182 protein-coding genes, 2 tRNA genes and 2 pseudogenes are annotated in these 184,236 nt (G+C 69.6%); 111 read left to right on the top strand and 75 right to left on the bottom strand.

What is annotated here, in order from left to right; translation table 11 throughout:
- From AC2YHJ_RS14445 to AC2YHJ_RS14420, 6 genes are all read left to right on the top strand, one after another.
- Nucleotides 1-1,245, top strand: a 1,245-nt coding sequence (locus AC2YHJ_RS14445) for an ATP-binding protein (protein WP_487396773.1), incomplete at its 5' end; no start/stop codon positions are given.
- A gap of 182 nt (nucleotides 1,246-1,427) precedes the next feature.
- The gene (gene recA, locus AC2YHJ_RS14440; RefSeq protein WP_487396772.1) at nucleotides 1,428-2,474 is read left to right on the top strand and encodes a recombinase RecA; all 1,047 of its coding nucleotides are present in this window, start codon (nucleotides 1,428-1,430) and stop codon (nucleotides 2,472-2,474) included.
- A gap of 118 nt (nucleotides 2,475-2,592) precedes the next feature.
- Nucleotides 2,593-2,778, top strand: coding sequence for a hypothetical protein (locus AC2YHJ_RS14435; protein WP_487396771.1), 186 nt, complete (start codon nucleotides 2,593-2,595; stop codon nucleotides 2,776-2,778).
- A 194-nt stretch (nucleotides 2,779-2,972) separates the two neighbouring features.
- Entirely contained in the window at nucleotides 2,973-5,621 is a 2,649-nt protein-coding gene (gene alaS, locus AC2YHJ_RS14430; protein WP_487396770.1) for an alanine--tRNA ligase, read from the top strand.
- Nucleotides 5,618-6,703: a DmpA family aminopeptidase gene (locus tag AC2YHJ_RS14425; RefSeq protein ID WP_487396769.1), complete on the top strand. Its 1,086-nt coding sequence runs from the start codon at nucleotides 5,618-5,620 to the stop codon at nucleotides 6,701-6,703. The genes alaS and AC2YHJ_RS14425 overlap by 4 nt, the downstream gene beginning before the upstream one ends.
- Complete coding sequence (locus AC2YHJ_RS14420) at nucleotides 6,700-7,311, top strand: hypothetical protein (RefSeq protein ID WP_487396768.1); 612 nt, start codon at nucleotides 6,700-6,702, stop codon at nucleotides 7,309-7,311. The genes AC2YHJ_RS14425 and AC2YHJ_RS14420 overlap by 4 nt, the downstream gene beginning before the upstream one ends.
- A 7-nt stretch (nucleotides 7,312-7,318) precedes the next feature.
- Here AC2YHJ_RS14420 and AC2YHJ_RS14415 read toward each other — a convergent pair whose 3' ends face one another.
- The 5 genes from AC2YHJ_RS14415 to AC2YHJ_RS14395 form a co-directional block, all read right to left on the bottom strand.
- Entirely contained in the window at nucleotides 7,319-7,996 is a 678-nt protein-coding gene (locus AC2YHJ_RS14415; protein WP_487396767.1) for a DUF599 domain-containing protein, read from the bottom strand.
- Complete coding sequence (locus AC2YHJ_RS14410; protein WP_487396766.1) at nucleotides 7,993-8,481, bottom strand: hypothetical protein; 489 nt, start codon at nucleotides 8,479-8,481, stop codon at nucleotides 7,993-7,995. Before AC2YHJ_RS14410 ends, AC2YHJ_RS14415 begins: the two co-directional genes overlap by 4 nt.
- Complete coding sequence (locus AC2YHJ_RS14405) at nucleotides 8,471-9,625, bottom strand: glycosyltransferase family 87 protein (protein ID WP_487396765.1); 1,155 nt, start codon at nucleotides 9,623-9,625, stop codon at nucleotides 8,471-8,473. The genes AC2YHJ_RS14410 and AC2YHJ_RS14405 overlap by 11 nt, the downstream gene beginning before the upstream one ends.
- 58 nt (nucleotides 9,626-9,683) lie before the next feature.
- On the bottom strand, nucleotides 9,684-10,898 hold the full coding sequence (locus AC2YHJ_RS14400; protein WP_487396764.1) for an NADP-dependent isocitrate dehydrogenase: 1,215 nt from the start codon (nucleotides 10,896-10,898) through the stop codon (nucleotides 9,684-9,686).
- 289 nt (nucleotides 10,899-11,187) lie between these two features.
- A complete protein-coding gene (locus AC2YHJ_RS14395) occupies nucleotides 11,188-12,192 on the bottom strand; it encodes an MBL fold metallo-hydrolase (protein WP_487396763.1) in 1,005 nt (334 codons plus the stop codon).
- Between the two features lie 136 nt (nucleotides 12,193-12,328).
- Here AC2YHJ_RS14395 and AC2YHJ_RS14390 point away from each other — a divergent pair, with 136 nt between their 5' ends.
- From AC2YHJ_RS14390 to AC2YHJ_RS14370, 5 genes are all read left to right on the top strand, one after another.
- Nucleotides 12,329-12,514: a hypothetical protein gene (locus tag AC2YHJ_RS14390; RefSeq protein WP_487396762.1), complete on the top strand. Its 186-nt coding sequence runs from the start codon at nucleotides 12,329-12,331 to the stop codon at nucleotides 12,512-12,514.
- A gap of 178 nt (nucleotides 12,515-12,692) precedes the next feature.
- Nucleotides 12,693-13,904, top strand: coding sequence for a flavin-dependent oxidoreductase (locus AC2YHJ_RS14385; protein ID WP_487396761.1), 1,212 nt, complete (start codon nucleotides 12,693-12,695; stop codon nucleotides 13,902-13,904).
- A gap of 80 nt (nucleotides 13,905-13,984) precedes the next feature.
- Nucleotides 13,985-14,293 (top strand): YjiS-like domain-containing protein, encoded by a 309-nt coding sequence (locus AC2YHJ_RS14380; protein ID WP_487396760.1) that lies wholly within the window; start codon nucleotides 13,985-13,987, stop codon nucleotides 14,291-14,293.
- Complete coding sequence (locus tag AC2YHJ_RS14375; protein ID WP_487396759.1) at nucleotides 14,259-15,032, top strand: enoyl-CoA hydratase; 774 nt, start codon at nucleotides 14,259-14,261, stop codon at nucleotides 15,030-15,032. The genes AC2YHJ_RS14380 and AC2YHJ_RS14375 overlap by 35 nt, the downstream gene beginning before the upstream one ends.
- 164 nt (nucleotides 15,033-15,196) lie before the next feature.
- The gene (locus tag AC2YHJ_RS14370) at nucleotides 15,197-16,282 is read left to right on the top strand and encodes an amino acid ABC transporter substrate-binding protein (protein ID WP_487396758.1); all 1,086 of its coding nucleotides are present in this window, start codon (nucleotides 15,197-15,199) and stop codon (nucleotides 16,280-16,282) included.
- Here the strand turns inward: AC2YHJ_RS14370 and AC2YHJ_RS14365 are convergent.
- Entirely contained in the window at nucleotides 16,279-16,875 is a 597-nt protein-coding gene (locus AC2YHJ_RS14365; protein WP_487396757.1) for a nucleoside 2-deoxyribosyltransferase, read from the bottom strand. The genes AC2YHJ_RS14370 and AC2YHJ_RS14365 overlap by 4 nt on opposite strands.
- A 50-nt stretch (nucleotides 16,876-16,925) precedes the next feature.
- Between AC2YHJ_RS14365 and AC2YHJ_RS14360 the strand changes: the two genes are divergently transcribed.
- From AC2YHJ_RS14360 to AC2YHJ_RS14330, 7 genes are read left to right on the top strand one after another with little or no spacing between them, the layout of a single operon-like run.
- Nucleotides 16,926-17,735 carry an alpha/beta hydrolase gene (locus AC2YHJ_RS14360; protein ID WP_487396755.1) on the top strand — a complete coding sequence of 270 codons (810 nt, stop codon included), beginning with the start codon at nucleotides 16,926-16,928 and terminating at the stop codon, nucleotides 17,733-17,735.
- Between the two features lie 47 nt (nucleotides 17,736-17,782).
- Nucleotides 17,783-18,964 (top strand): ABC transporter substrate-binding protein, encoded by a 1,182-nt coding sequence (locus AC2YHJ_RS14355; RefSeq protein ID WP_487396753.1) that lies wholly within the window; start codon nucleotides 17,783-17,785, stop codon nucleotides 18,962-18,964.
- Nucleotides 18,965-18,971: 7 nt separating this feature from the next.
- Nucleotides 18,972-19,895: a branched-chain amino acid ABC transporter permease gene (locus AC2YHJ_RS14350; RefSeq protein ID WP_487396752.1), complete on the top strand. Its 924-nt coding sequence runs from the start codon at nucleotides 18,972-18,974 to the stop codon at nucleotides 19,893-19,895.
- A gap of 6 nt (nucleotides 19,896-19,901) precedes the next feature.
- Nucleotides 19,902-20,831, top strand: a complete 930-nt coding sequence (locus AC2YHJ_RS14345; protein ID WP_487396751.1) for a branched-chain amino acid ABC transporter permease — start codon at nucleotides 19,902-19,904, stop codon at nucleotides 20,829-20,831.
- On the top strand, nucleotides 20,824-21,576 hold the full coding sequence (locus AC2YHJ_RS14340) for an ABC transporter ATP-binding protein (protein ID WP_487396750.1): 753 nt from the start codon (nucleotides 20,824-20,826) through the stop codon (nucleotides 21,574-21,576). The genes AC2YHJ_RS14345 and AC2YHJ_RS14340 overlap by 8 nt, the downstream gene beginning before the upstream one ends.
- Nucleotides 21,576-22,277 (top strand): ABC transporter ATP-binding protein, encoded by a 702-nt coding sequence (locus AC2YHJ_RS14335; RefSeq protein WP_487396749.1) that lies wholly within the window; start codon nucleotides 21,576-21,578, stop codon nucleotides 22,275-22,277. The genes AC2YHJ_RS14340 and AC2YHJ_RS14335 overlap by 1 nt, the downstream gene beginning before the upstream one ends.
- A gap of 16 nt (nucleotides 22,278-22,293) precedes the next feature.
- Complete coding sequence (locus tag AC2YHJ_RS14330) at nucleotides 22,294-22,737, top strand: cupin domain-containing protein (RefSeq protein WP_487396748.1); 444 nt, start codon at nucleotides 22,294-22,296, stop codon at nucleotides 22,735-22,737.
- A 156-nt stretch (nucleotides 22,738-22,893) separates the two neighbouring features.
- Here AC2YHJ_RS14330 and phoB read toward each other — a convergent pair whose 3' ends face one another.
- The 7 genes from phoB to AC2YHJ_RS14295 form a co-directional block, all read right to left on the bottom strand.
- Complete coding sequence (gene phoB, locus AC2YHJ_RS14325; RefSeq protein WP_487396747.1) at nucleotides 22,894-23,610, bottom strand: phosphate regulon transcriptional regulator PhoB; 717 nt, start codon at nucleotides 23,608-23,610, stop codon at nucleotides 22,894-22,896.
- 5 nt (nucleotides 23,611-23,615) lie between these two features.
- Complete coding sequence (gene phoU / locus AC2YHJ_RS14320) at nucleotides 23,616-24,332, bottom strand: phosphate signaling complex protein PhoU (RefSeq protein ID WP_487396745.1); 717 nt, start codon at nucleotides 24,330-24,332, stop codon at nucleotides 23,616-23,618.
- A gap of 19 nt (nucleotides 24,333-24,351) precedes the next feature.
- Nucleotides 24,352-25,188 (bottom strand): phosphate ABC transporter ATP-binding protein PstB, encoded by an 837-nt coding sequence (gene pstB / locus AC2YHJ_RS14315; RefSeq protein WP_487396744.1) that lies wholly within the window; start codon nucleotides 25,186-25,188, stop codon nucleotides 24,352-24,354.
- A gap of 17 nt (nucleotides 25,189-25,205) precedes the next feature.
- A complete protein-coding gene (gene pstA, locus AC2YHJ_RS14310; RefSeq protein ID WP_487396743.1) occupies nucleotides 25,206-26,099 on the bottom strand; it encodes a phosphate ABC transporter permease PstA in 894 nt (297 codons plus the stop codon).
- A gap of 4 nt (nucleotides 26,100-26,103) precedes the next feature.
- Nucleotides 26,104-27,072: a phosphate ABC transporter permease subunit PstC gene (gene pstC / locus AC2YHJ_RS14305; protein ID WP_487396742.1), complete on the bottom strand. Its 969-nt coding sequence runs from the start codon at nucleotides 27,070-27,072 to the stop codon at nucleotides 26,104-26,106.
- A gap of 61 nt (nucleotides 27,073-27,133) precedes the next feature.
- Entirely contained in the window at nucleotides 27,134-28,150 is a 1,017-nt protein-coding gene (gene pstS / locus AC2YHJ_RS14300; protein WP_487396741.1) for a phosphate ABC transporter substrate-binding protein PstS, read from the bottom strand.
- A 187-nt stretch (nucleotides 28,151-28,337) separates the two neighbouring features.
- On the bottom strand, nucleotides 28,338-29,123 hold the full coding sequence (locus AC2YHJ_RS14295) for an enoyl-CoA hydratase-related protein (RefSeq protein WP_487396740.1): 786 nt from the start codon (nucleotides 29,121-29,123) through the stop codon (nucleotides 28,338-28,340).
- Between the two features lie 116 nt (nucleotides 29,124-29,239).
- Here AC2YHJ_RS14295 and AC2YHJ_RS14290 point away from each other — a divergent pair, with 116 nt between their 5' ends.
- From AC2YHJ_RS14290 to AC2YHJ_RS14275, 4 genes are all read left to right on the top strand, one after another.
- Nucleotides 29,240-30,943 carry a gamma-glutamyltransferase family protein gene (locus tag AC2YHJ_RS14290; protein WP_487396739.1) on the top strand — a complete coding sequence of 568 codons (1,704 nt, stop codon included), beginning with the start codon at nucleotides 29,240-29,242 and terminating at the stop codon, nucleotides 30,941-30,943.
- Nucleotides 30,940-32,784, top strand: a complete 1,845-nt coding sequence (locus AC2YHJ_RS14285) for an O-linked N-acetylglucosamine transferase, SPINDLY family protein (RefSeq protein ID WP_487396738.1) — start codon at nucleotides 30,940-30,942, stop codon at nucleotides 32,782-32,784. Before AC2YHJ_RS14290 ends, AC2YHJ_RS14285 begins: the two co-directional genes overlap by 4 nt.
- Before the next feature lie 93 nt (nucleotides 32,785-32,877).
- Nucleotides 32,878-33,303, top strand: a complete 426-nt coding sequence (locus AC2YHJ_RS14280) for a carboxymuconolactone decarboxylase family protein (protein WP_487396737.1) — start codon at nucleotides 32,878-32,880, stop codon at nucleotides 33,301-33,303.
- Nucleotides 33,304-33,519: 216 nt separating this feature from the next.
- A complete protein-coding gene (locus AC2YHJ_RS14275; RefSeq protein WP_487396735.1) occupies nucleotides 33,520-34,494 on the top strand; it encodes a Bug family tripartite tricarboxylate transporter substrate binding protein in 975 nt (324 codons plus the stop codon).
- A 4-nt stretch (nucleotides 34,495-34,498) separates the two neighbouring features.
- Here AC2YHJ_RS14275 and AC2YHJ_RS14270 read toward each other — a convergent pair whose 3' ends face one another.
- Nucleotides 34,499-35,635, bottom strand: a complete 1,137-nt coding sequence (locus AC2YHJ_RS14270) for a mandelate racemase/muconate lactonizing enzyme family protein (protein ID WP_487396734.1) — start codon at nucleotides 35,633-35,635, stop codon at nucleotides 34,499-34,501.
- A 112-nt stretch (nucleotides 35,636-35,747) separates the two neighbouring features.
- Between AC2YHJ_RS14270 and AC2YHJ_RS14265 the strand changes: the two genes are divergently transcribed.
- Together AC2YHJ_RS14265 and AC2YHJ_RS14260 are read left to right on the top strand one after the other, a co-directional pair.
- Nucleotides 35,748-35,954, top strand: coding sequence for a hypothetical protein (locus tag AC2YHJ_RS14265; protein WP_487396733.1), 207 nt, complete (start codon nucleotides 35,748-35,750; stop codon nucleotides 35,952-35,954).
- Nucleotides 35,951-37,363, top strand: a complete 1,413-nt coding sequence (locus AC2YHJ_RS14260) for an amidase (protein WP_487396732.1) — start codon at nucleotides 35,951-35,953, stop codon at nucleotides 37,361-37,363. Before AC2YHJ_RS14265 ends, AC2YHJ_RS14260 begins: the two co-directional genes overlap by 4 nt.
- 56 nt (nucleotides 37,364-37,419) lie before the next feature.
- On the opposite strand, the gene AC2YHJ_RS14255 is transcribed toward AC2YHJ_RS14260, so the two are convergent.
- Nucleotides 37,420-38,106, bottom strand: a complete 687-nt coding sequence (locus AC2YHJ_RS14255) for a hypothetical protein (protein WP_487396730.1) — start codon at nucleotides 38,104-38,106, stop codon at nucleotides 37,420-37,422.
- Entirely contained in the window at nucleotides 38,103-39,725 is a 1,623-nt protein-coding gene (locus tag AC2YHJ_RS14250; protein WP_487396729.1) for a thiamine pyrophosphate-dependent enzyme, read from the bottom strand. The genes AC2YHJ_RS14255 and AC2YHJ_RS14250 overlap by 4 nt, the downstream gene beginning before the upstream one ends.
- 181 nt (nucleotides 39,726-39,906) lie before the next feature.
- Between AC2YHJ_RS14250 and AC2YHJ_RS14245 the strand changes: the two genes are divergently transcribed.
- The gene (locus AC2YHJ_RS14245) at nucleotides 39,907-41,373 is read left to right on the top strand and encodes a circularly permuted type 2 ATP-grasp protein (RefSeq protein WP_487396728.1); all 1,467 of its coding nucleotides are present in this window, start codon (nucleotides 39,907-39,909) and stop codon (nucleotides 41,371-41,373) included.
- Nucleotides 41,367-42,308 (top strand): alpha-E domain-containing protein, encoded by a 942-nt coding sequence (locus tag AC2YHJ_RS14240; protein WP_487396727.1) that lies wholly within the window; start codon nucleotides 41,367-41,369, stop codon nucleotides 42,306-42,308. Before AC2YHJ_RS14245 ends, AC2YHJ_RS14240 begins: the two co-directional genes overlap by 7 nt.
- A 15-nt stretch (nucleotides 42,309-42,323) precedes the next feature.
- Here the strand turns inward: AC2YHJ_RS14240 and AC2YHJ_RS14235 are convergent, their stop codons facing one another.
- Nucleotides 42,324-42,740 carry a nuclear transport factor 2 family protein gene (locus tag AC2YHJ_RS14235; protein ID WP_487396726.1) on the bottom strand — a complete coding sequence of 139 codons (417 nt, stop codon included), beginning with the start codon at nucleotides 42,738-42,740 and terminating at the stop codon, nucleotides 42,324-42,326.
- A 126-nt stretch (nucleotides 42,741-42,866) separates the two neighbouring features.
- Between AC2YHJ_RS14235 and AC2YHJ_RS14230 the strand changes: the two genes are divergently transcribed.
- The 8 genes from AC2YHJ_RS14230 to AC2YHJ_RS14195 all read left to right on the top strand — a co-directional run bounded on the left by AC2YHJ_RS14230 (nucleotide 42,867) and on the right by AC2YHJ_RS14195 (nucleotide 50,840).
- Complete coding sequence (locus AC2YHJ_RS14230) at nucleotides 42,867-43,604, top strand: proteasome-type protease (protein WP_487396725.1); 738 nt, start codon at nucleotides 42,867-42,869, stop codon at nucleotides 43,602-43,604.
- A 60-nt stretch (nucleotides 43,605-43,664) separates the two neighbouring features.
- A complete protein-coding gene (locus AC2YHJ_RS14225) occupies nucleotides 43,665-44,633 on the top strand; it encodes a Bug family tripartite tricarboxylate transporter substrate binding protein (RefSeq protein ID WP_487396724.1) in 969 nt (322 codons plus the stop codon).
- A gap of 7 nt (nucleotides 44,634-44,640) precedes the next feature.
- Complete coding sequence (locus AC2YHJ_RS14220; protein WP_487396723.1) at nucleotides 44,641-45,177, top strand: (2Fe-2S)-binding protein; 537 nt, start codon at nucleotides 44,641-44,643, stop codon at nucleotides 45,175-45,177.
- A complete protein-coding gene (locus AC2YHJ_RS14215; protein ID WP_487396722.1) occupies nucleotides 45,174-47,297 on the top strand; it encodes a xanthine dehydrogenase family protein molybdopterin-binding subunit in 2,124 nt (707 codons plus the stop codon). The genes AC2YHJ_RS14220 and AC2YHJ_RS14215 overlap by 4 nt, the downstream gene beginning before the upstream one ends.
- Nucleotides 47,294-48,256 carry a substrate-binding domain-containing protein gene (locus AC2YHJ_RS14210; RefSeq protein WP_487396721.1) on the top strand — a complete coding sequence of 321 codons (963 nt, stop codon included), beginning with the start codon at nucleotides 47,294-47,296 and terminating at the stop codon, nucleotides 48,254-48,256. Before AC2YHJ_RS14215 ends, AC2YHJ_RS14210 begins: the two co-directional genes overlap by 4 nt.
- Before the next feature lie 61 nt (nucleotides 48,257-48,317).
- Nucleotides 48,318-49,283 (top strand): tripartite tricarboxylate transporter substrate binding protein, encoded by a 966-nt coding sequence (locus tag AC2YHJ_RS14205; RefSeq protein ID WP_487396720.1) that lies wholly within the window; start codon nucleotides 48,318-48,320, stop codon nucleotides 49,281-49,283.
- A gap of 105 nt (nucleotides 49,284-49,388) precedes the next feature.
- A complete protein-coding gene (locus AC2YHJ_RS14200; protein WP_487396719.1) occupies nucleotides 49,389-50,132 on the top strand; it encodes a thermonuclease family protein in 744 nt (247 codons plus the stop codon).
- 174 nt (nucleotides 50,133-50,306) lie between these two features.
- On the top strand, nucleotides 50,307-50,840 hold the full coding sequence (locus AC2YHJ_RS14195; RefSeq protein WP_487396718.1) for a M23 family metallopeptidase: 534 nt from the start codon (nucleotides 50,307-50,309) through the stop codon (nucleotides 50,838-50,840).
- 10 nt (nucleotides 50,841-50,850) lie between these two features.
- Here AC2YHJ_RS14195 and AC2YHJ_RS14190 read toward each other — a convergent pair whose 3' ends face one another.
- A complete protein-coding gene (locus AC2YHJ_RS14190; RefSeq protein WP_487396717.1) occupies nucleotides 50,851-51,327 on the bottom strand; it encodes a YaiI/YqxD family protein in 477 nt (158 codons plus the stop codon).
- A gap of 121 nt (nucleotides 51,328-51,448) precedes the next feature.
- On the opposite strand from AC2YHJ_RS14190, the gene AC2YHJ_RS14185 reads away from it, so the two are divergent.
- Entirely contained in the window at nucleotides 51,449-51,979 is a 531-nt protein-coding gene (locus AC2YHJ_RS14185) for a thiamine pyrophosphate-binding protein (protein WP_487396716.1), read from the top strand.
- A complete protein-coding gene (locus tag AC2YHJ_RS14180; protein WP_487396715.1) occupies nucleotides 51,976-52,578 on the top strand; it encodes a thiamine pyrophosphate-dependent enzyme in 603 nt (200 codons plus the stop codon). The genes AC2YHJ_RS14185 and AC2YHJ_RS14180 overlap by 4 nt, the downstream gene beginning before the upstream one ends.
- Before the next feature lie 247 nt (nucleotides 52,579-52,825).
- Here the strand turns inward: AC2YHJ_RS14180 and AC2YHJ_RS14175 are convergent, their stop codons facing one another.
- The 3 genes from AC2YHJ_RS14175 to AC2YHJ_RS14165 form a co-directional block, all read right to left on the bottom strand.
- Entirely contained in the window at nucleotides 52,826-54,379 is a 1,554-nt protein-coding gene (locus tag AC2YHJ_RS14175) for a DUF1254 domain-containing protein (protein ID WP_487396714.1), read from the bottom strand.
- Nucleotides 54,380-54,845: 466 nt separating this feature from the next.
- On the bottom strand, nucleotides 54,846-55,376 hold the full coding sequence (locus AC2YHJ_RS14170) for a chromate transporter (protein WP_487396713.1): 531 nt from the start codon (nucleotides 55,374-55,376) through the stop codon (nucleotides 54,846-54,848).
- Nucleotides 55,373-55,963: a chromate transporter gene (locus AC2YHJ_RS14165; protein WP_487396712.1), complete on the bottom strand. Its 591-nt coding sequence runs from the start codon at nucleotides 55,961-55,963 to the stop codon at nucleotides 55,373-55,375. The genes AC2YHJ_RS14170 and AC2YHJ_RS14165 overlap by 4 nt, the downstream gene beginning before the upstream one ends.
- A 45-nt stretch (nucleotides 55,964-56,008) precedes the next feature.
- Here AC2YHJ_RS14165 and AC2YHJ_RS14160 point away from each other — a divergent pair, with 45 nt between their 5' ends.
- Nucleotides 56,009-56,785 (top strand): AraC family transcriptional regulator, encoded by a 777-nt coding sequence (locus tag AC2YHJ_RS14160; protein WP_487396711.1) that lies wholly within the window; start codon nucleotides 56,009-56,011, stop codon nucleotides 56,783-56,785.
- A gap of 1 nt (nucleotide 56,786) precedes the next feature.
- Here the strand turns inward: AC2YHJ_RS14160 and AC2YHJ_RS14155 are convergent, their stop codons facing one another.
- Nucleotides 56,787-57,569: an SDR family oxidoreductase gene (locus AC2YHJ_RS14155; RefSeq protein WP_487396710.1), complete on the bottom strand. Its 783-nt coding sequence runs from the start codon at nucleotides 57,567-57,569 to the stop codon at nucleotides 56,787-56,789.
- Between the two features lie 104 nt (nucleotides 57,570-57,673).
- On the opposite strand from AC2YHJ_RS14155, the gene AC2YHJ_RS14150 reads away from it, so the two are divergent.
- From AC2YHJ_RS14150 to AC2YHJ_RS14130, 5 genes are all read left to right on the top strand, one after another.
- Nucleotides 57,674-58,681, top strand: coding sequence for an SPFH domain-containing protein (locus tag AC2YHJ_RS14150; protein ID WP_487396709.1), 1,008 nt, complete (start codon nucleotides 57,674-57,676; stop codon nucleotides 58,679-58,681).
- A complete protein-coding gene (locus tag AC2YHJ_RS14145; RefSeq protein ID WP_487396708.1) occupies nucleotides 58,666-59,091 on the top strand; it encodes an NfeD family protein in 426 nt (141 codons plus the stop codon). The genes AC2YHJ_RS14150 and AC2YHJ_RS14145 overlap by 16 nt, the downstream gene beginning before the upstream one ends.
- Before the next feature lie 129 nt (nucleotides 59,092-59,220).
- Entirely contained in the window at nucleotides 59,221-59,868 is a 648-nt protein-coding gene (locus AC2YHJ_RS14140) for a hypothetical protein (protein WP_487396707.1), read from the top strand.
- Between the two features lie 82 nt (nucleotides 59,869-59,950).
- Entirely contained in the window at nucleotides 59,951-60,256 is a 306-nt protein-coding gene (locus AC2YHJ_RS14135) for a hypothetical protein (protein ID WP_487396706.1), read from the top strand.
- Between the two features lie 59 nt (nucleotides 60,257-60,315).
- A complete protein-coding gene (locus AC2YHJ_RS14130) occupies nucleotides 60,316-61,095 on the top strand; it encodes a fumarylacetoacetate hydrolase family protein (RefSeq protein WP_487396705.1) in 780 nt (259 codons plus the stop codon).
- Here AC2YHJ_RS14130 and AC2YHJ_RS14125 read toward each other — a convergent pair.
- Together AC2YHJ_RS14125 and AC2YHJ_RS14120 are read right to left on the bottom strand one after the other, a co-directional pair.
- Nucleotides 61,092-62,144, bottom strand: coding sequence for an LLM class flavin-dependent oxidoreductase (locus AC2YHJ_RS14125; protein WP_487396704.1), 1,053 nt, complete (start codon nucleotides 62,142-62,144; stop codon nucleotides 61,092-61,094). The genes AC2YHJ_RS14130 and AC2YHJ_RS14125 overlap by 4 nt on opposite strands.
- Nucleotides 62,145-62,199: 55 nt before the next feature.
- Entirely contained in the window at nucleotides 62,200-62,430 is a 231-nt protein-coding gene (locus AC2YHJ_RS14120) for a hypothetical protein (RefSeq protein WP_487396703.1), read from the bottom strand.
- Nucleotides 62,431-62,702: 272 nt separating this feature from the next.
- On the opposite strand from AC2YHJ_RS14120, the gene AC2YHJ_RS14115 reads away from it, so the two are divergent.
- Genes AC2YHJ_RS14115 through AC2YHJ_RS14100 form a run of 4 tightly spaced genes read left to right on the top strand, consistent with a single transcriptional unit; the run spans nucleotide 62,703 to nucleotide 64,817 of the window.
- On the top strand, nucleotides 62,703-63,170 hold the full coding sequence (locus AC2YHJ_RS14115) for a nucleoside deaminase (RefSeq protein WP_487396702.1): 468 nt from the start codon (nucleotides 62,703-62,705) through the stop codon (nucleotides 63,168-63,170).
- Nucleotides 63,167-63,649: a hypothetical protein gene (locus AC2YHJ_RS14110; protein WP_487396700.1), complete on the top strand. Its 483-nt coding sequence runs from the start codon at nucleotides 63,167-63,169 to the stop codon at nucleotides 63,647-63,649. The genes AC2YHJ_RS14115 and AC2YHJ_RS14110 overlap by 4 nt, the downstream gene beginning before the upstream one ends.
- A gap of 6 nt (nucleotides 63,650-63,655) precedes the next feature.
- Entirely contained in the window at nucleotides 63,656-64,141 is a 486-nt protein-coding gene (locus AC2YHJ_RS14105) for a hypothetical protein (protein ID WP_487396699.1), read from the top strand.
- A gap of 31 nt (nucleotides 64,142-64,172) precedes the next feature.
- The gene (locus AC2YHJ_RS14100) at nucleotides 64,173-64,817 is read left to right on the top strand and encodes a glutathione S-transferase family protein (protein WP_487396698.1); all 645 of its coding nucleotides are present in this window, start codon (nucleotides 64,173-64,175) and stop codon (nucleotides 64,815-64,817) included.
- 13 nt (nucleotides 64,818-64,830) lie between these two features.
- Here AC2YHJ_RS14100 and AC2YHJ_RS14095 read toward each other — a convergent pair whose 3' ends face one another.
- Nucleotides 64,831-66,114: a DUF445 domain-containing protein gene (locus AC2YHJ_RS14095; protein WP_487396697.1), complete on the bottom strand. Its 1,284-nt coding sequence runs from the start codon at nucleotides 66,112-66,114 to the stop codon at nucleotides 64,831-64,833.
- 182 nt (nucleotides 66,115-66,296) lie between these two features.
- On the opposite strand from AC2YHJ_RS14095, the gene AC2YHJ_RS14090 reads away from it, so the two are divergent.
- Together AC2YHJ_RS14090 and AC2YHJ_RS14085 are read left to right on the top strand one after the other, a co-directional pair.
- Nucleotides 66,297-67,040, top strand: coding sequence for a metal ABC transporter ATP-binding protein (locus AC2YHJ_RS14090; protein ID WP_487396696.1), 744 nt, complete (start codon nucleotides 66,297-66,299; stop codon nucleotides 67,038-67,040).
- A gap of 153 nt (nucleotides 67,041-67,193) precedes the next feature.
- Complete coding sequence (locus AC2YHJ_RS14085) at nucleotides 67,194-68,063, top strand: metal ABC transporter permease (protein WP_487396695.1); 870 nt, start codon at nucleotides 67,194-67,196, stop codon at nucleotides 68,061-68,063.
- A 110-nt stretch (nucleotides 68,064-68,173) separates the two neighbouring features.
- Here the strand turns inward: AC2YHJ_RS14085 and AC2YHJ_RS14080 are convergent, their stop codons facing one another.
- On the bottom strand, nucleotides 68,174-68,704 hold the full coding sequence (locus AC2YHJ_RS14080; protein WP_487396694.1) for a dihydrofolate reductase family protein: 531 nt from the start codon (nucleotides 68,702-68,704) through the stop codon (nucleotides 68,174-68,176).
- A gap of 128 nt (nucleotides 68,705-68,832) precedes the next feature.
- Here AC2YHJ_RS14080 and AC2YHJ_RS14075 point away from each other — a divergent pair, with 128 nt between their 5' ends.
- Nucleotides 68,833-69,987, top strand: coding sequence for an NADH:flavin oxidoreductase/NADH oxidase (locus AC2YHJ_RS14075; RefSeq protein WP_487396692.1), 1,155 nt, complete (start codon nucleotides 68,833-68,835; stop codon nucleotides 69,985-69,987).
- 138 nt (nucleotides 69,988-70,125) lie between these two features.
- On the opposite strand, the gene AC2YHJ_RS14070 is transcribed toward AC2YHJ_RS14075, so the two are convergent.
- Together AC2YHJ_RS14070 and AC2YHJ_RS14065 are read right to left on the bottom strand one after the other, a co-directional pair.
- On the bottom strand, nucleotides 70,126-73,920 hold the full coding sequence (locus AC2YHJ_RS14070) for a translocation/assembly module TamB domain-containing protein (protein WP_487396691.1): 3,795 nt from the start codon (nucleotides 73,918-73,920) through the stop codon (nucleotides 70,126-70,128).
- Nucleotides 73,920-75,812, bottom strand: a complete 1,893-nt coding sequence (locus AC2YHJ_RS14065; protein WP_487396690.1) for an autotransporter assembly complex protein TamA — start codon at nucleotides 75,810-75,812, stop codon at nucleotides 73,920-73,922. The genes AC2YHJ_RS14070 and AC2YHJ_RS14065 overlap by 1 nt, the downstream gene beginning before the upstream one ends.
- Between AC2YHJ_RS14065 and AC2YHJ_RS14060 the strand changes: the two genes are divergently transcribed.
- A complete protein-coding gene (locus AC2YHJ_RS14060; protein WP_487396689.1) occupies nucleotides 75,811-76,962 on the top strand; it encodes an amidohydrolase in 1,152 nt (383 codons plus the stop codon). The genes AC2YHJ_RS14065 and AC2YHJ_RS14060 overlap by 2 nt on opposite strands.
- Nucleotides 76,963-77,042: 80 nt before the next feature.
- The gene (locus AC2YHJ_RS14055) at nucleotides 77,043-78,473 is read left to right on the top strand and encodes an FAD-dependent oxidoreductase (protein WP_487396688.1); all 1,431 of its coding nucleotides are present in this window, start codon (nucleotides 77,043-77,045) and stop codon (nucleotides 78,471-78,473) included.
- Nucleotides 78,474-78,483: 10 nt separating this feature from the next.
- Here AC2YHJ_RS14055 and AC2YHJ_RS14050 read toward each other — a convergent pair whose 3' ends face one another.
- From AC2YHJ_RS14050 to AC2YHJ_RS14040, 3 genes are all read right to left on the bottom strand, one after another.
- Nucleotides 78,484-79,713 carry a glycosyltransferase gene (locus tag AC2YHJ_RS14050; RefSeq protein WP_487396687.1) on the bottom strand — a complete coding sequence of 410 codons (1,230 nt, stop codon included), beginning with the start codon at nucleotides 79,711-79,713 and terminating at the stop codon, nucleotides 78,484-78,486.
- 4 nt (nucleotides 79,714-79,717) lie between these two features.
- Nucleotides 79,718-80,689 carry a Bug family tripartite tricarboxylate transporter substrate binding protein gene (locus AC2YHJ_RS14045; RefSeq protein WP_487396686.1) on the bottom strand — a complete coding sequence of 324 codons (972 nt, stop codon included), beginning with the start codon at nucleotides 80,687-80,689 and terminating at the stop codon, nucleotides 79,718-79,720.
- Between the two features lie 70 nt (nucleotides 80,690-80,759).
- Nucleotides 80,760-81,722 (bottom strand): alpha/beta hydrolase, encoded by a 963-nt coding sequence (locus AC2YHJ_RS14040; protein ID WP_487396685.1) that lies wholly within the window; start codon nucleotides 81,720-81,722, stop codon nucleotides 80,760-80,762.
- A gap of 161 nt (nucleotides 81,723-81,883) precedes the next feature.
- Between AC2YHJ_RS14040 and AC2YHJ_RS14035 the strand changes: the two genes are divergently transcribed.
- The gene (locus tag AC2YHJ_RS14035) at nucleotides 81,884-84,514 is read left to right on the top strand and encodes a bifunctional acetate--CoA ligase family protein/GNAT family N-acetyltransferase (protein WP_487396684.1); all 2,631 of its coding nucleotides are present in this window, start codon (nucleotides 81,884-81,886) and stop codon (nucleotides 84,512-84,514) included.
- 252 nt (nucleotides 84,515-84,766) lie between these two features.
- Here the strand turns inward: AC2YHJ_RS14035 and AC2YHJ_RS14030 are convergent, their stop codons facing one another.
- Complete coding sequence (locus AC2YHJ_RS14030; RefSeq protein WP_487396683.1) at nucleotides 84,767-85,645, bottom strand: helix-turn-helix domain-containing protein; 879 nt, start codon at nucleotides 85,643-85,645, stop codon at nucleotides 84,767-84,769.
- A 201-nt stretch (nucleotides 85,646-85,846) separates the two neighbouring features.
- The gene (locus tag AC2YHJ_RS14025; protein WP_487396682.1) at nucleotides 85,847-86,731 is read right to left on the bottom strand and encodes a 2-hydroxy-3-oxopropionate reductase; all 885 of its coding nucleotides are present in this window, start codon (nucleotides 86,729-86,731) and stop codon (nucleotides 85,847-85,849) included.
- Between the two features lie 198 nt (nucleotides 86,732-86,929).
- Between AC2YHJ_RS14025 and AC2YHJ_RS14020 the strand changes: the two genes are divergently transcribed.
- On the top strand, nucleotides 86,930-87,472 hold the full coding sequence (locus AC2YHJ_RS14020) for a hypothetical protein (RefSeq protein ID WP_487396681.1): 543 nt from the start codon (nucleotides 86,930-86,932) through the stop codon (nucleotides 87,470-87,472).
- 21 nt (nucleotides 87,473-87,493) lie between these two features.
- Here the strand turns inward: AC2YHJ_RS14020 and otnI are convergent, their stop codons facing one another.
- Entirely contained in the window at nucleotides 87,494-88,273 is a 780-nt protein-coding gene (gene otnI / locus AC2YHJ_RS14015) for a 2-oxo-tetronate isomerase (RefSeq protein ID WP_487396680.1), read from the bottom strand.
- Nucleotides 88,274-88,382: 109 nt separating this feature from the next.
- Here otnI and AC2YHJ_RS14010 point away from each other — a divergent pair, with 109 nt between their 5' ends.
- The 6 genes from AC2YHJ_RS14010 (at nucleotide 88,383) to AC2YHJ_RS13985 (ending at nucleotide 95,097) form a co-directional block, all read left to right on the top strand.
- Nucleotides 88,383-89,471, top strand: a complete 1,089-nt coding sequence (locus AC2YHJ_RS14010; protein WP_487396679.1) for an AI-2E family transporter — start codon at nucleotides 88,383-88,385, stop codon at nucleotides 89,469-89,471.
- 66 nt (nucleotides 89,472-89,537) lie between these two features.
- Nucleotides 89,538-91,133: an ABC transporter substrate-binding protein gene (locus AC2YHJ_RS14005; RefSeq protein WP_487396678.1), complete on the top strand. Its 1,596-nt coding sequence runs from the start codon at nucleotides 89,538-89,540 to the stop codon at nucleotides 91,131-91,133.
- 54 nt (nucleotides 91,134-91,187) lie between these two features.
- Complete coding sequence (locus AC2YHJ_RS14000; RefSeq protein WP_487396677.1) at nucleotides 91,188-92,171, top strand: ABC transporter permease; 984 nt, start codon at nucleotides 91,188-91,190, stop codon at nucleotides 92,169-92,171.
- 1 nt (nucleotide 92,172) lies between these two features.
- Nucleotides 92,173-93,087: an ABC transporter permease gene (locus tag AC2YHJ_RS13995; RefSeq protein WP_487396676.1), complete on the top strand. Its 915-nt coding sequence runs from the start codon at nucleotides 92,173-92,175 to the stop codon at nucleotides 93,085-93,087.
- Entirely contained in the window at nucleotides 93,087-94,073 is a 987-nt protein-coding gene (locus AC2YHJ_RS13990; RefSeq protein ID WP_487396675.1) for an ABC transporter ATP-binding protein, read from the top strand. Before AC2YHJ_RS13995 ends, AC2YHJ_RS13990 begins: the two co-directional genes overlap by 1 nt.
- On the top strand, nucleotides 94,066-95,097 hold the full coding sequence (locus AC2YHJ_RS13985) for an ABC transporter ATP-binding protein (RefSeq protein ID WP_487396674.1): 1,032 nt from the start codon (nucleotides 94,066-94,068) through the stop codon (nucleotides 95,095-95,097). The genes AC2YHJ_RS13990 and AC2YHJ_RS13985 overlap by 8 nt, the downstream gene beginning before the upstream one ends.
- 262 nt (nucleotides 95,098-95,359) lie before the next feature.
- On the opposite strand, the gene AC2YHJ_RS13980 is transcribed toward AC2YHJ_RS13985, so the two are convergent.
- Nucleotides 95,360-95,827 (bottom strand): CreA family protein, encoded by a 468-nt coding sequence (locus AC2YHJ_RS13980; protein ID WP_487396673.1) that lies wholly within the window; start codon nucleotides 95,825-95,827, stop codon nucleotides 95,360-95,362.
- 43 nt (nucleotides 95,828-95,870) lie between these two features.
- Nucleotides 95,871-97,553 carry a gamma-glutamyltransferase gene (gene ggt / locus AC2YHJ_RS13975; protein WP_487396672.1) on the bottom strand — a complete coding sequence of 561 codons (1,683 nt, stop codon included), beginning with the start codon at nucleotides 97,551-97,553 and terminating at the stop codon, nucleotides 95,871-95,873.
- A gap of 17 nt (nucleotides 97,554-97,570) precedes the next feature.
- Here ggt (AC2YHJ_RS13975) and AC2YHJ_RS13970 point away from each other — a divergent pair, with 17 nt between their 5' ends.
- On the top strand, nucleotides 97,571-97,963 hold the full coding sequence (locus AC2YHJ_RS13970; RefSeq protein WP_487396671.1) for a YraN family protein: 393 nt from the start codon (nucleotides 97,571-97,573) through the stop codon (nucleotides 97,961-97,963).
- Here AC2YHJ_RS13970 and AC2YHJ_RS13965 read toward each other — a convergent pair.
- The 3 genes and pseudogenes from AC2YHJ_RS13965 to AC2YHJ_RS13955 form a co-directional block, all read right to left on the bottom strand.
- A pseudogene (locus AC2YHJ_RS13965) lies at nucleotides 97,960-98,859 on the bottom strand (YifB family Mg chelatase-like AAA ATPase); the annotation flags it as partial. The gene AC2YHJ_RS13970 and the pseudogene AC2YHJ_RS13965 overlap by 4 nt on opposite strands.
- Nucleotides 98,860-98,985: 126 nt before the next feature.
- Nucleotides 98,986-99,993 carry a dipeptidase gene (locus AC2YHJ_RS13960; protein WP_487396670.1) on the bottom strand — a complete coding sequence of 336 codons (1,008 nt, stop codon included), beginning with the start codon at nucleotides 99,991-99,993 and terminating at the stop codon, nucleotides 98,986-98,988.
- Nucleotides 99,990-101,024, bottom strand: coding sequence for a histone deacetylase family protein (locus AC2YHJ_RS13955; RefSeq protein ID WP_487396669.1), 1,035 nt, complete (start codon nucleotides 101,022-101,024; stop codon nucleotides 99,990-99,992). The genes AC2YHJ_RS13960 and AC2YHJ_RS13955 overlap by 4 nt, the downstream gene beginning before the upstream one ends.
- A gap of 116 nt (nucleotides 101,025-101,140) precedes the next feature.
- Between AC2YHJ_RS13955 and AC2YHJ_RS13950 the strand changes: the two genes are divergently transcribed.
- From AC2YHJ_RS13950 to AC2YHJ_RS13910, 9 genes are read left to right on the top strand one after another with little or no spacing between them, the layout of a single operon-like run.
- Complete coding sequence (locus tag AC2YHJ_RS13950) at nucleotides 101,141-102,730, top strand: ABC transporter substrate-binding protein (RefSeq protein WP_487396668.1); 1,590 nt, start codon at nucleotides 101,141-101,143, stop codon at nucleotides 102,728-102,730.
- A 3-nt stretch (nucleotides 102,731-102,733) separates the two neighbouring features.
- Nucleotides 102,734-103,720, top strand: a complete 987-nt coding sequence (locus tag AC2YHJ_RS13945; RefSeq protein WP_487396667.1) for an ABC transporter permease — start codon at nucleotides 102,734-102,736, stop codon at nucleotides 103,718-103,720.
- The gene (locus AC2YHJ_RS13940) at nucleotides 103,717-104,562 is read left to right on the top strand and encodes an ABC transporter permease (RefSeq protein WP_487396666.1); all 846 of its coding nucleotides are present in this window, start codon (nucleotides 103,717-103,719) and stop codon (nucleotides 104,560-104,562) included. The genes AC2YHJ_RS13945 and AC2YHJ_RS13940 overlap by 4 nt, the downstream gene beginning before the upstream one ends.
- Complete coding sequence (locus AC2YHJ_RS13935; protein WP_487396665.1) at nucleotides 104,559-106,166, top strand: ABC transporter ATP-binding protein; 1,608 nt, start codon at nucleotides 104,559-104,561, stop codon at nucleotides 106,164-106,166. The genes AC2YHJ_RS13940 and AC2YHJ_RS13935 overlap by 4 nt, the downstream gene beginning before the upstream one ends.
- A gap of 10 nt (nucleotides 106,167-106,176) precedes the next feature.
- The gene (locus AC2YHJ_RS13930) at nucleotides 106,177-107,472 is read left to right on the top strand and encodes an ArgE/DapE family deacylase (protein WP_487396664.1); all 1,296 of its coding nucleotides are present in this window, start codon (nucleotides 106,177-106,179) and stop codon (nucleotides 107,470-107,472) included.
- Nucleotides 107,469-108,704, top strand: a complete 1,236-nt coding sequence (locus AC2YHJ_RS13925; RefSeq protein WP_487396663.1) for a hydantoinase/carbamoylase family amidase — start codon at nucleotides 107,469-107,471, stop codon at nucleotides 108,702-108,704. Before AC2YHJ_RS13930 ends, AC2YHJ_RS13925 begins: the two co-directional genes overlap by 4 nt.
- The gene (locus tag AC2YHJ_RS13920; RefSeq protein ID WP_487396662.1) at nucleotides 108,701-109,954 is read left to right on the top strand and encodes a Zn-dependent hydrolase; all 1,254 of its coding nucleotides are present in this window, start codon (nucleotides 108,701-108,703) and stop codon (nucleotides 109,952-109,954) included. Before AC2YHJ_RS13925 ends, AC2YHJ_RS13920 begins: the two co-directional genes overlap by 4 nt.
- 6 nt (nucleotides 109,955-109,960) lie before the next feature.
- Entirely contained in the window at nucleotides 109,961-111,463 is a 1,503-nt protein-coding gene (locus tag AC2YHJ_RS13915; RefSeq protein WP_487396661.1) for a M81 family metallopeptidase, read from the top strand.
- Nucleotides 111,460-111,912 (top strand): GNAT family N-acetyltransferase, encoded by a 453-nt coding sequence (locus AC2YHJ_RS13910; RefSeq protein WP_487396660.1) that lies wholly within the window; start codon nucleotides 111,460-111,462, stop codon nucleotides 111,910-111,912. The genes AC2YHJ_RS13915 and AC2YHJ_RS13910 overlap by 4 nt, the downstream gene beginning before the upstream one ends.
- Before the next feature lie 38 nt (nucleotides 111,913-111,950).
- Here AC2YHJ_RS13910 and AC2YHJ_RS13905 read toward each other — a convergent pair whose 3' ends face one another.
- Genes AC2YHJ_RS13905 through AC2YHJ_RS13895 form a run of 3 tightly spaced genes read right to left on the bottom strand, consistent with a single transcriptional unit; the run spans nucleotide 111,951 to nucleotide 113,846 of the window.
- Nucleotides 111,951-112,871 carry a sugar kinase gene (locus AC2YHJ_RS13905; protein ID WP_487396659.1) on the bottom strand — a complete coding sequence of 307 codons (921 nt, stop codon included), beginning with the start codon at nucleotides 112,869-112,871 and terminating at the stop codon, nucleotides 111,951-111,953.
- A gap of 1 nt (nucleotide 112,872) precedes the next feature.
- A complete protein-coding gene (locus tag AC2YHJ_RS13900; RefSeq protein WP_487396658.1) occupies nucleotides 112,873-113,499 on the bottom strand; it encodes a bifunctional 4-hydroxy-2-oxoglutarate aldolase/2-dehydro-3-deoxy-phosphogluconate aldolase in 627 nt (208 codons plus the stop codon).
- A 59-nt stretch (nucleotides 113,500-113,558) separates the two neighbouring features.
- Entirely contained in the window at nucleotides 113,559-113,846 is a 288-nt protein-coding gene (locus AC2YHJ_RS13895) for a hypothetical protein (protein ID WP_487396657.1), read from the bottom strand.
- Between the two features lie 365 nt (nucleotides 113,847-114,211).
- Here AC2YHJ_RS13895 and AC2YHJ_RS13890 point away from each other — a divergent pair, with 365 nt between their 5' ends.
- Nucleotides 114,212-115,510, top strand: coding sequence for a hemolysin family protein (locus AC2YHJ_RS13890; RefSeq protein ID WP_487396656.1), 1,299 nt, complete (start codon nucleotides 114,212-114,214; stop codon nucleotides 115,508-115,510).
- A gap of 4 nt (nucleotides 115,511-115,514) precedes the next feature.
- Here AC2YHJ_RS13890 and gpt read toward each other — a convergent pair whose 3' ends face one another.
- Nucleotides 115,515-115,991 (bottom strand): xanthine phosphoribosyltransferase, encoded by a 477-nt coding sequence (gene gpt, locus AC2YHJ_RS13885; protein ID WP_487396655.1) that lies wholly within the window; start codon nucleotides 115,989-115,991, stop codon nucleotides 115,515-115,517.
- Between the two features lies 1 nt (nucleotide 115,992).
- Nucleotides 115,993-116,334, bottom strand: coding sequence for a tRNA-binding protein (locus tag AC2YHJ_RS13880; protein ID WP_487396654.1), 342 nt, complete (start codon nucleotides 116,332-116,334; stop codon nucleotides 115,993-115,995).
- Between the two features lie 330 nt (nucleotides 116,335-116,664).
- On the opposite strand from AC2YHJ_RS13880, the gene ggt (AC2YHJ_RS13875) reads away from it, so the two are divergent.
- The 3 genes from ggt (AC2YHJ_RS13875) (at nucleotide 116,665) to AC2YHJ_RS13865 (ending at nucleotide 120,369) form a co-directional block, all read left to right on the top strand.
- Complete coding sequence (ggt, locus tag AC2YHJ_RS13875) at nucleotides 116,665-118,275, top strand: gamma-glutamyltransferase (protein ID WP_487396653.1); 1,611 nt, start codon at nucleotides 116,665-116,667, stop codon at nucleotides 118,273-118,275.
- Between the two features lie 97 nt (nucleotides 118,276-118,372).
- Nucleotides 118,373-118,876 carry a macro domain-containing protein gene (locus AC2YHJ_RS13870; protein ID WP_487396652.1) on the top strand — a complete coding sequence of 168 codons (504 nt, stop codon included), beginning with the start codon at nucleotides 118,373-118,375 and terminating at the stop codon, nucleotides 118,874-118,876.
- Nucleotides 118,873-120,369: an amidase gene (locus tag AC2YHJ_RS13865; RefSeq protein ID WP_487396651.1), complete on the top strand. Its 1,497-nt coding sequence runs from the start codon at nucleotides 118,873-118,875 to the stop codon at nucleotides 120,367-120,369. The genes AC2YHJ_RS13870 and AC2YHJ_RS13865 overlap by 4 nt, the downstream gene beginning before the upstream one ends.
- A 91-nt stretch (nucleotides 120,370-120,460) precedes the next feature.
- Here the strand turns inward: AC2YHJ_RS13865 and AC2YHJ_RS13860 are convergent, their stop codons facing one another.
- The 3 genes from AC2YHJ_RS13860 to AC2YHJ_RS13850 form a co-directional block, all read right to left on the bottom strand.
- A complete protein-coding gene (locus AC2YHJ_RS13860) occupies nucleotides 120,461-120,712 on the bottom strand; it encodes a hypothetical protein (protein WP_487396650.1) in 252 nt (83 codons plus the stop codon).
- 101 nt (nucleotides 120,713-120,813) lie between these two features.
- Nucleotides 120,814-120,966 (bottom strand): hypothetical protein, encoded by a 153-nt coding sequence (locus tag AC2YHJ_RS13855; RefSeq protein ID WP_487396649.1) that lies wholly within the window; start codon nucleotides 120,964-120,966, stop codon nucleotides 120,814-120,816.
- A complete protein-coding gene (locus AC2YHJ_RS13850; RefSeq protein ID WP_487396648.1) occupies nucleotides 120,963-121,217 on the bottom strand; it encodes an Lrp/AsnC ligand binding domain-containing protein in 255 nt (84 codons plus the stop codon). Before AC2YHJ_RS13850 ends, AC2YHJ_RS13855 begins: the two co-directional genes overlap by 4 nt.
- Before the next feature lie 195 nt (nucleotides 121,218-121,412).
- Here AC2YHJ_RS13850 and AC2YHJ_RS13845 point away from each other — a divergent pair, with 195 nt between their 5' ends.
- The 5 genes from AC2YHJ_RS13845 (at nucleotide 121,413) to AC2YHJ_RS13825 (ending at nucleotide 129,618) form a co-directional block, all read left to right on the top strand.
- Nucleotides 121,413-122,456, top strand: coding sequence for an ABC transporter ATP-binding protein (locus AC2YHJ_RS13845; RefSeq protein ID WP_487396647.1), 1,044 nt, complete (start codon nucleotides 121,413-121,415; stop codon nucleotides 122,454-122,456).
- Entirely contained in the window at nucleotides 122,453-123,445 is a 993-nt protein-coding gene (locus AC2YHJ_RS13840) for an ABC transporter ATP-binding protein (protein ID WP_487396646.1), read from the top strand. The genes AC2YHJ_RS13845 and AC2YHJ_RS13840 overlap by 4 nt, the downstream gene beginning before the upstream one ends.
- A gap of 73 nt (nucleotides 123,446-123,518) precedes the next feature.
- Entirely contained in the window at nucleotides 123,519-124,637 is a 1,119-nt protein-coding gene (locus AC2YHJ_RS13835) for an efflux RND transporter periplasmic adaptor subunit (RefSeq protein WP_487396645.1), read from the top strand.
- A gap of 16 nt (nucleotides 124,638-124,653) precedes the next feature.
- The gene (locus AC2YHJ_RS13830) at nucleotides 124,654-127,791 is read left to right on the top strand and encodes an efflux RND transporter permease subunit (protein WP_487396644.1); all 3,138 of its coding nucleotides are present in this window, start codon (nucleotides 124,654-124,656) and stop codon (nucleotides 127,789-127,791) included.
- A gap of 63 nt (nucleotides 127,792-127,854) precedes the next feature.
- Nucleotides 127,855-129,618 (top strand): thiamine pyrophosphate-dependent enzyme, encoded by a 1,764-nt coding sequence (locus tag AC2YHJ_RS13825; protein ID WP_487396643.1) that lies wholly within the window; start codon nucleotides 127,855-127,857, stop codon nucleotides 129,616-129,618.
- A gap of 4 nt (nucleotides 129,619-129,622) precedes the next feature.
- Here AC2YHJ_RS13825 and AC2YHJ_RS13820 read toward each other — a convergent pair whose 3' ends face one another.
- A complete protein-coding gene (locus tag AC2YHJ_RS13820; protein WP_487396642.1) occupies nucleotides 129,623-130,030 on the bottom strand; it encodes a carboxymuconolactone decarboxylase family protein in 408 nt (135 codons plus the stop codon).
- 50 nt (nucleotides 130,031-130,080) lie between these two features.
- On the opposite strand from AC2YHJ_RS13820, the gene AC2YHJ_RS13815 reads away from it, so the two are divergent.
- Entirely contained in the window at nucleotides 130,081-130,572 is a 492-nt protein-coding gene (locus AC2YHJ_RS13815) for a flavodoxin family protein (protein ID WP_487396641.1), read from the top strand.
- 45 nt (nucleotides 130,573-130,617) lie between these two features.
- On the opposite strand, the gene AC2YHJ_RS13810 is transcribed toward AC2YHJ_RS13815, so the two are convergent.
- From AC2YHJ_RS13810 to AC2YHJ_RS13800, 3 genes are read right to left on the bottom strand one after another with little or no spacing between them, the layout of a single operon-like run.
- The gene (locus tag AC2YHJ_RS13810; protein WP_487396640.1) at nucleotides 130,618-131,466 is read right to left on the bottom strand and encodes an amidohydrolase family protein; all 849 of its coding nucleotides are present in this window, start codon (nucleotides 131,464-131,466) and stop codon (nucleotides 130,618-130,620) included.
- 2 nt (nucleotides 131,467-131,468) lie between these two features.
- Nucleotides 131,469-132,326 carry a hypothetical protein gene (locus tag AC2YHJ_RS13805; RefSeq protein ID WP_487396639.1) on the bottom strand — a complete coding sequence of 286 codons (858 nt, stop codon included), beginning with the start codon at nucleotides 132,324-132,326 and terminating at the stop codon, nucleotides 131,469-131,471.
- Nucleotides 132,326-134,167, bottom strand: a complete 1,842-nt coding sequence (locus AC2YHJ_RS13800) for a gamma-glutamyltransferase family protein (RefSeq protein WP_487396638.1) — start codon at nucleotides 134,165-134,167, stop codon at nucleotides 132,326-132,328. The genes AC2YHJ_RS13805 and AC2YHJ_RS13800 overlap by 1 nt, the downstream gene beginning before the upstream one ends.
- Nucleotides 134,168-134,245: 78 nt before the next feature.
- Between AC2YHJ_RS13800 and phnN the strand changes: the two genes are divergently transcribed.
- Nucleotides 134,246-134,797, top strand: coding sequence for a phosphonate metabolism protein/1,5-bisphosphokinase (PRPP-forming) PhnN (gene phnN / locus AC2YHJ_RS13795; protein WP_487396637.1), 552 nt, complete (start codon nucleotides 134,246-134,248; stop codon nucleotides 134,795-134,797).
- Here the strand turns inward: phnN and AC2YHJ_RS13790 are convergent.
- Genes AC2YHJ_RS13790 through phnG form a run of 8 tightly spaced genes read right to left on the bottom strand, consistent with a single transcriptional unit; the run spans nucleotide 134,763 to nucleotide 141,023 of the window.
- A complete protein-coding gene (locus tag AC2YHJ_RS13790; protein WP_487396636.1) occupies nucleotides 134,763-135,443 on the bottom strand; it encodes a DUF1045 domain-containing protein in 681 nt (226 codons plus the stop codon). The genes phnN and AC2YHJ_RS13790 overlap by 35 nt on opposite strands.
- Entirely contained in the window at nucleotides 135,440-136,582 is a 1,143-nt protein-coding gene (locus AC2YHJ_RS13785; protein WP_487396635.1) for an alpha-D-ribose 1-methylphosphonate 5-triphosphate diphosphatase, read from the bottom strand. The genes AC2YHJ_RS13790 and AC2YHJ_RS13785 overlap by 4 nt, the downstream gene beginning before the upstream one ends.
- Nucleotides 136,579-137,277, bottom strand: a complete 699-nt coding sequence (gene phnL / locus AC2YHJ_RS13780) for a phosphonate C-P lyase system protein PhnL (protein ID WP_487396634.1) — start codon at nucleotides 137,275-137,277, stop codon at nucleotides 136,579-136,581. Before phnL ends, AC2YHJ_RS13785 begins: the two co-directional genes overlap by 4 nt.
- Entirely contained in the window at nucleotides 137,274-138,056 is a 783-nt protein-coding gene (gene phnK, locus AC2YHJ_RS13775; protein ID WP_487396633.1) for a phosphonate C-P lyase system protein PhnK, read from the bottom strand. The genes phnL and phnK overlap by 4 nt, the downstream gene beginning before the upstream one ends.
- Complete coding sequence (locus AC2YHJ_RS13770) at nucleotides 138,053-138,913, bottom strand: alpha-D-ribose 1-methylphosphonate 5-phosphate C-P-lyase PhnJ (protein WP_487396632.1); 861 nt, start codon at nucleotides 138,911-138,913, stop codon at nucleotides 138,053-138,055. The genes phnK and AC2YHJ_RS13770 overlap by 4 nt, the downstream gene beginning before the upstream one ends.
- The gene (locus AC2YHJ_RS13765; RefSeq protein ID WP_487396631.1) at nucleotides 138,910-139,995 is read right to left on the bottom strand and encodes a carbon-phosphorus lyase complex subunit; all 1,086 of its coding nucleotides are present in this window, start codon (nucleotides 139,993-139,995) and stop codon (nucleotides 138,910-138,912) included. The genes AC2YHJ_RS13770 and AC2YHJ_RS13765 overlap by 4 nt, the downstream gene beginning before the upstream one ends.
- A gap of 3 nt (nucleotides 139,996-139,998) precedes the next feature.
- Nucleotides 139,999-140,571: a phosphonate C-P lyase system protein PhnH gene (gene phnH, locus AC2YHJ_RS13760; RefSeq protein ID WP_487396630.1), complete on the bottom strand. Its 573-nt coding sequence runs from the start codon at nucleotides 140,569-140,571 to the stop codon at nucleotides 139,999-140,001.
- Nucleotides 140,568-141,023: a phosphonate C-P lyase system protein PhnG gene (gene phnG, locus AC2YHJ_RS13755; protein WP_487396629.1), complete on the bottom strand. Its 456-nt coding sequence runs from the start codon at nucleotides 141,021-141,023 to the stop codon at nucleotides 140,568-140,570. Before phnG ends, phnH begins: the two co-directional genes overlap by 4 nt.
- 87 nt (nucleotides 141,024-141,110) lie before the next feature.
- On the opposite strand from phnG, the gene phnF reads away from it, so the two are divergent.
- Both phnF and AC2YHJ_RS13745 read left to right on the top strand, forming a co-directional pair.
- Nucleotides 141,111-141,842, top strand: coding sequence for a phosphonate metabolism transcriptional regulator PhnF (phnF, locus tag AC2YHJ_RS13750; RefSeq protein WP_487396628.1), 732 nt, complete (start codon nucleotides 141,111-141,113; stop codon nucleotides 141,840-141,842).
- A 4-nt stretch (nucleotides 141,843-141,846) separates the two neighbouring features.
- Complete coding sequence (locus tag AC2YHJ_RS13745) at nucleotides 141,847-142,989, top strand: alpha-D-ribose 1-methylphosphonate 5-triphosphate diphosphatase (protein WP_487396627.1); 1,143 nt, start codon at nucleotides 141,847-141,849, stop codon at nucleotides 142,987-142,989.
- 28 nt (nucleotides 142,990-143,017) lie between these two features.
- On the opposite strand, the gene AC2YHJ_RS13740 is transcribed toward AC2YHJ_RS13745, so the two are convergent.
- Entirely contained in the window at nucleotides 143,018-143,227 is a 210-nt protein-coding gene (locus AC2YHJ_RS13740) for a hypothetical protein (protein WP_487396626.1), read from the bottom strand.
- Nucleotides 143,228-143,625: 398 nt separating this feature from the next.
- On the opposite strand from AC2YHJ_RS13740, the gene AC2YHJ_RS13735 reads away from it, so the two are divergent.
- Both AC2YHJ_RS13735 and AC2YHJ_RS13730 read left to right on the top strand, forming a co-directional pair.
- On the top strand, nucleotides 143,626-144,774 hold the full coding sequence (locus AC2YHJ_RS13735; protein ID WP_487396625.1) for a glycosyltransferase family 4 protein: 1,149 nt from the start codon (nucleotides 143,626-143,628) through the stop codon (nucleotides 144,772-144,774).
- Nucleotides 144,775-144,836: 62 nt separating this feature from the next.
- On the top strand, nucleotides 144,837-146,006 hold the full coding sequence (locus AC2YHJ_RS13730; RefSeq protein WP_487396624.1) for a glycosyltransferase family 87 protein: 1,170 nt from the start codon (nucleotides 144,837-144,839) through the stop codon (nucleotides 146,004-146,006).
- Between the two features lie 167 nt (nucleotides 146,007-146,173).
- On the opposite strand, the gene AC2YHJ_RS13725 is transcribed toward AC2YHJ_RS13730, so the two are convergent.
- Nucleotides 146,174-146,971, bottom strand: coding sequence for a PEP-CTERM sorting domain-containing protein (locus AC2YHJ_RS13725; RefSeq protein ID WP_487396623.1), 798 nt, complete (start codon nucleotides 146,969-146,971; stop codon nucleotides 146,174-146,176).
- Between the two features lie 331 nt (nucleotides 146,972-147,302).
- On the bottom strand, nucleotides 147,303-147,596 hold the full coding sequence (locus AC2YHJ_RS13720) for an Arm DNA-binding domain-containing protein (RefSeq protein ID WP_487396622.1): 294 nt from the start codon (nucleotides 147,594-147,596) through the stop codon (nucleotides 147,303-147,305).
- Between the two features lie 309 nt (nucleotides 147,597-147,905).
- Between AC2YHJ_RS13720 and AC2YHJ_RS13715 the strand changes: the two genes are divergently transcribed.
- The gene (locus AC2YHJ_RS13715; protein WP_487396621.1) at nucleotides 147,906-149,171 is read left to right on the top strand and encodes a tyrosine-type recombinase/integrase; all 1,266 of its coding nucleotides are present in this window, start codon (nucleotides 147,906-147,908) and stop codon (nucleotides 149,169-149,171) included.
- A gap of 24 nt (nucleotides 149,172-149,195) precedes the next feature.
- Here the strand turns inward: AC2YHJ_RS13715 and AC2YHJ_RS13710 are convergent, their stop codons facing one another.
- The 8 genes from AC2YHJ_RS13710 to AC2YHJ_RS13675 form a co-directional block, all read right to left on the bottom strand.
- Nucleotides 149,196-149,975 (bottom strand): hypothetical protein, encoded by a 780-nt coding sequence (locus AC2YHJ_RS13710; protein WP_487396620.1) that lies wholly within the window; start codon nucleotides 149,973-149,975, stop codon nucleotides 149,196-149,198.
- A gap of 290 nt (nucleotides 149,976-150,265) precedes the next feature.
- On the bottom strand, nucleotides 150,266-150,508 hold the full coding sequence (locus AC2YHJ_RS13705) for a DUF2188 domain-containing protein (protein WP_487396619.1): 243 nt from the start codon (nucleotides 150,506-150,508) through the stop codon (nucleotides 150,266-150,268).
- A gap of 1,183 nt (nucleotides 150,509-151,691) precedes the next feature.
- A complete protein-coding gene (locus tag AC2YHJ_RS13700) occupies nucleotides 151,692-151,922 on the bottom strand; it encodes a hypothetical protein (protein ID WP_487396618.1) in 231 nt (76 codons plus the stop codon).
- Nucleotides 151,923-152,018: 96 nt separating this feature from the next.
- A complete protein-coding gene (locus AC2YHJ_RS13695; RefSeq protein WP_487396617.1) occupies nucleotides 152,019-152,288 on the bottom strand; it encodes a helix-turn-helix transcriptional regulator in 270 nt (89 codons plus the stop codon).
- Nucleotides 152,281-152,592 carry a hypothetical protein gene (locus AC2YHJ_RS13690; protein ID WP_487396616.1) on the bottom strand — a complete coding sequence of 104 codons (312 nt, stop codon included), beginning with the start codon at nucleotides 152,590-152,592 and terminating at the stop codon, nucleotides 152,281-152,283. The genes AC2YHJ_RS13695 and AC2YHJ_RS13690 overlap by 8 nt, the downstream gene beginning before the upstream one ends.
- A complete protein-coding gene (locus AC2YHJ_RS13685; RefSeq protein ID WP_487396615.1) occupies nucleotides 152,585-152,785 on the bottom strand; it encodes a hypothetical protein in 201 nt (66 codons plus the stop codon). The genes AC2YHJ_RS13690 and AC2YHJ_RS13685 overlap by 8 nt, the downstream gene beginning before the upstream one ends.
- A gap of 192 nt (nucleotides 152,786-152,977) precedes the next feature.
- Complete coding sequence (locus AC2YHJ_RS13680) at nucleotides 152,978-153,181, bottom strand: helix-turn-helix domain-containing protein (RefSeq protein ID WP_487396614.1); 204 nt, start codon at nucleotides 153,179-153,181, stop codon at nucleotides 152,978-152,980.
- 110 nt (nucleotides 153,182-153,291) lie between these two features.
- Nucleotides 153,292-153,438, bottom strand: a complete 147-nt coding sequence (locus AC2YHJ_RS13675) for a hypothetical protein (protein ID WP_487396613.1) — start codon at nucleotides 153,436-153,438, stop codon at nucleotides 153,292-153,294.
- Nucleotides 153,439-153,623: 185 nt separating this feature from the next.
- Between AC2YHJ_RS13675 and AC2YHJ_RS13670 the strand changes: the two genes are divergently transcribed.
- The 12 genes from AC2YHJ_RS13670 (at nucleotide 153,624) to AC2YHJ_RS13615 (ending at nucleotide 164,237) form a co-directional block, all read left to right on the top strand.
- A complete protein-coding gene (locus tag AC2YHJ_RS13670; RefSeq protein WP_487396612.1) occupies nucleotides 153,624-153,974 on the top strand; it encodes a hypothetical protein in 351 nt (116 codons plus the stop codon).
- Nucleotides 153,974-154,216, top strand: coding sequence for a hypothetical protein (locus tag AC2YHJ_RS13665; protein ID WP_487396611.1), 243 nt, complete (start codon nucleotides 153,974-153,976; stop codon nucleotides 154,214-154,216). The genes AC2YHJ_RS13670 and AC2YHJ_RS13665 overlap by 1 nt, the downstream gene beginning before the upstream one ends.
- A 165-nt stretch (nucleotides 154,217-154,381) precedes the next feature.
- Nucleotides 154,382-155,446, top strand: coding sequence for a hypothetical protein (locus tag AC2YHJ_RS13660; RefSeq protein WP_487396610.1), 1,065 nt, complete (start codon nucleotides 154,382-154,384; stop codon nucleotides 155,444-155,446).
- Nucleotides 155,447-155,561: 115 nt separating this feature from the next.
- Nucleotides 155,562-155,783, top strand: coding sequence for a helix-turn-helix transcriptional regulator (locus AC2YHJ_RS13655; protein ID WP_487396609.1), 222 nt, complete (start codon nucleotides 155,562-155,564; stop codon nucleotides 155,781-155,783).
- 220 nt (nucleotides 155,784-156,003) lie between these two features.
- On the top strand, nucleotides 156,004-156,183 hold the full coding sequence (locus AC2YHJ_RS13650) for a hypothetical protein (RefSeq protein ID WP_487396608.1): 180 nt from the start codon (nucleotides 156,004-156,006) through the stop codon (nucleotides 156,181-156,183).
- A complete protein-coding gene (locus tag AC2YHJ_RS13645; protein ID WP_487396607.1) occupies nucleotides 156,183-156,446 on the top strand; it encodes a hypothetical protein in 264 nt (87 codons plus the stop codon). Before AC2YHJ_RS13650 ends, AC2YHJ_RS13645 begins: the two co-directional genes overlap by 1 nt.
- A gap of 25 nt (nucleotides 156,447-156,471) precedes the next feature.
- On the top strand, nucleotides 156,472-156,807 hold the full coding sequence (locus AC2YHJ_RS13640; protein WP_487396606.1) for a hypothetical protein: 336 nt from the start codon (nucleotides 156,472-156,474) through the stop codon (nucleotides 156,805-156,807).
- The gene (locus AC2YHJ_RS13635) at nucleotides 156,800-159,064 is read left to right on the top strand and encodes a phage/plasmid primase, P4 family (protein WP_487396605.1); all 2,265 of its coding nucleotides are present in this window, start codon (nucleotides 156,800-156,802) and stop codon (nucleotides 159,062-159,064) included. Before AC2YHJ_RS13640 ends, AC2YHJ_RS13635 begins: the two co-directional genes overlap by 8 nt.
- Before the next feature lie 615 nt (nucleotides 159,065-159,679).
- Nucleotides 159,680-159,826 carry a hypothetical protein gene (locus AC2YHJ_RS13630; RefSeq protein ID WP_487396604.1) on the top strand — a complete coding sequence of 49 codons (147 nt, stop codon included), beginning with the start codon at nucleotides 159,680-159,682 and terminating at the stop codon, nucleotides 159,824-159,826.
- 54 nt (nucleotides 159,827-159,880) lie between these two features.
- Nucleotides 159,881-160,450 (top strand): hypothetical protein, encoded by a 570-nt coding sequence (locus tag AC2YHJ_RS13625; RefSeq protein WP_487396603.1) that lies wholly within the window; start codon nucleotides 159,881-159,883, stop codon nucleotides 160,448-160,450.
- The gene (locus AC2YHJ_RS13620) at nucleotides 160,447-161,307 is read left to right on the top strand and encodes a hypothetical protein (RefSeq protein ID WP_487396602.1); all 861 of its coding nucleotides are present in this window, start codon (nucleotides 160,447-160,449) and stop codon (nucleotides 161,305-161,307) included. Before AC2YHJ_RS13625 ends, AC2YHJ_RS13620 begins: the two co-directional genes overlap by 4 nt.
- A gap of 332 nt (nucleotides 161,308-161,639) precedes the next feature.
- A complete protein-coding gene (locus AC2YHJ_RS13615; RefSeq protein ID WP_487396601.1) occupies nucleotides 161,640-164,237 on the top strand; it encodes a phage tail protein in 2,598 nt (865 codons plus the stop codon).
- 1,884 nt (nucleotides 164,238-166,121) lie between these two features.
- Here the strand turns inward: AC2YHJ_RS13615 and AC2YHJ_RS13610 are convergent.
- Nucleotides 166,122-166,197: transfer RNA gene (locus AC2YHJ_RS13610), tRNA-Asn, on the bottom strand.
- A gap of 59 nt (nucleotides 166,198-166,256) precedes the next feature.
- Nucleotides 166,257-166,330, bottom strand: a tRNA-Cys gene (locus AC2YHJ_RS13605).
- A 107-nt stretch (nucleotides 166,331-166,437) separates the two neighbouring features.
- Between AC2YHJ_RS13605 and AC2YHJ_RS13600 the strand changes: the two genes are divergently transcribed.
- The 3 genes from AC2YHJ_RS13600 (at nucleotide 166,438) to AC2YHJ_RS13590 (ending at nucleotide 169,352) form a co-directional block, all read left to right on the top strand.
- On the top strand, nucleotides 166,438-167,094 hold the full coding sequence (locus AC2YHJ_RS13600; RefSeq protein ID WP_487396600.1) for a protein-L-isoaspartate O-methyltransferase family protein: 657 nt from the start codon (nucleotides 166,438-166,440) through the stop codon (nucleotides 167,092-167,094).
- Between the two features lie 216 nt (nucleotides 167,095-167,310).
- Complete coding sequence (locus AC2YHJ_RS13595; RefSeq protein WP_487396599.1) at nucleotides 167,311-168,840, top strand: TolC family outer membrane protein; 1,530 nt, start codon at nucleotides 167,311-167,313, stop codon at nucleotides 168,838-168,840.
- A 59-nt stretch (nucleotides 168,841-168,899) separates the two neighbouring features.
- Nucleotides 168,900-169,352, top strand: coding sequence for a DUF2497 domain-containing protein (locus AC2YHJ_RS13590; RefSeq protein ID WP_487396598.1), 453 nt, complete (start codon nucleotides 168,900-168,902; stop codon nucleotides 169,350-169,352).
- A gap of 27 nt (nucleotides 169,353-169,379) precedes the next feature.
- Here AC2YHJ_RS13590 and AC2YHJ_RS13585 read toward each other — a convergent pair whose 3' ends face one another.
- The gene (locus AC2YHJ_RS13585; RefSeq protein ID WP_487396597.1) at nucleotides 169,380-170,348 is read right to left on the bottom strand and encodes a tripartite tricarboxylate transporter substrate binding protein; all 969 of its coding nucleotides are present in this window, start codon (nucleotides 170,346-170,348) and stop codon (nucleotides 169,380-169,382) included.
- A gap of 105 nt (nucleotides 170,349-170,453) precedes the next feature.
- On the opposite strand from AC2YHJ_RS13585, the gene AC2YHJ_RS13580 reads away from it, so the two are divergent.
- From AC2YHJ_RS13580 to AC2YHJ_RS13555, 6 genes are all read left to right on the top strand, one after another.
- Nucleotides 170,454-173,153 (top strand): valine--tRNA ligase, encoded by a 2,700-nt coding sequence (locus tag AC2YHJ_RS13580; RefSeq protein WP_487396596.1) that lies wholly within the window; start codon nucleotides 170,454-170,456, stop codon nucleotides 173,151-173,153.
- 6 nt (nucleotides 173,154-173,159) lie between these two features.
- The gene (locus AC2YHJ_RS13575; RefSeq protein WP_487396595.1) at nucleotides 173,160-173,333 is read left to right on the top strand and encodes a hypothetical protein; all 174 of its coding nucleotides are present in this window, start codon (nucleotides 173,160-173,162) and stop codon (nucleotides 173,331-173,333) included.
- A 35-nt stretch (nucleotides 173,334-173,368) separates the two neighbouring features.
- A complete protein-coding gene (locus AC2YHJ_RS13570; protein ID WP_487396594.1) occupies nucleotides 173,369-174,169 on the top strand; it encodes a DUF72 domain-containing protein in 801 nt (266 codons plus the stop codon).
- 31 nt (nucleotides 174,170-174,200) lie between these two features.
- On the top strand, nucleotides 174,201-175,199 hold the full coding sequence (locus tag AC2YHJ_RS13565) for an LLM class flavin-dependent oxidoreductase (protein ID WP_487396593.1): 999 nt from the start codon (nucleotides 174,201-174,203) through the stop codon (nucleotides 175,197-175,199).
- An 88-nt stretch (nucleotides 175,200-175,287) separates the two neighbouring features.
- A complete protein-coding gene (gene ilvD, locus AC2YHJ_RS13560) occupies nucleotides 175,288-177,012 on the top strand; it encodes a dihydroxy-acid dehydratase (protein ID WP_487396592.1) in 1,725 nt (574 codons plus the stop codon).
- 345 nt (nucleotides 177,013-177,357) lie between these two features.
- Nucleotides 177,358-177,756, top strand: a complete 399-nt coding sequence (locus AC2YHJ_RS13555) for a hypothetical protein (protein WP_487396591.1) — start codon at nucleotides 177,358-177,360, stop codon at nucleotides 177,754-177,756.
- Between the two features lie 3 nt (nucleotides 177,757-177,759).
- Here AC2YHJ_RS13555 and AC2YHJ_RS13550 read toward each other — a convergent pair whose 3' ends face one another.
- Nucleotides 177,760-178,527, bottom strand: a complete 768-nt coding sequence (locus tag AC2YHJ_RS13550) for an exodeoxyribonuclease III (RefSeq protein ID WP_487396590.1) — start codon at nucleotides 178,525-178,527, stop codon at nucleotides 177,760-177,762.
- 230 nt (nucleotides 178,528-178,757) lie between these two features.
- Here AC2YHJ_RS13550 and AC2YHJ_RS13545 point away from each other — a divergent pair, with 230 nt between their 5' ends.
- Nucleotides 178,758-179,648, top strand: a complete 891-nt coding sequence (locus AC2YHJ_RS13545; RefSeq protein ID WP_487396589.1) for a dienelactone hydrolase family protein — start codon at nucleotides 178,758-178,760, stop codon at nucleotides 179,646-179,648.
- 9 nt (nucleotides 179,649-179,657) lie between these two features.
- On the opposite strand, the gene AC2YHJ_RS13540 is transcribed toward AC2YHJ_RS13545, so the two are convergent.
- Complete coding sequence (locus AC2YHJ_RS13540) at nucleotides 179,658-180,011, bottom strand: HesB/IscA family protein (protein WP_487396588.1); 354 nt, start codon at nucleotides 180,009-180,011, stop codon at nucleotides 179,658-179,660.
- Nucleotides 180,012-180,115: 104 nt separating this feature from the next.
- Here AC2YHJ_RS13540 and AC2YHJ_RS13535 point away from each other — a divergent pair, with 104 nt between their 5' ends.
- The 4 genes and pseudogenes from AC2YHJ_RS13535 to AC2YHJ_RS13520 form a co-directional block, all read left to right on the top strand.
- Nucleotides 180,116-181,264, top strand: coding sequence for a deoxyguanosinetriphosphate triphosphohydrolase (locus AC2YHJ_RS13535; protein ID WP_487396587.1), 1,149 nt, complete (start codon nucleotides 180,116-180,118; stop codon nucleotides 181,262-181,264).
- Between the two features lie 77 nt (nucleotides 181,265-181,341).
- Nucleotides 181,342-181,911 (top strand): hypothetical protein, encoded by a 570-nt coding sequence (locus tag AC2YHJ_RS13530; RefSeq protein ID WP_487396586.1) that lies wholly within the window; start codon nucleotides 181,342-181,344, stop codon nucleotides 181,909-181,911.
- Nucleotides 181,912-182,045: 134 nt separating this feature from the next.
- Nucleotides 182,046-183,893 carry an arginine--tRNA ligase gene (gene argS, locus AC2YHJ_RS13525; protein WP_487396585.1) on the top strand — a complete coding sequence of 616 codons (1,848 nt, stop codon included), beginning with the start codon at nucleotides 182,046-182,048 and terminating at the stop codon, nucleotides 183,891-183,893.
- A 31-nt stretch (nucleotides 183,894-183,924) separates the two neighbouring features.
- A pseudogene (locus AC2YHJ_RS13520) lies at nucleotides 183,925-184,236 on the top strand (hypothetical protein); the annotation flags it as partial.

The raw sequence follows: 184,236 nt of genomic DNA, 5'->3' as shown, positions 1-184,236 counted from the left end.
GCGCTGCCCGCCGATGCCCAGGTGGAGGTCGGCTGCCGCCCACTGCGCGGGGAAGCCGGCGCGCTGCTGCGCGTCACCGATGTGACGGCGCGGCTGCGCATGCAGGCGCAACTCGAGGAAGGCGCGCGTCTTCAATCGGTCGGGCGCCTCGCGGGCGGCGTCGCGCATGACTTCAACAACCTGCTCGCCGCGATCACCGGCGCCGCCGAGGCCGCGCTGGCGCGCCAGCCCGATGCGCCGACCGCCGAGGATCTGCGCCAGATCCTCGACAGCGCGACGCGCGGTGCGAGGCTGGTGAAGCAGTTGCTCGCCTTCGCCAGCCGCCAGGCGCTCGCGCCGCGCGTGCTGCCGCTGGCCGCCACGGTCGAGGCGATGGCCCCGCTGCTGCGGCGGCTGCTCGGCGGGCGGCATCTCCTCGCGCTCGACCTGCCGCCGAAACCCGGGCCGCGCGTGCGGGTGGACGCCTCGCAACTCGACCAGGTGCTGCTGAACCTCGTGGTGAATGCGCGCGATGCCATGCCGGGGGGCGGCGGCATCCGCGTCGGCATCGAGGCGGTGGCGCTGTCGGTGGAGCGCGTCGAGCCGGGGGCGGTGGTACCGCCGGGCGAATGGGTCATGCTGACGGTGGAGGACAGCGGCCGCGGCATCGCGCCGGCCGACCTGCCGCGCATCTTCGAGCCCTTCTTCACGACGCGGCGCACCGAAGGCGGCACGGGGCTCGGCCTGTCCACCGTGATCGGCATCCTGCGGCAATCGGGTGGGCATGTGACCGTGACCTCCCGGCTTGGGGAGGGGACGGCCTTCCGGCTCTGGTTCCCCGCGGTGGCGGAGGCGGCCGAGGTGGCGCCCGTTCCGCCCGCACCAGCCGTGGCGCCCATGAGTGCGACGCGGCGCGTGCTGCTGGTCGAGGATGAGGCGCCGCTGCGCCGCCTCGCTGCCCATGCCCTGAAGACGGCCGGGCATGACGTGCGCGAGGCGGATGATGCCGAGGCTGCGCTGGAGGTGCTCGGGGAGGGCTTCGCGCCGGAGGTGCTCGTCACCGACGTGACCATGCCCGGGGAGATGGACGGGCTGGCGCTCGCCGATGCGTTGCGCGGCGCGCTGCCCGGACTGAGGGTCGTCCTGGTGTCCGGCTATGCCGAGCGGGCGGTGGGGGAAGGGGTGGCGGCGCGAGGCTTCGTCTATCTTGAGAAGCCGTTCCGCATGAAGGCGCTGCTGGAAGTGGTGGACGGTTCCAGTTCTTAATTTGTTCTTGCCGTTCCGCCGCGCCGGGCGCATCTTTCCCTTGCGCCGAATCGCACCGCCATGTGCGGGTGAAGGCGGGCCCGCCGGGTCGAACCGCCGGGCGGTTCGCTACGAATGGGCGATTGTGTGAATGGAGAAATCGCCCTATGGTTGATAAATCGTTGCCGGATCGGGGGAAGGGCATGGATAAGGGAAAGGCGCTCGACGCCGCGCTGAGCCAGATCGAACGGGCCTTCGGCAAGGGTTCGATCATGCGCCTCGGTGCCAAGCAGGCGGCGCAGGGGGAGGTCGAGGTGGTCTCGACCGGCTCGCTCGGCCTCGACCTCGCGCTCGGCATCGGCGGGCTGCCCAAGGGGCGCATCGTCGAGATCTACGGGCCGGAATCCTCGGGCAAGACGACGCTCGCGCTGCACTGCATCGCGGAAGCGCAGAAGCGCGGCGGCACCTGCGCCTTCGTGGACGCGGAACACGCGCTCGATCCGGGCTATGCCAAGAAGCTCGGCGTCGATGTGGACAACCTGCTGATCAGCCAGCCCGATGCCGGTGAACAGGCACTCGAGATCGCCGATACGCTGGTGCGTTCGGGCGCGGTCGACGTGCTGGTGGTGGACAGCGTCGCCGCGCTGGTGCCGCGCGCCGAACTCGAAGGCGAGATGGGCGACAGCCATGTCGGCCTGCATGCCCGCCTGATGTCCCAGGCGCTGCGCAAGCTGACCGGCTCAGTCTCCAAGTCCAATACGCTGCTGATCTTCCTGAACCAGATCCGGCTCAAGATCGGCGTGATGTTCGGCAACCCGGAGACCACCACGGGCGGCAATGCGCTGAAGTTCTATGCCTCGGTCCGCATGGAGATCCGCCGCATCGGCGCCATCAAGGACCGCGACGAGGTCACCGGCAACCACACCCGCGTCAAGGTGGTGAAGAACAAGATGGCCCCGCCGTTCCGCGAGGTCGAGTTCGACATCATGTATGGCGAGGGCATCTCCAAGGTCGGCGAGCTGATCGACCTCGGCGTGAAGGCCAATGTGGTCGAGAAGTCGGGCGCCTGGTTCTCCTGCGACAGCCAGCGCATCGGCCAGGGGCGCGAGAACGCGAAGCAGTTCCTGCGCGACCATCCCGAGATGGCCAATTCCATCGAACAGCGCATCCGCGGCCAGGCCGGCCTGCTCGCCGAGCAGATGCTGGTCGGCGAGGGCGACGGGGATGACGAGGCGCTGGCGGCCGAATAGGCCGCGCCATATTGCGCGACTGAGGGCGCCCGCGGCATTCGTGTCGCGGGCGTTGTCGTGTCAGGCGCCGCAACCATCGACCGGCATCGCGTGTTCTCCGACGACAGGAGACACACCGATGAACACGCCTCGTCCTCCTCGCCTGCCGAAGATCACCCCGCAAACGCCCCCGGCCTCGCCGCATCCGATGCATCGGCCCGACGAGCGCAAGGAGGGCGGGCCGGACTATGGAAAGGGCGAGAAGCAGCGCGAGAACCGCCGCAAATCCGAAGAGGAGGCAGAGCGGGAGGAAGGCAGGCCGTAGGCCGCCCCGGCACTCCGGCCGGCCCCCTCCGCACACCGGCACCCCGCAATTTTTCGGGCTACAGCCGCCGCGCCGGGACCGGCGCGACCCCCAGCGCCCCTTCACGGCCCGCGCGGCGCGCGCTACCTGTCGCTCCCTTTAGGGCCAACACCTTGCCGGGACGGGTTTTTCCCGGGCGACGCGACGGGCGGGACATGACCAGCAGCAACGACATTCGGGCCACCTTCCTCGACTACTTCCACCGCAACGGTCATGAGGTGGTGGAATCGAGCCCGCTGGTCCCGCGCAACGACCCGACGCTGATGTTCGCGAACTCGGGCATGGTGCAGTTCAAGAACGTCTTCACCGGGCAGGAGACGCGGCCCTACAAGCGCGCCACCACGGCCCAGAAATCCGTGCGCGCCGGCGGCAAGCACAACGACCTCGACAATGTCGGCTACACCGCGCGCCACCACACCTTCTTCGAGATGCTGGGGAACTTCTCCTTCGGCGACTATTTCAAGGAACAGGCGATCCCCTATGCCTGGGACCTGCTGACCAAGGATTTCGCGCTGCCGAAGGACCGGCTGCTGGTCACTGTCTATTCCGAGGACGACGACGCGGCGGCGATCTGGAAGAAGGTCGCGGGCCTGCCCGACAGCCGCATCATCCGCATCTCCACCTCCGACAATTTCTGGCGCATGGGCGACACCGGCCCCTGCGGCCCCTGTTCCGAGATCTTCTTCGACCACGGCGACAAGATCCCCGGCGGCCCGCCCGGCAGCCCGGACGAGGATGGCGACCGGTTCATCGAGATCTGGAACCTGGTCTTCATGCAGTTCCTCGAGGACCCGCCCGGCACGCGTAATCCGCTGCCGCGCCCGTCCATCGACACCGGTATGGGCCTGGAACGCTTCGCGGCGATCCTGCAGGGCAAGCACGACAACTACGACACCGACACGCTGCGCGCGCTGATCCTCGCCAGCGCGGAAGCGACGGGGCAGGAACCGGATGGGCCGTTCCGGTCCAGCCATCGCGTGGTCGCCGACCATCTGCGCGCCGGCGCCTTCCTGATCGCCGATGGCGTGCTGCCGTCGAATGAGGGCCGCGGCTACGTCCTGCGCCGCATCCTGCGCCGCGCGATGCGCCATGCCCACATGATGGGGTCGCGCGATCCGCTGATGCACCGCCTGCTGCCGGCGCTGGTGCGCCAGATGGGTGCGGCCTATCCGGAACTGGTGCGCGCCGAGGCGCTGATCAGCGAGACGCTGCGCCTGGAGGAAACCCGCTTCCGCTCGCTGCTGGAACGCGGCCTCGGCCTGCTGGCGGAGGAAACCGGCAAGCTCGGCGACAAGCAGACGCTGCCGGGCGACGTCGCCTTCCGTCTGTACGACACCTACGGTTTCCCGCTCGACCTGACGCAGGATGCGCTGCGTGCCGAAGGTCGCCCGGTCGATGTCGAAGGCTTCAATGCCGCCATGGCCGAACAGCGCAAGCGCGCCCGCGCCGCCTGGGCCGGCAGCGGCGAGGCGGCGACGGAAGGCGTGTGGTTCGACCTGAAGGAAAAGGTCGGCGCCAGCGAGTTCCTCGGCTACAGCACCGAAACGGCGGAAGGCGAGATCGTCGCCATCGTCGCCGACGGCAAGCCGGTTGGCGGCGCGCCGGTCGGCACCGAGGTCGCGGTGCTGCTGAACCAGACGCCCTTCTATGCGGAATCCGGCGGCCAGGTCGGCGACACCGGCATCATCCAGGCCGGTGACGCCTGCCGCATCGAAATCCGTGACACGCAGAAGAAGCTCGGCGCGCTGTTCGTCCATGTCGGCACCGTGGTGGCGGGCGAGGCGAAACTCGGCCTGGCCGTCACGGCGGAGGTCGATCACGCGCGGCGGTCCAGGATCCGCTCCCACCACTCCGCGACGCATCTGCTGCATGAGGCGCTGCGCCGCCGCCTCGGTAACCATGTCGCGCAGAAGGGCTCGCTGAACGCACCGGACCGGCTGCGCTTCGACGTCTCCCAGCCCACGCCGATGACGGAGGAAGACCTGCACTGGGTCGAGGCCGAGGTGAACGCCCGCATCCGCGAGAATGCCGAGGTCGTCACCCGCCTGATGACGCCCGAGGCCGCCGTCGAAGCGGGTGCGATGGCACTGTTCGGGGAGAAGTATGGCGAGGAGGTCCGCGTCGTCGGCATGGCGCATGACCCGGCGGCCGTCGAGAAGCACGGCGTCTATTCGCTGGAACTCTGCGGCGGGACGCATGTGCGCCGCACCGGCGATATCGGCCTGTTCAAGATCGTGTCGGAAAGTGCGGTCTCCGCCGGCGTGCGCCGCGTGGAAGCGGTGACCGGCGAAGCCGCGCTGTCCCTGGTCGCGGGGATGGAGGAAAGCCTGCAGGCGGCCTCGGCCGTGCTGAAGGCGCAGCCGGGCGAATTGGCGTCGCGCATCGCCGCGCTCGTCGAGGACCGCCGCAAGCTGGAACGCGAGGTCGCGGAGCTGCGCAAGAAGCTCGCGACCGGTGGTGGCGGTGCGGAGGTCGAACAGGTGAACGGCCTGCGCCTCGCCCTGCGTGACCTTGGCGAGGTGCCGCCGCGTGACCTGAAGGGCCTGGCGGAAGCGATCCTGAAGGGTGGCACGGCGGATGTCGTGGCGCTGGTGTCCACCGCCGAGGGCAAGGCGTCGATCGTCGTCGCGGCGGGCGACGCGGCGAAGGGCAAGGCCGATGCCGTGGCGCTGGTGCGCGCCGCCTCGGCCGCGGTGGGCGGCAAGGGCGGCGGCGGTCGTCCCGACATGGCCCAGGCCGGCGGGCCGGAGGCCGACAAGGCCGCCGATGCGCTGGCGGCCGTGAAGGCGGCGCTCGCCGGGTGAGCGAGCGCCTGCGCGCCCGCGACCTCGGCCTCGCGCCGGGCATCTTCCGTCCTGGCGCGCACAACGCCATCACCGATGTGGCCGGCGTTCGCGTCGGCCAGGTCACGCTGATCGAAGGCGACGCTACCCGCACGGGTGTCACCGCCATCCTGCCGCATCCCGGCAATCCCTTCGCCGACCGCGTGCCGGCCGGGCTGTCGGTCATGAATGGCTACGGCAAGCTCGCCGGCGCGACGCAACTTGTCGAACTCGGCGAGATCGAGACACCGATCGTCTTGACCAACACGCTGGCGGTCGGGCGCGCGGTGGAAGCGGTCATCGACTGGACGCTGGCGCGCAACCCCGATGCCGTCAGCGTCAATGCCTGCGTGGGCGAGACGAATGACGGCCGCCTGAACGACATTCGCGCCCGCGGCGTCACGGCGGACCATGTCCTGGCCGCGCTCGACGCCGCGACGGACGGTCCCGTTGCGGAGGGCAGCGTCGGCGCCGGCACCGGCACCATGGCCTTCGGCTTCAAGGGCGGCATCGGCACATCCTCGCGCATCCTGCCCGAACCCCTGGGCGCCTGGACCATCGGGGCGCTGGTGCAGGCGAACTACGGCGGCGTGTTGGCGATGGATGGCATCCCCGTCGGGCGCGAACTCGGCAAATGGTACCTGAAGGAGCACACCGATCGCGGCGATGCCGATGGGTCGGTGATGGTCGTACTCGCCACGGATGCGCCGCTGTCGGACCGCAACCTCACGCGGCTCGCGACGCGCGCCATGGCCGGGCTGGCGCGCACCGGGGCGGCCTTCAGCGACGGGTCGGGCGACTATGCGATCGCCTTCTCCACCCATCCCGGTGTGCGGCGCACGGCCGAACGCCGCGCGCATCAGGCCATCATCGCCGATTGGCCGAATGACCGCATGTCGCCGCTTTTCGTCGCCGCCGCGGAAGCCGTGGAGGAAGCCGTGCTGAATGCCCTGGCCATGGCGACCACGATCATCGGCCGCGATGGCCGCACCGGACGGCGAGCCACGGGCCATGCCATCGACCTCGACGCGTTGCGCGCCGTGCTGAAGCGGCACGGGCGATGAAGCGCGCGCTCCTCGCCACGGCGTTCGTCGCCCTGGCGCTGACGGCCGCCGAGGCCGCCCGTACGACGCTGCGCGCGACGCGCCCCGGCGCCTCGCCGCTGGTGCTGCGGGCGACCTCCTCGCAGGAGCACTGGACCATCGCCGTGCTGGAGGGCGGCGTCGAGAGCCAGCGCATCGAGGTGCAAACGGACCTGCCCGACGTCCTGCCGCGCCTGGCGGATACCAATGGCGACGGCGCGGCCGATCTCTGGGTGCCGGTGATCGGCGGCAATGCCAACACGGCCTGGGAGCTCTGGTTGATGCAGCCCGACCGCGCCCGCTTCCAGCGCGCGGGGGAGGTGAGCGGCCTCGGCTTTTCCCGCGATGCCGCGGGGCGGATGATCGCGCTCGGGCGCAATGGCTGCTGTTCGGTCGTCTACACCTTCCACGACTTCACCCCGGAGGGCGCGCTGCGCGAGGCCTTCTCGATCGAGCGGCGGCTCGATGAACTCGGCCGCGGTACCTGCGAGCCGACCGCCATCGCCATCAACCCGCCGGCGGCGGCGGTGCGCGCGACCTGCGCGCTGTCACCAGGCCGGCTGCCGGGGACGCCGCTGCGCGTGCCCTGAACGTTTTCTACCGGATCTCGCGCGTCGCCAGCGCGTCGTGTGCGGCGGAGCGGAATTCCCGCCGGTGCAATTCGCGTAGCACCAGCAGGCTCGCGAGGATCAGCGCGAGCGGATGGATGATCCAAGCCAACGCGGCTAGCCCGAAATAGTAGGACCGCAGCCCCGTGTTGAAATGCCGCGCGCCGCGATTGGCCAGCCGCGCGGCGGCCTCGGCCTGCCCAACGGCGCCCGGCGGCATCGCCATGACCAGGGTGGAGGTGTAGTTGAACTGGCGCAGCGCCCAGGTCAGCTCGAAGAAGGCGTTGACGAAGATCACCAGCAGCAGGGCGATCTTCACCTCCCACATCGCCTCGTCCGGCACCGAGGTCCAGGGCAGGATCGCGACCACCCGCCGGCCGATGTCGGGCGCCGAGAGCATCGCCACCAGGCCGCCCAGGATCAGGATGGAGGTGGTGGCGAGGAAGGATGTCGAGGACATCAGGTTGCCGATCGCCGAGATGTCGGCGATGCGGTTCTCGCGCCCCAGTGCGGCGACCATCCAGCGCTGGCGGTGGATGTCCATCGAGGCGATGACGCTGCGCGCCCGGATCGACGGCACCCGGTCCACGATGAAGGCGTAGCCGATCCAGGCCAGCGCGAAGATTGCCAGCGCGCACCAGTCGAGGATCGTCAGGGGCAGGGTCATCGGTTTCCGGTTCGGGCAGGCTCGTCGGGGATCGGCGTGCTGTCTGGCTCCGTCGAGCCGGTGTGGGCAAGCGAATTCCGTGCCGCCCGATCGGCGCCGACGAAACGGCCCTGCCGGCCGTCCCAGGCGAAGGGCAGCGTGGCGTGGCGGCATTCCTGCCCCGTCGGGCAATAGGTCACGCGTAGCAGCACCCGGCCCCGGCCGACGGACAGCATGGGGCGGCCGTCCTGGATTTCCTCGAACAGCGTCTGCTGCCGTTCGCGCCCGTCCGGCGCGGTCCAGCGCAGTTCGACGAGGGTCGAAAGATGGATGCCGCCCGCAGGCATGCGGCCGCTGCGCCAACGGACCGGGCCGGGCGGAAGGCCGCGCAGCACACCTTGTTCGATCTGCAGGCCCGGGTCGGACCATTCGAGGGTGTCGGCAGGAGCAGGATTGGCCAGCAGCAAGGCGACCAGCAAGGCCACCGCGCCGCGGTCAGCCTTCATCGGGCTGCCCAATCCGTCGGGCGACCAGGACGAACAGCAGAAGCGAGACGATCGGTGCGGTCTGGATGCCGGCTACTCGTGTGCCGGCCCAGCCGAGCAGTGGCGTCAGGGCAAGCAGGATCAGGCCCGCGACCTCTCCGCGCATCGCCGTGCCCTCTCTGCGAATGCGCGCCACCAGCCAGGCCAGCGGCAGCGCCACGATCGCGAGATCATAAACATGCAGGAAGGGGGAGCAGAACAGCGTGGCGGCGATCGTGGCCGAAACCTCAGCCGGCCCGCCGGGCCGCCGCCGCACCAGCAGCGCCAGCGCGGCGCAGGCGATCAGGGCTGCGCCGGCCTGCACGACGTAGGCAGTGCCGATGCCGCCGCCGGCCATGCGAATGGCGGCGAATGGGCTGATGATGCGCTCGAAGCCGACGATGCCCTGTTCCAACCCGGCGGCTGCGAGCGGCGCCTGGGCCAGGAAGCCTGCCCAGGCCGGCAGGCCGAATGCGAATAGCGAGGCCAGGCAGAGCGCCGCGACTGTGCCGCCCGCGGCGAAGACCGCGCGCCAACGCCGCGCGGCGACGAGCGCAACCGGCACGGCAAGGCCGAGCTGCGGTTTGAAGCACAGGCAACCGAGGCAGATCCCGGCGATCACCGGCCGCCGTTCCAGCGTTACCGCCGCCCAGGCGAACAGCGCGGCGCTGATCGCGCCGTTCTGACCGAAGCCCGCATTGACCCAGAAGGCAGGGAAGGCAAGCGCCGGCACCGTGATCCAGCTACCCGCGATGCGCCGCAGCGCCGCCACGCAGGCGGTGAGCCCGGCCAACGTCCAGGCGAGCAGCGACCAGCCAAATGGCAGCAGGGCAAGCGGGGCGCAGAACAACAGGAAAACGGGAGGGTAGAAGAAGGCCGACCAATGGGTCAGCCCGGCGCCGAACAGCTGCTGCTGCACGGCGAAATGCGCGGCGCGATCGTAGGTAGAGACCGCCTCGCCCCGCCAGATCAACGCGGACGCCGACCAGAAGCTCGCGAAGTCGAAGCCGATGGCTGGACCCTGGTCAGGGATGGCGGGCTGCCAAAGTATCCACGCCGCGCTGAGGAGGAATGCAGCAAGAAACAGCCGTGCGACGGCCTCGGCGTGATCGGCGGAGATCCTCATCGGCGCGCCGGTTGCGGCCCGGACCCCACGCGCGCGCGGGGTCCGGGCCCTGGCCTGGTCAGGCCATCGCCTTCTTCAGGTTCTCGTCGATCTTGGCGAGGAAGGCCTGGGTGTTCAGCCAGGGCTGGTCCTTGCCGATCAGGATCGCGAGGTCCTTGGTCATGAAGCCGGCCTCGACCGTGTCGACGCAGACCTTCTCAAGCGTATTCGCGAAGTCGGTCACGTCCGCCGTGCCGTCGAACTTGCCGCGATAGGCGAGGCCACGGGTCCAGGCGAAGATCGACGCGATCGGGTTGGTCGAGGTCTCGCGGCCCTTCTGGTGTTCGCGGTAGTGGCGCGTCACCGTGCCGTGCGCGGCCTCGGACTCGACCGTGTGGCCATCCGGGGAGAGCAGCACCGAGGTCATCAGGCCGAGCGAGCCGAAGCCCTGCGCCACGATGTCGGACTGCACGTCGCCATCGTAGTTCTTGCAGGCCCAGATGTAGCCGCCTTCCCACTTCAGGGCCGAGGCCACCATGTCGTCGATCAGGCGGTCTTCGTAGGTCAGGCCGCGCTTCTCGTATTCCGCCTTGAACTCGGCGTCGTAGATGGCGCGGAAGATGTCCTTGAACTGGCCGTCATAGGCCTTGAGGATCGTGTTCTTGTGGCTGAAGTAGACCGAGAAGTTGCGCTGCAGGCCGTAGTTGAAGGAGGCGCGGGCGAAGCCCTCGATCGACTTGTTCAGGTTGTGGATCATCATCGCCACGCCGCCGGTCGCGGGCATGGGGAATTCGCCGATTTCCTGCGGGGCGCCGCCCTCGGGGATGTAGGTCATCTTCACCGTGCCGGCGCCGGGGACCTTCATCTCGACCGAGCGGTAGATATCGCCATAGGCGTGGCGGCCGACGACGATCGGCTTCGACCAGTGCGGCACCAGGCGCGGCACGTTCTTGCAGATGATCGGCTCGCGGAAGATCGTGCCGTCGAGGATGTTGCGGATCGTCCCGTTCGGGGAACGCCACATCTTCTTCAGGCCGAACTCGGCCACGCGCGCCTCATCGGGCGTGATCGTCGCGCACTTCACGGCCACGCCGTACTGCTTGGTGGCATTGGCGGAATCAACGGTGATCTGGTCGTCCGTCTCGTCGCGCTTCTGGATGCCGAGGTCGTAGTACTTCAGGTCGATGTCGAGATAGGGGAGGATCAGCTTGTCCTTGATGAACCCCCAGATGATGCGGGTCATCTCGTCCCCGTCCATCTCGACGACGGGGGTCTTCACCTTGATCTTGGCCATGGGCTGTCCTCTGCGCGCATGCGGATACGGGCACGCCCGGGCAGGGCGGCCGATGCGGGCGGAAATTGCACGCAAGGGGCGGGTGCGGCAAGCCCAGGGGGCAATGCGGGCGGCGATCCCCGGCGGATCGCGCCCCTCTGGCCATTGCCGTTCCCCTCGGTCCGATGCCGCGCATCGGGCCAGGAGCGCAAAGCGCGACCGCGCCCAAACCGTCAGCCGCCCCCAGCGCACCAGTGCAGGGCGCGAAAGCCAAGGCCCGCAGGTGCGGGCCGCCGGGCGTTTGAGCGCGCTAGCCTAAACTCGTCACATCCATCGGCGCTGGCATCCAGGCGAAGCCTTCGCCTTCCTTCGCGACCCGGCCGAGGCCAGGCCAGGGGAAGTGGTAGGACAGCAGCAGCGGCTTGTCGGTGGCGAAACGGTCGAGCGCCCGCGCCCGCGTCTGCGCCGACTGCTTCGGGTCCGTGTCGAAGGAGAATTCCAGCAGCGGCCGGCGCAGCAGCAGCACGTGGTGATGCGCGAGGTCGCCCGTATAGACCATGACATTCGGCCCGGTGCTGACCGCATAGATCATGTGCCCGACCGTGTGCCCGGGGGCGGAGATGGCGGTCACGCCCGGCACCACCTCCCGCCCATCGACGGTCATCACCATGCGGTCGCGATAGGCGGTGAGGTTCTTCTGCGCCCCGCGGATGAAGGGTTCCATGAAAGCGGGCCCGCGGATGTTTGCGTCGTCCGTCCAGTATTTCAGGTCGGCCTCGCTGATCGCGACCTGGGCATTGGGGAAGTTGCGGTTGCCCTGCGCGTCCACCAGCGCCCAGCAATGGTCGCAATGCGCATGGGACAGCACCACCATGTCGATCTGCGCGGGGTCGATGCCCGCCTGGCGCAGGTTGCGCAGCAGCCGGCCAGTGGTGGGTCCGAACATCTGGCTGGCCGCGCCCATGCTGTCGCCCATGCCGGTGTCGAACAGGATCAGGTTCCGGCCGGTATTCAGCACCAACGCGTTCTGTTCCAGCAGCGCATTGGCGGGATCGAGGAAATTCGCCGTCATCATGGCGTTGATCTCGCCGGGGCGGGCGCCGACGAAGGAATCCTCCGCCTTGCCCAGCGGCAGCGCGCCGTCGGAGACGACCGTCGCCTCGTATTCGCCGAACCTGAAGCGGTACCATGCGGGCGCACCGCGGCCGACGAAGGGCGCGGCGGCCTCGGCGCGGAACAGCGGCAGGGCCGCGCCAAGCGGAAGCGACGCAGCAGCGAGCCCGGCGCCCAGCAGGGCGCGGCGATTGAAGGTCATGGATCGTTTCTCCCATTGGCGCGCCCATGCCGGTGGGCGGCGCCGCGGCGGCACGCTATCGTCTCCCATGCGCGAAATGCCAGCGTGGCGTGTGCCATCCCTGGTCATGCTCGCGTGACAGAATAAGGAGCAACGCATGTTGCTGCGCATCGCAGGGCTCGGCCTGGCAGGGATGGCGCTGGCGACCGCCACGGCGGCGGTGGCCGGGGCGACGGTGGCGGGTGCGGTGGTGCTCGCCTGCGCGGCGCGCCGCCGGGCGAAGGACCGCACCGCCTGGCCGGAGGAGGCGACATCGCCGCCCGCCCCCGCAGCGGAGACCTGACGGTCGCTTGAGCATGCCGGCACCGGCCCGCGCCCCCGCCCTGACGTGGGTGGCCGGGTCGGGCTGCGGACCGGCGCCGCGCCCCATGCCGCATCAATCGGCGCGGTCTTGAAGGCCCGCTGACTCCCCGCCGCGCGCCGCAGCCGGTAAGACAGGCGCCGCGGCATGGAGGGGCGGCATGACGGTTCTGATCGCGGGTGGCGGCGTCGGCGGGCTGACGCTTGCGCTGTCGCTGCACGAGCGCAGCATCCCCTGCACGGTGTTCGAGGCGGCGGAACAGGTCCGGCCACTCGGCGTCGGCATCAACACCCTGCCGCATGCGATCCGCGAACTTGCTTCGATGCAATTGCTGCCGGCGCTGGATGCGGTCGCCGTGCGCACGCGGGAACTCCGCTACCTCAACCGCTTCGGTCAGGAGATCTGGGTCGAGCCGCGCGGCACCTGGGCGGGGCATGAGGTGCCGCAATTCTCCATCCATCGCGGCCATCTGCATGCGGCGCTGTGGCGGGCGGCGCGGGAACGCCTGGGCGATGCGGCGCTGGTCGCCGGCGCGCGCCTGGCCGGCTTCGCGCAGGACGCCACGGGCGTCACCGCGCATTTCGCCGATGGCCGCAGCGTGCGCGGCGATGTGCTGGTCGGCGCGGACGGCATCCATTCCGTGCTGCGCGCGGCCATGCATCCCGACGATGGCGGCATCCGCTGGAACGGCATCCAGATGTGGCGCGGCGCCATCGACTGGCCGGCATTCGAGGGCGGCGACACCATGATCGTCGCCGGCGATATGGCCGAGAAACTGGTACTTTACCCGATCGCGGCCGGTGCGACGCCGGGCACGCGGCTGACCAACTGGGTGGTCTGCGCGCAGATCGGTGATGCGAGCCGCCCGCCGCCGCGGCGCGAGGATTGGTCGCGCCCCGGCAGCCTCGCGGAGGTGCTGCCGCATGTCGCGCGCTTCCGCATCCCGTTCCTGGACGTCGAAGCGCTGGTGCGCGCGACGCCGGAGTTCTGGGAATACCCGATGTGCGACCGCGACCCGCTGCCCTTCTGGACGCGGGGCCGCGTCACGCTGCTCGGCGATGCCGCGCATCCGATGTATCCGGTGGGATCGAATGGCGCGTCGCAGGCGGTGCTCGATGCGCGCTGCCTGGCCTCCCTGCTGGCCGAAGGCGACGTCGTTGCGGCACTCGCCGCCTATGAGGCGGAGCGCCTGCCGAAGACCGCCGAGATCGTTCGCAGCAACCGCCGCGGCGGGCCGGAACGCGTGGTCGATGTCGTCTCGGAACGCGCACCCGATGGCTTCGCGCGGCTGGAGGATGTGATCGCGCGCGAGGAACTCGCCGCCATCGCCGGTGGCTATGCGCGCATGGCGGGCTTCGCGGCACCTCGGTAGCGCGCCTGTTTCGCTGCTGACCGCACCATCGCGCCGGCGAGGCGTGGCATCGCTGCCGTCCACACGGCAGGAGAATAACCATGACCGCGCGCAGCGACACACGGAAGCCGGCCGCGCTCGTCATCGCGCCGCCGCCGATCCTGGCCTGGCTGCTCGGTGCGATCGGCGTGGCGATGGATCGCCGGGCGCAACGTGCGCGGCTGGCCGCGCTCGACGAACGGCTCTTGCGCGACATCGGGCTGACGCCCGCGCAGGCGCTGGCGGAAGCCCGCCGGCCCTGGTGGCAGGGCCGATCCGGCGAGATTGGCAGACCCTCCCCGCGCGGGCAGGATGCGCCGCGACGGAGGAGACAGCATGGCAGGACGGATGGATGTGCGGCGGACCCATGAAGGGCGCGTCGCGCATGTGGCGGTGGATCACGACGCCAAGCTGAACACGCTGAACCCGGATCTGATGCGCGAATTCGCCGCGACCTTCGCGGCGCTCGGCAAGGACGCCTCGCTGCGCGCCGTGGTGCTGACGGGCGCTGGCCCGCGGGCCTTCATCGGCGGTGCGGATATTTCGGTCATGGCCGGGCTGCAGGATTCGGCGGGCGGGGAGGCCTTCATCCGCCTGGTGCATGGCTGCTGCCGCGCGGTGCGCGACTGCCCGGTGCCGGTGATCGGGCGGATCAATGGCTGGTGCCTTGGCGCGGGGTTGGAGATCGCGGCTGCCTGCGACATGCGCATCGCATCCGAGGCCGCGAAGTTCGGCATGCCGGAGGTGCGCGTTGGCATCCCATCCGTGGTCGAGGCCGCCCTGCTGCCCAGCCTGATCGGCTGGGGCCGCACGCGCCGCCTGCTGCTGCTGGCCGAGACCATCGGCGCGGCCGAGGCGCTGGACTGGGGCCTGGTGGAACGCGTCGCCGCGCCGGCGGAACTCGATGCGGCGGTGGATTCCTGGATCGACCTGCTGCTGGAAGCAGGGCCGGAGGCGATCCGCGCGCAGAAGGCGCTGATCCGCCGGTGGGAAGATCTGCCGCTGTCCCAGGCCGTCGCCGCCGGGATCGAAGCCTTCGCGGCATCCTGGCGCACCGATGAACCCGCGCGGATGCTGGGCGGCTTCATGGCGCGGAAGAAGGGTGGGTGAGGGCACGCCGGGGGGGAGGCATTGCCCTCCCTGGACCCTGGCCTGCGGGGGGCTGAAGTCCGTCGCGTGGCGCAATTCTGGGTGTGACGGAGGAGGGGTCGATCCCCTCCCGGCCTGCGCCTAACTTGGCGCGGCGGCGCCACGTGGCGCGCAGGAGAATATGCATGATGAATGTTTTGGCCGGCCCGGCATCCGCCGGGGCCGCGCTTCGTACCGTGGCTGGATTGGGCCGGCGCGGCATGGCGGCCCTGGGGCTCGGCTTGCTCGCGACTGTCGGGCTGCCTTTGGGTGACGGCGCGCATGCGCAGGGTTCGCCGACGCTCGCCGCGATCCGTGCCCGCGGCAGCGTGGTCTGCGGCGTGCAGTCGAACAACCCGCCATTCTCGCTCCCGGACAGCCGCGGGGTCTGGCGCGGGATGGATGTCGATTCCTGCCGCGCGCTGGCCGCCGCCGTCCTGGGTGATCCCGACAAGGCGACCATTCGCCCCGTCACGGGGCTGACCCGGTTCCCCGCGGTCCAGAGCGGCGACATCGACGTGCTGTTCGGCAGCACGACCTGGACCACCACGCGCGAGACCCAGCTCGGCCTGATCTTCGCCTCAGCGAACTACTTCAGCGGGCAGGGCTTCCTGGTGCGGAAGTCGCTCAACGTCTCGCGCCTCACTGAACTGGATGGCGCGACCATCTGCGTGCCGCCCGGATCCACCACCGAGGTCATCCTGCAGGAATGGTTCCGGGCCAACCGGCTGACCTTCCAGCCCATCCTCATCGACGATCCGAACGAGATCATTCGCGCGTTCCTGGCCGGCCGCTGTGATGTTTATACCCGTGACATGACCGGTCTTTCCGGCTTCCGCATGTCGCAGTCCAATCCGGACGACTTCCTGCTGCTGCCCGAGAACATCACCATGGAGCCGCTGGGCGCCTGGATCCGCAAGGGCGATGACCAGTGGCTGGACGTGGTGCGCTGGACGCAGTTCGCCCTGATCTGGGCCGAACAGCAGGGCGTGACCGCGGCAACGGTCGACAACCCCGGCGCGGGGGCATCGACCGACGTGCGGCGCCTGCTCGGCGATGGCGATATCGGGCCGACCATGGGTCTCGATCGCCGCTGGGCGGCGAATGCCATCAAGGCCGTCGGCAACTACGGAGAGATGTGGGAGCGCAACGCCGCGCCCTACGGCCTGGCGCGCGGCCTGAACCGGCTGTGGAACCAGGGCGGCCTCATGTACTCGCCGCCGCTCCGTTAGGGCCGGGAGAGGGTGGGAGAGGAGCGGCGCTCCTCTCCCATCGCCTTCAACCGCAGGCAGCACTTCTCGAAGGCGGTGAAATCCCGCCACCGCTGCGCCGGTTCGGCGTCGAACCGCTCGAACCCGCCGCCGGTCGCTTCGATCCCGCCATCAATCATCAGGTTGTCGGCCAGGCCGAAATCCTCGAGGCCCATCGCCTCCGCATCCTCCCACCCGCCATCGGCGCGGGGCCGCGCCTGCGGGCCGAGGAAGGCGCGGGTGCGGTCCAGGAAGTCCGCGGCCGCGTTGCTGTAGCCCATCACCGGCCGCCCGAGCGCGCGCATGAAGCCGAGTTCGTACACCGTCCCCGCATCGGCGGACGGCCCGCGAAACGGCGTGAGGTTGGCGATCAGCCCGCCGCAGGAGCGGATATGCGCCTCGTTGCCGAGGTAGATGCGCATCCAGTAGGGACGGTCGGCGGGCGGCGCCTGCGGCGGCGTGTCGAGCGGAAACACCCCCTCCAGCCCATGCGCCGCGCAGATGCGCTTCTTCGCCGCCGCGACGTCGAGCGCATCGGGCAGGAAGACTTCGGGACCGGCGAGATAGACACGCATCGGCCCGATCCTGCCTTGCCGGCGCCGGCAGCGCCATGCGGAATGCCGGGATGGACCTTGAAGCTGAATACAACAACCGCGCGCGGGTCGCGGACAGCGCGGCGCTGATCGCCGGCTGGGCGCGGGATGCGGCGGCCTTCCGCGCCGGCTGGGCGCGCGGCACGCTCGACATCCCCTATGGCGAGGGCGCGCGGGAGCGACTCGACCTGTTCGAACCCGACGCGCCCGGGCCGCTCGCCGTCTTCATCCATGGCGGCTACTGGCAGGCGCTCGACAAATCCTTCGCCAGCCATTGCGCGCGTGGGCTGCTGGGCCATGGCGTGGCGGTGGCCGTGCCGTCCTATGACCTCTGCCCGGAGGTGCCGATGCGGCGGATCGTGGAGCAGATGCGCGCCGCCTGCGCCATGCTGCATCGCCGCACCGGGCGGCGCCTGCTGGTGGCCGGGCATTCCGCCGGCGGGCAACTCGCCGCGCTGCTGATGGCGACGGATTGGACAGCGATCGACCCGGCGCTGCCGCCGGACCTGGTCGGTGCGGCGCTGCCCGTCTCGGGTGTCTTCGAGATCGAGCCGCTGCTCGGCACGACCCTCGGGCGCGCGCTGGACCTGACGCCTGGGGAGGCACGCGCCCTGTCGCCTCGCTTCCTGCCGCCGGCGAAGGGCGAACTGCACGCCGTGGTCGGCGGGGCGGAAAGCCCTGAATTCCTTCGCCAGACGCGGGATTTCGCCGCCGCCTGGGGCAGCAGCCAGGAGGTCCTGGCGGACGCCAACCACTTCACCGTGCTCGACCCCTTCACCGATCCGGCGCATCCCATGGTTGCGCGCGCCGCAGCCATGGCGGGGCGACTTGCGCCCGGCTGAAGGATCGCGCTTAAGAGAGGCCGGAATCCGGGCAACAGGGGACTTCCATGATCGGGATCGGACGTCGCGGGCTTCTCGGCGGAACGACGGCGCTGCTCGCCGCGCCTGCCATCCTCCATGCGCAGCCGGCGGGCGGCGTGAAGATCGGCGTGGTGGCCGTGCAGACCGGGCCGCAGGCGGCACTCGGCAATCAGCTGAAGGACGGCTTCGCGCTGGGGCTGCGGCACCTGGACGGCAAGCTCGGCGGGCTGACGGCGGAGACGCTGATCATCGACGACGAGCTGCGCCCCGAAGTCGCCGTCACCAAGGTCCGCGCGGCGCTGGAACGCGACAAGGTCGACTTCATCGTCGGCGTGGTGTTCTCCAACATCCTGCAGGCGATCTTCCGGCCGGTGACGGAAGCCGGCACCTTCCTGATCAGCACCAATGCCGGCCCGTCCACCTTCGCCGGGCGCGGTTGCAACCCCAACTTCTTCACCACGTCGTACAACAACGACCAGGTCCATGCGGTGATGGGCCAGGTGGCGCAGGACAACGGCTATCGCCGTGTCTTCGTGCTGGTGCCGAACTACCAGGCGGGCCGCGACGCCGTCGCCGGCTTCAAGTCGAAGTTCCAGGGGGAGGTGGTGGACGAGGTCTTCGTCCCGCTCACCCAGCTCGATTTCTCGGCCGAACTCGCGAAGATCGCCGCGGCCCGGCCGGATGCGATCTTCACCTTCATGCCGGGCGGGCTCGGCGTGAACCTCGTGCGGCAGTATCGCCAGGCCGGCCTCGCCAATATTCCCTTCCTGTCCACCTTCACGGTGGATGAGGCGACGCTGCCCGCGCAGGGCGATGCGGCGCTCGGCTTCTACTCGGCGGCGTCCTGGGCGCCGAACATGGACAACGCGCAGAACGTGAAGTTCGTGAACGACTACATCGCCGCGCACAACGCGGTGCCGGCGACCTACGCGGCGCAGGCCTATGACGCGGCGATGCTGCTCGATTCCGCGATCCGCAAGGTGGGCGGCAACCTCGCGGGCAAGGACGCGCTGCGCGCGGCGATCAAGGCGGCGGACTTCCGGTCCGTGCGCGGCGACTTCGCCTTCGGCGTGAATCATTATCCGGTGCAGGATTTCTGGCTGCTGAAGGTCGGGCGCCGCGCGGACGGCAAGCTCGAGACCCAGACCGAGCGCAAGGTGTTCGACAACGCGGTCGATCCCTGGGCCGCCGAATGCCGCATGCGCTGAGCAGGGCGTGACGACCCAATTGCTGCTGGTGCAGGCCCTGAACGGCCTGCAACTGGGTATCCTGCTGTTCCTGGTCGCGGCGGGGCTGACGCTGGTGTTCGGGGTGATGGACTTCATCAACCTCGCCCATGGCGTGCAGTACATGCTGGGGGCTTATCTCGGCGCCTCGCTTGCGGCCGCGACCGGGTCTTTCTGGTGGGGGCTGCTGCTGGCGCTGCCGGCCGCGCTCCTGGCGGGGCTGGTGCTGGAGGTGCTGGTGTTCCGGCACCTGTATGCGCGCGACCACCTGTCGCAGGTGCTGGCGACCTTCGGCGTCATCCTGTTCCTGAACCAGGGCGTGAAGCCGGTGTGGGGCGCGGCACCCCTGCAGGCGCCGATCCCCGCGCTGCTCGAAGGCGGGATCGAGATCATGCCCGGCCTGCAATACCCGCTCTATCGCGTCGCCGTGCTGGGCGCGGGCATCGCGACGGCGGCGGAGCTGTGGTGGCTGGTGGAACGCACCCGAGCGGGGATGCTGGTGCGCGCGGGGGCCTCCAACGCGCCGATGGTCTCCGCACTCGGAGTGGACATCAACCGGCTGTTCACGATGGTCTTCGCCTTCGGCGCGATGCTCGCGGGCTTCGCCGGCGTGCTCGCCGCGCCGATCTTCTCGGTCGAGCCCGGCATGGGCGACAACGTCCTGATCCTCGCCTTCGTGGTGATCGTGATCGGCGGGATCGGGTCGATCCGCGGGGCGTTCCTCGCCGCGCTGCTGGTCGGGCTGATCGACACGCTCGGCAAGTCGCTGATGCCGGACCTGATGCGGCTGTTCCTCGATGCGTCCCAGGCACGGCAGACGGGCGCGGCGCTGGCCTCGATGCTGGTCTATGTCGCCATGGCGGCGATCCTGGCCTTCCGCCCGGCGGGCCTGTTCCCCGTCCGCGCCGGCTGAGCCGCGATGCCGCTGCGCGAGGCCTGGCTGCCGTTGCTGCTGCTCGCGGCCCTTGGTGCCGCGCCGCTGGCCGGTTTCTCCGCGTCCTATGAGATGACGCTGATGGCGCGCGTCATGATCCTGGGCATGGCGGCCGTCTCGCTGTCCTTCCTCGTCGGCGGGGCGGGGCTGGCGAGCCTTGGGCATGCGGCTTCCCTCGGTGTTGGCGCCTATGCGGTCGCGATCCTCGACGCGCATGGCGTGACGGATGCGGTGCGTGTGCTGCCCATGGCGATCGGCGCGGCGGCGCTGTTCTCGCTGGTCACCGGAGCCATCGCCATCCGCACGACCGGCGTGCATTTCATCATGATCACCCTGGCCTTCGGGCAGATGGCCTTCTTCACGGCATCCTCGCTCTCGGCCTATGGCGGCGATGACGGCTACACGCTCTACAGCCGCACCGAGGTCTTCGGCACGCGGCTGCTCGAAGGCCGGCTCGCCTTCCACTACATCTGCCTCGGTGCCCTGGCGCTGACCTGGGCGGTTTGCGCGATGCTGCTCGCCTCCCGTTTCGGCCGCGCGCTGCGCGCGGCGCGGGAGAACGCCCAGCGGGTCGAGGCGGTGGGCCTCGCCCCCTATCCCTTCCGCCTCGTCGGCTATGTCATCGCCGGGGCCTTCGGCGGCGTGGCCGGCTTCCTGCTGGCGAATGCGACCGAGTTCGTCTCCCCCGCCATGCTGTCCTGGCAGCGGTCGGGGGAATTGCTGTTCATGGTCATCCTGGGCGGGGTCGGGCGGCTGTGGGGGGCGATGCTCGGTGCGGTGGCCTTCGTGCTGCTGGAAACCTGGCTCGCCGAGATCACCCCGCATTGGAAGATGATCTTCGGGCCGCTGTTGGTGATCGCGGTGCTGGTCCTGCGCGGCGGGCTGTCCGGGCTGGTGGAACGCCGCCATGGCTGACCCGCTGCTGCGCCTTGTCGACCTGCGCAAGCATTATGGCGGCCTCGCCGTGACGGACGGCGTCTCGCTCGAAGTGCTGCCGGGCGAGATCCACGCCGTCATCGGCCCCAACGGTGCGGGCAAGACGACCCTGATCCACGAGGTCACGGGCCTCGTGGCACCGGACTCAGGGCAGGTCATCTTCGGCGGGCGGGACATCACGCGACTGTCGCCGCCGCGCCGGGTGCGGGCCGGGCTCGCGCGCACCTTCCAGATCACCAACGTCGTCGCGGGTTTCTCGGCGCGGGAGAATGTCGCGCTGGCCGCGCAGGCGCGCGGCGGGTCCTCCTTCCGCTTCTTGCGCCCCGCCGCGACCGAGCGCGCGCTGAACGACGCGGCGATGGCCGCACTGGAGGAAGTGGGCCTCGCCGAACGCGCCGCCGTGCCCGCCGGCAGCCTGTCCCATGGCGAGAAGCGCGCGCTCGAACTCGCCATCGCGCTGGCGACCCGCCCGCGGCTGCTGCTGCTGGACGAACCGCTCGCCGGCGCCGGGCCGGAAGAGACGGAGCGGTTGATCGCCCTGCTGACCCGGCTGAAGGCCCGCTACACCATCCTGCTGGTCGAGCACGACATGCAGGCGGTCTTCGCGTTGGCCGACCGCATCTCCGTGCTGGTCTACGGCCGCATCATCGCGACCGGATCGGTGGCGGAGATCCGTGGCAACCCGGAAGTCCGCGCCGCCTATCTCGGCGAGGACGACGTCTGATGCTGGCGGTCGAGGACCTCGTCGCCGGCTATGACGGCAGCCGCGTGCTGCATGGCGTCTCCTTCTCCGTCGGCGCGGGGGAGGTGGTGACGCTGCTCGGCCGCAACGGCATGGGCAAGACCACGACCGTGCGCGCCGTGATGGGGCTGCTGGCGCCGCAGGGCGGGCGCATCGCCTTCGGCGGCGCTGATGTTACCGGCCTGCCGCCCTATCGCATCGCGCAGCGCGGCATCGGCCTGGTGCCGGAAGGCCGGCAGGTATTCCCGACCCTGACGGTCGAGGAGAACCTGGTCGCCACCGCCGCCAACCGTGCGGGTGGGGCGCCGCGCTGGACCCTGCCGGCGGTGCTGGACCTGTTCCCCCGCCTGGCCGAGCGGCGGCGCAACCTCGGTGCGCGGCTATCGGGCGGGGAACAGCAGATGCTCGCCATCGGCCGTGCGCTGATGACCAATCCGCGCCTGCTGATCCTGGACGAGGCGACCGAGGGCCTCGCCCCCATCATCCGCGCCGAGATCTGGGCGGTACTGGCGCGCTTGCGCGCCGAGGGCCTCGCCATCCTGCTGATCGACAAGAACCTCGCCGCGATCCAGCGCCTCGCCGACCGGCATGTGGTCATCGAGAAAGGCAGCGTCGTTTGGACCGGCACCAGCGAGGCCCTTTCAGCCGCACCGGAAGTGCGCGACACATATCTCCACGTCTAGAAAAGGGAGGCGCGGCATGGCCGCTTTGAGCGCAGGCATCACCCCGGCCGGGGAAGCCATCGACGGCGTCGTCTGGAACATCCTTGGCCAGACCTACAAGCCGGTCGCCCATGGCGACAGCTGCTTCGCCTTCGACACGCTGTTCCCGGATGGCACCTTCGTGCCGCCGCACATCCATGCGACGCAGGACGAGTTCATCCGCGTCCTCGAAGGCCGCTTCGACCTGGTGCTGGACGGGCAGCCGGTGACGGCCAAGGCCGGCGACCTGATCCGCATGCCGATGGGCATCATGCACGGCATCTTCAACAAGTCGGGCGCGCCGGTGCGCGCGCTGTTTTGGGTGAGCCCGGCCAAGGGGCTCTACGAGCTCTTCACCCGTATCCACAATGTGCCGGATCCGGCGGAAGTGGTGCGGATTGCGTCGGAGTACGAGGTGACGTTCCTGCCGCCCCCAGGGTGATTGGAGGGGCGCTGCCCCTCCAAACCTCCCCGCCAGGGGCCAACGGGCCCCTGGACCGCGGGGACTTGGTGCCCAATGCCAAAAGTCCGCATTCCAAAGGGCCGTTGCCCTTTGGTGGGGTGAGGTCCGGAGAGGGGCAAAGCCCCTCTCCGGTGTTCAGTGATCCTCGGCGTCCAGCGCGTAGCCGGCCGAGCGAACCGTGCGGATCAGATCCACCTCATGCTCGCCGTTGATCGCCTTGCGCAGGCGGCGGATGTGCACGTCCACGGTGCGTGGCTCGACATGGATGTCGCGGCCCCACACCGCATCCAGCAACTGCTCGCGCTGGAAGACGCGGCCGGGATGCTGCAGGAAGAACTCCAGCAGCCGATACTCGGTCGGGCCGAGATGCAGCGCCCGGCCACCGCGCGAAACCCGGTGCGAATCCTGGTCCATCGTCAGGTCGCGATAGGTCAGCGTGCCCTTCGTCGCCGCCCCGCCCGACCGGCGCAGCAGCGCGCGGATGCGCGCCAGCAGCGAATCCATCACGAAGGGCTTGGCGATGTAGTCGTCCGCGCCGGTATCCAGCGCACGCACCGCGTCCTGGTCCTCGGTGCGCGCCGTGACCATGATGATCGGCAGGTCGCGCGTATTGGGCCGGCGGCGCAACTGGCGGCAGACCTCGATGCCCGACAGCGCGGGCAGCATCCAGTCGAGCAGCACCAGGTCCGGCCGCTGTTCGGAGACGCGCAGCAGCGCCTCCTGCCCATCGGCGGCTTCCTCGACCTTGAAGCCTTGCTTCTCGAGGTTGTAGCGCAGCAGCGTCATCAGCGGTGCCTCGTCCTCGACCACCAGGATGGTGGGCTTGGCGAGGGTGGAATAGGCCTCGGCCATGGCGGCTATTCTCCGGCCGGCCGGACCACCGCATAGGCCGACTGGTCGGCCTTGGGGCGGTCCTCGGGCAGGCTGTCACCGCGCACGGCGTAGAAGATGCGTTCGGCGATGTTGGTGGTGTGATCCCCGATGCGTTCGAGGTTCTTGGCGATGAACAGCATGTGGGTCGCCGCCGAGATGTTGCGCGGGTCCTCCATCATGAAGGTCAGCAGCTCGCGGAAGATGCCGTTGTAGATGGCATCGATCGGCTCGTCGGCCTCCCAGACGCGCTGGGCAGCCTCGGCGTCGTTGTTCACGAAGGCGTCCATCGCGGCCTTCAGGTTCTCCTGCACCAGCAGCGTCATGCGCTCGAAGCCGTTGAGGCTGCCGATGGAGGGCAGGGAGGCCAGCACGATGGCCCGCTTGGCCGCGTTGCGCGCGTAGTCCCCGATGCGCTCCAGGTCGTTCGACGCCTTCATCGCCGCGACGATGACGCGCAGATCCTGCGCCATCGGCTGGCGCAGCGCCAGCAACCGGACGCAGAAGGCCTCGACCTCGCGTTCCAGCGCGTCGATCTGGGTGTCGCGCCCGACCACCTCGGTCGCCAGGTCGGTGTCGCGCCGCACCAGGGCGCGGGTGGCATCCGCCACCTGCCGTTCCGCCAGCCCGCCCATCCGCGCGACCATGTCGCGCAGCCGGCGGAGTTCCTCGTCATAGGACCGCACGATGTGTTCACTCGCCATGTCGTTGTCCTTCCGCCGCTCAGCCGAAGCGGCCGGTGATGTATTCCTGGGTCTTGGCGTGCCGGGGCGCGGTGAACATCTGCGCCGCCGGCGCCACCTCGATCAGCTCGCCAAGGTAGAAGAACGCCACCTGGTCGGCGCAGCGCGCCGCCTGTTGCATGTTGTGCGTGACGATCACGATCGTGAAGTCGCGCTTCAGCTCGTCGATCAGTTCCTCGATCTTCAGCGTGGAGATCGGATCGAGGGCCGAGGTCGGCTCATCGAACAGGATCACCTCCGGCCGCACCGCGATGGTGCGCGCGATGCACAGCCGCTGCTGCTGCCCGCCCGACAGGCCGAGGGCCGAGGCATCGAGCCGGTCCTTCACCTCGTCCCAGATCGCGGCGCGGGTCAGCGCCCATTCGATGCGCTCGTCCATCTGGTTGCGCGACAGCTTCTCGTGAAGCCGGATGCCGAAGGCAATGTTGTCGTAGATCGACATGGGGAAGGGGGTGGGCTTCTGGAACACCATGCCGACCTTCGCACGCAGCGCGTTCAGGTCCGCATCGGGGGCGATGACGTTCTCGCCATCCAGCATCACCTCCCCGGTCGCGCGCTGGCCGGGATAGAGCGAGTACATCCGGTTCAGCACGCGCAGCAGGGTGGACTTGCCGCAGCCCGAAGGCCCGATCATGCCCGTGACCTGCCGATCGGGGATGTTGAAGTCGATCCCCTTCAGGGCGCGGTTGTCGCCGTAGAAGAATTCCAGGTTGCGGATGGCGATGCGCGGCGGGTTGATCGCGGCTTCGGAGCGCGCCTGCACGCCGCCGAAGCCCTGGCTCGCCTCGGCCATGCCGGTTTCTGCGGTGGTGGACATGGGGTGGTTCCTTCCGCCTACTTGCGGCTGCGCAGCACGCTGCGCGCCAGGATGTTGAGGCCAAGCACGCCGAGCGTGATCAGCAGGGCGCCGGCCCAGGCGAGCGCGATCCAGTCCTCGAAGGGCGAACCGGCCATGGAGTAGATGGTGACCGGCAGGCTCGCCATCGGCTTGGACAGGTCGAGCGACCAGGCATTGTTGCCGAGCGAGGTGAAGAGCAGCGGCGCCGTCTCGCCGGCCACGCGGGCGACGGCGAGCAGGATGCCGGTGATGATGCCCGATGCCGCCGACTTCCAGCAGATGAAGACGATCATCTTCCACTTCGGCGCGCCAAGGCCGATCACCGCCTCGCGCAGCGTGTTCGGGATGAGGGAGAGCATGTCCTCCGTGGTGCGCACCACCACGGGAATGACGATGATCGCCAGCGCCACGACGCCCGCCCAGCCCGAGAAGCCACCGAAGGGCAGCACCAGGATCTGGTAGACGAACAACCCGATCAGGATCGACGGCGCGGAGAGCAGGATGTCGCAGACGAAGCGCACCAGGTTCCCGAACTTCGACCCGCGGGCGTATTCGGCGAGATAGGTGCCGACCAGCATGCCGATCGGTGTGCCGATGGCGGTGCCGAGGCTGGCCTGGATCAGGCTGCCGACGATGGCGTTGAGCAGCCCGCCATCGGAGCCCGGCGGCGCGGTGACGCGGGTGAAGACGCTGGGGCCCATTGCGGTGAAGCCGCGGATCGTCAGCGTCAGCAGGATGGAAGCGAGCAGCGCGAGGCCGATCAGCGTCGCCACCATGCAGAGCAGGCGAATGATGCGGTCGGCGCGCTTGCGCCGCCGGCCGAGCGCGGCCGCGACCTCGGGGTCCTTGCGAGGGCCGGGCAACGCCCCGGCGGTGAGGGACAGACTCATCGGATCAGGCCTTCAGCCGCGAGCGCAGCAGGTAGCGCGAGGTTGCGAGAACGATGAAGGACAGCACGAAGAGAATGAAGCCGAGGGCGAGCAGCGAGGCGAGCTTGAGGCTGCCCGTCTCGCTTTCGCCGAACTCCAGCGCGACCAGCGACGCGATCGTGTTGCCCGGCCCGAAGAGGGACGTGCTGATCCGGTTCGCGTTGCCGATGACGAAGGTGACCGCCATGGTCTCGCCAAGCGCACGGCCGAGGCCGAGCATGATGCCGCCGACCACCGAGATGCGGGTGTAGGGCAGCACGACGCCGCGCATCACCTCCCAGGTCGTGGCCCCGAGGCCGTAGGCGCTTTCCTTGTAGACCGGCGGCACCTGCAGGAAGACGTCGCGCATGGTCGCCGCGATGAAGGGCAGGATCATGATCGCGAGGATGAAGGACGCGGTGAAGATGCCGGTGCCGAAGGGCGCGCCCTGGAACAGGAAGCCGATCAGCGGCAATTCGCCGACATTGTCGATGATCCAGGGCTGGATATGCGCGGCGAAGGCCGGCGCGATCACGAAGAAGCCCCACATGCCGTAGATGATGGACGGCACGGCCGCCAGCAGCTCGATCGCCGTGCCCACCGGGCCCCGCAACCAGGCGGGCGCGAGCTCGGTCAGGTAGAAGGCGACGCCGAAGGCGAGCGGCACGGCGAAGGCGATCGCCAGCACCGCGGTGACGATGGTGCCGTAGATGGACACACCGGCGCCGAAGACCTCCTGCACCGGATCCCATTCGGTGGACCAGATGAAGGACAGCCCGAAGGCGCGGAACGCCGGCAGGCCGGCGATGAACAGCTCGACGATGATGGCGCCGAGCAGTGCGAGGACCAGCACGCCGGAGCCCTTGCAGGCCCATGCGAAGATCGTGTCGCCAAGGTTGCCGCCGCGGCGTGCGGTGGCCGGCATCGGGATGGTGGCGGTGGCTGCCTGGCTCACATCATTGGCCCGTCAGGAGGGAAGGGAAGGGGCCCGGCCTCGCGGCGCGGGCCCCTTGGTCTCAGGCGCCGAACTGGCGGTTCCAGGCGGCGCGGATGGCGGTCTTGGTCGCCTCCGGCAGCGGGATGTATTCCAGTTCGCGGGCCGCCGCATCGCCATTGGCATAGGCCCAGTCGAAGAACTTACGGACATTGGCGCTGCGCGCCGCATCCGCCGGGTTGGTCGGCAGCAGGATGAAGGTCGGCGAGACGATCGGCCAGGAATTCGCACCCGGCTGGTTGATGATGTCCGCCGCGAAGCCCGGCACCGACCAATCCGCGTTGGACGCGGCGGCGAGGAAGTTCTCCATGGTCGGCTTCACGAAGTTGCCGTCCTTGTTGCGCAGCTGCGTGGAGACCAGGTTGTTGCGGCTGGCATAGGCGTTCTCGACATAGCCGATGCCGCCGCGCGTGTTGCGCACGCCGCCCGCCACACCTTCATTGCCACGCGCGCCATTGCCGACCGGCCAGCGCACCGAGGTCGCGGCACCTGGGCCGCCACGCCAATCGGCCGAGACCGCCGCGAGGTAGGAGGTGAAGACGAAGGTCGTGCCCGACCCGTCCGCGCGATAGACCGGCGCGATGGCGAGGGCAGGCAGCGTCACGCCGGGGTTCAGCGCGGTGATCTTCGCATCGTTCCAGCGGTTGATCTTGCCGAGGAAGATCTCGGCCAACACATCGCCGGTCAACTTCAACTGCTCGTTCTCGATGCCGGGCACGTTGATGATCGGCACCACCGAGCCCATCACGGTCGGGAACTGCAGCAGGTTGCCCTCGGTCAACTGCTGGGCGGTCAGCGGCGCGTCGGTCGCACCGAAATCGACCGTGCGGTTGCGGATCTGGTTGATCCCGGCGCCCGAACCGACGGACTGGTAGTTCACCTGCATGCCGATCGCAGCGCGGGCGGCCTCGGCCCACTTCTGGTAGATCGGGTTGGGGAAGGAAGCGCCGGCGCCGGTGATCTGGGCGCCCTGGGCGCGGGCGGTGAGGGGAAGGGCCAGCATCGCGCCGGCGCCGAGAAGGATGGACCGCCTGTTCATAAGCGTCACTCCGTGCGTGTTACAGCGGCGCTCCGCTGGGGTGCGCCGACGCCCGGGCTTCTAGGCGGGGCGGAAGTCGCCCCGATTGCAGTTTTATGATGGTTCGATGACAGGGCGGGAGACAACCAGCCCGGTCATCCCTGGGCTGCGCCGGCTGCGGGCGGGGGTTCGCCCCGCCCGCCGCGCCTTACTTGTACCAGGCCGGGCGACGCTTCTCCCTAAAGGCCGCAAGGCCTTCGCGCCCCTCGGCCGAGGCCCGCTGCATCCAGGATTCATGCGCCAGCAAGGACATCTCCCGCGCCGAAAGCTTCAATCCGTTGGCACCAAGGAATGAATCCTTGGTCATGGCGATGGCGGATGGCGAGGACAGCATGGTCTGGTCGATGACCTCGGCGAGGCGCGCATCGGCGCGGTCGGCCGGCACCACCTCGTGCACCAAGCCGATTCGCAGCGCCTCGGCGGCGTCGAAGCGTTCCCCGGTGATGGCGTAGCGTCGCGTCTGCCGCAGCCCCATGGCGTGGACCATGTGGGTGCTGATGGGGGTGGGGGCGACGCCGACGCGCACCTCGGTCAGGCCGAAGATGGCATCCGGGGTGGCGATGGCCACATCGACGCAGCAGACCACGCCGCAGCCGCCGCCGAAGCAGGCGCCATGCACCAGGGCGAAGGTCGGCTTGGGGAATTCGTTCAGCTTCTGCATGGCCGTCGTCGTCGCCATGGACGCGACATAGGCCCGCTCCGGCCCGTAGGTCGCGGCCACTGCCAGCCAGTCGAGATCCGCCCCGGCCTGGAAATGCTTGCCCGCCCCGCGGATCACCAGCGCGCGGACGCTGTCATCGTCACGCAGCTTGTCGAGCCCCGCGATCAGCGCGCCGAGCAGATCCTCGTCATACGCATTGCCCTTGGCGGGCTTGTTGAGCGTGGCGGTGGCGATGCCGCGATCATCGATCGACAGCAGCACGGGGTCGGCCATGGCAATCCTCCATTCAAGCCGGCGCATCCTTGCTGCCCGGGCGGTCCCCGCCAACCCGCCGTTGACGCATGGCCGCAGCGCGCCGAGGCTCCCCCCGTCAGAAGGAGGCCCCCGCCATGGCCAGCAGCCGCCCCACGCTTTCCGGTCCCCGCCATGCCGTCTCGGCCGGGCATTACCTGGCGGCGAGCGCCGGCGCGGCGGTGCTGGAGGCTGGCGGCAATGCCATCGATGCCGGCTGTGCGGCCGGCATGGCGCTCGGCGTGTTGCTGCCGGACCTCGTGAATGTCGCGGGCGTCGCGCCGATCATGATCCGACTGGCCGACGGCACGGTCGAGACCATCGCCGGCCTCGGCCACTGGCCGCGCGCGCTGCCGCCCGACGTCTTCATGCGCGAGCATGGCGGCAAGATCCCGAACGGCGTGCGCCGCACCGTGGTTCCAGCGGCACCCGATGCCTGGATTACCGCGCTGGAACGCCACGGCACCATGGGCTTCGGCGATGTCGCGCAATACGCGATCCGCTATGCCGGGGAGGGTTTCGCCGTCTTCCCGCTGCTCGCGGAAACCGTCGCGCTGCATCAGGCGGAATACGCGAGCTACCCGTCCAACGCCGCGATCTTCCTGCCGAACGGCGCGCCGCCGAAGGTGGGCGACCGTTTCGTGCAATCCGACCTCGCCCGCACCCTGTCCTACATGGTCGAGGAGGAACGCCGCGCCGCGGCCAAGGGCGGGCGCATGGCGGGCCTCGCCGCCGCGCACGCCGCCTTCTATCGCGGCGACATCGCGCGCGAGATCGTCAACTTCATTCAGGCCGAGGGCGGCTTCCTGTCCATGGAGGACATGGCGGGCTTCCGGTCTCGCCTGGAACCCGCAGTGGCCAAGCCGTGGCGCGGCCACACGCTGCTGACCTGCGGGCCGTGGTGCCAGGGCCCGGCACTGGCGCAGGCGCTGCTGCTGATGGAACGCGCCGGCTTCGACGGCATGGCGCATAACTCGGCCGACTACCTGCACCTGCTGACCGAATGCGTGAAGGCGGCGATGGCCGACCGCGAATACCATTTCGGCGATCCGCTGTTCACGCAGGTGCCGCTGGACGGGCTGCTCTCGCCGCAGCATCTCGATGCGCGGCTGCGCCAGATCGACCCGGCCCGCGCGCATCCGACCATGTATGAACCGCTGCTCGGCCGCGGCACGCCGGCTGTCGGCCCGCAGCGCGCCGACCTGCCGAAGGTCGAGGCCGATACCTCCTACGTCGCCGTGGTGGATCGCTGGGGCAATGCCTTCAGCGCGACGCCGTCGGACGGGTCGTGGAATTCGCCGGTGGTGCCGGGCCTCGGGCTGATCCCGTCCAACCGCGGCAGCCAGTCGCGCCCCGACCCGGCGCATCCGTCCGGCGTCGCGCCGGGCAAGCGGCCGCGCCTGACGCCGAACCCGGCGATGCTGGTCACCGAGGATGGCGGCGTCATGCCCTTCGGCACGCCGGGCGGCGACGTGCAGATCCAGGCCATGCTGCAGGTCATGCTGAACGTCTTCCATTTCGGCATGGAGTTGCAGGAGGCGATCGAGGCGCCGCGCATCGCCTCCTATGCCTTCCCGTCTTCCTTCGCGCCCTTCGACTACTTCCCCGGCCGCGTCGCGGTGGAAGGCCGCGTGCCGCAATCCGTCCGCGACGAGCTGACGGCGCGCGGGCATGAGGTGAAGGAATGGCCCGACATCACCTGGCTCGCCGGCAGCGTCGAGGCGGTGCTGTCCGATCCCAAGGCCGGGCTGGTGCGCGCCGGGGCCGATCCACGCCGTCCGGCCTACGCCATCGCGGGGTGAAGGCCACCGCGCTGATCCAGGCCGCGGCGGCGCATCAACGCGGCGGCCGCGCTGCCGAGGCCGCCGCCGCCTATGATGCCGTCATCGCGGCCGGGACGGATGCGCCGGAACTGCGCAACAACCTCGGCGTCGCGCTGCGCGATACCGGCGATGCCGCCGATGCCGAAGCCGCCTTCCGCGCCGCCCTGGCGCAGCGGCCGAACTATGGCCGCGCTGCCGTGAACCTCGCCGCCTTGCTGCAAACCGCCGCGCGGCCTGCGGAGGCCGCGGCAGTCTGTGAGGCCGCGCTCGCAGCCGGTGCCGGGGATGGGCTGCGCGGCATCGCCGGCCGCGCCTGGTCCCGGGCGAGCCGTCCCGATCGTGCTTTGCCGCACCTCGCCGCCGCGGTCTCGTCAGCACCTGGGGACGTGGCGCTGCGCAACGATCTCGCCGGCGCGCTGATGGTGTTGGGCCGTCCGAATGAAGCGGCGACGCATTTCGCCGTGGTCGTCTCGACCCTGGCCGAGCGCGCCGATGTGAAGGTCAATCTCGGCAATGCGCTGCACCAGGCCGGGCGCTGGACGGAGGCCGCCGCGGTGCATCGCGGCGCCATCGCGCAGGATCCGTCCTGCCGCCCCGCCTGGCACAACCTGCTGCTGCTGCTGAACTACATGCCGGATGTGACGGCCGATGAGGTGGCGCGCGAGCATCGCACCTATGGCGATCGCTTCCCGCCGCGCGCGATGCCCGCCTTCGCGAACGGCGCCGACCCCGATCGGCGGCTGCGCATCGGGCTGCTGTCGGGGGATTTCCGCGTCCATCCGGTCGGGCGCTTCCTGCTCGGCCCGCTCGCCGCGCTCGATCGCCGGGGCTTCGAGGCGATCGCCTATGCCAACCAAACGATGGCGGATGGCATGACGGCGCGGCTGCGCGGGCTGCTCGACGGGTGGCGCGCGGTACAGGACATGCCCGACGAGACGGTGGCCGCGACCATCCGCGCCGATGGCATCGACATCCTGATCGACCTGTCGGGCCACACCCAGGGCACACGGCTGCCGGTGCTGGACCATCGCCCCGCACCGGTGCAGGCATCCTGGATCGGCTACGCCAACAGCACGGGCAGCCAGGCCGTCGACTGGATCATCGCCGATGGCGTGAGCGTGCCGCCGGGCGAGGAGGCGCTCTATGTCGAACGGGTGATGCGCCTGCCGGGCTGCTACCTCTGCTTCGCGCCGCCGGAGGTCCCCGTCCGCGCCGGCCCGCCGCCGATGATCCGTCGCGGCCATGCCGTGCTCGCCTGCTTCAACGCACCGACCAAGCTGCATGATGGCGTGCTTCGCGTCTGGGCGCGCATCCTCGCTGCGCTGCCGACCGCGCGGCTGCTGCTGAAGGCGCGACCCTATGGGGAGGCGGAGACGGCGCGCTCCATCCGCGCCCGCTTCGCCGCCTGCGGGGGCGATGCGGTGCGGCTCGACCTCGAGGGGCAGAGTGCCTACCCGGCCTATTTCGCGCGCTATGCCGAGGTCGATTTCATGCTCGACCCCTTTCCCTTCCCCGGCGGCACCACGACGGCCGAGGCCATCCATGCCGGCGTACCGACCCTGACCCTGCGCGGTCGCGGTGGGATGATGAGCCGCAATGGCGAGACGCTGCTGACCGCCGCAGGTATTCCCGACTGGATCGCGGCGGACGAGGCCGACTACGTCGCCCAGGCGATCCGCCGCGCACAGGACCCGGACGGGTTGGCGGTGGTGCGGGCGCGGCTGGGTCTCGGCGCACTTGGCGATGCCGCGACCTATGCGCGCGGACTGGAAGCCGGCTTGCGGGCGATGTGGCGCGACTGGTGCGAGCAGCAGGCGTGAGGCCTGCGGCAAGTGCCCGGGACGCGAAAGGCGCCGGTTGACGCCGGCGCTGCCGCGACGAAGGCTGCCCACGCGATTCAAAGAGGCAGCGCGATGACCACGGATGCGGATGAGGTGATGGCGGCGGCGGTGGCCCGCGGCATCGCGAATTTCGAAGCGACGACCGGCCGCGTGCCCGATGCCTTCCGGCTGCTGCTCGACCACGCGCCTGGCGCCTTCGCCGGCTATGGCCTGCTGCGCGAGGCGGCGATGCGCACCCCGGAGGCGGGCGGCGCGCTCGACCTGCGCACCAAGGAACTCGTCTTCGTCCTGCTCGATGTGATGGTGGGCGCCGTCGATGGCGCGAAGGTCCATGCCGCGAACGCGCTGCGGCAGGGCGCTACGCTTGCCGAACTCGCCGAGGGGCTGGTGCAGTGCATCCTGGTCGGTGGCATCACCACCTGGAACCGCGCCGGGCGCCAGGTGATGGAACATGCCGCGGCGATCGCTGCCGAAGGCGCCGCCGCGTCCCGGACGTAGCGATCGCGCAGGCGCACTGCCGCGCCTGCGTCTTTCCCGAAGGCGGCGTCGCCATCGTCACGCCGTTCCCCCCGGATGTCATCCTCGCCGCGGCCGGCGCCGGCTGATCACTGCCGCGCGATGCTGTGCAGGATGCTTGCGCCGCGCGGGACGACGGCCGTCTAATCGACCGATCGGTCGGCACAAGGCCGAGGCTGTGCGGTGGTGGAGGAAACCATGATCACGCGTCGCCTGTTGCCCGGTGCTGTCATCGCGCTCGCCGCACCCGGCCTGGCGGGGGCAGCCGAGCCGAACACCACGCGCCCGATCCGCATGCTGGTCGGCTCCGCCCCCGGCGGGTCGCAGGACCTGACGGCACGGCTGATCGCCCCGGGCATGTCGGCGCGCCTGGGTCAGACCGTGGTGGTGGAAAACCGCGGCGGCGGCGGCGGCATGCTCACCTTCGAACCGGTGCTGCGCGCGGTGCCGGACGGCGCCACCGTCACGACAGGCAACATGGGCGCGATCATCATCAACGCGATCAGCGAGCCAAACTTCCCGATCAAGCCGATGAACGACCTGGCGCCGGTGTCGCTGGTCGCCGATGTCATGACCATCCTCATCACACCCGCCGACCGGCCATGGCGCAGCGTGGATGAACTCGTCGCCGCGGCCCGCGCGCGGCCGGGCGAATTGAGCTGGGCGCATCCGGGCATCGGGGCCAGCCCCTGGCTCGCTTCGCTGCTGCTCGACAAGGATGCCGGGCTGTCCACCATCGCCGTGCCGTTCCGTGGTGGTGCGCCGGCGGTGATGGAACTCATCGCCGGGCGGATCGACTATTGCTTCGCCACCACGCCGACGGCCCTGCCGCAGATCAGGGCGGGAAAGGTCCGGGCGCTGGCGGTGCCGACGCCGCAGCGCCTTTCCATCCTGCCCGAGGTGCCGACGATGGTGGAACTCGGCTACCGCGACTTCCTGGTCAGTGGCTGGTTTGCCGTGATGACGACGCCCGGCACCCCGCCCGCGACCATCACGCGCCTGAACCGTGCGATCAACGCGGCGATCGCGGATACCGACGTGATCGCAGCCTTCGGGCGCGAGGGCATGTCACCGCTGCCCTCCACGCCCGAGGAATTCGCCCGGCGCGGTGCCGCCGAGCGCGAGAAGTGGGAACCGATCGTGCTCGCTGCGCTCCGCCACCGGCCGGGCTGACGACCTATACGTAGCCAGGCCCCTCGATCGCCGGATGGGCGGCGAGGAAACCCTCATCCACCTCGACGCCGATACCCGGCGTCTGGTTGGGCAGGACGTTGCCGTCGGCGCCGATCTTCCAAGGCTCGCTGCCCAGCTCGTCGCGGAACTTGTTGGCGCGCGAGATGTCGGCCTCGAAATACCCGCCATTCTCGATGGCAGCGAGGAAATGGATCGAGGCCGCCTGGTTCACCCCCGTCATCGACGAATGCGGGTGGATTGGGATCTTGAAGGCGGATGCCATCCCCGCGATGCGCAGCGCCTCCGTGATGCCACCGCACTTCGACAGGTCCGGCTGCCAGATGGTGATGACGCCGTCTTCCAGAACGCGGGTGAATTCGTAGCGGGTGAAGTGGTTCTCCCCGGCCGCCAGCGGCGTCACGCCATAGCCGCGTGCCTGGGCGTAGAGGTGATGGTCGTGCGCGGGGAAGGGTTCCTCGAGCCAGCCGATGTTCAGCCGGTCCATCTCCGGCATCACCTGGCGAACCTGGTCGATGTTGTAGCCGATATTGGCGTCGGTCAGGATCACCAGCTCCTTGCCGAAGGCGTCGCGCACCGCCTCCATGCGCGCGATGTCGTCCTTCACCGTGTCGCCGACGCGCAGCTTCAACGCCTTGTAGCCGGCTTCCATATGCGGCGCCGCCTCGTCGATCAGCTGCGCCGGCGGCTGGTAGCCGAGCGCGACGCCGCCGGCATAGGCGGCCACCGGCCGCGCCGACCCGCCGAGCAGCTTGTACAGCGGCAGGTTCAGCGCCTTCGCCTTGGCGTCCCACAGCGCCATGTCGATGCCCGACATCGCCATGGCGCAGCCCGCGCCCATGCCGTGGCTCGCCAACTGGTACTTGTAGATGCGGGCGTTGATGCCGGTGGTGTCGAAGGCATCCATGCCGAGGATCAACTGCCGCAGCGTCGTCTGGATCAGCGTTGCGATGGCGGTGTGCGCGCGGCCGTGATGGCTTTCGCCCCAGCCGACGATGCCGTCCTCGGTGGTGACCTTCACCATCACGGCATCGCGCTTGACCGCCTGGCCGATGCCGAGCCGCGGCCCACCCGGCGGCAGCGGGAAGGAGGTCGGGTAGGCGCGCACATCGACAATCTTCATCGGCTTCGTTTCCTCGTGTCCTTGCGCGGAGGCTGCCAGCCGGGCACGCGGTTTGCAAACCCATCGCCTGTCGTGCCCAGGATGTGGTCCGGCGATTGAGGAGAGTGACAGGATGGCGAGTGACCCCGTTCCCCCGACCATGGCGGCGATCGGCCTGTGGACCGGCGTGGAATGCCCCAACGCAGCCGGCCGCCGCGGCCTCGAGGACTTCCCGGCGCTGATCCGGGACTTCGAGGCGCTGCGCGGCACGCTGGTGTTCGAGGATGAGCCGTCCTCCTTCGAAGCGGCACTGCGCGAGGAAGCGGAGAAGGGCGCGTGAGCGGCCTCGCGGAACTGTCCGTCACCGCGGCCGCCGATGCCTTCGCGAAGGGCGAGGCGAGCGCGGAAGCGATGGTGCGCGCCTGCCTCGCGCGCATCGACGCGCATGACGGCAAGGTGAACAGCGTCATCCGCCTGGATCGCGAAGCGGCGCTGGAAGCCGCCACCGCACAGGACAAGGCGCGCGCCGGCGGGGCGAAGCCTGGTCCGCTGTCCGGCGTGCCGATGATGCACAAGGACATGTACTACCGCGCCGGCAAGGTCAGCTCCTGCGGATCGAAGATCCGCCGCGACTTCGTGCCGGGTGTGACGGCGACCGTGCTGCAGCGCCTGGATGCAGCCGGTGCCATCGACATGGGCACGCTGAACATGGCGGAGTTCGCGCAGAACCCGACCGGGCACAACGCGCATTTCGGTGACTGCCACAATCCGTGGAACCTGCCGTATTGCACGGGCGGGTCGTCCTCGGGGTCCGGCGCCGGCGTGGCCGCGCGCTTCTTCGCCGCGGCGCTTGGGTCGGATACCGGCGGGTCGATCCGCCTGCCGGCGGGCATCTGCGGCGTGACGGGCATCAAGGGCACGCAGACCCGCGTGCCGCGCACCGGTGTGATGCCGCTGTCCTTCAGCATGGACAATGTCGGTCCGCTGACACGCACGGCACGCGACGCGGCGCGCATCATGACGGTGATCTCAGGCAAGGACGGCATCGACATGACGGCGGCGCCGGAGGCCGTACCGGATTACGAGGCCGCGCTGACCGGCGACATCCGCGGGTTGCGCATCGCCGTGCCGCGCGAATGGTTCTTCGACGGCGCGGATGATGAAGTCGTCCGCGGCTTCGAGGCAGCGCTCGCCGTGCTGAAGGCGCGCGGCGCGAGCGTGGAGCATGTCTCCTGCCCATCGCTGCGCGCCATCGGCACCTATGTCTCGGTGGTCAGCCGCGTCGAGGGCGCGACCATCCATGCCAACTGGATGCGCGAGCATCCCGGCGACTACGCCACCCATCTCTCGGGGCGCCTCTATGGTGGCTACGCCATCCCGGGCACCTGGTATCTGGAGGCGCTGTCGCGCCGCGGCGCGCTGCTGCGGCAATTCTGCAAGGAAGCCTTCGCTGGCCACGACATCGTTGCCACGCCGACGCTGCGCATGCGCGTGCCGACGCTCGCGGGAACCGATATCGACGTGGATGCCGAGGCGAACTGGGCGCGGCACATGGCAGTCTCGGCCAATACGCGGCCATTCAACTACCTGGGCATCCCGACGGTCAGCATTCCCGTCGGCTTCGACGATCGCGGCCTGCCGATCGGGATGCAGCTCTCGGCCCGGCCCTTCGGAGAGGGCCGCGCCCTGATGGTCGCCGATGCCTATCAGCGCGATACCGATTGGCACGCGCAGGTGCCCGCGCTGTAGCGCCGGGAGCGGGCATCGTCGCCCGTCCGGGTGGTGCCACCCGGACGGGGTCCGCCCTAACCTGGGCCGAGCGGCGGCGTGCGGTCGAAGACCGGCGGCACGTAGCCCTCGCCGCCCCAGCGGTGGCGACTGACCACGGTGTTGTTGCGGCGGTCGCGCACTTCGAGGTTCGGCATGCCGTCGCGGCCGCGTCCGACCGGCACCACGACCCAGCGGCGCTGCCAGCTCGTGCGCCGGCCGCGCGGCCCTTCCTCGCTATGCGCGGCAGACACCAGGCTGCCGAAGATCGGCCGCAGGGTCGCGCCGTCGCGCAGCAGCAGGTGCAGCGCCTCGGTCGAGGTGCTGCGCCCGGTCGAGGTGTAGGAATTGTGGGCCCGCAGGGCGATGACCGGCCGCCCGCCCAGCGGAGCAAGCCGGTCCACATCGATCAGGCAGGCCCACCACGGATCGATGGTGATGGGTTCCAGCAGCACCGGCCCGGCGACGATCTCGGGCGCGCCATCCGTGCCGTCACGCATCAGCGCGACACGCAGCCCGTCCTCGTCGGGCACCGCCACGACGGACAGGCCATCGGTTGCCGGCCCCCAGGCGCCGAAGCCCGAGCAGGCGGGGGAGGCGCCACGGCGGCCGGCCTCGGTGTCGGCAAACAGGGCGCGGACGGCCGCGGCTTCCTCCAGCGCGCGCGCGGCGCCGGCAGGCAGCAACAGGGCTGGCAGGATGGCGAGGCCGCGGCGACCGATCATCCCCGCAGCGCCTTGATCTGCGCGGGATAGCCGGACGGGTCCACCGCCACGTCGATCAGCACCGGCCCGGTCGCGGCGCAGGCTGCGGCGACAGCTTCGGCGAGTTCCGCCTCGCTGTTCGCCGTCAGGCCGATCCCGCCCATCGACCGCATCGCGGCCGCGAGATCCGCGCGCGGCCAGCCCAGCGCGCCATCGGGCAGGTCGCGCTGTTCCTTCTTGATGTCGATCAGCGACAGCGTCGCGTCGTTGAAGGCCACCACGACGACGCGCGCACCGATCACCGCCGCCGTCGCCAACTCGCCGAGGCCCATCAGAAGCCCGCCATCGCCGGTGAAGGCGATCGCGCCGCGCTGCGGGTCATGCAGCGCGGCGGCGATCGCCGCCGGCACCGCGAAGCCCATGGTCGCGAGGCCGTTCGAGATCAGCAGGTCGCCCGGCCGCTCGCATTGCCAGAAGGTGGTGGCAGGGAACATGTGCGCCCCGGCGTCGATCGCCGCACGCGGGTCGAAGCCGGCCTTGCGGCAGGCGGCCTGCGTGACCTCGACCAGCCGCTGCGGGCCGATCCCCGCACCGCGCCGCGGGTCGTTCGCCAGCAGGCGCAGCCAGGCCTCGCGCAGCGCAGCGATCTCGCCGGCATCCCAGGTGGAGCGCGACGCACCCTGAGTGATCGCCGCCAGCGCGGGCGCGATGGCGCCCGACAGCGCGGCCGCGGGGGCGGCATAGGGCAGGGCGCGCGGGGCGGTGGCGATCTCGATCACCGGCACCGGCCAGCGCCAGGGCTTGGGGATGAATTCGACCGGGTCGGCGCCGACCATGATCACCGCATCGGCCCGGTCCAGCACCGGGCCTTCCGCCGCACCGCAGGTGAAGATGCCGGCGAAATGCCGATCGGCGTCGGCGATCACGCCCTTGGCCTTGTAGGTCACCAGCGCCGGGCAGCCGAGGGCCGCGACCAGGGCGCGCAACTCTGGCGCGGCGTCCATCGCCTCCAGCCCCGCCACCACCACCGGGCGCTTCGCCGCGGCCAGCACCCGCCGCGCAGTGGCGACCGCCGCCGCATCGGGGCCGGGCAGGGCAGGGCGCGCGACGCTGGCCGGCAGCGCGGCCGGCTGGCGCGCTGCACCGCCCGACAATTCGATCAGCGCCGCCCCGCGTGGCGCGGCCAGCACGGCGTCGATCGCGCGGGTCGCGGCCTCACCGGCCGCCATCTGGCCGACGGAAAGCTGCGCCTTGGTCACCGGCGCGAGCATCGCCGCATGGTCGAAATACTGGTGCGTGGCGAAGGCGCGCTCGGCCGGCGCGAAGCCATCCGCCAGCAGCACCACCGGCGCGCGGTCCAATGCCGCATGCGCCATGCCGTTCGCCGCATTGCCCACACCCGGGCCGCGCGTGCACAGCGCCACCCCGGGCGCACCGGACAGTTCCGCCTCTGTCGCCGCCATGATGACCGCCGAGGTCTCGTGGCGGGCCAGCACGAATTCCATGCCGCACGCCTTGGCCGCGGCGATCAGGTCGAGACTCGAACCGCCGCCGGGCACCCCGTAAATCCGCTTCGTGCCGGCGCCGGCGAAGGCGGCGGCGATGGAATCGGCGGCGGTGGGCGGGGCGGTCTCGGTCATCGGGCACTCCGGCGTTCTGGAATGGCAAGGATAGGGGCGCCGGCCCGTGCTGCCCATCCGGGCAACACCGCCCGCCCGCTTCCTGGGCAAAACCGTCCCTGTTCCGGTGCCCCATCGCCATCCCGGGCTTGCGTCGGAACCCTGACCCCGGCGAGGCTGGCGACCGGAGGACTTCGCGCCGGTGACCAGGACCACCCCAACCTTCGACGAGATGACGGCCGATGGCCTCGTTCGCGGACCCTATGCCGAGATCGCGCGATGGCTCGCCGCCACGCCGCGGGAGCAGCTCGAACGCCGCCGGCATGAGGCCGAGCTGCTGTTCAAGCGCATCGGCATCACCTTCGCCGTCTATGGCGAGGGCGGCGATCCCGAGCGGCTGATCCCCTTCGACATCATCCCCCGCATCCTTGCCCGCGCGGAATGGGATGCGCTGTCGCGTGGCCTGATGCAGCGGGTCAAGGCGCTGAACCTGTTCCTGCTGGACGTCTATGGCGCGCAGGAGATCCTGAAGGCCGGACGCATCCCCGCCGCGCTGGTGCGGGAGAACGAGGCCTTCCGCGCGGAGATGAAGGGCTTCATCCCGCCCGGCGGCGTCTATACCCACATTGCCGGCATCGACGTGGTGCGCACCGCGCCGAATGAATTCTGGGTGCTCGAGGACAATTGCCGCACGCCGTCGGGCGTCTCCTACATGCTGGAGGGGCGGGAGGCGATGCTGCGGCTGTTCCCGGGCCTCTGCGCCGGGCATCACATCGCCCCGGTCGGGCATTACCCTGAGGAACTGCTCGAGACGCTGAAATCGGTGGCGCCGCCGAATTGCCGCGGCCTGCCGCGCGTGGCGATCCTCACCCCCGGTTCCTACAACAGCGCCTATTACGAACATTGCTTCCTGGCCGATGAGATGGGGGTCGAGGTCGTCGAAGGCCCCGACCTGTTCGTCGAGGACGATGTCGTCTTCATGCGGACCACCACTGGGCCGCAGCGCGTGGACGTGATCTATCGCCGCATCGATGACGACTACCTCGACCCCAAGGTGTTCCGGCCGGAGAGCGTGCTGGGCGTGCCGGGGCTAATGGCGGCCTACAAGGCGGGGAATGTCGCGCTCGCCAATGCGCCGGGGGCCGGCATCGCCGACGACAAGGCGGTCTATCCCTATGTGCCGGAGATGATCCGCTTCTACCTCGGCGAGGAACCGTTGTTGTCCAACGTGCCGACCTATCTGTGCGAGCGCGAGGACGACCGCGCCTATGTCCTCGAACACCTGCACGAGCTGGTGGTGAAGCTGACCCATGGGTCGGGCGGCTACGGCATGCTGGTCGGGCCGCATTCCACGGCCGAGCAGCGCGCCGATTTCGCCGCGCGGATCAAGGCGAAGCCGGCCGAATACATCGCCCAGCCGACCCTTGCGCTGTCCACGGTGCCGACGCTGGTGGACAAGGGCATCGCGCCGCGCCACGTCGATCTGCGGCCCTTCGTGCTGTGCGGCAAGGAGGTGCGGATCGTCCCCGGCGGCCTGACCCGCGTCGCGCTGCGGGAAGGTTCGCTGGTGGTCAATTCGTCGCAGGGCGGCGGCACCAAGGACACCTGGGTGCTGGAGGACGACCCCGCCGACATCGCGCAGCCGACGCAGGGGCAGTCGCAATGCTGAGCAGCACCGCCGACAGCCTCTACTGGCTCGGCCGCTACATGGAGCGCGCCGGGAACAATGCCCGCGGGTTGCAGGTGACGCTGCGCATGGCGAGCCTGACCGGCGCCGTGGACCGGCGCGACAATGCCTGGCGGGCGCTGCTGATCGCTTCCGGCTGCGCGCCGGGCTTCGCCGCCACCGGGCAGGCGCTGACGCAGGAAGCGGTGGTGCGCTACCTCGCTGCCGATACGTCCAACGCGTCCTCCATCCTGTCCTGCATCGAGGCCGCGCGGTCCAACGGGCGCGCCGTGCGCACCGCGCTGACCGTGGACATGTGGGAGGCAGTGAACGAGACCTGGTCCGAAGGCCGCCGCACCACCGAGGCGAGCTTCACGCCCGACAACCTGCCCGACTTCCTCGACTGGGTGAAGTCGCGCACGGTGCTGTTCAACGGTGCCTATGCCGACACCATGCTGCGCGACGAGGCCTGGCGCTTCGTCCGTCTGGGCACGATGTTCGAGCGTGCGGACAACACTGCCCGCGTGCTCGACGTTCATCACCACGCGCTGAAGGGCACCGAGGAAGGTGGCGCGGTCGCCTATGTGCAGTGGCAGGCGATCCTGCGCTCCGTCTCGGCGCTGCGGGCGTATCAGTGGGTGTATCATTCGCGGCTGGAACCGCGACGCATCGCGGAATTGCTGATCCTGCGCCCGGAACTGCCGCGGTCCATCGTCGCCTGCTACGCCCGCATCGAGGAGGTGCTGGACGGCATCGCCGCCTCGCATGGCGGGCGGCGCGGCGAGTGCCACCGCCTGGCCGGGGAGATGCACGCCCGCCTGCGCTTCGGGCGCATCGAGGACATCATGGAAGACGGGCTGCACGACTTCCTGACGGCGACGATCAACCGGAACCTGGAGCTTGGGCGGCAGATCCAGGATTTCTATCTGCAGGCGTGATCGCTTCGCCGGCGATCAGCCGGCCTTTGGCGAGCCACTTCGATCGCGGCCGAAGGGATCGCCGAGCACGGATTCCGTGTGGAGCGCGCAGCGCCACTGATCGTGCTTCCTGACCCAGACCGAGCAATCCGCCGCTTCCATCTCGAGCGGTTGGCCATCGACGGTCAGGCGCTCGGACACCTTGTATGCGATCACCGCCGTGGTGGGGACCGGGAATGTCACCTCGACATCGCTGAAGGCGAAGCTGTGAAGCGTCCACTGGCCATGCTCCATCATGGCGGCGAACTGCTTACCGCTGATGCGGGCGACGCCCTGCGCTCCGGCCACGAGCGACGTATCATCCATCAACGCCACGGCTGTCGGGATGTCCCGGTCGATCATGGTCTGCCAGAAGCGCGTCTCGAGATCGATGATGGCTTGCTTCGACGACATGCGAACCTCCGTCCTGCCGCCGGAGGGAACGATGCAGCGGCGGGCATGGTTGCATCGCGGCCGCCATGGGCTACTTGACGCGCCGGCGCGATTTGCCGTCTCTCCGCCCCAGCGGAGGCGATTTCCATGACCTATTGCGTCGGGCTCTACCTCAACCAGGGCCTCGTCATGCTCTCCGACACCCGCACCAATGCGGGGGTCGACCACATCTCCACCTTCTCCAAGATGAATGTGGAGGAAGTGCCGGGCGAGCGCATGATCGCCATGCTGTCCTCCGGCAACCTCGCCATCAGCCAGCAGGTCTGGTCGCGCCTTCAGGAAGGCGTCTGGCTGGATGGCGAACGCCACACGCTGCGCGACGTGCCGTCGATGTTCCGCGCCGCGCAGCTCGTCGGTGCGGCGGTGCGCGCGGTCTTCGACGCGGACGGCCCGGCGCTCCGCGCCCAGGGCATCGGCTTCGATGTGGCGCTGCTGCTCGGCGGGCAGATCACCGGCCAGGCGATGCGGCTGTTCATGATCTACGCCGCCGGCAACTTCATCGAGGCGACCGAGGACACGCCCTTCCTGCAGATCGGCGAGCACAAATACGGCAAGCCGATCCTCGACCGCGTGGTGACGCCGGAAACCTCATTGATCCACGGCGTGAAGCTCGCGCTGATCAGCATGGATTCGACGCTGCGGTCGAACCTGACAGTGGGCATGCCGCTCGACCTGCTGGTGTATCGGGAGGGCGGCTGCTGCGCGACGCTGCGCAAGCGCATCACCGAGGACGAGCCGTATTTCCGTTCCGTCCGCGAGGGCTGGTCGAACAGCCTGCGCGATGCCTATCGCGCCATGCCGGTGCCGGACTGGGTGCCCGCCTGACCCTTGCGCCCACCCGCCGAGGCTGCCCCTAATGGCGCCAACAACGGGAGGGCAATGGACATGATCGGACGCAGGACCGCGCTGGGTCTGGGTGCGCTCGCCGCCGCGTCGGTCGGCCGCGACGCAGCGGCGCAGGCTTGGCCGTCGCGCCCCATCCGCGTGATCGTCCCCTTCGGCCTCGGAGGGTCGGCCGATGTGGCCGGGCGCTTCCTGGCCGAACCGCTAGCCGTCGCACTCGGCCAGCCCGTGGTGATCGAGAACCGCCCGGGCGCGGGTGGGACCATCGGAGCCGATGCGGTGGCGAAGGCCGCGCCCGACGGTCACACGCTTCTGCTGATGTCCAACACCCACACGGCGAATGAGACGCTGCTGCCCAACCGGCCCTATGTGCTGATGCGCGACCTTTCCGCCGTCGCCTTCATCAATGTCGCGCACCATGTGCTGGCGGTGCATCCCTCCTTGCCGGCCAATTCGGTGCAGGAGCTGATCGCCTACGCGAAGGCGAACCCGGGGAAGGTCGACTACGCCTCCTCCGGTCCCGGCACGCCCTATCACGTCGCTGGCGAGCTGTTCCGCGCGATGGCCGACATCCAGATCACCCACATCCCCTTCCGCGGCTCGAACGAGGCGCGCACCGCGCTGATCGCCGGCCAGGTGCCGATGATGTTCGACGCCATCCCGACCATGGCCGAACAGGCGCGCGGCGGCCGGGTGAGGGCGCTCGCCACCACCGGCCCGCAGCGCAGCCCGCTGCTGCCGGATGTGCCGACGGTCGCCGAGGTGCTGCCGGGATACGAGGCCAGCATCTGGCTCGGCCTGATGGCTCCGGCCGCCACACCCATGCCGGTCCGCGAGCGCCTCAACGCCGAGGTCAATCGCATCATGTCCCTGCCCGCGACGCGGGACGCGCAGACGCGCGCCGGCGCGCTGGTGAACCCGATGGATGTCGCTGGCTTCGACCGCTTCCTGCGCGAGGACATCACGCGCCAGGCGGAGGGCATCCGCATCGCCGGGATCCAGGCGAATTGACCCGCACATGACCGGCTTCACCTTGAATGGCGCGGCGGTCTCGGTCGATCTGCCCGAGGCGACGTCGCTGCTGCATGCGCTGCGCGGCGCGCTCGGCCTGTCCGGGCCGCGCTTCGGCTGCGGCACGGAACACTGCGGTGCCTGCGTCGTGCTGGTCGACGGTGCGCCGGCCTTCGCCTGCACCCTGGCCGTCACGGCGGTGGCGGGGCGCAGTGTGACGACGGTGGAAGGGCTCCGCACGCCGGAGGCGCCGCATCCCTTGCAGCGCGCCTTCCTTGACGAGCAGGCGGGGCAATGTGGCTTCTGCCTCTCGGGCATCCTGGTTGCCTCGGCGGCGCTGCTGGCGCGCGATCCGGATCCGGATGACGCGGCGATCCGCGCGGCGCTCGACCCGCATCTGTGCCGCTGCGGCAGCCACAATCGCATCCTCCGCGCGGTGAAGCGGGCGGCGGAGGAGATGCGGGCGTCCGATCGCCAGAGGGCGGAGCGGCCATGGGCCGCGAGCACCGGCGTGAATCGGCCGCAAGGCGGAGCCACACGATGAGCGACCTGGATCGTCGCGCGGCACCGCCTGGGAAACTGCCCGGCAGCCTCGCCGCCAATCCTCGGCTGGATCGCTGGCTCACTTTCGATGCGGCGGGGCACGTCACCGTCACGCCGGGGAAGGTGGAACTCGGACAGGGCATCCTGACGGCGCTGGCGCAGATCGTGGCCGAGGAACTCGACGTCTCAATGCCGCGCATCCGCCTGCGCGCGGCGGCCACGCCCGACAGCCCGAATGAGGGCGTGACCTCCGGCAGCCTGTCCGTGCAGGACAGCGGCATGGCGCTGCGCCATGCGGCGGCGGCGGCGCGCGCGATCCACCTGCAGGTGGTCGCCCAGCGCAGCGGCATCGCGCTGGAGACGCTGCGCGTCGAGGACGGCGCTTTCCTCGCAGCAGACGGACGGCAGGTCGGTTCCTACTGGGCGCAGGCCGATGCGGCGCTGCTGGACTGCGACGCGCCCACCGATGCACGCCCCAAGGCACCGGAGCAGCGCCGCATCGCCGGGAGTTCGGCCGCGCGGCTCGACCTGCCGGACAAGGTCTTCGGCGTGGCGCGCTTCGTCCATGACCTGCGCCTGCCGGGCATGCTGCATGCACGGGTGGTGCGCCCGCCGGCGCGCCGGGCGCGGCTGACGGCCCTGCGCGACGGCGCGCTGCCCGGCGAGGCGACGATCGTGCGCGACGGATCCTTCCTCGCCGTGGTCGCGCCGACCGAGCACGATGCGGAAGCCGCCGCCGAACGCCTTGCCGCCCGCGCGAGTTGGGACGCAGAGGACACGCTGCCGCCGGCGGCGACGCTCCCCGACTGGCTGCGCGCAACACCCGGCGAGCACGCCGTCATCGCCGAGCGCGACGACCCGGCTGGCGCGCCCGCCCAGACGCTGCACGCATCCTTCCTGCGCCCCTATGTCACCCATGCCTCGGTTGGCACGAGTTGCGCCGTTGCCCGCTGGCAGGACGGCACGCTCGAGGTCTGGACGCACTCGCAGGGCGTCTACAATCTCCGCGCCGACCTCGCCAAGGCGCTGTCCATGGCCGAGGACGACATCCTCGTGCGCCACATGGAAGGGGCTGGCTGCTACGGGCACAACGGCGCGGACGACGTGGCGCTCGATGCCGCGTTGGCCGCGCGCGCCGTGCCGGGCCGCCCCGTGCGGCTTGCCTGGTCACGGGCCGAGGAACTCGGCTGGGGGCCGATGTCCTCGGCCATGCTGGTGGAGATCGAGGCCTCGCTCGACGCCGCAGGCAACATCGCGACGTGGCGGGAGGAAGTGACCAGCCACGGCCATTCCTCGCGCCCCGGACGCAACCCGAACCCTACGCTGCTCGCGGTCGAATACATGGACCCACCCCGTCAGATCCCGAACGCCATGAACCCGCCGCTGGCCAGCGGCGGCGGGGCGCAGCGCAACGCGGTGCCGGCCTATCGCATTCCAAAGTTGTCCGTCGGCGTGAAGCGGCTCGCGGAGATGCCGTTGCGCGTCTCGGCGCTGCGCGGCCTCGGTGCGCCGGCGAATGTGCTGGCGGTCGAATCCGTCATGGATGAATTGGCGGCGATGGCTGGGCAGGACGCGCTCGATTTCCGCCTGCGCCATCTCGATGATCCGCGCGGGCGGGAGGTGATCGCTCTCGCCGCGGAGATGGCCGGCTGGCGCGGCCGTACGAAGCGCGAAGGGTTCGGCCTCGGCCTCGCCTATGCGCGCTACAAGAATTCCGGTGCCTACTGCGCTGTCGCCGCCGAGATCGAGGCGCTGGACCGCGTCTTCTGCCGCCGCCTCTGGATCGCCGCCGATGTGGGGGAGGCGATCAACCCCGATGGCGTGCTGAACCAGTATGAGGGCGGCGCGATCCATGGCGCGTCGATGGCGCTGAAGGAACAGGTGACCTTCGACCGCCGCGCGGTGACCAGCACCGACTGGGATGCCTATCCGATCCTGCGCTTCTCGGAGGTGCCGATGGTCGAGGCACGGCTCATCCCGCGCCCCGACTTGCCGCCGCTCGGGGCCGGGGAGGCGTCGCTCGCGCCGACCATCGCGGCGATCGCCAATGCCATCCATGACGCGCTCGGCATCCGCCCACGCGCCATGCCCTTCACGCCGGGGAACCTCGCTGCTTCATGATCCCGCTGACGCTTGCCTGCACATCCTCCGACCGCACGCGGCCGCTCATGGATGGGCGCTTCCGCGTGCCCGGCTGCGACATCACCTTCCTGCCCGGGGAACCGGAGGACATCTTCCGCCGTGCGCTGCGCGACAAGGCGTTCGACATCAGCGAACTGTCGATGGGCAGCCATATCGTCACCACCGCGCGGGGTGACAGCCCGTATGTCGGCGTGCCGGTGTTCCTCTCGCGCGCCTTCCGCCATTCGGCGGTGTACATCCGGACTGACCGGGGTATCCGCAGCGCCGCCGACCTCGCGGGGCGGACCATCGGCCTGCCGGAATACCAGCAGACAGCCGCACTCTGGGTGCGCGGCTTCCTGCGCGAGCACTACGGCGTGGACACGCGATCCATCGCCTGGCGCACCGGGGGCGAGCGTGTGGCGATCACGCTGCCCGACGGCTTCGACGTGAAGCCGCTCGGCCGCGACCTGGAAGCGGCCCTGGCGGCGGGCGAGATCGACGCGCTGATCGGCCCACGGCCGCCGCGCTGCTTCCTCGAGGGTTCGGCGCCGGTCGCGCGCCTGTGGCCCGACACGCGGGCCGAGGAACAGGCCTGGTTCGCGGCGACCGGCTTCTTCCCGATCATGCATTGCCTCGCCGTGCGAAAGGACGTCGCTGAGCGCCACCCCTGGCTGCCGGTCGAGTTGTTCCGCGCCTTCGCCGCCGCCAAGGCGGCCTCCATCGCGGAGTTGCGGCTGGTCAACGTGCTGCGCGTCTCGCTGCCCTGGATCGCGGCGGAAGCCGAGGCACAGATCGCTGCAATGGGTGGCAACCCCTGGCCCTATGGCTTCCGCCGCAACCGCGACGAGATCGCCGCGATGATCCGCTACGCCGTCGCCGATGGGCTGGCGGCGCGGGAGATCGCGCCCGAGGCACTGTTCCATCCCTCCGTGCTCGACCTGCTGGATGACGGCTGAGGGGTTGCCGCCCCGGCGCGGCCGTCCCATCAAGGCAGCAACCATCCGGGGAGAACGACCAATGACCACGATGACCCGCCGCGCCGCGCTGGGCGCTGCCGCCGCGACACTCGCCGCACCGGCCGTCCGCGCGCAGGGTGCCGCCATCCGCATCGTCGTGCCCTTCGCGCCAGGTGGTTCGACCGATGCCGTCGCGCGCTTGGTCGCACCCGGCCTGACGCAGCGTCTCGGCGCGCCGGTGGTGGTGGAGAACCGCGGCGGCGCTGCCGGGTCCATCGGCACCGACGCGGTCGCCAAGGCGCGGCCCGATGGCCAGACCTGGCTGCTGACCTTCGACAGCCACGCCACGCTCGCCGCGCTGATCCCGCAATTGCCCTTCAACCCGGATCGCGACCTCGATCCCGTCATGCTGATCGGCGGCGCGCCCTATGTGCTCGCCTGCAAGCCGGACAAGCCGTTCCAGACCATCACGGATGTGGTGAATGGCGCGAAGGCGCGGCCCGACGCTGTCTCGTTCGGGTCCACCGGCAATGGCACGATCGGGCACCTGACCATGGTGCTGCTGCAGGGCAAGACGGGCACGCGGATGACGCATCTGCCCTATCGCAGCGGCGGGCTCGCGGTGAACGACACGGTCGCGGGGCATGTGGACATGATGATCGGCTCGGCCGCCGTGGTGCATCCGCATGTCCGCGGCGGCACGCTGCGCACCTTCGCCCAGTTCGGACCGGAACGCCTGCCCGCGCTCGCCGCCATGCCGACGGTGGGCGAGGCCGGCTTCCAGGGCCTGGAAGCAGAAGCCTGGTGGGGCGTCTTCGCACCGCATGGCACGGCGCAGGATGCGGTGGCGCGGATGAACGCGGCGCTGAAGGAATCCCTGTCCGACCCGCAGGTCCGCCGCACCATGGAGGAAACCCAGCAGGCGCGGCTGATCATGTCCGACCCGGCTGCCCTCGGCACCTTCGTGCAGCGGGAGGTGGCGAAGTGGGGTGCCGTGGTCCGGGAGAACAACATCCGGGCGGATTGACGCCCTGCACGACCCGGCCGCCTGGATATGACCGATCCGTGAAGACATACTGGGGCGGCCGGCGGCGCCTGCCGGCATCCCTCCCGAGTCGTCCCCTGGCCCTTCATGCCGTCTGACCGCCGCAAGCTGCCGCCCGAATTGCGCAAGGCGTTGCTGGCCGCCGAGCGGGGGGAGCGCACGGCGCAGCGGCGGGGCCGGTGGCGTCGCCCGCTGGCCATGGTGCTGCCGGGCGCGCTGGTCCCCTCGCTTCTGATCGTGATCGGCTACCTGGCCTGGCACCAGGGCGGTGCGCCGGTGCCCGTGCCGGCCGCTGCGCCGTCCCAGCACGCCCCGGCGGCACCGCCGCGACCCGCGCCCCGGCCCGCTACCCCTGCCACCATGCCGCGCGTCGTCTACGGCACCGCGACACCGGGCCAGGAGGACGGCACCCCGGCGGCCCGCTTCACCGCCCGCGTGGTAGCGGTGGATGGCGACACGCTCTCCGTCGGCGGTGACCGGCTGCGGCTGAGCGGCATCGACGCGCCCGAGATGGGGCAGGTCTGTGAGCGGGGCGGGCAGGGCTACGACTGCGGGGAGGCGGCGCGGGCGGCCATGTCGCGCATCCTCGGCGATGGCAGCGTGACCTGCGAGACGCTTGGCGTCGATGCCTATCGCAGGCGTGTCGTGCGCTGCGCCGGCGCTGATGGGCAGGACATCGGGGCGGTCCTCGTCGCGCAGGGGTGGGCCATGGCCTATCGGCGCTACTCGACCGACTACGTCCCGCAGGAGGACACTGCCCGCACCATCGGCCGCGGCATCTGGGCCGGTCGTTTCGAGGCACCCTGGGATTTCCGCCGTCGCCACCAATAGCAGGCACGGCCTGGACGCATCCGGTGACGACACGTTCCGGTTGTGCATTCTCCACCGAATTCAACGCGCCGCGGGTTGACGCTGCGGCACTCGCGCGGCCTATGCACAGGCGGCTTCACCAAATCGCGCCTTACCAGAACCGGCTTCACGACAAACAGCGGGAGAAACCCCTGCATGCGCCTGACGCGCCAGACGATCCGCATGACCCGAATTCCGGTCATGGCCGCCGCCCTTGGCGTGGCATGCCTTGCCAGCCTTACCGCGACACCCTCGGCAGCAAATAGCTCCTCCTGCGCCATCCTGATGCCGGTGGCGGGCGAGTACTCCTCCGGCTTCGGCTATCGTGGCCGGGGCTTCCATCCGGGGGTGGACATCCGCGCGCCCTATGGCTCGCCGATCGGCGCGGCGCGCGAAGGCACGGTGGTCTTCGCCGGGCGGTACTACGCCTATGGCCTGATCGTCGATCTCCAGCATGCCGACGGGACGGTGGCGCGCTATGCCCATATGTCGCGCATCGCGCCGGGCATCACCCCGGGGGCGACAGTCGCGGCGGGCGGCAGCCTCGGTAGTGTCGGGCGCACCGGCCGCACCACCGGCGCGCATCTGCATGTCGAGCTGCGCCGCGATGGCCGGCCGGTCGATCCCTGGCCCTGGCTCACGCGGACCGCCTGCCTGGACGACCGGCAGGTGGCCGAAGCGCGGCGCTGATCGGGCGGGCCTAACCCCGCGCCCGGCGCAGCGCCGCCTGCGCCATCGTATCCAGCGCATTGAGGAAGCGGGACCGGTCGGCCGCCGTCATCGGCGCCGGCCCGCCCGCGATCGCGCCGGTCTCGCGCAGATGGCGCGACAATTCGCGGCCGGCCAGCGCGCTGCCGATGTTGTCGGTGGTCCAGGGCTTACCCTTGAAGGACAGCGCGAAGGCGCCCTTGGCGAGGCAGCGCGCGGCCAGCGGGATATCGGCCGTCAGGCAGACATCGACCGGCCGCGCTTCCTCGGCGATCCAGTCATCCGCCTTGTCGGCACCCTCCGACACCACGACCAGCCGGACATAGGGCACCGCCGGCGGCCGCACCGGCCGCGCACCATTGGTCACCAGCACCACCGAGAAGCCGAGCCGCCCCGCGACGCGCACCACCTCCTCGCGCACCGGGCAGGCATCGGCATCGACGAGGAAGCGGGGCTGGGCGTCATCCATCGCCCACCCCTAGGGCAGATCGCGATCGGTTGGAAATCACCGCGCCGGGGGGTCGCCGCCTGTCTTGGCGCCTGGCGGGGAGGGTGCGATACCGCCTCGGATACGAGGAGAGTCCCAAGACATGACAAGCGCGGCCGAGGCGCCACCGACCACCTGGCATGCCATCCTGCGCCAGGCCCTGAAGGACAATGACGTCCGCCTGGTCACTTATGTTCCCGACAACGTCCTGCGGCCGCTGATCGATGGCTGCCACGCCGACCCCTTCTTCACCACCTTCCCCTGCGCACGGGAGGAAGAGGCGGTGGGCATCGTGACCGGTGCCAGCATGGCGGGCATGCGCGGCATCGTGATGATGCAGACCTCCGGCTTCGCGACGCTGCCCAATGCGCTGGCCTCGCTGCCCGTCGCCTTCCAGGTGCCGGTGCTGATGGTGGTCTCCGAACGTGGCACGATGGGCGAATTCAACCCGGGCCAGGCGATCGTCTGCCGCACCATGCGCCCGATTCTCGATTCCATGGGCATCGAGCACCACACCATGACGCGCCTCGATGAGGCCGCCTTCATGGCCGACCGCACCATCCGCCAGGCCTTCGCCACGCGCTGGCCGGCCTGCCTGATCATCTCCCCTCTGCTGAGCGGAGCCCGCAAGTGACCGACACCACCGACAACCTGCATGTGATGAACCGCGCGGCGCTGACGAAGCGCCTGGTCGGCACGCTGACGAACCGCGAAGCGGTGATCGGCGGCATCGGCAATTCCAACTGGGATCTCTGGGGCGCCGACAAGACGCGCGGCGAGAATTTCTACATGCTCGGCTCGATGGGCCTGGCCGCGCCGATCGCCTTCGGCGTTGCCATCGCCCAGCCGGCGCGGCGCGTGTTTGCGCTGGAGGGCGATGGCTCGCTGCTGATGCAGCTCGGCTGCCTGTCCACCATCGCGGCGCAGAAGCCGAAGAACCTCGTCATCATCCTGTGGGACAACGGGATCTACCAGATCACCGGCGGGCAGGGCACGCCGGCGGCGAGCGCACGGACCGACATGGTCGCGATCGCTCGTGCCTCGGGCATCGCCAGCGCTGCGTGGGCGGCGGATGAGGCGGAGTTCGACGCGCTGGTCGCGAAGGCGCTGACGACCGACGGGCCGCATCTGATCGGCGTGAAGATCGACAACGAGCCGGGCCGCAACCAGACGGACCGCGATCCGATCCGCTTCCGCGAGTCCTTCTCGCGGGCGATGGCGCAGCCGGTCTGAGCGGGGCGGGAGGGTGGGTCTGGGAGGGGCTCTGCCCCTCTCAGACCCACCCCGCCAAAGGCCGAAGGGCCTCTGGACACCTTGGGTTGGTGCCGGGCGGCGTGGGCGTCCTCAGCAGAAGAGAGGGCGCTCGTGCCGGACGGCTGGAGCCGTTCCCGTTCGCCATGGCTCACGGCAACGTCTCCAGCCCTTTGTTTTCGCGAGCATCCTCACCCGATCAGGTGATTCCACCCGATCGGGATCTGCTCTAGGCGACCGCCTCGACCTCGCTCGGTCGCCAGGTCTTGGCGAAGAACGGCTCGAGCGGGCTGTAGAGCCGGAGGATGGTGAACCACCCCTTGCCCGGTGTCGTCTGGATCCAATTGCCGCGGGCCACGCCGTTCGGCTGCGTCGGCGCGAAGTGGATCACGGTGCTGCCGTCCGGATTCGCCGTGGCGGCCGGTGAGGGGAAGGACTGGCTGCCGGCACGCGGGTAGCGCTGGGGCGTGTCGAGCATGGAGCGTGTCTGGTTGTCATAGACGGTGAAGGACCAGAACTTCGCTTCCGGGATATCCTTCGGCAGCGTCACCCGGTAGTGCTTCGCCCCATCGAAGTGGCGCTTCGCCGCATCCTGGAAGGTCAGGAGATACTGCGACCCGATGCCCGGCAGGCGCATCGCCATCGCGGGCGTGATGCCAGTGATGCCGTAGAAGAACATGCTGCGGATGTTCATCGTGCGGTAGCCGGTGGGCGCGTGCACGCGCACCCCTTCGCGGGTGATCTCGGGGATCGGCGTCTCGAACTCCGAGCCGCTGATGAAGAGTGGGTTCTGCCAGGCCGAGCCCGGGTAATAGGCCCATTCGGGGTCACGCGGCGTGGTGAAGAGGGTGCGCAGCGTTGCGTTCGCGACCGCGGCTGTCTCGGTGAGGATGCGCTTCATGCGCGCGTCCGGTGCGAAGGGCTTGCCCTTGATGATTCCGATGGCGGCGAGGGGGCCCATGAGCTCCGCATCGAGTGCGGTCGCCGGTTCCTGCTGCACGACCTCGTCGAGGAATTCGAAGGCACTGAAGTCACCCGGCGGAATGGTGTTCATCACCTTTCCGCTGCCTTCGTGGAATACCTGGGCCGGCGGCGCCTCAAGGCGTGCGAGAGGCGCGCGGCCGGCGAGGAACTCGGCAACGGACGTCCCCATGCCGCCAGGCTGATAGCGGTAGATCCTGGTGTGGCGCTTGATGACCTCGACCGCTGAAGCCGGGTTGTTGTCGACCATGAAGGAACGACCGAGGAGCAGCACCCGTGTGGTGCGCGCACGGGCGACGTAGTAGCCACCTTCGGGCACGATCCCGTCATAGCCGGGCGGCAGGAGGAGGTACTTCCCGCCCAGGCCGCGATCGGGGCCGGGCGCGCCGAAGTCGATCACCCACCGCCACCAGTAGTCGTCGATGGTGCCGAGCGCCTCGGGCGGCGTCTCCAGGACCATCGGGCCGTTCGAGAGATCGATCATGCCGACGAAGTAGACCGTGTCGGCATTGGCCGTCAGGAACAGGGACTTCGCGTCCATCAGTTCCGAGAAGATCAGGATCTCGTTGTCCTTGACGCCGATGTCGAGGAAGCCGCGGTGGATGGCCCGTGCATTGACGCCCTGGAAGGTGTTGACGAAGGCGTCGAAGGCACGCGCGCGGTCGAGGTTCTCGTAGAGCTTCTCGGCGGTCGCGGCGCTCGGCACGCCGTCATTGAACTGCAGCGTGCCGAGCCAGGAATCGACACGGTCCGGCGTTGCGATGGAAGCAGGAATGCCCGGTGCGGCACGGCTGCCAGCCACACTCGCTCCCTGCGCCCGCGCATCACCCGGCGCGCTCGCCAACAGGGCAGGGAGTGAGCCGATAGCCGCCGTCAGCGTCCGTCGTTGCATTGCCATGCGGTCCTTCAGGTCGTTCGTGAATGCGCGTGATGCCGCGTGCGCGCAGTGTATCGGCGCGCACGCGATTGCGTCGCTAGGTATCTGGGCGGCAGGCCACGCCACAAGACGTTCCGGCCTCAGATCACGATCAAATCCTATCCATTTCCGGCAACCGGGCAGGTCGCGGCATCGTGTCAATCAGCGCTGCCTGTGATTGCGCCCATCATGCGCGGCGCCGCTCAATCGTGATCACGCATCGGCGCCATGTGGCGAGCTTTCAAGCTGTCCCCATGAACCGCCTCACCTGGCGTCAGGTATCGGTTTCCAAAGGCCGTTCGGCCTCTGGTGGGGTGAGGTTCGGAGAAGGACAAAGCCCCTCTCCGAGACCCTAAGCGCCCTGCACCACGATCATCACCGCGCTCCCTGCGGCCAATGCCCACAGCGGATTGCGCCGCGACAGCACGACGAAAGCCGCCGCGCCAATCCCGATGCAAACGCCCGCCACGTCCTGCGCGGCGGTGCGCATCATCGCCACGCCGCTCGCCAGGATCAGCCCGAGTGCCACCGGCACCAGCCCGGCCTTGACCAGTCCGACTGCTGGATGCTCCCCCCAGCGCGTCAGCGTGCGGGAGACGATGAAGGCCAGCGTGCAGGACGGCACGACGATGGCGAGCGTCGCCACCAGCAGCCCCGCCAGCCCCGCGACCTGCCACCCGATCAGGCTGACCATGATGATGTTCGGCCCCGGCGCGGCGTGGGAGATCGCGAAGGCATCGGCGAAGCCGGCATCGCCCATCCAGCCATGCACATCGACCACCTGGCGCCGGATCTCCGGCAACGTGGCATTGGCCCCGCCGATCGACACCAGCGAGAGCACGGCGAAGACCTGCGCGATGTCGCCGAGCGATGCCTGGCTCATCCGCGCCGCTCCAGCGCGGCAGCACCGATGGACAGCGGCACCAGAACCGCGACGACCGGCACCAGCGGCCATTCCATGATGCCGACCGACACGAAGGCGCCGCCGATGATCGCGAGCGCGCGCGGGGCAGGACGGATGTTGCGCGCCATCTTCACCGCAGTGCCGAGCACCAGCCCCGCGGCGGCAGCCGCGGCGCCGATGACCAGCGCATGCACCGCCGGGACATCGGCGAAGCGCAGATAGGCCGCGCCCAGCGCCGTGACGATCACCAGCGGCACCAGCAACTGTCCGAGCACGCACAGCACCGCACCCACCAGCCCCTGGAAGCGGTCGCCGATGATCACCGCGGCGTTCATCGTGTTCGGCCCCGGCAGCACCTGCCCGATGCCGAGGATGGCGGCGAATTCCTTCTCGGTCAGCCAGCGCCGTTCCTCGATGATGACATGCCGCGCCCAGGGCGCGATGCCGCCGAAGCCCAGCATCCCGATCTTGAGGAAGCCGAGGAACAGCTCCGCCTTCGTCACCACGCGCCCACCCGTCATCCGATCCTCCGATCCCGTCCGGCGCGCAGTATCGGGCAGCATCATCTGGCCCGCTTCCCCGTGCGGGTCGAAATGCTATGAATCCGGGCCATGGCCCGGCACATCCGCGCGGCACAGATCGAGGCCACCCCGCGCCCCATCGTCGCGGTCGGCAACGAATACCCCACCGGCCACGAACACCCCGCGCACAGCCATCGCCGGTCGCAACTGCTGTTCGCCGAACGCGGCACCATGCTGGTCCGCACCGGCCTGGGCGCCTGGATGGTCCCGCCGAGCCAGGCCATCTGGATCCCCGGCGGCACGGTGCACGCCATCGGCATGATCGGCGCGGTGGCGACCCGCAGCGTCTATGTCGAACCCGATGCGCGGGACGACCTCGCGAAGGACTGCCGCGTCGTCGGCATCTCGCCGCTGCTGCGCCAATTGCTGATCGCTGCGGTGGACGTGCCCGCAGAATACGACCGCGACGGCCGCGACGGACGGGTGATGGCGCTGCTGCTGGATGAGATCGCGGCGGCACCCGTGCTGCCGCTCAGCCTACCATTGCCGCGCGGGGGCAGGCTGCTCGCGCGCTGTCGCCGCTTCCTGGACCGCCCGACGATGCGCGACAGCATCGACGCCTGGGGTGACGACCTCGCGCTCAGCCGCCGCAGCTTCACGCGGCATTTCCGGCGCGAGACGGGGCTGAGCTTCGCCGAATGGCAGCGCCGCGCCTGCCTGCTCGCCGCGCTGCCGCGGCTGCTGCGCGGGGAGCGTGTGACGGACATCGCGCTCGACCTCGGCTATGCCGGCCCGACCGCCTTCAGCACCATGTTCCGGCGGACGCTCGGCGTCGCCCCCGCCGCCTATGGACGGGGGCGTGGCTGAGCTACCCCAGCCGCTGCACGTCCCCGTCCACCGCCAGCGCCTGGCCGCTGATCGTCGCGCCGAAGGGCGAGCACAGATACAGCGCCATGTTGGTGATGTCGTGCTGCGTGACGTAGCAGCGCAGCGAGACGTCGCGCAGCAGTTCCGCCTCCTTGTCCTTGAAGGCGACGCCCTGCGCCTGGGCCTTGGCCTCGATGACGCGGCGGATGCGGTCGCCCGCCACCAGCCCCGGCAGGATGGCGTTCACCCGGATGCGGTCCGGGCCGAGTTCGATCGACAGCGACTTGGTGAAGCCGACCACGCCCCATTTCGCCGCGGCATAGGGGCTGCGCAGCGGGAAGCCGAAGCGCCCGGCCGCGGAGGACAGGTTCACGATCGACCCGCCGCCGGCATTGCGCAGATGCGGCACGGCGCGGCGCGCGCAGTGGAACATGGCGGCGAGGTCGATGCGCAGCGTCGCCTCCAGCGCCTCGGGCGCCACATCCTCGACGCGGGCCGTGGGGCCGGCGATGCCGGCATTGTTGACCAGGACATCGAGCCCGCCGAGGGTCGCGGCGGCGACATCGACGAATTCCTCGCAATCGGCGGTCTCGCCCATATCCGCGCGCATCTTCGGATACGGGCAGTCGGCGAGCGCATCCTCATCGACGTCGCAGACGAAGACCTTGGCACCGCGGGCGGCGAAACTGTCGGCCATGACGCGCCCGATCCCACCCGCGCCGGCGCTGATCGCCACGCGCAGCCCCGTCAGGTCCACCGTCAGTGGCTGGTTGCTGCCCTGCATCACGTTTCCTCCGCCATGAAATGCTTCAGACATGGTCCCGCCACGCGGCCGCGCCGGCAAGGCCATCGTTCCGTTCCGCGAGACTTTCGGTTTAGGGTCGGGGCATGAGCCCCTTCGAGATCGTCTCCGCCTCGACCATCGTCCTCATCGTCCTGCTGATTCTCGCGGTGCTGACGGCGCTGCGGGGCATCCGCACCGTGCCGCAGGGCGAGGTCTGGACGGTGGAGCGATTCGGCGCCTTCACCCGCATGCTCTCCCCGGGGCTGAACTTCATCATCCCCTACATCGACGGCATCGGCCGGCGGGTGAACGTGCAGGAACAGGTGCTCGACATCCCCGAGCAATCCGTCATCACGCGGGACAACGCGACGGTCGCGGTGGACGGCATCGTCTATTACCGCGTGATGGACCCGGCCAAGGCGGCCTATGCCGTGCAGGACCTCGGCATCGCGCTGACCGCGCTGACCATGACCAACATCCGCGCGGTGATCGGCGAGATGGAACTGGACGCCACGCTGTCGGGGCGTGAGCGCATCAACTCATCGCTGCTCGGCATCCTGGACGGCGCGACCGACCCTTGGGGCGTGAAGATCGCCCGCGTCGAGATCCGCAAGATCGAACCGCCCGACAACCTGATCCGCGCGATGAACCTGCAGATGACGGCCGAACGCGAACGCCGCGCGACGGTCGCCAAGGCGGAAGGCGAGCGTGAGGCCGAGATCAAACGCGCCGAGGGCGAGAAGCAGGCGCTGATCCTCTCCGCCGAAGGCCGCAAGGAAGCCGCGTTCCGTGACGCCGAGGCGCGCGAGCGACTGGCCGAAGCGGAGGCGAACGCCACCCGCTCAGTGGCCGAGGCGGCGACCGGGGCTGGCACCGACGCCCTGCGCTACTTCATCGCCGACAAATACGTGAAGGCGTTCGAGGTGCTGGCCGGCAACACGGCTCAGAAACTGGTGATCGTGCCGATGGAAAGCAGCGCGCTGGCCGGCGGCATCACCCAGGCGATGGAATTGCTGCGCGGGCCGGACGGCACCGCCCCGCCGCGCCTGCCGCCGCGTCCGCCCGCACCCCCGCCAGCACCGGAGGCGCCATCGCCATGGACCCAGCGCTGATCTGGATCCTCGTCGGGCTGGTGATGCTCGGCGCGGAGACCCTGCTGCCTGGCGTCTTCCTGCTCTGGGTGGGTCTCGCGGCGATCGGCACCGGGATCATGCTGCTGATTGTCACGCCGCCTTTCTGGGTGACGGTGACGGTCTTCATCGTCCTGCTGGCCGGCGGGATCGGGCTGGCGCTGCGCCTGCGCCGGTCGGACCACCCGCGGCCGCGCGTGAACACGCCGGATTCGGGCCTGGTCGGGCGGGCGGGCGTTCTGGTGGAACCGGGTGCGACCGGCCCGCGCGTGCGCGTGGGCGATTCCGACTGGGCCGCGCGGCTGCCGCGCGATGTCGCGGCCAGCCCCGCCGGCACGCGGGTGCGGGTGGAAGGCGTGGATGGCACCACGCTGGTGGTGCGCCCCGAATAGTCGCCGCGCGGCGCGCGCAAGGAATCCCTTCATAGACCCATCGCGCCCGATGCGTGATACCGCATGGGAAAGCCGCGAGATTCGTTTCGATTTCTGAGCGAATCGCGGCCTGCCGGGGGATTGCATCGCATGTCGGGACACGGGAATGGCGGCCAGGCGCTGGCGCTGCAGCGCGGGGACATACTGCTGAAGCGGGCCGACCTGTTCTCGCCGTCGCATCTCGCCATCGCGCTCGGGCAGAAGTTCGGCGGGTCAGGCAAGGCGACGACGGTGCATGCCGCCATCTATGTCGGTTCCGACCACATCGCCGAGAGCAGCACCGGCGGCCTGGCCCTCGCACAACTGAACGGCCTCGCCACCTGGAAGGTGTTCCGGCTGGCGAAGGGCGACACGCTCGCCCCGCTCGCGGCGACCGTCGCGATGCACCTGGTTGACCGTGCGCGGCGGACCGCCGGCTTCGGCGGATACAGCATGCCGGCTGCCGCGCGCTCCGCGTTCGAGGAAGGGCGCGACGGCGACGCCTTCACGACCGAGATCAGCGACTTCGCGAACCAGGCGCTCAGCGAGATCGGCGGCGAGACCCGGGCGTTCTTCTGCTCGAACTTCGTCGTCCAGTGCTACTCGATCGCCTCGGAATACGACAATGCGGGGGGTGGCATCGGGGGCGGTCTCTACGCGATCCCGCTCGATCACGAACGGACCAGCCCGGCCGACCTGGCGGAGTTCTTCGAAACTCCGGTCAGCGGCTGGTTCAAGGTTGGCGAGATGCGCGGCTGATGTCGCCGCGCACGCCGCCGGCGGGTGACGGAATGTGACAAGCCTTGACCCCGAGGCGGCCGCGGGCCACGTCAGATGCGCCATGGACACGCAACATCGCCCGCCCGTGATCGACATGACGCCGGAAGGGGAGTTCCGCGACCCTGTCCCGCCCCAGCCGATGGGAGGCTTCGACCGCCTGCTCGCGCGGGTGGGTGGCATCGCCATGCTGGTGGCGCTGGGTGCCGCCGGATTGCTGCTGGCGGGCCTCGCCGTGCTGGCGATCGGCGTGCTGTTGCCGGTGGCACTGATCGCCGGATTGATCGGCGGCGGGTCGCTGTGGTGGCGCATGCGTCGTGCCGGGCGCGATGGGGCACAGCCCGTCCGCTTCGTCTTCATCCGCCGCTGACGATCGCCAGCCTGGCCGCGCCGCGATAGCCTTCCGCTCCGGAATAGGGAGGGTGGCGCATGGCGTTGTGGGTCCGCTTCGCGCGACAGGACGGGTCCGAGGGCTTCGGCACGCTCGACGAGGCGGCGGGCCGCGTCACAGTGCATGATGGCGACCTCTTCTCCGCCCCGACGCCGAGCGGCGAGACGCTCGACCGCGCTGCGATCCGCCTGCTGGCGCCCGTGCGCCCCGGCAAGTTCATCGGGCTGTGGAACAACTTCCATGAACTCGCCGTGAAGATCGGTGCGGCCATCCCCGAGACGCCGCTGTGGTTCCTCAAGGCCGGCACCGCGCTGCTCGACCCGGACGGCACCATCCGCCTGCCGGCCGGCTATGGCGGCAAGGTGCTGTATGAGGGCGAACTCGGGCTGGTGATCGGCCGCCGCTGCAAGGATGCGGACGAAGCCGAGGCCGCCGCCGCGATCTTCGGGCTGACCGCGGTGAACGACGTCACAGCGCTCGACATCCTCAATGCCGACCCGTCCTTCCCGCAATGGGCGCGGGCCAAGTCCAGCGACGGCTTCGGGCCGGTGGGCCCGGCCATCGCGACGGGGCTCGACTGGTCAGGCCTGCGGGTGCGCGTCGCACTGAACGGACGGGTGCGGCAGGACTATCCGCTGTCCGACATGATCATCCCGCCGGCGCGGATCGTCGCATCGCTGTCGCGGGAGATGACGCTGGAACCGGGCGACCTGATCGCCTGCGGCACCTCGATCGGCGCCCTGCCGATGCGCCCGGGGATGACCGTCGAAGTCAGCATCGAGGGCATCGGTACGCTGCGGAACGTGATGGCGGGCTAATCGGCCGCCATCGCCACGCCGCCCTCGCGCAGCCCGAACACCTCCGCCAGCAGCGTGTAGGATCGCCGTCGCGCCGCCGGGTCGTGGCAATGGGTGATGACGGCGAATTCGGCGATGCCGCCATGGGCGGCCGACAGCGCCTCCAGCTTTTCCTTCACCTGTTCCGGGGCGCCGACCATGGCACCCGCGCGCATCTTCTCCACGCGGGCGAGCTCGAGGTCGGAATAGACGTAGTCCTCCGCCTCCTCGACGCTCGGCAGCGGCAGGTACAGACCGCGGTCGCGCTTCAGCCGCCACAGCTCGCGTGACCGGAACAGCCGCTTCGCCTCGGCCTCGGTATCCGCCACCAGGCAATAGACGCCGAGTGCCGGATGCGGCGCCGCGAGCCGCCCCGGCATGTCGGGCTTGGGCTGGAAGGATTCGCGATAGACCGCGATCGCCTGTTCCGACCCGCCGCCGTCGGAGAAAAAATGCGCGAAGCAGTAGGGCAGGGCGAAATACCCCGCGACCTGCGCGCCGTAATCCGAGGACCCCAGGATCCACATCTCCGGCCGCGTCGCGACCGCCGGCTGGGCGATGATGGCGCGGAAGGGGTGGTTCTCCGGCAACCCCTCGCCATGCCAGCCGAGCACCTCCATCACCTGCTGCGGGAAGCGGTCGGCGGCCTGGTTGGCGTTGGGGTTCAGCGCGAAGGCGGTGCGCCCGTCCGACCCCGGTGCGCGCCCGACGCCGAGATCGACGCGGCCCGGGGCGATCGCCTCCAGCACGCGGAACTGCTCGGCGACCTTCAGCGAGGCATAATGTGGCAGCATCACCCCCGCACTGCCGATGCGGATGCGCTTCGTCGTCGCGCCGATGGCCGCGAGAAGCACCTCCGGCGCCGTGCCGGCATGCGATGCGCTGTTGTGGTGTTCCGCGCACCAGTAGCGGCGGAAGCCCAGCGCGTCGCAGTGCTGGGCGAGGGCGATGGTCTCGCGGATCGCCTCCCCGGGCGTGCGGCCCGAGGCGACGGAGGATTGGTCGAGCGCCGACAGCGTGAACCCGGTCATGGGCTGAGCCTAGCGCGGTCCGCCATGGTGGCGGGAGGGGGCTGCCCCCGTCGCGTCAGGCGACTTCGGCGTGCGGGCCCGGCAGGACGATGACATTCGCCTGGGCAGCGGAGGACCCCGCGGCGCGTGGCCCATCGGGCAGCAGCGCATCGAGCAGGGCGCCCACCGGCGGCGGCGCATCGTAGAAGGACAGCACCTGCCGCAGCGCCTGCAGCCGCTGATATGGCCCGGTGGCGCGAAGCTCCTCCAGGATGGAGTTCTCCTCGCGGCGGAGTTCCTCGATCATGCGCAGTTCCATATCGCCCCCCAAGCGATCTGCCGCGACACCCCACCACTTCCGGGCGGCAAGGCACCGTTGATCGGCAACCGGGATCATGAATCCTGGCAAGGTCGCGCGCAATGCTCAACCTATGCGCGCATTCGATTTCGTGAGGATTATTGCTGGGAGGCCCCATGGCGTTGCATGCAGGCAACAGCCACCCGCCGCAGATGGCTGTCGCGTCCCACCGCTCGATCGGGTGAAGATGCTGCCTGCGACCCTGGCCCGGCGGAGGATGGATGGACGAGGCGGAGTTCATGCGGCGGGCCATCGCGCTGTCCTGCCAGGGTGTCGCCACTGGCGGCGGACCGTTCGGCGCCGTGGTGGTCAAGGATGGCGCCGTGGTCGGTGAAGGCCGCAATGCCGTGGTGCCGAACCACGATCCCACCGCGCATGCCGAGGTCGTTGCGATCCGCGCCGCCTGTGCGACGCTCGGCACCCACGACCTGAGCGGGGCGGTCATCTACACGAGCTGCGAGCCCTGCCCGATGTGCCTCGGCGCCGTTTGGTGGGCGCGCATCGATGAGATCGTCTACGGCAACGATCGCGCCGACGCCGCGGCGATCGGCTTCGACGACGCCGCGATCTATGACGAGGTCTGCCTGCCGCTGCCTGCCCGCCGCCTGCCGCTGCGCCGGCTGCTCGCGGCCGAGGCCATCGAGGGCTTCCGCCAGTGGCAGGCCAGGCCCGACAAGGTGCCATATTGAACGCGCCGCCGCCGAACGCGGTCATCCTCGCCATCACAGGGCTGCAGGGACCCACCGATGCGGCGGCGGTGGAAGCGGCGCTGCGGCGGTGCGACCCGTCCGTGCGGCTGTGGACCGATTGGCCGCGTGGGCTGGTGGCGGTGCAGTCGGCCGCACCGGCCAAGGCGCTGTGCGCCGCGGTGCAGGGGGCGGGTTTCGGCGTGCTGGTGCAGGGCGGTCCGGGCGCCGGGCGCGGCAGCATTGCCGGCATCCTCGGGCGCATGCTGCTCTACGCCGTGCTGTTCGGCGTGATCGGGCTGCTGGCGGGCGTCGGACTGGGGCTTGGGAATTCGATGCTGAACCCGGATTGCACGCGGCCGGGCAGCAGCGGCGGCTGCGCCATCGGCGTCGGCGTGTTCGGCATGCTGTTCGGCGTGCTTGGCCTGCCGGTCGGCGCCATTGCCGGGCTGATCCACGGCCTGATCCGCCGGTATGGGTGACGAACCATGGCGCTAACGCTGCCACCGGGGGCGGTGCTGCTATCCGTGAAGGGGTTGCGCGGAACGGAGGACCACAAGGCCGTGCTGGCTGCGATCCGCGGCCGTGACCCTGCCGCGTATGTCCAGCCCGACTGGCCGCGTGGCCTGGTCGTCGTACAGTCGGACCATCCGCCCGAGGCGCTCCGCCTCGCCGTCCAGGATGCCGGCTTCATCGCGGCCTGGCTGGCCTATCCGCCGCGGGAGGTCACCGCGCGCGGTGCGATGGCCACGGTCACGCGGGTGATCGGGTTCGGCTTCGCAGGCTTCGTGGTCGGCACGCTGGTGGGCGGCGCGGTAGCCATGGCGGTCATCGCGCTCGATCCCGCTTGCGGCCGTCCCGGGGATTCCGGCGGCTGCGCGATGGGGATACCGGTCTTCGCGATCGGGGCGGGGTTCATCGGTGGCGCGGCCGGCATGGTGTGGGCGGTGGTCCGCAGCATCCGCCGCCGGTGATGCGCGTCGCCCGGCGAAGGGGAACCTGTTGATGCTGACCGTGTGGGGACGGAAGACCTCATCCAACGTCCAGGCGCTCATGTGGTGCATCGGCGAGCTCGGCCTCGCCTATGAACGGCACGATGCCGGCCATCGCTTCGGTGGCACCGACACGCCGGCCTTCCTGGCCATGAATCCCAATGGCACCGTGCCTGTCCTGCGCGACGGTGACAGCGAGCCGCTGTGGGAAACCGGTTCGATCCTGCGCTACCTGGCTGGCCGCTACGGGGCCGCTCCGTTCTGGCCGGCCGAGGGTCTTGCGCGCGCCGGTGTCGACAAATGGGCAGAGTGGTCGAAGATCAATGTCACGCTCGGCTTCACGGTGCCGATCTTCTGGAGGGTGGTCCGCACGGCGCCCGCCGATCAGGACCCGGCCGCGATCAGCCACGCCGTCGCGGAATTCGACAAGGTGCTCGATATCGCGGAGGCGCAACTGTCACGCCATGCCTTCCTGGCCGGAGGCGACTTCACCCTGGCCGATATCCAGTTCGGGCATGTCCTGTACCGCTACTTCGACATTCCCATCGCGCACCGGGACCGCCCGGGCCTGCGCCGGTACTATGACGCCCTCACGACGCGGCCCGCGTTCCGCGAGCACGTCATGGTCTCCTTTGAGGAACTGCGCATCCTGGGTTGATCGGATTCCGACCCTAACTCGCCACCCGCCCGAACACCGCGCTCAGCGCCGCGAACAGCGCACCGCCCGCGAGGAAGCCCACCAGCGTGCCGTTGATGCGGACGTATTGCAGGTCCGCGCCCACGCGCAGCTCGATCTTCTCGGCCGCGGCGGCGGCATCCCAGTTGCCCACCACGCCGGCGATGAAATCCGAAAGCTGCGCCTGCGCGCTCGGCAGCAGCGTCATCAGCACGCCTTCGACGCCGCGGTTCAGCCGCTCCCGCGCCGCGGGATCCTCGGCGAGCAGCGTGCCGACATTGGCGAAGACGCCCGACAGCAGCGCCACCGTCCGACCATCGGGCCGCGCCGCGTCGGCGACCATCGCCGCGCGCAGCCGACCCCAGACATCCATCAGCCACACCGCGACCGAGGGATGGGCCAATGCCTCCCGCAGCACGCGCCCGATCGCGGCGGCGCGCTCGGGGTCGGTTTCCAGCCGCTCGATCTCATGGCCCAGCCATTCGGCGAAGGCGGCGCGCAGGTCGGAATCCTCCGGCTCGACCTTGCCGAGCTCGCTGTTGATGGCGGCGAGGATGCGCTTCGCGACGGTCGCCCCCGCCAGCCAGCCGATCACGGCACCGCCCTCGGCGCGGATGCGGGCCTCGATCACCGCGCGCAGCGCATCTTCCCGCGCGCTCAGCAGCACCTTCAACTGGCCGATCGCCAGGCCGAACACCTCCTGGTGCCGGCCCGAGGCGACGAAGGCGCGCAGCACACGCGCGACCAGCCGCGCCCCGGCCGGGCCGGAGACGATGCGCGGCAGCAGCCGCACCAGCAGCTTCCGCGCCCGCCCATCCTCCAGGCTCGCGACCATCTTCGGCAGGCTGCGCGCCAGCGCCGCCGCGGCTGGCTTCGAGGCCGCCGGGTCGGCGAGGAATCGCTGCAGGATGCGCGCGAGGTCGAGCCGGCCGATCACGCGGCGCACCTCGGCCTCGGTGAAGACATGCGATGACACGAAGCGCCCCAGTGCGCGGCCGAGCCTTTCCTTCTGGTTCGGCACGATGGCGGTATGCGGAATGGGAATGCCGAGCGGGTGGCGAAACAGCGCCGTCACCGCGAACCAGTCGGCCAGCCCGCCGACCACCCCCGCCTTGGCCGAGGCCTGCAACAGATCCGTCCAATACCCCGCCGGCATCCAGTATGTGCCGACCAGCAACCCCGCCATGGCCACCAGCATGCCGGTGGCGAGCATCCGGTGCCGTCGCAGGCTGCGGCGCAGATCGGCGTCGGGGTCGGGGATCGGGGGGCTGCCTTGCATCGCACGCGGAGATAGGCCGCCGCGCCGCCCTTGCCCAGCGGGGAGCGTATGTTACATCATAACGCCATGGTCGCCCGGTTCCCGGATCCCCTCGCGCTGTCCTCCTCCGCCCTGTCCCGGCTGACGCTGGCGGGCGGCGTGGCGGCGCTGGTCTGGCTGGGTGTGGCCTGGGCGATGGCGGCATGACCGTGCAGCGCGCCCCGGCCGGCATCCGGCTTGAGAACCTGACGCTGACCCATGGGCGGCGAGCGGCCGTGCATCACGTCTCGGGCCGCTTCGCGCCGGGCAGCCTGACCGCCGTGGTCGGCCCCAACGGCGCCGGCAAGACGACGCTGCTGCGCGCGCTCGCCGGGCTGCACAAACCCGAGAGCGGGACCATCGCGCATGACGGCACCGCGCGCATCGCCCTGCTGCCGCAGCTCGCCGCGCTCGACCGCGCCTTTCCGATCGCCTGCCTCGATGTGGTGATGCAGGGGCTGTGGCCGCGCCTTGGCGCCTTCCGCGGCGTGTCGGCGGATGACCGGCGCCGGGCGGAAGATGCGCTGGAAGCGGTCGGCCTCGGCGGTTTCGAGAAGCGCCCGGTCGGCTCGCTCTCCGCGGGGCAGACGCAGCGGCTGCTCTTCGCGCGGCTGCTGGTGCAGGACGCCGACATCCTGCTGCTCGATGAACCCTTCAACGCGGTGGATGCGCGCACCTCGGCCGATCTGCTGCGGCTGGTGCGGGAATGGCACGGGCAGGGGCGCACCGTGGTCGCGGTGCTGCACGACCTTGACCTGGTGGCGCGCGAATTCCCCGACACGCTGCTGATCGCCCGCGACGCGATTGCCTGGGGGCCGACGGACCAGGCGCTGACCGCCGCCAACCGGCTGAAGGCGCGGATGATGGCCGAGGCCTGGTCGGACGAGGCGGAGGCCTGCGCTGCGTGATCCCCGAGAGGGGCTCTGCCCCTCCCGGACCCTCCCCGCCAAAGGCTTAAGGCCTTTGGAAACCTCAATCTGGCGCCTGGCGCCGCTGGCGGGATCGGTGTCCAAGCCCAGTTTCGTGCGCCATGCGTGCCCGGCAGCAGGTCCCGTTGTGCCATGCACGACCTTCTGATCGCTCCCTTCGCCGAATTCGGCTTCCTGCGCCGCGCCCTGATCGGGTGTCTGGCGCTGTCAGTCTCCGCCCCTGTCCTCGGCGTCTTCCTGGTGCTGCGGCGGATGAGCCTGACGGCCGATGTGCTGGCCCATGGCGCGCTGCCGGGGGTCGCGCTCGCCTTCCTGCTGGCGGGCTTCTCCGCGCCGCTGCTGTGGTTCGGCGGGCTGGTCGCGGGGTTGCTGGTGGCGGTCGGTGCCGGCGCGCTGTCGCGCGCGACGGGCGGGCGGGAGGATGCGACGCTCGCCGCGCTGTACCTGCTGGCGCTCGGCGCTGGCGTCGCGATCATCTCGATCGGCGGGGGTGGCGGGGCGGATATCACGCACATCCTGTTCGGCAGCGTGCTCGGTGTCGATGATCCGGCGCTGCTGCTAATGGCGGGGGTGGCGACGCTGACGCTGGTGGTGCTGGCCTTCGCCTGGCGGCCGCTGGTGCTGGAATGCTTCGACCCGTCATTCGCCGCCGCCACCGGCGCGCAGGGCGGGGCCTGGCACATGGTGTTCCAGGCGCTGGTGGTGCTGAACGTGCTGTCGGCCTTCCAGGCGCTCGGCACGCTGATGGCGGTGGGGCTGATGATGCTGCCGGCGATCGCGGCGCGGCACTGGGCGCGGCAGGTGTCGGGCATGGCCTATGCGGCGGTCGGGATCGCCGTCGCGTCGTCCTTCGCGGGGCTGGTGCTGTCCTATCATGCCGATGTGCCGACCGGGCCGGCGATCGTGCTGATCGCGGGGGCGGCCTGGGCGGTGTCGGTGCTGGCGGGGCCGGTGGATGGGTTGCTGCCGCGGTTGGTGCGGCGGCGGCATCTGGCGGGGTGAAGTGAGGCTTCGCGGCGCGCTGCGTCCTGGCCGGAGCCTGCCGGCACGGAAGATTTCGGAAGATCGAGATTCGGTGCGGGCCTGACGCATCGGCGCAGTCCGCCGCGCGATCAGGCAGGAACATAGGTCAGCCTGATCACGTCCTCATCCATCTGATCGCTGGCCACAAGGCGGAGCGACGGCCGGGGGCCGGAGAAGAACGGCGTGCCGCGGCCGAGCACCACCGGATGAAGGTAGAGGCGGTACGCATCAATGAGACCGAACTCGGCCAGGCATCGTGCCAGCTCCGGTCCACCAACCTGGATCTCCCCGGCGAGACGGGCCTTGAGCCCGCGTATCGTCGCCTCGATGTCGTTGGCGACAAGGGTGGCGTTGGGGCCAACTGACGTCAGAGAGCGCGACACGACCCATTTCGGTTGCCTCCGCCACGCGACGGCGAAGTCGCGCCGCGCCGCGTCCCATTCGGGATGATCCTCGTCCCAATACTGCATGAGCTCGTACAGGCGGCGACCGTAGATGCTGCCCACCTGGTCGCGCGCCTGCTCGATGAAGTGTTGGAACAGCGTCGGGCTTGGCGCCATCGCCATGTGGTCGACGTAGCCGTCCAGGGATTGGTTCATTCCAAAGACGAGCGTCGCCATGGTGCAGTTCCTCCATCCCGGATCGCTTCAGCCGGCAGTGTCGATGTGCGTCGCTCGCGACAGGTTTCCATATCGGCCCCGCCCGTTCCATCCTGCGCGCAACCCATCGCCCAAGGAGAACGTCCCGCATGCCATCCCTGCTGTTCTCGCCCCTGACGCTGCGCGGCCTGACCATCCCCAACCGCGCCGTCGTCCCGCCGCTCTGCCAGTATTCCGCGGTCGAGGGCATGGCGAATGACTGGCACATGGTCCAGCTCGGGCGCTTCGCGGTCGGCGGCTTCGGGCTGGTGTTCTCCGAGGTCGTGTCCGTGCTGCGCGAGGGCCGCATCACCCATGGCGATCTCGGCCTGTGGTCGGATGACCATGTCGCGCCGCTGAAGCGCATCACCGATTTCATCCGCGCGCAGGGCGCGGTGCCGGCGGTGCAACTCGGCCATGCCGGGCGCAAGGGATCGATGCAGCGGCCGTGGGAGGGCAACGGCCCGCTCGGCCCCGACCAGTTCGCGAAGGGGGAGGGCACCTGGGACATCGTCTCGGCGGTGGGCAAGCCGATCGGCGATGGCTTCATCACCCCCGCCGCGCTCGATCCCGCCGGCATGGCGAAGATCGTCGAGGGCTTCATCATCGGTACGAAGCGCGCCCGTGCCGCCGGCTTCGATGCCGTCGAGGTCCACTGCGCCCATGGCTACCTGCTGCACCAGTTCCTCTCGCCGCTGTCGAACACGCGCAACGATGCCTATGGCGGCGACCTCGCCGGGCGCATGCGCTTCCCGTTGCAGGTGATCGAGGCGGTGCGCGCGGCCTGGCCGGAGAACCTGCCGGTCTTCGTGCGCATCTCCGCGGTCGATGGCATGGATGGCGGCTGGACGATGGAGGACAGCCTTGCCTTCGCCAGCGCGATGAAGCCGCTCGGCGTCGATGTGGTGGATTGCTCCTCGGGCGGCATCGGCGGGTCCGCGACGGGGTCGAAGCGGATCCCGCGCGGCTATGGCTTCCAGGTGCCGTATGCGGCGCAGATCAGGCGGGATGTCGGCCTCGCCTCGATGGCGGTCGGCCTCATCATCGGCCCGCACCAGGCCGAGGCGGCGCTTGAAGCCGGGGAGGCCGACCTCATCGCCATCGGGCGGGAGGCGATGAACAACCCGAACTGGGCGTTGATGGCACGCGGCATCCTCGAACCCGGCACGACCGAGGAGGTCTTCGCCTGCTGGCCGCCGCAGCATGGCTGGTGGATGGAAAAGCGCGCTGCGGTGATGGGGGCGCTGGGCGCGCCGCCGGCCTGACGGCGTGGACAATGGCGCACGTTCCTGATATGTTCTCATAATCAGGCGCCGACCCGCGCCCGCCGCCCGAACGGCGCGGATAAAGGCTTAAAGTGCCTAAAAACCTAAAGTGATAAATGCGCCACAGAGCGTGACGCTTCAGTACTCGAACTCGAAGGACAGGCCGAGCCGGTCGCCCGCGCTGCTGTTGCCGCCCGTCTCGGCTTCCACGCGTACGCGCGGCGCCACGTCGATCTGAACGCCGACGCGCGGCGGCCCGCCTTCGCTCGACTGCCGCACGCCGACATAGACGCCATCGGCGACGTAGCGTCCGGTCTCCAGCGTCGCGCCCTGGCTGCGGGTGTTGCTGCCCTGGCCGCGTTCCTCGCCGACCGCGAGCCGATCCAGCGCGAGCGTCCGCCGGATGCGGTCGAGGATGCCGCCCGCGCCCGGCGTCTCGATCCCCACCGCGCCGGCCAGCGCCTGGGCGAGTTGCGCGAGCTGGAAGGGGCTCAACTCGCTGGCCCGCCGGTCGAACAGCAGCCGGGCGAGCACCTCGTCCTGCGGCAGTTCCGGCGTGGAGGAGAATTCGATCTTCGGATCGGTCGCCGGCCCGGTGACGGTGACAATCGCCGTCACCTCCCGCGCCCGCGCTGACGCCAGGAAGTCGAGCGATGGCACCAGCGTCCCGGCATCGAAGGCGATGGTGCCGCGACGGAAATCGAGCCGCCGGTCGAACACCGAGATATTGCCCCGCCGCAGTTGCAGCCCGCCATTGACGCGCGGCGCGGCGGTGCTGCCCGCGAGGCCCAGCGTCCCGCCGAATTCCGCGTCGATGCCGCGCCCGCGCACGAAGACGGCGTGCGGTGCGGCGATCTCGACCTCCAGCGCGATGTCGCTGCCGCCTGATGCGGCGGCCGGCGCGGGCGGTGCGAGCGGCGGCGTGCCGGCGGGGCGACGCCCGGTCTCGCGCACGCCCTCCAGGCGCGCCACGCTGTGCGGCAGTTTCTCCGGCACGGTGATGTCGAGCCGCCGGACCTCCATCCGCCCGGCCAGCCGCGCCTGTTGCAGCAACTGGCCGGTCAGCCGCAGATCGGCGTCGAACAGCCCGGTCACGATCTCGGACCGTAGCGGGCGCGCGTTGCGCGCGGTGACGGTGATTTCCGCCGGCATGCCGGGTGCCGCGGGGGACAGCGTGCCGGTCGCGCCCAGCGTGCCGCCGCCGGGCGTGCGCGCGTCGAAGCGTTCGATCACCACGCGGTCGCCATCGCCGCGCAACTCGGCGGCGATCCCGGTCAGCGTCAGCCCCTGGGCGAGGTCGCGGAAGGTCGCATTGGCAACGCTGACGCGGCCTGCGGCGCGCGGCGCGCCGAGCGTGCCGGACACATCCACCTGCAGCGTCGCGCGCCCCGTCACGCGCTGCGCCCCGGCCGCGAGCAGCGGCCCGCCCAGTGCGGCAAGATCCGAATTCACCTCCAGCCGCGCCGTGATCGGGGCGTTGCCGGCGAAGCCGCCAGGAAGGCGGGCCGTGCCGTTCGCCCGCAACGCCGTGCCGGCCGTGGCATCAAGGCGGATCTCGGCGGCGCGTGCGCCCGCCGTGCCCTCGACGATCACGCGTCCGGCGGGCAGGCCGCGCATCGACGGATCGGTGAAACGCAGGCCGCCAGCCTCGACACGGAAGCGCGCCGAGGGATCGGCGACGGGGCCGGTGACGCGCGCCTCGGCGCCGATCATGCCTTCCACCCCAAGGTCCGGCGCGGCCAGCGCGGCAAGCCCCGCGACCGGCAGCGCGGTCAGCGTCGCGCGTAGATCGGCCTGCTGCGGTCCCCAACGCCCTTCCGCGCGCAGCGTGCCGCCGCGGCTGGTGGTCAGGGCCAGCGCCTCGATCGCCACGCCCCCATCGGGCGCGACGACGATGCGTACCGGCGCGCTGGTCCGCAGGCTGTCCGCGCCCCGGCGCAGCAGCAGTTCCGGCACCTCGATGCGGCGCGCGGCGCCATCCTGCGTCACGCGGGCGCGCGTGGTCAGGCGCGCATCCTGCGCGCGCGCCTCCAGCGAGGCCTCAAGCCCCGCCAAGGTGCCCGCTGCTTTCAGCGTGCCGCCCAACGGCGTGCCGGCGATGGTGGCCTGCGGCACTTCCAGCGTCGCGTCGAAGCCCTGCACGCCCTCGCGCAGGTCGAGTGCCGCGCGCAGCGTCACCCGCCCGGCCATCGGCGTGCCGGCCAGCGCGGCGAAGGGTGCGAGGTCCGGCACCTCCAGGCTCGCCTCGCCCACGAAGGTCGTGGCGCGCGGGTCGAGCAGGCCCTGTGCGGCGAGCCGCGCCGGGCCGAAGCCGGCGGTCAGCGCCTCGATGCGCAGTTTCTCACCTTCGGGCAGGCCACGCAGGTCGAGCGTCGCCGGCAGCCCGGCATATGTGGCGCGGAGCGTGCCTTCAGCGCGCGGCGAGGACAGCGGTGTCGCGACGCGCAGGTCGAGCGCGAGGCCTTCCAGCACCTGCCCCTCGCGTTCCAGCCTTTCGCCCAGCGCGGTCAGCGCAACGGACGGATCGGCGCGCGGTCCGGTGGCGCGCAGTTCCGCCTGCAGCCCACCCGCCAGCCCCGGCACCAGCGGCGCGAGATCAGCGACCGTCGCCCGCAGCGTGGCATCGAGCGTCTCGCCGACGCTGCCCTCGGCGGTGACGCGCAGCGCGGCGCCGTCCAGCGTCAGCGCCTCGATCCGGTCGGGCAGGGTGGCGCGCAGCGTCAGGCGCGGCGTGGTGCCGATCGCGGCGGCGATCTGCGGCACCGCGCTGCCGAAGCCCTCGGCCGCGAGGTCCAGCGTGATGGTCGGCGCATCCATCCGCCCCGTTGCGCGCGCTTCGGCACGCAGCGATTCCCAGCGCGCGGCATCGGGGACCAAGGTGCCGAGCGACGCAGATCCACCGGCTTCAAGCCGCAGCGCCACATCGACCGTCGAGGCCGCGAGATCGGCGCTGCCCTCCGCACTCAACCGCCCGGCCGGCGCTTGCAGGCCAAGCCGACGCAGCGCGACGCGCTGCCCCGCATCGATCGCGGCATCAAGGTCGATCGCGACCGGCATGGCGATGGCGCGGACATCCTCCGGCAGCAGCGGCGCGGCGGCGAGATTGATCGCAAGCCGCGCCCCAGCCGCACCATCCGGTGCGGCGCGCACCTCGCCATTCGCCGTCAGCGTGATGTCAGCGCCCACCGAAGCCCGCAGGTCGAGCCGCGCGCCCGTCGCCGGACCGTCCAGCGTCAGCAGCGCCTCGGTCGCGCGGTCGGGCAGGCTGAGCATCGTCGCGACCAGCCCGCCCGGCGGTTCGCGGGCCGCAAGCCGCGCCTGCAGCCTGTCGGCGCCCGGCGCGAGATCGAGCGCGAGCCGCGCCTCGGCCGGTGCATCCAGCCGCCGCGCATCGAGCCGCGCCGACAGCCGCCCCGCGGCGTAGAGCGCATCGCCTTCCACGGACAGCACCGCCGCCACGCCCGCGACCGACGCCCCGAGTTCGATCCGCTCCACCGCCAGCCGATCCAGCCGCACATCCACCGGCAGCGACGGCAAGGCCGGGATCAGTGGTGCATCGGGGTCGGGCGGCGGGGCGGATTCGGTGGATGGCGGCAGGCGATGCAGCGCGACGCGCCGCGCCGTCAGCACCGTGACCCGTGCGTGCCGTCCCAGCAGCGCCGGAAGGTCGAGCGCGACCTGCGCATCCTCCAGTTCCAGCCATGGCCCGTCCGCATCCGCCATGACCAGCCGGCCGATGCCGAGGCGCGAGGGCAGCGGGCCGCTTAGCCCCTCGATGGTCAGGCCGGGCACGGCGTCGGAGGCGAGCCGCGCGACCATCGCCCGCCCGCTCTCGCTGTTCACCCAGGCCAGCCCGCCGGCGATCGCCACCAGCAGCAGCACCGGCAGGCCGAGCAGCACGTAGATCCCGATGCGGAGGATGCGGCGCGTCATCAGAAGGCCTGCCCGATTCCGACATAGAGACCATAGGCCGGATCGCCTTGCTGCGGGTTCAGCGGCACGCCGATATCGACGCGGATCGGCCCGATCGCGGTCAGGTATCGCAGGCCCGCGCCGGCGCCGACGCGCAGCGTACCGGTGCCCGGGGTCTGGTCCTCGCTGACCGTGCCGGCATCCACGAACACGACTGCGCCCCAGGGGCCGGAAATCTGCTGCCGCCACTCGACGTTGAGTTCCAGCAGGCTCGCGCCGCCCAACGGCCGGTTGCCCGCATCGCGCGGCCCGATCGACTGGTAGGTGTAGCCGCGCACCGATCCGCCGCCGCCCGCATAGAAGCGCTTGTCGAGCGTGATCTGATCGAAGCTCGCCCCCACGGCCGACCCGACCGATGTGCGCAGCGCCAGCACGCCGCTGCCGTCGCCCGACAGGTCGAGATAGGTGCTGCCCGTCGCCAGCAGCCGCGTGTAGGTCGTACCGTCGAGCAGCGAGTAGTACGGCGTGACGTTGAGATTGACGCGGTATCCGCTGGTCGGGTTCAGCAGGCTGGTCGTAGTGTCGTAGCGCAGCCCCATCAGGAAGCCGGCCAGCGTGTAGTCCTCCAGCACGCCGTAGCGGCCAATGCGCCCGGTCTCGAAACTCGGCCCGGCCTGCGCCGTCAGGCGATCGGTCAGCCGTCGCTCGGCGATGGCGGAAGCGACGATGGCCTCGCGGTCATAGGCCTCGAGGTTCTCGCGCACCGCACCCACCCGCGCGACCAGGCGGATATCCTGCTGCCAGATCTCGGGCAGCGTCAGCGTGGCGAAGGTGCGATAGGTGGCGTTGCCGAAACTGCCGTCGGAGATGCGCGACGCCTCGGCGTCCAGTCGCAGCCGCTCCGCGCCGCCGAACAGGTTGCGGTGCTCCCAGAACACGCTGACGGCGAGGCCGAAATTGGTCTCGTAGGCAATGGACCCGCCCACTGCGCGCAGCGCGCGCTCGCTGACCACGAAGGCGATCGGCAGCGTGCCGTCGGGGCCGACCTCCGTACCGGCCTCGACCCGCACGCTGTCGAAGACGCCGAGCGAAACGAGCGCGCGGCGGGCACGTTCCACCGCGGCGGGGGAATAATCCTGGCCTTCGATCTGGCGCGCGGCGGTCCGATGCAGCAGGCCGGCATCGGTGCGCGTCTGGCCGCGCACCTCGGGTGCCGCGAAACGCGCGCGCGGGCCGGGGGCGAAGCGCCAGGCGATATCCATGGCGCGGCGGTCGTGATCGACCGTGACCTCGCGCCCCGCCACCGTCGCCAGCGGATGCCCGGCGTTGCGCAGCGCGTCGCGCATCGCGGTCTCGGCGGCCAGCACGGCTTCGGCGCGCGCCGGGTCGCCTTCCGTCATTCCCGCTGCGCGGGCAGCGTCGCGCACCACTGCCGCGAATTCCGCAGGCTCCGCGCCGATGGTCACGCGCCCGATGCCATAGCGCGGGCCGGGGACCAGTGTCAGCACCACCGGGACGGGCGCGGTCGCCGCGGCCAGCCGGGCGGGCAGCGCCTGGTCGTCCGGCGGCAGGCCGTCGATCGTGGCGGAGACCTGGCCGCCCCAATAGCCCTCGGCGCGCAGCGCATCCTGCAGTCGGGGCAGGTCGGCGCGCACGCGGCCGATCAGGCCGAAGGCATCGGTCGGCGCGCGTTCGCGCAGCGTCACGGTCTGCGCCACCGCGCGCGCCGTCGCCGCAAGGCCCGAATCGTCGCCGGCGGAGATCTCGGCCGTGTAGGGCAGGCCTGGCGGGTCGGGCGGCGGGTCCTCCCCCTGCGCCAGGGCGGGGGCCGCAAAAAGCCAGACAAGCAGGGCCACGGCCGCGCCGGGGGCGGTGGTGCGTCTCGGCGCGGCGGGATAGGCTTGTCGGATCATGCACACCAATCTTGCCGCGACCCTTACATCCTGGCGCCGCCATCTGCACGCCAACCCCGGCCTCACGCTTCACGAAGGGGAGACGGCAGCCTTCGTCGTCGCCCGCCTGAAGGAGATGGGCATCTCCGACATCGCCGAGAACGTCGGCGGCCACGGCGTGGTTGCCACGATCCGGCGCGGCGGCGGCAATCGCTCGGTCGGGCTGCGCGGCGACATGGATGCGCTGCCGATCCAGGAGCAGAACGAAGACCTGCCGTGGAAGTCCACCAATCCGGGCGTGATGCATGCCTGCGGGCATGACGGGCACACCACGGCGCTGCTGGGTGCGGCGAAGATGCTGCTGGATGACCCGAACTGGACCGGCACGGTGCGGCTGGTGTTCCAGCCGGCCGAGGAAGGCGGCGGCGGCGCGCGCAAGATGATCGCCGATGGGCTGTTCGAGAAATTCCCGATGGAACGCATCTTCGGCTGGCACAACTGGCCGGGCCTGCCGGCCGGGACCATCGCCGTGCATGACCGCGCCGTGATGGCGGCCGGAGCGCGCTTCGAGATCACCTTCGACGGCCATGCCGGCCATGCCGCCCTGCCGCATCTGACGCGCGACCCGATGATCGCGGCGGGCCATGCGATCGTCGCCATCCAGTCGATCGTCGCGCGCAATCTCGACCCGCTGACCGGCGGCGTGGTGTCCATCACGGTGGTCGAGGGCGGCGAGGCGCAGAACCAGATCACCGCCCGCGTCACGCTGAAGGGCACCGCCCGCTGGCTGCGCGACGAGGACGAGGCGACGATCGAACAGGGCCTGTCGCGCATCGCCGACGGCGTCGCCGCGACCTATGGCGTGCACGCGACCTTCTCCTTCCGCGCCGGCGTGATGGTCACGGCGAACAGCCCGGCCGAGCGCGATCTCGCCGCCGAGGCCGCGGCCGCGGTCACCGAGGTCCGCCGCGACATGGCCCCGGCCATGACCGGGGAGGATTTCGCCTGGTACCTGAAATACGTGCCCGGCGCCTTCGTCTGGATCGGCAACGGCCCGGCGGATAACGGGCGCGAGCTGCACCACCCACGTTACGACTTCAACGACGAGGTCCTGCCCACGGCGGCGGGCTTCCTGGCGGAGACGGCGAAGCGGGCGCTGGCGGGCGAGTAGCCCGCCCGGCTTGCCGGGCAGCGCCCCCCCCCCCCCCCCGGGGCATTCCGCCCGGCTTCGGGTGGCCCTATCCTGCGGCGATGCAGCATGATCCCGCGCCCGGCCTCCTCGCCCTGGAGGCCCGCCTCGCCGAAAGCCTGGAACGCCTCCAGGAGCCCTCGACCGACTGGGTGCCGCCGACCACCGCGCCGGACGGTTCGGTTGCGCTCGACGTCGCCATCCTCGGCGCCGGCATGGCGGGGCTGTCGGCCGGCTTCGCGCTGAAGCGGGAAGGGGTGCCGCGGGTCGCGCTGTTCGACCCCGCGCCGGCCGGCGAGGAAGGCCCTTGGGCGACCTATGCCCGCATGCGCACGCTGCGCAGCCCGAAGCAGCTCGCCGGCCCGGCGCTCAGCCTGCCCGACCTGACCTTCCGCGCCTGGCATAAGGCGCAATACGGCGCCGCGGGGTGGGAGGCGCTGGGCAAGATCCCGACGCTGATGTGGATGGACTACCTGCGCTGGTATCGGCGGGTGTCCGGGCTGGATGTGCGCAACGGCATCGGCGTGGCGCTGATCGAACCCGAGGGCGCGCTGTTCCGCCTCGCCCTGTCCGATGGGGGGACGGTCTTCGCGCGCCATGTGGTGCTGGCGACCGGCCGGGATGGCCTCGGCGGCCCGCGCATCCTGGCTGGATTCGCGCCGGAATGGCGCGGGGCGCAGTGGGCGCATTCGGCCGATGACATCGACTTCGCCGCGCTGGCGGGGAAGCATGTGGTGGTGATCGGTGCCGGTGCCTCGGCTTTCGACAACGCCGCGGAGGCGCTGGAACGCGGCTGCGGCAGCCTGACCATGCTGCTGCGCCGCACGTCGCTGCCGCGCGTCAATTCCGGCAAGTCGCTGGAAGGGCGCGGCATCTGGCATGGCTGGCACGAACTGCCGGCTGAATGGCGCTGGCGGCTCGCTTTGTCGGTCGAGCGCCGCCAGACCCCGCCGCCGCATGAAAGCGTCCGTCGTGTCGCCGCCCATGCCAATGCGACCCTGCTGACCGGTGCGGGGGTCGAGGCGGTGACGCGGGACGGCGACGCGCTGCTGCTGGCGACGCCGCGCGGGACGATCCGCGCCGACTTCGTCATCCTCGGCACCGGCTTCCTGCAGGATGCGGCGCTGCGGCCGGAACTCGGCGCCATGGCCGGGCAGATCAGGCTGTGGCGCGATGCCTACGACCCGCCCGCGGCGGAACGCGACGCGGCACTCGGGATGAATCCCTGGCTTGATGCCGGGTTCGCCTTCACCGAGCGCGTGGCGGGCAGCGCGCCGCATCTGTCGCGCCTGCATTGCTTCAACTTCGCCGCGACGTTGAGCCACGGGAAGCTGACGGGCGACATTCCGGCGATCAGTGGCGGTGCGCGGACATTGACGCGGGCGATCTGCGCCAGGCTGCTCGGCGCCGATATCGAGCTGCACGCCGCCCGCCACGCCGCCTTCGACGAGCCGGAGATCACCGGCGACGAATGGCCCGGCGTGACGCTGTAGCGCGCCGCGATCAGGCGAAGCGCGTGAAGCGCCGCAGCGCGCGGCGCAGCCGCAGGCCGCGGCGCACCAGGTCGCGCCATCCGGCCAGCCGCCCCACCAAGACCCACAGCGTCGCGGCGGCGCGCGGCAGCAGGCCCGACCCGCGCGGCAGCACGGCGAGGTCGCGCAGATGCATGCGCGTCCGCGCCATCTCCGCATCGCGCATGGCGAGTCCTGCCTGCGCGGCGGCCAGCGCCTCCCGTGCCGCAGCGGCGTCCCGCCGCGCGAGGTCGCGGTCCCGCAGCAGGGCATTGCGTTCGGCCTGGGGCGGGCTGTCGATGGCCGCGCTGATCTGCGCGGCATCCATCAGCACGTCCTCGGCATCCCCTGTTTCCAGATAGGCGCGCTTCATGGCGAGGATGCAGCGCAGGTAGCGCAGCGCCTCCTCCCCCGGCGGGCCGAAGTCGCGTGCCCGATGCGCGTGGTGCTTCAGCGCGCCGTGGACGATGCGGGCGAAGGAGGCGGCGTTGTCGCGCACCAGGTCCTCGGCGATCATCGCGGCGCGCATGCGTTCGAACATGGCGACGTGATCCACCAGATGCGCGACGTCGAAGCCGTGCGACAGTGACTCCCGGCGCAGCAGGTAGGTGTAGAGCGGCCGCCCGATCGTGCGGATGCGCTTCGCCTTCATCAGCGCGTGATAGGTCCAGCCGAGATCCTCGTGGCGCGTCTGCTCCGGGAACCACAGGTCGTGGTCGATGAAGATCGACCGCTTCCACAGCTTGTTCCACGTCATCGGGTCCATCAGGTCGAAGACGTCCCGGTGGCGGTCGGTCACGATCACCGTGGCGTCGGGCCGGACCCAGGTCTCCAGCACGCGGCCGGCATCGTCCACCACGCGCGCACCGCAGCCGACGACGTCGAAGTCACCCTCGATCGCCGTCGCGTGCAGCGTGGCAAGCATGTCCGGGTCGATCGTGTCGTCGCTGTCGACCGAGGCGATGTGGTCCGCCCGCGCGGCACGCACGCCGCTGTTGCGCGCGGCGCCCACGCCCTGGTTCGTGGGGTGGGTCAGGATGCGGATGCGCGGATCACCCTGCGCCAACCTGCGCAGGATGGCGGCGGAACCGTCCGTGCTGGCATCGTCGATGCAGATGATCTCGATGTCGCGCAGCGTCTGGGCGGTGATCGAGGCGAGGCACTTCTCGACCAGCGCCTCGGTGTTGTGGACCGGGACGATGACGGATACGGACGGCTTCATGGGGTCAGTCGGCGGTCAGCCGCATCTCCCGCGCGATCGCCTGCCAGCGCCCGGCGCTCGCCGCGATCCAGGCGTCGCCTTCGGCCGCCGGCACCGCGATCGGTTCGACGAAGGCGGTGCGCAGGCGATCGGCTGTCTGCGGCGTCGCGGTGGCGGCCACCGCCTCCCGCAGCCGGGCCACGACGGGTGCCGGCGTGCGGCGCGCGACGGCGAGGTTGAACCAGATGCCGAGGTCGTAGCCCGCGAGGCCGGCTTCCTGCATCGTTGGCACGTCGGGCAGGGCGGTCGCACGGCGCGTCGTCGTCACCGCCAGCGCGCGGAAGGCGCCGGACCGGATATGCGCGGTTGAGGTGGCGGTGGTGTCGAAGCCGAAATCCACATCCTTCGCGAGCATCGCGGCGACCAGCGGCGAGGACCCGCGATAGGGCACATGCGTCGCCTCGATCCCCGCCATCTTCATGAAGACCGCGGCCGAGAGGTGGGAGGAGGAGCCGTTGCCGACCGACCCGAAGACCAGGGGGCGGCGCTTCGCTTCCTCGATGAACGCTTGCAGGGTCGTCGCCTGCACCTTGCCGGGGATGACGGAGAGCACGTTCGCCACTTCGCCGATCAGGCCGACCGAGGTGAAGTCGCGCACGGCATCGATGCCACTTGAGGCGTAGACGACCGGGTTCACGCCGAACAGCGCGGTGGTGCCGAGCAGGATCGAATAGCCATCGGCCTCGGACTGCGCGACATGCTGCGTGCCGATGTTGCCGCCAGCGCCGGCGCGGTTTTCGACCACGACCGGCTGGCCGAGTTCGCGCGACAGCGGCTCGGCGACGATGCGCGCGACGATGTCGTTCACCCCGCCGGGTGGATAGGTGACGACGATGCGGACCGGGCGGGTCGGCTGCCAGGGCTGGGCGCGCAGGGCAGGGGCGGCGAGGATGGTGCCGAGGCCGGCGAGCGCCGCGCGGCGTGCGATCTGGGTCATGGACGGTCCCGTGTTCGGATTGACGGGGCGGTTCCTAGACCCTGCGCATCCGCGCGGCCAGGGGCCGGATTCAGCCCAGGACCCGCTTCAGCCAGGCCCCGCCTTCAGCCACCGCCTGGTCCGACGCCTTCACATGCCCGATCGCACGCAGGAAGCCGTGCAGCACGCCGGGGAAGGTCTTGGCCTCCACGCTCACGCCCGCCTCGCGCAGGCGCTTTTCCATCGCGTGGTTCTCGCCCGCCAGCACGTCGAGTTCCGCGACGGTCAGCAGGCAGGGCGGCAAGCCAGCGAGATCGGCGCGGTCCGCGCGCAGCGGTGCGGCCAGGGGGTGCAGCCGGTCGGCCTCCCGCGGGGCATAGCAGCGCCAGTAGAAATCCATCTTCTCGCGCGTCAGCGTGTGGCCGGTGGCGAATTCGTCGTAGCTCGGCGTGTCGAGCCGTGAATCGAAGACGCCGTAGTTCAGCAGCAGGCCTGCGAGCTTCAGTTCCGGATCGGTCTGCCGCAGCAGCAGCGCCACCGCGAGCGCGAGGTTGCCGCCCGCCGAATCCCCCCCGATCACGATGCGCGACGGGTCGAGGCCCCATTCCGCGCCATGCTTCGCCACCCAGCGCACCACCGCGGCGCATTCCTCCAGCGCCTGGGGGAAGGCGGCCTCCGGCGAGAGCGAATAATCCGGCCCGACCACGGCGCAGCCCGCCCCGGCGGCATAGGACCGCATGATGTGGTCATGGGTGTCGATGCTGCCCCAGACCCAGCCGCCGCCATGGATATAGACCAGCGCCGGCAGAGGCTTGTCGGTGCGCGGGCGATGCACCCGGCAGGCCAGGCGGCGGCCGCGCACGGACAGCCACTTGTCGCCGCTCTCGGCCATCTTTGGCCCGCCCGAGGCGGCCAGTGCGAGGCCCGGCCCGTCATTGGACGCCCGCGCCGCATCCAGCGGCGGCACCAGCACGATGGGGGGGAAGGCGCGGCCGCGCTCCTCCATCATGGTGGTGAAGGCGCGCATCTCGGGGTCCCAGCGGTCCTGGCTCATTCCATCATCCTTGCTTGGCAGGCGATGCGGGCGGCCCGTCGCACCGGCCGCATCGCCAAGGAAGTGGAAGCCGGCGGCGCAAAACCGGCAAGATGCCAGCCGCAAGCGAACGGATTCCGCGGTTGCGGCATGCGTCGCCCATCGCCATGTTGCATTGCACAATGCCGGATTTCCTGAACCTCCCCACCCGTGCCGGCTTCCGCCCCGCCGCGCTGTTCCGCCCCGCCAGCCTTGTCCTGGTGATGGCGGAAGGCAGTGCTGAGGCGCCGATCCTGGCCCGCAACATCGCCGCCGGCGGCTTCCGCGGCCGGCTGATGGCGGTGGGCGGCACGCCTGATGGATTCGAGGCCGTCCCGACCATTGCCGCGCTGCCGGTTGCACCCGATCTCGCCGTGCTGTGCCTGCCACCCGCTGCGCTGGAAGCGGCCATGGCCGCGCTGGTGGAGAAGGGCTGCCACGCCGGGGTGGTGCCCGGCCCGGCACCGGATCTCGCGACGTTGCAGCAGCGGACGGGGATGCGCGCGCTCGGCCGGGGGTCCTTCGGCATCGCGGTCCCGGCGATCGGGCTGAACGCGACGCTGTCCCACATTCCGCCGGCCGCGGGCCGGCTTGCACTGGTCACGCAATCCTCGGCCATCGCGCGCGCGGTGCTGGACTGGGCAGCGGCGGAAGCGGTGGGCTTCAGCCATGTCGTCGGTATCGGCGGCAACCAGGGCCAGGGCTTTGCCGGGGCGCTGGACTGGCTGGCGCGGGATCCTGGGACGGGGGCGATCCTGCTCGATATCCGGCGCATCAAGAACCGCCGCATGTTCATCTCTGCGGCGCGCGCGGCGGCACGCAGCCGGCCTGTCGTCGCCATCCGCGCCGGCGGGCGGCTCGCCGATGCCTCGGGCCAGGCGGATGCGGTGATGGAGGCCGCGCTGCGGCGTGCCGGCGTGCTGCGCGTCGCGGGGCTCGAGGACCTTCTGTCCGCCGCCGAGACCCTGGCGCGGGTGCGTGTGTCCTCCCGCCCGCTGGCCGGGGCGGGGGACCGGATCGCGGTCGTCACCAACGGCATCGGGCTCGGCAGCCTCGCCTCGGACGCCGCCTTGGCCGGGGGCGGGCAGCTCGCTTCAATCGACGATGCGGCGCTGGCGGCGGTCGCGATCGGCCTGCCGGAGGGCTGGACCGGACGCAATCCGCTCGCCCTTGGCGCCGGATCGGCGGCGCGGCTGGGGGAGGCGGCAGCGATGCTCGCCGGCCTGCCCGGGGTCGATGCCGTGGTCGCGCTGCACGCGCCCGAACCGGCAGGCAGCCCTGACCTGGTCCGGGAAACCCTGGCGGCCGCGGTGAAGGCGAGCCGCGGTGCGCCGATCCTGGTCGGCTGGCCCGGCCAGGCCACCGCCGGGGTGCAGCGGGCGAAGCTGGCCGAGGCCGGCGTGGCCGTCTTTCCGACCCCGGAGGCGGCCGTGCGCGGCGCGCTGCACCTGGCGCAGGACCGCCGGAACCGGGCCGCGGCGGCCGAATTGCCGCCCCGCGCGGTGCTGGACCTGGCGCCGGACCGGGACCGCGTCGCGCGCATCTTCGCCACTGCCCGTGCCGCCGGCCGGCGTGAACTGACCGAGGAGGAGGCGCTGGCGGTGCTCGCCGCCTATGGCATCCCGACCGTGCCGGGGCGCGCCGTGGCGGGGCCGGAGGAAGCGGCGGATGCGGCCGCCATGCTCGGCTTCCCGGTGGTGCTGAAGATCCTGAGCCCCGACATCTCCCGCAAGACCGAGGTCGGCGGGGTGGCGCTGGGGCTGACCGGCGCGGCGGCGGTGCGCGCGGCGGCCGAGGCGATGGCTGCGCGCGTCGCGGCGGCGCGGCCGGGTGCGCGCCTGACCGGCTTCCTGGTGCAGCGCCAGGCCGGGCGAGCGCAGGAATTGCGTCTGCGCCTCGCCGATGATGCAATGTTCGGCCCCTGGATCTCCTTTGGCCGAGGCGGCACGGCCGCCGATATCGACCCCGATGAGGGGATCGACCTGCCGCCGCTGAACCTGGCCCTGGCGCATGGGCTGATCCGCCAGACCCGCACCGCGCGGCTGCTGCAGGGCTGGCGCGACCATCCGCCGGCCAATGTCCCCGCCATCGCCGACGCGCTGGTGCGGCTGTCGCAGGTCGCGGTGGATTTTCCCGAGATAGAATTTTTTGGAATCAATCCCTTGGCGGCCGATGCTGAGGGTGTGCTCGCACTCGATGCTTCCCTTGTGCTGCGGCCGGAGGGGCAGGCCTCGCTATTGGCGATCCCACCCTATCCGGCGGAACTGGCCCGGGCCTGGCGCGGGAAGGATGGGCGGTCGGTGGTGATCCGCCCGATCCGCCCCGAGGACGCCGCCGCGCATGCCGAGGCGTTCCGCCGCCTGAGCGTCGAGGATGTCCGTTACCGTTTCTTCTCGGCCATGACGGAACTGGGTGCGGCGCAGATCGCCCGGATGACGCAGATCGACTACGACCGGGAAATGGCCTTCGTCGCGGTGGAGCACGCCGAGGCCGGGCCGGACCTGACGGTCGGCGTCGCCCGCCTGATTCGCGAGCCGGGGGGCGAGAGCGGTGAGTTCGCCGTCATCGTGGACCCGTCCTGGAAGGGGCAGGGGCTGGCGCGCCATTTGATGGAGCGGCTGTTCGAATGGGGCCGCGCGGTCGGCATGAAGGAGATCGTCGGCCAGGTGCTGACGGATAACCGGCCGATGCTCGGCTTCATGCGCGCGCTCGGCTTCCAACTGGCCGCCAGCGCCGACGACCCCGATGTGATGGAGGCGCGCAAGGTGCTGTGACGCCGCGCGGCCGGCGCCGGCCGCCATGCAGGGCGACTGGGCGGGCCCCGACCGAGGAATCCAACGTCCCGTGGTGCCCACCCTCTGGTCCGATGCCGTGCATCGGCCCGCGAGCGCACAGCGCGACGGCGCCCAGGCCGACCTTGGCCGCCGAAGCGGCGGTGCGTGGCGCGCAAGCCAAGCGCCCGGATGGGCGCGCCGTCGATTGAGGCCCGAAAAGACCCCGATGGCCCCTGAAACGGGCCGCCCGGATCAGGCCACGGCGTGCGTGCGGATCAGTTCCCGCAGCCGGCCCGCGGCATCGCCGCCCTTCAGCGCGTCGCGCCACGCCGCTTCGGCGACGCGCTGGTGGGTGCCGACCGCCTCATCCGCCGCGGTGATGAAGGCGACGCCGGACGCGGTGGACGGATGTGCGTCCGGGGCGAAGGCGCTGCCGACGACATGCGCGCGCTCACGCCCGCGCAGCACCATGAAGGGGCCGGACGGCTCCGACCCGGCGATCAGGCCGAGCTGCAGTCCGATCGGCACGCTTTCCATGTGATTGGCGATCGTCTCCGCCTCGGTCCGCGCGGCGAGGCGGCAGCGCATCCGGGCGCGCTCGGACAGCGGCAGGCCGGGGGCGATGCCCTCGGCGAGCAGGCGGATGATGGTCGCCTCGCCGAGCAGGGCGATGATGTTGGGCTTGCGCGCCTGCTGCAGCTTCTTCCGCGCCGCCAGCAGGCCAAGCATCTGTTCGACCTGCGTGCGGGCGAGCAGGCGGTCGGCGCTGGCATCGGCATGCTCGGTCCAGGCTTCGGCCAGGGCGCCGTCGAAGGCATCGGTGGAAACCGGATAGCAGAGCCCGCCACCCACCTGGAGCACCTGGTCGGCCTGTTCCTCGACCTGGCGCAGCCGTTCCTCAAAGGCGGCGGGGCGGCCGAAATATTCGACGCCGATGCCAAGGAGCGACAGCGGCGAGATCTTCAGAAGTTCAGCGAGGCGGCGGATGGTGTCGAGCTTGATCACCTCCCCCTTCTCGTAGCGGTAGAGGGCAGCGCGCGAAACGCCGAGACGCGCAGCGATTTCCTCGGCGCGTAAACCTGATTCGAGACGGTAGGCCCGCAACTGCTGGCCGATTTCGGCGAAACGCATTTCAACCCTCCCGGGAGGTGGAGATGCGTCAGAATAGCGCCTGTATTCACATTTTCCGAGACGAAATCTCACCCAGGCGGCCGCGGCACGGTTTCCGGTGCCGCGGCGTGGGTCATGGCGCCGTCCGGGGCGGCCGGATGGCCGGCATCCCGGCCGCGGGCAGCGCGCTGCGTCGCCCTGCCGGGATGCTGGACGGCTCGCTCAGGCGTCCTCGGCGACCTTGTGGGCGGCGAGCGTCTCGAGCGCCTTGACGAGGCCGGAATGGTCGAGCTCCGCCCCGCCGGCCGCCGCGACCGCGGCGAAGAGCTGCTGGGTGGAGGCGGTGTTCGGCAGCGCCACGCCGAGGTCCCGCCCGGCGGAGAGCGCGAGGTTCAGGTCCTTCTGGTGCAGCCGGATGCGGAAGCCCGGATTGAAGGTGCGCTTGATCATCCGCTCGCCATGCAGTTCGAGGATGCGGGAGGTGGCGAGCCCACCCATCAGCGCCTGGCGCACCTTGGCCGGGTCGGCCCCGGCCTTGGAGGCGAAGGTCAGGGCCTCGGCCACTGCCTCGATGGTCAGGGCGACAATGATCTGGTTGGCGACCTTGCAGGTCTGCCCGGCGCCGACCGGGCCGACCAGCGTCACGTTCTTGCCCATGGCGTCGAACAGCGGCTTGGCGCGGGCGAAGGCGGCGTCGGACCCGCCGACCATGATGGTCAGGCTGGCCTGCTTGGCGCCGACCTCGCCGCCCGAGACGGGGGCATCCAGGTAATCGCCGCCCTTCGTCACGATCTTCTCGGCGAAGGCCTTGGTCGCGGTCGGGCTGATCGAGGACATGTCGATCACCAGCGTGCCGGGCTTCAGCCCCTCGGCGACGCCCTTCGCGCCGAACAGCACGGCTTCGACATCAGGGGTGTCGGGCACCATCAGGATGGCGACCTCCGCACCCGCGGTGGCGGCGGCGGCATTGGGGGCGACGGCGAAGGCGGCGCGGTCCTCGGCGGTCAGGCTGGCGCGCTCGACGACCGTGATGTCGTGCCCGGCGGCCTTGAGGTGGCCGGCCATGGGGCGGCCCATGATGCCGAGGCCGATGAAGGCGATCTTCATGCGTTTCACTCCGAAAAGGCGCATCGCGTTGAATGGGACGGCAGCCGCCGCATACCCCGGCAGGAATAGCGGCTTTGACGCCGCACGAACACGGGGCGTCCGGTAGATGCAAAATCAGTAAAAGATCTAGAAAATGATACATGCGATCGAGTCGCGATCGTTCTATGAGAGTCATTCTTCCGAATGGCGAACAGAACGATGCGCCACTCACTCATCAGGCGACGGGGCCGCTGGGCGGCCGGCATCGCCATCTGTGTGACGTTGCTCGCCGCGCCCGCGCGGGCGCAGGACAGCTTCGTCCGCATCGACGATGCAACGCCGGGCCAGCCGGTCTTCTCCGCCCTCGGAACCGGGCTGGGACCGAGCTACGCGGCGATGGCGCTGGAGATGCCATGCCCCGCCGGCGGCGTCTGGACGATGGACCTGACCGGCATCCGGGTGGCGCCGGGCGTGCGCATCGACATGGGCTTTGGTGATCCGCGCGGCAGCTTCATCCCGGTGCCGGCCATCCCCCTGGAGTTCGCCGGGGACCGTCTGCGCTTCACGGTCGGCCGCAATGTCTTCGCGCGCGCCCTGGCCCAGGCGCAGGCCGAGTATCCCGGTGCTGAAGGCAGCGACCTTCAGGTCCTGCTGGGGGGCGTTGCCGGGCTGTCGATCGCGCGCGATGCGCTGGCGCGCGAGATGGCAGCGTTCGTCAAGGATTGCGAGCCGCAGCGGCGCACCGCCACGGCGCAGCGTTGACGCCGCGGCGGCACCGGGCCGTCAGCCGCGGTAGGGCGCGAACCAGCCGAGCCCCGCCGTGGTCTCCCCCGCGGGCCGATACTCGCAGCCGATCCAGCCGCGGAAGCCCAGCGCGTCGATCCGGTCGAACACGAAGGGCCAGTTGACCTCCCCGGTGCCGGGCTCGTTGCGGCCGGGATTGTCGGCCACCTGCATGTGGGCGATCAGCGGCAGGTGCTTCTCGACGCGCTTGACCACGTCGCCCTCGGTGATCTGGCAGTGATAGAGATCGAACTGCATCCCGAGCCGCTCCGGCCCGACCGCCGCGATGATCGCCGCCGCCTGATCCGTGGTGTTGAGGAAGAAGCCTGGGATGTCGCGGTGGTTGATCGGCTCGATGATCGGCTTCACCCCGGCCTTGGCGCATTGCTCCGCCGCCCAGGCGAGATTCGCGCCATAAACCGCAGTCAGCGTGTCATGCGCCACGCCCTCGGGCTTTAGTCCGGCCATGACATGCAGGCGCGGGCAGGACAGCGCGGCGCAGTAGTCGAGCGCCTTGGCGATCGCATCGCGGAACTCGCCCTGGCGGCCGGGCAGGGCGGCCATGCCGCGTTCCCCCCTCGTCCAATCGCCCGGCGGCGCGTTGAACAGCACCTGCGACAGGCCGTTGTCCTTCAGCCGCTTGGCGATCTCGGCCGCCGGAAAGTCGTAGGGGAACAGGAACTCCACCGCTTTGAAGCCTGACTTCGCGGCCAGGGCGAAGCGGTCGAGGAACGGGACCTCGTTGAACATCATCGAGAGGTTCGCGGCGAAGCGAGGCATTCCGGCAATTCCCCCACGGGCAAGGCGTGTCCCGGCAGGCTAACGTCCACCTGCGATGCGGGCCAGCCCCAGGCTCGCGCCGCGATCGGGCTTCGGGCAGGATGCGGCGATGCCCATGGATACACCGCGCCTTGCGCGCATCATCGGGATCGCGGCGCTGGTGGGCCTTGGCGCGGCCTGCCTGCTGGTGCTGCGGCCGTTCATGTCCTCGCTGCTATGGGCGGTGATCCTGGCGTTCTCGACCTGGCCGGTCTTCGCCTTCCTGCGGGAACGCGCGCGGCTGTCGCGCGGGGGTGCCGCGGTGCTGATGGTCGCGGCCATGTTCCTGCTGGTGGGCCTGCCGATCGCCCTGGCCGCCCCGACCAGCCGGGAGGAGATCGAGGCGCTGCGCGCCAATCTCGAGGCCCTGCTGACGGAGGGCTTGCCTGGCCTCGGCGTCTGGCTGTCCGGCCTGCCGGTGGTCGGTCCCTGGATCCGTGACTGGATCGGCGATGCGGAATTCGACCTGCTGGGCCTGGCCGGCTTGTTGCGGCCCTATGCGGGGACCCTGACGCAGCAGGCGATCGCGGTGCTGCTGGCGGTGCTGTCGGGGCTCGCGGAGCTGCTGCTCGCCATCCTTCTTGCCTTCTTCTTCTACCGCGACGGCCCGGCCATGGCGGCGCGGGTGGAGGCGCTGATGCGCCGCCTGGGCGGGGAGACGGGGATCCGCATGATGACGCTGGCGGCCGACGTGACGCGCGGCGTGGTCTGGGGGCTGGTCGGCACCGCCGTCGCGCAGGGCATCCTGGCCGGGATCGGGTTCACCATCGCGGGGGTGCCCCAGGCGGTGCTGCTGGCGGTGGTGACCGGCGTCATCTCCATCCTTCCGGTCGGCGCGCCGCTGATCTGGATACCTGCCAGCCTGTGGCTGCTGACCCAGGGCCAGACCGGGTGGGGGATCTTCATGGCGGCCTATGGGGCGCTGGTGATCTCCTCGGTGGACAACATCATCCGGCCCTGGGCGATCGCGCGGGGCGCCAAGCTGCCGCTGCTGCTGACGCTGATGGGCGCGCTCGGCGGCGTGCTGGCCTTCGGCTTCCTCGGGCTGTTCCTGGGCCCCGTGGTGCTGGCGGTCGGCTATACCCTTCTGCTGGAATTCGCCGGCGGGGGCGAGGAGGGGACGCAAACCCCTTCCACGCCGCCCCCGCCGGCCCTATAGGCCGCGGCTTCCGTCGAATTCCGGCCCGGAAGGCGCCGGGGGCCGGGAGATGAGGGAGAGCGAGGGATGCGAAAGCTGCTGATGGCGGCCGCGCTGGCCATGGGGCTGGGCGCGGGAATGGCCCCGGGAGGCGCCGATGCGCGCACGGTGCGCTGGGCCGCCTCGGGCGACCCGAATACGATGGATCCGCACAGCCAGAATGTCGGGACCGTCACGATGGTGCTGCAGCAGATCTACGATCCGCTGATCCAGCGCAACCAGGAGCTAGGCCTGGCACCCGGCCTCGCCACCCGCTGGGAACAGGTGGAGCCAAACCGCTGGCGCTTCTGGCTACGCGACGGCGTGAAGTTCCACGAAGGCCAGGCCTTCACCGGCGAGGACGTGGTGTTCAGCATCACCCGCGCCCAGCAGCCGACATCGAACTTCGCCATCTATGTCGACACCATCGAGCGCGCGGTGCTCGCCGAGCCGATGGTGGTGGACGTGATCACCCGCGTGCCGGACCCGATCCTGCCGAACAAGATCGCCTCCGTCTTCATGATGTCGCGCGCGTGGTCCGAGCAGCACAACGCCACCCGCCCGCAGAACACCCGTGCGCGGGAGGAAATGTACACCACCCGCAACACCAACGGCACCGGCGCCTTCCGCCTGCAGTCGCGCGAGCCCGACGTGCGCACCGTGATGGTGCGCAACACCGATTGGTGGGGCTGGAACGAACCCGCCAGCCGCGAGGCCAACATCACCGAGATCGTCTATCGCCCGATCTCCTCCGACGCGACGCGCATCGCCGCGCTGTTGTCGGGTGAGGTGGACTTCGTGCTCGACCCGCCGCTGCAGGACCTGAACCGCCTGCGCGCCGCGCCGAACATCAAGGTCACCGAAGGGCCGGAGGTGCGCACCATCTTCCTCGCGATGGATGTGCATCGCGATGAGCTGCTCTACTCCGATGTGCGCGGGCGTAATCCGTTGAAGGACCTGCGCGTGCGCCAGGCGCTGTACCAGGCGATCGACATCCAGGCGATCCATCGCACGACGATGCGCGGGCAGTCGGTCGTCACCGGCACCTTCTTCCCCCCGCAGGTGAACGGCTACACGCAATCAGAGGACGTGCGCCTGCCCTATGACCAGGCGCGCGCTCGCGCGCTGCTGGCCGAGGCGGGGTATCCGAACGGCTTCGAGATCACGCTCGACTGCCCGAACAACCGCTACATCAACGATGAGCAGATCTGCCAGGCGATCGTCGCGATGTGGGCGCGCGTCGGCGTCCGCGCCCGGCTGAACGCGATGCCGCTCGCACCTTTCTTCGCCAAGATCCAGCGCGACGACACCTCCATCTATCTGCTGGGCTGGGGCGTGCCGACGCTGGATGCGCTCTATTCCTTCCAGTCGCTGCTGCGGTCCCGCGATGGCGGGCAGGGCAACGGCATCTGGAACTACGGGCGCTATTCCAACCCGCGGATGGATGCGCTGATCGACATCATGACCACCCAGTCGGGCGAGGCGCGCAACGCCGCGATCCGCGAGGCGCTGCGCATCTATCGCGAGGACGTGCCGCACATCCCGCTGCACCACCAGATGATCCCCTGGGCGATGCGGTCCAACCTCACCATCCCGCACATGGCGAACAACCAGCCCTATTTCCGCTGGGCCCGCATGAACTGAACAGCACCACAGGCGCGGCGGAGTGCGCCGCCGCGCCCGTGACGGAGTAGAAGAATGTTCGCCTTCATCATCAACCGCATCCTGCAGGCCATCCCGGTCATGTTGACCGTGGCGCTGATCTCCTTCGCGATGTTCGCCTATGTCGGCGACCCCGTGGCGATCATGCTGGGCCAGGACTTCACCGAGGCGCAGCGCGCGGCGCTGGTGCACGATCTCGGGCTCGACCAGCCCTTCTGGGTCCAGTTCGCCGAATTCGTCGCCAATGCGGTGCAGGGGCAGTTCGGCCTGTCCTATCGCCTGTCGCGCCCGGTGGCGGAGCTGATCGGCGAACGCGCGCCGGCGACACTGGAACTCGCCTTCTGCGCGGCGACACTGGCGCTGATCATCGGCGTGCCGATGGGTGTCTATACCGGCCTGTATCGCCATTCCTGGCTGTCGCGCTTCTTCCTGACCTTCTCCCTGGTGGGCGTGTCGCTGCCGACCTTCCTGATCGGCATCCTGCTGATCCTGGTCTTCGCGGTCTGGCTTGGCTGGCTGCCGTCCTTCGGGCGGGGGGACACGGTGCAGATCGGCTGGTGGTCCACCGGCTTCCTGACCTGGTCGGGGATCAAGGCGCTGGTGCTGCCCTCGATCACGCTGGGCCTGTTCCAGCTCACGCTGATCATGCGCCTGGTGCGCGCGGAGATGCTGGAGGTGCTGCGGACCGACTACATCAAGTTCGCCCGCGCGCGCGGCCTGCCCAATCGCGCCGTGCATTTCGGCCACGCCTTGAAGAACACGCTGGTGCCGGTCATCACAATCGTCGGGCTGCAACTTGGCGCCATCATCGCCTTCGCCATCGTCACCGAGACGGTGTTCCAGTGGCCGGGCATGGGCCTGTTGTTCATCCAGTCCGTCGGCGCAGCCGACATTCCCGTGATGAGCGCCTATCTGCTGCTGATCGCGCTGGTCTTCGTGACGATCAACCTGATCGTCGACCTGCTGTACTACGCCGTCGATCCACGGTTGCGCATCGGGCGCGGCAAGGGGGGGCACTGACATGTCCGGTGCCGTCTCGCGGTTCCTTGATTCCGACCTGTGGTGGTCGTTCAAGCGGTCCCCCGTCACGGTGGTCTCGGCCATCGTGGCGGCGGTCTGCATCCTCGGCGCGGTGCTCGCGCCGCTGATCGCGCCGCATAATCCCTTCGACCTCGCCTCCCTGAACCTGATCGACGCCTTCAAGCCGCCGGCCTGGGACGAGGAGGGTGTGGGCGAATACCTGCTCGGCACGGATGACCAGGGGCGCGACGTACTCTCGGCCATCATGTACGGGGCGCGGGTGTCGCTGCTGGTCGGGCTTTCGGCCACGCTGTTCGCGACGCTGCTCGGCGTCACGCTTGGCCTGATCGCCGGTTATGTCGGCGGCGCGGTGGACAGCCTGCTGATGCGCATCTGCGACATCCAGCTGACCTTCCCCTCGATCCTGGTCGCCCTGCTGGTCGATGGCATCGTGCGCGCGGTGCTGCCACGGGAAGTGCATGACCAGATCGCGCTGTTCGTCGTCATCTTCGCCATCGGCATCAGCGAATGGCCGAAATTCGCCCGCACCGTGCGCGGATCGACATTGGTCGAACGCAACAAGGAATACGTCCAGGCCGCCCGCGTCATCGGCGTGCCCAAGGCGCGCATCATGGTCAGCCATGTGCTGCCCAACGTGGTGGGGCCGGTGCTGGTGGTGGCCACGCTGAACCTCGGCCTCGCCATCCTGTCGGAGGCGACGCTGTCCTTCCTTGGCGTCGGCGTGCCGCCGACCCAGCCCTCGCTCGGCACGCTGATCAGGATCGGCAACGACTTCCTATTCTCCGGTGAGTGGTGGATCACGATCTTCCCCGGCGTCGCGCTGATCGCCATGGTGCTGTCCGTCAACCTGCTGGGCGATTGGCTGCGCGACGCCCTCAATCCGAAGCTGCGCTGATGTCGAATTCTGCTCCCCTGCTGCAGGTGAAGAACCTGCGCGTCGAATTTCCCACGCGGCGCGGCACGCTGGTCGCCCTCGACGACGTGTCCTTCGACATCGCGCCCGGCGAGGTGCTGGGTGTCGTAGGCGAATCCGGCGCCGGCAAGTCGATGACGGGTGCCGCCATCATCGGCCTGCTGGAACCGCCCGGGCGCATCGCGCGCGGCGAGATCCTGCTGGACGGCAGGCGCATCGACAATCTGCGCTACGAACAGATGCGCCGCATCCGCGGCAAGGAGATCGGCGCGATCTTCCAGGACCCGCTGACCACGCTGAACCCGCTCTACACGGTCGGGCGGCAGTTGGTGGAAACCATGACCACCCACCTGCCGATCAACCCGGCCGAGGCCCGCAAGCGAGCGATCGGTTGGCTGGAGATGGTGGGCATCCCGGCCGCCGCGCAGCGCATCGACAGCTACCCGCATGAATTTTCCGGCGGCATGCGCCAGCGCGTGGTGATCGCGCTCGCGTTGTGTGCCGAACCACGGCTGATCGTGGCGGATGAACCGACCACGGCGCTCGACGTGTCGATCCAGGCGCAGGTCATCGCGCTGCTGAAGACGCTGGCGCGGGAGAAGGGCACGGCGATGATGCTCGTCACCCACGACATGGGCGTGATCGCCGAGACCGCCGACCGCGTCGCCGTCATGTATGCTGGCCGCATCGCCGAGATCGGCCCGGTGCGGGAAGTGGTGAAGCACGCCAACCATCCCTATTCGGCTGGCCTCATGGCCTCGATCCCGCCCTTGGATCGCCGCGTGGCGCGCCTCGCGCAGATCGACGGCGCCATGCCGCGGCTATCGGCCATCCCGCAGGGCTGCGCCTACAACCCGCGCTGCCCGCAGGTCTTCGACAAGTGCCGCGCGTTGCGGCCCGACCTCATCAATGCCGGCACCACCCGCGCCGCCTGCTGGCTGTTCGATACGGAGGACGCCCGTGGCTGACGCGACGCCGATGTTCGAGGCGCGCGACCTGGCGCGCCATTTCGATGTCTCCCGGCCCCTGCTGCAGCGGCTGGTGACGCGGGAGGGTAAGCGCACGCTGCGCGCGGTCGATGGCATTTCCTTCTCGATCCCGAAGGGCACGACGCTGTCGCTGGTGGGTGAATCCGGCTGCGGCAAATCCACCGTCGCGCGCCTGTCGGTCGGGCTGTATGGACCCTCCGCCGGGTCCGTGCATTTCGACGGCCGCGACCTCGCCGAAGCGCGCGCCATGGCGGACCAGCGTCGGCGCATGCAGATGATCTTCCAGGATCCCTACGCTTCGCTGAACCCGCGCTGGCGCGTGGCGGACATCATCGCCGAGCCGATCCGCGCCTTCAGGCTGGTGTCGTCGCGGGGCGAGCAGGAGAACCGCGTCGCCGAGCTGCTGACCCAGGTCGGGCTGTCGCCGCTGGACGGCCAGAAATTCCCGCATGAGTTCTCGGGCGGGCAGCGCCAGCGCATCTCCATCGCCCGCGCCCTGTCCTCCAACCCGGAATTCCTGGTCTGCGACGAACCCACCTCGGCGCTCGACGTCTCGGTGCAGGCGCAGATCCTGAACCTGATGAAAGAACTCCAGCAGCGGCTGGGGCTGACCTTCCTGTTCATCAGCCACAACCTCGCCGTGGTGCGCCAGGTCAGCGACCGGATCGGGGTGATGTATCTCGGACGGTTGGCGGAACTCGCCCCGGCCGAGACGCTGTTCCGCACCCCGCGCCACCCCTATACGCGCGCGCTCATGGAAGCGATCCCGGACCTCGACATGACCGGGCGCGAGCGCATCCCCGTGGGCGGGGAGGTGCCTTCGCCGATCACCCCGCCTTCGGGTTGCGCGTTCCATCCGCGCTGCCCGCTCGCCAATGATCGCTGCAAGCGGGAGAGGCCGGAGTTGAAGGCTGCGGGGGATGCGCTGGTCGCCTGCCATGCGGTCGAAGAAGGCCGCGACGATGCCATGCCGATGCCGGCGATCGCTCGGGCGGCAGCCTGAGGGCGGGGAGGGGTGCCGGCCCTCCCCGGAACCCCAACTCCACCACGGGTGCCCATTCACGGTGCTTTGGCAACGCGAATGGGCCTCGCATAGGCCCGGGCCTTTGGAAACCGTCACCTGCCCTCGGTGGAAGACGGTGCTGGAAACGGGCGGCGTGTTTCTGATATGTTCTCCGCATCGCGGAGCCGAGCCGTGCGTGGCGCCCGGATAAAGGCTTAAAAGCCTAAAATCGTAAAATCCTAAAGTGCGGCATATCAATAGTTTAGGGGCGATACGGCACCACCGCCACCGCGTTGAACGGCGATCCGTCCACCAGCCGCGTGGACCAGGCGAGGTAGACCACGGTGCGCTGCTCCTCATCCAGGAAGCGGTGCACCCGCGTCTCCTTGAAGAATAGCGAGGTGTTGCTCTCATAGACCTGCTCGCCGCGTTCGCCGCGGCGCGCACCGTCAGCGACACGCACCTCCCCGGTGGCGACGCAGGTCAGGGAAAAGCGCCCCGGATCCTCGGCGAGGCCCACCATGCCCGACACGCCACCGGTGCGCGCCTGGCTGATGTAGCAGGACACGCCCGAGACCTCCGGGTCATTGAAGCGCTCCACCACGACGCGATGACTGCGCGTCAGTCCGAGATTGGTCAGCGCGGTGTTCACATAGCCGATCTGGCGGGTTTCCTCGGCCCGCGCGGGCATCGCGAGGAGGAGCAGGGCGAGGAATGCGCTTCGGGTCATGGGTCTCTCCGTCTCTCGCCGGCGATAACGCGCGGGTCTGCGATCAGTCACCGATCGCGACACCTTCCCGTCGCGGATCGGCGCCGCCGAGCAGCCCGTCCGGCGTCACACGGATGATCTGCAGGCCGGAATTCATCACCCCGACATTCACCTGGTGCCCCAGCGCGCGCAGCGCCGGGGCAAGCGTCATGGCCGGGGTGTCGGCCTCAAGATCGACGGACCCGCCGAGCGTGCCGATATGCGGCAGCGCCGCTGCCTCCTGCGGCGTCATGCCCCAATCGAGCAGCGCCACCAGCGACTGTGCGACATAAAGGATGATGCGTGCCCCGCCCGGCGACCCGGTCACCGCATGCAGCCGGCCCTCGCCATCCAGCACGATGCTGGGCGACATCGAGGATCGCGGCCGCTTGCCGCCCTCGACGCGGTTGGCGATGGGCCGCCCATCGCGCTCCGGCGCGAAGGAGAAATCGGTCAGCTCGTTGTTCAGCACAAAGCCGCGCACCATGACGCGCGCGCCGAACAGCGCCTCGATCGTCGTGGTCATGGAGACGGCGTTGCCGTCCGCATCGACAATCGAGACATGGCTGGTGCCGGCCTCGAAATCCTGCATCTGCGGGGCGAGCATCGTCTCGCGCCAGGGCGGGTTGCCGGGGCGGGGCGCCGCAACGGCGCGGTCGCGATCGATCGCCTGCGCGCGCGCCGTGAGGTATCCCGGGTCGGTCAGGCCGCGCGTGGGCACCGAGACGAAATCCGGGTCGGCGACATAGGCGTTGCGATCGGCGAAAGCGAGCCGTCCGGCCTCGCCCAGCAGATGCGCCGCCTCGGTGCCATGCGGATCGAGCCGCGCCATGTCGAAATGCCCGAGCAGCCCCAGGATCTGCGCCACCGCGATGCCACCCGAGGAGGGCGGCGGAAAGCCGCAGACGCGATACCGACGATAGGGCGTGCAGACCGCGTCCCGCCGGCGGGGCGCATAGGTGGACAGATCGGTCGCCGCCAGGGCCCCGGGATTCGTGGGATGGCCGGTGACGGCGGCGACGATGGCGTCGGCGACCGGGCCGTTCGCGAGGGCCTGCGCGCCCTGTTCGGCGATGGCGCGCAGCGTCTCCGCCAGCACCGGGTTGCGCAGGCGATGCCCGGCGGGCAGTGGGCTGCCCTGGTCGGAAAAGAAGTACGCCGCCGCCCCCGGGTCGCGGCGCAGCATGCCGGCGTCGGAAGCGATGTCGCGCGCCAGCCGTTCGCTGATCGGGAACCCCTCCTCGGCGAGGCGGATGGCGGGTGTGAACAGCTGCGGCCAGGGCAGGCGGCCATGCTCGCGATGCGCGGCTTCCAGCATCGCGACGGTGCCGGGCACGCCCACCGATCGGCCACCGACGACGGCCTCCATGAAGGGCATCGGACGGCCGTCGCGCAGGAACAGGCCGGGGGTCGCGGCGGCTGGTGCGGCCTCTCGCCCGTCCCAGGCCGAGAGCCGCCCGCTGCCGGCCTGGAAGTGCAGCAGCAAGGCACCGCCGCCGATGCCGGAGGATTGCGGCTCGACCAGGGTGAGGACCATCTGCACCGCGATCGCGGCATCGACGGCGCTGCCCCCCTCACGCAGCACCTCGGCCCCGGCCGCGGCCGCGAGCGGATGGCCCGCGGCGACCATGAAGCGGCGTGCCGGCGCCTGCGCCGCGGCGGCGCTGGTGAGAAGGAGGAGCAGGAGGATGGCGCGGCGCAGGATCATCGCGGCAGGATAGCGCGATGCAGGATTTCGGCGAACGGACACGACGGCTGCTGCGCGGGCGGCGGGCCGAGGCCTCCGGGCGCGATGCGGAGGACATTGCGGCGGCGGCCCTGGCCCGTGAGGGCTGGGCGGTGCTGGCGCGCCGCGCCCGCACGCCGGCGGGTGAGATCGACCTGGTGGCGGAACGCGACGGCTTGCTCGCCTTCGTCGAGGTGAAGGCCCGGCCCTCGCTGTCCGAGGCCGCCTTCGCGCTCGGCGCGCGCCAGCGGGCGCGGCTGGTCGCGGCGGCCGAATGCTGGATCGCGGCGAATCCTGGCCATGGAGCGGCGGGGATGCGCTTTGACGTGGTGATCGTGGCCGCCGACGGGACCGCGCGGCGGATCGCGGATGCGTTCCGATTGGGTGATTAGGCGACCGCCGCGCGCCCCGGCATGCGGTGGCGGAAGGCCAGGGCCTCAGCGACATGCGCGCGGCGGATGTCGGCACTTCCCGCGAGGTCCGCGATGCTGCGCGCGACGCGCAGCGTACGCACATGCGCGCGGGATGACAGGCGCAGCCGCGTCGCGGCGGTCTCGACCAGTTTCTCGGCTTCCGGGTCGAGCAGCGGCATCAGGTGGCCGATCTCAGCCTCGGCGTTGTTGCGCGGACCGTCATCGCCCCATCGGGCGCGCTGCGCGTCGCGCGCGGCCTGCACGCGCGCGGCGACGGTGGCGCTTGTTTCGCCCGCAGGCGCGCGCGTCAGTTCCGCCGCAGGGATCGGCATGACCTCGATGGTCAGGTCCATGCGATCGAGCAGCGGACCTGACAGCCGGCCCTGGTAGTCCTCCCCGCAGCGCGGCGCGCGCCCGCATTCGCGGCTCGCCTGGCCGAGATAGCCGCAGCGGCAGGGGTTCATCGCCGCGATGCACTGGAAGCGGGCAGGGTAGGTGACATGGGCCTGGGCGCGGCTGATGGTGGTGCGCCCGGTCTCCATCGGCTGGCGCAGGGCCTCCAGCGCAGGGCGCGGGAATTCGGGCCATTCGTCGAGGAACAACACGCCGCGATGGGCAAGGCTGATCTCGCCGGGCCTCGCCCGATTGCCGCCGCCGATCAGCGCGGGCATCGAAGCCGAATGATGTGGCTCGCGGAAGGGCGGGCGCATCACCAACCGCCCACCTTCCAGCATGCCGGCGATGGAATGCACCAGCGAGACTTCCAGCGCCTCGGCCGGTGAAAGGTCCGGCAGCAGGCCCGGCAGGCGCGCGGCGAGCATCGACTTTCCCGCGCCTGGTGGACCGACGAGCAAGAAGGCTGGCAGGCCCGGCGCGATCTGCACCTGCACCTCGACGGGCACGGGGTCGATGCCGGCGAAGGCGAAGGTGGCGATGCGGGCGATGGTCATGGCGTCGCGCCAGGGTGGCGCGACGGCGCATGAAAATCAACTCACGGGGGATTATCCACCCGAGGCAATCGCGGCCACCCGCATCAGCCGCCGGAAATTGCCCGACCACAGCAGGTCGATCTCGCGCGCGCCGTAGCCACGGCGATGCAGTTCCGCCGTCAGGTTCATCGTCTGCGACGCATCCGCCCAGCCCGGAATGCCGCCGCCGCCGTCAAAGTCGGATGACAGCCCGACATGGTCGATGCCGATTCGCGCCACGGCGTAATCGACGTGATCCACCATGTCCGACACCGTCGCCGGCGACTTGCCGCCCGGCGGCGCGGCACGCAGGAAGGAATCGAGCGCGGTGATCTGCACGAGGCCCCCCGTCGCGCGCAGCATGTCGAGCTGTTCATCATCAAGGTTGCGCGGATGGTCGCATAGCGCGCGGCAGCAGGAATGCGTCGCCACCACCGGCACGCGCGACAATTCCGCCGCCTGCATCATCGACGACTTGGCGCTGTGCGAAACGTCCACCAGCAGGCCGATCCGGTTCATCTCGCGGATCGCATCGCGCCCGAGCGTGGACAGCCCGCCATGCTCTACCGCGCCGTCGCCGAGATCAGGCTTCGGCCGCGCCGCATCGGCGAGGTCGTTGTGCCCGTCATGCGTCAGCGTCAGGTAGATCGCACCAAGGTCGCGCCACAGCTTCAGGCGCGACAGGTCGCGCGCCAGCGCATTGCCGTTCTCGACCGCGCTGAGCACGGCGAGCGCACCGGCGGCATGCGCGGCTTCCATCTCCGCGGCCGTCGCGCAGAAATGGCGCGTCGTGCCGTTCGCGCGGGTGCGGATGTGGCGCAGCATCGCCTCGGCCCGCGCGGCAGCGGCGGCGAGACCTTCCGCATCACGCTTGCCTTGCGGCGTATAGGCGATAAACACCGCGGCTCTCAGCCCGCCGCGCTGCATCTTCGGGAAGTCGACGCGGCGATCTGTCTCGGTCGTGGCGTCCGGCGGTTCCGGCCAGCGGATGTCGATATGCGTGTCGAGCGTCAGCGTGGCGCCATGGATCATGTCGTTCATGCTGAGGCCCACCCCGTCAGGAAGCGTTCGAGCAGTGTGCCGATCTTCTCGACATTGTAGCCACCCTCCTGCGTGATCGCGGTCGGGATCTTCAGCCCGCCGATCATGGCACCCGCCTTGGCGAAACCATCCTCGGTGACGGCGAGCGCGCCGAGCGGTTCGTCCTTCGAGGCATCGAAGCCGAGCGGTACCACCAGCGCATCCGGCTTGAAGTCCCGGATGGCGGCGAGCGCATAGCGCAGCGCGTCGAGCCAGCCGTCATCCGGTGTGCCGAAGGCGAGCGGCAGGTTCATGTTCCGCCCATCGCCCGCGCCCGCGCCGCGTTCGGCGGTGCGACCGACGAACCACGGGTAGTAGTTGTCCGGATCGCCGTGGATCGAAATGGTGAGCACGTCGCCGCGCTCCCAGAAGATCCCCTGCGTGCCGTTGCCATGATGGCTGTCGATGTCGAGCACGGCGACGCGGCCCGCACCTGCATCGCGCAGCGCCTGCGCCGCGAGCGCGGCATTGTTGACGTAGCAATGCCCGCCGGCTCGCGCGGCATAGGCGTGATGCCCCGGCGGGCGGCACAGCGCATAGGCGGTGCGGCCTTGGGCGGCCTCGGCCGCCGCGGCCAGAGCGCAGGATGCCGCACCCTGGATCGCCGCCCAGGACCCCGGCCCGATCGGGCAGGCGGTATCCGCGGTGTACCAGCCCGTCCTGCCGATGATGTTCGCACCCGCTCGTCCACCCTGGGCGAGCATCTCCGGCGCGGCATGGATGTTCGCGACGACCTCGGGGCCGGGTTCGGCAAGCTTCGCCCAATCCGTCGCGGCCGTAGCGAGGAAGTTGAGATAGTCGGGCGCATGGACCGCCTCCATCGCCCGCGCCGCCAGCGGCGGCGGTGTCTCAGGCGACAGGCCAAGCCGGTGCAAGGCGCCTTCGAGGGCCGCGGCGCGTGCCGGGATCTCGAAATTGCGGCGCACCTGGCCGCGCTGGAGGAAGAAGGTCGGTGTGTGACCTGCCTGATCGGGATGCGCGAAGGTCTTCATGATGATGCGAGGCTAGGCAGCGATGCCGGGCTTGTCCACGCAGCCTCCAGGGGGGCACCTTGTCCGGGCTTGCCCCGGGGGGATAGCCTCATCGGGCAATCCTGGGAGATTTCACGATGGCCCTTTCGCGCCGCGGCCTGATCGCCGCCGCTGCCACCGGCCCTGTGCTGATGCGCGCGTCCGATGCCCTGGCGCAGGGCGTGGCGCCGCGCCGCGGCGGGACGTTGCAGATGATGCTGACGCCGGAGCCGCCGGTGATCCAGATCGGCGTGAACCAGCAGGGGCCGACGCTTGTTGCCGCGCCGAAGATCTTCCAGGGCCTGGTGACATTCTCGAGGACGCTCGAAGCCGAACCGCTGCTGGCGAAGTCGTGGACGATCAGCTCCGACGGCAAGGAGTACGTCTTCAACCTGCAGCAGGGCGCGAAGTGGCATGACGGCCAGCCCTTCACAGCGGATGACGTCGTCTTCTCGATCATGAAGTTCCATATGGAACTTTCACCGCGCGCCCGGGCGATCTTCCAGCTGATCGAGACCTGCGAGGCGACCGACCCGAACACAGTTCGCATCGTGCTGAAGCAGGCCTTCCAGCCCTTCATGCTGATGTTCGACGTGACGGCGGCGGCGATGGTGCCGAAGCACCTGTTCGACGGGCGCGATTATCGCACCGCGCCGGCGGTGCAGGCCCCGGTCGGCACCGGCCCCTTCAAGTTCACCGAATGGCAGCGCGGCAACTTCATCCGGCTCGACCGCTTCGCGGATTACTGGAAGCCGGGCCAGCCTTACCTCGACACCATCATCTACCGCATCATCCCCGACAGCCAGAGCCGCCGCCTCGCGCTCGAATCGGGGCAGGTGCTGATGAGCCAGACCAACGACATCGAGCCCTTCGATGTTCCACAGCTCCGCCAACGGCCGAACCTCGAGGTCAGCACCGATGGCTGGCAGTATTTCTCGCCGCTGTCCTGGATCGAGCTGAACCATCGCGTGAAGCCGCTCGACGACGCCCGCGTGCGTCGCGCGATGTCCATGGCGATCGACCGCAACTTCATCGTCAACCGGCTGTGGTTCGGCGTGGGCAAGGCGGCGACCGGGCCGGTCGCGTCCACCACCCGCTTCTACGACGCCAATGCGAAGCTCGCGGCCTTCAACGTGCAGCAGGCCAATGCGCTGCTCGACCAGGCGGGCCTTCCGCGCAATGCGCAGGGCGTGCGCTTCACGCTGAAGCATATCCCGCTGCCTTATGGCGAGATCTGGACGCGCCTGTCGGAATACCTGCGCCAGGCGATGCGCCAGATTGGCGTCGCGCTGGAGCTGGAAAGCACCGATGCCGGGTCCTGGGCGCGGCGCGTCGGCAATTGGGAATACGAGACGACGATCAACTTCGTTTATCAGTTCGGCGACCCGACGCTTGGCGTGGAGCGGACCTATGTCTCCTCGAACATCCAGCGGGTGACGTTCACCAATACGGGCGGCTATTCTAACCCGCAGGTGGATGCGCTGTTCCAGCAGGCGCGTTCCGCGGCGGCGGCGGCCGAGCGCCAGCGCGCCTTCAGCGATGTGCAGAAGATCCTGGTCGAGGACGTGCCGCAGATCTGGCTGATGGAACTGTCCTTCCCCACAATCTACGACAAAAAGGTGAACAACGTCATTACCTCGGGCCTTGGCGTGCACAAGTCCTTCGACGACGTCTTCATCGCCGGCTGACGGATGGAGCTATCGCGGCTGCCCGGCTTTCTGCTGCGGCGCGGGATCAAGGCGGCGATCGTGGTCATCGCGATCGTCGTCTGCAACTTCTTCCTAATCCACGCCGCGCCGGGGGACCCGGCGAGCGTCATCGCCGGCCAATCCGGGGCGGCGGATGAACGCTTCCTCGCGCAGTTGCGGGAACAGTTCGGGCTCGACAGGCCGCTCTATGAGCAGCTCTGGATTTATCTCAAGGGCGTGCTCACGCTCGATCTCGGATTCAGCCACCGGCAGCAGCAGCCGGTCTGGAAGCTGATCAGCGAACGCCTGCCGGCGACGCTGCTGCTGACGGGCGCGGCCTTCGTCTTCGCCGTGGCCGCCGGTGTCACGCTCGGCACGCTGGCGGCGCGGCGCGTCGGCACCTGGGCGGATTCCATCATCACCGTCATCGCGCTGACCTTCTATGCGACACCGCTGTTCTGGGTCGGGCTGATGCTGGTGTTGTTCTTCTCGGTCTGGCTGGAATGGCTGCCGAGCTTCGGCATGGCGACCGTCGGTGTCGATCTGTATGGCATCGATGCGGTGCTGGATGTTGGCAAGCACCTGATCCTGCCGGCGGCGACACTTGGGCTGTTCTACCTGGCCGTCTATGCGCGGCTGACGCGCGCGACGATGCTGGAGGTGGCCGACCAGGATTTCGTCAAGACGGCGCGGGCCAAGGGCGTGCCGGAAGGGCAGGTCGTGCGGCGGCATGTGCTGCGCAACGCGCTGCTGCCGGTGATCACCTTCGCGGGTATCCAGGCGGGGCAGTTGATCGGCGGGTCCATCCTGGTCGAGACCGTCTTCGCCTGGCCCGGCATCGGTCGGCTCGCCTTCGATGCGCTGCTGGCGCGGGATTATGCGGTGCTGCTCGGCGTCTTCTTCTGCACATCGGTGATGGTGGTGCTGTTCAATCTCGTGACCGACCTGCTCTATGCCATCGTCGATCCGCGGGTGGAGGTCGAGGGATGAGCGATTTCTGGCGACGCTTTCGCCGCAACCGCGGCGCCGTGGTGGGGCTGGTCATCCTTCTGCTCGTCTTCGCAGTGGCGATCTTCGCCTCGGTGCTGTTCCCCGGGAGCCCATGGGACATGGCGACCGCGCCCTTCGTGCCGCCGGGCGAGGATGGCATGCTGCTCGGGTCGGATAGCCTTGGGCGCGACGTGGCTGCGGGGATCGCGCATGGGGCGCGGATTTCGCTGATGGTGGGGGCGGTCTCGACGGTCGCGGCGCTGTGCATCGGCGTGACGCTCGGCGCGATCGCGGGGTATCTCGGCGGCGTCGTGGATGACGCGGTGATGCGGTTCACCGAATTCTTCCAGACCATTCCCTCCTTCGTCTTCGCCATCCTGCTGGTTGCGATCTTCACACCGTCGATCGTCTCGGTGGTCTTCGCGATCGCGGTCGTGTCCTGGCCGCCGGTCGCACGGGTGGTGCGGGCGGAGTTCCTGTCCCTGCGATCCCGCGAGTTCGTCCAGGCGGCGGAAGTGCTGGGCAAGTCGCGCGTCGCCATCGTGGTGACGGATATCCTGCCCAATGCGCTCTCGCCCATCGTGGTGCTGTCGTCGCTGATGGTGGCCTCGGCGATCCTGCTGGAGAGCGCGCTGTCCTTCCTCGGCCTCGGCGATCCGAACCTGATGACCTGGGGTTTCCTGATCGGATCGGGTCGGTCGGTGATTCGGCTCGCCTGGTGGATGTCGGTGTTTCCTGGCCTCGCGATCTTCGTCACCGTCCTGGCGCTGAACCTGGTGGGTGAGGGGCTGTCCGACGCGTTGAACCCGCGGCTCGCCCGCCAACGCGGAGGCGCGGCATGAGCCTGCTGACCGTCGAGGGCTTGACCGTCGCCCTGCCGCCCGGCGGCGACCGCCCGTATGCCGTGGAAGATATCACCCTGTCGGTGAATACCGGCGAGATCGTCTGCGTCGTCGGCGAATCCGGCTCGGGCAAGTCGATCACCGCAAATGCGGTGATGGGATTGTTGCCGAAGGGATTGCCTGTGCGCAGCGGGCGCATCGCCTTCGAGGGGAAAGACTTGCTCGGCCTCGGCTCAGAGGCAATGCGCCGGCTGCGTGGCGATCGCCTCGCGATGATCTTCCAGGAACCGATGACGGCGCTGAACCCCGTCATGCGCGTCGGCGAGCAGATCGCCGAAGCGATGCGCGTGCACGGCGCCGGCGGTGACGCAGCGCGGCGCGTGCCGGAACTGCTGGCGGCGGTGAACCTGCCCGATCCGGCGGCGACGGCGCGCTCCTATCCGTTCCGGCTGTCCGGCGGGCAGCGGCAGCGCGTGATGATCGCGATGGCGCTGGCGCTGGAACCCTCGCTGCTGATCGCGGATGAACCCACCACCGCGCTCGACGTCACGACGCAGATGCAGATCCTGCGGCTGATCCGCGAGATCCAATCGCGGCGCGGCACCGGCGTGATGTTCATCACGCATGATTTCGGTGTGGTGGCGGAGATCGCGGATCGTGTCGCCGTGATGCAGAAAGGGCGCATCGTCGAACAAGGCTCGGCGGCCGAGGTGCTGAACAACCCGCAGCACCCCTACACCCGCGCGCTCATCGCCGCGGTGCCGCATGGCTCGCCTTCGACCGCCGCGGCCTCCACCGAGCCGCTGGTGCTGGAGGCGAAGGGCGTCGAGAAGACCTATCGCCGTCCCGGCGGCTGGTTCGGCCCGAAGCCGGTCGTGCGAGCTGTCCACGACGCCGATTTCATCCTGCGCAAAGGCGAGACGCTGGGCCTGGTCGGTGAATCCGGCTCGGGTAAATCGACGCTGGCGCGCTGCGTCGTGAAGCTGGTGGAACCGGAGAAGGGCGAGATCATCTTCGAGGGTGAGGATTTGCGTCCACTCTCGCGCGGCGCCTGGAAGCCCTTCCGCAAGCGCATCCAGATGGTCTTCCAGGATCCCTTCGCTTCGCTGAACCCGCGTCGGCGCGTCGGCGACATCATCGCGGAGGGGCCGGTCACTCACGGCGTCGAACGGAGCGCGGCGCTGGCCCGCGCGCGCGACCTGCTGCGGCTGGTGCAACTCGATCCCGGCGCGATCGACCGCTATCCGCACGAATTCTCCGGCGGACAGCGGCAACGCATCGGCATCGCCCGCGCACTGGCAATGGAACCGGAATTGCTGATCGCGGATGAACCGGTCTCCGCACTCGACGTGTCGGTGCAGGCGCAGGTGCTGGGCCTGCTCGCCGATATCCGTGCGCGGCTTGGGCTGACCATGCTGTTCATCACCCATGACCTGCGGGTCGCGGCGCAGATATGCGACCGCATCGCCGTGATGCAGCGTGGCGCGATCGTTGAGCAGGGCCCCACGGCCGAGGTGTTCGGCAATCCGCAGCACGCCTATACACGGCAATTGCTGGACAGCATTCCGGGCCGATCCTGGACGCCGCCCGTCATCGCCGCCTGAGGAAACGACCATGACCGACACGCTCGACCCCGGCGCGCGCCGCGCGATCCTGGAGGCGGTGGACGCGCTGCGCGACGACGCCGTGCGGACGCTGGAGGCGCTGGTGCGCTGCCGCTCGACGCTCGGCAACGAGGCGTCGGCGCTGAACGAGATGGCGCGCATCTACGAAGGTCTGGGCCTGACGCCGCGGTGCGTGCCGACGGTGCCGGGGGAATTGGCATCGCATCCGGGCTTCTCACCGCCGCTGGTGTCCTATGAAGGGCGCGACAACGTCGTCGCTGTCCACATGCCGCGTGAGCGCAAGGGGCGAAGCCTCGCGCTGCAGGGCCACGTTGATGTTGTGCCCGAAGGGGCAGCCGACATGTGGGAGACGCCGCCCTACCAACCCGCCATCCGCGGCGGGCGCATGTATGGCCGTGGTGCCGGCGACATGAAGGCGGGCATCGTCTCCTACGTCTCCGCCTTCAAGGCGCTGCGCCTCGCCGGGCTGCAGCCGGCCGCCGAGGTGCAGATGCAGTCGGTGATCGAGGAGGAATGCACCGGCAATGGCGCACTTGCCGCCATGCTGGCACTGCCGAGGACCGATGCGGTGATCATCCCCGAGCCCGGCCCCGGCCTGCCGGCGATGTATTCCGCCGAGGTCGGCGTGGTCTGGGCCTGGGTGACGGTTTCGGGCCGTCCCGCGCATGTGCGCGACATGCAGGCGGGCCTCAACGCCATTAAGGCCGCCAACGCCATTGCGGCGCGTTTCGACGACTACCAGGCCGAGATGAACAGGGCGGAACGCATCCACGCCTCCTTCCGCGGCGTGAATCATCCGGTCAACGTCAATTTCGGCACCATCGAGGGGGGCGAGTGGAATTCCTCCGTGCCGACGCGCGCGCGCATCGGCATGCGTGTCGGCGTGATGATGGGCTACACCGCCGCGCAGACGAAGGCTGACATCGAGCGCCTGGTGGCCGAGGCCGCCGCCGATCCGGCGCTGAAGGGCGCGACGGTGAAGCTGGAGTTCAAGGGCTTCATGGCCGACCCCTGCGTCTTCGACATGAACGCGCCGATCGTGACCATGGCCAAGGGCCACTTCGCCGACGTCTCCGGCGGCTTCCTGCGCGACTACCCGGCGACGGGGCTGACCGATGGGCGCTTCTTCACGCTCTACCAGGACACGCCGGTCGCCTGCTTCGGTCCCGACGCGCAGGAGATCCACGGCATCGACGAAAGCGTCGGGCTTGATTCCATGCACGACATCACGCGCACCATCGCGCTGACCATGGCCGAATGGTGCGGTGTGGAGAAAGTCGCATGAGCCTTCCATTCTCCGCCGACCGCTTCTGGGACAGCCTGGGGCAGATGGCGCGCATCGGTGCGACGTCCGATGGCGGAGTGAAGCGCCTGGCCCTGTCATCGGAGGATGCGGCGGCCCGGGCGCTGCTGCGGGACTGCGCGATCGCGGCCGGATGCACCGTCACCGTCGATCGGCTCGGCAACATGCATTGCACCTATGCCGGCACCGATCCGGTCGCAGCGCCCGTCGCGATCGGCAGCCATCTCGACAGCGTGCCGACCGGCGGGAAGTACGATGGTCCCTATGGCGTGCTGCTCGGCCTCGAGATCGTGCGTGCGCTGCATGAAGCCGGCCGCCGCACGCGTGCGGCGATCACCGTGGTGAACTGGACGAATGAGGAGGGCTCCCGCTTCAGCCCGGCCATGTCGGCGAGCGGCGGCGCGATGGGCGTGATCGAGGAAGCCAAGGTCCTCGCCGCGCCGGACAACTTCGATCCCGCGATCACCTTTGGCGATGCGCTGAACGCCATCGGCTGGGCCGGCACCGCGGATCCCGCCGTTGCGCGCAGTTTCGCGGCCTATTTCGAAGCCCATATCGAACAGGGCCCGATCCTGGAACGCGAGGGCATCCCCATCGGCATCGTCACCCACTGCATCGGCGTCGAGCAGTGGGATGTCATCGTCACCGGCACGGATGGCCATGTCGGCTATCCCATGGCAGGCCGGAAGGATGCGCTCGCGGCGGCGTCCGAACTCATCCTCGCGCTGGAGCGCACCGCCGTCGAGACCGGCGGGATGGCCACTGCGACGCGCATCGCGTTGCAGCCCGATGCGCGCGGGAACATTCCATCCCTTGTGCGGGTCGCCGCGAACATCCGTCACCCCGATGCGGACGGCAACACCCGCATGGAGGCGACCTTCCGCCGGGCCGTCGCTGAAGTCGCCGCGCGGCGTGGCGTTCAGGTGGATATCCAGCGCGTCGGCGGCTATCCGCGCGTGCCCTTCGCGCCCAAGCTGCTCGATGCCCTGCGCCGCGCCGCCGATGGCGCGCAGTTGAAGCATCGCGACATGCCCGGTCCGATCCCGCAGGACGCGCTGCATGTCGGCATCGTCGTGCCCTCGGCGCTGATGTTCATTCCCTGCCATGGCGGTGTCAGCCATCATCCGTCGGAGAGCATCTCACGCGAATGGTGCGCCGCGGGGTTGGCGGCGATGGGACCCGCGGTGATCGAAGCGGCAGGAGGCCTCGCATGACCAATGTTCCGTTGTCCGGGCAGCGCCTCTGGGACAGCCTGATGGCGATGGCGAAGATTGGCGGCACCGCGAAGGGCGGGTGCAACCGCCAGACGCTGACCGATCTCGATTCCGAAGGTCGCCATCTGCTGCAACGCTGGGCCGAGGCCGCGGGCTGCACGCTGACCGTCGATCGCCTGGGCAACATGCTGCTGACGCGCCCCGGCCGCGATCCGTCGCGCAAGCCGGTCGCCTTCGGCAGCCATCTGGATACCCAGCCGACGGGTGGGAAGTTCGACGGCGTGCTCGGCGTGCTTGCCGGCCTCGAGGTGATGCGCGCAGTGCATGAGGCCGGCATCGAGACCGAGGCGCCGCTCATGCTCGTCAACTGGACGAACGAGGAAGGCGCGCGCTTCGCTCCGCCCATGATGGGCAGCGGCGCGGCGATGGGCATCTTCACCGAGGCGGAGATCCTCGCCAAGCAGGACCCCGAGGGCAAGGTCTTCGGCGAGGAACTGGCCCGCATCGGCTGGCAGGGCGAGGCCGACCCGGGCGCGTTGCGCGACCTCGGCGCCTACATCGAACTGCATATCGAACAGGGCAAGCTGCTGGAGGATGCCGGCAGGACGATCGGCGTCGTCACTCATGCGCTGGCGCAGAATTGGCTGGAAGTCACGGTCGAGGGTGAGGAGGCGCATGGCGGCTCCCCCATGGCCGGCCGGCGCGACGCGATGATGGCTGCCGCCCCGCTGATCGCGGCAATCGAGGAGATCGCACTCGCCTCCGTCACGGCTTCGGGCGAACCGGGCCGCGCGACGGTCGGTCGCCTGTCCGTCTATCCCGACAGCCGCAACATCGCGCCGTCGCGCATCTGGTTCTCCATCGACACGCGCCATCACGAACCGGAACTGCTCGCGGCGATGGCCGAGGAGATCCGCGCGAAGGCCACGGCCATCGCGGCAGCGCGTGGCGTCACCATCACCGTCACGGATTTCTGGTACTCGCCGGCGACGCCCTTCGATCCCGCGCTCGTCTCCCGTGTGCGCGATGCCGCGCAACGCCTCGGCTACAGCCACATGGACATGCCGACCGGCATCGGGCACGACGCCGTCTATGTCGCGCGCCGCGTGTCGACCACCATGATCTTCTGCCCCTGCCATGGCGGCATCAGCCATAACGAGGCCGAGAGCATCACCCCCGAATGGGCCGAGGCCGGCATGCGCGTGCTGGCCGATGCCGTGCTTGCCACGGCCGGCATCGCGAAGGATTAGGACCACATGACCCGTATCGCCATTGGTGGCTTCCAGCACGAAAGCCATTCCTTCGCCCCGCGCCCGACGGCGTGGTTGGATTTCGTGAAGCCTGGCGGCTTCCCGCCGCTGCAGCATGCGGCGACGCTGCTCGACGCGCTGCGTCCGACCGCGGCGCCCAGCGCGGGCGCGATCGCCGTTGCCGAAGCCGAGGGCATTGAGATCGCCCCGCTCGCCTGGGCCTTCGCCAATCCCGCCGGCCCGGTGACGCGCGAGGCCTTCGAGCGTATCGCCGCGCTGATCATCGCGGCGCTGTCGGACGCGCTGCAGGCCGGCCCGCTCGACGGCGTCTATCTCGAACTGCATGGCGCGATGGTCTCGGATGACTTCCCCGATGCGGAGGGCGAGGTGCTGCGCCGCGTCCGCGCGGTGGTCGGGCCGGAGATGCCGATCGCCGTCAGCCTCGACCCGCATGCCAACAAGACGGCGGCGATGGTCGCGCATTCGGATGTGCTGGTGCCCTACCGCACCTATCCGCATATCGACATGAAGCCGGCCGGTGCGCAGGCCGTCCGCCTGCTGCTGCGCATGATCCGGGAAGGGCGACGCCCCGCGAAGGTGTTCCGCGAGCTCGATTTCTGGACCCCGCTGCCCGGTCAATGCACCATGGTCGCGCCGATGGGCGATGTGATGGCCGAGCGTGCGCGCCTCGGCGAGGCGGACGGCGTCTGGGAGCTCGGCTTCTGCTTCGGCTTTCCTTATGCCGATTTCCCCGGCTGCGGCATGGCAATCGCCTCCTACGCCGACACACCGGAACAGGCGGCGGCTGCCGCGGAAGCGCTGGCCGGTTTCATAGCGTCGAAGGAGACGGAGTTCGCCCTGGGCGTCGCGCCGGCCTCCGAGGGCGTGGCGCGCGCGATGGCGAAGCGCGATGCCTCCGGCCCGGTCATCCTCGCAGACACGCAGGACAATCCCGGCGGCGGCGGGCATGGCGACACCACCGGCCTGCTCGCCGAGCTGATCCGCCAGGATGCGCAGGGCGCGGTGCTCGCTCCGATGAACGATGCGGAAGCGGCGGCTGCCTGCCATGCGGCGGGGGAGGGGGCGGAGATCGCCCTCGACCTCGGCGGCAAGAGCGATGGCGCGCCGCTGCGCGTGACCGCGCTGATCGAGAAGCTGTCGGATGGCCGCTTCACGCTGACGGGGCCGATGGGCAAGGGCAATCCGGCCGATCTTGGTCCATCCGCGCTGATCCGCGTCGCACCCGGCGTGCGCGTCGTGCTGGTCAGCCGCAAGATGCAGGCGCATGACCAGGCGCTGTTCCGTTTCATCGGCATCGAACCGGCGGAACAGAAGATCGTCGCGGTGAAATCCTCCGTGCATTTCCGCGCGGACTTCCAGCCCATCGCGTCGGAAGTCATCGTCGTCACCGCGCCGGGACCCGTCGTGGCGGATCCGGCGGTGCTGCCCTTCACCAACCTGCGGCCGGGGCTGCGGCTGCGGCCGGGGGACAACCGGCGGACGGCGTGAACGATATCCGGCGGTTGCTGGCCCTGCCGCTGGACCTGTCGGCGCTCGCCGCCACGGCGCGGCGCGAAGGGTTCCGCATGCTGGATGTCCTCGCCGCGGAATGGGCGGACGGCACCACTCGCTTTACCGAGGCCGGAGAAGCCCTGTTCGGTGGTTTCGACGCCGGAGGCGCATTGCTCGCGATCGGCGGCATCACGCGCGATCCTTTCGCCGCGGCGTTGCGCATGCGCCGCTTCTACGTCGCGCCGCAGGCGCGGCGGAGTGGGCTCGGTGCCAAGCTCGCGCGGATGGCGATCGCGGAGGCAGAGACTTCGGGAGCCGGGTTGATCCGGCTGCGTGCTCCGGCGGCCGCCTTCGCCTTCTGGCAGTCGCTGGGCTTCCTGCAAGTGGCGGGCGACTCACGGGTGACGCATGCCCTCGCGCTGGAGCCGGCCTGCCGGCCGTTGTAGGTGGCAGCGGCAGGACCAGCGCGGCGGCGCGCACTGTTTTACCCCGCGAGCAGGGCCCGCACCGCGCCCTCGCGCGGGATCGGCGCCACCGCACCGTAGCCGGTCGTCGACAGCGCCGCGGCCGCATTGGCGTAGCGTGCTGCGGCGACCGGATCGTCCCCCGCCAGCAGCCGCGCCAGCAGCGCCCCGGCGAAGGTATCCCCGGCACCCGTCGCATCCACTGCCTCCACGCGATGGGCGGCGATGCGCGTCCTCTCATCCCGCGTCGCAACGATGCAGCCCGCCGCGCCGCATTTCAGCAGCACCAGCGGGCAAAGCCGCAGGTAGAAATCCACCACCGCGTCCGGGTCCGTCAGCCCGGTCAGCGCCGTCGCGTCATCCAGCGAGGGCAGGGCGATGTCGGCCATGCCGATCGCCGCGTGGATGACCGCCGCGGCGCGCGCTGCCGGCCACAGGCGCAGTCGCAGGTTGGTGTCGTAGGATACCGAGGCCCCGGCCTCCCGCGCCAGGTGGATGGCGTGGAACACCGCGTCGCAGGCGCTCTCCGAGATCGCCTGGCTGATGCCCGAGACATGCAGGATGCGGGCGGAGCGGAAGGCGTCCGCGGGGACTTCCTGCGGCCTGTACAGCGCCGCGGCGCTGCCGCTGCGGTAGAAGGCAAAGTGATGCCCGCCGGCATCATGGGTGACGAAGTAGATGCCGGTCGGCGCATCGGGGCGGCGGATGACGGTGTCGGTCGCGACACCCTCCCGCGCCCACAGCGCCATGAAGCTGTCGCTGGCCGCGTCGGTGCCGATCGCGGTCACATACCCCACCGAGGCGCCTGAGCGCGCCGCGGCGATGGCGGCGTTGGACGTGTCGCCGCCGTGTCCTTCCAGATACAGCACGCGGCCGTCCGGGCCGGGGCGCTGCTGGTTGAACTCCAGCATGGGTTCGCCCATGCAGAGCAACTCGGCCATCTCAGGTCCTCACGATGCCAAGCGCGTCCTCGGCGGCGCGCTGTATGGTCGCGCGGTCGCCGGCGGCGATCAGTTTCTCATCCACCAGCTTGCCGCCGATGCCGACGAAGGCCGCGCCCGCGGCCAGGTAGTCCGGGAGGTTGCGCGCATCCACGCCGCCGGTCGGGCAGAAGGTGACGTCGGGGAAGACCGAGCGCAGCGCCTTCACATGCGCCGGCCCGCCCACCGAACTCGCCGGAAACACCTTCACCACATCGGCGCCCGCGGCCAGCGCCGCGCGCACCTCGGTCGGCGTCAGCGCGCCGAGCATCAGGCAAGCCCCGGCCTCCTGCACCGGGCCGGCGAGGGCGGGATCGACCCAGGGGGCGACGATGAACTTCGCCCCGGCATCGAGGCAGACCTCGGCCATCTGGGCATCGGCCACGGTGCCGGCGCCGACCAGCAGGGAAGGGTCGGCGGCGAGCGCCCGGATCAGCGCGGGGGCTTCGGGCACCGTCATGGTGATCTCGAAGATGCGCAGCCCGGCTTCCTGCAGCCAGGCGACGGCGGTCGCGGCGCGGGCGGCGGAGGAGGTGCGCACCACCGGGATGATGCGTGCCTCCCGCAGGCGAGGGATCAGGGGATGCATGGTGCCGGGTCCTCCGCCCGGCATGCTTGGCCGGGCCGGTGGCCGTGGCAAGGGGTTGGTCAGACCGCCATGCGGCTGGCGGTGGCTTCCAGCCGCCGGGCTGCGGCGAGCGCGCGCTCGATCTCGGCGGCGGTGGTGTCGAGGGCGCCGCGATAGCCTGTCACGCTGTCACCCAGCCGCGACATCGTGCGGGACAGGTCGCCGATGGCGTCGCGCAGACCGGCGGTGGCAAGGGATTGCTCGCCGATCGCCTCATCGAGGCGGCGCAGGGCGAGACGGAGACGATCCTCGGGCCGCTGCGGGAACACCGCGACCGACGCGTGTGCGGCAGATTCGGACGGGGTCATCGGGTCGGGCATGGGGCCTCGCGGTCGCGTCTTAAAGCTTTCTTAACCGAGAGCTGCCACCGGGGCGAGTAGAAATCGTCTCGTTATGTGAGCGATGTCGCGAAATTCGCCGGACCATCAGCGCCGAAATGCGATTCAAGTGAGGCGTTAATAAGTGCAAAATCAATCCATTGTGGTGAAATTGTAATTGATGACCTGAGGCATCGCGGCGTGGCGGGGTGGGTTCGCATGCAATTCACAGGCGAGATGCCGCCGATCCGGCCCGCCCCGCGCGAGCCAGCAACACCACCCCGGCCGTTCCGCCGCCGCGTTCCACCCGTCCGGCTTTTACTTTAAATGCCGCGCCCGGAGGTATCACGACACCCATGGGCACAGCCCTCGAGATTGGCGTCATCATCCTGCTTGTCCTGCTCAACGGCGCATTTGCCATGAGCGAACTGGCCATCGTCTCCTCACGGCGCTCCCGCCTGATGGCGTTGCAGCGTCGCGGCAGCCTCGGGGCGGAAGCCGCCCTGGCCTTGGCCGACGACCCGCAGCGCTTCCTGCCCACGGTGCAGGTCGGCATCACCCTGGTCGGCATCTTCGCTGGCGCCTTCGGCGGCGCGCGCCTGGCTGGCACGCTGGGGGAGGCGCTGAACGCCATCCCCGGCGTCGCGCCCTATGGCTCCGAGATCGCCTTCACCCTGGTCGTCATCGCCATCACCTATCTCAGCCTGATCCTCGGCGAACTGGTTCCGAAGCAGGTCGCGCTGCGCAATCCCGAGCGGGTCGCGGTCATCGTCGCCCGCCCGATGGCGCGGTTGTCGCGCGTCTCGGCACCGGTTGTCTGGGTGCTCGGCAAGTCCTCCGCGGCGGTGCTGCGGCTGTTCGGGCCGGCCGTGCCGGGTGAGCAATCCGTCACGGAAGAGGAGGTAAAGGCCGTGGTCGCCGAGGGCGCCCAGGCCGGCGCGCTCGAGACCGAGGAGCGGCACATGATCGAGCGCGTGCTGCGCCTAGCCGACAAGCCCGTGCGCGCGCTGATGACGCCGCGCAACGACCTCGCCTGGCTCGACCGCTCCGATCCGCCAGCGGATATCGCGGCCCGGCTGCGAGCCTCGGACGTCACGCGCTTCATCGTCGCCGATGGCCGGGTGGATAATGTCGTGGGCGTCGTGGTGGCGAAAGACCTGCTCGACCAGATGCTGGAAGGCACGCCGATGTCGCTTGGGCGCGTGCTGCGCCAGCCGCTGGTGCTGCCCGACACGCTGACGGCGCTCGACGCGCTGGAGAGGCTCCGCGGCGACCGGCTCGGCCTGGCGTTGGTGATGGACGAATACGGGTCCTTTGAAGGCGTCGTCACCGCCTCCGACCTGCTGGAGGCGATCGTGGGCGACCTCGGCCCGGTCGAGCCGGAGGCGGATGGCGTGGCGATCGAACGCCATGACGGGTCGTTGCTGCTCGACGGGTCGATGCCGTCGGACGAGTTGCGCGCGCGGCTCGAACTGCCGGAACTGCCGGCGACGGGCACCTACCACACGGTGGGTGGGCTGATGCTGGCCCTGCTGAAGCGCGTGCCGAAGGAAGGCGACCGCATCGTCTGGGCCGGCTGGCGCTTCGAGGTCGTGGACATGGATGGCCGCCGCGTAGACAAGGTGCTGGCGAGCCGGGAGGAGGCGGCGGCCTGAATCGCTACTTCGCCACGCTCTTCGCGATCGGCGCGATGAACTGCGGCTCGGTGTCCCAGGGGAACAGGATCCAGGTGTCCTGGGACACTTCCGTGATGAAGGTCTCCACCACCGGCTTGCCCGCCGGCTTCGCATAAACAGTGGCGAAATGCGCCTTGGGCAGCAGGCCGCGGATCACGCGGGCCGTGGTGCCGGTGTCCACCAGGTCGTCCACGATCAGCCAGCCTTCGCCATCGCCGGCCGCGACCGGGGGCTTCGCGACCTGCGGATCGCCGCGCTTCTCCTCGTCATAGGTGATGATCGACACGCTCTCGATCAGCCGGCAGTCCAGCTCGCGCGCGATGATCGCGGCCGGGATCAGCCCGCCGCGGGTGATGGCGACGATGCCGCGCCAGGGGCCCTTTTCCAGTAGCCGCCAGGCCAGCGCCTTGCTGTCGCGATGCAACTGGTCCCAGGTGACGGTGTAGTAGCGCGGCGCCATCTCAGAACATCCTTCCCCCATCCGGCACCCGCAGGTCCGGCTTCAGCAGCACCACCGCGCCGGTCTCATCCGGTACGCCGAGCACCAGCACCTCGCTCTCGAAGCCCGCGATGCGGCGCGGCGGAAAGTTCACCACCGCCATCACCTGCCGCCCGATCAGCCGGTCCGGCGCATAGTGGACCGTGATCTGCGCGGCCGAGCGCTTCACCCCGACCGTGCCGCCGAAATCCACCCAGAGCCGGATGGAGGGCTTGCGCGCCTCGGGGAAGGGCTGGGCGTCCACGATGGTGCCGGCCCGGATGTCCAGGCGCTCGAAATCCTCGATCGTCGCGGGCGTGCTCATGAGGTCGCGTCTAGACCGGAACGCGCGGTGGCGCGAGGGGCGGGGCGCGCCGCCGATCGTTTCACCTTTAAGCTTTTAGGATTTTAGAACTTTAGGCCTTTATCGGCGCCCGCCGCGTCGCGGGCGCAATGCCCCCCGTGGCGCGTAGAACGTATCATGAACAGGCCTGCCGATACCATCCCCAATCGCAACCACGATCCCTGCGGCGCCCCGGACTGGCGTGGATGCGCCATGCCGCCGCCGCGAGGCTGGCCCATCGCCGCGCGCCCTTTCCATCCTCCCCGTCCCGTTGCATGGAGGGGACAACCCCTGACGGAAACGGACCCTTCGATGCGCGACTTCCACCTGCCCGGCCGCAGCGCCGCCTATGGCACCAACGGCATGGCCGCCACCTCCATGCCGCAGGCCACGCTCGCCGCGCTCGACATCCTGCGCGCCGGGGGCAATGCGATGGACGCCGCCATCGCGGCCTGCGCCGTGCAATGCGTGATCGAGCCAGCCTCGACCGGCATCGGCGGCGACAATTTCTGCCTCTACGTCCCGGCCGGGTCCTCCAAGGTCATCGCCCTGAACGGATCCGGCCGCGCGCCTGCTGCCGCGACGCCCGATGCGCTGCGCGCCGCGGGGCTGACCGCGATGGTCAACACCTCCGCCCATTCGGTGACGGTGCCGGGCGCGATCAGCGCCTGGGAATTGCTGAACCGCACGCATGGCAAGCTCGGCCTCGACCGCATCCTGCAGGCGGCGATCGGCTATGCCGAGGAAGGCTTCGCCGTCTCCCCGCGCGTCGCTTCCGACTGGGTCAGCTCGGTCGGCAAGCTGATGAAGCACCCGGCCTCGGCGCGCCGCTTCCTGCGCGACGGGGAGGCGCCCGCGCTCGGCAGCCGCTTCACCCAGCCGGAACTGGCGAAGACGCTGCGCGCCATCGCTGCGAAGGGCAAGAAGGCCTTCTATGAGGGCGAGGTCGCGGCCGACATCGTCGCCACGCTGCGCGCCGCCGGCGGCCTGCACACCGAGGAAGACTTCGCCCGCGGCGCCGATGTGGCCGAGTTCGTCGAGCCGATCTCGATCAAGTGGCGCGGCATGGAGGTGTTCCAGTGCCCGCCGAACGGCGTCGGCATGCATGTGCTGCAGATCCTCGGCACGCTGGGTAACCTCGAGACGCCGGAAGGCGGGCCTGGCAGCGCCCTGCGCTACCATCGCCATATCGAGGCCGCGCGCTTCGCCTATCGCGACCGCGATGCGTTCCTGGCCGACCCGTCCCAGGTGGATGTGCCGGTCGAGAAGCTGCTGAACGCCGACTACCTGAAGCGCCTCGCCGCCGCGATCCGCGACGACGCGGCGATGGCCGAGGCGGACATGCCGCCGGCCGGCGAGAGCGACCTGAAGAAGCACAAGGACACCGTCTATCTCTGCGTGGTGGACAAGGACGGCAACGCCTGTTCCTTCATCAACTCGCTGTTCGAGGGCTTCGGGACGGGCATCCTCGCCGAGAAGTCCGGCGTCATGCTGCAAAACCGCGGCTTCGGCTTCCGCATCCAGGATGGGCATCCGAACTGCATCGCGCCGAACAAGCGGCCGCTGCACACCATCATCCCCGGCATGGTGATGAAGGACGGGCAGGCCATCATGCCGTATGGCGTCATGGGCGGCCGCTTCCAGCCGACCGGCCAGACGCTGTTCCTGACCAACCACTTCGAATTCGGCCTGGACGTGCAGGAGGCGATCGACTTCCCGCGCCTGATGCCGCAGGACGGCAAGGTGCAGGTGGAGCGTGGCATCCCGGGGCAGGTGATCGACCGGCTGGACCGGCTCGGTCATGACTGCGAACTGGTCGACAAGCCGCATGGCGGCGGCCAGGCGATCTTCATCGACCGCGAGAAGGGCTGCCTGGTCGGCGGCTCCGACCCGCGCAAGGATGGGTGCGCGCTGGGCTACTAAGCCCGCGGCTCGGCGGACGGGGACCATGGCCCCGTCCGATCGGCGCTTGAGGCCGGTGCCTCGGCATGCCACGCACTGCGCAGGGAGGGGCCCTGCCATGACCATGCGCGCGATCCAGGCCGACATCACGACGCTCGCCGTCGATGCCATCGTGAATGCCGCGAATGAACGGCTCGCCATGGGCGGTGGCGTCTGCGGGGCGATCTTCCGCGCGGCGGGGGAGGCGGCACTCGCCGCGTCCTGCGCGCCGCTCGCGCCCTGTCCGGTCGGGCAGGCCCGCATCACGCCGGGCTTTGCCTTGCCAGCGCGCTTCGTCATCCACGCGGTCGGGCCGGTCTGGTACGGCGGGGATCGCGGCGAGGCGGATCTGCTCGCCGGCTGCTACACCCACAGCCTCGCCTTGCTGCGCGAGGCGGGCGGGCGGTCCATCGCCTTCCCGGCGATCTCGACCGGCATCTTCGGCTACCCGCCGCAGCGGGCCACCCGGATTGCGGTGTCGGCGGTGCGGGAGGATGGTGCGCGCCATGGCGAACTCGACGTCACCTTCGCCTGCTTCGACGACTACACGCTCGCGCTCTACGAAAAGGAACTCGGCGCATGACCGAACCCTGTGACCTCTCGGCCCTCGAGGCGCGGCGCCTGATCGGGCGCAAGGCGCTGTCCCCGGTGGAATTGATGGAGTCCTGCCTCAAGCGCATCGGGGCGGTGAACCACGCGGTCAACGCCATGGTCGCGATGGATGAGGCGGCGGCGCGCGCCGGGGCGAAGGCGGCCGAGGCCGCGGTGATGCAGGGTGGCGAGCTCGGCCTGCTGCACGGCCTGCCGGTCGGCATCAAGGACCTGGAGGAAACCAAGGGCCTGCGCACCACCTATGGCAGCCCGATCTTCAAGGACTTCGTACCCGAGGCCGATTGCGGCATGGTCGCCAACCTGCGCGAGGCCGGCGCGGTGGTGATCGGCAAGACCAACACGCCGGAATTCGGCGCCGGGGCGAATACCCGCAACGCCGTCTATGGCGTGACGGGCAATCCCTTCGATCCGACGAAATCCGCGGCAGGGTCGTCGGGCGGGTCGGGCGTGGCGCTGGCCTGCGGGATGGCGCCGATCTGCTCGGGGTCGGACACCGGCGGGTCGCTGCGCAACCCGGCGGCCTTCAACGGCATCGTCGGCTACCGGCCCTCGCCGGGGCTGGTGCCGTCCGAGAAGCGCGGCCATGGCTGGTCGGGGCTGCCGGTGCTCGGGCCGATGGCGCGCAACGTGCCGGACACGGCGCTGCTGCTGGCCGCCATGGCGTCCGACGATGCGATGGATCCGCTCGCCTACACCCTGCCGGAAGGCCCGGTGCGCGGCGTGCCGGAAGCCTTCCATCCGCTGCCGCCGATCGACCTCGCATCGCTGCGCCTCGCCGTCAGCGTCGATTTCGGCCAGGCGCCGGTCGAGAAGCTGATCCGCGAGGCCTTCGCCATCCGCGCCAAGGCGATCGCCCCGCTGTTCGGCTCGGCGGAGGAGGCCGACCCCGATTGCCGCGGCGGCGACGAGGCCTTCGAGGTGCTGCGCGCGACCGGCTTCCTCACCTCCCACCTCGAGAAGGTGCGCACGCGGCCACAGGATGTAGGCCCGAATGTGCGCGCCAATGTCGAGGAAGGGCTGCGCTACAGCCTGGAGGATGCGGCGAAGGCGGCGGCGGCGCAGACGCGGATGTACCGCGCCTGGCAGCATTTCTTCGCGCGCCACGACGTGCTGATCACGCCCGCCATCACGCTGTCGCCGCGTCCGTGGTCGGAACTCTATCCGGCGGAGATCGACGGCAAGCCGACCCGGACCTACTTCCACTGGCTCGCCTGCGCCTACTACGTGACGCTGTGCGGGCATCCCGCGATTTCGCTGCCGATGGGCGTGGACCGGCTCGGCATGCCCTTCGGGCTGCAGATCGTCGGCCCGCGTGGGGGCGATGTCCTGGTGCTGCGCGTCGCCGCGGCGATCGAGGACGCCTTCGCGGCAGACCCCGTGCTACGCCGCCCGGTGCCGGACCTCGCCGCGCTGGCGGCGGCGAAGCCGGTGACGGAGATGCCCGGCGCGATCGGCTGCGACTGATACCAATCCCGCACAGGCTTCGCCTCTGCGGGTCCGGTATCGCCTTCCTTTGCGCGCGGCCGCCCCGCCAGCCCCGCGCGCCATTCCCAGCCTACCAGCGGCGATAGGGGCCGTCGCGATAGGCGTAGCGCGGCCCGCCGCCATAGTAGCGAGGCTGGCGGTAGTAGCGGTCGCCGTAATAGCGGTTGTTGTTGCTGTTGCTCGCGGCGATGGCCAGGCCGGTCACCGCCGCCGCACCGATGCCGAGCGCGGCCGTGCTGCCCCAGTCGGTCGTGCCGTCCGGATACTGGCAGGCACCGAGCGCGAGGGATGCGGAAAGGGCGAGGGCGGGAAGCACGCGCATGGGAGCAACCTCCTGATGGTCGGGAGATTGCCCGGCCGTCATGTCCGGCGCGCGGCGCGGTCAGGGCAGCGGTGTGGCGCCCCGGGGCGGTTTCGCCACAATCAGCGCGATTGCGAGACGACCCCGGTCGCCATGCCGACATAGCCACCGGTGGTGACCGAGAGCGACCCTGGCGCGCCGGCGCCAGGAACCGTGTCGCGGCAGCCGGCGAGCAGTGCTGCGGCCACCAGCAGCGCGGGCAGGGTGGGCGTCATCCCCGCTGGCCCGAGAAGGCGTTGAAGGTCTGCAGCGTGTAGGTGTCCTTCACGCCCGGCACCGTCTGCACCGTTTCCACCACGAACTCGCCGATGTCGCGGTCGCTCGGCAGGTAGAATTTCCCGAGCAGGTCGTATTGGCCGGAGATGGAATGCATCTCCGACAATTCCTCGATGGTGTCGGCCATGTCGCGGGCGACGCGATAGGCTTGGCCCATCTCACATTTGATCATCACGAAGATCGCGCGCATCGCCGGTTCCATCCTTGGTGGCGCCACGCCGGCCGGGCGCCTGCCTCGGCCCTTCTACATCAGCCGCCGCGTCGCGCCCAATGATCGGACCGCAGGCGCTACCGCCCAGGAAATGGGCATCGTCTGGGCAGCCGTGGAGTCGCCAGCCCCGTCCGGCGCGGCACGCCGGTTGCTTGCCGTCCCGTCATGAGCGCCATGACCCAGGCCCCCGATCGCGGTGGCCCCGCCCAGCCCCTCCTGAACGTGACGGGGCTGGTGAAGCATTTCCCCATCCGCGGCGGGCTGCTCGGCCGGCAGGTCGCGGAGGTGCGCGCGGTGGACGGGGTGGACCTGACCATCCTGAAGGGCGAGACGCTCGGCATCGTCGGTGAATCCGGCTGCGGCAAATCCACCACCGCCCGGCTGCTGATGCGCCTGATGGACCCCGACGCCGGGGAGATGGTCTTCGATGGCGAGTCGGTCGGCGGCAACGACCAGACCGGCGGCATCGCGCTGCGCGACTATCGCCGACAGGTGCAGATGGTCTTCCAGGATTCCTACGCCTCGCTGAACCCGCGCCTGACCATCGAGGAGACCATCGCCTTCGCGCCCAAGGTCCATGGCGTCTCGGCCTTCGAGGCACGGGAACGCGCGCACGACCTGCTCGCCGCCGTCGGCCTCGCGCCAAAGCAGTTCGCCCAGCGCTATCCGCATGAGCTTTCGGGCGGCCAGCGCCAGCGCATCAACATCGCCCGCGCGCTCGCGCTGCAGCCGCGCCTGGTGATCCTGGACGAGCCCGTCTCCGCGCTCGACAAATCGGTCGAGGCGCAGGTGCTGAACCTGCTGATGGACCTCAAGGAGAAGTTCGGCCTCACCTACGCCTTCATCAGCCACGACCTGAACGTGGTGCAGTACATCTCGGACCGCGTGCTGGTGATGTATCTCGGCAAGGTCGCCGAGCACGGTCCGGTCGAGGAGATCTACGAGCGTCCCGCGCATCCCTATACCCGCGCGCTGCTCGCCTCCCGCCCCTCGATGGATCCGGCGAAGCGCCGTACCGAACCGCCGCTGACCGGCGACCCGCCCAATCCGGTCAACCCGCCCTCCGGCTGCCGCTTCCGCACCCGCTGCCCGATGGCGGAGCCAGTCTGCGCTGCGCGCGAGCCTGTCGCGGCGACGCTGTCGAATGGGCATGAGTCGGCCTGCCACGCCGTGATGCCCGGGTCCGGCCATACGCTGGCGGCGAGGATGGCGGCATGAGCGCGGCGTTGAAAATGGACACCGCCACGCCGCTGGTTCGCGCCCGCGACCTGTCGGTGCGCTTCGTCAACCGCGACACCACGGTGCATGCGGTGAACGGCGTCGATCTCGACCTGGCACAGGGGGAGGTGCTGTGCCTGCTGGGTGAATCCGGCTCGGGCAAGTCGGTGACGCTGCGCGCGCTGATGAAGCTGCTGCCGAGGCAGGCGAAGGTCGGCGGCAGCATCGAGGTCGTCGGCCGTGATGTGCAGGCGATGAACGAGGGCCAACTCTCCGCCTTCCGCGGCGGCGACGTCGCCATGATCTTCCAGGAGCCGATGACCGCGCTCGACCCGGTCTTTACCATTGGCCGGCAGATCGCGGAGGCGGTGCAGCGCCATGAAGGCGCATCGCGCGCCGCGGCCGATGCGCGCGCCCTGGAATTGCTGGAGCTGGTGCAGATTCCTTCAGCGAAGCGCCGGCTCGCCGCATACCCGCATGAGTTGTCCGGTGGCCTCCGGCAGCGCGCAATGATTGCAGTCGCGCTCGCCTGCAAACCGAAATTGCTGCTGGCGGACGAACCGACGACCGCGCTTGACGCGACGGTGCAGATCCAAGTGCTGCTGCTACTGCGTGAGTTGCAGGAAAAGCTCGGCATGGGCGTCATCTTCGTCACCCACGACCTTGGCGTGGCGGGCGAGATCGCCGACCGGATCGCCGTGATGTATGCCGGGCGCGTGGTCGAGGAAGGCCCGGTGCTGCCCTTCATGGCCGGCCCGCTGCATCCCTATCCGCAAGGCTTGCTGGGCGCGACGGTGCATGCCGGCATGCGCGGCAAGCGGCTGACCACCATCCCCGGCGCGCCGCCGAGTCTTGAGAAGGTGCCCGCCGGTTGTGCCTTCGCCCCGCGTTGCGCGCTGGCCGAGCAAGATTGCCTCGACACCGTTCCGCCATCGATCGCGAAGGGGGGCGGGCGGACCGTTCGCTGCATCAAGGTCGGCGCTGCCTGATGCGGCTGCGCGCGAACGCTTGCCGAACGCTCACGACATGGTCATGTATTGCGCGTTCGCGGGCGGGCTCACGATGAAGACTGTAACACAGGTGGCGATCCTTGCCGTTCTGGGCGGGGTAGGCGCGGGCTGGCACTACTATGGTGAACAGCTCGGGCTGCGTCCGCCGCTCGAGGTGATCGGGCTCGTGCAGGCATCCCAGGCCGGCGCGGCACGTGGCAGTGGGGCGGGTGGCCCGGTCGGCGTGATCGTCCAGCCGGTGCGCGTCGCCCCCGTTATCGAACGGGTCGAAAGCGTCGGCACGGTCCGCGCCCGCGAGGCCGTCACCATCACCACCAAGGTCGCCGGCATGGTCGAGGCGATCCGCTTCACCGAAGGCGAACGCGTCGAGGCCGGCGCCACGCTCGTGCAACTCGATGCCGCGGCGTTGCGCGCGGAACTCGACCAGGCCCGCGCATTGCTTGATGACGCGCGCAACCAGCTGGTGCGCGCCCGCCAGTTGCAGCCCGGCCAGACCATCGCGGCCCAGCGGCTGGAAACGCTGGAAGCCATGGCCCGGCAGGCGGAAGGCCGCGTCCGCCAGGCCGATGCGCGGCTCGAGGAACTGCGCGTGATCGCGCCCTTCGCCGGGCGCGTCGGGCTGCGTCAGGTCAGCCCCGGGGCGCTGATCCAGCCGGGCACGGTGATCACCACGCTGGACGACACCGCCCGCGTGCGCGTCGAATTCTCAGTGCCCGAGGTCTATCTCGCCCGCATCCGCGTCGGCAGCGGCGTGGCGGCGCGCAGCAGCGCCTATGGCGCGCGGCGCTTCGATGGGCGGGTCGCGTTCATCGACACCCGCATCGACCCGGCCACGCGTTCCGTGCGCGTGATCAGCGAATTCGACAATGCCGATGAGGCACTCCGCCCCGGCCTGTTCCTGACCGTGGAACTGGTGCTGGAGGAACGCGAGCGCGCGCTGCTGGTCGCCGAGGAAGCGATCGACCCGGTCGGCGACCGCGCCTTCGTCTTCGTCGTGCGCGACGGGCGCGCGCGGCGGCAGGAGGTGAAGCTCGGCCTGCGCCTGCCCGGCGAGGTCGAGGTGCGCGAGGGCCTCAATGCCGGTGAGCCGGTGGTGGTGCGCGGCGTCCAGCGGCTGCGCAATGACATCCCCGTCCGGGTCACCGAAACCCTGACACGGCCCACGAGCTGAACGGGGCGAGGCGGTCATGGTTCTCTCCGACGTCTCGATCAAGCGCCCGGTCTTCGCGACCGTCATCTCCCTCATGCTCACGGTGCTCGGCATCTTCGCGCTGATGCGCATGCCGATCCGCGAATACCCGGCGATCGACCCGCCGATCATCCAGATCACCACCACCTATCGCGGCGCCTCGGCCCCCGTGGTGGACAGCCAGATCACCGAGATCCTGGAAGGCGCCGTCGCGGGGATCGAGGGCATCAAGTCCATATCCTCCCAGTCGCGCGACGAACGCAGCCAGATCACGCTGGAATTCCGCCTGACGCGCAATGTCGACGCAGCGGCGAACGATGTGCGCGACAAGGTCGCCCGCGCGCTGGCGCGCCTGCCGGAACAGGCCGACACGCCCGTCGTCGCCAAGGTCGATGGCGACAGCCGGCCGATCCTGTGGATCGCGCTGGCATCCGAGCGGTTGACGCCCCTCGACCTCACCGACCTCGCGCAGCGGCGCATCGTCGATCGGCTCGCGATCGTCGAGGGCGTCGCCCAGGTGCTGATCCAGGGCGAGCGGCGCTTTTCCATGCGCGTCTGGCTCGACCGCCAGGCGCTGGCCGCGCGCAACCTGACGGTGCAGGACGTCGAGGACGCGATCCGTCGCGAGAATGTCGAACTGCCGGGCGGGCGCATCGAAAGCACCAATCGCGAACTGACCGTGCGCACCGACAGCCGCATGTCGCGCCCCGAGCAGTTCCGCGAAATGGTCGTCACCCGCGGCGCGGGCGGCGCCCAGGTGCTGTTAGGCGAGGTCGCCCGCATCGAGGTCGCGGCCGAGGACACCCGCGGCGGCTACCGCATCGGTGGCCGCCCGGCCATCGGGCTCGGCGTCCTGCGCCAGTCCACCGCCAATACGCTGTCCGTTGCCAATGGCGTGAAGGCCGAGATGGAGCGCATCCGTCCGACGCTGCCGGAGGGCGTGGACACCGTCATCGGCTATGACGAGAGCCTGTTCATCAGCCAGTCGATCTTCGAGGTGGAACACGCCCTGATGATCGCCCTGGGGCTGGTGATCAGCGTCATCTTCCTGTTCCTGCGATCGGTGCGTGCCACCATCATCCCGGCGGTGGCGATCCCCGTTTCGATCATCGCTTCCTTCATCGCCATGGCGGCGCTCGGCTTCTCGGTGAATGTGCTGACGCTGCTGGGGCTGGTGCTGGCGATCGGCCTCGTGGTGGACGACGCCATCGTGGTGCTGGAGAACATCCATCGCCGGATCGAGGAGGGCGAGGAGCCGCTGCTCGCTTCCCTGCTCGGCGCGCGGGAGATCGCCTTCGCGGTCATCGCGACGACGCTGGTGCTGATCGCGGTCTTCGTGCCGCTGTCCTTCATGGGCGGCAATACCGGCCGGCTGTTTACCGAATTCGGCCTCGCGCTCGCGGCCTCGGTGCTGTTCTCGGGGCTGATCGCGCTGACCTTGACGCCCATGATGTGCTCCAAGCTGCTGAAGGCGCATCAGGGCGAGACCTGGTTCGTGCGTGTGACCGAGCCCTTCTTCCTCGGCATGAACGCGACGCTGCGCTGGACGCTGGACCGGGCGCTGCGCGCGCCGCTGCTGGTGATCGGCGCCTCGGGCCTGCTCTGCGCCCTCGCGGTCGTGCTCTACGGCGTGCTGCCCAAGGAATTCGCGCCCACCGAGGATCGCGGCGTGGTCATCATTCCGACCACCGGGCCCGAGGGTGCCTCCTTCGGCTACACCATGGAGCATGTCACGCAGATCGAGCGGCTGTTGCAGCGCTACGTGGACAATGGCGAGGCGGCGGCGGTGTTCTCGACGGTCGGCGGCTTCCAGCGGCCGGCGGTCGGCAACGTCGCCAACATCTTCATCCGCCTGTCGCCTTGGGCTGAGCGCAGCCGCACGCAGCAGACCATCGCCGCCGAGGTCTTCCCCCAGATCGCCGCCATCCCAGGCGTGCGCGGCTTCGCGCTGAACCCGCCTTCGCTCGGCGCGCGTGGCTTCCAGCCGCCGGTGCAGTTCGTGATCGGCGGGCCGGACTACGACACGCTCGTGCAGTGGCGCGATCGGTTCCTTGAGCGCGCACGGGAGAATCCGCGCCTGCTGAACCTCGATCACAACTTCAAGGAGACGAAGCCTGAGGTGCGCGTCGAGATCGACCGCCGCAAGGCCGCCGACCTCGGCATCTCCATCGCCGCGGTGGGCCGCACCATCGAGACGATGATGGGCTCGCGCGAGGTGACGACCTATGTGGTCGGCGGGCAGGAGTACAAGGTGCTGCTGCAGGCGCCGGACAGCCTGCGGATCTCGCCCTATGACCTGCAGAATGTCTTCGTGCGCACGGCATCCGGCGGGCTGGTGCCGCTGTCGAATGTGGTGACGCTGTCCGAACGCGCCCGCGCCCAGACGCTGGCGCGCGAGGACCGGGTGCGCGCCATCACCATCACCGCCTCCCTCGCGCCCGGGTATTCGCTGGGCGACGCGCTGACCTTCCTCGATGGCGTCGCGCGGGAGGTGCTGCCGAGCGACGCGCGCATCTCCTATCGGGGCCAGTCGCTGGAGTTCAAGGAATCCTCGGGCGCGCTGTACGTCACCTTCGCCATGGCGCTGCTGGTGGTGTTCCTCGTGCTCGCCGCGCAGTTCGAGAGCTTCATCCACCCGCTGGTGATCCTGTTCTCGACCCCGCTCGCGGTCACCGGCGGGCTGCTGGCGCTGTGGTGGACGGGCCAGTCGCTCAACGTGTTCAGCCAGATCGGCATGATCCTGCTGATCGGGTTGATGGCGAAGAACGGCATCCTTGTCGTGGAATTCGCCAACCAGCTGCGCGACCGGGGCCTGAGCATCCGCGATGCCGTCCTCGAAGCCTCCGTGGTGCGGCTGCGGCCGATCCTGATGACCTCGATCGCGACGGTGCTGGGCGCGGTGCCACTGGCCGCGGCGACGGGGGCGGGGGCGGAAAGCCGCCAGGCGCTCGGTGTGGTGATCGTGGGCGGCATCACCCTGTCCACCTTCGTCACGCTCTACGCGGTGCCGGCGCTGTACCTGCTGCTGGCCCCCTACACCAAGCCGATCGGGGCGATCGCGGCGAAGCTCGCGGATCTGCAGGCCCGCCAGGGGACCGATGGCGGCCACGGCCACGGGCCGCAGCCGGCGGAGTGACGAGCCGGGCCGGAGAGGCTAGCCTCCGGCCGATTGTTTCCGAATCACGGGAAGGATGTCCGTATGACTGAGGCACGGCGCGCCGCCGCGGGGCGCACGGGGGGCAAGCTGCTGGCGGATGCGCTGGTGGCGCAGGGTGTGACGCACGCCTTCTGTGTGCCTGGCGAATCCTACCTCGACCTTCTCGATGGCCTGTATTCGGTGCGCAACCGCCTGCAACTGGTGACCTGCCGTTTCGAGGCCGGCGCCGTCCACATGGCGGAAGCCTACGGCAAGCTGACGGGCAAGCCGGGGGTGGCCATTGTCACACGCGGGCCCGGTGCCTGCCACGCCGCGATCGGCGTGCATGTCGCCTTCCAGGATTCCACGCCGCTGGTGCTGCTGGTCGGCCAGATCCCGGTCGATGAGACGGATCGCGAGACCTTCCAGGAAGTCGACTACCGCCAGATGTTCGGCCCGCTCGCGAAGTGGGTGACGCAGATCGACGATGAGAAGCGCATCCCCGAATTGATGGCGCATGCCTTCGATGTCGCGACGTCGGGCCGTCCCGGCCCGGTCGTGGTGGCGATCAGCGAGGAGATGCAGAAGCGTCTCGCGAACGTCCCCGACATCGGCCCGGCCGAGGTGTTGCCCGCGAACCCTTCGCCCGAGGCCATGCCGCGGGTGATGAAGATGCTGGGCGAGGCGAAGAAGCCGCTCGTGATCCTTGGCGGTTCGCGCTGGACCGAGCAGGGTCGCGCCGATATCCGCGACTGGCTGCTGGCGAACGACCTGCCGGTTTCGGTAGCCTTCCGCCGCATGGGGCTGTTCGACGGAACCTCGCCGAACTATGTCGGCGACCTCGGTGTCGGCGCCGATGGCGGGCTGGTCGCCAAGGCGAAGGAAGCCGACCTGATCCTCGCCATCGGCACGCGCATCGGCGAGCCGGTGAGCCAGGGCTACACGCTGCTGGACATGGCCGGCGCCACGCCAATCATCCATGTCTATCCGGACCAGGCGGAGATCGGGCGCGTCTATCGCCCGGCGCTCGGCATCGTGTCGGAGGTGAACGCCTTTGCTGCCGCGGCCAAGGCCGCCGGCGCGGTGAAGAAGCCGGCCTGGGCCGCCTGGACGAAGGAACTGCGTGCACTGCGCCTCGCCCAGGCCAAGCCGCAGGATTACGAGGGGCCGCTCAACCTCGCCACGGCCCTGCAGGCGCTGGAGAAGGAACTGCCCAAGGACACGATCTTCACCACCGACGCCGGCAATTTCGCGACCTGGCCGAACCGCTTCATGCATTTCAGCGAGAAGCAGGACTTCCTTGGGCCGACCAACGGCGCGATGGGGTATTCGGTGCCGGCGGCGATCGGCGCGAAGATCACCCATCCGGACCGCACGGTGATCTGCTTCGTCGGCGATGGCGGCTTCATGATGACGGGGCAGGAGATCGCGACGGCGTTCCACCATTCGGTCAACCCGATCATCCTGGTCTTCAACAACCAGATGTACGGCACGATCCGCATGTACCAGGAACGCGCCTATCCGCACCGCGTCTCCGGCACCGCGCTGACCAACCCGGATTTCGCGAAGTTCATCGAGGCCTTCGGCGGCCATGGCGAGATCGTCGAGACGACGGACGAACTGGTGCCGGCGGTGAAGCGCGCCATGGCGTCCGGCAAGCCGGCGATCGTCGAGGTCCGCACCAACCCCGAGCAGGTGACGAACCGCGCGACCATCGCGGACCTGCGCGCACAGGCGACGAAGGCGGCGGAAGGCGCGGCGGCTGCGGCCCCCGCGCAGGCAAGCCGCACCCCGGCGCCGCGGCGGACCGGGCCGCGCATCCGCTGATGAATCAGGGCGAGGTCGGTGTCGCGCCGACCTCGCGCAGGACTTCCTCGGCCGTGCGCATCGCGGCGATCGCGGCGGGGAAGCCGGCATAGGCGCAGGAATGGGTGATCACCTCTGCGATCTCCTCCGGCGTGCAGCCATTGTTGAGCGCGCCGACCAGATGGCCGCGCAATTCGTGATGCTGGCTCATCGCCACGAGCATGCCGATCGTCACCATGCTGCGTTCACGGCGTGTCAGCGTGCCGCGCGTCCACAGGGACGCGTAGGGAAATTCCTCCGACAGGTGGCGCAGGGACTGGTTCAGCGACGTGGTGCTGGCGTCGCGCTTGGCCATGTAGGCATCGCCGAGCACGTCGCGCATCGCCTGCCGGCCGGTGGATTGCAGCGCGTCATGCGCAGCCTTGTCGATCATCGCGTATCCTCCTGCGTGATGGTGCGGGAGCATAGACGCGGGGGCGCGCGATGACGAAGACGCTGCTGATCGTCTTCCATTCGATGACCGGCGGGACGCGGCAGATGGCGCAGGCCGCCGCACGCGCGGCGGAAGGCGAGGGCGTGGCGGTGCGGCTGCTGGAGGCGCGCGACGCGACGGCGGTAGACGTGCTCGCCTCGGATGCCTTCATCTTCGCGACGCCCGAGAACCTCGCCGCCATCGCGGGGATGATGAAGGACTTCTTCGACCGCACCTATTACGCCGCGCTCGGCCGGATCGAGGGGCGCGCCTACGGGCTGATGGTCTGCGCCGGCAGCGACGGCACCAACGCCGTGCGGCAGGTGGCGCGCATCGCCACGGGCTGGCGGCTGCGCGCCGTGGCGGAGCCGATCATCGTCTGCACCCATACGCAGACGCCGGAAGCCATTCTCGCGCCCAAGGCCATCGGACGCGATGACATCGCACGCTGTGAGGAACTGGGCGCGACGATCGCGGCGGGGTTGGCGATCGGGATGTTCTGATGAAAGGTCGAGGGGCGCCGCCCCTCGAGCACCCCGGCAGGAAACTCAGTTTCCTGTACCTTCGGGCGATTGCTGCGCAATCGGATGCCAGCCGATCCAGTCGCGGAAGGCGCCACCCATCACGCGTTCCAGAGCAGGGCCGCTCAGCCAAGGCAGTTCCTCGGTGAACAGCGTGATGCACTGCTTCCACGAGCACGGCATGCGCGTGATGTCCGTGCCCCAGAAGAAGCGATCCGGGCCAAAGGCATCGTACAGGCGATGCAACCCGTCATGGATGTCGCGGAAGGGATAGCCCTGCTGCGAGTAGCCCGGCGCGCCCGTCGCCTTCAGCGCGACATTAGGCAACCGTGCCAAGGCCGTCACAGCTTCCACATCGGCGAAGGCTGCCGCACCCTTTTCATGCCGGATCAGCCCGCAATGATCGATGATCAAGCGCAGCCGCGGATGCCGCTCGGCGATGCGCCCGAATTCCGGCAGGAAGCGCCAGGCCATGGTGGCGATCGGCAGGCCCTCCTCCTCCGCGGCCGGCCACAGCCAATCGAGCGTGCCATCGCAAGGCCAGGTCTTCTGATCCGCGCGGATCAGCGGATAGCGCAACCCGCATTGCCCCGGCCGGTCCCGCCAGCCCTTCAGCAGCGCGCGGCTGGTCTCGGGCTGGTCCAGCGGCACCTGGCCGAGCACGGCGAAACGGTCCGGGTATTTCGCGGCGGCGGCTTCCGCCAGCGCATTGGCGTCCGGATCCCAGGAGACCGGCGGATGGATCACCGCGCCATCGACGCCGGCCTCGGCCATCTCGGCGAGCAGCTCGTCCACCGTGAAGGCGGAGACCTGGCGATGGTCGCTGCCGGGCGTGCCGCTGGCCCAGATATGCACCTGCGCGTCGATGATCTTCATGCTCAGGCTCCCGGCAACTTCATGGCGGAGAAGCGGTTGTCCATGTGCTCGATCTCGAGGAACCCGGCATCGGAACCGAAGGCCTTGTAGATCGGGAAGGTCTTCAGCACGGCGAGTGTCGCCGCACTCTCCAGCGGCGAGATGAAGGAACAGTCGAGATCGAGGAAATGCTTCTGCCGTGTCCAATGCGCGAGTTGCGTCGCGGACAGCGCGAAGAATCCGGCATGCGGGTTCAGCGCGCGGCGGAAGGCGACCGGCGCGCGGCCCGGCATGGGCAAGTGCAGGAAATCCTCATCCGGCAGGGGCGCGCGCCAATGTTCCGTCGCTCCGGGGCGCAGATCGCCATCGATCCAGGTCTTGAGCGTCGGCCCCGCCGGGTTCCATTCGAAGCGGTTCGGCATCAGCAACCGCTTCCAGCCGAAGGCGTCCTGGAAGGCGCGCAGCCGATCGACGACGCCGGGATCGGCGATGCGCAGATCGTCCTCGGAATAGCAGAACAGGTCGTAGGCATTGCGCGTCTCGGCGAACAGGCGATGGGCGGCGAAGCCAAGCATGCGCGGATTCTCGACCGGCACCTTCACATGGCGGACGCCGCGCGCGCGGGCGAAATCCTCATCAAGAAGATGATCGGTGCCGTTGGTGATGACGCAGATATCGAGGCCATCGACCGCTCCGCGCAACCGGTCGAAGCGCTTGGTCTCGATGTTCAGCGTGGTCGTCGCGCCCAGGTTGCCGCGCCAGGAATCGATCGCCCGCCGCAGCACCGCTGCGCGCTGGTCGCGGCGGCGCTCGTCGGTGGAGGAATGGCGGGTCTCCGCCTCCCCCTTGAAGTAGTGCACCAGGGCGAGAAGGACGCGCATCAGCGCCCGACCGCGTAGCCCTGCATGCCGCGCGGATTGGCGCCGGCGCGGATGGTGCCGTCCGCCTCCCGTCGCGCGCCGGTCAACCGGCCTTCGGACCATTCCCCGCCCATTTCCGCGACATGGCCGCGCGCGAGCAGGTCTGTCAGCACCTCCGGCGCATAGCGCCCTTCGATCACCGCCTTGCCGGGCTTCGCACCGCGCGGCCAGAAGGAGCTGATCCAGTGCTCCGAATGGAAGGAGGGCAGGTCGATCGCCTGCTGGATGTTCAGCCCGTGATGGATCATGCGCATCAACATGATGGGCTGCCACTGGTCCTGCTGCTCGCCGCCCGGCGTACCGAAGGACAGCCAGGGCTTGCCGTCCCGCAGCACCATCGACGGCGACAGCGTGGTTCGCGGCCGCTTCCCCGGCTGCAACCCGTTCGGCAGCGTCTCGTCCAGCCAGAACATCTGGCAGCGGGACCCGAGGCAGAAGCCCAGTTCCGGAATCGTCGGGGAGGATTGCAGCCAGCCGGCGGACGGCGTGGCGCTGACCATGTTCCCGTCCTTGTCGATCACATCGACATGGCAGGTATCGCCGCCGGAAGCGCCGAGCCGCGACACGGTCGGCTCGCCCGAACCCATCGCCGCGGCGAGTTCCTTGGACCGCCGGATCGCCGCCGCATAGTCGGTGCGCGGCACCAGCCCATCCGGGCTGCCGGGGCGGAAGTCCATCGACGCCTTCTCCCCGACCAGCGCGCGGCGCGCATCGCTGTAGGCCGGCGAGAGAAGAGTGCTCATCGGCACATCGACGAATTCGGGGTCGCCGTAGAAGGCCTCGCGATCGGCGAAGGCAAGCTTCTGCGCCTCGATGACATGATGGACGAAGTCCGCACCCACCGGGTCCATCGCGCCCACGTCGAAGCCCGCCATCAGCGCCATGGTCTGGAGCATCGCCGGCCCCTGGCTCCAGGGGCCGCATTTCAGGACGGTATCGCCGTGGTAGTCGAGCGTCGTCGGCGCCTCGATCCCCGCCGACCAGCGCGCCATGTCATCGGCGGTCAGCACACCCTTGTTGCGGCGGCCGGAGGTATCCATCGCCTCGGTGGTCGCGACAAAGCGGCCGATCGCCTCGGCGACGAAGCCGCGATACCAGGCGGCGCGGGCGGCATCGACCTGCTTCTCGCGGCTGCCGCCGGCGGCCTCGGCTTCCTTCACCACGCGCTCGTAGGTGTCGGCCAGCACCGGGTTGGCATAGACGCCATTCGGTTCCGGCCCGCCATTCTTCAGCCACAGCGCGGCGGAGGTCTTCCATTCCGCCTCGAAAAGCGGCCGGACGCTTTCGATCGTCGCGCGGATGCGTGGGACCATCGGCGCGCCGTGGCGGGCATAGCCGATCGCGTAGGACAGCACGTCCCGCACGGACCACGTCCCGTGGTCGCGCAGCATCAGCATCCAGGCGTCGAAGGCGCCGGGGACAGGTGTGGCGAGCAGGCCGGTGCCGGGCATGATGTCCATGCCCAACTGGTCGCGCACCAACCCCACCGTCAGGCCAGAAGGCGCCGGCCCCTGGCCGCAGATTACCTGCTGTGACCCCGTCCGCACGCTGTGCAGGATGATGGGGCAGTCGCCGCCCGGGCCGTTCAGATGCGGCTCGACGATCTGCAGCGCGAAGCCGGCGGCGGCGGCGGCGTCGAAGGCATTGCCGCCGCGTTCCAGCACCGACATGCCGACCTGACTGGCGATCCAATGCGTCGAGGCGACGGCCCCGAAGGTGCCGATGATTTCGGGACGGGTGGTGAACATGCTGGGCGCCTCCTTGGCGGGGAAGCCGATCATCTCCAGCGAGGTGACGGACATCGGCCTTGGTCCTCGGTCTTGTGCTTCGGTTCGTCGCGCAGCAAAGGGGGCGCGTCAATCCTGCGGGAGCGAAGGGCGATGCTGGTGGCGGTGGTGGGCCCTTCCGGGGCGGGCAAGGATACGCTGATGGGTCTTGCCCGCGCGCGCCTGGATGGCGATACGCGCTTCCGTTTCGTCCAGCGTGCCATTACCCGCCCGGCCGAAGCGGGCGGGGAGGCGCATCGGCCGCTCGACGTCGTGGCCTTCGATACCGAACGCGCCGCCGGCGCCTTCGCCCTGCACTGGGGCGCGCATGGCCTGTTCTACGGCATTCCGCGCGACATCGCGGCGGACCTCGCCGCGCGGCGCGTGGTGGTGGCGAACCTGTCGCGCGGCGTGCTGGCCGATGCGGCGCAGCACTTTCGGCTGCGCGTGCTGGTGGTGACAGCGCCCGTCGCGGTGCTCGCCGCGCGCCTCGCCGCGCGCGGGCGCGAGACGGCCGAGGACATCGCCGCCCGCCTCGCGCGCGAGATGACGCTGTCACCAGGCCTCGACGTGGTCACCGTGATGAACGACGCGACGCCGGAAGACGGCGCCGCGCGCGTCGTCGCCGAGCTTACCCGCGCAGCGGAAGACGCTCGGCGATCGTGAAGGGGGCGCCGGGCGCCGGCTGAACGAACAGGCTGACCGCCGCCACGCGACGCGTGCGTGCCGGCACATCGCCGAGGAATTCCGTCACCGCCGGCATCAGCACTGCCTTCTCCTCGGGGGCGAGGCGCCGCGTCAGCGTGACGTGGAAGCGCCATTCCTCGAAGACATAGGGGTAGCCCCAGCGAGTCAGATGGTCCCGCTGCACCTCGGTCAGGCGTTCAGGTCGGCGGCGGGCGACCTCGGCCGCATCGGGCGGCGTGCGGTGGTCGTCCAGCGCCGTCACACAGGCATCGGCGAAGGCGTTGAGCGCCGGGCAGGGGGCGTCCTCGCGCAGGGCGAGGAAGCCATCGAGGTCATGCACAGACAGCGGCGGCAACTCGAAGGGTGCGGTGCGCGCGGCCAGTTCCGCCGTCGCGTCCCGCGCCGCCGCATAGCCATTGGCCAGCCGGAAGGGCGGCTTCAGCGTCGCGTGCAGCCCATAGCCGCGCGGATCGGCGGTGGCCTGCGCGACGTCGATGCCGTCCACCGCCGGCTGCGCCAGAGCCGCCCCGGTCGCGGCGTCGCGGCCGAGCCAGGTGCTGCCGCGCTCATGCAGCGCGTCCTCTTCCTCCGGTGCCCAATATAGCGCGAGCCGGTAGGGCGTCATGCGACGCGGCTGCCCTCGCGCCACACCCGGCGCACCACCGGGATGTCCTGCACCGGGCGGACCTGCACGAGATCGGCGCGCAGCCCTGCCTCCAGCCGGCCGCGATCGGGCAGATGGGCCATGCGGGCTGGGGCCTCGGCGATCATCGCGACCGCCGCAGGCAGGGTGATGCCAGTCTGCTCCACCGTGCGCCAGGCGGCCTCGATCATCGATGCCGGGACGTAGTCGGAGGCGAAGGCGTCGGCCGCACCCGCGCGCACCAGGTCGGCGGCGGCGACATTGCCGGAATGGCTGCCGCCGCGCACGATGTTGGGCGCGCCGGCGATCACCGCGACACCGGCATCGCGCGCCGCCTCGGCGGCTTCCATCGCCACCGGGAATTCGCTGATGACGATGCCGTCGGCGAGGTTGCGGCGTACCTCCTCGGCCGAATCGTCGTCGTGGGAGGCGACCGGCAGGTCGCGATGGCGGATGCGGTCGAGCAGCCAGCGGCGCTGCGGTTCGCGCAGGCGTTCGCGCTGCGCCAACAGCTCCGCGATGCGGCCCTGGACCTGCTCGACCGTCATGCTGGTCTGCTTGCGGCGCATCGTGACGTAGCGCGGGATGTCGCGGTACTGGCCGACGCCGGGCGAGTGATCCATCAGGCTGACCATGCGCACCAGCGGATGATCGGCGACCGGGTCCATCGCGGGCACCATGTCGGCGGCGGGCATTTCGCAGCGCAGGTGCAGGAAATGCTCTGCGCGCATCACACCAGCGGCGGTCAGCGCGTCGAGATCGGCCACGCCGTCGAGGAAGGTCTGCCCGCGCCCCTGGTCGAAGCCAAGGTCGCCGAGGCAGAGCGCATCGAACACCGTGGTCACGCCGGCGGCCGCGCATTGCGCGTCATGCGCGATCATCGCGGAGCGTGACGGCCAGCGGGCATTCTGCCGCGGCTGCACCTGGCGCTCGAGGTTGTCGGTATGCACATCGACCACGCCCGGGATCAGGTGATCGCCCTCGAGGTCGCGGGCCGACAGCGCATGGCTGCGGCCCGGCTGCACATCGGCGATGCGCCCGTCGCGGATCACCAGCGTGCCGGCAATGGCCTCCCCGGGCAGGACGAGGATGGCGTTGGTCAGGATGGTCTCGTCGGTCATGCGGCGTCCTGTTGGGGAAGCACGTCGAACAGGCGGTCGGCCACGGCCTCGCGCACCTCGGCATCGTGGAAGATGCCGATGATGGCGGTCCCTTCCGCCTTCGCCTGGTTGATCAGGGAGATCACGATGGCGCGGTTGGCGGCATCGAGGCTGGCCGTGGGTTCGTCCAGCAGCAGCACCGGGTAGCCCGGCGCGAAGCCGCGGGCAAGATTCACCCGTTGCTGCTCGCCGCCCGAGAAGGTCGCCGGCGGCAACGCATGCAGGCGGTCGGGAAGGTTCAGGGTGCGCAGCAGAGCGGTGGCGCGCACCAGCGCGTCCTCGCGGGCCACGCCGCGGGCGACCAGCGGCTCGGCCACGATGTCGCGCGTCGCGACGCGTGGGATGACGCGCAGGAACTGGGAGACATAGCCGAGCGTCTCCCGCCGCGCCTCGATCACCGCGCGCGGATCGGCGGTGACGAGATCGAGGTCGGCCCCGCGATGGCGCAGGATGATCCGCCCCGCGCCGGCGCCGTAATTGCCGTACAGGCATCGCATCAGGGTGGACTTGCCCGCCCCGGATGGTCCCCACAGGGCGACGCATTCGCCCGGATGCACGGCGAGATCGACGCCGCCGAGGACCGGGATATGCGTCCCGCCCTGGAGGTGCAGGGTGAAGGCCTTGCCGAGGCCGTCGGTGCGCAGGGCGGGGGTCATGCCGCGAGCACCGAGGACACGAGCAACTGCGTATAGGGATGCTGCGGGTCGTCCAGCACCCGGTCGGTCAGCCCCTGTTCCACCACCTGGCCGCGCCGCATCACCAGGATGCGGTCGGCGAGCAGCCTGGCGGCCGCGATGTCATGCGTCACGATCAGCACCGAAAGCCCCAATTCGCGCGACAGCGACCGGATGAGGTCGAGCAGGCGTGCCTGCACCGACACGTCCAGCCCGCCGGTCGGTTCGTCCATGAAGACCAGCCTCGGATGCGTCACCAGCGTGCGGGCGATCTGCAACCGCTGCTGCATGCCGCCCGAAAAGGTGCGCGGCAGGTCGTCGATGCGTGAGGCATCGATCTCGACGCGCGACAGCCAGGACAGCGCCTCCGAGCGGATATTGCCGTAGTGGCGCGCGCCGACAGCCATCAGCCTTTCGCCGACATTGCCGCCGGCCGAGACTGCCAGCCGCAGCCCGTCGCGCGGGTTCTGGTGGACGAAGCCCCATTCCGTGCGCATCAGGCGGCGGCGCGCGGCCTCGCCCATCGCCAGCACATCCTGGCCGCACCACTGCACGCTGCCGGCATCCGGCTCCATCATGCCCGACAACACGCGCAGCAGCGTGGTCTTGCCCGAACCCGATTCACCGACGATGGCGACGACCTCGCCGGCGGCGACGTCGATCGCGACGTCGATCAGGGCGGGGATGGCACCGAAGCGCAGCGTCAGGCCCTTCGCTTCCAGCAGGGGGGTCAGGCCGGCGGCCTGCGGGGCATGTGTCATTCGGCGGCCTCCTTCGCGGCGTCCGCCTGGCGTTCGGCGCAGAAATCGGTATCGGAGCAGACGAAGAGCCGCCCGCCCGCATCGTCGGTGATCACCTCGTCCAGATAGGTGTCCCGGCTGCCGCACAGCGCGCAGGCATGCGGGGCGCGGATCGGACGGAAGGGATGGTCCTCGAAATCCAGGGACCGCACATCGGTGTAGGGCGGGATGGCATAGATGCGCTTCTCCCGCCCGGCGCCGAACAATTGCAGCGCCGGCATGCGGTGCATCTTCGGATTGTCGAAGGCCGGGATGGGCGAGGGCGACATCAGGTAGCGGCCATTCACCATCACCGGATAGTCATAGGCCTTCGCGATATGGCCGAGCCGGGCGATGTCCTCATAGAGCCGCACATGCATCAGCCCGTAGTCGGCCAGCGCATGCAGGCGCTTGGTCTCGGTGCGGCGCGGTTCCAGCTTGAACAGCGGCTCCGGCTGCGGGACCTGGTAGACGATGATCTGGTCCTCGCGCAGTTCACGCTCCGGAATGCGGTGGCGGGTCTGGACGATGCTCGCTTCCGCGGTTCGGTCCGTCACCGCCACGCCGGCGGTGCGGGTGAAGAAGCGGCGGATGGAGATTGCGTTGGTCGTGTCGTCCGCACCCTGGTCGATCACCTTCAGCGTGTCGGCCGGGCCGAGGATCGCCGCCGTCACCTGGATGCCGCCGGTGCCCCAGCCATAGGGCAGGGGCATCTCCCGCGCGCCGAAGGGGATCTGGTGGCCGGGGATGGCGACAGCCTTGAGCAACGCGCGGCGGATCATCCGCTTCGTCGCCTCGTCCAGATAGGCGAAGTTGTAGCCCTCTAAAGTCCCGCTCATTCCGCGGCCTCCTGCATCGCCTGTTGGGCCGTGCGGCGGATGGTGCGCAGGTTTTCCAGTTCGCTCTGGAAATCGACGTAGTGCGGCAGCTTCAGATGCTCGACGAAGCCGGTCGCCTCGATGTTGTCGGAGTGATAGAGCACGAATTCCTCATCCTGCGCCGGGGCGGTGATGTCCTCGCCAAGTTCGCGTGCGCGCAGGCCACGATCGACCAGCGACATCGCCATCGCGCGGCGCTCGCCGTGGCCGAAGACCAGGCCGTAGCCGCGGGTGAACTGCGCGGGCTCGGTGCGGCTGCCCTTGAACTGGTTGACCATCTGGCATTCGGTGATGCCGATCTCGCCGAGTTCGATCGGGAAGCCGAGTTCCGGCGGCGTGAATTCCACCGCGATATGCCCGACGCGGATCTCGCCGACGAAGGGGTGCGCATTGCCGTAGCCGCGCTGCGTCGAGTAGCCGAGCGCGAGCAGGAACCCTTCATCGCCGCGCGCGAGATTCTGCAGGCGCACCGGCCGTTTCGCGGGGAAGGCGAGGGGCTGGCGCGTCAGGTCGCCCGGCTCGCCATCCGGCGTGGGTTCGCGCTGCATCAGCCCTTCACGGGCCAGCAACTCGGTCACGCGCGGCACCGCGGCGACGGCCGCCGGCGCTTCCGGCGCGGCGGCGGGCGCCCCGCCTTCCGCCGCCAGCGCGAAGTCCAGCAGGCGATGCGTGTAGTCGAAGGTTGGCCCCAGCACCTGGCCGCCGGGCAGGTCCTTGTAGGTCGCGCTGATGCGCCGGCGCAGCCGCATGCGCGACGTCTCCAGCGGCTCGCTCGCACCGAAGCGGGGCAGGGTGGTGCGATAAGCGCGCAGCAGGAAGGCGGCCTCGATCAAATCGCCCTTGGCCTGCTTGATCGCCAGCGCGGCGAGGAAGCGGTCATGGCAGGACCCTTCCGCCATGACGCGATCCACCGCGAGGCCCATCTGCTGTTCGATCTGCGTGACCGTCAGTTCCGGCACGGTGGGGTCGCCGCGCCGCGTCTCGTCCAGCCAGGCATGGGCGGCGCTGATCGCCCGTTCCCCGCCCTTGACCGCGACATACATGCTTCAGCCCTCCGCGATCGTGACGCCGCGGGGCAGGGCAGCGAGCCGGTCCCCCGCGCAGAACACGACATCGACGCCGCGGGGAAAGCCCGCGCGGTTCTTGACCCAGGCCGCCACGAACCCGGCCGGCGCGCCATCGACGAGCAGGCGATGCTCGGTCTCGATGCCGGGGCCGGTCAGGCGCCAGCCTTCCCCTTCGGCGAGGCCGGCGACCTGGATCACCAGCGTGGCGCCGCCCTGCGGTTCCTCCTCGCTGCCCTGCGCCAGGGCGGACAGCGCCGGCGCCGTACCGGTCGCCAGCACGAAGGCGGCGCTCGCGGCGGCTTCCAGCGGCATCCCGCAATGGAAGCGCAACCAAGCCTCTGCCTCCGGGCTGGCATCATGAGCGAAGCCGGTATCGGCATCGGCGAGCGTCAGCAGCACGGCCGCCGCCGCCTGGTTCAACGGCGCGGGCGGGCGCAGCGCAGCGCCGGCACGTTGGATGCGGCCCGGGCGGCTCATCGCCTCCAGCACCGCACGGAAGGCCGACTGCGCGTCGAGGACGGGGTCGGTGAAGCCGGGGGTCAGGATGTTCATCGTGTCGTCTGCATCGCCAGGAAATCCACTCGCGTCGCCGCGGCGCGGCGTGCTTCCGCGTCGCGCGCCGCCTGCTGGCGCCGGGCCAGCGGCGCGATCACGCCATCCATCAGCGCGTCCCGCCGCACCGGGTCCTGCAACGCCGCATCGACCAGCGCGGCGAGCTCCGCCTGCCGCTTGTCGCGTCCGGCGACATAGGCGTGGCCAACTGCATCCCCGAGCCGCACGGCGCAACGCGTGACGGTCATCTCGCCGAGGTTGAAGCCCGCGCCGTCGCCGCCGGCACGGCCGCGCACCATCACGAGGCCGGTCTCGGGCGGGCGCAGCCTTTCATGCGGCGGCAGGGCGGGCAGTGGGGCGAGGAGGGCGGCGATCGCCTCGGCCTCGGCACGGGCGAGCACTGCCATCCAGTGGCGGCGCTCGGGGTCGGGATGGGGTGCGTTCTGGGTCATCGGATTTGTCTAGACAGTTAGACGTCCATCCGCCAGAAAGTCCACACGGATATCCCACGGACATGACCGGTGATGGTTGAAGTTTCGATGACAGGGGCGCCGCTGGCGCGCGGGCAGGGTGTCGCGCTGTGGCGCCAGATCGCCGCGACCATGGAAGGCGAGATCGCAAGCGGCACCAAGGCCGCCGGCGAGCGCCTGCCAACGGAGGCGGCACTGACGACGCGCTTCGGCGTGAACCGGCACACGGTGCGCCGCGCGCTTGAGGACCTGGAGGCGCGCGGCCTGATCCGCGTCGAGCAGGGCCGTGGCGCCTTCGTCGCCGAGGACGTGGTCGATTACCGGCTCGGCGCGCGCACCCGCTTCTCGGAACTCGTGCGCGGGCAGAACCGCGAACCGGCCGGGCGCATCCTGCGCATCGGCGAAATCCCGGCTGAGACGCAGCTCGCCGAGGCGCTCGGCATTCGCCGCGGCCGGCATGTGCTGCGCATCGACCGGCTCGGTCTTGCCGATGGGCGGCCGGTGGTGCTCGGTGCGCATCACCTGCCGCTGCCGCGCTGCGCGGCCGCCGCCGATGCGCTCGAGACCAAGCCATCGATCACCGCAGCGCTCGAGGCCTGCGGCATTCCGGACTACCGGCGCCATTCCTCCCGCATCACGGCGCGCCTGCCGACGCCGGAGGAAGCCGATCTGTTGCAGCAATCCCGCTCGCGTCCCGTGCTCGTCGCGGAATCCCTCAATGTCGATCCGGCGGGACAGCCGGTGGACTGGACCATCGCGGTCTATGCCGCGGGGCGCGTGCAATTGGTGGTGGAGCCCTGAGCGCATGGACTGGACATTGACCAACGGCAACGTTCTGCGGGACGGGGCCATGGAGGCGGGTGCGCTCGCCCTGGCGGACGGCCTGGTGGCCGAGGCTGCGCCAGGGGGTGCCGGGCGCTTCGACGCCTCGGGCCTGCTGGTGCTGCCGGGCATCGTGGACATCCATGGCGACGCGCATGAGCGGCAATTGCAACCACGGCCGGGCGTGGACCTGCCGGTCGGTCTGGCGCTGCGGGATTCCGCCGCGCAGCTGATCGCGAGCGGCATCACCACCGCCTATCTTGGCGTGACGCTGTCCTGGGAGCCGGGGCTGCGGTCCCTGGCCGCGTGGCGCGCGCTGAAGGCGGCGCTGCCGGCCGCGCGCGCGAAGGCCGCGACCGACCTGCGCGTGCATCTGCGCTTTGAGGCCGACAATTTCGACGCGCTGGAGGATGCGCTGGATGGCATCGCCGACGGGTCGGTGCATCTGCTCGGCTTCAACGACCACACCATGGCGATCGTGAAGAAGCTCGGCGATCCCGTGCAGACGGCGAAATATGCCGGGCGCGCGGGCATGGGCGCGGGCGACTTCCGGACCCTAGCCGAAGGCGTGGCGGCGCGGCGGGACCAGATCCCGGCCGCGCGCGAACGTCTCGCCGCAGCGGCGGCCGCGGCGGGCATCCCGGTGCTGAGCCATGACGACGCGACGCTGGACGATCGCGCCCATTACCGGGCCTTCGGCGCCACGATCTGCGAATTCCCGATGGCCGAGGCGGTCGCCGCCGATGCCCGCGCGGCGGGCGAGCATGTGGTGATGGGCGCGCCCAATGTGGTGCGCGGAGGCAGCCATCTCGGCTGGGCGTCGGCCGCGCCGCTGGCGGAACGCGGCCTCGTGACGGTGCTCGCCTCCGACTATGTCTGGCCGGCGATGCTGGAAGCCGCCTTCGCGATGGTGAAGCGGGGCGTGCTGGACCTGCCGCGCGCCTGGGCGCTGGTCTCCGCCAATCCCGCCGAGGCTTGCGGCCTGCACGACCGCGGGCGGCTGGCGCCCGGCTTGCGGGGGGACGTGGTCGTGGTGGACCCGGCGGTGCCGGCGCCGGTGGCGGTGTTCGCGGCCGGGCGGCTGGCCTGGCTCGCGCCGGGGGCGGCAGGTCGTATGGCGGCGTAGCGCCGCCTAGGCCGGCTTGCGTGGGGTGTCAGCCGCGCCCCACGCGCTTGCGGCCGAAGGGGGCGAGGGGTTTCTGCGCTTCTGCTGCGACGCAGCCGAGTTCCGGGAAGATGCCCTCCGACAATCGGGTCATCTCCAGCGCCGCTTCCAGCCTTTCGCACTCCGCGCGGGCGGCGCGGTGTCGTGCCTCGGCAGCCTCGAGCGCGCGGGACGCGGCCTCGAGTGCAACACATGCCAAGACGTAGGCGTCCCTTTCCCGCCCGGCCATCCATGAGCCTCCTGCTATTGGGCCCGAGGGCCGGGCGGCAGTCTAGCCGGGCATCCCACCGGAACCGCAACGCATGGGACGGAAAATTCTGGAACTGTGTCGAAAATTAACTGGCTTCAAACGGTGGCGCTTGGCCGCTTCGGTTTCGTTGCGATGTCACTCACCGTCTTGCGAGTAATATTCGCCCAACCGAAGATACAATGGCGCTTGCTGCGCAAGGCGCATGGCTGAAGGCGAAAGCCATGCGCTGAGGTAGGGCGAATTACAAATCGATACATTACATCCTGATTAACTACAGGATCGGCCGCTGGTGCGCTTCTGCCGCATGTCCAATGCTGTGAGTCGGATATCTTCAGGCAGCAACGGCGATGGTCGGGCGAAAACTCCTCGTCGAGGGTTGGCGTGGCATCAACCACTCCTACGCCATGGTGAATCAATGGCAGATCCTTGAATTGGCGCGCCGGGGGATTGCGATTCGCTTCCACGACGCACCGTTCTTCAAGGCGTCCTGGAATGGCCGCGACAACGCGGCCGGTTTCGATACCCACCAGACCCGGCTGATCGCCAGCCTCCGCGCGCCGGATGCCGATGACCCGATGGATGCGACCTTCCGCATCGCCTATCCCTATGATTTCTCGTCTGGCCGGGCGGGGCGACTCGTCGTTTTCGGCACCTCCGAGGATGGCTCCATCGAGGGCATGGTGCGCGACGGGGTGGATGTCGCGACGGCGCGAAGCCATGGCGTGAAGGTCGTCACGCCCTCGGCCTGGTCGAAGCATGGCTTCCTTGCCTATGGCTTCACCGAGGCCGAGGTCAGCGTCATCCCCCATGGCGTCGATCCGACCCTGTTCCATCCCGCCGGCGCGGCCGAACGGGAGCGACTGCGAAGCATGCTGCGCTTCGGCCCCGAGGATTTCGTCCTGCTGTCGCTCGGCAGCATGTCGCGCAACAAGGGCATCGACCTGCTGCTGCGGGCCTATGCGATCCTCAAGCAGCGCCATCCGCGATTGCGGCTGGCGCTGAAGGATTCGTCCGACCTCTACGGGTGGCAGGGGCAGGGCGTGCTGCGCAACCTGATGGCGGGCCCGCATGCGGGCGACTTCACCGAGGCGGCGCTGCGCGGCATTTCCTTCATCTCGCGCAACCTGAACCTGCGGCAGATGCAGGCGATCTATGCGGCCGCGGATTGCTACGTCTCGCCCTATCGCGCCGAGGGCTTCAACATGCCGCCGCTTGAGGCCGCGGCGTGCGGCGTGCCGATCATCGTGACCAAAGGCGGATCGACCGATGACTACTTCGATCCATGCCTTGGACATGCGGTCGAAAGCCACGTCGTGACGGATGCCGGGCGGCGCACGCTGGAACCGGATCTCGATTCGCTCATCGCTGCGATCGAGGTCGTGATGGACCGGCCCAACGCGGTCGGCGGGCAGGTGGGCAGCAGCCTGGTCCATGAACGCTTTTCCTGGCAGGCGGTCTGCGACGCGCTTCAGGACGTGCTGTTCGACGCGCGCTGAGGCTGCCGCGGTGACACTGGCGTGATCCGCTTCTGTTGCGACGGCGCGTCGGCGCTGCCACGATGGCGCGCATGTCCTACGGGAAACTCGCCGTATTGGGAGCGGCCGTTGTCTCCGCGATCTACGCGATACTGCTGGCCGGCCTGTATCATGCCGGAACGTGGATGGTCCGGCAGGACGGATCCCTCCTCGAGATAGATTGGTTCCCGCTCTACGCCGCCGGTCGCCTCGCACTCGAAGGTCAGGCGGCGGAGGCGTACCAATGGCCGGTCCTGCATGCCATGCAGTCAAGGCTCGGCAGCGGTCCGTATGGCGGCTGGCTCAATCCGCCCAGCTTCTTTCTGGTTCTGGCGCCGCTGTCGATGCTGCCTTACGTCCCGGCCACCCTTGCCTGGCTCGCCGGGACAATCGGCATCTTCTGCGCCGGCATGTGGGCTGCCGCCCGTCGCATGGGTGCCATCGCGCTGGGCCTCGCGGCCCCTGCATCCTTCATGTGTGCGTGGCAGGCGCAGAATGGCTTCCTGACGGCGGGGCTGCTCGGAATCTGGCTCGGATTTCTCGACGGCCGGCCCCGTGTCGCGGGCGTGGCCCTGGGGCTGATGACCTACAAGCCGCATCTCGGCATCCTGTTCCCCCTCCTGCTCGCCGTCAGTGGTCGTTGGGTCGTGTTCTGGACGGCGGCGGCAACGGCGGCGGTGATGGCGGGACTCTCCGCCGTGGTATTCGGGTCCGGCGCGTGGCTGGCCTTCCTCGCGTCGTTGGGCGGCAATGCGGACACCTATTTCGTGCAGGCGCCGATACCCGGGGCCATCCAACCGGTGATCCAGTCGATCTACGGCGCGCTTCGGGTGGCGACGGGAGACAAGGGCATCGCGGCATTCGCCCATGCGGTCGTGGCCGCCGGGGCGGTGCTGCTGGCGCTCCGGCTCTGGGTTGCCGATGCCCCGGAAGGGGCCCGGGCTGCGGCGGCTCTCAGCGCTGGCTTCCTGCTCACGCCATACACCTTCCAGTACGACGCGCCCGCGCTGGCCGTGGCCGCGGCCTTCATTCTGCGCGAGCGCGGCCCCGGCCTCCAACGGTGGCTGGCGATCGCCGCCGTGCTGCTGCCGGCGCTGTCGCTGGTGACGCGCAATGGGTTCATTGTCCCGGCCGCCTGGCTGCTCATGCTCGTGTCGGCCATGCAGGGTCAGGGCTGGGCACGATGGCGCCGGGGACGCGCGCAGGCGGCATGAGGAGGCACTGAGTGGAGTGTGCTGCGGGCAGGTCTCCCGCAGTCGAGTCTGGTCATTTGATATCGACGATGCGGCAGGCGGCAAAAACCGCCGCCCAGCAGTGAGACGTTGCCCGCTGGGCTCGACTGCCGGGCTGGAGCCTACGGTGTAGGGCGTAACGGCTCGTTTTACCGCATCGCGGGCAATGGCGACCGGCGACCGCCGTGCAGCACAAGCCCGAGGGCAAGAAGGCCCAGGCCGAACAGGGCGAGCGTGGTCGGCTCAGGCACGGCGACGGCGATGCCGAACGGACCCATGACGTTTACCGTGCTGACTGCGCCACTCGCCCACGACTGCGGAAGGTAGGTGATGCGGACCAGCATATCGTCGTGGTCGTCGTCCACCGGGTTTCCATCATCGAGGAACAGATAAACGCTATCGCCGCTGAGTGCGCTGCCCGAAGCCACCGTTCTCGGATCGAAGGTTGCCAGGAAGTTCGCCTTCGCCGTCTGGTTGTTGGGATTCGATCCGTTGGCCACCGTCGTCGTGCCAAGACCCCCGCCATCGACGATGAAGCTGAAATCGAGGACGCCCGCCGCAAAACTCACCACGGTGCTGCTGAGAGGCGTTGCGCCGTTCGTCGCGCGGTTGATGCCGTCAAGCGCAGCTCCGGTATCGCCGGTGGTCGTCGAAAGCACCACGCCTTGTGCGGCGAACTGGTTCCTGTTGGCGGACTCGGCACCGAAGTAATCGATCCGGTAGCTGCCGGCGACGCCGATGACGTTGGCGCCATGCCAGCCATAGCCCGGACCAGAGGCTTGAAGGCCCCACAAAGGAAGCATTTCGTTGCTGTTGCCCGCTGGGCTGGCTCCAAACGTGCCCGACGCGGAGGCGATATCCAGGGTTATCGAGGTGGCTCGGGCGCTCGTCGATGCGAGGCAAAAGCCCGCCACCGCGGCCGCCAGAACTACATTCCTTGCTTGCATCGCACGCCCCTTTGCTGCGCGCCCTCTGCCCGGCAGAAAAGCAAACTGCATGCCAAGGAAATATGTCTAACGCGCCAATGACTTAGGGTCGTGGTCAGGGTGATGATCGCGCAACTGTAAAAAATGCCAACAGTGACTCAACCGACCATTGAGGAGTTCGCGGAGGCATCGGTACCGGGCGTGGCCGCGATGGTGCAGCCAGTGCGCCCGGTCGGATGCGCCGCGCTTCTTCGCCTTGCGCAGGGTGTCCTGGCGATGGGGGTGATGATCTCGGCTTCTTCAAGGCCCGCTAGCGCGTCGGCGGCCCGGTGCGGCGTCCAGCCCGGCGCTTTCACCTGCTGCCATTCCCGCGCGACCGATTCGAAGTCTGGAGACGCCGCCGGCCGGGCTGCAGGGCGCTGGTGCGCGTCAGGCGGGACGGATCGACGCCGCGGCGCTTCCCGGCCTTGGCCTGATCGCGCGCCTCCCGAGCATCCGCCAACGAGACCTTCGGGCCCGCGCCGAGGGGGGAGAGCAACTTCTCCTCCCCGTCGATCTTGTCGCGTAGGTGCCGGAGCTTGCTGCCGGACGGCGTGACGAACAGGTGCAGGCGCCGACGTTGGGGAGACGATAGCCAGCCGCGCATGGCTCTGCCTTGCGCAGCTTCGTGTCCGTCAGTGGCAGGGGTGGAAAGCAAAAACCGCAGAAGGCCAAGCCTCTGCGGTTTGCAATGGAACACTTCGGAAGCGCCTGGGAGGGCGCCTGGCTCCCCGAGTAGGAGCCATCACATAGCCCATTGGCGTCCAATGAAATCCAATGCGCCCCTCGGAAACCATTGTTTTAGGCCGAATGCAGTGCCTAAATTGTCTAGACGCGTCCAACGCTATCCAGCCGAAGCGGCTGGTTGCCAAGGGGGCGCAAAAGGGGGCGCGAGTTAGAATGCGGGCTTCGGACCATGCTCACTGACAAGGCCCTCCGCAGCCTCTGCGGCGCCGATGGCCGGCACTCCGTCGGCGACGGCAGCGGCCTCTCGCTTCTCGTCCGCGGCGGGGGGAAGGAGGCGCGCTGGATCCAGCGCATCACCGTCGCTGGGAAGGTCCGCGAGGTTGGTCACGGCTCCTATCCCGACGTGTCGCTCGCCAGGGCGCGGGCGGCGGCGAAAGGGGTCCGCGACCAGGTCGCCGCGGGGGACGACCCGCTGGCCCTCCGGAACGCGAAGAAGGCCGCCAGCCAAGCGGCGGTCGTCCAGACGCTGAACGCCGCCCTAACGGCCTACATCGAAGCCCACGGCGCCGCGTGGCGGTCGGAGAAGACGCGCCGGCTCACGCGCACCAGCCTTGAGCAGCGCGCCGCCACGCTGTTGGCGAAGCCCGTCCGCGACATCGCGCTGGAGGACGTCAGGGCGACGCTGGCGCCGATCTGGACCGCCAAGCCCGTCCTTGCGCAGAAGGTGCGCGCTCGCTTGGAGGCCGCCCTGGAATGGGCCATTGCGGCCGGGTGGCGCAGCGGGCCGAACCCCGCTGCATGGCGTGGCGCGCTGCGGCCGCTGCTGGCCCGGCCCTCGGCCGTCACCCGCAACCGGCATCACCCATCACTGCCCTGGGAACAGGTGCCCGCCTTCCTCGCCGATCTGCGCGACCAGCACGGCACCGCAGCTCGCTGCCTGGAACTGGCGATCCTCACGGCCGTCCGGTCAGGTGAGGCGAGGGGAGCGGCCTGGGGCGAGTTCGACTTCGCCCGCGGGCTATGGACCATCCCCGCGCCGCGGATGAAGGGCAACCGCGCCCACCGTGTCCCCCTGTCAGCTTCCGCGCTGACCGCGCTGCGGGCGCTGCTGCCGGTCAAGGGAACACCACCGGCTGACGCCCTCCTGTTCCCCAGCGCGAAGGGCGAGGCCCTGTCCGACATGGCCCTGCTTGCCGTGCTGAAGCGCCTGCACGAGGGCGGCACCAAGGCCGGGGGTGTGGGGTGGCGTGATGAGGCCGGCGAGCGCGTCACGCCACACGGCTTCCGCAGCAGCTTCCGCAGCTGGGCAGGCGACACAGGGCAGCCGCGGGAACTCGCCGAGCACGCCTTGGCGCATGCGATGGGCAGCGAGACGGAGCGGGCCTATGCGCGATCAGACCTTCTCGCGCGCCGCGCGCGGCTCATGGAGGCCTGGGCAGAGCATTGCGAGGGGAGGGGGGGGTGGTTGAGGAGTCGGAGGAGCCGGCGGTGGTGAGGCGGTAGCGTGAAGGCCGGCCGGTCAACGACGAACGATGGCCTGAGCGGGATCGAAATTGGCCGGCGGTCGAATGCCTTCCCAACTGCGGGCGATGTTCCTGCAAACGGCTTCAACGTTGCGCATCATCTTGCGGTAGTTGCTCGGCGCACAAATGCGTTCCTGCCGGTGGCTGTGGAAAATGATGGCGTGCTCCGGGGAAGGCTTCGTTCCTTTCTGTCCCTGGGTCGAAGCGACGTATTCGTGCACAAGAACCGCGGCATGCTTCATGCCCATCTCACATTTGACCTGCGCTTCGGTCGTTCGCGGCATAACACCTTTAGCGAGGTCAACGACCACTGCACCGACCAGATCCACTCCGCGCGGACGGCGCACGAGGATGTGCGCGGTGGGCTGCACGCTGACGTTCACTCCCTCGATTTTGAGCGGTGTCGCCGCTGGGGCCCGCGTCAACGTAAGCCCAGCGAGCGCGAGCGCATTTAGGCTTCGCTCGAATGATTCCAGCGCGCGGATCTCGTAGTTGATATTCTCTTTCTGTGTTGGATTGGATGCGGTCAGCCTTTCCTCCTCCAGCTGCATCCGGCAGCGGGAGAGAATGCTCAGGTCGCGGGTTGGGCTTGCAAGGAAGCTGGCAACTGCCTGCCGCAGATGGCGATAGACGAGTGTTCGCGCTATGCGCTCATATCGCATGTCTCGGAGCATCGTCTCACGTGGGCCATCCTCGGCGGCCATGTACTCGCCGAGTTCGAGCACCGTGAAGCGGGGTCGAGTGTTAATGCGCCAACGGGCATCGGAGCGGACCATGCATCATCTCCTTTTTGCGGCAACTCTCCGCGACGGGAGAGAGCTATGCATCTCACCGATCTCCCTCGATGCCTACGAGGCCAACTCGCTTCAGTCGTTGGGCGACGACACGGGATACTTCATCTACGAGGCGGACCCACGTTCAGTTGGCCAAGGCATCGAGGTACTCGGCAAGGCCACCTCATACGAAGCGGCCATGAGGCTCGTGGAAGTTATCGCTGCATCGCTCCTACGGAACGACACCGATGAGGCGGGAGCGTGCAGCACGAGAAGTGCTGCACGCCATGCAGTCATCCGCGCGGAGGAAACGGGTCGCGCCCGTAGGTCCACTCGGTCTGCCACTTCCCGTCGCGGCCCTGAACCAGAACCTGCGCCGGCGTCCCCTTAGCCCACGTTGTCTTGGCCGCAGAAACGGCGGCTGCGGCTGCGGCCTGCTGGGTCGCGTAGACCCAGCGCTTCTCGCCGAGCTTAACGATCCAGCCTTCGTCGGATCGCAGGACGTAGTACGTAACGCGTGTTGCAGTCGTACTCATTGAGCTTTCCCCTTTCTCGGGAACAGCGGTGTCGAACACCGCGCTGTTACACGGAGAGAATCGCCAGTGCCCTTGCATCGCTGCTCGGTCAGGGCGAATGTCAGGGGAGGAGGCCGTTGGCGCGGCCTTCCTCCAGCGGCCGTCTAGGCCGTCGGTCCAGAACTGCCGGTCCCGCGCGAGCGGGGCCGGTTTGGGCGCCGGTAACCACGGGTTGAAGTGGCCGCCTGTTAACCGGTTCTCGCGCCGCCCTTCACCATTCGGATTCGCGCAGCGGCGGCAAGTACCCTGCGCCGAATGTCTATCTGCGTACAAGATGTAGTCTTGCAACAGTCGCAGGCCTACCACATGGAGTGGGCGCAAGACCCCTTGCTAAAGGTCTGTGGATTGTCTCGGTTGGAAAATTGTTCCTAATTTGTTCCGGTTAATGGCGTGGTTTGCCCACCAGTGCTGTCGAAGGTGCGCAAGGTCGGCGGCTCCCACTCGCCAGTTCTGGTGAGCTCAGGCGGCGGCCGAACCGCGGGCGTGCTGCTTCCCTTTCAACTGGCGGGAGATGCAGGATCATCCCGGAACCGGGTGGGAGGATCCAATGCGACTGCCGGCGGCGACGCTCGACATCTTGGCACGGGGGCTGGGGCTCGCGGCGCTTGTGTTGGGCGCGCTGGCCGGGACCTGGATTGGATCTGCGATCCCCAACCGTGTCCCGCGGGCTGGCTCACCGGAACATCTGGCGTGGGTAGAGTGCCGTCGCGAGCAGCCAGACAGGCCCTGCTACCCAGAGACATGGGACGCGGCGGACCTGCGCACTGGCCTTATGTTTGGCGGCGCCTCAATGGTCGCGCTGTTCCTAGTCCGGCGCATACGGAGGGGCAAGGAGCCAGAGCGCTAGCCTTGCTGCCCGCCCAAGGGCAGGGCGATGTCAGGCCTCGGGCCCGGCCTGCTCCGCCTTCAGGCCGGCCTCGAGCAGGTGGCGGCCGGCACTGCCGCAAGGCTATCGCCGCCCCACCCTTGCGGCGCGGGGTGGCGCTCGATCTGTGCGGGCAAGTCCCGCAGCCATGCGGGCCGATCGGTAGAGGGCGCTCCGCGAAGCGTCGGCAACACGCTGCGTTGTGCTGGGCCAGAACAGGCCGCCACCAGACACACCGCCACGGCCAAGCATAGGCCTCGTGCCATCATCGCGCTGCCTTCAGACCTCCAAATGCCCGTGCTGCTCCGCCGATAGGTGCACCTCGCCAATAGCCTGATACAGTTCCTGCAGCGCCTGCGCGGCGGCGGTAGCCTTACTTTGCCAGCCCGGATTTGCCTGGATCGCGGGATGCTCGCACAGCCGCGTCTCGACCAGCTCGGCGAGCACATGCGCCATGTGCAGCGCCTCATGGCAGCCGAACGTGCCTGGATCGAACCTGTCTGCGCTCACCGCCCGCGTTCCTTTGGCTCGTGCGCCGCCATGCCCTGCGCGCGGGCGATGATGCCGAGGGCGCTGCGCTGGTATCGGTATTCCTTGACTGTCCCGTCAGCGAGCCGCCGCCGCACGACCTTTTCGGAGGATGGCATTGATGGCTTCCTGCACCGCCAGATCGTGGGTTTGGGACCGCGACGCTACGCCGCCCGAGAATGCCGCGTCCACCTTGTCCCGGTCCCAGCGCGGCTGGCGCGGCCCAAGGTGGTAGGACGGCTCGGGCAGCTTGCCGGCGCGTTGCAGGCGCGAGATGGCGTCCACGCGCACGCTGATGTGGCGGGCGAGCGCGTCGCGGTCCAGCCAGCGCGGTGGGGCATCACTCATGGCGCTTTGATTTACGTTCTCGTCTCAGCCGCTCAAAGCGCTCGCGCACTCTCTCTTGCGCCGAACGCGGGCGCCAAGCCTGTGCAGTCCGCAGTTTCGAAGCGGAGAGTGCTGGGCGCCATTCGAGCGCTCTGATCACCCGCGTCATCTGCTCCTCCGTCAGAAGCAGCGTGCGGCCGCGCTTGACGACTCGTAAACCAGGATCTGCGGCCATCGCGTCCACCAACCGGCGGCGCGCCGTTCTCTCTGAGCACAACAGCAACTCAGCCAGGGCGGACAGCGGCTTGAGGACCGGCTCAGGCATCAGCGACTGTCACCCAGTTCCCGGCTTTAGCTTCCTCGGCCTGCGCGGCGAGTGCGGCTTCTTCTGCAAGTCCTGGGTCATCGCTGCCAGCACGGCGTCGGACGCGGACCCCCTTCTCCGACCCGGCGGGGGTGACGGTGCCGGTGATCCAAAGGCCGGCGCGACCGGGCCGGGGTGCGACGGTGAGCGGCATGCGTCCTCCAGCGCGGCGATGGCGCAACGATCGTAGCGGACCTTTCGGCCGATGCGCAGCACCGGGATTCCGTGCTGCTGCTCCAGGCGGCGCAAGGTGCGCTCACACACGCCGAGCGTGGCGGCGACGGACGCGCGGTCCAGATAAAACGGTCCCTTGGTGCGAGTGGAGCGAGGGACCACACGGACTGGGTCAGCCACCGCACTTCGACTCCCTTGGCGGTCTGAAATGCGACTGCTCGAAAGCATCAACGTCCTCTCGCCTGATGCGGATCGCGTTGCCGATGCGTAGATGCCCTAGGCGCCCGGATTGGATCAGCGTGTAGATGTGGGTCTCGCTGACCTGCCAGTGCTCCGCTAGGCGCGCGACGGTGAAATGGCGGGCGGGTTCGGCCATCCCGATCCTTTAGCAGGCCCTGCGCGCCGCCGTCCTCGGCACCGTGGGGTCGGGGCCACCGCGTTGCCCGTTCTGCAGCAGCCATTCGCGCAGGATGCGCTCCGTCTCCCTTACGGAGATAGCTTCGCCTTCTCCGCCTTCAGCCCCGCCTCGATTAGACGACGGATGGCCTCGGCGCGCGTTGGGACATGGTTCGCGTAGCGCCAGGCGTCGATCGCCGCGACCTCGCTCTTGGTCGCCATGATGGGCAAGCGCACGTCGCGCGGTTCCTGGTCCATGCAACAGACATACGCCACAGGCACAAGCGGCACAACAAACCGCTTGACCCGTCGGCTCCAACAGTGACTTGTATCACTTGTGCCTGTGGCACATCGGGAGAGGGCGGCGCGCCAACGCCATCCCTCTCCCTCACCGCAACCGCGACCCTTGGGAGATCGCGACCATGGCTGCGCATACCTACCACGCTGGCGATAACGCCGGTGGAATCCCCGTCACACCTCGGCCGATCGACCTGGACGAGCATCGCCGCGAGCGCATCGAGGCGCTGGTTGAGGTGCTGATCGGCATGCTCGATGCCGCGGACGAAAGCGACGACCGCGAGCCAGGCACCGATGACGACGCCTGCCCGGCCGAGGATCGCGCCATCGTACTAACGGGCACCTGGGGCTGGCTGCCCGGCGACCCTGACGACGCTGAGCCAGACGACGATCTTGAGGCCAGCGCGCAGCCGGCGGTGACGCCGGACAGCACCCGCCCGTCGGCGCTGCCCGTTTGGGTGCGGGGTGTCCTGTGATGCGCTGGCGTCAGATGGGGCCGGCCGATGACCGGCCCAGCCGTGCGGACGATGTGGTCCTGATCCGGCAAATACAGGCGAGTCGGCGCAAGTTCGCCGCCGCCCTGAAGTGCGGCGACAAGGCGGAGGTCAACCGTTGCAACATCGTCGTCGCCGAGGTGCAGGTCATGGGCCGCGAGGCCTGGGCCGCAGGGCGCGATGCGCTGGGGGTGAAGTTCATGGCGCTGCCCAAGGAACGGTGAACCAGGGGCCGCCGCGACGGGCGAAGTGACCCTGTCGCGCCGCTGCGATCGCCGTGGCGGCGCGGCATACTGGACGGCGGGGGATAGGTTGGCCTCCGATACGCCCGGACTCCGACCCGGGCTTCCCCCGTCTGACCTTCGGAGCGCGCATCGGAGGCGCGGGCAATGGAACTCGAAGACGATGAAGACGAGGACGCGTACGACGGCAACATTCCCTATCAGCTCGACGACCGTTGGCGCCCAGGGGACGAGGCACTACCTGGCAACCGTCCCCGGGGCTGGATGACGGCGGCGCAAGTTGTGGCCTGGGTCGTCTGGCGTGAGAACGTCACTGAATTTGACTGGCAGACTGCGTTCTACCCGGGCGCGGAGGAATGGCTCCGCCCGGGCATCCCATTCAGCACGCTGATGCAACTAGCCAGTGGCGCGCAGCCATTTGCGTCCAGCGAAGAGTTCCCGGCTTGGCTACGGGAGGCATTCGATCGCCTGGGCAGTTCCAACGGGCGGTTCGCTTTCGGCATGCCGGTTCGCGGTACTCGGGGCATGATGGATGCCCCAGAAGTTTGGCCAGCGGCCGCGCAAAACCTCTACGAGTGGATGAAGGGCGAATGGGTGCCGGATCCGCGTTGGGTGGGCATCCTTCGGCGCCCACAGGAGGAGAATGGCACCGACCCGGATCAATCGCTTGATGCGCAAAAAATCTGGGGGCTCGACGGCGGTTATGCGCGCTGTCGCCGGAATTTCGACTACTTCTGGAAGGGGGCCGAAGTTCTGCGCCGCACCCTTGCGATGGGGCAACTCGCTGCGTTTGGCCGAGAGGTGCCTGCAAGAGCGCCTGGGCGCATTCGGATCCCTGCCGACGTCTTCGCCGCACCCGTCGCGATTTGCGTTTCAGAGCTTCTGCCATGCACGTCGGAGGAGGCGCGGCAGGCCGAAACTCGCCCTTCGCCAATCTGGACCGATCTTCTTCTTGATGCTGAGGCCGTGGTTGGAGTGTGGCCGGAGTACGTCGCACCGGCTGAAGTCGATGGCATCGCAGCCGCGCCCGAAATCGCTGGCGGGACGGCGGCCGACACTTGGATGGCGGAGAAGGCTCGCGGGCGGAAGTACGACGACGCAATTGCGACCTGCATGAAGGAGACGGGCGCAACGAACCGCGCTGCGCGCGCGGCGTGGGCGCGGTTGCCGGGAGCAGTGCGGGGCAAGCGCGGCCCGCAGCGGAGCAGCTGAATTGCTGGCATTACTGGCATTGCTGACGCCAGTAATTCGTCGGTTGTCAGTGTTGGAAATCGCCCGCGCCGCCTGAGTATGTGGCTGTCGTCCACCGCAATGGAGCGACGACCACATGACGCCCGACCCGTCCACCCGCAACAAGCGCCCGCTGCCGCAGCCGCCGGCGGTACTCGATGATCCGTTGCTGACGCCGGCCGAGTTCGCTGCCGGGCGCCGGCAAGCCATCAGTACGCTGTGGCTGCATGTGCAGAAGGGCATCGTCCCGAAGCCCATCTACGTCGGTCCGAAGTCGCCGCGGTTCCGTCTGTCGTGGCTGACGCAGGCGGCCGCCTGATGCGCGCCGTCCTTGCCCTGGCTGGTCCCGCCCTCGCGCTGCTGATCTTGCTGGCGGTCGCCGGCCTGGCCCGCATCCCCCACTAACAACAACCCCCGCACGGCGGCTGCCTGCGGGGGCTGGGGAAGTACATTCGGGCTACTCGACACCCCGGATGTAGCGGAACCGGTCGCCGTTCTCAAGCCTGCCGTGCGGCCTTTCGCGAAAGGTCCACGACACCATGACCAAGCCCGAATCCTTGCGAGCGCTGCTCGCCGAAGCTGCCGAACTCCGCGCGCGTCGCGACCATGGCGCGGCAGAGATGGTCGAGCATATGGCCATCGTCAGCCTGCGCAGCACCATCGCTGCGGCACGGCCGCCGCAGAAGAAGCGGCGCGCAGCGCGGCGGAGGGCGGCGTGATGCTGGCGATCCCAACCCATCACAGCCCCGCCGCCCGCGGCATCTCCCCCGGCTGGGGGCAGTACGTCGGCGGCCGGCCCGTGATCGACCGCATGACCTGGGACGAGATCCTCGGCCTCCGCTACCTCGTCCACATGGCGGCCCTTGGCTGTCTCCATGAGAACCAATCCCGTACGGCGTCAGAATTGATGCGCGACGAAGCGTGGCTCGGCGAGGTGATCGCCGCGCGCGCCCGGCACATGGCGGGGGGCGGGCATGGCTGACCCCATAATCGTGCAAGCGCCGCCCATGACCGACGCGCAACGCGAGGCCGTGCGCGTCGCAAACGAAGGCGACCGGGTTTGGTTCGACCAGCATCGGGGCCGGAACTATCGCACGCGCCGGGCAGTGTTCGGCGAAGTCCCCACGCATCCCGACCTGATCGCCATCGTGCTGATCAAGCAGGTTCGCCGCGGCGCGCGCCTGCGGTTGGTCATCTACTCCGACAAGGGGCCGCCGGGTGAGGTCGGCGAGGATACGGCCCGCTTCCTTTGGGAGCAGGCCATGGCGGCCGATCCTGCGCACGCCCAGCTGCTCGCCAGCGCTGAGGCGGACATTCTGGCCGGGGAGGCGCGCCATGGCTGACGGCATGGGCCTCCACCCGCCCAGCACCATCACCTTCACCTGCTTCCGCGACCATCGGGCCGCCGAGAAGTGGGAGGTGACGGAGAGCTGGGACGAACTGGCGCAGCGTGTCCGCATCGAGACAAAGCAGAGGAAGGCGGATCTGCCATGGCTGAAGCTCGCACGGCTCGGCGCGCAGAAGACCGAGAAAGGCAGCCTGCGTCATGACGCCAACGTGTTGGAGATCACCGGCATCGAAGGCGACTACGATGGTGAGCAGCACGATCCCGCCTATGCGATCGAGAGGCTGCATGAAGCCGGCGTAAGGGCGATGGTCTACACCAGCCCTTCGCACACCGAGGACACGCCGCGCTGGCGCGTTCTGTGTCCAGTCTCGAAGTCGCTTCCACCGCAACAGCGGGAACACCTTCTCGGCAGGCTCAACGGGCTGCTTGGCGGCATCCTGTCGGGCGAATCCTTCACCCTGTCTCAGGCCTATTACTACGGCAGCGTGCGGATGAATCCGTCGCATGTGGTCGAGCTGGTAGACGGCCAGCCAATCGACCTCTGCGACGGCCTCGACGCTGGTTGGATGGGAAAGCCTTCGACCGGCGAGCGCACCACGGGCGCCGACGGGAAGCCTCGTGCTGGCAAGGCCAATCAGGCGAAGCTGATCGAGGAGATCGTCGCGGGCGACACGTTCCATGCCGCGACGGTGCGCTTGGCAGGGGTGTGGGCATTCTCCGGTGTGTCGCTGGTCGAAGCTCGGGAGCGCTTGTTCGCCGCTTTCGACGCGGTACCGGAGGCCCAGCGGGGCGATAAGTGGACCACGCGCCGCGCCGACGTGGAGCGCTGCCTGCTCGACATCTATGGCAAGCAGGCACGAAAGCAGGATCAGCCACAGGGGAGCGGCAACGGCTCCGACTTCGGGGAGATGTTCCGCCACGCTCAGGATCAGTTCCAGACCGAGGAAGCCGCGCGGCAGCTCGCTAGCGACCTCTCCGACGATTCAATCGCTCTCGCCTTCTCATCGGCCCACGATGGCGCATTGCTGCACGTCGCCGAATGGTCGCACTGGCTCCGCTGGGACAGCGCGCGGTGGGCGCGGGACACCACGCTCACGGTGTTCGACATGGCCCGGAAGGTGTGCCGCCAGCACGCCTCGCTGGCGCGCGACGGATCCCGCATCGCCTCTGCGCAGAAGGTCGCCGCGGTGGAGCGCCTGGCGCGCTCCGATCGGCGGCATGCTCGTGAAGCATCGGCGTTCGACGCCGATCCGTTGGCGTTGAACACACCCGGCGGTGTGATCGATCTGCGCAGCGCGATCATGCGCCAGCATCGCCGGGACGACCTGTTCACGAAAATCACCACCGTTGCCCCTAGCGGCAATTGCCCGCGATGGCTCGCCTTCCTCCACGAAGTGCTGCGCGGTGACGCTGAGGCGATCGCCTACCTCCAGCGGTGGGCCGGTTACATGCTCACCGGCGAGACCCGCGAGCACGCCTTCCTGTTCATCTACGGCCCGGGCGGCAACGGCAAGGGCGTTCTGGTGAACACGCTGGCCGCCGCGCTTGGGGACTATGCCACCACCGCGCCCATGGAAACCTTCATGGCGACGCAGCAGGATCGGCACCCGACCGACCTGGCGGGCCTACGTGGCGCGCGCCTTGTGCTGGCCCAGGAGACCGAGGCGGGACGCGTGCTCGCAGAGTCCCGAATCAAGGCGCTGACCGGTGGCGACCGCATCGCGGCCCGCTTCATGCGCGGCGACTTCTTTGAGTTCAATCCCGCCTTCAAATTGGTGATGGTCGGCAACCATCGTCCGGTCATCAGGAACCCGGACGACGCAATGCGCCGACGGCTGCACCTGCTCCCGCTGACGTATCGCCCGCCCTCTCCTGATCCAGAGTTGCCGGCTGTCCTGCGGGCCGAGCTCCCGGGCATCCTGCAATGGGCCATGGCCGGGTGCCGAGCATGGCAGCAGCAAGGCCTCGGAATGCCAAGCCTGGTCCGGGCCGCGACGGCGGAATACTTCGTCGAGCAAGACCTGATGGCCCAATGGCTGGCCGACCGCTGCGAGCCGGCGAAGGATGCGACAGCTGCGAGCGCCGCGCTGTTTCGCGATTGGGAGGCGTGGGCAAAGGCGCGGGGGGAACAGCCGGGTACCAACAAGGCCTTCTCGGCCGCGCTTGAGCGACACTATGCGAAGAAGCGCACTGAAGCGGGGGCGGCATTCATCGGCCTTCGCCTGAAGCCCTCCGACACGGGGGTCTGGTGATGCCCGCATCGGCCATCCTGACGGGTCTGACGGGTTTTCTATATCAACCGTTCGCGCGCCCGTGCGCGCGCGCAAGACGCCCATAATGGGGAACCCGTCAAACCCGTCAGCCGCCTGCATGCGCTGGTTGTGCGGCATGCCCCGGGGGCTCCGTTCTCCAGGCCACGCTGCTCCCGGGACCGCATCCCCACCCAACGTCATTGCTAACACAGGAAATCGCCCCGATGCGGCAGGCCAGCGGGCGGGGCTGACTGCCGCAGGGGGAGGGGGGGATCGAATGTCTGGCCCTTCGGCCAGCCGGGACCGCGTCCCCCGTCACGCGCACATCGCAGATGCCCGTTTGATTGGTCTGATGGAGGCAAGGATGCCCCGGATAGGAACGCCCCGCCCCGGCAATGGGGGGCCCTCGACCTGGTTCTGGCCGCCCCCGCAAGGTGGTGCCAACGGCTCCCCATCCCCCACGGCCTTTCTTCGATGCCGGGTTGGCGTTCGCGCCGCGCGCCATGAAGTCGTTCCAGGTGATTGATGGCGACAGGTGACGCGCCCGGCCGCGCGGGCGGGGCATCGGCCGCAGAGCGGATGCGGCGCCATCGTGCGCGGCGCCGGCGCGGCGAGATGGTGGTGCCGGTGCCTGTCGCGGAAGACCAAGTGATCGGCTGGCTACTCGATACCGGCCGCATTGCCGAGCAGGATTCCGAGGATCCTCATGCCGTCGCGATGGCGATCGCGCGGGTGCTGCGAGAAATCAGCTCACTGCCGTGATTTTTCAGTGACGCGTAACGCCGCGGCGCCGCCGATTGCGGGCAGAATCAGCACATGGCACGCACGCGTCGCACGTCCACCGAATCCTCCGCCGGCGATCTGGCGCGCATTCGGGCAGAGATCGCGAAGGCCCTGACCGGCCCGAAGGTCGTTCGGCTGATAGCCGCGCGGCGGGCGGCCGCGAAGGCGCAGGCGGCAGCAGCCACGGCACAGGACGCGCTGAAGGCGGCGCTGGATCAGCCGGGCCTCAGCCCCGATACCGCGCCTCTCCGCCGCGTCGGCGAGCGCGCATCCGCGGCCAAGACGGAAGCCGCGGCGAGGCGGGAGAGGGTTGCGGAGGCCATCGCCGCCGCGACGCCGGCTGTGCACGCCGCTTTGCGCCACCCCACGGATTCGCTGGCAGCCCTCATCATGCATCGCCTGGCCGAACTGGAAGCCGCGCTGGACCCGCTGCTCGAGGCGCGCGCGGCGCTGGTGCGCGAGGGCATCGCGCTGCCTCCAACCCTCGCTGCGGCTCCCGGAATGCAGGAGCGCCTTCGGGCGATGCGGGTCGCCGCCGGCGGCCGACAGCAAGTCGGCGTCGCCTTCCCCACAATCTGCGAGAGAGGAGTTTCGGGATCATGAGCCCCACGACCACGCTGCAACGTGTCGGCAACCTAATGAAGGGGCGCCGCGCCGTTGCGCAAGAACAGAGCGAGCCCGCCGCGCCGGCCGATGTCGGCGACGTGCTGGCGCAGCACGTCTGCCGTGCCGAGACGGCGTATCAGGATGCTCTTGCCGCCCGTGCCCGCGCCTGTGCGGCTCTCGAACAGGCGCAGGGCGACCTGCAGCGGCTTGAGAGCGAGATGGGGCAGTTGAATGAGAGCCTGCAGGCTCGCAACGACAGCAGCGCGCTGGCGATCATGAAGGGGATGTGGCGATCCGAGGACGGCGTTCGTGATCGGAAGGACGAGCTGCAGGACAAGTATGAGGCCGCGTTTCGTACCGTGCCCATCGCGCGTCGTGCGATCGCACTGGCCGATCAGCAGCTCAACGAAGCCCGCAGCGAACGCTCGTCGGCGATCTGCCGGCTGGTATCGCCGGAATACCGCGAGATCGTCCGGCGCAGCGCGAAGGCGCTCGTGGAACTGGTCGCGGTCGCCCAGGAGGAGATGCGTTTCCAGCAGGATCTGGAATCGCGGGACATCTCGGCGATCCATCTCCGACCGCATCCCTGGACCGAGGGTTACTGGCCCGACGGTTCGGTCGCCATATGGATCCGCGAGGGCGTCGAACGCGGCTACTTCACGACTGAGGAGACGCAGGAATGGGCCGGCGATGCCGGGCCGGTGGTCGAGGCCATGATCTTCGGCCGCGTCGGGCCGAACCAGCCCTCCCTGGCATCCCAGCACCATGCGGCGCGGCTCGCCATGCTCAAGCGCATCGCGAGCGTCGTACCGGCGCCGGTGCGCGATGAAGTGGCAACGATCGTGCCGGAATAGGCCGATATCGCAGTCGCAGGAGAGCGAGAGATGATCTTCCGATTTCAGGGCCATACCAGATTCCTGAGTGCCTGGCTGGCGCATGGTGCGCCCTACGAGTCACCACGAGAGCGCTACGAGCTCCTGCAGCAGGAGATGCGAGACGCGCAGCCCATGCTGTCTCGACGCCGCCTCGAGGCGCAGAAGCGCGCGGCGTCCGTCACGCACGCGACGCCGCCGAGAATGGGCGTCCCAGGGAAGGGCATTGCTTGACCCCCACTGCGTGGCGGTTGGGCTGATTTTCGTATGACCACAGGAATGACGCACCCGCGCAATCGCCTGGGAGGGGCCTCATGCCGCAGCTAGCCGTTGCCGTCGTCGCTGCGCTGGCTTCCGGGATAGCGGCCGGGGCGGTCGGCGGCGGTATTATTGGGGCTGTCGTCGGCGCCGTCGTCGGTGCCGTGGTTGCCTACGCCGGCAACGCCCTGATCGCGAGCTCGGCCAAGAAGCCCAGCACGCAGGCGACGGCGCAGGATGCCAAGCAACTCGTCCGATCCTCGGTCGAACCACGCCGGGTCGTCTATGGTCGCGCGCGCGTCTCCGGCCCGATCGTCTATGCCGAGAGCAGCGGCTTCCAGAACGAGCGTCTGTCCATCGTGGTGCCCGTCGCCGGCCATGTTTGCCAGGATTTCGAGGGCATCTGGCTCAACGATACGTGGATCGCGAAGTCCGACATCACCCCGGGCGGCAATGAGGTCGTCTCCGGACCCATGGCCGGCAAGGTGTACATCTTCTGGTACGACGGGACGCAGCAGTCCGCCGATGCCGTGCTGATGTCCAACCCGGGCGGCTGGTCGGCCACCGATCGCCTGTTCGGCTGCGCCTACTTCCACATCTACCTGGTCTACGACGAGAACCTGTTCCGCGGCGGCATCCCCAATTTTTCCGCGCTCGTGATCGGCAAGAACGACGTCTTCGACCCCCGCTATGGCACCTTCAGCCACAGCGAGAATTGGTCGAACGTGATCCTCGACTACCTGCGCTCGCCCTTCGGCCTCGCCTGCACCAACGACGAGATCGACTACGCGAGCTTCCAGGCCGCCGCGAACATCTGCGACGAGCAGGTGCAGTTGGACGAGGCCGGGACCCAGTTCCAGGCGCGCTACACCCTGAACGGCTCCTTCCAACTCGACCGGGCGCCGATCGAGGTGATGGAGGAAGTGATCGCCGCCGGTGGCGGGGCGCTGGTCTATGTGCAGGGGCAATACCGGCTCTATGCGGGAGCCTATCGCGCCCCGGTCGCGGTGATCGACGAATCGCACATGGCCGGGCCGGTGCAGGTCCAGGTGCAGCAGCCCAGGCGCGAGCGGTTCAACGCCGTCCGCGGCACGTTCATCGACAATCGCCGCAACTACACGGCCGGGGAGTTCCCGCTGCTGGCTGATCCCGACGCCGTGACCGCGGATGGCGAGCAGATCGTCCGCGATATCGACCTCCCTTGGGTCCGCGACGTGGTCCATGCGCAGCGCATCGCCGTGCTGATGCTGAAGAAGCATCTGAGCGGCCTGACCGTCACGGTGCCGCTGCGCTACGCAAGCCTCGGGCTGTGCGTCATGGACACCATTGCCTTCTCGCTGGCCGACTTCGGCTGGGTCGAGAAGCCCTTCGTCATCATCGCCTACACCTATGACCCGGCGACGGGGATCATCAACGTCACCCTGCAGGAAGAGCAGCCGGCCACCTATGCCTGGCTGCCGTCCCAGGCGGCGGCGCTGCCCGTCTATCCCGACACGAACCTCGTGACGCCATTCTCCGTCCCGGCGCCGGCTGGCATAGCGGTCGCCGAGGCCCTGTACGCCACGCGCGACGGAGCCGGAGTGCGCACCAAGGCCATCCTGACCTGGGCGCCGGTGCCTTCGCCCTTCGTCATCGCCCATGACGTGCAGTACCGCCTGGCCGGTGCAGCGGACTGGCGGTCCTCGACGCCGGTGCTGGGAGACGTGCGCACGGCCGAGGTGCTGGACCTCGAGGACGGTGATTACGAGTTCCGCGTGCGGACCCGCACGTCGGTTTCCTCTGGCTCCTGGACGTCGGCCACGGCGCGGATGGGTGGACTGGCGGCGCTGCCGCCGGCGGATATCTCCGGCCTCTCCGGCCAGGTATCCGGCGGCATGCTGTGGCTGCGCTGGCAACGGCACCCGGACCTCGATGTGCGGGCCGGTGGGCGGATCGAGTTCCGCCATCACCCGGATTCCGGCAGCGCCTGGGCCAATGCCACCAGCATCGGCGAGGCTGCGGCGGGGGCAATGAATTTCGCCGTTCTGCCGCTGCGCGCCGGGACCTATTTCGCCAAGGCAGTCGATGCCGGCGGGCGCTACTCGGCCAATGCCGCGACCGTCTACACGGATCAGGAAGGCCAGCTCGGCTACACCAACCTGCAGACGCGGGTCTATGACCCGACCTTCAGCCCGTTCCTGACCAACACCGTCGTCACGTCCTCGACCCTGCGGCTCGTCTCGCTCGGCGATATCGACAGCGTGGCCGACTTCGACGCGATCGCGGATCTCGATGGCCTTGGCGGCATCGCGCCGTCCGGATCGGCGGTCTTCGGCTCGTACATCAATCTCGGCTCGGCGCAGCGCGTGCGACTGACCCCGACGCTGCGGGCGCAGGTGATCAACACCCTGGACCAATGGGACAGTCGCGCCGGGCCCATCGATTCCTGGGGCAGCGTTGATGGCGTGGTCGGTGGCGAGGCCGACGCCTGGATCGAGATCCGCACGACGCGCGACGACCCGACCGGCAGCCCGACATGGACGGCCTACGCCCGGTTCGAAGGTGGGGAGGCCTATTGCTGGGCCGCGCAGGTCCGCGTGCAGCTCCGCAGCTACGATTCGTCCTGCAACATCCATATCGAACAGCTTCGTGTTTCAGCAGATCAGGTGGTGTAGGGGGGCACTGACGGACGCTTAGGCGCGCGGCCCGATGGGCCGCTGCCTGCGTGAAGGATGACCCGAGTCATTTCGAAGATCGATATCGAAACGTACGCATTGCAGAGCTGTTTATTCTATGATTAATTTAGATCAAACGCCGGGATAAAGCCGAGGAGGTTCTTATGTCCTGGATAAGAATCATTCTGATTTCATGTATATGGTTTTCTGCGGCACCATCCTATGCGCAGATAACACTAACTGACTGCATAGACAGTGCTGGAGTCAGGGTAGTTTCTATACGGTCAGACACACTCAATGATGTGGCAATGGCCAGCATGAGAAATGGCACTCCTATTATATATTATAATCCATATGTATTATCGAGGCTGCAACCACAAACTCGATTGTTTTTTTATGCTCATGAATGCGGTCACCACGCACTAGGTCATGTCCGCCGCGGCCCAGCGCCCAATCAAGAACAGGCCGCGGATTGCTTCGGTATCGAGGCCCTATACCGCCGGGGGCTGGCCTCTGGTCAGGACGTGCGAGCAATTCAAAATGATATATCGGCGTCCCCTGGCGACTGGACTCATTTACCAGGTGGTCAGCGCGCCCTGAACTTGGTTGGCTGCCTTCAGAGAGCGGGGCTGTTGCAGCAACAAGGTCCGTCCACAGCACAATTCCAGGCGTGCATGCGGCGCAGAGTATCTCGCTGCATGGACAGTTGCACTGGGCACTACGGGAACCCCTATGCCCTGTGCGCGTCAACGCTGTGCCGTCCCGGAGTTGGCGCCAATTCTAGATGGGCTGCTGACTGCAGAAGCTCTTCCGACGACGATGACGATGATGATTAGAAGCCGGATCATGGATGCTGGACGCCAACCCCGGTGATCCCGGGGCGTTCTGGCGATCGCAGACGCAGATCGCGCAGGAGATGGGGCGGGCGCAGCGCAGGGCGTGGCGCGGGGCATGTGAGGGCGGTGCTCCGTCCCCATCCGGCTCGTCGAGCCGCTAAGTTTTCTGCGGGGTAGAAGGTGGTTCTGAGGCGTCAGCCGACCGGGTGCGAATGTCGCGCGGACGATCGGCGGGGCGGCTGGGTGGTCACCCTCTCGGCCCCGACACAGGGCCGGCGCCGCGCGAGCGGACCGACTCGATTTGTCGCTCTAATTCAAGAACCCGTCCTGGGTTGGTGCTGCCTAGCGTTCCTTCTGGATTGCACGCCGGACTCGTAAATGTAACCGTAACCTGGTTGCCGCGACTTGCTGTGTAGGTTTGTCCTGCGGTTCCAGTGATAGAAGCGTTCACCGGAGCGATCGCTGGGGTTCCTGCCGTCACCATCAACTCGCGGTTGTTGGTTCCTCCAGCTGTGACATTGAAAGTCGCAACGACGGTACAAACGTTGATTCCTAGTGCCCCGCTTTCCATTCGAGTGGGGTCATTCTGCGAAGCTCTTTGTGCGGCATAAAGCGCGGCCACGGTATCCTGTAGGGCTTCTCCAAGCCCGATTCGTGAAGGATCCGGCACCACATTGTCAGCGGAGTTGCACGCCATCACGAATGGCAGCAGCGTCAACGGCAGCACTAGCGGTCGGATCATTTATTGCTCCCCTGCAATGTATCAATGAACCATGCGCGCTCAGAAAAATCGACGATATTCGCCTCGGTGAGTCGTGGTGGGCCTGGAGGATTGGCCGGCTCCGGGCGCATGGGATAGGGGCGAGGCCTGCAAACACCGTCCAGCGACCGCGTGGGGCACCACACGTGCGACAGCGGGGAAATTGGGGATTCGGGGAGAAGGCCGTGCCGGCCACCCAAGCACTAGGATCGAAAGGGGGCGGGGAGGGGGGCGTTAACCCCCGTCACCCACAAAATCCCACGAATTCAACGCGCTAGATAAGGTCTCTGGCTCCCCGAGTAGGACTCGAACCTACGACCTAGGGATTAACAGTCCCGCGCTCTACCAACTGAGCTATCGGGGAACGGAGCCGGGCGCCGCGTATAGTCCCGAGCGGCACCAGTGTAAACCCATCCTGCGCGGTGGAGGTCCGGAGCGGAATCGAACCGCTGTAGAGGGTTTTGCAGACCCTTGCCTGACCACTCGGCCACCGGACCGCGCGGGCGCCTCTATCGGGGCTTCGCGGTGCCGGGTCAAGCGCCCGCTTGGCGCCGCGACGCCGCCGGACCTATAACGCCGGCACGATTTCGAAGGGCGGAGAGAGATGGATTTCGCCGAGGCGCGCCGGTTCATGGTCGATGGCCAGTTGCGGCCGAACCGTGTCGAGGACCCGCGCATCGTCGCGGCGTTCCGCGATTTGCCGCGGGAACGCTTCGTGCCGGCTGCGATGGCCTCCCGTGCCTATGCCGATGCGGATGTGCCGCTGCCGGCGGGCCGGGCGATGCTGAAGCCGCTGGTGCTCGCACGGCTGCTGCAGCTGTCAGGCCTGCGGCGCGGGGAGAGGGCGCTGGTGCTCGGCGCGGGCACCGGATACGGGGCCGCGCTGATGGCGACGATCGGCGCGAATGTCATCGCGGTCGAATCCGATCCCGCGCTGCTCGCGATCGCGCGCACCGCCATCGCCGCGGCGCTGCCGCCGGGTGCAATCACCTTGGTGCAGGCCGCGGCCGAGATGGGCCACGCTTCGGGGGCGCCCTATGACGTCATCATGATCGAAGGCGGCGTGCAGGCGGTGCCCGATGCGGTGCAGGACCAGTTGGTCGAAGGCGGCCGGCTGGTGACGATCGGCCTCGCGGGCGGGCCGCCGGGGCGCGCGCTGCTGGTGCGGCGTGCTGGCGGGGCCTTCAGCACGATGGTCGATTTCGACGCCCATGCGCCGGTGCTGCCCGGCTTCACCGCGGCCTCGGCCTTCGCCTTCTGATCAGCCCGCCGGGATGCGCCGCGCGGCGCATCCGTACGGCGCCACGCCGCGTGGCGCGATGCCGGGCGTAGCGCGGCGGGCACGGACACGCTTTCTTTGCGACGCATGGGCTGGCGTGGCCCTGTTGCGGTGCGTTAAGTTTCCTACGTTAGGCTTTGAGCGTGGCACGGACCCGGTCCGTCGCCGCGCGCCATCCGGTTGGGGGATTGCGGAGTGATGACCAGCTTGCGACGGACCATGCTTCTTTCCGCCGCATTGACGGTGCTGCCCGCGGCTGCGTCCTGGTCGCAGACGATGCAGGAAGCGCTGGCCGCAGCCTATGCCAACAACCCGACGCTGCTGGCCGCGCGTGCCCAGGCCCGGGCGGTGGATGAGAACGTGCCCCAGGCGCTGGCGGGCTGGCGCCCGACGGTGATCATCGGCGCCGCTGCCGGCTATGCCGACACCACGACGCGCAACCAGTCCACCATCGCGGTGCAGCGCAACGCGTCGGGCGATGTGGTGAACATCGACACCGCGGGCATCCCGTTCTCGCTGTATTCGGACCAGCCGCGCAATACGGCCAACGTGACTGCCACGATCACCCAGCCGCTGTATCGCGGCGGCCGCACCACGGCGGCGACGCGCCGGGCGGAGAACCAGGTCTATGCGCAGCGCGCCCGGCTGCTGGCCTCCGAGCAGACCGTGCTGCTCGATACGGTGCGCGCCTATGTCGGCGTCGTGCAGAACCAGGAGGAAGTCCGCCTCAACGAGAACAACGTGCAGGTGCTGATCCGGCAGCTGCAGGCGACGAATGAACGCTTCCGCGTGGGCGAGATCACCCGTACCGACGTTGCCCAGGCCGAGGCGCGCCTCGCCGCCGCCCGCTTCCAGTATGAACAGGCGACGGGGACGCTGCAGGCATCGCGCGCCACCTTCGTGCGGGTGATCGGCCTGGAGCCGAACCGCGTTTCGCCGCCGGCGCCGATCCGTCCGCCGGTGAACAATCTCCAGGAAGCGATCCGCCGCGCCACCGACAACAGCCCCGCTGTCGTCGAGGCGACGTTCAACGAATCCGCCGCGCGGGACAATATCGACCTGCAGTTCGGCGCCCTGCTGCCGACCGTCAGCGCGCAGGCGCAGGCCTTCCGCATCGACAACAACCAGGTGCGCGGGTCGCGCCAGACCGGCGCGCAGATCACGGCCAACCTGTCGGTGCCGCTGTACCAGGGCGGCGCCGAGCACGCCCTGGTACGCCAGGCGCGCCAGCAGGCGCAGCAGGCGCGCCAGGTGCTGATGGATGCGCGGCGCGTTGCCGAACAGGATGCGACCCGCACCTGGGAGGCACTCGGCACGGCGCGCGCGCAGGTCGAAAGCTCCCGCGCCGAAATCCGTGCGCAGGAGATCGCGCTCGACGGCGTGCAGCGTGAAGCCGTGGTCGGCAGCCGCACCACGCTCGACGTGCTGAACGCCGAGCAGGAACTGCTCAATGCGCGTGTCAGGCTGGTGCGCGCGCTGGCGACGCTGATCAACTCATCGTACGAACTCATCGCGTCGGTCGGGCGGCTAACCGCGCAGGACCTGTCGCTGCCGGTGCAGGTCTACGATCCGCGCGCCTACTACAACGCGGTGCGCGACCGCTGGGTGGGTACGGGGGATTTCAACGAATCTGTGCCCCAGGCGGCGGTGGTGCCGCAGGGGATCATCGCCGTGCAGCCGCTGGTGCCGATCACGCCGGCCCCCGCCCCGGCGCGCCGGTCGCCGTGAGCGGGCAGGGCAGCGCGCCGCCCGGGGGCATCCCGCCGGCGGCGCCCCCGGACCAGTCGATGGAGGACATTCTGGCCTCCATCCGCCGCATCCTGAACGAGGATGAGGCCGGGCCGGTCGCCGAGTCACCTGCGGCGCCATTGCCCCCGGCCGCCGCCCCCGCCGACGAGCCGCTGCTGCTGACCGAGGAGATGATGGTGAGCCAGTCCGAGGAATTGACCCCGGCGACGGCACCCGAGCCGGCTGCATCGGCGCCAGCACCCGCACCGCTGGCCGCGGACGCGCTGCTGGCGCCCGCAGTCGCGGCGGCCGCGACCGCTTCGGTCGGGCAATTGCTGCGCGCGGTCAGCACGGAACGCGGTGCCACGGTCACCCGCGGTGGGCCGACCATCGAGGATGTGGTGCGCGAGGAACTTCGCCCGCTGCTGAAGGATTGGCTCGACCAGCACCTGCCGGCGATCGTCGAGCGGCTGGTCCGGGCCGAGATCGAGCGGGTGGCCGGGCGGGCCTGACCAAGGCGGCGCCGGCCCGCCGGCGCATCAATCGGGCCGGATGTTGTTCTCGCGGACCACCCGGCCCCAGGTCTCCATCTGGACGTCGAGGAAGCTGCCGAAGGCCTCGGGGCTGGACCCGACGACTTCGATGCCGAGCGGCCCGCTGAGGCGCGCCCGCACATCCGGCACCGCCAGCGCCTTTTCGAGCGAGGCGTGGAAGCGGCGCAGCACCGCATCGGGCACGCCCGCGCGGCCGATCACGCCCCACCAGGCCAGGGCGTCGATGCCGGCAATGCCGGATTCCGCGACCGTTGGCAGGTCCGGGAACAGGCTGGACCGCCGGGCGCCGGTCTGGGCCAGCGGCCGCAGGGTCTGGCCCACCTGGCCGCCGAGCCCGGCATTGGTCGCCATCGGCATGTCGAGCTCGCCGGCGGCCGCCGCCGCGCTCATCGGCCCGCCGCCGCGATAGGGGACGTGCACGACCTGGAAGCCGCCGGCCTTCTGCATCAGCGACATGGTCAGGTGGGCGAGCGACCCATTGCCGATCGAGCCATAGGTGATCGTGTCCGGCCGCGCCCTGGCCGCCGCCACGACCTCCTGAAGGGTGCGCCAGGGGCGGGAATTGTGGGTGGTGATCAGCATCGGCGAGGTGCCGACCAGCATCACCGTGGACAGGTCCCGCTTGGTATCGAAACCGAGATTGGGGATCAGCGCGGGGTTCACCGCATGGGTATCGAAGACCATGGCCCAGGTCAGGCCATCCGCCGGCGCGCGGGCCAGGCTTGCGGTGCCGATGGCGCCGGAGGCCCCGGGGCGGTTCTCGATCACCACCGGCACGCCGAGATCCGCCGACAGATGCGGCTGCAGCAGGCGGGAGACGGTGTCCACCGACCCGCCTGGCGGGAAGGGGGCGACCAGCCGGATCGGGCCGCCCGGCCAGGGGGCCTGGGCCAGCGCCGGGCGGGCGAGGGCGGCGGCCGGCAGGGCCAGCAGAAGGCGGCGATGGGTGTTCATGGTCGTTCTCCCCGGTGCTGGCGCCATTAGCCCGGCGCCTGCCGCGCGTCCAACCTGCTTCCGCCGCCCTTGACGCGGGGCGGCGGGCGATGAAGGGATGCGCCCATGCTCGACAAGTCCTTCGACCCCACCGCGATCGAACAACGCCTCTATGAGGGCTGGGAGGGCGCCGGCGCCTTCTCGGCGAACCCCGCTTCGCCCGCCAAGCCCTTCACCATCATGATCCCGCCGCCCAACGTCACGGGCAGCCTCCATATCGGGCATGCGCTCGACAATACCTTGCAGGATGTCCTGATCCGCTGGCGGCGCATGCAGGGGCGCGATGCGCTGTGGCAGCCGGGCACGGACCATGCCGGCATCGCGACGCAGATGGTGGTGGAACGGCTGCTGGCGCAGCAAGGCAATGCCGACCGCCGGTCGCTGGGCCGCGAGGCCTTCATCAAGCGCGTCTGGGACTGGAAGGCGGAATCCGGCGGGACGATCACGCGGCAGTTGCGCCGCCTCGGCGCCTCGCTCGACTGGCCGCGCGAGCGCTTCACCATGGACAATGGCCTGTCCGAGGCGGTGCGCGAGGTCTTCGTGCGGCTGTATCGCGAGGGCCTGCTCTATCGCGACAAGCGGCTGGTGAACTGGGACCCGAAGTTCCTCACGGCGATCTCGGACCTGGAGGTCGAGAGCAAGGAAGTGAAGGGCCATCTGTGGCACCTGCGCTATCCGGTCGAGGGTGAGCCGGGCCGTTTCCTGGTGGTGGCGACGACGCGGCCGGAGACGATGCTCGGTGACACCGCGGTTGCCGTGCATCCCGATGACGATCGCTTCCGTGCCCTGGTCGGCAAGCGCGTGATCCTGCCGCTGGTTGGCCGGTCCATCCCGGTGGTGGCGGATGAGTATTCCGACCCGGAGAAGGGATCGGGTGCCGTGAAGATCACCCCGGCGCACGACTTCAACGATTTCGAGCTCGGCAAGCGCCACGACCTGCCGATGCCTTCCGTGCTGGATGCGGAAGGGCGGGTGATGCTGGACGAGATCGCGACCCACTTCGCCGCCATCGCGGGGGTCAGCGACCTTGATTTCGTCCGCGACCTGGCCGGGAAGGACCGCTTCGCGGCGCGCAAGGCGATCGTCGCGCGGCTGGAGGAACTGGAGCTCGTCGAGAAGATCGAGCCCCATACCCATGCCGTGCCGCATGGCGACCGGTCCGGCGTGCCGATTGAACCGCGGCTGACCATGCAGTGGTACGTCGATGCGAAGACGCTGGCGCAGCCGGCGATCAAGGCCGTCGAGACCGGCCAGACCGTGTTCACGCCGAAGCAGTGGGAGAACACCTTCTTCGCCTGGATGCGCGACATCCAGCCCTGGTGCGTGTCCCGCCAGCTCTGGTGGGGCCACCAGATCCCCGCATGGTACGCGGCGGATGGCGAGGTCTTCGTCGCGCATACCGAGGACGAGGCGCGCGCCCTCGCACGCACGAAGTTCGGCCGCGAGGTGGAACTGACGCGCGACGAAGACGTGCTCGACACCTGGTTCAGCTCCGCGCTGTGGCCGTTCTCCACCATCGGCTGGCCGGAGAAGACGCCGGAACTGGCGAAGTACTACCCCGGCGACGTGCTGGTGACGGGCTTCGACATCATCTTCTTCTGGGTCGCCCGGATGATGATGATGGGCATCCACTTCATGGGTGAGACGCCCTTCAAGACGGTCTGCATCCACGGCCTGGTGCGCGACGAGAAGGGCCAGAAGATGTCGAAGTCGAAGGGCAATGTCCTCGACCCGCTGGAACTGATCGACGCGCATGGCGCGGATGCGGTGCGCTTCACGCTCTGCGCGCTGGCCGGGCCGGGGCGGGACATCAAGCTGGCGAAGCAGCGCATCGAGGGCTACCGCGCCTTCGCGACCAAGATCTGGAACGCGTCGCGCTTCTGCGAGATGAACGGCATCGCGCCGCGCGCCGATTTCGATCCCTCCGCGGCGAGCCTGCCGCTGTCGCGCTGGATTCTCGACGCCGCGAACAACGCGGTGGCCGAAGCCAATGGCGCGTTGGAGGCCTTCCGCTTCGACGAGTATGCCGGCGCCTGCTACCGCTTCACCTGGAACACCTTCTGCGACTGGTTCCTGGAATTCGCCAAGCCGGTGCTGAACGGCCCGGATGGGGCGGAAAAGGAGGAGGTGAAGGGTGCCGCGCAGCATGTGCTCGGGACCATCCTGCGCATGCTGCATCCGGTAATGCCGTTCCTGACCGAGGAACTGTGGCACCGCCTCGGCTACGGCCCTGAAGGCAGCCTGATCCGCGAGGCGTGGCCAGAACCGGCATCCATAGCCGGTGCCGCCGAGGCCCGGGCCGAACTGGATTGGGTGGTGCGGCTGATCTCCGAGGTCCGCACCGTGCGCTCCGAGATGAATGTCGCACCGTCCATCACCGTGCCGCTGCTGCTGGCCGGTGCGTCCGGCGAGAGCCTCGAACGCGCGAACCGCTGGTCGGACGCGATCCGCCGCCTCGGCCGCGCGACCGAGATCCGTGCGCTGGATGGCGAGGCCCCGAAGGGCGCTGTGCAGGCGGTGGTCGGGGAAGCGACGATCATGCTGCCGTTGGCGGATGTGATCGACCTCGGGGCCGAACGCGCGCGCCTCGCCAAGGAACGCGCCCGCATCGCCGGGGAGGCGGAAAAGATCGAGGCCAAGCTCGGCAACGAGACCTTCGTCTCCCGCGCGCCGGAGGAGGTGGTGGAGGAGAACCGCGACCGCCTCGCCGCCGCGCGGACCGAGATGGCGCGCCTCGACGCTGCCATGGCGCGCATCGCGGGCTGACGATCGATGTTCGACAGCGCCACGCTCAACCTGTTCGGGGCGATCACGATCTTCGTGATCGTCACCGTGACCGGGCGTGACCTGCTGGCGCAGCGCGGCCTGTCGAAATCCGTGGCGCAGGCGATCTCCGGCGTCGCGGGGATTGCCATCGCGGTGGGGTTCCTGCTCGCGGTCGGCTGAAGCCTGTCCATCCCCAATGCCGGAGGTATCGTGCCGTGTCAGCCACCAAGGGACGCATCCACATCGGCATCGGCGGCTGGACGTTCGCGCCCTGGCGCGGCGCCTTCTATCCGAAGGGCCTGCCGCACAAGGCCGAGCTCGCCTTTGCGGCGCAGCACCTGACCGGCATCGAGGTCAACGGCACCTTCTACCGCCTGCAATCTCCCGAGAGCTTCGCCAAATGGCATGACGAGACGCCAGAGGGCTTCGTCTTCGCGCTGAAGGGCTCGCGATTCGTCACCAACCGGCGCGTGCTGGCCGAAGCCGGGCCGTCGTTGGAGAAGTTCTTCGCCAGCGGCCTGACGGCGCTGAAGGCCAAGCTTGGACCGATCAACTGGCAATTGGCTGGGACGAAGCAGTTCGACGCTGCGGATATCGATGCCTTCCTCAGCCTGCTGCCGAAGGAACTCGGCGGGCTGACGCTGCGCCACGCCATCGAGGCGCGGCACGAGAGTTTCCGCCATCCCGAATTCATCGACATCGCGCGCAAGCACGGCGTCGCGATCGTCACGGCCGCGGATAGCGAGTATCCGCAATTCACCGATCTGACAGCGCCCTTCGCGTATCTGCGCATCATGGGCACCACGGAGGACCACGCCACGGGCTATACGCCGGCGGCGCTTGACGCCTGGGCCGCGCATGCCCGCGCGCTGGCGGCGGGGCAGGGGCTGGACGGCCTCGCCCCGCCGGTCGCGGGCCCGGCGCCGGTCGTGCCGCGCGATGTCTTCCTCTTCGTCATCAGCGGGGCGAAGGAACGCAACCCTGCTGCCGCCATGGCGCTGATCTCGCGCCCCTGATGCTCGGCGCGGACCGGCCCATATGCGGGGGATGATCCCCTTATCGGTCCTCGACCTCTCCCCGATCCCCGAGGGCAGCAACGCCGGCCAGGCGCTGCGGCAATCGCGTGATCTCGCCCGTCATGTCGATGCGCTGGGCTACCGGCGCTTCTGGATGGCGGAACACCACAACATGCCGGGCATCGCCAGTGCCGCGACGGCGGTGGCCCTGGCCCATGTGGCGGAGGGCACGCAGCGCATCCGGATCGGGGCGGGCGGCATCATGCTGCCCAACCACGCACCGCTGGTGATCGCCGAGCAGTTCGGAACGCTCGCCGCGCTGTATCCGGGCCGCGTCGATCTCGGCCTCGGCCGCGCGCCGGGGACGGACCAGATTGCGGCGCGCGCGCTGCGGCGCAGCCTGGCGGGCGATGCCGATGACTTCCCGCGGGACGTGGTCGAACTGATCGAGTATTTCCGCGCCGCGGAACCGGACCAGGCGCTGCGCGCCGTGCCTGGCGCGGGGGAGGCGGTGGAGGTCTGGATCCTCGGTTCCAGCACCTTCGGCGCGCAACTCGCGGCCTATCTGGGGCTGCCCTACGCCTTCGCCTCGCATTTCGCGCCGGCGCAGATGATGGAGGCCGTCGCGGTGTATCGCGACCGCTTCCGCCCCTCCGAACGGCTCGCCGCGCCGCATGTGATGCTGGGCGTCAACGTCTTCGCCGCGGAGACGGATGACGAGGCGCGCTTCCTGTTCTCCTCCCTGCAACAGGCCTTCGTGAACCTCCGTCGTGGCCGGCCGGGCAAGCTGCCGGCACCGGTCGAGGGGTTCGAGGCGCAGCTGGATCGCCACGCCCGCGCGATCCTGGACAATGCGCTGTCCTGTTCCGTGGTCGGCTCGCGGGAGACGGTGCGCCGGGGCATCGACGACTTTGCCGCCCGGACGGGAGCGGATGAGCTGATGGTCACCGCGCAGATCTTCGATCACGCTGCCCGGCTGCGCTCCTTCGCCCTGCTGGCGGAGGTGCAGGAGATGGCCGTCACGGCTTGACGCGCCCGGGCCTCTTCACGGGATATGGTGCATCACCGGAGGGTGCCGGTCCGCGACCGGCCCCCGACACGCGCGAGGGAGCCCGTCCATGTCCGACAACCGCTGGGACAAGTCCCGCCTGCCGAGCCGCCACACCACCCTGGGGCCGGAGCGCGCGCCGCACCGATCCTACTACTACGCGATGGGCCTGACGAAGGAGGAGATCGAGCAGCCGCTGGTCGGCGTCGCCTCCTGCTGGAATGAGGCCGCGCCCTGCAACATCGCGCTGTCGCGCCAGGCCCAGGCGGCGAAGGTCGGCGTGAAGGCGGCGGGTGCGACGCCACGCGAATTCACCACCATCACCGTGACCGATGGCATCGCCATGGGGCACCAGTCGATGAAGTCCTCGCTCGCCTCCCGCGAGGCGATCGCGGATTCCATCGAGCTGACGATGCGCGGGCATTGCTACGACGCGCTGGTCGGCATCGCCGGCTGCGACAAGTCGCTGCCGGGCGTGATGATGGCCATGCTGCGGCTGAACGTGCCCTCCGTCTTCATGTATGGCGGGTCGATCATGCCGGGGCGGCATCATGGGCGCGACGTGACGGTGCTCGATGTCTTCGAGGCGGTCGGCCAGCACGCCGCTGGCAACATGTCGGATGAGGAGCTGGACGAGTTGGAACGCCACGCCTGCCCCGGTGCTGGCGCCTGCGGCGGCCAGTTCACGGCCAACACCATGGCCTGCGTGTCGGAGATGATCGGCCTCGCCTTGCCGTTCTCGGCCGGGGCGCCCGCGCCGAACGAGCAGCGCGACGACTACGCGACCGCCTCGGGCAAGGCGGTGGTCGAACTGATCCGCCGCAACCTTCGCCCGCGCGACATCGTCACGCTGGATGCGCTGCATAACGCCGCGGCCATCGTCGGCGCGACGGGCGGGTCCACCAACGCGGCGCTGCACCTGCCCGCCATGGCGCATGAGGCAGGCATTCGCTTCACGCTGCAGGATGTCGCCGAGATCATGCGCAGGACGCCGCACATCGCGGACCTGAAGCCGGGCGGGAAGTATGTCGCGGCCGATGTGTTCCGCATCGGCGGCGTGCCGGTGATCATCAAGGCGCTGCTCGATGGCGGCTACGTCAAGGGCGACTGCCTGACGGTGACGGGCAGGACGCTCGCGGAGAATCACCGCGAGGTCATCGTTCCGAAGGACCAGGACGTGGTGTACCCGACGACCAACCCGATCTCGCCGATCGGGGGCGTGGTCGCGCTGCACGGCAACCTCGCCCCCGAGGGCGCGATCGTGAAGATCGCGGGCATGCACAATCTTCGCTTCGAAGGCACGGCGTTGTGCTTCGATTGCGAGGAGGATGCCTTCGCTGCCGTCGAGGCCCGCGCCTACAAGGCCGGTGACGTCATCATCGTCCGCTACGAAGGCCCCAAGGGCGGGCCGGGCATGCGGGAGATGCTGTCCACCACCAGCGCAATCTACGGCCAGGGCATGGGCGACAAGGTGGCGCTCATCACCGATGGGCGGTTCAGCGGCGCAACGCGCGGCTTCTGCATCGGCCATGTGGGGCCAGAGGCCGCGGTCGGTGGCCCGATCGCCCTGCTGCAGACCGGCGACAGGATCGTCATCGATGCCGGTTTGGGAACCATCGACATGATCGTGCCGGAGGCCGAGATCGCTGCCCGCCGCGTCGCCTGGAAGCCGCGCCCGCACGACTACAATGCCGGCGCGCTGTGGAAGTATGCGCAGCTCGTGGGGCCGGCGTATCTTGGCGCGGTGACCAATCCCGGCGGGGCTGCCGAGACGCATTGCTACGCCGACCAGTAGCCACGAAGGCGCCATCGCGGCGCCACACGCAACGCGCCAGACTTCCCATGCGTTGAAAGGCGGCGGCACCGCATGGCCGCCCCTCTGGGAGACTACGACCATGACGCCTCGCCTGTTGCTGCCCGCGCTGGCCGTACTCGGCCTCGCTGGCTGCGTCGCCTATCCGGCGCAACCCTTGCCGCCGCCGCGTCCTGTCTATGTTGCCCCTGCGCCGCCGCCGCCGGTGTATGTTGAACCTGTCGGGCCGCGTCGGGTCTGGGTGCCGCGGCGGTGTGACGCCTGGGGTCGGTGCTGGGGCGGATACTGGCGCTGGCGCTGAGGCGGCCCTCTCGGAGGGAAAGCTGGATGCGCGTCATGTTGTCCGTGCTGGCTCTGCTACTCCCAGCCGCGCTGGGCGGCTGCGTGCAGTATCCGGACGGAAGCTGGGGGCCGGCGCCGGCCGTGCCGCCCGCCCCTGTCGCCTACCTGCCACCGCCCGGCCCGCCGGTGGTCTATGCGCCGCCGTCCTATGGCTATGAAACGGGCGTGCCGGTCTATGCGGTGCCGGCGCCACCCCCGCCCGTCGTGGTCGCGCCATCCGTCGGGATCGGCATCGGGCTTGGTTGGGGGCGGGGCTACTGGGGCGGGCCTGGCTACTGGGGTCGGCCCGGCTATTGGGGCCGGCCTGGTTATTGGGGCCGGCCTGGTTATTGGGGCCGGCCTGGTTATTGGGGCCGGCCCGGCGGATATTACCGGCGCTGGTGACCCCTACCGCAGCGTGACGATCACCGGCGTGTGGTCGGATGGCTGCATTTCGCTCCGCGGCGCAGTGTCCACCTCACAGGCCTCGATGCGCTCTGCGAGTTCCGGGCTCAGCAATGCGTGGTCGATGCGCAGGCCGCGATTGGTCTCGAAGGCAGCGCCGTAATCCCAGTAGGTGAACAGCGTCTCCGACGGGTGCAGCGCCCGCAACGCATCGGTCAGGCCAAGATGCTGCAGGGCGCGGAACTGCGCCCTGCTTTCCGGCCGCACCAGCGCATCGGTTGGCGGCAGCGCGCCCGGGGCCAGGTCCGCATCGGTCGGGCAGACATTGAAGTCGCCCAGCACCGCGAAGGGGGTGAAGCTGTCCAGCCGGTCGGCCGCGACCGCCCGTAGCCGCTCCATCCAGCCGATCTTATAGGCGAAGCCTGCGTCACCGCCGGAATTGCCATTGGGCAGGTAGATGCCCGCCGCGTTGATGCCCGCCGCCCGCACCTCGATGTAGCGGGCCTGGGTGTCCTCGCCGTCGCCGGGCAGATGCTCCGCCACGATCTCGAAGGGGATGTTCGCGATGACCGCGACGCCGTTGCGCCCGCCGGACTGGCCGACGGCACGGGTCGTGTAGCCCAGTGCCTCGAAGTCTCCGCACGGCACCTGCTCGGCGGTGCAGCGGGTTTCCTGGAGGAACAGGATCTCGGGCTTCACCCTGTCGAGGAAGCGCGCCACATGGCCGGCCCGCTGCCGGATCGAGTTCACGTTAAAGGTCGCGAGTTTCATGGGGCCTCGGCAGGCTGATGACGAAGGATGGACCGGGAGCGCCGCATTCCATACCGCGAATTGCCTCGGGCTGGCGCCAGCGGACCGCAGATGACGGCAGCGATGGAGCCCAGGGGCGAGGCGGGGAGGGCGCGCATCGTCCTCTCGTTTCCGTGTGTGCGTTGCAGCACCGCAGGCGGCACGCCTCGCATGCTGCTGTTGCCCGCGCAATCCGCAACGGAACTCGTCCCATGGCCCGGCATATCGACTTGCCGAGGACCGGCGCCCTGCGCCGGATCGCCCCGGCCATCACGCCGTCCGCACCGATGCCGCATAGACGGCACCGGGGCTCAGCCATCCGCCACGCGATCTGGGCGCTCGGAGCCTGGACCCTGCTGGCCCTGCTGCACCCGGGGACGGCCGGCGCCGAGCACGAATCCAGCGCGGATGCGCCGCACCCGACGGTCTTCGCGAGCCTGCCATTCGCCGCCACCCTGACCCTTCCCGCGCAACCGGCCGATGCGGCCCGGATGGGTGTCGTGGTCATCGCGCATGACCGCCTCGGCTCGGATACCCGGGCGGAACCCTATGCGGTCCAACTGCTCGGCGCCGGGATCGCCGTTCTCGATGTGCTGCAGCCCGACGCTGAGGCGGCGGAACTCGACCTGGCCGCCGCGGCCCTCGCCACGGACAACCGCTTCGATCCGCGGCGGATCGGGCTGCTCGCCTTCGGCGCGGGCGGCATCGCCGCGGCCCGGACCCAGGCACCGTTCCGAGCCCAGGCGCTGTTCTACCCTGGCTGCGCGACGGTGGCCGCGCTGTTGCCGGGCGTCATCCGGCGCCGCGCAGATACCGAGATCCTGCTGGCCCATGGCAGCGAGGACGGCGCCAACCCGGCGCCTGCCTGCGAGGCAACCGCCAACCTCATGCGCGCCCAGGGCGCCGGGGTGCGTCGCGTCGAATATGCAGCGGCTGGCTATGCCTGGGACCGCCCGGCCTTCGGCCTCGAGGGCCGGTCGCTGCTGCCGCGTCCGGACGGCCAGGGCCGCGTCGTCTCCGTCCCGAGGCCCGACCTCACCGGCCTGTCGGCGACGACGGTCGCGTCCTTCTTCGCCAGGGCGTTGCGCCCGGCGGCGCAATAACGGCCGGCGTCAGCCGACCGAGAAGGACGTCCCGCAGCCGCAGGCCGACACGGCCTGCGGGTTGCGGATCGCGAAATGCGCGCCGATCAGTTCCTCGGCCCAATCCAGTTCCGCCCCGGCCAGCAGGTCGAGGGAGACGGGATCCACGAAGACCCGGCCCGGCCCGTCGCCGACGATCAGGTCTTCCTCGGTGGGGGCGTCCTCCAGACCGAATTTGTACTGGAAGCCCGAACAGCCGCCGGCCTCGACGGCCAGGCGCAGTCCGGCCGCAGGGCGGCCATCGCGCGAGGCGATCTCGGTAATCTGGGCGTGTGCGCGGTCGGTGACGCGGAAGGCGGGGGCGGTGCTGGTGCCGTCGGGCATGGCGGGCGGAACTCCTCGGGGATCAAGATAGGCGCTCCGGCGGCCCGTTCCAACGCGGGTCATGCGGTTGCCGGGGGGCGCGCCCGGGTGCTACGGCCCCGGCCATGGTTCTCGCGCCCCACGCCGTCCGGCCCGAGACCTCCCGCGGCCGGCTGTATCCGGAGGCGGGGGGCGATACGCGCTCGCCCTTTCAGCGGGACCGCGACCGCATCATCCACGCCACATCGTTCCGGCGGCTGCAATACAAGACGCAGGTCTTCGTCTATCACGAAGGCGACCATTTCCGCACGCGCCTGACCCATTCCATCGAGGTCGCGCAGATCGCCCGGTCCATCGCGCGGCTGCTGGCGCTGGACGAGGACCTGGCCGAGGCGCTGGCCCTTGCGCATGACCTTGGCCACCCGCCCTTCGGCCATGCCGGGGAGGATGCGCTGAACAGCGCGATGAAGCCCTATGGCGGTTTCGACCACAATGCGCAGTCGCTGAAGGCGGTGACGCTGCTGGAAGCGCGCTATGCCGGCTTCGACGGGCTGAACCTGACCTGGGAGACGCTGGAGGGCCTCGCCAAGCACAACGGCCCGCTGCGCCGCCCCGCGCCCTACATCGCCGAATACGATGCAACGCATCCGCTCGACCTGCGCACCCATGCGAGCGCGGAGGCGCAGGTCGCGGCGCTCGCGGACGACATCGCCTACAACAACCACGACCTGGATGACGGGCTGCGCGCGCGGCTGTTCACGCTGGACGAGGTGGGCGCGCTGCCGCTGATCGGTGACGCTCTGGCCGAGGCGCGCGCCGCCGGACCCGGCACCGCCGAGGACCGCGTGGCGCCCGAGATGATCCGCCGCGTCATCAACATGATGGTCGGCGACGTCGTGGCCGAGACGCGCCGGCGCATCGCCGCGCTGAACCCCGCCACGGTGGACGACGTCCGCCGGGCGCGCGGGCCGGTGGTCGCCTTCTCGGCGGCGATGGCCGAGGCGAACCTCGCCCTTAGGGAGTTCCTGTTCACGCGGATGTATCGCCATTGGCGGGTGAACCGCACCATGGCGAAGTCGAAGCGCGTGGTGCAGGTGCTGTTCAGCCTGCTGCATGGTGGACCGCAGATGCTGCCGCCGCTGTGGCGTGCCCGCGCGGGCGATGCAGGCAGCCTGCAATGCGCCCTGGTGGTCTGCGACTACATCGCCGGCATGACCGACCGTTATGCGCTGGAGGAGCACCGGCGCATGACAGACCCGGACGTGCCCGGTTAGGCAGCGGCACTCCGCCATTCCATTCCGCGGACAGACCGGATAGCGTCCCCGCTTGGGGTGCCCGGGGAGTTGATGCGATGAGCGGCTCAGACGGCTCGAAGCGGACCGTGTCGCAGGGCGGCCTGACCAGCCAACGGCCGAAACGATCCCGCCGCGAGTATCGCGAATTCGACATCGCGGAAGCGTGGGACAATTTCGCCGCCGAAGAGCAGGACGGCGACCATGCCGACCACTCCGCACAATGTCGCGCCGTGATCTTCGTCGACAGCAACGAGTTCGATTCCGACCCCGAAGGGTATGAAGGCCAAACCGGCAACGGCCACGGCCATGCCGAGATGGACGCGCTCGATTTCCTGATCGGCAGCATGGGCAAGGAGGCCGTGGAGGCCGTGCTGCAGGAAGGCGCGGTGACGCTGGATTGCGTCGGCAAGCCCTGCTGCGTCCAGTGCTCGACGATGCTGGGCCTGCTCAACATCGGGCCGAGGACGCCCGCGACGAAGAAATCCCGCAACACCATGCTGGCCGGCGGTGCCTGGTCGGTGTCGTTGCGCCTCAAGACCTTTCTCACGGAGAAGTGGCACCTGAAGGACGCCGACATCGAGGCCTTCGCAGCCATGAACCAGAGCAATTTCGACCGGACCCTGTAGCGTCGGCCCCACGCCGGCCGAAGGCGGCGTCGGCGCATCGGCCACGGCAAATCGTCGATGGCCCGGCCGGGGTGGCTACGCCCGGGCGCCGGCATGGCGTATCAAGCGCCCCGACCTTCTTGCCTGAGCATCATATGACCGAGAACATCTTCACCCTGCTGACGCAGCAAGTGCGCGGCGCGCTCGCCGCCCTGGTGCCCGACCTGCCGGCCGAAGCACTCGCCCGCGTGCAGGTGGAACCGCCGCGCGATGCCACGCATGGCGACATGGCGACGAATGCGGCGCTGGTCGCAGCGAAGCCTGCGCGCATGCCGCCGCCAAAGATCGCCGCCGCCCTGGCGGAGAAGCTGGCCGCGCTGCCCATGGTCACGGAGGCGACGCCGGCCGGTCCCGGCTTCGTCAACCTGCGGCTCGACGAGGATTTCCTCCGCGCCCAGGTGCCGGCCGTGCTGCGCGCCGGCGAGGCCTATGGCAACAGCAGGCTCGGCGCCGGGGTGCGCGCGAATGTCGAATATGTCTCGGCGAACCCGACCGGGCCGATGCATGTCGGGCATTGCCGCGGTGCCGTGGTGGGCGACGCGCTCGCCAACCTGATGGCCAAGGCCGGCTGGGCCGTCACCAAGGAATATTACGTCAACGACGCGGGCAACCAGGTCGCGGCGCTCGGTTGGGCGGCTTATTGGCGCTACCTCCGCGCCGTCACGCTCGACGCCGATGAGTGGAATGCCGAGAACACCGAACAGCGCTTCGGCGTCGCGCTGCAGTATCGCGGCGACTACCTGGTCGCCGTCGGCGATGCGCTGGCCGAACGCTTCGGCGATGGCCTGATGCCACGCCGCATCGAAGGCGGTGCGCTGGCGGAGGAGGAGACGATCTCCGCCTACGCCCCCGCGCTGGAACGCGGCTGGCTGGTCAGGACCGCCTGGCTGGACAACGCGCGGGAGACGGCGGTGGCGATGATGATGGCCGAGATCCGCGAGGACCTCGCGCTGCTCGGCGTCACGCAGGATGTCTTCACCTCGGAGCGTGCGCTGGTCGAGGCCGGCGCGGTGGAAGGCGCGGTGCGCCTGCTGGAGGAGAAGGGCCTGATCTACGAGGGCGTGCTGGAACCGCCCAAGGGCAAGACGCCCGATGATTGGGAACCGCGCCCGCAGACCCTGTTCCGCGCCACCGATTTCGGCGACGACGTGGATCGGCCGCTGCGCAAGTCCGACGGCACCAACACGTATTTCGCCAATGACATCGCCTATCACGCGGATAAGGTGCGGCGTGCGCAGCAGTTGCTGATCGATGTCTGGGGCGCGGATCATGGCGGCTATGTCTCGCGCATGCAGGCGGCTGTGCGCGCGGTCTCGGATGGCGAGGTGCCGCTCGAGATCGTGCTGTGCCAGATCGTGCACGTCGTGAAGGCGGGCCAGCCGGTGCGCATGTCGAAGCGCGCCGGCACCTACATCACGCTGCGCGACCTGATCGAGGAAGTCGGCCGCGACGCGGTGCGCTTCACCATGCTGACGCGGAAGTCCGACGCGCAGATGGAATTCGACCTCGACAAGGTGGTCGAGCAGTCGCGCGACAACCCCGTTTTCTACGTGCAGTACGCCCATGCGCGCTGCCGGTCCGTGCTGCGCCAGGCCGAGGCGACGGACGCCACGCTGACGGCCGATCTGGCCGCCGTACCGCTGACGGCGCTGACCGATCCGGCGGAAATGGCGTTGATCCGGCGAATCGCTGCCTGGCCGCGCACCGTGGAAGCGGCCGCAACAGCGCGTGAACCCCATCGAATCGCGTTCTATCTAGGGGACTTGGCCGGGGACTTTCATGTATTGTGGAACCGCGGTCGCGACGATTCGACGCTGCGGTTCATCCGGGCGGAGGACCCCGAAGCGACCCGGGCCCGGCTGGCCCTCGTCGCGGCGACCGCGACGGTGATCCGATCGGGCCTCGGCGTCATGGGGGTGACGCCGGTGGAGGAAATGCGCTGACGGGCTTGCCCATGGCCCAGGGGGGTGGCGCGTGACAGAAGTACCGGTGCCGTCCTATCGCGTCCGGCGTTCCGATGATGGCGGGCCGCCCTGGCGCATGGTCGCCTTCGGTGGCGGCCTCGCCGGCGTGCTGCTGGTCGGCGGCGCGGCGTGGTGGGGCCTGTCGCATATCGGCGGGCCGCGTTCCGTGCCGTTGATCGAACCGGATCCGCGCCCGTTCAAGGTGCGCCCGGATGATCCCGGCGGGCTGCGCGTGCCGAACCAGGACGAACTGATCTTCGAGCGTAACCGCGGCAGCACCGCCCAGCCGCCCGGCGCACGCCTGGCGCCAGAGCCTGAGGCC

This window comes from Roseomonas sp. SRI_022 (genome assembly GCF_057586215.1).
This window is presented reverse-complemented; position numbering and strand designations above follow the sequence as displayed.

Coding starts and splice junctions, on each gene's coding strand:
- AC2YHJ_RS13685 (WP_487396615.1), bottom strand. CDS start 152,785: ATGCCGCTCACCGTCGCACCCCGGCCCGGTCGCGCCGGCCTTTGGATC.
- AC2YHJ_RS14290 (WP_487396739.1), top strand. CDS start 29,240: ATGGCCAGCAGCCGCCCCACGCTTTCCGGTCCCCGCCATGCCGTCTCG.
- AC2YHJ_RS14090 (WP_487396696.1), top strand. CDS start 66,297: ATGACCGTGCAGCGCGCCCCGGCCGGCATCCGGCTTGAGAACCTGACG.
- AC2YHJ_RS13785 (WP_487396635.1), bottom strand. CDS start 136,582: ATGACCGACGAGACCATCCTGACCAACGCCATCCTCGTCCTGCCCGGG.
- AC2YHJ_RS14415 (WP_487396767.1), bottom strand. CDS start 7,996: ATGACCCTGCCCCTGACGATCCTCGACTGGTGCGCGCTGGCAATCTTC.
- AC2YHJ_RS13840 (WP_487396646.1), top strand. CDS start 122,453: ATGAGCGCGGCGTTGAAAATGGACACCGCCACGCCGCTGGTTCGCGCC.
- AC2YHJ_RS14155 (WP_487396710.1), bottom strand. CDS start 57,569: ATGCAGGGCAGCAACCAGCCACTGACGGTGGACCTGACGGGGCTGCGC.
- AC2YHJ_RS14100 (WP_487396698.1), top strand. CDS start 64,173: ATGCTGACCGTGTGGGGACGGAAGACCTCATCCAACGTCCAGGCGCTC.
- AC2YHJ_RS13825 (WP_487396643.1), top strand. CDS start 127,855: ATGACTGAGGCACGGCGCGCCGCCGCGGGGCGCACGGGGGGCAAGCTG.
- AC2YHJ_RS14045 (WP_487396686.1), bottom strand. CDS start 80,689: ATGACCCAGATCGCACGCCGCGCGGCGCTCGCCGGCCTCGGCACCATC.
- AC2YHJ_RS13715 (WP_487396621.1), top strand. CDS start 147,906: ATGCTCACTGACAAGGCCCTCCGCAGCCTCTGCGGCGCCGATGGCCGG.
- AC2YHJ_RS13730 (WP_487396624.1), top strand. CDS start 144,837: ATGGCGCGCATGTCCTACGGGAAACTCGCCGTATTGGGAGCGGCCGTT.
- AC2YHJ_RS14060 (WP_487396689.1), top strand. CDS start 75,811: ATGCACACCAATCTTGCCGCGACCCTTACATCCTGGCGCCGCCATCTG.
- AC2YHJ_RS14340 (WP_487396750.1), top strand. CDS start 20,824: ATGGCTGACCCGCTGCTGCGCCTTGTCGACCTGCGCAAGCATTATGGC.
- AC2YHJ_RS13895 (WP_487396657.1), bottom strand. CDS start 113,846: ATGACCCCGTCCGAATCTGCCGCACACGCGTCGGTCGCGGTGTTCCCG.
- AC2YHJ_RS14105 (WP_487396699.1), top strand. CDS start 63,656: ATGGCGCTAACGCTGCCACCGGGGGCGGTGCTGCTATCCGTGAAGGGG.
- AC2YHJ_RS13920 (WP_487396662.1), top strand. CDS start 108,701: ATGACCAATGTTCCGTTGTCCGGGCAGCGCCTCTGGGACAGCCTGATG.
- AC2YHJ_RS14190 (WP_487396717.1), bottom strand. CDS start 51,327: ATGGATGACGCCCAGCCCCGCTTCCTCGTCGATGCCGATGCCTGCCCG.
- AC2YHJ_RS13915 (WP_487396661.1), top strand. CDS start 109,961: ATGACCCGTATCGCCATTGGTGGCTTCCAGCACGAAAGCCATTCCTTC.
- AC2YHJ_RS14270 (WP_487396734.1), bottom strand. CDS start 35,635: ATGAAGATTGTCGATGTGCGCGCCTACCCGACCTCCTTCCCGCTGCCG.
- AC2YHJ_RS13630 (WP_487396604.1), top strand. CDS start 159,680: ATGGTGGTGCCGGTGCCTGTCGCGGAAGACCAAGTGATCGGCTGGCTA.
- AC2YHJ_RS13600 (WP_487396600.1), top strand. CDS start 166,438: ATGGATTTCGCCGAGGCGCGCCGGTTCATGGTCGATGGCCAGTTGCGG.
- AC2YHJ_RS13850 (WP_487396648.1), bottom strand. CDS start 121,217: ATGCGCGCGATCTTCGTGATGATCAAATGTGAGATGGGCCAAGCCTAT.
- AC2YHJ_RS13855 (WP_487396649.1), bottom strand. CDS start 120,966: ATGACGCCCACCCTGCCCGCGCTGCTGGTGGCCGCAGCACTGCTCGCC.
- phnH (WP_487396630.1), bottom strand. CDS start 140,571: ATGAACATCCTGACCCCCGGCTTCACCGACCCCGTCCTCGACGCGCAG.
- AC2YHJ_RS13835 (WP_487396645.1), top strand. CDS start 123,519: ATGAAGACTGTAACACAGGTGGCGATCCTTGCCGTTCTGGGCGGGGTA.
- AC2YHJ_RS13990 (WP_487396675.1), top strand. CDS start 93,087: ATGTCGAATTCTGCTCCCCTGCTGCAGGTGAAGAACCTGCGCGTCGAA.
- AC2YHJ_RS14135 (WP_487396706.1), top strand. CDS start 59,951: ATGGACACGCAACATCGCCCGCCCGTGATCGACATGACGCCGGAAGGG.
- ggt (WP_487396672.1), bottom strand. CDS start 97,553: ATGATCCTGCGCCGCGCCATCCTCCTGCTCCTCCTTCTCACCAGCGCC.
- AC2YHJ_RS13770 (WP_487396632.1), bottom strand. CDS start 138,913: ATGAGCGGGACTTTAGAGGGCTACAACTTCGCCTATCTGGACGAGGCG.
- AC2YHJ_RS13815 (WP_487396641.1), top strand. CDS start 130,081: ATGACGAAGACGCTGCTGATCGTCTTCCATTCGATGACCGGCGGGACG.
- AC2YHJ_RS14075 (WP_487396692.1), top strand. CDS start 68,833: ATGCCATCCCTGCTGTTCTCGCCCCTGACGCTGCGCGGCCTGACCATC.
- AC2YHJ_RS14375 (WP_487396759.1), top strand. CDS start 14,259: ATGGCAGGACGGATGGATGTGCGGCGGACCCATGAAGGGCGCGTCGCG.
- AC2YHJ_RS13535 (WP_487396587.1), top strand. CDS start 180,116: ATGGTTCTCGCGCCCCACGCCGTCCGGCCCGAGACCTCCCGCGGCCGG.
- AC2YHJ_RS14055 (WP_487396688.1), top strand. CDS start 77,043: ATGCAGCATGATCCCGCGCCCGGCCTCCTCGCCCTGGAGGCCCGCCTC.
- otnI (WP_487396680.1), bottom strand. CDS start 88,273: ATGCCTCGCTTCGCCGCGAACCTCTCGATGATGTTCAACGAGGTCCCG.
- AC2YHJ_RS13810 (WP_487396640.1), bottom strand. CDS start 131,466: ATGAAGATCATCGACGCGCAGGTGCATATCTGGGCCAGCGGCACGCCC.
- AC2YHJ_RS13725 (WP_487396623.1), bottom strand. CDS start 146,971: ATGCAAGCAAGGAATGTAGTTCTGGCGGCCGCGGTGGCGGGCTTTTGC.
- AC2YHJ_RS13575 (WP_487396595.1), top strand. CDS start 173,160: ATGTTCGACAGCGCCACGCTCAACCTGTTCGGGGCGATCACGATCTTC.
- AC2YHJ_RS13790 (WP_487396636.1), bottom strand. CDS start 135,443: ATGACGCCCTACCGGCTCGCGCTATATTGGGCACCGGAGGAAGAGGAC.
- AC2YHJ_RS14205 (WP_487396720.1), top strand. CDS start 48,318: ATGACCACGATGACCCGCCGCGCCGCGCTGGGCGCTGCCGCCGCGACA.
- AC2YHJ_RS14255 (WP_487396730.1), bottom strand. CDS start 38,106: ATGATCGGTCGCCGCGGCCTCGCCATCCTGCCAGCCCTGTTGCTGCCT.
- AC2YHJ_RS13665 (WP_487396611.1), top strand. CDS start 153,974: ATGCGCTGGCGTCAGATGGGGCCGGCCGATGACCGGCCCAGCCGTGCG.
- AC2YHJ_RS14215 (WP_487396722.1), top strand. CDS start 45,174: ATGAGCGACCTGGATCGTCGCGCGGCACCGCCTGGGAAACTGCCCGGC.
- AC2YHJ_RS13970 (WP_487396671.1), top strand. CDS start 97,571: ATGCAGGATTTCGGCGAACGGACACGACGGCTGCTGCGCGGGCGGCGG.
- AC2YHJ_RS14200 (WP_487396719.1), top strand. CDS start 49,389: ATGCCGTCTGACCGCCGCAAGCTGCCGCCCGAATTGCGCAAGGCGTTG.
- AC2YHJ_RS13550 (WP_487396590.1), bottom strand. CDS start 178,527: ATGAAACTCGCGACCTTTAACGTGAACTCGATCCGGCAGCGGGCCGGC.
- AC2YHJ_RS13820 (WP_487396642.1), bottom strand. CDS start 130,030: ATGATCGACAAGGCTGCGCATGACGCGCTGCAATCCACCGGCCGGCAG.
- AC2YHJ_RS13880 (WP_487396654.1), bottom strand. CDS start 116,334: ATGAGCACGCCCGCGACGATCGAGGATTTCGAGCGCCTGGACATCCGG.
- gpt (WP_487396655.1), bottom strand. CDS start 115,991: ATGGCGCCGCGCTACTACACCGTCACCTGGGACCAGTTGCATCGCGAC.
- AC2YHJ_RS14230 (WP_487396725.1), top strand. CDS start 42,867: ATGACCTATTGCGTCGGGCTCTACCTCAACCAGGGCCTCGTCATGCTC.
- AC2YHJ_RS13860 (WP_487396650.1), bottom strand. CDS start 120,712: ATGCGCGTGCTTCCCGCCCTCGCCCTTTCCGCATCCCTCGCGCTCGGT.
- AC2YHJ_RS13995 (WP_487396676.1), top strand. CDS start 92,173: ATGTCCGGTGCCGTCTCGCGGTTCCTTGATTCCGACCTGTGGTGGTCG.
- AC2YHJ_RS14420 (WP_487396768.1), top strand. CDS start 6,700: ATGAAGCGCGCGCTCCTCGCCACGGCGTTCGTCGCCCTGGCGCTGACG.
- AC2YHJ_RS13870 (WP_487396652.1), top strand. CDS start 118,373: ATGACCATGCGCGCGATCCAGGCCGACATCACGACGCTCGCCGTCGAT.
- AC2YHJ_RS13800 (WP_487396638.1), bottom strand. CDS start 134,167: ATGTCCGTCACCTCGCTGGAGATGATCGGCTTCCCCGCCAAGGAGGCG.
- alaS (WP_487396770.1), top strand. CDS start 2,973: ATGACCAGCAGCAACGACATTCGGGCCACCTTCCTCGACTACTTCCAC.
- AC2YHJ_RS14250 (WP_487396729.1), bottom strand. CDS start 39,725: ATGACCGAGACCGCCCCGCCCACCGCCGCCGATTCCATCGCCGCCGCC.
- AC2YHJ_RS14000 (WP_487396677.1), top strand. CDS start 91,188: ATGTTCGCCTTCATCATCAACCGCATCCTGCAGGCCATCCCGGTCATG.
- AC2YHJ_RS14395 (WP_487396763.1), bottom strand. CDS start 12,192: ATGACCTTCAATCGCCGCGCCCTGCTGGGCGCCGGGCTCGCTGCTGCG.
- AC2YHJ_RS13905 (WP_487396659.1), bottom strand. CDS start 112,871: ATGGCCGAGTTGCTCTGCATGGGCGAACCCATGCTGGAGTTCAACCAG.
- AC2YHJ_RS14185 (WP_487396716.1), top strand. CDS start 51,449: ATGACAAGCGCGGCCGAGGCGCCACCGACCACCTGGCATGCCATCCTG.
- phnN (WP_487396637.1), top strand. CDS start 134,246: ATGCTGGTGGCGGTGGTGGGCCCTTCCGGGGCGGGCAAGGATACGCTG.
- AC2YHJ_RS13940 (WP_487396666.1), top strand. CDS start 103,717: ATGAGCGATTTCTGGCGACGCTTTCGCCGCAACCGCGGCGCCGTGGTG.
- AC2YHJ_RS14435 (WP_487396771.1), top strand. CDS start 2,593: ATGAACACGCCTCGTCCTCCTCGCCTGCCGAAGATCACCCCGCAAACG.
- phnK (WP_487396633.1), bottom strand. CDS start 138,056: ATGACACATGCCCCGCAGGCCGCCGGCCTGACCCCCCTGCTGGAAGCG.
- AC2YHJ_RS14140 (WP_487396707.1), top strand. CDS start 59,221: ATGTCGGGACACGGGAATGGCGGCCAGGCGCTGGCGCTGCAGCGCGGG.
- AC2YHJ_RS13655 (WP_487396609.1), top strand. CDS start 155,562: ATGACGCCCGACCCGTCCACCCGCAACAAGCGCCCGCTGCCGCAGCCG.
- AC2YHJ_RS14400 (WP_487396764.1), bottom strand. CDS start 10,898: ATGGCCAAGATCAAGGTGAAGACCCCCGTCGTCGAGATGGACGGGGAC.
- AC2YHJ_RS13555 (WP_487396591.1), top strand. CDS start 177,358: ATGCGCGTCATGTTGTCCGTGCTGGCTCTGCTACTCCCAGCCGCGCTG.
- AC2YHJ_RS13545 (WP_487396589.1), top strand. CDS start 178,758: ATGGCCCGGCATATCGACTTGCCGAGGACCGGCGCCCTGCGCCGGATC.
- AC2YHJ_RS14295 (WP_487396740.1), bottom strand. CDS start 29,123: ATGGCCGACCCCGTGCTGCTGTCGATCGATGATCGCGGCATCGCCACC.
- AC2YHJ_RS14280 (WP_487396737.1), top strand. CDS start 32,878: ATGACCACGGATGCGGATGAGGTGATGGCGGCGGCGGTGGCCCGCGGC.
- AC2YHJ_RS13565 (WP_487396593.1), top strand. CDS start 174,201: ATGATCCCCTTATCGGTCCTCGACCTCTCCCCGATCCCCGAGGGCAGC.
- AC2YHJ_RS13580 (WP_487396596.1), top strand. CDS start 170,454: ATGCTCGACAAGTCCTTCGACCCCACCGCGATCGAACAACGCCTCTAT.
- AC2YHJ_RS13845 (WP_487396647.1), top strand. CDS start 121,413: ATGACCCAGGCCCCCGATCGCGGTGGCCCCGCCCAGCCCCTCCTGAAC.
- AC2YHJ_RS14145 (WP_487396708.1), top strand. CDS start 58,666: ATGGACCCAGCGCTGATCTGGATCCTCGTCGGGCTGGTGATGCTCGGC.
- AC2YHJ_RS13925 (WP_487396663.1), top strand. CDS start 107,469: ATGAGCCTTCCATTCTCCGCCGACCGCTTCTGGGACAGCCTGGGGCAG.
- AC2YHJ_RS13720 (WP_487396622.1), bottom strand. CDS start 147,596: ATGCGCGGCTGGCTATCGTCTCCCCAACGTCGGCGCCTGCACCTGTTC.
- AC2YHJ_RS13540 (WP_487396588.1), bottom strand. CDS start 180,011: ATGCCCGACGGCACCAGCACCGCCCCCGCCTTCCGCGTCACCGACCGC.
- AC2YHJ_RS14005 (WP_487396678.1), top strand. CDS start 89,538: ATGCGAAAGCTGCTGATGGCGGCCGCGCTGGCCATGGGGCTGGGCGCG.
- AC2YHJ_RS14025 (WP_487396682.1), bottom strand. CDS start 86,731: ATGAAGATCGCCTTCATCGGCCTCGGCATCATGGGCCGCCCCATGGCC.
- AC2YHJ_RS14335 (WP_487396749.1), top strand. CDS start 21,576: ATGCTGGCGGTCGAGGACCTCGTCGCCGGCTATGACGGCAGCCGCGTG.
- AC2YHJ_RS13625 (WP_487396603.1), top strand. CDS start 159,881: ATGGCACGCACGCGTCGCACGTCCACCGAATCCTCCGCCGGCGATCTG.
- AC2YHJ_RS14050 (WP_487396687.1), bottom strand. CDS start 79,713: ATGAAGCCGTCCGTATCCGTCATCGTCCCGGTCCACAACACCGAGGCG.
- AC2YHJ_RS14170 (WP_487396713.1), bottom strand. CDS start 55,376: ATGAGCCAGGCATCGCTCGGCGACATCGCGCAGGTCTTCGCCGTGCTC.
- AC2YHJ_RS14095 (WP_487396697.1), bottom strand. CDS start 66,114: ATGCAAGGCAGCCCCCCGATCCCCGACCCCGACGCCGATCTGCGCCGC.
- AC2YHJ_RS14035 (WP_487396684.1), top strand. CDS start 81,884: ATGCCGGATTTCCTGAACCTCCCCACCCGTGCCGGCTTCCGCCCCGCC.
- AC2YHJ_RS14220 (WP_487396723.1), top strand. CDS start 44,641: ATGACCGGCTTCACCTTGAATGGCGCGGCGGTCTCGGTCGATCTGCCC.
- AC2YHJ_RS14365 (WP_487396757.1), bottom strand. CDS start 16,875: ATGCGTGTCTATCTCGCCGGTCCCGAAGTCTTCCTGCCCGATGCGCTC.
- AC2YHJ_RS13690 (WP_487396616.1), bottom strand. CDS start 152,592: ATGCCTGAGCCGGTCCTCAAGCCGCTGTCCGCCCTGGCTGAGTTGCTG.
- phnG (WP_487396629.1), bottom strand. CDS start 141,023: ATGACCCAGAACGCACCCCATCCCGACCCCGAGCGCCGCCACTGGATG.
- AC2YHJ_RS13645 (WP_487396607.1), top strand. CDS start 156,183: ATGCTGGCGATCCCAACCCATCACAGCCCCGCCGCCCGCGGCATCTCC.
- argS (WP_487396585.1), top strand. CDS start 182,046: ATGACCGAGAACATCTTCACCCTGCTGACGCAGCAAGTGCGCGGCGCG.
- AC2YHJ_RS14330 (WP_487396748.1), top strand. CDS start 22,294: ATGGCCGCTTTGAGCGCAGGCATCACCCCGGCCGGGGAAGCCATCGAC.
- AC2YHJ_RS13670 (WP_487396612.1), top strand. CDS start 153,624: ATGGCTGCGCATACCTACCACGCTGGCGATAACGCCGGTGGAATCCCC.
- pstA (WP_487396743.1), bottom strand. CDS start 26,099: ATGAGTCTGTCCCTCACCGCCGGGGCGTTGCCCGGCCCTCGCAAGGAC.
- AC2YHJ_RS14085 (WP_487396695.1), top strand. CDS start 67,194: ATGCACGACCTTCTGATCGCTCCCTTCGCCGAATTCGGCTTCCTGCGC.
- AC2YHJ_RS14010 (WP_487396679.1), top strand. CDS start 88,383: ATGCCCATGGATACACCGCGCCTTGCGCGCATCATCGGGATCGCGGCG.
- AC2YHJ_RS14380 (WP_487396760.1), top strand. CDS start 13,985: ATGACCGCGCGCAGCGACACACGGAAGCCGGCCGCGCTCGTCATCGCG.
- AC2YHJ_RS13945 (WP_487396667.1), top strand. CDS start 102,734: ATGGAGCTATCGCGGCTGCCCGGCTTTCTGCTGCGGCGCGGGATCAAG.
- AC2YHJ_RS13640 (WP_487396606.1), top strand. CDS start 156,472: ATGACCGACGCGCAACGCGAGGCCGTGCGCGTCGCAAACGAAGGCGAC.
- AC2YHJ_RS14070 (WP_487396691.1), bottom strand. CDS start 73,920: ATGACGCGCCGCATCCTCCGCATCGGGATCTACGTGCTGCTCGGCCTG.
- AC2YHJ_RS14030 (WP_487396683.1), bottom strand. CDS start 85,645: ATGCGTTTCGCCGAAATCGGCCAGCAGTTGCGGGCCTACCGTCTCGAA.
- AC2YHJ_RS14165 (WP_487396712.1), bottom strand. CDS start 55,963: ATGATGCTGCCCGATACTGCGCGCCGGACGGGATCGGAGGATCGGATG.
- AC2YHJ_RS13890 (WP_487396656.1), top strand. CDS start 114,212: ATGGGCACAGCCCTCGAGATTGGCGTCATCATCCTGCTTGTCCTGCTC.
- phnL (WP_487396634.1), bottom strand. CDS start 137,277: ATGACCCCCGCCCTGCGCACCGACGGCCTCGGCAAGGCCTTCACCCTG.
- AC2YHJ_RS13900 (WP_487396658.1), bottom strand. CDS start 113,499: ATGCATCCCCTGATCCCTCGCCTGCGGGAGGCACGCATCATCCCGGTG.
- AC2YHJ_RS14115 (WP_487396702.1), top strand. CDS start 62,703: ATGGACGAGGCGGAGTTCATGCGGCGGGCCATCGCGCTGTCCTGCCAG.
- AC2YHJ_RS13735 (WP_487396625.1), top strand. CDS start 143,626: ATGGTCGGGCGAAAACTCCTCGTCGAGGGTTGGCGTGGCATCAACCAC.
- AC2YHJ_RS14195 (WP_487396718.1), top strand. CDS start 50,307: ATGCGCCTGACGCGCCAGACGATCCGCATGACCCGAATTCCGGTCATG.
- AC2YHJ_RS13620 (WP_487396602.1), top strand. CDS start 160,447: ATGAGCCCCACGACCACGCTGCAACGTGTCGGCAACCTAATGAAGGGG.
- AC2YHJ_RS13705 (WP_487396619.1), bottom strand. CDS start 150,508: ATGAGTACGACTGCAACACGCGTTACGTACTACGTCCTGCGATCCGAC.
- AC2YHJ_RS13650 (WP_487396608.1), top strand. CDS start 156,004: ATGACCAAGCCCGAATCCTTGCGAGCGCTGCTCGCCGAAGCTGCCGAA.
- AC2YHJ_RS13710 (WP_487396620.1), bottom strand. CDS start 149,975: ATGGTCCGCTCCGATGCCCGTTGGCGCATTAACACTCGACCCCGCTTC.
- ggt (WP_487396653.1), top strand. CDS start 116,665: ATGCGCGACTTCCACCTGCCCGGCCGCAGCGCCGCCTATGGCACCAAC.
- AC2YHJ_RS13615 (WP_487396601.1), top strand. CDS start 161,640: ATGCCGCAGCTAGCCGTTGCCGTCGTCGCTGCGCTGGCTTCCGGGATA.
- AC2YHJ_RS13530 (WP_487396586.1), top strand. CDS start 181,342: ATGAGCGGCTCAGACGGCTCGAAGCGGACCGTGTCGCAGGGCGGCCTG.
- AC2YHJ_RS14265 (WP_487396733.1), top strand. CDS start 35,748: ATGGCGAGTGACCCCGTTCCCCCGACCATGGCGGCGATCGGCCTGTGG.
- AC2YHJ_RS13745 (WP_487396627.1), top strand. CDS start 141,847: ATGGACTGGACATTGACCAACGGCAACGTTCTGCGGGACGGGGCCATG.
- phoU (WP_487396745.1), bottom strand. CDS start 24,332: ATGGCGAGTGAACACATCGTGCGGTCCTATGACGAGGAACTCCGCCGG.
- AC2YHJ_RS13960 (WP_487396670.1), bottom strand. CDS start 99,993: ATGAACGACATGATCCATGGCGCCACGCTGACGCTCGACACGCATATC.
- AC2YHJ_RS13590 (WP_487396598.1), top strand. CDS start 168,900: ATGGAGGACATTCTGGCCTCCATCCGCCGCATCCTGAACGAGGATGAG.
- AC2YHJ_RS14225 (WP_487396724.1), top strand. CDS start 43,665: ATGATCGGACGCAGGACCGCGCTGGGTCTGGGTGCGCTCGCCGCCGCG.
- AC2YHJ_RS14065 (WP_487396690.1), bottom strand. CDS start 75,812: ATGATCCGACAAGCCTATCCCGCCGCGCCGAGACGCACCACCGCCCCC.
- pstB (WP_487396744.1), bottom strand. CDS start 25,188: ATGTCCACCACCGCAGAAACCGGCATGGCCGAGGCGAGCCAGGGCTTC.
- AC2YHJ_RS14385 (WP_487396761.1), top strand. CDS start 12,693: ATGACGGTTCTGATCGCGGGTGGCGGCGTCGGCGGGCTGACGCTTGCG.
- AC2YHJ_RS13830 (WP_487396644.1), top strand. CDS start 124,654: ATGGTTCTCTCCGACGTCTCGATCAAGCGCCCGGTCTTCGCGACCGTC.
- AC2YHJ_RS14150 (WP_487396709.1), top strand. CDS start 57,674: ATGAGCCCCTTCGAGATCGTCTCCGCCTCGACCATCGTCCTCATCGTC.
- AC2YHJ_RS14275 (WP_487396735.1), top strand. CDS start 33,520: ATGATCACGCGTCGCCTGTTGCCCGGTGCTGTCATCGCGCTCGCCGCA.
- AC2YHJ_RS13805 (WP_487396639.1), bottom strand. CDS start 132,326: ATGCGCGTCCTTCTCGCCCTGGTGCACTACTTCAAGGGGGAGGCGGAG.
- AC2YHJ_RS14130 (WP_487396705.1), top strand. CDS start 60,316: ATGGCGTTGTGGGTCCGCTTCGCGCGACAGGACGGGTCCGAGGGCTTC.
- AC2YHJ_RS13980 (WP_487396673.1), bottom strand. CDS start 95,827: ATGACCCGAAGCGCATTCCTCGCCCTGCTCCTCCTCGCGATGCCCGCG.
- AC2YHJ_RS13585 (WP_487396597.1), bottom strand. CDS start 170,348: ATGAACACCCATCGCCGCCTTCTGCTGGCCCTGCCGGCCGCCGCCCTC.
- AC2YHJ_RS14240 (WP_487396727.1), top strand. CDS start 41,367: ATGCTGAGCAGCACCGCCGACAGCCTCTACTGGCTCGGCCGCTACATG.
- AC2YHJ_RS13955 (WP_487396669.1), bottom strand. CDS start 101,024: ATGAAGACCTTCGCGCATCCCGATCAGGCAGGTCACACACCGACCTTC.
- AC2YHJ_RS13635 (WP_487396605.1), top strand. CDS start 156,800: ATGGCTGACGGCATGGGCCTCCACCCGCCCAGCACCATCACCTTCACC.
- AC2YHJ_RS14410 (WP_487396766.1), bottom strand. CDS start 8,481: ATGAAGGCTGACCGCGGCGCGGTGGCCTTGCTGGTCGCCTTGCTGCTG.
- AC2YHJ_RS14125 (WP_487396704.1), bottom strand. CDS start 62,144: ATGACCGGGTTCACGCTGTCGGCGCTCGACCAATCCTCCGTCGCCTCG.
- pstS (WP_487396741.1), bottom strand. CDS start 28,150: ATGAACAGGCGGTCCATCCTTCTCGGCGCCGGCGCGATGCTGGCCCTT.
- AC2YHJ_RS14235 (WP_487396726.1), bottom strand. CDS start 42,740: ATGTCGTCGAAGCAAGCCATCATCGATCTCGAGACGCGCTTCTGGCAG.
- AC2YHJ_RS13865 (WP_487396651.1), top strand. CDS start 118,873: ATGACCGAACCCTGTGACCTCTCGGCCCTCGAGGCGCGGCGCCTGATC.
- AC2YHJ_RS14370 (WP_487396758.1), top strand. CDS start 15,197: ATGATGAATGTTTTGGCCGGCCCGGCATCCGCCGGGGCCGCGCTTCGT.
- AC2YHJ_RS14345 (WP_487396751.1), top strand. CDS start 19,902: ATGCCGCTGCGCGAGGCCTGGCTGCCGTTGCTGCTGCTCGCGGCCCTT.
- AC2YHJ_RS13695 (WP_487396617.1), bottom strand. CDS start 152,288: ATGAGTGATGCCCCACCGCGCTGGCTGGACCGCGACGCGCTCGCCCGC.
- AC2YHJ_RS14210 (WP_487396721.1), top strand. CDS start 47,294: ATGATCCCGCTGACGCTTGCCTGCACATCCTCCGACCGCACGCGGCCG.
- AC2YHJ_RS14360 (WP_487396755.1), top strand. CDS start 16,926: ATGGACCTTGAAGCTGAATACAACAACCGCGCGCGGGTCGCGGACAGC.
- AC2YHJ_RS14355 (WP_487396753.1), top strand. CDS start 17,783: ATGATCGGGATCGGACGTCGCGGGCTTCTCGGCGGAACGACGGCGCTG.
- AC2YHJ_RS13595 (WP_487396599.1), top strand. CDS start 167,311: ATGACCAGCTTGCGACGGACCATGCTTCTTTCCGCCGCATTGACGGTG.
- AC2YHJ_RS14405 (WP_487396765.1), bottom strand. CDS start 9,625: ATGAGGATCTCCGCCGATCACGCCGAGGCCGTCGCACGGCTGTTTCTT.
- AC2YHJ_RS13935 (WP_487396665.1), top strand. CDS start 104,559: ATGAGCCTGCTGACCGTCGAGGGCTTGACCGTCGCCCTGCCGCCCGGC.
- AC2YHJ_RS13660 (WP_487396610.1), top strand. CDS start 154,382: ATGGAACTCGAAGACGATGAAGACGAGGACGCGTACGACGGCAACATT.
- phoB (WP_487396747.1), bottom strand. CDS start 23,610: ATGGCCGAGGCCTATTCCACCCTCGCCAAGCCCACCATCCTGGTGGTC.
- recA (WP_487396772.1), top strand. CDS start 1,428: ATGGATAAGGGAAAGGCGCTCGACGCCGCGCTGAGCCAGATCGAACGG.
- phnF (WP_487396628.1), top strand. CDS start 141,111: ATGACAGGGGCGCCGCTGGCGCGCGGGCAGGGTGTCGCGCTGTGGCGC.
- AC2YHJ_RS13680 (WP_487396614.1), bottom strand. CDS start 153,181: ATGGCCGAACCCGCCCGCCATTTCACCGTCGCGCGCCTAGCGGAGCAC.
- ilvD (WP_487396592.1), top strand. CDS start 175,288: ATGTCCGACAACCGCTGGGACAAGTCCCGCCTGCCGAGCCGCCACACC.
- AC2YHJ_RS13950 (WP_487396668.1), top strand. CDS start 101,141: ATGGCCCTTTCGCGCCGCGGCCTGATCGCCGCCGCTGCCACCGGCCCT.
- AC2YHJ_RS13930 (WP_487396664.1), top strand. CDS start 106,177: ATGACCGACACGCTCGACCCCGGCGCGCGCCGCGCGATCCTGGAGGCG.
- AC2YHJ_RS14040 (WP_487396685.1), bottom strand. CDS start 81,722: ATGAGCCAGGACCGCTGGGACCCCGAGATGCGCGCCTTCACCACCATG.
- AC2YHJ_RS14120 (WP_487396703.1), bottom strand. CDS start 62,430: ATGATCGAGGAACTCCGCCGCGAGGAGAACTCCATCCTGGAGGAGCTT.
- AC2YHJ_RS14020 (WP_487396681.1), top strand. CDS start 86,930: ATGCGCCACTCACTCATCAGGCGACGGGGCCGCTGGGCGGCCGGCATC.
- AC2YHJ_RS14390 (WP_487396762.1), top strand. CDS start 12,329: ATGTTGCTGCGCATCGCAGGGCTCGGCCTGGCAGGGATGGCGCTGGCG.
- AC2YHJ_RS13765 (WP_487396631.1), bottom strand. CDS start 139,995: ATGTATGTCGCGGTCAAGGGCGGGGAACGGGCGATCAGCGCCGCCCAT.
- AC2YHJ_RS14160 (WP_487396711.1), top strand. CDS start 56,009: ATGGCCCGGCACATCCGCGCGGCACAGATCGAGGCCACCCCGCGCCCC.
- AC2YHJ_RS14080 (WP_487396694.1), bottom strand. CDS start 68,704: ATGGCGACGCTCGTCTTTGGAATGAACCAATCCCTGGACGGCTACGTC.